General features: G+C 69.8%; 190 protein-coding genes and 18 pseudogenes (1 of these 208 running past the window's edge). 99 read left to right on the top strand and 109 right to left on the bottom strand.

Features of this window, described 5'->3' with window-relative positions:
- The first annotated feature begins 468 nt into the window (after positions 1 to 468).
- From ACZOOI_RS29820 to ACZOOI_RS29805, 4 genes are all read left to right on the top strand, one after another.
- A complete protein-coding gene (locus ACZOOI_RS29820) occupies positions 469 to 1,098 on the top strand; it encodes an RNA polymerase sigma factor (RefSeq protein WP_465278735.1) in 630 nt (209 codons plus the stop codon).
- Entirely contained in the window at positions 1,095 to 2,144 is a 1,050-nt protein-coding gene (locus ACZOOI_RS29815; RefSeq protein ID WP_465278734.1) for a CU044_5270 family protein, read from the top strand. Before ACZOOI_RS29820 ends, ACZOOI_RS29815 begins: the two co-directional genes overlap by 4 nt.
- A gap of 77 nt (positions 2,145 to 2,221) precedes the next feature.
- A complete protein-coding gene (locus ACZOOI_RS29810; protein WP_465278733.1) occupies positions 2,222 to 4,033 on the top strand; it encodes an arabinofuranosyltransferase AftB family protein in 1,812 nt (603 codons plus the stop codon).
- 664 nt (positions 4,034 to 4,697) lie between these two features.
- On the top strand, positions 4,698 to 5,390 hold the full coding sequence (locus tag ACZOOI_RS29805) for an L-2-amino-thiazoline-4-carboxylic acid hydrolase (protein WP_465278732.1): 693 nt from the start codon (positions 4,698 to 4,700) through the stop codon (positions 5,388 to 5,390).
- A gap of 142 nt (positions 5,391 to 5,532) precedes the next feature.
- Here ACZOOI_RS29805 and ACZOOI_RS29800 read toward each other — a convergent pair.
- Positions 5,533 to 5,701 (bottom strand): annotated as a pseudogene (locus ACZOOI_RS29800) (MMPL family transporter); the annotation flags it as partial.
- A 301-nt stretch (positions 5,702 to 6,002) separates the two neighbouring features.
- On the opposite strand from ACZOOI_RS29800, the gene ACZOOI_RS29795 reads away from it, so the two are divergent.
- Positions 6,003 to 6,491, top strand: a complete 489-nt coding sequence (locus ACZOOI_RS29795; RefSeq protein WP_465278731.1) for a hypothetical protein — start codon at positions 6,003 to 6,005, stop codon at positions 6,489 to 6,491.
- A gap of 147 nt (positions 6,492 to 6,638) precedes the next feature.
- Here ACZOOI_RS29795 and ACZOOI_RS29790 read toward each other — a convergent pair whose 3' ends face one another.
- Positions 6,639 to 7,508 (bottom strand): LysR family transcriptional regulator, encoded by an 870-nt coding sequence (locus ACZOOI_RS29790; protein ID WP_465278730.1) that lies wholly within the window; start codon positions 7,506 to 7,508, stop codon positions 6,639 to 6,641.
- A 97-nt stretch (positions 7,509 to 7,605) separates the two neighbouring features.
- Between ACZOOI_RS29790 and ACZOOI_RS29785 the strand changes: the two genes are divergently transcribed.
- The gene (locus tag ACZOOI_RS29785) at positions 7,606 to 7,890 is read left to right on the top strand and encodes a YciI family protein (RefSeq protein WP_465278729.1); all 285 of its coding nucleotides are present in this window, start codon (positions 7,606 to 7,608) and stop codon (positions 7,888 to 7,890) included.
- 90 nt (positions 7,891 to 7,980) lie between these two features.
- Here the strand turns inward: ACZOOI_RS29785 and ACZOOI_RS29780 are convergent, their stop codons facing one another.
- Positions 7,981 to 8,877 (bottom strand): LysR family transcriptional regulator, encoded by an 897-nt coding sequence (locus ACZOOI_RS29780; protein WP_465278728.1) that lies wholly within the window; start codon positions 8,875 to 8,877, stop codon positions 7,981 to 7,983.
- A gap of 71 nt (positions 8,878 to 8,948) precedes the next feature.
- Between ACZOOI_RS29780 and ACZOOI_RS29775 the strand changes: the two genes are divergently transcribed.
- Positions 8,949 to 9,338 (top strand): RidA family protein, encoded by a 390-nt coding sequence (locus ACZOOI_RS29775; protein WP_465278727.1) that lies wholly within the window; start codon positions 8,949 to 8,951, stop codon positions 9,336 to 9,338.
- 861 nt (positions 9,339 to 10,199) lie between these two features.
- Here the strand turns inward: ACZOOI_RS29775 and ACZOOI_RS29770 are convergent.
- The gene (locus ACZOOI_RS29770; RefSeq protein ID WP_465278726.1) at positions 10,200 to 10,418 is read right to left on the bottom strand and encodes a hypothetical protein; all 219 of its coding nucleotides are present in this window, start codon (positions 10,416 to 10,418) and stop codon (positions 10,200 to 10,202) included.
- 316 nt (positions 10,419 to 10,734) lie between these two features.
- Between ACZOOI_RS29770 and ACZOOI_RS29765 the strand changes: the two genes are divergently transcribed.
- The gene (locus ACZOOI_RS29765) at positions 10,735 to 12,018 is read left to right on the top strand and encodes a hypothetical protein (RefSeq protein ID WP_465278725.1); all 1,284 of its coding nucleotides are present in this window, start codon (positions 10,735 to 10,737) and stop codon (positions 12,016 to 12,018) included.
- A gap of 156 nt (positions 12,019 to 12,174) precedes the next feature.
- Here the strand turns inward: ACZOOI_RS29765 and ACZOOI_RS29760 are convergent, their stop codons facing one another.
- Complete coding sequence (locus ACZOOI_RS29760) at positions 12,175 to 14,529, bottom strand: VWD domain-containing protein (protein ID WP_465278724.1); 2,355 nt, start codon at positions 14,527 to 14,529, stop codon at positions 12,175 to 12,177.
- Positions 14,530 to 14,561: 32 nt separating this feature from the next.
- Positions 14,562 to 15,173, bottom strand: coding sequence for a hypothetical protein (locus ACZOOI_RS29755; RefSeq protein WP_465278723.1), 612 nt, complete (start codon positions 15,171 to 15,173; stop codon positions 14,562 to 14,564).
- A gap of 657 nt (positions 15,174 to 15,830) precedes the next feature.
- Here ACZOOI_RS29755 and ACZOOI_RS29750 point away from each other — a divergent pair.
- Positions 15,831 to 15,992 carry a helix-turn-helix domain-containing protein gene (locus ACZOOI_RS29750; protein ID WP_465278722.1) on the top strand — a complete coding sequence of 54 codons (162 nt, stop codon included), beginning with the start codon at positions 15,831 to 15,833 and terminating at the stop codon, positions 15,990 to 15,992.
- Positions 15,992 to 17,101 carry a transcriptional regulator gene (locus tag ACZOOI_RS29745; RefSeq protein ID WP_465281321.1) on the top strand — a complete coding sequence of 370 codons (1,110 nt, stop codon included), beginning with the start codon at positions 15,992 to 15,994 and terminating at the stop codon, positions 17,099 to 17,101. The genes ACZOOI_RS29750 and ACZOOI_RS29745 overlap by 1 nt, the downstream gene beginning before the upstream one ends.
- 263 nt (positions 17,102 to 17,364) lie before the next feature.
- Here the strand turns inward: ACZOOI_RS29745 and ACZOOI_RS29740 are convergent, their stop codons facing one another.
- Positions 17,365 to 17,817 carry a hypothetical protein gene (locus ACZOOI_RS29740; RefSeq protein ID WP_465278721.1) on the bottom strand — a complete coding sequence of 151 codons (453 nt, stop codon included), beginning with the start codon at positions 17,815 to 17,817 and terminating at the stop codon, positions 17,365 to 17,367.
- 197 nt (positions 17,818 to 18,014) lie between these two features.
- Between ACZOOI_RS29740 and ACZOOI_RS29735 the strand changes: the two genes are divergently transcribed.
- Entirely contained in the window at positions 18,015 to 21,650 is a 3,636-nt protein-coding gene (locus tag ACZOOI_RS29735) for an NACHT domain-containing protein (RefSeq protein WP_465278720.1), read from the top strand.
- Between the two features lie 228 nt (positions 21,651 to 21,878).
- On the opposite strand, the gene ACZOOI_RS29730 is transcribed toward ACZOOI_RS29735, so the two are convergent.
- On the bottom strand, positions 21,879 to 22,226 hold the full coding sequence (locus ACZOOI_RS29730; protein WP_465278719.1) for an Imm51 family immunity protein: 348 nt from the start codon (positions 22,224 to 22,226) through the stop codon (positions 21,879 to 21,881).
- 89 nt (positions 22,227 to 22,315) lie between these two features.
- On the opposite strand from ACZOOI_RS29730, the gene ACZOOI_RS29725 reads away from it, so the two are divergent.
- Positions 22,316 to 23,281, top strand: coding sequence for a transcriptional regulator (locus ACZOOI_RS29725; RefSeq protein WP_465278718.1), 966 nt, complete (start codon positions 22,316 to 22,318; stop codon positions 23,279 to 23,281).
- Between the two features lie 250 nt (positions 23,282 to 23,531).
- On the opposite strand, the gene ACZOOI_RS29720 is transcribed toward ACZOOI_RS29725, so the two are convergent.
- The 3 genes from ACZOOI_RS29720 to ACZOOI_RS29710 all read right to left on the bottom strand — a co-directional run bounded on the left by ACZOOI_RS29720 (position 23,532) and on the right by ACZOOI_RS29710 (position 26,497).
- On the bottom strand, positions 23,532 to 23,780 hold the full coding sequence (locus tag ACZOOI_RS29720; protein WP_465278717.1) for a hypothetical protein: 249 nt from the start codon (positions 23,778 to 23,780) through the stop codon (positions 23,532 to 23,534).
- 145 nt (positions 23,781 to 23,925) lie between these two features.
- Positions 23,926 to 24,804: a replication-relaxation family protein gene (locus ACZOOI_RS29715; RefSeq protein WP_465278716.1), complete on the bottom strand. Its 879-nt coding sequence runs from the start codon at positions 24,802 to 24,804 to the stop codon at positions 23,926 to 23,928.
- A gap of 1,408 nt (positions 24,805 to 26,212) precedes the next feature.
- Complete coding sequence (locus tag ACZOOI_RS29710) at positions 26,213 to 26,497, bottom strand: hypothetical protein (protein ID WP_465278715.1); 285 nt, start codon at positions 26,495 to 26,497, stop codon at positions 26,213 to 26,215.
- 32 nt (positions 26,498 to 26,529) lie between these two features.
- Here ACZOOI_RS29710 and ACZOOI_RS29705 point away from each other — a divergent pair, with 32 nt between their 5' ends.
- Both ACZOOI_RS29705 and ACZOOI_RS29700 read left to right on the top strand, forming a co-directional pair.
- The gene (locus ACZOOI_RS29705; protein WP_465278714.1) at positions 26,530 to 26,772 is read left to right on the top strand and encodes a hypothetical protein; all 243 of its coding nucleotides are present in this window, start codon (positions 26,530 to 26,532) and stop codon (positions 26,770 to 26,772) included.
- Positions 26,773 to 27,097: 325 nt separating this feature from the next.
- The gene (locus tag ACZOOI_RS29700; protein WP_465278713.1) at positions 27,098 to 28,306 is read left to right on the top strand and encodes a hypothetical protein; all 1,209 of its coding nucleotides are present in this window, start codon (positions 27,098 to 27,100) and stop codon (positions 28,304 to 28,306) included.
- 9 nt (positions 28,307 to 28,315) lie between these two features.
- Here ACZOOI_RS29700 and ACZOOI_RS29695 read toward each other — a convergent pair whose 3' ends face one another.
- Together ACZOOI_RS29695 and ACZOOI_RS29690 are read right to left on the bottom strand one after the other, a co-directional pair.
- A complete protein-coding gene (locus ACZOOI_RS29695; protein ID WP_465278712.1) occupies positions 28,316 to 28,669 on the bottom strand; it encodes a hypothetical protein in 354 nt (117 codons plus the stop codon).
- A 66-nt stretch (positions 28,670 to 28,735) separates the two neighbouring features.
- Positions 28,736 to 35,659, bottom strand: coding sequence for an RHS repeat-associated core domain-containing protein (locus ACZOOI_RS29690; protein WP_465278711.1), 6,924 nt, complete (start codon positions 35,657 to 35,659; stop codon positions 28,736 to 28,738).
- 448 nt (positions 35,660 to 36,107) lie between these two features.
- On the opposite strand from ACZOOI_RS29690, the gene ACZOOI_RS29685 reads away from it, so the two are divergent.
- Both ACZOOI_RS29685 and ACZOOI_RS29680 read left to right on the top strand, forming a co-directional pair.
- Complete coding sequence (locus ACZOOI_RS29685; RefSeq protein ID WP_465278710.1) at positions 36,108 to 40,784, top strand: FG-GAP-like repeat-containing protein; 4,677 nt, start codon at positions 36,108 to 36,110, stop codon at positions 40,782 to 40,784.
- A gap of 318 nt (positions 40,785 to 41,102) precedes the next feature.
- A complete protein-coding gene (locus ACZOOI_RS29680; RefSeq protein ID WP_465278709.1) occupies positions 41,103 to 42,143 on the top strand; it encodes a hypothetical protein in 1,041 nt (346 codons plus the stop codon).
- A 642-nt stretch (positions 42,144 to 42,785) separates the two neighbouring features.
- On the opposite strand, the gene ACZOOI_RS29675 is transcribed toward ACZOOI_RS29680, so the two are convergent.
- Together ACZOOI_RS29675 and ACZOOI_RS29670 are read right to left on the bottom strand one after the other, a co-directional pair.
- Positions 42,786 to 43,175 carry a hypothetical protein gene (locus tag ACZOOI_RS29675; protein WP_465278708.1) on the bottom strand — a complete coding sequence of 130 codons (390 nt, stop codon included), beginning with the start codon at positions 43,173 to 43,175 and terminating at the stop codon, positions 42,786 to 42,788.
- Between the two features lie 125 nt (positions 43,176 to 43,300).
- Positions 43,301 to 43,480: a hypothetical protein gene (locus tag ACZOOI_RS29670; RefSeq protein ID WP_465278707.1), complete on the bottom strand. Its 180-nt coding sequence runs from the start codon at positions 43,478 to 43,480 to the stop codon at positions 43,301 to 43,303.
- A 258-nt stretch (positions 43,481 to 43,738) separates the two neighbouring features.
- Between ACZOOI_RS29670 and ACZOOI_RS29665 the strand changes: the two genes are divergently transcribed.
- The 3 genes from ACZOOI_RS29665 to ACZOOI_RS29655 all read left to right on the top strand — a co-directional run bounded on the left by ACZOOI_RS29665 (position 43,739) and on the right by ACZOOI_RS29655 (position 47,417).
- Positions 43,739 to 44,176 (top strand): hypothetical protein, encoded by a 438-nt coding sequence (locus tag ACZOOI_RS29665; protein WP_465278706.1) that lies wholly within the window; start codon positions 43,739 to 43,741, stop codon positions 44,174 to 44,176.
- Positions 44,173 to 44,382, top strand: a complete 210-nt coding sequence (locus ACZOOI_RS29660) for a hypothetical protein (protein ID WP_465278705.1) — start codon at positions 44,173 to 44,175, stop codon at positions 44,380 to 44,382. Before ACZOOI_RS29665 ends, ACZOOI_RS29660 begins: the two co-directional genes overlap by 4 nt.
- Positions 44,383 to 44,591: 209 nt before the next feature.
- Positions 44,592 to 47,417 carry a helicase associated domain-containing protein gene (locus ACZOOI_RS29655; protein WP_465278704.1) on the top strand — a complete coding sequence of 942 codons (2,826 nt, stop codon included), beginning with the start codon at positions 44,592 to 44,594 and terminating at the stop codon, positions 47,415 to 47,417.
- A gap of 104 nt (positions 47,418 to 47,521) precedes the next feature.
- Here the strand turns inward: ACZOOI_RS29655 and ACZOOI_RS29650 are convergent, their stop codons facing one another.
- From ACZOOI_RS29650 to ACZOOI_RS29625, 6 genes are all read right to left on the bottom strand, one after another.
- A complete protein-coding gene (locus ACZOOI_RS29650; protein ID WP_465278703.1) occupies positions 47,522 to 48,376 on the bottom strand; it encodes a hypothetical protein in 855 nt (284 codons plus the stop codon).
- Positions 48,363 to 48,716 carry a hypothetical protein gene (locus ACZOOI_RS29645; RefSeq protein ID WP_465278702.1) on the bottom strand — a complete coding sequence of 118 codons (354 nt, stop codon included), beginning with the start codon at positions 48,714 to 48,716 and terminating at the stop codon, positions 48,363 to 48,365. Before ACZOOI_RS29645 ends, ACZOOI_RS29650 begins: the two co-directional genes overlap by 14 nt.
- Before the next feature lie 63 nt (positions 48,717 to 48,779).
- Positions 48,780 to 49,793 (bottom strand): NAD(P)H-dependent glycerol-3-phosphate dehydrogenase, encoded by a 1,014-nt coding sequence (locus ACZOOI_RS29640; RefSeq protein ID WP_465278701.1) that lies wholly within the window; start codon positions 49,791 to 49,793, stop codon positions 48,780 to 48,782.
- A complete protein-coding gene (locus ACZOOI_RS29635; protein WP_465278700.1) occupies positions 49,790 to 50,662 on the bottom strand; it encodes an SAM-dependent methyltransferase in 873 nt (290 codons plus the stop codon). The genes ACZOOI_RS29640 and ACZOOI_RS29635 overlap by 4 nt, the downstream gene beginning before the upstream one ends.
- Entirely contained in the window at positions 50,659 to 51,807 is a 1,149-nt protein-coding gene (locus tag ACZOOI_RS29630) for a YcaO-like family protein (RefSeq protein ID WP_465278699.1), read from the bottom strand. Before ACZOOI_RS29630 ends, ACZOOI_RS29635 begins: the two co-directional genes overlap by 4 nt.
- Positions 51,794 to 53,050: a TfuA-like protein gene (locus tag ACZOOI_RS29625; protein ID WP_465278698.1), complete on the bottom strand. Its 1,257-nt coding sequence runs from the start codon at positions 53,048 to 53,050 to the stop codon at positions 51,794 to 51,796. The genes ACZOOI_RS29630 and ACZOOI_RS29625 overlap by 14 nt, the downstream gene beginning before the upstream one ends.
- Before the next feature lie 472 nt (positions 53,051 to 53,522).
- On the opposite strand from ACZOOI_RS29625, the gene ACZOOI_RS29620 reads away from it, so the two are divergent.
- Together ACZOOI_RS29620 and ACZOOI_RS29615 are read left to right on the top strand one after the other, a co-directional pair.
- Positions 53,523 to 54,752 carry a hypothetical protein gene (locus ACZOOI_RS29620; protein WP_465278697.1) on the top strand — a complete coding sequence of 410 codons (1,230 nt, stop codon included), beginning with the start codon at positions 53,523 to 53,525 and terminating at the stop codon, positions 54,750 to 54,752.
- A 1,808-nt stretch (positions 54,753 to 56,560) separates the two neighbouring features.
- Positions 56,561 to 57,046, top strand: a complete 486-nt coding sequence (locus tag ACZOOI_RS29615) for an ATP-binding protein (RefSeq protein WP_465278696.1) — start codon at positions 56,561 to 56,563, stop codon at positions 57,044 to 57,046.
- A gap of 354 nt (positions 57,047 to 57,400) precedes the next feature.
- On the opposite strand, the gene casA is transcribed toward ACZOOI_RS29615, so the two are convergent.
- Positions 57,401 to 58,888 carry a type I-E CRISPR-associated protein Cse1/CasA gene (casA, locus tag ACZOOI_RS29610; RefSeq protein ID WP_465278695.1) on the bottom strand — a complete coding sequence of 496 codons (1,488 nt, stop codon included), beginning with the start codon at positions 58,886 to 58,888 and terminating at the stop codon, positions 57,401 to 57,403.
- A gap of 49 nt (positions 58,889 to 58,937) precedes the next feature.
- The gene (locus tag ACZOOI_RS29605; RefSeq protein WP_465278694.1) at positions 58,938 to 59,702 is read right to left on the bottom strand and encodes a hypothetical protein; all 765 of its coding nucleotides are present in this window, start codon (positions 59,700 to 59,702) and stop codon (positions 58,938 to 58,940) included.
- A 313-nt stretch (positions 59,703 to 60,015) separates the two neighbouring features.
- Here ACZOOI_RS29605 and ACZOOI_RS29600 point away from each other — a divergent pair.
- The 4 genes and pseudogenes from ACZOOI_RS29600 to ACZOOI_RS29585 all read left to right on the top strand — a co-directional run.
- Positions 60,016 to 60,869: pseudogene (locus ACZOOI_RS29600) on the top strand (helix-hairpin-helix domain-containing protein); the annotation flags it as partial.
- Between the two features lie 54 nt (positions 60,870 to 60,923).
- Positions 60,924 to 61,439 (top strand): SMI1/KNR4 family protein, encoded by a 516-nt coding sequence (locus ACZOOI_RS29595; RefSeq protein WP_465278693.1) that lies wholly within the window; start codon positions 60,924 to 60,926, stop codon positions 61,437 to 61,439.
- Between the two features lie 131 nt (positions 61,440 to 61,570).
- Positions 61,571 to 62,107 carry a DUF6461 domain-containing protein gene (locus tag ACZOOI_RS29590; RefSeq protein ID WP_465278692.1) on the top strand — a complete coding sequence of 179 codons (537 nt, stop codon included), beginning with the start codon at positions 61,571 to 61,573 and terminating at the stop codon, positions 62,105 to 62,107.
- Between the two features lie 175 nt (positions 62,108 to 62,282).
- A pseudogene (locus ACZOOI_RS29585) lies at positions 62,283 to 62,432 on the top strand (NAD(P)H-dependent glycerol-3-phosphate dehydrogenase); the annotation flags it as partial.
- Positions 62,433 to 63,145: 713 nt separating this feature from the next.
- Here ACZOOI_RS29585 and ACZOOI_RS29580 read toward each other — a convergent pair.
- A complete protein-coding gene (locus ACZOOI_RS29580) occupies positions 63,146 to 63,733 on the bottom strand; it encodes an SMI1/KNR4 family protein (RefSeq protein ID WP_465278691.1) in 588 nt (195 codons plus the stop codon).
- Positions 63,734 to 63,814: 81 nt separating this feature from the next.
- On the bottom strand, positions 63,815 to 67,525 hold the full coding sequence (locus tag ACZOOI_RS29575) for a DNA/RNA non-specific endonuclease (protein ID WP_465278690.1): 3,711 nt from the start codon (positions 67,523 to 67,525) through the stop codon (positions 63,815 to 63,817).
- Positions 67,526 to 68,157: 632 nt separating this feature from the next.
- Between ACZOOI_RS29575 and ACZOOI_RS29570 the strand changes: the two genes are divergently transcribed.
- The 4 genes from ACZOOI_RS29570 (at position 68,158) to ACZOOI_RS29555 (ending at position 71,204) form a co-directional block, all read left to right on the top strand.
- Positions 68,158 to 68,550, top strand: coding sequence for a hypothetical protein (locus ACZOOI_RS29570; protein ID WP_465278689.1), 393 nt, complete (start codon positions 68,158 to 68,160; stop codon positions 68,548 to 68,550).
- 305 nt (positions 68,551 to 68,855) lie between these two features.
- On the top strand, positions 68,856 to 69,659 hold the full coding sequence (locus ACZOOI_RS29565) for a hypothetical protein (RefSeq protein WP_465278688.1): 804 nt from the start codon (positions 68,856 to 68,858) through the stop codon (positions 69,657 to 69,659).
- A gap of 295 nt (positions 69,660 to 69,954) precedes the next feature.
- Positions 69,955 to 70,077, top strand: a complete 123-nt coding sequence (locus ACZOOI_RS29560; RefSeq protein ID WP_331767677.1) for a hypothetical protein — start codon at positions 69,955 to 69,957, stop codon at positions 70,075 to 70,077.
- Positions 70,074 to 71,204: a methyltransferase domain-containing protein gene (locus tag ACZOOI_RS29555; protein ID WP_465278687.1), complete on the top strand. Its 1,131-nt coding sequence runs from the start codon at positions 70,074 to 70,076 to the stop codon at positions 71,202 to 71,204. Before ACZOOI_RS29560 ends, ACZOOI_RS29555 begins: the two co-directional genes overlap by 4 nt.
- Positions 71,205 to 71,316: 112 nt before the next feature.
- On the opposite strand, the gene ACZOOI_RS29550 is transcribed toward ACZOOI_RS29555, so the two are convergent.
- The 10 genes from ACZOOI_RS29550 to ACZOOI_RS29505 all read right to left on the bottom strand — a co-directional run bounded on the left by ACZOOI_RS29550 (position 71,317) and on the right by ACZOOI_RS29505 (position 79,862).
- Positions 71,317 to 71,697, bottom strand: a complete 381-nt coding sequence (locus tag ACZOOI_RS29550) for a PIN domain-containing protein (RefSeq protein ID WP_465278686.1) — start codon at positions 71,695 to 71,697, stop codon at positions 71,317 to 71,319.
- Complete coding sequence (locus tag ACZOOI_RS29545) at positions 71,694 to 71,951, bottom strand: hypothetical protein (protein ID WP_465281320.1); 258 nt, start codon at positions 71,949 to 71,951, stop codon at positions 71,694 to 71,696. Before ACZOOI_RS29545 ends, ACZOOI_RS29550 begins: the two co-directional genes overlap by 4 nt.
- Before the next feature lie 329 nt (positions 71,952 to 72,280).
- Complete coding sequence (locus tag ACZOOI_RS29540) at positions 72,281 to 72,697, bottom strand: hypothetical protein (protein WP_465278685.1); 417 nt, start codon at positions 72,695 to 72,697, stop codon at positions 72,281 to 72,283.
- A gap of 327 nt (positions 72,698 to 73,024) precedes the next feature.
- Complete coding sequence (locus ACZOOI_RS29535) at positions 73,025 to 73,456, bottom strand: transcriptional regulator (protein ID WP_465278684.1); 432 nt, start codon at positions 73,454 to 73,456, stop codon at positions 73,025 to 73,027.
- 404 nt (positions 73,457 to 73,860) lie between these two features.
- A complete protein-coding gene (locus ACZOOI_RS29530) occupies positions 73,861 to 74,607 on the bottom strand; it encodes a hypothetical protein (RefSeq protein ID WP_465278683.1) in 747 nt (248 codons plus the stop codon).
- A 500-nt stretch (positions 74,608 to 75,107) separates the two neighbouring features.
- The gene (locus tag ACZOOI_RS29525) at positions 75,108 to 75,350 is read right to left on the bottom strand and encodes a hypothetical protein (protein ID WP_465278682.1); all 243 of its coding nucleotides are present in this window, start codon (positions 75,348 to 75,350) and stop codon (positions 75,108 to 75,110) included.
- Positions 75,351 to 75,354: 4 nt separating this feature from the next.
- Positions 75,355 to 75,888: a hypothetical protein gene (locus ACZOOI_RS29520; RefSeq protein ID WP_465278681.1), complete on the bottom strand. Its 534-nt coding sequence runs from the start codon at positions 75,886 to 75,888 to the stop codon at positions 75,355 to 75,357.
- Positions 75,889 to 76,816: 928 nt separating this feature from the next.
- Complete coding sequence (locus tag ACZOOI_RS29515) at positions 76,817 to 77,284, bottom strand: hypothetical protein (RefSeq protein WP_465278680.1); 468 nt, start codon at positions 77,282 to 77,284, stop codon at positions 76,817 to 76,819.
- A 242-nt stretch (positions 77,285 to 77,526) separates the two neighbouring features.
- Positions 77,527 to 78,183: a hypothetical protein gene (locus ACZOOI_RS29510; protein WP_465278679.1), complete on the bottom strand. Its 657-nt coding sequence runs from the start codon at positions 78,181 to 78,183 to the stop codon at positions 77,527 to 77,529.
- Positions 78,184 to 79,292: 1,109 nt separating this feature from the next.
- Positions 79,293 to 79,862: a hypothetical protein gene (locus ACZOOI_RS29505; protein WP_465278678.1), complete on the bottom strand. Its 570-nt coding sequence runs from the start codon at positions 79,860 to 79,862 to the stop codon at positions 79,293 to 79,295.
- Positions 79,863 to 79,999: 137 nt separating this feature from the next.
- Here ACZOOI_RS29505 and ACZOOI_RS29500 point away from each other — a divergent pair, with 137 nt between their 5' ends.
- From ACZOOI_RS29500 to ACZOOI_RS29490, 3 genes are all read left to right on the top strand, one after another.
- Positions 80,000 to 80,413 carry a hypothetical protein gene (locus ACZOOI_RS29500; protein ID WP_465278677.1) on the top strand — a complete coding sequence of 138 codons (414 nt, stop codon included), beginning with the start codon at positions 80,000 to 80,002 and terminating at the stop codon, positions 80,411 to 80,413.
- A gap of 1,096 nt (positions 80,414 to 81,509) precedes the next feature.
- Positions 81,510 to 81,731 carry a hypothetical protein gene (locus ACZOOI_RS29495; RefSeq protein ID WP_465278676.1) on the top strand — a complete coding sequence of 74 codons (222 nt, stop codon included), beginning with the start codon at positions 81,510 to 81,512 and terminating at the stop codon, positions 81,729 to 81,731.
- Positions 81,732 to 82,141: 410 nt separating this feature from the next.
- Positions 82,142 to 82,537, top strand: a complete 396-nt coding sequence (locus ACZOOI_RS29490; RefSeq protein ID WP_465278675.1) for a hypothetical protein — start codon at positions 82,142 to 82,144, stop codon at positions 82,535 to 82,537.
- On the opposite strand, the gene istB is transcribed toward ACZOOI_RS29490, so the two are convergent.
- From istB to ACZOOI_RS29475, 3 genes are all read right to left on the bottom strand, one after another.
- Positions 82,538 to 83,329 (bottom strand): IS21-like element helper ATPase IstB, encoded by a 792-nt coding sequence (gene istB / locus ACZOOI_RS29485; RefSeq protein ID WP_465278674.1) that lies wholly within the window; start codon positions 83,327 to 83,329, stop codon positions 82,538 to 82,540.
- On the bottom strand, positions 83,326 to 84,963 hold the full coding sequence (gene istA, locus ACZOOI_RS29480) for an IS21 family transposase (RefSeq protein ID WP_465278673.1): 1,638 nt from the start codon (positions 84,961 to 84,963) through the stop codon (positions 83,326 to 83,328). The genes istB and istA overlap by 4 nt, the downstream gene beginning before the upstream one ends.
- A gap of 328 nt (positions 84,964 to 85,291) precedes the next feature.
- Positions 85,292 to 85,900: a hypothetical protein gene (locus ACZOOI_RS29475; RefSeq protein ID WP_465278672.1), complete on the bottom strand. Its 609-nt coding sequence runs from the start codon at positions 85,898 to 85,900 to the stop codon at positions 85,292 to 85,294.
- Between ACZOOI_RS29475 and ACZOOI_RS29470 the strand changes: the two are divergent.
- Positions 85,873 to 86,612: pseudogene (locus ACZOOI_RS29470) on the top strand (DUF6892 domain-containing protein). The gene ACZOOI_RS29475 and the pseudogene ACZOOI_RS29470 overlap by 28 nt on opposite strands.
- Positions 86,613 to 86,621: 9 nt before the next feature.
- Here ACZOOI_RS29470 and ACZOOI_RS29465 read toward each other — a convergent pair.
- Positions 86,622 to 86,999 (bottom strand): hypothetical protein, encoded by a 378-nt coding sequence (locus ACZOOI_RS29465; protein WP_465278671.1) that lies wholly within the window; start codon positions 86,997 to 86,999, stop codon positions 86,622 to 86,624.
- Positions 87,000 to 87,022: 23 nt separating this feature from the next.
- Between ACZOOI_RS29465 and ACZOOI_RS29460 the strand changes: the two genes are divergently transcribed.
- Entirely contained in the window at positions 87,023 to 87,193 is a 171-nt protein-coding gene (locus tag ACZOOI_RS29460) for a transposase (RefSeq protein WP_465278670.1), read from the top strand.
- Positions 87,166 to 87,642 carry an IS5 family transposase gene (locus tag ACZOOI_RS29455; protein ID WP_465278669.1) on the top strand — a complete coding sequence of 159 codons (477 nt, stop codon included), beginning with the start codon at positions 87,166 to 87,168 and terminating at the stop codon, positions 87,640 to 87,642. Before ACZOOI_RS29460 ends, ACZOOI_RS29455 begins: the two co-directional genes overlap by 28 nt.
- Before the next feature lie 20 nt (positions 87,643 to 87,662).
- Here the strand turns inward: ACZOOI_RS29455 and ACZOOI_RS29450 are convergent, their stop codons facing one another.
- Positions 87,663 to 88,037 carry a hypothetical protein gene (locus ACZOOI_RS29450; protein ID WP_465278668.1) on the bottom strand — a complete coding sequence of 125 codons (375 nt, stop codon included), beginning with the start codon at positions 88,035 to 88,037 and terminating at the stop codon, positions 87,663 to 87,665.
- 64 nt (positions 88,038 to 88,101) lie between these two features.
- Complete coding sequence (locus tag ACZOOI_RS29445) at positions 88,102 to 89,103, bottom strand: hypothetical protein (protein WP_465278667.1); 1,002 nt, start codon at positions 89,101 to 89,103, stop codon at positions 88,102 to 88,104.
- An 802-nt stretch (positions 89,104 to 89,905) separates the two neighbouring features.
- Here ACZOOI_RS29445 and ACZOOI_RS29440 point away from each other — a divergent pair.
- Positions 89,906 to 91,054 (top strand): DUF6183 family protein, encoded by a 1,149-nt coding sequence (locus tag ACZOOI_RS29440; RefSeq protein ID WP_465278666.1) that lies wholly within the window; start codon positions 89,906 to 89,908, stop codon positions 91,052 to 91,054.
- Between the two features lie 162 nt (positions 91,055 to 91,216).
- Here the strand turns inward: ACZOOI_RS29440 and ACZOOI_RS29435 are convergent, their stop codons facing one another.
- The 3 genes from ACZOOI_RS29435 to ACZOOI_RS29425 form a co-directional block, all read right to left on the bottom strand.
- A complete protein-coding gene (locus ACZOOI_RS29435) occupies positions 91,217 to 91,660 on the bottom strand; it encodes a transposase (RefSeq protein WP_465278665.1) in 444 nt (147 codons plus the stop codon).
- Positions 91,661 to 92,980: 1,320 nt separating this feature from the next.
- Complete coding sequence (locus tag ACZOOI_RS29430; RefSeq protein ID WP_465278664.1) at positions 92,981 to 93,484, bottom strand: hypothetical protein; 504 nt, start codon at positions 93,482 to 93,484, stop codon at positions 92,981 to 92,983.
- A 500-nt stretch (positions 93,485 to 93,984) separates the two neighbouring features.
- The gene (locus ACZOOI_RS29425) at positions 93,985 to 94,323 is read right to left on the bottom strand and encodes a hypothetical protein (protein ID WP_465278663.1); all 339 of its coding nucleotides are present in this window, start codon (positions 94,321 to 94,323) and stop codon (positions 93,985 to 93,987) included.
- Positions 94,324 to 94,489: 166 nt separating this feature from the next.
- Here ACZOOI_RS29425 and ACZOOI_RS29420 point away from each other — a divergent pair.
- The 6 genes and pseudogenes from ACZOOI_RS29420 to ACZOOI_RS29395 all read left to right on the top strand — a co-directional run.
- Positions 94,490 to 94,633: pseudogene (locus ACZOOI_RS29420) on the top strand (type I restriction endonuclease subunit M); the annotation flags it as partial.
- A gap of 394 nt (positions 94,634 to 95,027) precedes the next feature.
- On the top strand, positions 95,028 to 96,407 hold the full coding sequence (locus ACZOOI_RS29415; protein WP_465278662.1) for an alpha/beta hydrolase: 1,380 nt from the start codon (positions 95,028 to 95,030) through the stop codon (positions 96,405 to 96,407).
- 676 nt (positions 96,408 to 97,083) lie between these two features.
- Positions 97,084 to 98,556: a hypothetical protein gene (locus ACZOOI_RS29410; protein WP_465278661.1), complete on the top strand. Its 1,473-nt coding sequence runs from the start codon at positions 97,084 to 97,086 to the stop codon at positions 98,554 to 98,556.
- Positions 98,557 to 98,705: 149 nt separating this feature from the next.
- Entirely contained in the window at positions 98,706 to 98,879 is a 174-nt protein-coding gene (locus ACZOOI_RS29405; RefSeq protein ID WP_465278660.1) for a hypothetical protein, read from the top strand.
- Between the two features lie 105 nt (positions 98,880 to 98,984).
- On the top strand, positions 98,985 to 100,052 hold the full coding sequence (locus ACZOOI_RS29400; RefSeq protein WP_465278659.1) for a hypothetical protein: 1,068 nt from the start codon (positions 98,985 to 98,987) through the stop codon (positions 100,050 to 100,052).
- Positions 100,053 to 100,197: 145 nt separating this feature from the next.
- Complete coding sequence (locus tag ACZOOI_RS29395) at positions 100,198 to 100,704, top strand: hypothetical protein (RefSeq protein WP_465278658.1); 507 nt, start codon at positions 100,198 to 100,200, stop codon at positions 100,702 to 100,704.
- 21 nt (positions 100,705 to 100,725) lie between these two features.
- On the opposite strand, the gene ACZOOI_RS29390 is transcribed toward ACZOOI_RS29395, so the two are convergent.
- The 3 genes from ACZOOI_RS29390 to ACZOOI_RS29380 form a co-directional block, all read right to left on the bottom strand.
- The gene (locus ACZOOI_RS29390) at positions 100,726 to 101,718 is read right to left on the bottom strand and encodes an ankyrin repeat domain-containing protein (RefSeq protein ID WP_465278657.1); all 993 of its coding nucleotides are present in this window, start codon (positions 101,716 to 101,718) and stop codon (positions 100,726 to 100,728) included.
- 289 nt (positions 101,719 to 102,007) lie between these two features.
- A complete protein-coding gene (locus tag ACZOOI_RS29385) occupies positions 102,008 to 102,274 on the bottom strand; it encodes a hypothetical protein (RefSeq protein ID WP_391587869.1) in 267 nt (88 codons plus the stop codon).
- Complete coding sequence (locus tag ACZOOI_RS29380) at positions 102,267 to 102,626, bottom strand: hypothetical protein (RefSeq protein WP_391587868.1); 360 nt, start codon at positions 102,624 to 102,626, stop codon at positions 102,267 to 102,269. The genes ACZOOI_RS29385 and ACZOOI_RS29380 overlap by 8 nt, the downstream gene beginning before the upstream one ends.
- A gap of 460 nt (positions 102,627 to 103,086) precedes the next feature.
- Here ACZOOI_RS29380 and ACZOOI_RS29375 point away from each other — a divergent pair, with 460 nt between their 5' ends.
- A complete protein-coding gene (locus ACZOOI_RS29375) occupies positions 103,087 to 103,977 on the top strand; it encodes a NaeI family type II restriction endonuclease (protein WP_465278656.1) in 891 nt (296 codons plus the stop codon).
- Between the two features lie 565 nt (positions 103,978 to 104,542).
- Here ACZOOI_RS29375 and ACZOOI_RS29370 read toward each other — a convergent pair.
- Positions 104,543 to 105,856, bottom strand: a complete 1,314-nt coding sequence (locus tag ACZOOI_RS29370) for a TetR/AcrR family transcriptional regulator (protein WP_465278655.1) — start codon at positions 105,854 to 105,856, stop codon at positions 104,543 to 104,545.
- 159 nt (positions 105,857 to 106,015) lie between these two features.
- Here ACZOOI_RS29370 and ACZOOI_RS29365 point away from each other — a divergent pair, with 159 nt between their 5' ends.
- Positions 106,016 to 107,479, top strand: a complete 1,464-nt coding sequence (locus tag ACZOOI_RS29365; protein WP_465278654.1) for an aminobutyraldehyde dehydrogenase — start codon at positions 106,016 to 106,018, stop codon at positions 107,477 to 107,479.
- A 155-nt stretch (positions 107,480 to 107,634) separates the two neighbouring features.
- Here the strand turns inward: ACZOOI_RS29365 and ACZOOI_RS29360 are convergent, their stop codons facing one another.
- Positions 107,635 to 108,249: a cysteine hydrolase family protein gene (locus tag ACZOOI_RS29360; protein WP_465278653.1), complete on the bottom strand. Its 615-nt coding sequence runs from the start codon at positions 108,247 to 108,249 to the stop codon at positions 107,635 to 107,637.
- A gap of 438 nt (positions 108,250 to 108,687) precedes the next feature.
- On the opposite strand from ACZOOI_RS29360, the gene ACZOOI_RS29355 reads away from it, so the two are divergent.
- Complete coding sequence (locus ACZOOI_RS29355; protein WP_465278652.1) at positions 108,688 to 109,131, top strand: NUDIX hydrolase; 444 nt, start codon at positions 108,688 to 108,690, stop codon at positions 109,129 to 109,131.
- Between the two features lie 543 nt (positions 109,132 to 109,674).
- Here ACZOOI_RS29355 and ACZOOI_RS29350 read toward each other — a convergent pair.
- Both ACZOOI_RS29350 and ACZOOI_RS29345 read right to left on the bottom strand, forming a co-directional pair.
- A pseudogene (locus ACZOOI_RS29350) lies at positions 109,675 to 109,764 on the bottom strand (MerR family transcriptional regulator); the annotation flags it as partial.
- A gap of 801 nt (positions 109,765 to 110,565) precedes the next feature.
- Positions 110,566 to 111,441, bottom strand: coding sequence for a hypothetical protein (locus ACZOOI_RS29345; RefSeq protein ID WP_465278651.1), 876 nt, complete (start codon positions 111,439 to 111,441; stop codon positions 110,566 to 110,568).
- Positions 111,442 to 111,721: 280 nt separating this feature from the next.
- Between ACZOOI_RS29345 and ACZOOI_RS29340 the strand changes: the two genes are divergently transcribed.
- Positions 111,722 to 112,183 (top strand): hypothetical protein, encoded by a 462-nt coding sequence (locus ACZOOI_RS29340; RefSeq protein WP_465278650.1) that lies wholly within the window; start codon positions 111,722 to 111,724, stop codon positions 112,181 to 112,183.
- A 784-nt stretch (positions 112,184 to 112,967) separates the two neighbouring features.
- Here ACZOOI_RS29340 and ACZOOI_RS29335 read toward each other — a convergent pair.
- On the bottom strand, positions 112,968 to 113,588 hold the full coding sequence (locus tag ACZOOI_RS29335; protein ID WP_465278649.1) for a hypothetical protein: 621 nt from the start codon (positions 113,586 to 113,588) through the stop codon (positions 112,968 to 112,970).
- Between the two features lie 3 nt (positions 113,589 to 113,591).
- Positions 113,592 to 115,829 (bottom strand): DnaB-like helicase C-terminal domain-containing protein, encoded by a 2,238-nt coding sequence (locus ACZOOI_RS29330; protein WP_465278648.1) that lies wholly within the window; start codon positions 115,827 to 115,829, stop codon positions 113,592 to 113,594.
- A 293-nt stretch (positions 115,830 to 116,122) separates the two neighbouring features.
- On the opposite strand from ACZOOI_RS29330, the gene ACZOOI_RS29325 reads away from it, so the two are divergent.
- A complete protein-coding gene (locus ACZOOI_RS29325; protein WP_465278647.1) occupies positions 116,123 to 116,428 on the top strand; it encodes a hypothetical protein in 306 nt (101 codons plus the stop codon).
- Between the two features lie 115 nt (positions 116,429 to 116,543).
- On the opposite strand, the gene ACZOOI_RS29320 is transcribed toward ACZOOI_RS29325, so the two are convergent.
- The 4 genes from ACZOOI_RS29320 to ACZOOI_RS29305 all read right to left on the bottom strand — a co-directional run bounded on the left by ACZOOI_RS29320 (position 116,544) and on the right by ACZOOI_RS29305 (position 124,009).
- Positions 116,544 to 118,496: a pentapeptide repeat-containing protein gene (locus ACZOOI_RS29320; RefSeq protein WP_465278646.1), complete on the bottom strand. Its 1,953-nt coding sequence runs from the start codon at positions 118,494 to 118,496 to the stop codon at positions 116,544 to 116,546.
- A 1,817-nt stretch (positions 118,497 to 120,313) separates the two neighbouring features.
- The gene (locus ACZOOI_RS29315; protein WP_465281319.1) at positions 120,314 to 121,717 is read right to left on the bottom strand and encodes an MFS transporter; all 1,404 of its coding nucleotides are present in this window, start codon (positions 121,715 to 121,717) and stop codon (positions 120,314 to 120,316) included.
- A 71-nt stretch (positions 121,718 to 121,788) separates the two neighbouring features.
- The gene (locus ACZOOI_RS29310; protein WP_465278645.1) at positions 121,789 to 122,151 is read right to left on the bottom strand and encodes a MarR family winged helix-turn-helix transcriptional regulator; all 363 of its coding nucleotides are present in this window, start codon (positions 122,149 to 122,151) and stop codon (positions 121,789 to 121,791) included.
- A gap of 304 nt (positions 122,152 to 122,455) precedes the next feature.
- A complete protein-coding gene (locus ACZOOI_RS29305) occupies positions 122,456 to 124,009 on the bottom strand; it encodes a hypothetical protein (protein WP_465278644.1) in 1,554 nt (517 codons plus the stop codon).
- Positions 124,010 to 124,546: 537 nt separating this feature from the next.
- Between ACZOOI_RS29305 and ACZOOI_RS29300 the strand changes: the two genes are divergently transcribed.
- On the top strand, positions 124,547 to 124,924 hold the full coding sequence (locus ACZOOI_RS29300; protein WP_465278643.1) for a hypothetical protein: 378 nt from the start codon (positions 124,547 to 124,549) through the stop codon (positions 124,922 to 124,924).
- 574 nt (positions 124,925 to 125,498) lie between these two features.
- Here ACZOOI_RS29300 and ACZOOI_RS29295 read toward each other — a convergent pair.
- Positions 125,499 to 125,846, bottom strand: a complete 348-nt coding sequence (locus ACZOOI_RS29295; protein WP_465278642.1) for a hypothetical protein — start codon at positions 125,844 to 125,846, stop codon at positions 125,499 to 125,501.
- A gap of 779 nt (positions 125,847 to 126,625) precedes the next feature.
- On the opposite strand from ACZOOI_RS29295, the gene ACZOOI_RS29290 reads away from it, so the two are divergent.
- Positions 126,626 to 127,843 (top strand): transglycosylase family protein, encoded by a 1,218-nt coding sequence (locus tag ACZOOI_RS29290; protein WP_465278641.1) that lies wholly within the window; start codon positions 126,626 to 126,628, stop codon positions 127,841 to 127,843.
- Here ACZOOI_RS29290 and ACZOOI_RS29285 read toward each other — a convergent pair.
- A complete protein-coding gene (locus tag ACZOOI_RS29285; RefSeq protein ID WP_465278640.1) occupies positions 127,762 to 128,205 on the bottom strand; it encodes a hypothetical protein in 444 nt (147 codons plus the stop codon). The genes ACZOOI_RS29290 and ACZOOI_RS29285 overlap by 82 nt on opposite strands.
- A gap of 836 nt (positions 128,206 to 129,041) precedes the next feature.
- On the opposite strand from ACZOOI_RS29285, the gene ACZOOI_RS29280 reads away from it, so the two are divergent.
- From ACZOOI_RS29280 to ACZOOI_RS29270, 3 genes are all read left to right on the top strand, one after another.
- On the top strand, positions 129,042 to 129,455 hold the full coding sequence (locus tag ACZOOI_RS29280) for a hypothetical protein (RefSeq protein ID WP_465278639.1): 414 nt from the start codon (positions 129,042 to 129,044) through the stop codon (positions 129,453 to 129,455).
- Positions 129,456 to 129,611: 156 nt separating this feature from the next.
- Positions 129,612 to 130,463, top strand: coding sequence for a hypothetical protein (locus ACZOOI_RS29275; RefSeq protein WP_465278638.1), 852 nt, complete (start codon positions 129,612 to 129,614; stop codon positions 130,461 to 130,463).
- Positions 130,464 to 130,469: 6 nt separating this feature from the next.
- The gene (locus tag ACZOOI_RS29270; protein ID WP_465281318.1) at positions 130,470 to 131,336 is read left to right on the top strand and encodes an ATP-dependent DNA ligase; all 867 of its coding nucleotides are present in this window, start codon (positions 130,470 to 130,472) and stop codon (positions 131,334 to 131,336) included.
- A 59-nt stretch (positions 131,337 to 131,395) separates the two neighbouring features.
- Here ACZOOI_RS29270 and ACZOOI_RS29265 read toward each other — a convergent pair whose 3' ends face one another.
- Together ACZOOI_RS29265 and ACZOOI_RS29260 are read right to left on the bottom strand one after the other, a co-directional pair.
- On the bottom strand, positions 131,396 to 131,656 hold the full coding sequence (locus ACZOOI_RS29265; protein ID WP_465278637.1) for a ScoMcrA-related endonuclease: 261 nt from the start codon (positions 131,654 to 131,656) through the stop codon (positions 131,396 to 131,398).
- A gap of 32 nt (positions 131,657 to 131,688) precedes the next feature.
- Positions 131,689 to 132,026: pseudogene (locus tag ACZOOI_RS29260) on the bottom strand (transposase); the annotation flags it as partial.
- 44 nt (positions 132,027 to 132,070) lie between these two features.
- Here ACZOOI_RS29260 and ACZOOI_RS29255 point away from each other — a divergent pair.
- Positions 132,071 to 133,093 (top strand): hypothetical protein, encoded by a 1,023-nt coding sequence (locus tag ACZOOI_RS29255; protein WP_465278636.1) that lies wholly within the window; start codon positions 132,071 to 132,073, stop codon positions 133,091 to 133,093.
- 281 nt (positions 133,094 to 133,374) lie between these two features.
- Here ACZOOI_RS29255 and ACZOOI_RS29250 read toward each other — a convergent pair whose 3' ends face one another.
- On the bottom strand, positions 133,375 to 134,142 hold the full coding sequence (locus ACZOOI_RS29250) for a hypothetical protein (protein ID WP_465278635.1): 768 nt from the start codon (positions 134,140 to 134,142) through the stop codon (positions 133,375 to 133,377).
- A gap of 172 nt (positions 134,143 to 134,314) precedes the next feature.
- On the opposite strand from ACZOOI_RS29250, the gene ACZOOI_RS29245 reads away from it, so the two are divergent.
- The 3 genes from ACZOOI_RS29245 (at position 134,315) to ACZOOI_RS29235 (ending at position 137,633) form a co-directional block, all read left to right on the top strand.
- Positions 134,315 to 136,012 (top strand): IS1182 family transposase, encoded by a 1,698-nt coding sequence (locus ACZOOI_RS29245; protein ID WP_465278634.1) that lies wholly within the window; start codon positions 134,315 to 134,317, stop codon positions 136,010 to 136,012.
- Positions 136,013 to 136,046: 34 nt separating this feature from the next.
- Positions 136,047 to 136,211 (top strand): hypothetical protein, encoded by a 165-nt coding sequence (locus ACZOOI_RS29240; protein ID WP_465278633.1) that lies wholly within the window; start codon positions 136,047 to 136,049, stop codon positions 136,209 to 136,211.
- Between the two features lie 102 nt (positions 136,212 to 136,313).
- Positions 136,314 to 137,633 (top strand): cation:proton antiporter, encoded by a 1,320-nt coding sequence (locus ACZOOI_RS29235; RefSeq protein WP_465278632.1) that lies wholly within the window; start codon positions 136,314 to 136,316, stop codon positions 137,631 to 137,633.
- Positions 137,634 to 137,972: 339 nt separating this feature from the next.
- Here the strand turns inward: ACZOOI_RS29235 and ACZOOI_RS29230 are convergent, their stop codons facing one another.
- From ACZOOI_RS29230 to ACZOOI_RS29220, 3 genes are all read right to left on the bottom strand, one after another.
- Complete coding sequence (locus tag ACZOOI_RS29230) at positions 137,973 to 138,566, bottom strand: helix-turn-helix domain-containing protein (protein WP_465278631.1); 594 nt, start codon at positions 138,564 to 138,566, stop codon at positions 137,973 to 137,975.
- Positions 138,567 to 138,750: 184 nt separating this feature from the next.
- Positions 138,751 to 140,214, bottom strand: coding sequence for an AAA family ATPase (locus ACZOOI_RS29225; RefSeq protein WP_465278630.1), 1,464 nt, complete (start codon positions 140,212 to 140,214; stop codon positions 138,751 to 138,753).
- A 509-nt stretch (positions 140,215 to 140,723) separates the two neighbouring features.
- Positions 140,724 to 141,635, bottom strand: coding sequence for an AAA family ATPase (locus ACZOOI_RS29220; RefSeq protein ID WP_465278629.1), 912 nt, complete (start codon positions 141,633 to 141,635; stop codon positions 140,724 to 140,726).
- Between the two features lie 822 nt (positions 141,636 to 142,457).
- On the opposite strand from ACZOOI_RS29220, the gene ACZOOI_RS29215 reads away from it, so the two are divergent.
- The 6 genes and pseudogenes from ACZOOI_RS29215 to ACZOOI_RS29190 all read left to right on the top strand — a co-directional run bounded on the left by ACZOOI_RS29215 (position 142,458) and on the right by ACZOOI_RS29190 (position 148,202).
- The gene (locus ACZOOI_RS29215; RefSeq protein ID WP_465281317.1) at positions 142,458 to 142,967 is read left to right on the top strand and encodes an RNA polymerase sigma factor; all 510 of its coding nucleotides are present in this window, start codon (positions 142,458 to 142,460) and stop codon (positions 142,965 to 142,967) included.
- Positions 142,964 to 143,791 (top strand): zf-HC2 domain-containing protein, encoded by an 828-nt coding sequence (locus tag ACZOOI_RS29210; protein WP_465278628.1) that lies wholly within the window; start codon positions 142,964 to 142,966, stop codon positions 143,789 to 143,791. The genes ACZOOI_RS29215 and ACZOOI_RS29210 overlap by 4 nt, the downstream gene beginning before the upstream one ends.
- Positions 143,788 to 144,648, top strand: coding sequence for an ATP-binding cassette domain-containing protein (locus ACZOOI_RS29205; RefSeq protein ID WP_465278627.1), 861 nt, complete (start codon positions 143,788 to 143,790; stop codon positions 144,646 to 144,648). The genes ACZOOI_RS29210 and ACZOOI_RS29205 overlap by 4 nt, the downstream gene beginning before the upstream one ends.
- On the top strand, positions 144,645 to 146,096 hold the full coding sequence (locus ACZOOI_RS29200) for a hypothetical protein (protein WP_465278626.1): 1,452 nt from the start codon (positions 144,645 to 144,647) through the stop codon (positions 146,094 to 146,096). Before ACZOOI_RS29205 ends, ACZOOI_RS29200 begins: the two co-directional genes overlap by 4 nt.
- Positions 146,097 to 146,316: 220 nt before the next feature.
- Positions 146,317 to 146,982: a hypothetical protein gene (locus tag ACZOOI_RS29195; RefSeq protein WP_465278625.1), complete on the top strand. Its 666-nt coding sequence runs from the start codon at positions 146,317 to 146,319 to the stop codon at positions 146,980 to 146,982.
- A 151-nt stretch (positions 146,983 to 147,133) separates the two neighbouring features.
- Positions 147,134 to 148,202: pseudogene (locus tag ACZOOI_RS29190) on the top strand (IS630 family transposase).
- 17 nt (positions 148,203 to 148,219) lie between these two features.
- On the opposite strand, the gene ACZOOI_RS29185 reads toward ACZOOI_RS29190, so the two are convergent.
- Positions 148,220 to 148,447 carry a hypothetical protein gene (locus tag ACZOOI_RS29185; protein WP_465278624.1) on the bottom strand — a complete coding sequence of 76 codons (228 nt, stop codon included), beginning with the start codon at positions 148,445 to 148,447 and terminating at the stop codon, positions 148,220 to 148,222.
- Positions 148,448 to 148,589: 142 nt separating this feature from the next.
- On the opposite strand from ACZOOI_RS29185, the gene ACZOOI_RS29180 reads away from it, so the two are divergent.
- On the top strand, positions 148,590 to 149,444 hold the full coding sequence (locus ACZOOI_RS29180) for a transposase (protein WP_465278623.1): 855 nt from the start codon (positions 148,590 to 148,592) through the stop codon (positions 149,442 to 149,444).
- A gap of 1,254 nt (positions 149,445 to 150,698) precedes the next feature.
- On the opposite strand, the gene ACZOOI_RS29175 is transcribed toward ACZOOI_RS29180, so the two are convergent.
- Positions 150,699 to 151,295, bottom strand: a complete 597-nt coding sequence (locus ACZOOI_RS29175) for an NADPH-dependent FMN reductase (protein WP_465281316.1) — start codon at positions 151,293 to 151,295, stop codon at positions 150,699 to 150,701.
- A gap of 112 nt (positions 151,296 to 151,407) precedes the next feature.
- Here ACZOOI_RS29175 and ACZOOI_RS29170 point away from each other — a divergent pair, with 112 nt between their 5' ends.
- Positions 151,408 to 152,244, top strand: coding sequence for a helix-turn-helix domain-containing protein (locus tag ACZOOI_RS29170; protein WP_465278622.1), 837 nt, complete (start codon positions 151,408 to 151,410; stop codon positions 152,242 to 152,244).
- Positions 152,245 to 153,694: 1,450 nt separating this feature from the next.
- Here ACZOOI_RS29170 and ACZOOI_RS29165 read toward each other — a convergent pair.
- The 4 genes and pseudogenes from ACZOOI_RS29165 to mihF all read right to left on the bottom strand — a co-directional run bounded on the left by ACZOOI_RS29165 (position 153,695) and on the right by mihF (position 155,238).
- Positions 153,695 to 154,192, bottom strand: a complete 498-nt coding sequence (locus ACZOOI_RS29165; protein ID WP_465278621.1) for a hypothetical protein — start codon at positions 154,190 to 154,192, stop codon at positions 153,695 to 153,697.
- 16 nt (positions 154,193 to 154,208) lie between these two features.
- The gene (locus tag ACZOOI_RS29160) at positions 154,209 to 154,448 is read right to left on the bottom strand and encodes an amidase domain-containing protein (RefSeq protein ID WP_465281315.1); all 240 of its coding nucleotides are present in this window, start codon (positions 154,446 to 154,448) and stop codon (positions 154,209 to 154,211) included.
- Positions 154,340 to 154,654 carry an amidase domain-containing protein gene (locus ACZOOI_RS29155; RefSeq protein WP_465281314.1) on the bottom strand — a complete coding sequence of 105 codons (315 nt, stop codon included), beginning with the start codon at positions 154,652 to 154,654 and terminating at the stop codon, positions 154,340 to 154,342. The genes ACZOOI_RS29160 and ACZOOI_RS29155 overlap by 109 nt, the downstream gene beginning before the upstream one ends.
- Positions 154,655 to 154,937: 283 nt before the next feature.
- A pseudogene (gene mihF, locus ACZOOI_RS29150) lies at positions 154,938 to 155,238 on the bottom strand (integration host factor, actinobacterial type).
- An 831-nt stretch (positions 155,239 to 156,069) separates the two neighbouring features.
- Between mihF and ACZOOI_RS29145 the strand changes: the two are divergent.
- Together ACZOOI_RS29145 and ACZOOI_RS29140 are read left to right on the top strand one after the other, a co-directional pair.
- The gene (locus ACZOOI_RS29145) at positions 156,070 to 156,711 is read left to right on the top strand and encodes a hypothetical protein (protein WP_465281313.1); all 642 of its coding nucleotides are present in this window, start codon (positions 156,070 to 156,072) and stop codon (positions 156,709 to 156,711) included.
- Positions 156,642 to 156,851 carry a hypothetical protein gene (locus ACZOOI_RS29140; RefSeq protein ID WP_465278620.1) on the top strand — a complete coding sequence of 70 codons (210 nt, stop codon included), beginning with the start codon at positions 156,642 to 156,644 and terminating at the stop codon, positions 156,849 to 156,851. The genes ACZOOI_RS29145 and ACZOOI_RS29140 overlap by 70 nt, the downstream gene beginning before the upstream one ends.
- A gap of 127 nt (positions 156,852 to 156,978) precedes the next feature.
- On the opposite strand, the gene ACZOOI_RS29135 is transcribed toward ACZOOI_RS29140, so the two are convergent.
- Complete coding sequence (locus ACZOOI_RS29135) at positions 156,979 to 157,578, bottom strand: DinB family protein (RefSeq protein WP_465281312.1); 600 nt, start codon at positions 157,576 to 157,578, stop codon at positions 156,979 to 156,981.
- 650 nt (positions 157,579 to 158,228) lie between these two features.
- Here ACZOOI_RS29135 and ACZOOI_RS29130 point away from each other — a divergent pair.
- Positions 158,229 to 158,360: a hypothetical protein gene (locus ACZOOI_RS29130; RefSeq protein WP_465278619.1), complete on the top strand. Its 132-nt coding sequence runs from the start codon at positions 158,229 to 158,231 to the stop codon at positions 158,358 to 158,360.
- A 238-nt stretch (positions 158,361 to 158,598) separates the two neighbouring features.
- On the opposite strand, the gene ACZOOI_RS29125 is transcribed toward ACZOOI_RS29130, so the two are convergent.
- The 6 genes and pseudogenes from ACZOOI_RS29125 to ACZOOI_RS29100 all read right to left on the bottom strand — a co-directional run bounded on the left by ACZOOI_RS29125 (position 158,599) and on the right by ACZOOI_RS29100 (position 163,232).
- On the bottom strand, positions 158,599 to 159,216 hold the full coding sequence (locus tag ACZOOI_RS29125) for a HEAT repeat domain-containing protein (RefSeq protein ID WP_465278618.1): 618 nt from the start codon (positions 159,214 to 159,216) through the stop codon (positions 158,599 to 158,601).
- A complete protein-coding gene (locus ACZOOI_RS29120; protein ID WP_465278617.1) occupies positions 159,216 to 159,641 on the bottom strand; it encodes a DUF4259 domain-containing protein in 426 nt (141 codons plus the stop codon). The genes ACZOOI_RS29125 and ACZOOI_RS29120 overlap by 1 nt, the downstream gene beginning before the upstream one ends.
- A gap of 305 nt (positions 159,642 to 159,946) precedes the next feature.
- Positions 159,947 to 160,144, bottom strand: coding sequence for a hypothetical protein (locus ACZOOI_RS29115; protein ID WP_465278616.1), 198 nt, complete (start codon positions 160,142 to 160,144; stop codon positions 159,947 to 159,949).
- Positions 160,145 to 160,732: 588 nt separating this feature from the next.
- Positions 160,733 to 161,549 (bottom strand): annotated as a pseudogene (locus ACZOOI_RS29110) (SAM-dependent methyltransferase).
- A 283-nt stretch (positions 161,550 to 161,832) separates the two neighbouring features.
- Positions 161,833 to 162,231 (bottom strand): hypothetical protein, encoded by a 399-nt coding sequence (locus tag ACZOOI_RS29105; RefSeq protein ID WP_465278615.1) that lies wholly within the window; start codon positions 162,229 to 162,231, stop codon positions 161,833 to 161,835.
- A gap of 92 nt (positions 162,232 to 162,323) precedes the next feature.
- Complete coding sequence (locus tag ACZOOI_RS29100) at positions 162,324 to 163,232, bottom strand: nitroreductase/quinone reductase family protein (protein WP_465278614.1); 909 nt, start codon at positions 163,230 to 163,232, stop codon at positions 162,324 to 162,326.
- Between the two features lie 677 nt (positions 163,233 to 163,909).
- On the opposite strand from ACZOOI_RS29100, the gene ACZOOI_RS29095 reads away from it, so the two are divergent.
- A complete protein-coding gene (locus tag ACZOOI_RS29095) occupies positions 163,910 to 164,314 on the top strand; it encodes a DUF4240 domain-containing protein (protein ID WP_465278613.1) in 405 nt (134 codons plus the stop codon).
- A gap of 811 nt (positions 164,315 to 165,125) precedes the next feature.
- Here ACZOOI_RS29095 and ACZOOI_RS29090 read toward each other — a convergent pair.
- Positions 165,126 to 166,070 carry an alpha/beta fold hydrolase gene (locus ACZOOI_RS29090; protein ID WP_465278612.1) on the bottom strand — a complete coding sequence of 315 codons (945 nt, stop codon included), beginning with the start codon at positions 166,068 to 166,070 and terminating at the stop codon, positions 165,126 to 165,128.
- 100 nt (positions 166,071 to 166,170) lie between these two features.
- Here ACZOOI_RS29090 and ACZOOI_RS29085 point away from each other — a divergent pair, with 100 nt between their 5' ends.
- The 4 genes and pseudogenes from ACZOOI_RS29085 to ACZOOI_RS29070 form a co-directional block, all read left to right on the top strand.
- A complete protein-coding gene (locus tag ACZOOI_RS29085; RefSeq protein WP_465278611.1) occupies positions 166,171 to 166,578 on the top strand; it encodes a winged helix-turn-helix transcriptional regulator in 408 nt (135 codons plus the stop codon).
- 205 nt (positions 166,579 to 166,783) lie between these two features.
- Positions 166,784 to 166,930, top strand: coding sequence for a hypothetical protein (locus ACZOOI_RS29080; RefSeq protein ID WP_465278610.1), 147 nt, complete (start codon positions 166,784 to 166,786; stop codon positions 166,928 to 166,930).
- Between the two features lie 984 nt (positions 166,931 to 167,914).
- Positions 167,915 to 169,567 carry an enoyl-CoA hydratase-related protein gene (locus ACZOOI_RS29075; RefSeq protein WP_465278609.1) on the top strand — a complete coding sequence of 551 codons (1,653 nt, stop codon included), beginning with the start codon at positions 167,915 to 167,917 and terminating at the stop codon, positions 169,565 to 169,567.
- A 34-nt stretch (positions 169,568 to 169,601) separates the two neighbouring features.
- Positions 169,602 to 169,777 (top strand): annotated as a pseudogene (locus ACZOOI_RS29070) (IS5/IS1182 family transposase); the annotation flags it as partial.
- Here ACZOOI_RS29070 and ACZOOI_RS29065 read toward each other — a convergent pair.
- The 3 genes from ACZOOI_RS29065 to ACZOOI_RS29055 all read right to left on the bottom strand — a co-directional run bounded on the left by ACZOOI_RS29065 (position 169,725) and on the right by ACZOOI_RS29055 (position 171,768).
- Positions 169,725 to 170,378: a right-handed parallel beta-helix repeat-containing protein gene (locus ACZOOI_RS29065; RefSeq protein ID WP_465281311.1), complete on the bottom strand. Its 654-nt coding sequence runs from the start codon at positions 170,376 to 170,378 to the stop codon at positions 169,725 to 169,727. The pseudogene ACZOOI_RS29070 and the gene ACZOOI_RS29065 sit on opposite strands and share 53 nt — an antisense overlap.
- A 24-nt stretch (positions 170,379 to 170,402) precedes the next feature.
- On the bottom strand, positions 170,403 to 170,948 hold the full coding sequence (locus tag ACZOOI_RS29060) for a hypothetical protein (protein ID WP_465278608.1): 546 nt from the start codon (positions 170,946 to 170,948) through the stop codon (positions 170,403 to 170,405).
- A gap of 451 nt (positions 170,949 to 171,399) precedes the next feature.
- Complete coding sequence (locus tag ACZOOI_RS29055; protein WP_465278607.1) at positions 171,400 to 171,768, bottom strand: LLM class oxidoreductase; 369 nt, start codon at positions 171,766 to 171,768, stop codon at positions 171,400 to 171,402.
- Positions 171,769 to 171,798: 30 nt separating this feature from the next.
- Between ACZOOI_RS29055 and ACZOOI_RS29050 the strand changes: the two genes are divergently transcribed.
- Positions 171,799 to 172,176, top strand: coding sequence for an SbtR family transcriptional regulator (locus ACZOOI_RS29050; protein WP_465278606.1), 378 nt, complete (start codon positions 171,799 to 171,801; stop codon positions 172,174 to 172,176).
- A 202-nt stretch (positions 172,177 to 172,378) separates the two neighbouring features.
- Here the strand turns inward: ACZOOI_RS29050 and ACZOOI_RS29045 are convergent, their stop codons facing one another.
- Together ACZOOI_RS29045 and ACZOOI_RS29040 are read right to left on the bottom strand one after the other, a co-directional pair.
- Entirely contained in the window at positions 172,379 to 173,029 is a 651-nt protein-coding gene (locus tag ACZOOI_RS29045; RefSeq protein WP_465278605.1) for an NAD(P)-dependent oxidoreductase, read from the bottom strand.
- A 168-nt stretch (positions 173,030 to 173,197) separates the two neighbouring features.
- Complete coding sequence (locus ACZOOI_RS29040) at positions 173,198 to 174,619, bottom strand: MFS transporter (protein ID WP_465278604.1); 1,422 nt, start codon at positions 174,617 to 174,619, stop codon at positions 173,198 to 173,200.
- 85 nt (positions 174,620 to 174,704) lie between these two features.
- Here ACZOOI_RS29040 and ACZOOI_RS29035 point away from each other — a divergent pair, with 85 nt between their 5' ends.
- Positions 174,705 to 175,457: a TetR/AcrR family transcriptional regulator C-terminal domain-containing protein gene (locus ACZOOI_RS29035; RefSeq protein ID WP_465278603.1), complete on the top strand. Its 753-nt coding sequence runs from the start codon at positions 174,705 to 174,707 to the stop codon at positions 175,455 to 175,457.
- Between the two features lie 338 nt (positions 175,458 to 175,795).
- Here ACZOOI_RS29035 and ACZOOI_RS29030 read toward each other — a convergent pair whose 3' ends face one another.
- On the bottom strand, positions 175,796 to 176,680 hold the full coding sequence (locus ACZOOI_RS29030; RefSeq protein WP_465278602.1) for a helix-turn-helix transcriptional regulator: 885 nt from the start codon (positions 176,678 to 176,680) through the stop codon (positions 175,796 to 175,798).
- 49 nt (positions 176,681 to 176,729) lie between these two features.
- Here ACZOOI_RS29030 and ACZOOI_RS29025 point away from each other — a divergent pair, with 49 nt between their 5' ends.
- From ACZOOI_RS29025 to ACZOOI_RS28995, 7 genes are all read left to right on the top strand, one after another.
- Positions 176,730 to 177,161 (top strand): DUF2000 family protein, encoded by a 432-nt coding sequence (locus ACZOOI_RS29025; protein ID WP_465278601.1) that lies wholly within the window; start codon positions 176,730 to 176,732, stop codon positions 177,159 to 177,161.
- A gap of 319 nt (positions 177,162 to 177,480) precedes the next feature.
- Complete coding sequence (locus ACZOOI_RS29020; protein ID WP_465278600.1) at positions 177,481 to 177,957, top strand: flavin reductase family protein; 477 nt, start codon at positions 177,481 to 177,483, stop codon at positions 177,955 to 177,957.
- Between the two features lie 380 nt (positions 177,958 to 178,337).
- The gene (locus ACZOOI_RS29015) at positions 178,338 to 178,676 is read left to right on the top strand and encodes an NIPSNAP family protein (protein ID WP_465278599.1); all 339 of its coding nucleotides are present in this window, start codon (positions 178,338 to 178,340) and stop codon (positions 178,674 to 178,676) included.
- Between the two features lie 413 nt (positions 178,677 to 179,089).
- On the top strand, positions 179,090 to 179,554 hold the full coding sequence (locus ACZOOI_RS29010) for a hypothetical protein (protein WP_465281310.1): 465 nt from the start codon (positions 179,090 to 179,092) through the stop codon (positions 179,552 to 179,554).
- A complete protein-coding gene (locus ACZOOI_RS29005; protein WP_465278598.1) occupies positions 179,551 to 179,976 on the top strand; it encodes a hypothetical protein in 426 nt (141 codons plus the stop codon). Before ACZOOI_RS29010 ends, ACZOOI_RS29005 begins: the two co-directional genes overlap by 4 nt.
- 285 nt (positions 179,977 to 180,261) lie before the next feature.
- A complete protein-coding gene (locus ACZOOI_RS29000) occupies positions 180,262 to 180,873 on the top strand; it encodes a TIGR03086 family metal-binding protein (protein WP_465278597.1) in 612 nt (203 codons plus the stop codon).
- Positions 180,874 to 181,385: 512 nt separating this feature from the next.
- Positions 181,386 to 181,910 carry an RICIN domain-containing protein gene (locus ACZOOI_RS28995; RefSeq protein WP_465278596.1) on the top strand — a complete coding sequence of 175 codons (525 nt, stop codon included), beginning with the start codon at positions 181,386 to 181,388 and terminating at the stop codon, positions 181,908 to 181,910.
- A gap of 258 nt (positions 181,911 to 182,168) precedes the next feature.
- On the opposite strand, the pseudogene ACZOOI_RS28990 reads toward ACZOOI_RS28995, so the two are convergent.
- Positions 182,169 to 182,377, bottom strand: a pseudogene (locus ACZOOI_RS28990) (sigma-70 family RNA polymerase sigma factor); the annotation flags it as partial.
- A gap of 175 nt (positions 182,378 to 182,552) precedes the next feature.
- Between ACZOOI_RS28990 and ACZOOI_RS28985 the strand changes: the two are divergent.
- The 4 genes and pseudogenes from ACZOOI_RS28985 to ACZOOI_RS28970 all read left to right on the top strand — a co-directional run bounded on the left by ACZOOI_RS28985 (position 182,553) and on the right by ACZOOI_RS28970 (position 185,097).
- Positions 182,553 to 182,954, top strand: coding sequence for an Imm7 family immunity protein (locus ACZOOI_RS28985; protein WP_465278595.1), 402 nt, complete (start codon positions 182,553 to 182,555; stop codon positions 182,952 to 182,954).
- Between the two features lie 248 nt (positions 182,955 to 183,202).
- Positions 183,203 to 183,547, top strand: a complete 345-nt coding sequence (locus ACZOOI_RS28980) for a hypothetical protein (protein ID WP_465278594.1) — start codon at positions 183,203 to 183,205, stop codon at positions 183,545 to 183,547.
- A 253-nt stretch (positions 183,548 to 183,800) separates the two neighbouring features.
- Positions 183,801 to 184,001 (top strand): annotated as a pseudogene (locus tag ACZOOI_RS28975) (response regulator transcription factor); the annotation flags it as partial.
- The gene (locus ACZOOI_RS28970; protein ID WP_465278593.1) at positions 183,994 to 185,097 is read left to right on the top strand and encodes a sensor histidine kinase; all 1,104 of its coding nucleotides are present in this window, start codon (positions 183,994 to 183,996) and stop codon (positions 185,095 to 185,097) included. The pseudogene ACZOOI_RS28975 and the gene ACZOOI_RS28970, both read left to right, overlap by 8 nt.
- 255 nt (positions 185,098 to 185,352) lie before the next feature.
- Here ACZOOI_RS28970 and ctaD read toward each other — a convergent pair whose 3' ends face one another.
- From ctaD to ACZOOI_RS28935, 7 genes and pseudogenes are all read right to left on the bottom strand, one after another.
- Positions 185,353 to 187,074 (bottom strand): aa3-type cytochrome oxidase subunit I, encoded by a 1,722-nt coding sequence (ctaD, locus tag ACZOOI_RS28965; protein ID WP_465278592.1) that lies wholly within the window; start codon positions 187,072 to 187,074, stop codon positions 185,353 to 185,355.
- A 75-nt stretch (positions 187,075 to 187,149) separates the two neighbouring features.
- The gene (locus tag ACZOOI_RS28960; RefSeq protein WP_465278591.1) at positions 187,150 to 187,455 is read right to left on the bottom strand and encodes a hypothetical protein; all 306 of its coding nucleotides are present in this window, start codon (positions 187,453 to 187,455) and stop codon (positions 187,150 to 187,152) included.
- Between the two features lie 238 nt (positions 187,456 to 187,693).
- A pseudogene (locus ACZOOI_RS28955) lies at positions 187,694 to 188,873 on the bottom strand (alanine racemase).
- On the bottom strand, positions 188,870 to 189,028 hold the full coding sequence (locus ACZOOI_RS28950; protein WP_465281309.1) for a hypothetical protein: 159 nt from the start codon (positions 189,026 to 189,028) through the stop codon (positions 188,870 to 188,872). The pseudogene ACZOOI_RS28955 and the gene ACZOOI_RS28950 overlap by 4 nt, the downstream one beginning before the upstream one ends.
- Before the next feature lie 73 nt (positions 189,029 to 189,101).
- Positions 189,102 to 189,428: pseudogene (locus tag ACZOOI_RS28945) on the bottom strand (hypothetical protein); the annotation flags it as partial.
- A gap of 131 nt (positions 189,429 to 189,559) precedes the next feature.
- Positions 189,560 to 189,949, bottom strand: a pseudogene (locus ACZOOI_RS28940) (hypothetical protein); the annotation flags it as partial.
- Positions 189,946 to 190,534, bottom strand: a pseudogene (locus tag ACZOOI_RS28935) (helix-turn-helix transcriptional regulator). The pseudogenes ACZOOI_RS28935 and ACZOOI_RS28940, both read right to left, overlap by 4 nt.
- Positions 190,535 to 190,670: 136 nt before the next feature.
- Here ACZOOI_RS28935 and ACZOOI_RS28930 point away from each other — a divergent pair.
- Positions 190,671 to 192,116 carry an ATP-binding protein gene (locus ACZOOI_RS28930; RefSeq protein WP_465278590.1) on the top strand — a complete coding sequence of 482 codons (1,446 nt, stop codon included), beginning with the start codon at positions 190,671 to 190,673 and terminating at the stop codon, positions 192,114 to 192,116.
- A 440-nt stretch (positions 192,117 to 192,556) separates the two neighbouring features.
- Here the strand turns inward: ACZOOI_RS28930 and ACZOOI_RS28925 are convergent, their stop codons facing one another.
- On the bottom strand, positions 192,557 to 192,829 hold the full coding sequence (locus ACZOOI_RS28925) for a hypothetical protein (protein ID WP_465278589.1): 273 nt from the start codon (positions 192,827 to 192,829) through the stop codon (positions 192,557 to 192,559).
- Between the two features lie 79 nt (positions 192,830 to 192,908).
- On the bottom strand, positions 192,909 to 193,202 hold the full coding sequence (locus ACZOOI_RS28920; protein WP_465278588.1) for a hypothetical protein: 294 nt from the start codon (positions 193,200 to 193,202) through the stop codon (positions 192,909 to 192,911).
- Positions 193,203 to 195,065: 1,863 nt separating this feature from the next.
- Between ACZOOI_RS28920 and ACZOOI_RS28915 the strand changes: the two genes are divergently transcribed.
- Entirely contained in the window at positions 195,066 to 195,221 is a 156-nt protein-coding gene (locus tag ACZOOI_RS28915) for a hypothetical protein (RefSeq protein WP_465278587.1), read from the top strand.
- 118 nt (positions 195,222 to 195,339) lie between these two features.
- Here ACZOOI_RS28915 and ACZOOI_RS28910 read toward each other — a convergent pair whose 3' ends face one another.
- The 4 genes and pseudogenes from ACZOOI_RS28910 to ACZOOI_RS28895 all read right to left on the bottom strand — a co-directional run bounded on the left by ACZOOI_RS28910 (position 195,340) and on the right by ACZOOI_RS28895 (position 199,450).
- Positions 195,340 to 197,502: a hypothetical protein gene (locus ACZOOI_RS28910; RefSeq protein WP_465278586.1), complete on the bottom strand. Its 2,163-nt coding sequence runs from the start codon at positions 197,500 to 197,502 to the stop codon at positions 195,340 to 195,342.
- Positions 197,503 to 197,808: 306 nt separating this feature from the next.
- A pseudogene (locus ACZOOI_RS28905) lies at positions 197,809 to 198,491 on the bottom strand (response regulator transcription factor).
- Positions 198,488 to 198,973 carry a sensor histidine kinase gene (locus ACZOOI_RS28900; RefSeq protein WP_465278585.1) on the bottom strand — a complete coding sequence of 162 codons (486 nt, stop codon included), beginning with the start codon at positions 198,971 to 198,973 and terminating at the stop codon, positions 198,488 to 198,490. Before ACZOOI_RS28900 ends, ACZOOI_RS28905 begins: the two are co-directional and overlap by 4 nt.
- A gap of 63 nt (positions 198,974 to 199,036) precedes the next feature.
- Positions 199,037 to 199,450 carry a histidine kinase gene (locus tag ACZOOI_RS28895; RefSeq protein ID WP_465278584.1) on the bottom strand — a complete coding sequence of 138 codons (414 nt, stop codon included), beginning with the start codon at positions 199,448 to 199,450 and terminating at the stop codon, positions 199,037 to 199,039.
- Between the two features lie 535 nt (positions 199,451 to 199,985).
- Here ACZOOI_RS28895 and ACZOOI_RS28890 point away from each other — a divergent pair.
- Positions 199,986 to 201,575, top strand: a complete 1,590-nt coding sequence (locus ACZOOI_RS28890; RefSeq protein ID WP_465278583.1) for an alkaline phosphatase D family protein — start codon at positions 199,986 to 199,988, stop codon at positions 201,573 to 201,575.
- Between the two features lie 506 nt (positions 201,576 to 202,081).
- Positions 202,082 to 202,582 carry a cupin domain-containing protein gene (locus ACZOOI_RS28885; protein ID WP_465278582.1) on the top strand — a complete coding sequence of 167 codons (501 nt, stop codon included), beginning with the start codon at positions 202,082 to 202,084 and terminating at the stop codon, positions 202,580 to 202,582.
- 88 nt (positions 202,583 to 202,670) lie between these two features.
- On the opposite strand, the gene ACZOOI_RS28880 is transcribed toward ACZOOI_RS28885, so the two are convergent.
- The 3 genes from ACZOOI_RS28880 to ACZOOI_RS28870 all read right to left on the bottom strand — a co-directional run bounded on the left by ACZOOI_RS28880 (position 202,671) and on the right by ACZOOI_RS28870 (position 205,274).
- On the bottom strand, positions 202,671 to 203,456 hold the full coding sequence (locus ACZOOI_RS28880; protein WP_465278581.1) for a DUF4190 domain-containing protein: 786 nt from the start codon (positions 203,454 to 203,456) through the stop codon (positions 202,671 to 202,673).
- A gap of 362 nt (positions 203,457 to 203,818) precedes the next feature.
- The gene (locus tag ACZOOI_RS28875; RefSeq protein ID WP_465278580.1) at positions 203,819 to 204,460 is read right to left on the bottom strand and encodes a DUF6461 domain-containing protein; all 642 of its coding nucleotides are present in this window, start codon (positions 204,458 to 204,460) and stop codon (positions 203,819 to 203,821) included.
- A 319-nt stretch (positions 204,461 to 204,779) separates the two neighbouring features.
- Complete coding sequence (locus ACZOOI_RS28870; protein WP_465278579.1) at positions 204,780 to 205,274, bottom strand: DUF3592 domain-containing protein; 495 nt, start codon at positions 205,272 to 205,274, stop codon at positions 204,780 to 204,782.
- A gap of 442 nt (positions 205,275 to 205,716) precedes the next feature.
- Here ACZOOI_RS28870 and ACZOOI_RS28865 point away from each other — a divergent pair, with 442 nt between their 5' ends.
- On the top strand, positions 205,717 to 208,443 hold the full coding sequence (locus ACZOOI_RS28865) for an RNA polymerase sigma factor (protein ID WP_465278578.1): 2,727 nt from the start codon (positions 205,717 to 205,719) through the stop codon (positions 208,441 to 208,443).
- Between the two features lie 324 nt (positions 208,444 to 208,767).
- Here ACZOOI_RS28865 and ACZOOI_RS28860 read toward each other — a convergent pair whose 3' ends face one another.
- Positions 208,768 to 209,649 carry an STAS domain-containing protein gene (locus ACZOOI_RS28860; protein ID WP_465278577.1) on the bottom strand — a complete coding sequence of 294 codons (882 nt, stop codon included), beginning with the start codon at positions 209,647 to 209,649 and terminating at the stop codon, positions 208,768 to 208,770.
- Between the two features lie 574 nt (positions 209,650 to 210,223).
- On the opposite strand from ACZOOI_RS28860, the gene ACZOOI_RS28855 reads away from it, so the two are divergent.
- The 5 genes from ACZOOI_RS28855 (at position 210,224) to ACZOOI_RS28835 (ending at position 214,816) form a co-directional block, all read left to right on the top strand.
- The gene (locus tag ACZOOI_RS28855; RefSeq protein WP_465278576.1) at positions 210,224 to 210,541 is read left to right on the top strand and encodes a hypothetical protein; all 318 of its coding nucleotides are present in this window, start codon (positions 210,224 to 210,226) and stop codon (positions 210,539 to 210,541) included.
- A gap of 83 nt (positions 210,542 to 210,624) precedes the next feature.
- Positions 210,625 to 211,299 (top strand): Crp/Fnr family transcriptional regulator, encoded by a 675-nt coding sequence (locus tag ACZOOI_RS28850; protein WP_465278575.1) that lies wholly within the window; start codon positions 210,625 to 210,627, stop codon positions 211,297 to 211,299.
- Between the two features lie 321 nt (positions 211,300 to 211,620).
- The gene (locus ACZOOI_RS28845) at positions 211,621 to 212,043 is read left to right on the top strand and encodes a DUF6069 family protein (protein ID WP_465278574.1); all 423 of its coding nucleotides are present in this window, start codon (positions 211,621 to 211,623) and stop codon (positions 212,041 to 212,043) included.
- Between the two features lie 235 nt (positions 212,044 to 212,278).
- On the top strand, positions 212,279 to 213,304 hold the full coding sequence (locus tag ACZOOI_RS28840; protein ID WP_465278573.1) for a threonine ammonia-lyase: 1,026 nt from the start codon (positions 212,279 to 212,281) through the stop codon (positions 213,302 to 213,304).
- Between the two features lie 486 nt (positions 213,305 to 213,790).
- Positions 213,791 to 214,816, top strand: a complete 1,026-nt coding sequence (locus tag ACZOOI_RS28835; protein WP_465278572.1) for a carbohydrate-binding protein — start codon at positions 213,791 to 213,793, stop codon at positions 214,814 to 214,816.
- Between the two features lie 144 nt (positions 214,817 to 214,960).
- On the opposite strand, the gene ACZOOI_RS28830 is transcribed toward ACZOOI_RS28835, so the two are convergent.
- Positions 214,961 to 215,692, bottom strand: coding sequence for a hypothetical protein (locus tag ACZOOI_RS28830; RefSeq protein ID WP_465278571.1), 732 nt, complete (start codon positions 215,690 to 215,692; stop codon positions 214,961 to 214,963).
- Positions 215,693 to 216,187: 495 nt separating this feature from the next.
- On the opposite strand from ACZOOI_RS28830, the gene ACZOOI_RS28825 reads away from it, so the two are divergent.
- A complete protein-coding gene (locus ACZOOI_RS28825) occupies positions 216,188 to 217,639 on the top strand; it encodes a purine-cytosine permease family protein (RefSeq protein ID WP_465278570.1) in 1,452 nt (483 codons plus the stop codon).
- 353 nt (positions 217,640 to 217,992) lie between these two features.
- On the opposite strand, the gene ACZOOI_RS28820 is transcribed toward ACZOOI_RS28825, so the two are convergent.
- Positions 217,993 to 218,508: a hypothetical protein gene (locus ACZOOI_RS28820; protein WP_465278569.1), complete on the bottom strand. Its 516-nt coding sequence runs from the start codon at positions 218,506 to 218,508 to the stop codon at positions 217,993 to 217,995.
- Positions 218,509 to 219,367: 859 nt separating this feature from the next.
- Here ACZOOI_RS28820 and ACZOOI_RS28815 point away from each other — a divergent pair.
- Both ACZOOI_RS28815 and ACZOOI_RS28810 read left to right on the top strand, forming a co-directional pair.
- Positions 219,368 to 220,732 carry a pyridoxal phosphate-dependent decarboxylase family protein gene (locus ACZOOI_RS28815; protein WP_465278568.1) on the top strand — a complete coding sequence of 455 codons (1,365 nt, stop codon included), beginning with the start codon at positions 219,368 to 219,370 and terminating at the stop codon, positions 220,730 to 220,732.
- Between the two features lie 239 nt (positions 220,733 to 220,971).
- On the top strand, positions 220,972 to 221,547 hold the full coding sequence (locus tag ACZOOI_RS28810; RefSeq protein ID WP_465278567.1) for a hypothetical protein: 576 nt from the start codon (positions 220,972 to 220,974) through the stop codon (positions 221,545 to 221,547).
- A 98-nt stretch (positions 221,548 to 221,645) separates the two neighbouring features.
- Here the strand turns inward: ACZOOI_RS28810 and ACZOOI_RS28805 are convergent, their stop codons facing one another.
- Entirely contained in the window at positions 221,646 to 222,056 is a 411-nt protein-coding gene (locus ACZOOI_RS28805; protein ID WP_391582309.1) for an organic hydroperoxide resistance protein, read from the bottom strand.
- 136 nt (positions 222,057 to 222,192) lie between these two features.
- Between ACZOOI_RS28805 and ACZOOI_RS28800 the strand changes: the two genes are divergently transcribed.
- Positions 222,193 to 222,792, top strand: a complete 600-nt coding sequence (locus tag ACZOOI_RS28800) for a TetR/AcrR family transcriptional regulator (RefSeq protein WP_465278566.1) — start codon at positions 222,193 to 222,195, stop codon at positions 222,790 to 222,792.
- Between the two features lie 350 nt (positions 222,793 to 223,142).
- On the opposite strand, the gene ACZOOI_RS28795 is transcribed toward ACZOOI_RS28800, so the two are convergent.
- From ACZOOI_RS28795 to ACZOOI_RS28785, 3 genes are all read right to left on the bottom strand, one after another.
- Positions 223,143 to 228,641, bottom strand: a complete 5,499-nt coding sequence (locus ACZOOI_RS28795) for an ATP-binding protein (RefSeq protein ID WP_465278565.1) — start codon at positions 228,639 to 228,641, stop codon at positions 223,143 to 223,145.
- Positions 228,642 to 228,892: 251 nt separating this feature from the next.
- Positions 228,893 to 230,311 (bottom strand): vWA domain-containing protein, encoded by a 1,419-nt coding sequence (locus ACZOOI_RS28790; protein WP_465278564.1) that lies wholly within the window; start codon positions 230,309 to 230,311, stop codon positions 228,893 to 228,895.
- On the bottom strand, positions 230,308 to 230,686 hold the end of the coding sequence (locus ACZOOI_RS28785) for an AAA family ATPase (protein WP_465278563.1). 929 nt of this gene lie beyond the right edge of the window; only the last 379 of its 1,308 coding nucleotides appear in the window; the start codon falls outside the window, past its right edge; the stop codon is at positions 230,308 to 230,310. Before ACZOOI_RS28785 ends, ACZOOI_RS28790 begins: the two co-directional genes overlap by 4 nt.

Below are 230,686 nucleotides of genomic sequence, written 5' to 3'. Positions count from 1 at the left end.
CCGCACTGACCACCGACCCGGCCCGCCGGCCACGGAGCGCGGCCGGGCGGCGTGGAATTGTGGGTACTTGCCGGGCAGGACTCGGCCGCCGACGATGTGGAGACGGGCCGCGATGGGGTGGCCGTCGCAGACGCCGTACTCGGTGGTGTCGTCGTCGGCCCGGACGGTATGTCTGGCCGTCTCCGCCCACGGGTCTTCCGAACCGAACTGAACATCCGTCCCAGCTCCTGAAAAGCCACAGGTCACAGGACAGACAAAGTCCGACCAGACAGCAAAACCCAGACCACACAGCCAAGATCCAAAATCCCGGATCCTGCAAACCCACCGGTCAACACACGATCAACCGACAAAAACCTTCAAAACAGCCGGGACAGAGCCCCCATCGGGAGGGGAGATCCGGACGGGCGTCGCGACGACGACGTGACCCACGTCACGGGAACTCGGCGGCCGCTGCGGACAACTTGGCATGTGAACTATTCGATGCACACCGCGATCCGCACCGGCGATCCCGTCGCGTTTCGCGAGCTGTTCCAGGCGCACCACGGGGTCGTCTACGCGCACGCCTATCGCGTCACGGGGGACTGGGCGGCGTCGGAGGACGTGGTCTCGCTGACGTTCCTGGAGGCCTGGCGACTGCGTGAACGGTTGCGCGACGAGGGTGAGACACCGCTGCCCTGGTTGATGGGCATCGCGGTCAACGTCTTGCGCAATCGCCATCGGGCGGCGCGCCGACATCGCCACGCGATGGCCCGCTCGCCCGGGCGCACCGTCGTCCCCGACATCGCCGACGCCGTGGTCACCCGGATCGACGAGAGCGAGCGGCTGACCGCCGCGCGCGCCGCGCTGGGCCGGTTGCGCCGGGGCGATCGCGAGATCTTCACGCTGTGCGTGTGTTCGGGGCTGACCTACGCCGAGGTCGCGCAGGCGCTCGACCTGCCGGTGGGCACGGTGCGCTCGCGACTCTCCCGCGCCAGAGCCCGGTTGCGCGGGCTGGCCGAGGAGGAACTGCGCGACCTGCGCGGCTCCTCCGTTCCGCACGGCGCGACCGTCGCGCCGCCCGCCACCATCCGCACGATCCTTCGGGAGCCGGCCCCATGACACACCGACCCCCCGCCCCCGCCACGCGTGCCTCCGGGACCGACACGCCCGTGGAGGCCGACTGCGCCCACCCGCACGACGACGCGACCGAACACGCCTTGGCCCGGGCCGTCTTCCCGGCTCCCGAGCGCCGTCGACTGCTCGAAGAGCACCTGATGCGCGAGATCACCGGTGATATCGCCCGCACCACCCGCGTGGCCCGCCCCCGTCGGCTGCCGCGTTTCGCCGCTCCGATCGGCGCGGTCGGCGCGGTGCTCGCGCTCATGGCCGGGATGACACTGTTCGGTACGCCCGACACCGGCCTGTCCCGATCGCCGCGCACGACCGTGAGAACCCTCGACGTGTCCGGCGGTCCGCCGATCCCCAACCAGGGGCAAGTCCTGTACACCGAGCAGGAGTCGTCCTCGTGGTCCGCCAGGGACGGCGTGCCGATGATGATCGCGCCGCACTCGCGCAAGGAGTGGGCCTCCCGGGACGGCCGCCGCCTATTCATCGACGAACGCGCGGCCGGCCCGTACGGGCTGCTGATCAACGATCCGCCGAAACGGTGGAACTACCTGGAACTCTCCACCCTGCCCGCGACCCCGCAGGCGCTGTCGACGGCGATCCGCGAACGGCTCGTCCGGGAACCCGGCGGCGATACCACCAATCTCGACCAGGACGTCTTCGACGACATGGGACGCATCCTCCAGCAGGGCGTGCTGCCGGCGGGAGTGTCCGGCGCGCTGTACGAGGCGTTGGCACGCGTACCGGGCGTGGTGCGGACCGAGCAGGCCGCGGACGGGCGCGGCCGACGCGGCGTCGGCCTGGCGCGTACCGATCCGCGGAGCGGCCTGCGCCGGGAACTGATCCTCGACCCGGACACCGGGGCCCTCCTCGGCGTGCGCGACGTGGTGACCCTACCGGGAAAGGATCACCCGGTCGGGACGATTCTGTCGCAAAACACCATGCTCAAAAGCGGCATGGTCGACTCCATGCCCGACGGCCCGCCGTTCGGATTCGACGGTTCGCACCCGTTCCCGACCACACCGACGCCCGGGTCGTGACCGACACCACGCACACGCGGCCGGCGCGCGACCACCCCGACGGCCATCCACTCTCGGAACCGAAACACAAGGACGACATGACCGGCACCACCGCGCCCGCACTCGCGCCCGACGCACTCCCCGATTCCGCCGCACCGACGGAATCGACACCGGCCCCAGGCCCGGCCGGCCGGCGCCGCATCCTCGATCGTGTCGCCATCGCCGTTCCCGTGCTGGTGCTGGCCGTCATGGGTTGGCATCGCCGGTGGATCACCGACGACGGGTTGATCTACGTGCGCGCGGCCCGGCAGATCCTGGCCGGCAACGGCCCCGTGTACAGCCCCGGCGAGCGGGTGGAGACGTCCACGGGCACCCTGTGGCAGTGGCTGCTGGCCCTGCTCGACGCGCTGACGCCCGGCGATCCGGCGCGCACTGCCGTCTACGCCGGGCTGGTGGTGTCGGTGGCCGGGTTGTGGCTCGCCCTGGCCGGCACCCGCCGACTGTTGCGCGCCGAGACCGACAGGGTGCTCGTGCCGGCCGGCGCGCTCGTCCTGGTCGCGCTGCCCCCGGTCTGGGACTTCGCCACGTCGGGCTTGGAAACCGGGCTGCTCGTCGGCTGGATCGGCCTGTCGTGGTGGTTGCTTGTCAGGGACTCGTCGCCCGGGTCGATCCGGCGACTGCCGTGCGTGGCGGGGGTGTTCGGGCTCGGCTTCCTGATCCGCCCGGAGCTGGCGGCGACCTCGATCGTGTTCCTGATCGCCCTGGTCCTGGTGTCCCGGCCGGGCCGGCGTGCGGTCGTGGGGATGTGTGCGGCTGCCGGCGCACTCCCGTTGGGGTACCAGGTCTTCCGCATGGGCTACTACGGACTGCCCTATCCGATGCCCGCGGTCACCAAGAGCGCGACCCGGCAACTGTGGGGACGAGGCTGGGACTACCTCGTCGACTTCGACCGTCCGTACCACCTGTGGATGCCCGCCCTGTCGATCCTGGCCGCGGTGGTGCTGCTCCTGCTGCGGCGCCGGCCGCGCCAACGGCGCACCGTCGTCCTCGGTACCGCGCCGGTGGTGGCCGCGCTCGCCCAGGCGCTCTACGTACTGCGCGTCGGCGGCGACTTCATGCACGGGCGCATGTGGTTGCCGGTGCTGCTGCTGATTCTGCTGCCGGCACTGCTCGTGCCCATCGATCGACGGGTGGTGGCCCTGCTCGTACTCGTCTCGGTCTGGGCGGTGTGGTGCGGTGTCTCGCTGCGGTCGGGGCTCACCACCACCGACGGGCCGCGCCCGGGGGTGTATCAGACCTGGAACGAGCGCATGGTCTACGTGAATTGGACCAAGACCACCAATCCGACCACGTCATACGCGCACAGCGAGACCCTTCCGGGGTTGCACGCGGAACTGTTCCGCCTCGACGCGCAGGGTCGGCGGGTCCTGGTACTGGACGGCAACTATCTCACCATCCCCGGCGGCCCGCCGCTGCTGCCGCTGCGCTCGGACGTGCGCGCCACCGAGGCTCTGGTGATGGGCCGGCTCGGCGTCGGCGGTGCGGTCACCCCGTTGCGCGGGATCGTGGTCGACGTATGGGGTCTGGCCAACACCGTCGGCGCGCACATCGAACGCACCGAGCACGTCGCCGCCGGACACGAGAAGCTGCTCCCCCTGGCCTGGAACATCGCCCTGTACGTCGATCCCGCCGCGTGGTCGCTGGTCCCGCCGAACATGGCGGCCCAGGAGGACATTCACGCCGCCCGGGCGGCGCTGGACTGCGGCGACCTCAAGGAGTTGCTGCACTCGACCACGGACACGATGACCCCGGGCCGCTTCCTGCGCAATCTCACCGGCTCCTTCGACCGCGCCGCGCTGACCATCCCGCCCGACCCCAGGGCGGCGGAACGCAAATTCTGCCGCCACTGACACCCCGACCTTCGGACGGAGTTCCCGCGCCGGCGAACCCGCCGGCGCCCAGGAAGCAGGCTCCAAGGCCCGTGATCGACGGTGTCTCCTCGCGGTCGCTCTCCGAGATCACTCGCCTCGAACGCACCCGGAACTACCTGCAACCAGGGGATGAACCCGACCCATCACCCCCCAAGCCGAGATGCCGCAGCAGGCGGTACCCCCGATCACGACCGGATCGGCTTGCGCCCTCCCCCACACACCACAACCCCGATCGGGTCGGGCAACCGCCCGATTACATCTCCCCCGAACATACGATCACCCCACCGCGATCTCGGTCGATCCGGCGGACTCGACCGGGGACGGGGCGGTCGCCGCGCGGCCCATTCCGCGAAGGTCCGCCCGTTCCGTCTTCGTTTTGCCCTCGACCGGTTCGACAGCGGCCCTGTCGGATGCATGGAGTAGACGAGGCGGTCCTGCGCATCGCTTGCCGGGTCGGGCGCGGTCGGGCGCGCAGCGGGTAAGCTGCTTGTGGCAATACGCCATCCACATCACGAAGTTCGTCAGCGCCGGGTCGGTCGGTGGAGTGTGCTGTCGGGCTCGCTCGGCATGCGAGTTCGACGCGACTCCGCCTCGGCGGTGCGCGTTCGTGTCTCGGATCCGAGCCTGTCTCGGAAGGACCACGATGACCACCGACCACCCCGTGTTCGACGACGGCGGGTACACGCCGGACGCCGAGCGCGACACCGCGCTACTGCTGGACGCCTTCGTCGCGCACATCGCGAACGCGGTCCGCGAGCGGGCGCTGCCGGACCGACTCGCCGCCGACGTGATCGCGCTGCACCACGACCTCGAGGCCGTCAACGCGCACCTGATCGACGACGAGCCGTCGCGACACAACCTTCGGATCACCCTCGCGCTGGTGGCGGCGTACCGCGTCCTGCTGCCGCATCTGGCTCGCGACGAGGCCGTCGCCGTGGTCCGGGACGCGATCGTCGAACCGCTCGGCGCACTCACCGAGGCGGCCACCGCGGCGATGCTCGACGCCGCACCCGACCCGTTCGCGGCCATGGTCGCGATGTCGAAGTCCCGCGAGGAGGAATCCTTCGGGCGGACGTTCGCCTTCGTGCGACCGGCGGACGACGACCGACGCTACTTCCTCGACATCCACCGCTGCTTCTACCACGACGTGCTGGTCGCCAACTCGGCTCCGGAGTTGACGCCCGCGATGTGCGCCTTCGATCTCAACTGGATTCGGGCCATAGACCCGGCACGGCACGGTCTGCGCTTCGATCGTGCCGGCACCATCGGCCACGGCGATCCCCACTGCGCGTTCCACTTCCATCGCACCGACCCGCCCGAATCGTCGTGCGACTGACGAAGCGACGACTTCGCCGCACCCGACGACCGTCACCTCGGGGGACGGAACGGTCGACGGGCCGCTCGCGCCGGCAAGCCTCACCGGCGCGAGCGTGCACACCCTCGACGCCCACAGGTCGTCGTCGACGAGGCCGGCGCTCCACCATGACGAGGGCGGCCGAGGTGATGATCCGGGCGGTGTTCGAGACGCCCTCGACGATCGCCGTGCCGTTGTCGCCGGTGGGCAGGTACTCCTCGCGTACGCGGGAGAGGAGGAACCACCTCGTAGTCCATCGGCAGGCCGAACAGGATCGCGAGGAGGAACATCGGGCGCCGGAGGCGTCCAAGCCCTCGAGTGCGCCGGCGAGGGCGGGGCGCCTGTCGTGGTGTGGGAGTTCGTCGCGTTCGTGGTCGAGGACGACGGTAGCCCAATCTAGTGCTCGACCTGGGCGGCCGTGCTCTGTTCGTGATCGCCTGGGTTTTGCCCCACACGTGCACACCGGGGATCCGCATGACAACGGCGGCGGGTTGGGGTGCGCTGAATCCGGTCCCGGCCATACTCCCGCGTAGCGGAAGACCTTCGCAGTGATCGCCGAGAACAGCGACGTCGACTGGCAACGGCCACGACGTAGTGCGCTACTCGGGGCCGCCCGCGCTGCTGTCGGCTCGTAGCCTCGACGGGCTCGGCGGCGCGATCGAGGGCCTGGGCCTCGACGGCTACCGCTGGTCGACGCTCGTCTCCGGCCGTGACCCGATCGTGGTCGGCCTGCTCGGCACGGGCGAGCATCCCGACTTCGTGGTCTTTCGGCACGCGGGCGTGTGGGAGGTGCGGGTCGAACCGCTCGCCGCCGCAAGGACCTTCGATCGCACGATCACCGGCGTGGGTAGCGAGATCGTGCGCTATACCGGCCCCGACGCGAACGCCAGGCTGCGTGTCGGCTCGTGGCGGTACCTGGGATTCGCCGAGGTGAACGCGCTCGGCGAGGGTCGAACCGCGCTCGACCACGCCGCCGTCCGGGGCCGCGGCCGGCTGCCCGGCCGTACCCGTTTCGCGATCACCGCAGGGCTCGTGCACGTCCAGTGCAGCCGGGACGAGCCGTGGCGCGTCAAGGTCGGCTGATGCCGACGCTCTCCGAAAACTGGTTCTGAATCACTTCCCGTGCTTGGCTGAAGGAGCGTCACCAAAACCGCGTCGCCGCCCTCGGTGTCGCGGGGCCCTCTGGGCTGCGTAGGTGGTCGGCGGCAAGGCGTCTGGGAACGCGGGGTGTCAGGCTGGGATGTCGGTCAGTTGCTCGGCCCAGGGTGTGTGGGCTGCTGCGGCCAGTGCCAAGCGTTCGCGGGGCGGGTTCGGACCCCCAGGGCGCCTGACGAGGTCCGGGTCGTCGGTGGAGCCGGCGCGGGTGCGCAGGGCGATCAGGTCGTCATGGCCGATGAGGCGGTGTCGGTAGAGGGTGTGGCCGCCGTGTGCCTCGGTCACGGTCTCAGGAGTCCAACCGTGCTCGCGAAGACGCGCGAGGACGGCCGCCGCGTAGCCGGGCGCACGCTCGGTCGGGAACCAGAGCAGGCGCTGACCGGACAGGTCCGACCACGTCAGTTCCGCGCACTGCGCGAGGGGGTGGCGTCGGTGCAGCACGACGCCGAGCGGCTCGTCGTCCACGGGGTGCAGTACGAGACCCGATGGGTCGACGGGGGTACGGAGAATCCCGAACGCCAGCGTCCCGCCACGCAGCAGGTCGCCCTGGGACTGCGAATCGACCTGCCGGTAGTCGAGAAGCAGTGGTCGTCTCCGCGTCATCGCCCCCTCGACCCGGGTCAGGACGGATCGGGGCACTCCGTGGCACACCCCGACGGTCGCCGTCGGCCGGACATCACGTGCCGCCGCGATCGAGGAGCGCAGTTCGTCCAGGGCCCGGTTGACGCCGTTCAGCAGCAGATTCCCGGCATCGGTGGGTTCCATGCCCTGAGGCGTGCGTCGGAACAGCGGGACGCCGATACGCCGTTCCAGTCGCCGGATCTGCTGACTGAGGCTTGGCTGGGCGATCCGCAACCGCCGAGCCGCCTCGGTGACGGTGCCCGCCTCGGCGACCGCGGCGAAATAGCGCAGCTGCCGTAACTCCACATCGGAGAGATCGTCCACGCCACGTTCCTTCGACCAGTACGTATAGGTGCCAGCCTATGGCGTGGACGCGAACAGGTCTTGGCGCATTCCGGTCGCCCTGGTCTTTGCTGGCTCCATGTACGTGATCGTGTTGCGCTACCAAGCCCCGCTGACGACCAGCGACACGCTCAAGGATGCGCACTACACCAACCCGGACGGCGTGTTCGCCAAGGGCATGGTGCGCTACGCCGGGCCGTTGGAACCCCGCACGGGCGGGGTGATCATCGCCGAGGGCGAGCCCGCCGCCATCGAGGCCGCCGTCGCCTCCGACCCGTTCGTCGTCACCGGCGCCGCCACCGCCGAAATCCTCCGCTTCCACCCCACCGTCCGCCCCGGCGCCGATTTCCCCCACGTTTCGTAGCCACCTCCACGACACGCGCCTTCGACGTTCTTCGCCGCGTTGCGGGGGCGCTCGCATGCCGGGGTCGTCCGCAGGTGTCGGCGTACTGGTCTACTCCTGGTGGATGGCCTGCAGAAGGTTGCCGATCAGGGGACTGCGGTCGTCCGTGCGCCAGGCGACGGCGACTCGGGTGCGGGCGGCGCCGGGATCGATGCCGCGGAAGGTGACGCCCTCGAGGCGGATGCGTCGGATACTCGCCGGGGCGAGGGACACTCCGAAGCCGGCTTCCACCAGGGCGCAGACGGTCTGCCATTCCACCGCGTGCTGGACCACCCGTGGGGTGAAGCCCGCCGTGGTGCACAGGCCGATGATCCGATCGTACAGTCCCGGGCCGACGTGGCGCGGCAGGAGTACGAAGGGCGAGTCCGCCAACTGCGCGACACGAATCGTCCGTTGGGTCGCGAGGACGTGGGTGGAGGGCAGCACCGCCACGAAGGGCTCGGTCACGACGGTCCTGAAACCGAGCCGCGGTTCGTCGTCGGCGGGCGGTTCGCGCACCAGACCGATGTCGATGCTCCGGTCGTGGAGTGCGGCGAGTTGCGGCGTGGTGGTCATCTCCCGGATGCGCAGATGTACGTCGGGGAACCGCTCATGGAAGGTGCGCAGCACGCCCGGCAGGATGGTCAGGGCGAGGGAGGCGGCGAAGCCGATGCGCAGATGGCCGGCCCGGCCGCTGCCGACGGCCCGCGCGGCCGCCAGACCGTCCGCGAGGTCGGTCAGGATTCGGCGTGCCGCGGGCAGGAGTTCCCGGCCCGCCGGGGTCAACGTCACGTGTCCCCGCTCACGGCCGAACAACGCGTGGCCGACCTTGTCCTCCAGGCGGCGGATCTGCTGACTCAGCGGGGGCTGCGCGATGCCCAGGCGGGCGGCGGCACGGCCGAAGTGCAGTTCCTCGGCGAGCACGACGAAGGCGTGCAACTGCGGCAGGGGAAGTTCAGGGCGTTCCATACGTGCAGAGATATCAGACGGCAATGGAAGAAGTATTGGACGTATCGATCACGGCCATTTAGCTTCGGCGCATGACAGAGCGACGTGCAATCCTCGGCGGCTCCACGTTCGAGGAACAGATCGGCTATGCCCGTGCGGTGGTCGACGGCGACTGGGTGCACGTATCCGGGACGACCGGCTTCGACTACACCACCATGACGATCTCCGACGACGTGGTGGAGCAGGCACGGCAGTGCCTGCGCAACATCGAGTCCGCGCTGGCCGAGGCGGGGTGCGGCTTCGCCGACGTGGTGCGGGTGCGATACCTGCTGCCCGATCGGGCGGACTTCGAGCCGTGTTGGCCGGTGCTGCGCCGCTGCTTCGGCCGGATACGGCCGGCCGCCACGATGTTGATCTGTGGTCTTGCCGATCCTCGGATGAGGATCGAGATCGAGGTGTACGCCCGGCGGGCGACCGCGTAGCGGGCGGCCTGGCGCACTCGGTCGCGCGGATCGAAAGCCGGGTCGAGGCCGTGGCACTGGGCGGCGGCGTGGGCCGATAGGGCAGGAACAGGCGGTCCGAGGGCAGCTGATCCACCACGAATTCTTCGCGGAACATTTCTTCGGAACGTACGCGGCGGTGTCGAACGCCGGCTCCCGACGAACGGCCCTCGACCGCGGGTTCGGTCGGGGGCGGGTTCTCCCGCGCTGTCCACGAGCATTGGCCTGTACCGGCCGTGGACCGCGAACGTAGGTGCCGGTGTCTCGGGCGGTCGCGCAGGGGCCTGGTTCTCTTCCGCGTTCATCCGGGTACGCGCGGCGCGGCACGGAGTCGGTGATCTCGTCGGAGGCCGGGCGTGCGGGGGTGCTCCGAATCGGGCGGCCACACGTGTGACCGGCTTGGTCGGCAGGACGGGACGCGGCACGCGCTCGTCCGAATACCGCGCCGGGGAACTGCGCCCCGTATGGCTCGCGTGGATACCACCGATGAGCCGACGCCCGTTTACCCACGGGAGGTGACGCACGCGCTCCCTGAAGACGTCCGAGCTCGAACGCGGGGGCACCGGCGGCCGGTCGCAGATGGGATCTCGTCGGCCGGGGCCGGGTGGCCGTGAACCCGATTCGGCGCACGCCCGTCGAGCCGAAGGGCCAAGGCCCCGGCGGGCCGCATCGGGGACGACCGCAACGCACACCCGGCCGGTGGCCGAGGCGTACGACCAGCTCACCCTGGACTCGGACCCGAAGCGCAAGAAGCCGGACGAGGGTGTGGTGTTCGGTCAGCGCTTCGGGGGTGTCGGCGAGGTCGAGGGTGTCGATCGCGGCGGCGAGCAGCGGGTTCATGACTCACATCCTGGCGTGTGGGGGCCGGGTATCGGTGTCGTTTGCTCCGGCGCGGCCGTGGATGAGCAGGCCGGCGATCGCCTGAGCGATGGGCTGGTCGGTGAGGGCTTGGACCAATCCGAATTCGCCGTTGGGGTTGGTCTCCAGGTATGCCCAGCCCTGCGGGGTGACGACGAAGTCGAGTGCGGCGTAGACGAGTCCCAGGTCGCGGACGTGTGCCACGCATGCGCGGGCGATGGCGGGGGGCCCGGCGAGCGGTGCGCGGTGGCAGTGCCCGCGAGGGGTCGTGCGCCAGTCGAGTCCAGCCGTTCCCGGTGACGACGAAGTCCAGCGCCGCGTAGATCAGGCCCAGTTCGCGCACGTGCGCCACGCACGCCCGCTCGACGTCGGCGGGCATCGAGATCGTCGCTCGCCAATGACCTCTGACCCCCGTCGATGCCTTCGAGGCATGCCATCGAACCCCGATTGGTCTTCGACGGCAGGACCGCGCGTCTCCAGAATTCGGGCACCACCCCTTCGCGTTCCCCAGGAGTTCACCGTGTCCCTCTTGTACACCCGGCGCTGTTGGGCCATATTGACCCTCCTCGTGCTGACCCTGGCCCTCGTGCCGTTCTCGCCGCTGGCGGCGAGACCCGCGTACGCCGGGACCGCCGTGCCCGGTGATTCGCTCACCGGCAGTGGCGCCGTGACCAGGTCGGTGCTGACCGCCGCCGACCTGACCCGCGGCGCGGCCACCGGCACCGTCGCCGGCGACGCCTTCGCGCTGCCTGCGGCGGCCGCCGCCCCGACGCACACCTTCGAGGGCACCCTGACGCTCAAGGGCGTGGCCACCGCAGGCGGCTTCAGCACCCTCAGGGACCCCTACAAGTACGTGGCCACCGCCGCGCTCAAGCACCTGCCGCCGGTGAGCATCGACCTCGTGCAGAACGGCAGTCACGTCATCCCCGCCGTCCGCGGCCTGCAGATCACCGGGAGCGCGTACTGGAACCTGATCGTCGAGGGCGGCCGCGCCTGGAACGAGAACGGCGACGGCGGCCGCACCCGCGTCTCGCTGCCCTTCGCGCTGGTCGGGCGCAACGCCAACTGTGTGCACAACGGCCTGCTGACCTTCCTCTTCGACGGCCACAAGATTTCCCGGGTCCGCTACCAGGTCGCGCACGAGACGTGCGAGTACTTCCAGTTCGACATGTGGGGCCAGGTCGGCGCGACCTACTCCCGGCACACCGTGACCGGTGCCACCGACCTGAAGAACGCGTACGCCGCCGAGGTCGCCGGCCGCATCCCGACCAAATCGATCAGCGCGCTGAGCACCGACTACCCGAACGCCGGCCTCGACACCAGCGCGTTCGGCAGCGGCATCACCCCGTCGGCGCTGAGTACGTACGGCGTGTCCTACGGCGGGGTGAACTACGTCGGCGCGTGCCAGACCCGGCAGGGCGCGTACCCGTACTGCAATCAGATGGTGCTGCCGTCGTACTCGCTGGCCAAGACGAAGTTCGCCGGCATCGTGCTGATGCGGTTGACGCAGGTCTACGGATCGTCCGTGCCGTCGCAGCTGATCCGCGACTGGGTCGGTGAGGCGGACACCTCCGCCTGGACCGGCGTCACGTTCCAGGACACCGCGAACATGGCCACCGGCAACTACTCCTCCAGCGCCTTCGAGGCCGACGAGGCCGGCAGCGGCATGATGGCGTTCTTCCTCGCCGAGGCGTACGGGCCGAAGATCCTGATACTCCCTGATCTTCACCAGCGGCGACCGGATCTCCCTCGTGCGACGCGTGCCGGAGGAGGAGGTCGAGCGCCAGGGGCGCGGCGGCGCTGACCGGAACACTGACAGGCGCGGTGAGCGGAGCGCTCGACGCGCTCACGGACGACGAGGTTGCGGCCACCGTCGCCCTCGACGCCGACCAGCTGCGGGAACGGGTGCGACACGCGACGGAGCTGGCGCTTTGAGGCCGAGGGTGGGATCACCGTGACGTCAGGTGTGCAGGCGCAGGTGTGCCGTGCCGGTGGTGCGGTCGGCGGGGTCGACGAGGAGCGTGAAATTACCGGTGGTAGGCAGAACGGTGCCGTCAACGCCGCCCTTTCCGTTGGTCACGCACCCGCTGGCGAGGACCTCGTCACCGGGTCCCAGCAGTTTGAGGACGTCGCACTGGTCGGGCAGCGTCGACACCGGTACGTCGACGAAGACCCTCTGCCCCGCGGTACCCGAAAAGCGGAAGCGGCTGGCGGCGCCCGCCTGAGCAATGCTCGCGACGGCTTCGGGGCCGTCGGCGCTGATGGTTCCAACTTGGTCGGTGGCGTCGATCAGCCGCAGTTGCGAGACGCCGGTGGTGCGGTCGGCGGGGTCAACAAGAATCGTGTAGTGGCCCGAATCCCGCAGGGTGATGGCGTCGATCCAGCCGTTGCCATGGACGACACAGCCTTGAGCGATGACCTCGTTTGCGGGATCGAGCAGCCTGAAAACATTGCAGGTGTCGGGCAGGGTGGATTCTGGCACGTCCACGAAGAATTTCTGCCCTGCGGTACCGGCGAACGAGAAGCGGCTCTCCCCGCCGGCCCTGCCGACGCCCGCGCTCACGGGCGGACCGCCTGGGGAGATCGCGCCCACTTGATCGACGGTCGCGATCACTCGCACGACCGCCTGGCCGGTAGCGCCGTCGGCTGGGGCCAGAACCACCCGGTACCGGCCCCTCGCGGTCAGGCCGGTGGCATCGACGAAGCCCGTGCCGTCGACGATGCACCCGCTGGCCACCTGTGTTCCGGACGGATCCATCAGATGCAGAACGTCGCATTGATCGGGCAGGTTCGACGACAGCGCGTCCACGAAGACCCTCTGGCCCGACATCCCTTCGAAGGTCAGCTCAGCCTCACCGCCGGGCTGCTTGACGGACAGTTTTGTTGCCGTGCCTGCGGCAAGTTGTTTCTGCGTGGCGGCCGCCGCGGCGGCGAAAGCGATCTCGCCGGTGAGTCCGACGTCGAGAATGCACGCTTCCAGAGATCGCGCCGCGGTGACGTTGGTACTGCGGCAGATCGCCTCGGCTGTGGCCCTATTGGGGAGATCGGCGGCCACGACAGTCTCATGCGGGAACGTACGGTCGGTGAACGTGCCGGTGGTCTCGCCAGGCTTGTAGTCGAAGAGCGACTGGCTCTGCGTCACCCGCCAGCTGTCCGCGTAGGTAGAGTGCAGGGCCTCGGGTGCCGGTGTCGTACCGAGTGTGGCGCCGCCGTGCACCACCAGGTCGTTGTCGGTGCGACCGTCGTCATTGCCGAACAGCCCTTCCACTGCTGCCCTTCGGGCATCCGCGAGGTAGATCGAAACGGTCAGCGACGATGTTCCCACCGCCTCCACCAGCAGCACGGATCGGTCCGGCCAACGAATCTCGACGGTGTCGGGACCGCGCTGCTCGATCTCTCCGCCGTGCGGCAGGCTGCGCACGCCGCTGGCCGCTACGACGACCTTGCCGTCCACGCGGAGTACCAGGCCGGAATTCCCCAGGTACAACCCGACCCGGTCGCCTCCCACGTCGGCGGCCACCGCCGAAAAAAGTGACACGGTGCTCAGGCCCGGTAGCGGGCTCAGTCTGCCCTGAATGTCCAGGTGGCGGATGTCCGGCTCGCGGGCGGACGTGCGGGTGAGCACGAACTCTCCCACCGATTGGAAGTCGTAGAAGAGGCCGTCGAACGTTGTCAGATGCGGGTCGCCCGTGCCAATCGCGCATCCAGCACCGCATCCACCCTGGGACGGCGGTGGGTCTGGCTTGTCCAGGCAGTCAGTACCCTCGGGCGGGAGGGGCTTACCGCTACCGTACTTGGTGCGCGGAAGGAGACCCGCTTGAGTGGCCCGGTACTCATTCTCCTTACGGGTCGCTTTGACTTCGGCGACCGTAATGCCGGTGTCGACTTCGTTTCCTGCACTCATATAGCGGCAGGTGTCGCGCCGGTTGGTTCCCTTGTCATAAGCCGCGAGGTGGCTCATTTCGTGGTAGAGATCGGCACACGTATCGTGGCGCACGTCGGGGTCTTCACCAGGGAATGCTGAGGTGTCGTTGGGGTTCCACTTGATCGTCCCGCCGGTGCCTTGCCCGTTGGCGGCGCGTTCGGAATTCCACCAGTCGGGGTTGGAGACAGTGCCGGGCGCCTTCTCGAACTTGAACTTGTTCGGCGATCGGTCGAGTTGGTCGACGAGATCGCGCTTGCCCGCGGCGGTGAACTTGGCGATGCAACCGTCGTAGACGCCGTGCAGGCCGTCTCCGACCTCGACGACTGCCGCTGCAGGCGTCGCGACCGAGACTGCAAGTGTGAAAGCCAGTGCGGCGGCGGTCGGGACCACCGCCCTCCGCCGAAGCCGGTGCCGCACGGTCGTCAACGTCGTCCTCCCGTCACGGTGAACGCGACCGAGGCCGCTTCACTCGAGGCAAGACAGGGATTACCGGCCGGCGTTGCAGCGGGCAGCAGGGGATGGACGTACCGGGCCGACAGCTCGTACTTCCCGGGTGCGTCGACCGCCCAGAACGCGAGCGCAGCCTCATCGAGGTTGTCCAGGCTCGAGGTGCTCAGCGCCCGATGGTCCTCCGCCGAGGTGCCCCCCTCGCTCGTCCACGGCACGGACAACGAGGCGCCGGGACGCAACGGAACGAGGTTGGCGGACAGGAAGGCCGCGAATCCGTCGATGTAGCTGCCGTTCGTCAGCGCGGGCGCCACGGGCACGCCGTCACGGAGGAACGACACAATCGTCACGGTGCCTTCCGAGACTCGGCTGACCGTGCAGTCCGTGCTTCCCGTATTGGTGAGAACGATGGAAAGCGTGATCTGTTCCTGTCGGGTGTATTCCGCTTTGGACGAGGCGACTGTCATCCGGACATCACTGTGAACGGCGTCCTCGTCGGCACGCGATTCTGGCTCCGATAGAAAGGTGCACCCGCAATTCAGCAGGAGCAGTCCGGTCAGTAGTACGCCTGCGGCCTGGACGCGCATTTCGTCATCCTACGCAGCATGATCAACAAGGGTCTGTACTTCAAACGGGTACAAGACCACGTCGGCCTCTGTGCCAGGCTGCGACGGGGCCGTCCTTGCGGGGGATGCGGCCCGGCGCAACGCGAGGGACTACGAACGCCTCATGTCCCACGCCGAAGCCCACATCCAGTGGGCGTTCACCACCCTCATGACCCGCCGCGTGGCCCGCTCACGCCGTCAGCCCGAGGCAGCCCCGACAGCCGCCTGAAAGCCCTCCTGCTGCCGTTCGGCTGCCCGTCCATCGACGCCCAGCCGAACGGCAGACCGGATCACGACCACACCTCACAACGCCATGACCTGCTGAGAGAGGATGTGAGCACACTGCGGGTCGGTACGGGGGCCGCGAGGCGGCGGGTCAGGAGCAGCGGTGTGGCCATGAGGAAGTCCTCTCGGGTGTCGGGTCGCCTTGGTGGGGTGGTGTGAACTGCCGTGCGTTTCCAGGAGAGCGCGTCGTCCCTGGCGTGGGAAGGGTGTGTGCGGATCGTGCAATCGGTGTGCGGGTCGTGCACACGGCGTCGACGCAGGGTGATTCGCCGGCTACCGTGGGGGCGGACATCGTCCGCGCGTTCCCTGGGGGTCGTGATGGTCGAGCTGCGCCCGCCGTAGGACTCGCCGCGTGTGCGGGTCCTGGCCGCGCGGGGTGATGTCCGTGGTCTGGTACGGGTCGGTCGCCTGGCGCGGAACTGGCGGCAACGCGACCTGGGTTCGATCGTCGGGTACTCCGCGTCAACGGTGTCCCGCGTGGAGTCGGGCGCGCGTTCGGGCGGGATGTGGCGGTGATGCGCAGGTTGGCCGCCGCGGTGGACATGCCTCCCGGGGTACTGGGCGCGGCACTGGGCGTGAGCGCGCCGCTGCCGGCTAGGGTGGGCCGGACCGCCGTGCGGCGGGACGAGGAGGACGACTCGATGCGCCGACGCCGCCTGCTGACCGCCTCCCTCGCGGCCGTTCCCGTCACGATGCTCGGCGGGGTCGACCAGGCGCTCGCGTCGATCCCCACCCGCTCCTCCCCCACCACCGGGGGCGACGTCCTGGCCCGGCTTCGGCGTGCCCGCGGGTGGTACGACAGCGGCGATCACGCCCGACTGGTCGCGGCCCTGCCGGAGTTGCTCGCGGCCGGGCACACCCACGCCGACACCGCTCCCGGTGATCAGGGCGCGTTCGCGCGCCTGGCCGCGTGCTACGACCTCGCGACCGAGACGCTCTCGAAGATCGGCCACTATCAGCGGGCGCGGACCGCGGCCGACCGGGCGACGGTGTACGCCCACCAGTCCGGCTCACCGCTCGCGGCCGCCTCCTCCGCGCGGATGCTCAGTATCGTGCTGCGCCACCAAGGGCAGGAGGCCACGGCCCAGCGCGTGACGCTGGACGCGTCCGCGCGGGTGGAGGGCACCGGGTTGACCACGCCGGAACAGGCCGCGGCGTACGCCCAGATGTTGTGCACGGCCGCCTACACGTGCGCCGGGGCCGGGGACCGGGCGAACGCGTTGGAGTTGATGGCCGACGCCAAACGCGCGGTGTTGCGGGTGCCGGCCGGGCCCGAGGCCCGGACGGTGTTCACGGTGACGCCCGCGTCGGTAGGGCTGTACGAGGTCGGAGTGCTGTACTCCCTCGGCGACGCCGGCGCCGCCCTGCACGCCGGCCGCCGGCTGCACCCGGGACAGTTCCCCACCGCCGAGCGACGCGGACGCCTGCACACCGACATGGCCCGTGCGTGGTGGCAACTCGGCAAAGCCGAACAGACCGCCGACGCGCTGGCCGCCGCTCATCGGGAGGCGCCCGGCGAGGTGCGCGACCGGCCCTCCATCCGTGGCATCGTCACCGAACTCACCGAGCGACACCCCAACACCATCGGCGTCCGAGACCTCCTCACCGCCACCAGGACGCAGTGAAAGCATCACGCCACGCCTCCCGGGATGGCGCGTCCTTCGCGGCCGGCTTTCGTGGCAGTACGGCGCAGCGGAGGTGGTTGCCGGAGCGAGTGCGGGAGTTCGGATCGACGTGCGGTCTCGTCCGTCGACCGGTGGGGGTTGCTCACCACCGCTTGGCGCGGCCCCAGGTCCGCACGCAAGGCGGGCTGGTGGGCGGTTGCGCGCCCGAAAGCGTCTGCGCGCACAACGCCTGGGCCACGTTCGCGTGGTGCCGTCGCAGCGCGCTAGAGGCGGTTTCGGGCGGCCGCCGCGTCCCTGAGCCGCCGCTCGACCTCTTCGGCGAACTGCCGGGGCAGCTTCGCGGGGGGGTACTGGTGGTAGCGGTGGAGTAGTTCGCCGGTCTCCCGGTCGAACCCCATCTCGGCCGGCCAGGATTGTCGGCCGGAGTTGCTGCGGATCAGCAGTTCCACGTAGAAGCCGGTCACAGAGACGATCGTGACGCCTTGCATGGTGGCCGCGACGTCGCGCACGACGGCCTCGAACGCGCGCTCCTCGGCGGTCGATGCGCGGCCGTCGGACGGCTCTTCGGTCGCGGCGTCGCGGGCGTATCGGTAGTCGCTGACGGCGCCGGCGAGAAGATTCACCGCAAACGCGGCTGTGAGGCCGAGGGCGGCTCGCATCGGGGTCAGGCCCTTGCGTGCCCCGGCTGCGGGCGTTCGAGTGGGTTGGTCGGGCACGGCGGCCGCCTTTCCGGTCCGGAGGAACCGGTGCCACGGTAGCGGCCGGGCGGTCGCCGCGCCGGGGTTCGGCGGTTCTCGTCCGGCGACCGCCTCGGAGCGGGCCCTCGGCTTCCTCGACTCCGCCCGATCGGGGTGTCGGTGTCGGGTGTGGCGCCTATCTTGGGGCCCGGTGCGTGGGTGTTCGAGGGGGGCGTGTGGCGGGCGGCGGCGGTCAGTCGTGGCGGTACCTGTACGAGCGGTTGGGCGAGAAGCCCTTCCAGCAGTTGTGCAACGCGTTGCTCGCGCAGGCCTTCCCGAACGTGCGGTGCTATCCGGTGGGGCATTCCGACGGTGGTCGGGACGCGGTCGACCCCGGCGGGGACCGGAAGGTGATCTACCAGGTCAAGTGGTCTGCGCGCGCTGAGAAGAACCCTGCCGGGTGGCTTGAGGCGACCGTCAAGGCGGAGGCCGCCAACATTCGGCGGCTGGTCGCCGAAGGCGCCGACGAGTACTACCTGATCACGTCCGTCGCGGGCACTGCAGTGCCCAAGGCGGGCAGTATGGACGTTCTCGACGAGGCTTTGAAGCGCCTGAGCAAAGCATTCGGTATCCCGATGACGGTGTGGTGGCGCGCGGACGTCGACGCGCGCGTGGACGGCGCGCCCACGGAGCTGAAGTGGGCGTACGCCGACATGCTCGCCGGCCACGACCTGATCCGGTACCTGATCGAGAGCGATCGGGTCGCCGCCCACGAGGACGCGTTGCGGGACCTGTTGTTGAGGGTGATCGCCACGCAGTGGGACGAGGACGCGAAGGTGAAGTTCAAGCAGGTCGAGCTGGACACCCACCGTCTCGACGACCTGTTCGTCGACGTGGAGGCGACGCGGGTCGCCGCTCCCCGCGCGGTCGTCGGGTCCCGGTCGGACCGCCAGGACGAGTTGGGCGGCGCGGCGCGCTACCTCGCGGACACACTCCAGCCGTTCGCCCTGGTCCGGGGGGAACCCGGGCAGGGCAAGTCCACGCTGGGCCAGTACCTGTGCCAACTGCACCGCGCCGCGTACCTGCCGGACGTCGCCGCGGCCGGCGCGCCGGTGATCGAACGGCCGCGGATGCCGCTGCGGGTGGACCTGCGCGACTACGCGGCCTGGTTGGCCTACCGCGACCCCTTCGGCGACGAGGACGACTCCGACGGCCGAGCCACCTCGGGCATGCGCGCGCGAGGCTCCCTGGAGACGTTCCTCGCGGCGTTGCTGCGGGCGCGCAGCGGCGGGCTGGCCGCGGACGTGGGCACCGTGAACGACATCATGCGCCGGCTTCCACTGCTGTTGGTGCTCGACGGCCTCGACGAGGTCGCAGGCAGCGACACGCGTGTACGGGTGGTCAAGGAGATCGACGCGTTCACCGCCCGCCTGCGCGTGTGCCAGCAGATGCCGCAGGTCGTGGTGACCACGCGGCCCAACGCCGCCGGTCTCGCGGAACCGTCCGCGGACCGGTACGAGACGCTCGTGTTGTCCCGGCTCAGCCCGGAGCTGCGCGCGGCGTATCTGCACAAATGGGCCGATGCCAGGGGTGTCCGGGGCCGGGAACGCCGGTCGTTGGAGCGGGTCTTCCGGCAGCGGTCCGCCGAGCCGCACATCGCGCAGCTCGCGGACAACCCGATGCAGTTGACGATTCTTCTGTACCTGATCCAAAAGCGCGGGAACTCGGTGCCCGCGAGCCGGACCGAGCTCTACATGTCCTACATGGAGACGTTCCTGGACCGGGAGGCGGAGAAGACCCCGGCGGTGGACGAGCACCGCGTGGTCCTGGAGGAGGTCACCGCGTTCCTGGGCTGGCTCCTACAGTCCCGGGCCGAGACGCGGGAGGGCAACGGGCTGATCGCCACCCGGAAGCTGAAGAAGGAGATCCTGACCTACCTGTTCGACGCGGAGAAGGAGACGTCGCTGGTCGAGGACCTGTTCACCGGGGTCACCGCCCGGGTGTGGGCGTTGACCAGCAAGGTCGAGGGAACCTTCCAGTTCGACGTGCAGCCGTTGCGCGAGTTCTTCGCCGCCCGATATCTGTACGCGTTCGCCGGGGCGGACCTGTCCGGGTTCGACAAGGGTGACGTGCTGCGGGAGTTGGTGCGTCGCCCGTACTGGCTCAACACCACCAGGTTCTACGCGGGCTTCGCACAGCCGAACGAGTTGGGCGGGATGATCGAGGTCCTCAAGGACGAGTGGGCCAACCCCACGCGGCTGCGGCAGGTCCGTTTCACCGCGTGGGCCCTGCTCGCGGACGGGGTGTTCCGATCCCGCACCCGATCCCAGAAGAGCGCGGCCGAGCTCTTCCTCGACCCGCTCAGCGTCCGCCTGGTCAACCACGCCCTCGACACGGGCGAGATCCCCCCTCTCGGCTGGGAGTCGGGCGCGAACGACCTGACGGCCGCGCTGCTCGACCAGGTCGCCTCGGACCCGCACTCGGCCGCGACATGTGAACGTCTCGCCCTCACCGGGAAACTCGTCGCCGAGGAAGGCGTCTTCGACACCTGGTGGCTCCCCCGCATGCGCGCCGCGATCGGGACGAGCGACGAGCTCGTCTGGTTGACGATCGGCGCGACCCTCACCGCCGCGTCCCGGACCGACCCCGCCGACCTCGAATGCCTGAACCTGGGCAATCCTCGGATCGCCGCCGCGGCCGTCGCCGCCGGCGTTCCCGTGGAAGCCGGCTCCGAGGCGGAGAAGGCCCTGGTGCGCGCCGTGCTCGACGGACACTGCTCGGACCTGGACTGCGCCTCGCTCACCGGCTTCGCCCACGACCTGCTCAGGGTCGCCGCGCCGCAACACTTCCTGCGCAAAGCACAACCCGTCCAGCGCACGGCGGCTTCCGGCCCTGGGCCGCTCTACCGCGTACCCGTACGCCACGCCGACCGCACGATCGGCGGCAACGAGCATCGAGCGGCCCTGACCAGACTGCAGTCGCGCAACGACCGCTTCGCCCGGGTGCGACAGGCAACGAAGTTCGGTCGAGGGCAAAAGGGCACCACCTCGCCCTGGGTCAACACCGCACGCGCCCTCGCCGACATGTTCGGGCCGTGCTGGCTCGCCGCCGAGATCGCCGTGATCGGTGCCGCCACGCCACCCACCGCATTCGTCACCGGAGGCGACATCACCCCCGGCTCCAGCCCCCTCGGCCCGAATCCGGACTACGGACGACTCGTCCAGGACGTCCGCAGCTTCCGCGACACCCGATCCTGGTGGACGACCCAGTACGAGCGGCACCGGGACCCGCTGTCCCGCGCGACCTGGGTACTGGCCCTGCTCACCGTCGCCTCCGACGACGTCGTCGAGGAGCACCTGACCCGTGTCGACGAGGCGATCCGCGCGCTGCCCGAGGAAACACGCCGAGCCCTCGTCCTGAGCTCCAGCCGCATCGGGGCGTCCGTGCCGATCTCCGAACAACGAAGCAGGACCACTCTGGCCGGGACCGACGGCGTCTCTCCCTTGACCGCCCTGCTTCTTGCCCACCACGTGCAATCGGGGACGTACTCGCGATTCACCACCACCGCCTCGAGGGACATGGCACCGTACGAGGCCGCAGCCTGGCCCGCACTCCTGGGACTTGGCTTCCAGATGGCAAGCAGCCTCGACGAAGACGTGCTTGCGGCGTTGCGGGCGCACGGACCCCATGGCATCGGCTACACCTTCCACCCCCCGGTATACGACGCGACCACGGCCGACGTTCTCGGCCCCTTGGTGGCCCAACCGTTCGACTTTCCCCTGGAGTGGGTCCTGGGTGTCGAGTCCGCGCTCGCACGCACCGGAAACGACGCGCTCGGCGAAGTCGCCGACGCCGACGGCTGGTTCCGATAGGAAGCGGGCACAGGCAAGGCTGCCGGTACATCCCCGATGCTCGGACGCCTCGCAGAGCCGCATCCCCGACAACGAATGGCGCAGCTTTTCCTGCGCACACGCGAACTCGGGTCGGCCCCCCTCCGGGCGCCGGACCTCGTACGAGTGGCGGACGGGTGTTCGCTTTCCCGTGGAACGTGAGATCGTTTCCCGGGCCGGAGTTTCGGGGACCGCGCCTGTGGTCCGTGCTCAGTTGTCGAAGAAGTCTCGATCAACCGAGGTGAGCAGGGTCCTCACCTCGTCCGGGTTGTTGAGGATGCGGTGCAACACGCCGTGTAGCCGCCGCAGCGGTTCGGGCCCGGCGGAGACAACGCAGAACATGCCCCCTTCGCAGTCGTAGTCGAGGTCGTCGGCGATCTCGGTCAGCTCATTGCCGACCGCGAGTTGCGCAATCCCCTCCCACAGGTAGCCGTTGCCCTCGAAGCCGAGTGCGTCGAACAGCGAGTGGAGATGACGCCAGTCCATGTCCGACAGGGTCAGGCTCCATGTGTCGTCGGAGGGGTGGTGAAGCAGGTGGAAAGGCTCTGCAATCTGCATGCCGGGGATCATATGAGTGCGTTCGGACAGGACTGTTGGCCGCTCGACCTGGTGCCGCAGCCCGGTCGGTCAGGGCTGTTTGCGGTGGAGTGCAGTCGTACCTCGCGGCCGTTCCCGTCACGATGCTCGCCGGGGTCGACCAGGCGCTCGCCTCGATCCCCACCCGCTCCTCCCCCACCACCGGCGGCCGGCTCACCGCCCTGCTGGGGCGCGCCCGCCGCCTGTACGGCCAGGGCGATCACGCGGCCCTGATCGCGGCGTTGCCGGAGTTGCTCGCCGCCGGGCACACCCACGCCGACACCGCCACCGGCGACCAGGGCGTGTTCGCGCGTCTGGCTGCGTGCTACGACCTCGCGACCGAGACGCTCTCGAAGATCGGCCACTATCAGCGGGCGCGGACCGCGGCCGACCGGGCGACGGTGTACGCGCACCACAGTGGGTCGCCGTTGGCCGCCGCCGCCTCGGCGCGGATGCTCAGCATCGTCTTGCGTCACCAAGGGCAGGAGGCCACCGCTCAGCGTGTCACGCTGGAGGCGGCCGCGCGGGTGGAGGCCACCGGGTTGACCGCGCCGGAACAGGCCGCTGCGTACGCCCAGATGTTGTGCACGGCCGCCTATACGTGCGCCGGTGCCGGGGATCGGGCGAACGCACTGGAGTTGATGGCCGACGCGAAACGCGCGGTGTTGCGGGTGCCGTCCGGGCCTGAGGCCCGGACGGTGTTCACGGTGACGCCCGCGTCGGTGGGGTTGTACGAGGTCGGGGTGCTGTACTCCCTCGGCGACGCCGGCGCGGCCTTGCACGCCGGCCGCGATCTGCGCCCGGGGCAGTTCCCCACCGCCGAGCGGCGCGGACGCCTACACACCGACCTCGCCCGCGCGTGGTGGCAACTCGGCAAGCCCGAACAGACCGCCGTCGAACTCACCGCCGCCCACCGGGAGGCGCCCGGCGAAGTGCGCGACCGGCCCTCCATCCGCCGCATCGTCGCCGACCTCACCCGACGCCACCCGAACGCCATCGGCGTCCGCGACCTACGGGCCGCCACCGGGGCACGCTGAAGTCGCCGCGCACGCAGGCCTGTTCGTCGTTTTCATCGTTCGGCTACGCCTTCCCTGCGGCGGCGCATTCCGCAAGGTAGCCGTGCAGGTTGCGCCGCTCGACGAGTCGCCCGCCCAGAGGGGGCGGGAACTCCCCCGGGGGGAGGAACACTCCGTCGCAGCGGCGGCAAAACAGGCGTCTCCAGATCGCCCATCGCCGACACCACTGCGGATGAGCCACCCGATACCGCTTCCGGTACGCGACCAGGAACTACGCCCCCACGGCGAGCCCCACCGAGGAGGCCGCCGACCCCAGGACGGCGTTGATCGCGATACCCGTCACGAACATCACCACGAGCGCCGCGACGATCGCCTGCCTCCAGCCGCGGGCGGCCCACGGGCGCGGCGGCGGCCGCAGTGAACGCGACAACGACGTCCGCGTCGTACCGGACGCGCGGATCGTCCCGACCGCGCTCTGCATGCCGTGGGATCCGTGCACCCGCACGGACGTTCGTCCCACGGATCTCGTGACGCTCACGCCGCTCTCGTAGAGGCCTTGAACCCGGACGACCTGTTCGACGCTTCCGCAACTCGGGCATGGGACCACAGGGGACCTTCCTTCCGTTCGAAGGGTTCGCGCGCGACCCGTACGCGCGACGTGTCGATCACGGGGTCGAACCGGGCGTGGTCGGATGGTGGCCCTCCCCGAGTCCGGCAAGGGCTGTGCGCGGTCCGCGGTGTCCCAAGGGAAGCCACAGCGGGCCTGCCGGGGAGGTTCCGGTGCGCCACGCTCCCGTGGCGATCTGCACCTCGCCGAAGGAACCCGTCAAGGTGGCGCGGGCGTCCGACTCGCGGAGCGCGGAAGCAAAGACGAGCAGCACGATCGGGACGCGGCGTCCGAGGGGTGTTTCGCCGTCGCGACGCCGGGGGCGCACGCGCGTGTACCGGGCCGCCCGATGCGCGAGACGATCCGGTTGCCCGGTTCCGGTGTCGTACTCCAGCGCGACAATCGACCGCGCGGGGCCTTCGCGCCAGATCAGGATCGCGTCGGGGCGGTCGAGGCCGCGCGGGACGTCGATGTCCGGGATCTCGCCTGCTCCGTACCACGATTCGACGGCCGCGTCGGGATGTGTGCGGGCGTGGGATTCGAGGGCGGCGCGGAAGGCGTCGACGCCGAGGCGGCGCGCCAGGCGCGATCCGCTCATCAGGAAGAGCAGGCGGTCGTCGAGGGCTCGGCGGGCGGCCGGGCCGGGCTCCTCGCCGATCTCGACGGCCGATACCGCGGCGCCGGCCGGGGACAGGATGAAGTGGAACGGGTTCGACCCGCTTTCCGCGTAAGGCCGGAAACGGTGGACGGCTCCCTTGTCCTCCAGGTCCTTCATGCGGCGGCGAGCCGTGCTCGGGCTGTTGAACACCATCTCGGTGATCTGATGCGAGGTCAGGACGCGATGCGTGGAGAGCGCGCGCAGGACCAGGCGTTCCTGGTCGGTCAACTGCTCGGCGAGGCCCCGGATACGGGACCGCGCCACGTTGCCGGCGGGCATGTGAACACCTCTCTGTGAATGTCGAAACAGGCAGGCCGGTGCGGACGGGGCAATCGCGAAGCGGGTCGGGGAATCGGCAGGGGTCGGTCGGCGGGACGACGGAGCGGATCGAATCGGCTCCGGGGGGCTGCCGACCGGGAGGAAGGGACCCCGTCAAGGGCGGGGCGAAGGGGTGCCGTCACGACACATGGCGACGGCAGCGGCTACGAGTGCTCTGCACGAGGCCGGTTCGTCGGTTCTTCGCTGTGCGCGGCGATGCGTTGCCGCCGCGGTGTCGGTGACACCCGGCGCGCGGGGAACGAGGGTCCGCGCCACGAGAGGCCGGACGGAAACGGAAAGAGTTGTGCCCCCGAATCCATCTGCTTTCGCAGGATCATTCGAGGGCTACAACCAAGCACTGCCAAGGGCTGTGTGCATGCAGTGACAGTGATCCGAGGCTTACGGCGATAATTTTACCAGGAGTCAAGCCACGATTACAGGAGTCGCCGGCCGTACGGTCCTTGCGGTCGGCCGCACCGCATGCGATTCGCCATCCACGGCTTGAACGAGTCCGAGTCGGAGTGCAGCAGATCGGGGACCCGGTCGCCGAGTGAGGCGGTGTCCGGACGTGTGCGGTTCCTCGAGGTCTCCTCGTTCGGCGCCCCTGGCACGGGGTGCGGCGGTGCCGGTTGTCTCGTTCCGGCCGGCCGACCCCGCAGTGCTTCGCTTTCCGGGACGTGGCTCGGGCAACGGCCGTGGCGATGTCGGCGGGGGCGTGTACGTTCGGGCGTGGCCGTCGGAGACCTTGCCTCCCCACCCGGGTCCGACCGCCACGATCGGCCCGCCGGCCACATGTGCGCACCCCCCTCGGCCGGCGGGTCGACCGGCGTCCGGGCCCGCGCGGGGGTCGGGCCACGTCCGGGACCGCCGCCCGTTCGACACACTCGACCATGACCGTCACCCTCCGCGGTGACCATGGCCCCCGCGCTCGACCCCCTTCGAGGGCTGTCCAACCCGCCCGCGCCGGCATCGGTCGGTGGCGAAGCGTTACTGGCCACCACCACACTGATCCCATACGATCTAAATCGGTCATTTCGTGTCATTTGGCGAGGAGCGTTTATGCGGGCGACATGGAAGGGATCCATCTCGTTCGGGTTAGTGAGCATCCCGGTCGAGTTGTATCCCGCAACCGTTTCGGAGAGTCGCTCCGCGGCGCATCAGGTGCACGTGTAGGTTCTCGTTTTCCGTTGCATCTCGTCTCGCTCTGACCAGGCACTTTTCACCTTGTTCCGGTCTGTCACAGTGAGCCGCAGTCTCAATAACAATGGCCCCTTACTGACTGTGATCGCATGTCGGGTGGGCGTTCGGCTGCCCGGTTTTCGAGTAGCTGGCGAAGGCACCGGATCTCGGCGACCAGACGCGGGGCTTGTTAGCGGGCGTTGGCGATGAACCGGGCGTTCTCGTCCCAGCAATGACCGGCGACGTCGACGTAGCGCGGGTGTTGGACGAGAGTCGCGGCCACGATGCCCTGATGGTCGAAGGCCGGCCAGCGTTCGCCCAGTCCGGTGTCGGGGAGAGGGCTGATCGCGACGAGGCTCACGGCCTCGTCGTCATCGAGTTCTCGCACGTGCCACGGGCCCGGGGCCGCGGCTGCGGCAAGCTCCTCGATCTCGGTCAGGTCTTCGTCCGTCACAGGCTCGGGAAGGTTCGTCACGATGTCGGCTCCTCGCGTTCGGACGTGGTTGCGTGGCCCCCCTGCCGCCGCCATCGTCAAGCAGGACGAGCGCGGGTACGGGCGGCACTCACGTTCGAAGGCTGCTGACGGGCCTTTCGCCGCACCCGCCGCTTCCTTCGGACGAGACGCCCGTTTCCCCGACCGCCGACCTGTCGCACGACCTGCGGCGTGCCGTCGACGACGGCGACCTCGAACACGACGCTGCCACCCGCCTGGCAACCTATGCCGTGACGCCGCGCTTCAACGGCGGCTGACCGCCGTCCGACGCCCCCGAACCACGCGCGGACGACCCTGGCTCTTGCTCCGACATCCACCTGGGCGCCGCGAGTTCGACCCGGCGGTTCACCCACTCGGATCATCGGCTTCCGTTCTGCGGGGATCCCGCCTCTACGATGCGGCTCGTGTCGCCCCCACGCGACACGACGGTGCGCGTGTGGGTCACCCGTGGCCGCGGGCCGTCGGCCGGTCGTGCCGTCCGGGAGAGTCCCCGACGGGTGCGTGGGGTGAAGCGACGCGGGGCGCCCGCACGGCGGGCACGACGCCCGCCGGCGGGAGCCCGCGGGGAAAGGAAGGCCCGTGATGAATGAGGGCTCCGGCGGTTCGGGGAGGATGACGCCCCCGGTGGTGACCGCCCGGGCGGAGGCTTCGGCCCGTGAGGTGGACATCGCCTCCCGCTATTGGACGTGGGTCTCCTACGGCCTCGGGGAGACGACGCGTTGGGCCGAGACCGTGTCGGGGATCGCACCGGACGCGCGCATGATCGCGCTGACGTCGGCGGAGGCCGTGGTCCCCGGGCATGCGTGCGCGCGATGCGGCGGGCCGCTGACGTTGTCCTCGCGCGCGGCCTTCGAGCGGGTGTACCGCCTCGGGCAGCGGGGCAGCGAGAGTTGCGTCGACTGCGACACGGACGCCCGGATCGAGTTGGACAGGTTCAGCGATCCCGTGCGGCAGGCGCGGCAGGAAGCGAGCCGTGAGGCCGCGCAGGCCCGGGCGGACACCCAGGCCCGGTGCGACGCGGCGCGACGGGCGTGGGAGAGCGCTCGCCGGGACCGCCTCGCCCGCAAGTACGCCGACGCCGCCGTGCCCGACGCGATTCCCGAGGCGGGTGTGCGGGAGGAGACGGTGGCGTTGGCGCTGCTGCGGTACGCGCCCGATGCCGGACTGATCGCCCCGCTGTCGACGTGGGCCGTTACCCTGTCCGCCGCCGCGGACGAGCAGGCGGACCTGATCGCCTCGACCGTGCATGCCGGCCTGCTGGGGATCCACGCCACGTCGAGCGTCGACGCGTTCGTGTGGGAACCGGCCTCGTTCGACAAGGCGCTGCGTGCCGCCGAGGGCGTCTACGAGGAGGTGCAGCCGGCCGAGCTGACGGGGAGTTACTACACGGCCAGGGCCACGCACTACAGCCCGCACGGGTCCCATCCGCTCTCGCCCGCAACCCGCCCTGACCAGCTAATCACACCCCCTGCACAACGGGGGAGCCCATTTCGCCTCGTGGCGTGTTGTGCGGGCTGTGCCCCGCGGCAGAGACAGGGAACGGCTCCGGTGGCGGCAACGCGCGGCCGGAGCCGTTCCCGTTTGTCGCGCGGGCGGGGCTCCGGGGCCTACTGGGTGTCGCCGTCGGTCGCGGGCCATGGCCTCCCACTCCTGGCCAGGGCGCCGTGGCTTCCACGCGGCGACGGCGGCGCTTCCATGCCGGCCGTTCCCCGTTCGTTGCGCGGCGTCGATCTACATTTCACTCGACCGAGTGTTAACCCTGAGACTGGGCCCCGCCAGAAAATTCCCTAGAAATCGAAGCTAACCTGACCGAAGCGTCTTCATCTGAGGGTCAAAACAGTTCAACCCCAACCTGTTGGCAACTTGCACCACATGCGCAGATGTCATGTCTGCGCTACTCCACGCAAGCGCGATGTAAACATAAGGCCCACTTGCCCCTTTGGAAAGTGGTGTTGCAGCCCAGGGCGTATCGTCTCCGGTATCCCTATCAGGCCAACGCTCAGTAAGGGCTGCCAGAAATTCGGCGATAACGCTAACCATTGGGAACAGTTCCTCGCCGTCAAAATATTCGTCGTAGAGGCGACTATGCACCCTAGCCGCTTCGCGGTCACTGGATGGAACATCCCCTTGCCAAACCGCCAGATCGTAGCTCATCTTTCACTCACCTCATCTCTCCGAAAATAGGGCCCAGCAGTTCCCATGCTTCCTTCATGGGAACGCCTACCATGCCTTTGCCCCGCCATAAAGGATCACGTTGACGTCGGCCTGCGGAAGCAAATCGCCGCTCTTCAAACCCCAACTGCTAAGCTTGTCGGACCGCAGAATGACATTCCCGCCGTCCCCAAGTTGCCCATATACAGTCTTTTGCTGTGGTGACATTCCGGCTGATGGACCATTCTTCACTTCAAAATACTCGGGCGCACCCAAGCCGGGACCCTTCTTCGTTGCCACGACGTCAACATACGATGTCGTCCCGTCTTTAGCTTCAAGCTTCACGTGCGTCCCCATGATCGTGTAACCCCGGTCCTGAAGCTCCTGGAGTGCTCTTGCTTCGCCCTTAGCTCCCTTGGCCGGCCCGCACGGTCCTCCGCTGTTGTGAACGAGGACTGGCGTATCGCCCGCCAGAACATAGTATGTGTGGTCGTCATCAACGGTGAGGTCGTGTGTGCGCTGCTGCGCGCGAAACTGCCGGACGGATCCTACCTGGACCCACGCCTTGCTTGAGGTCTGGAGCCATTGGCCCGGCTTCAAGTCGCCCGCATTCACCCACTGCTTCAGGTCGGGAACCCAGAAGGGGTGGTTGACGGTGGCGATGATGGAGGCGTTGCCATCGTCCGTTCTGACGGTGAGATCGGCGAAGTCTTTGTCGTCCTCGGTGGTGATGGAGGCGAGGACGGTGCGTGGGTTGGTTTCGCCGGTTTCGGAGTCTGTGGCCAGGACGATGTCGCCCGGTCGGACTTCCTCGATCGGTTTGGTCGATCCGTCGGCCAGTTGGAGTTCGGTGTTGGGGACGAAGCTGTGCCCGCAATCGCCTCCCTTCGGCGCCTTAGCGCCCTTCCCACCAGTGATCCCGCCTGGCGGAATTCCCGGCCCGACGCCGTCGAATGCCTGCTTGGCGGCGATCTGGGCGTCCCATTTTTGGCGCAGCAGGAAGCTGGCGAAGTCGTTGTCGCAGTCGACTTCGAGGCAGGCTTGGTACATGTAGTTCGTCTGGTCGAACCATCGGTTCTCGGCGCTCTGCATGATGAGGTCGAAGCGTTTGTAGTTGACGATCCTCAGGTAGTGCGTCCGGAAGTTGTCGCCCTTCTTTCCCTTCGGAATCCGGTGCGACATGTCGACGCCCCGCGGGTCGACGTAGTCCGAGACCTCGTTCTCCTCGGGTTCCCAAGGAATCCTGACGGGCTGCGGGGGCGGTGGGGGTTGGTTCGAAGCTGGTGTTCCGCCAGCGCCGCCGCGGCCTCCCCTGTAGGGAATGCTGCGGTCAGGGTCGCCGCCACAGTCGCATTCGGCGAGGCCGGTGGGGTCGCTGTAGGTCAGGGGGTTGTTGCTGCTGTAGGTGTAGCCATGCATCTGTTGCGCGTCGGTCAGGTCCATGAGCGGATCGACGCTGATGAAGCGGCCGAGAGCGGGGTCGTATTCGCGGGCGCCGACGTGGGTGAGGCCGGTGGCGTCCATGGGCTTGCCGAGGAAGCCCTTGTCGTCGGGCCATTGGCCGTTGGACTGGGTGGGCTGTGCGCCTCGGGGTTCGCCGAAGGGCTTGGACTGGCGGCGGGTGGCGGTCAGGGTCGCGGCGTCGAGGGTGCTGGTGGGGGTGCCGTGGTGGTCGGCCGCCATGTAGGTGAGGGTGGCCGGGCCGTTGCGGACGACGGTGGCGCCGCCGGCGGTCGGATAGTAGCGGGTGCCGACGACGGGGCCGGATCCGTCGGTGTTGGTGGTGAGTTCGTCATTGCCGAGGTAGAGAGTGGTCTTGCCGTTCTCGCGGCGGACGACGCGGCCTCCGTCGGCGTCGAAGACGTAGTCGCTGTTGCCCGTCGCGGAGGCGACGGTGGTGAGCTTGTCCTCTTCGTTCCAGGTGAGGGTCTGGAGGTTGGCGTCGCCGCCGGGGCGGGTCTTGGTGTTGCCGGCCTGGTCGTAGGTCAAGCCGGTGGTCACGGCTTCGCGGGTGCCGGTCCTGACGGTGACGGTGTCCAGGCGGTGCGTGCGGTCCGCAGGCAGGGCGCCCGCGCGGTAGTCGTACTCCGTGGTGACGTTCTTGGTGGGGTCGTTGGTCGGGTCGTGGTCGACGAGTTTGGTGCGGTTGCCGACGACGTCGTAGTCGAACGACTGCCAGTACGGATCCGCGCTGCCGACGGTCGACGCGCTCGGAGTCTGCGTGGCACAGCCGCCGATGCCGGGGACGCCGGGCGCGGGGAGGGTGGTGGTGCCGGCGGTGTCGGTCCAGGCCTCCTTGAGGCGGCGGTGACCGTCGTAGGCGAAGCATTGGGTGTCGGTCGAGGTGCCGTCGCGGACGGTCTTGATGGAGGTGACGTCGCCGCTGGGCTTGTAGGTGTAGGTGGTGGCGTCGACGCTGGCGGTGGTGCCGGTCTCCTTGTCCCACTTCGTCGACAGCAGGCGGCCCGTCGCCGAGTCGTATGCGGTCGTCATCGCGGCCTGGCGTGGGGTGGAGCCCAGGACGGCGCGGATGTTGCGCCCGAAGACGTCGTAGTCGGACCAGTTCAGGTACGAGTCCTTGGTGCTGCTGCCGAGTGCGCCCAGTTGTCCGGCGGGTTTGTAGATGTAGTTGAGGTTCTCGGCGGGGAGTCCGCCGCGGGAGGGCAGGACCGCGTAGACGGGTCGGCCGGTGACCCGTTCGTAGAGGGTCTTGGTCTCGTAGGTCCCGGCGAGTTTGCCCTCGGTGGCGGGGATGGTCAGTCGGGTGCCGGAGGGCCGGTAGGAGCCGGTGTCGAAGCCGGTGATCTCCGAGACGTACCGCGCACCGTTGAGGCCGCCGATGTAGCGGGTGGAGCCGTCCGCCTGGCCCTTGGCGAAGCGGTCGTACGACCACGACGCGAGGAGGTTCTCCGCGGTCGTCGTCGCGCCCTTGTACAGACCGGTCTTGCGGCCGAGGTCGTCGTAGGCGTATGTGAGCTTCTGGCCTCGGGCGTCGGTGGTGGAAGTAATCCGGCCGACCTTGTCGTAGGCGGTGTCCGAGGGACCCTTGTCCGGGTCCTCGACGTGGGTCTTTCGACCGAGGAAGTCGTAGGTGTACTCCCACTTGTTGCCGCCTGCGTCGGTGACGGTCTTCAGTTCCTCGCGTCCGTTGTACGAGTAGGTGATCTTTGTGTAGTCGGTGCCGGTGGGGACTCCGCCGTTGTACTCGCGCAGTTCCTGCGGCTTGCCGCGGGCGTCCGAGATCGCCAGGGTCGCCGTGCCGCCTGCGGGGGGCGTGGTGGCGACCTGGTCGGCGCCGGCGTAGGAGGTGCGCGTCTCCCACTGCTTGACCGACAGCGACGTGAACGACTCGACGGTCTTGCGGCCCATGCCGTCGTAGATCACGGCGTTCTGCGCGGGGACCTCGTTGTCGTTGGCGACGAACACCGTGGTCGTTGGCGCGGATGTGTCGTCGTAGTAGGGCTGGTTGGTCTTGAGGACGCGGCCGAGGCTGTCGTGGAAGGTGTCGGTGACCACGCGACCGGTGGCTTGGTTCTGGGTGCTGCTCTGGGTCTGGCGTTCCTGGAGGAACGCACCCAGGAGTCGGCGCGAGGTCGCGTAGCTCTTGTCGACGCGCTTCGTCTCGGTCGTCACCACCGACGGGGCGTTCTTGTTCACCTCGTAGGCGAAACGCACGTCGGCGTCGCCCGTCTTGGGGTGGCCGGGCTTCCACACCGCCAATAGACGCCCGAGCGCGTCGTACTCCTGCTCGACCACCAGCCCGTTGACGTCGATGGCCTTGACGGGCAGGTTTCGGGCGCCGGCGGTCTCCAGGGTGGTGGTCCAGCCCTTGGGGTCGGTGGCGATCGTCTTCGTCGGCATCGCCCCCGCGGCCGGCTCGTAGACGGTGGTGGTCGCCTTGTTCTCCGCGTCGGTGACCTTGATCGCGCGGCCGTAGGCGTCGTACTCGGAGGTGGCCGTGGTCAGCCACTCCGGGGTGCCGTCCGGCTTGTACGCGACGGCGGCCTCGGTGGTGGTCACATCCCCGATCGCGCCGACCTGGCCCGGGGGCAGTTTGTCGTAGGAGGTGCGCGAGAGCGCGTACACCGATGTCGCGGTCGCCGGTGTCGCGCAGTCCCCGGTCACGGAGACGACCTCGGTCGGCTTGCCGATGATCCACGCGGCGGTGTTGTGCGCGTAGGTCGTCCTGGTGCAGAACGGGTCGAGCCCGTCGGCGAAGTCCGCGACCGCTGTGGGCAGTCCGTACGTGCTCTCGTGGGTCGTTTCCTTGCGGGTCTGGCGCCAGGTGTCGTCGGCGAGCAGGTTGCGCGTGCGGGTCAGGTCGGTGCGGGTCATCCGGGCGGTGAGATCGGGAAGGCCCCGGGCGCGTTTGTGGGTTGCGGACGCCTCGGAGATCCACGGCCTGTCGGAGGTGGTCGCGACGACCTTGTTGCCGACATCTGCGCCGTCGAAGGTCTGCTTCTCGTAGCCGAAGCCTTGGAGGGCGTCGTGGTCGGTGATCACCGTGCCGGCGGAGTCGGTCACGGTCACCGCGCGTTTGGTGCCGTCCTTCTTGACGTCGCCGTCCATGCCGCGCAGGAACAGCGCCTTGGACTGGGTGATCCTGTCCGGGGCGACGCCGGAGCGGGTGATCACCTCCGCGTAACCGCGGAAGTCGTTCCAGGTGCGCTTGTCCTTGGACTTGGGCCTGGAGGCTTCCTTGTCCTCGGTGAGCTCCGAGTCGTCACGGTGCCAGGCCGCGCCGCCGAGGTATTCGTAGCGGGTGGACTTGTCCGGGGCGTGGGTCGTCGGGTCCTGTTCGGTCACCTCGGCGACCGTGTATTTGTGGAACCAGTGCTGGACCGGGTCCGCGTCGCCGTAGCTCCACCACACCGGATAGCACGCCTTGGTGTTCGTGTCCGGGGTCGGCAGGTTTGCCGTCGTGCACTCGGCCGGATTGAAGCGGAAGGTGGTCAATCCGCCGGTCTCGTTGGTGATGGTGGTGAGGCGGCGTCGGTTCATCGGGGGCGCCATGTCGCCACCCGCATCGACACGGTTGGGCATGAACGTGCCGGTGAAGTCCACCGACGGCATGTCGATCTTCTTCGCACCGTCGTAGCCGGTGCGCGTGATGGACTTCAGCCACAGCGTCGCAGTGGATCCGTCACCCGGGTCGGGGTAGTCCTGGTCCAGGGCGTACTCGTCGACCGTCTGGTAGCCGGAGCCCACCAGGATTTGCGTGGTGATCTTCGTCAGGCGACGGGTGGAGAAGTAGGTGGGGCTGTACTGCTCGCAAGTCCCGGTCGCCGCACAGACCTTGTCGACCGGCACGTCCGGCCACTTCGCCGCGTTGGCCTTGGTCATCTTGGCCGGGTCACAGTCGAACCCGTCCTTGACCAGGCATCGCTCCGCCGTGTCGAACACGATCTTCGCGGTCGGCTGTCCGGTGTCGGTCAGCTTCGAACCGTAGGTGATCCTCGCGAGGGTTCCACCGCGGCTGTAGGGGGTGACGGTGCCCGAGCCGACCAGGATCGCGCCGCGGGTGTAGTTGTTCTTCTCCTCGTTGTACGAAAACGTGACCAGGCCGCCGCGGGTGTCCACGACGTGGTCCAGGTTCCAACGCCAGGCCTGCTGGCACCAGGACGCGTCGAATCCGGACGTCTTGTTGCACGGTTCACCGGTGTTGTTGCCGTAGACCGGGGCGGTCCAAGTCGAGTTCGTCGCCGGGCCGGTGTTGCCGCCGGGTTTGTGGCCGACGCCGAAGAAGTACTGGACACCGTTGGGCGTCGTCAGCTTCCAGTGTTCGCCGTCGTCGTCGCCGTTGCTCGCGCCGGTGAGCAGTTCGATGCGGGAGCCGTCGTCGTTCGCCAGACGCCACGCCTTGGAGACGTCGTCGCGCAGCAGCGTGGAGGAGCTGCCGTTCAGGGACAGGGTCAGCGAGTTCTGGTCGGACCAGCACTTCTCACCGGACTTGTCCTGGCCGTCGCGCGCGCACGACTGGTAGGAGCGCTCGACGAAGCCGGGCGCGTACTCCCAGCCCTCGCCGATCCACGACGCCTGGTTGTTGGTCGAGGTGCCCTTCCCGTCGATCTGCCCGGAGTTGTAGGCGAGATTGATCTGGGGGGCGGTACCACCGACCGCGGTGGGCACCACGATCGGGTAGGACCAGTTCATCGTGCCGGAGTTGCCGCCGGCGGTCCACGCTCCGGACGGGGTCAGCGAGGTGGCGGTGTAGTCGCCGGAGGGGCCGGAATCGGCCGCGGTGGCCGCCAGCACCATCCGCCCCGAAACACCGGGGGCAGCTGCGGGAAGTTCGACGGCGGCGGTGACGGTGCGCGTCGCCGCGTTGTTGCGGGAGGTCTCCAGCGGGGTGTTCACCCGGCACTGGGCCTGGTCGGGGGTGGTCAGCGCGCACTCGGGCAGCGTGGACAGCCGCAGGCGGGTGGACCAGTCGGCGCCGAACGCGTCCCGGAAGCCCGCGTAGTCGAGGGAGACGGTGACCCGGCCGGCATCGGTGCGGCCGTCGGCGCGGGCCACGCTCAGCACGACGCCGTCGACGCCTGCCTTGTCCGCCGTGGCGCGGTCGGCGACGGTGACCTTGACCTTCGCCGGGGCCGCAGTCGTCCCGGGCGCGGTCGGGGCGGCGCGGTTGAGGAACGGGGCCGGGGCGGCCGCGGGGGTCGTGACGCGGACGGGGCCGCCGGCGACGCGGCCGTCGGTGGGGGTGGCGTACAGCGCGGAGAAGCCGGACGCGCGCGGGGCGGTGGACTCGGGCGCGGGCACCGTCTCGGCCGTCAGCGGCTCGGGCCACACGACCTTCCCCGGCTTCCACGACCCGTGACCGTCACCCGCCGGGCGCCGCACATCGGACTTCGGCGCCTTCGAGCCGCCCACCGGCTTGGTCTTGGGAAGTTCCCCCGGAGACCACGAGGGTTTCGCGTCGTCGGGCACCACCCACGGCAAGGCCTGCGCCGGGCCGGCCGAGGCCAACAACGCTGCGACGGTGGCCGCCACCACGACGCCCCGACCCGCGGCACGCCCGCGTCGGGAACCGGCACCGGTCCCCCATGTCCACACGCTCTTGCCACGCACGCAGCCGCCCGCCGTTCCCGCCCCCGAGCCGGGCGAAGAATCCAATGGAATCCAAATGAGGAGCGCAACGTATGGCCCGAACTTCCCTGCCGGCAAAGGTGATTCGCGACGCGCGTGTGAGGTTCGTCACCACAACGAAAAGGGCCCGTCGTGAGTCCTCGGAGATTCCAAAAGGTGCACCACCATTCATAAGCGGATAGTTGGTTGGCGACCTTTCGGTCAATGGCGATGAGTCGACTCCGACACTTATCGTGAGTGAAGTGGGTCACATGGCGGCCGCGTTGTCATCGGCGCGCACCAGCCCGTAGGTTCCGCGCACCTATGCGTGCGCTCCGCGCCGCGTCCCGCATTCGCTCAGGAGACCTCGCCCATGGGGCATTCACCCCCGCACGCCCGAATCCGTCCCCGGCTGGCCGCCACCGTGTGCGGACTGGTCGGGCTCACCCTCACCTGCGGTGTCCTGGCTCCCGGCGCGCAGGGCGCAGCCGATGCCGTGCCCGGCACGTCGACCACCCCCGCCGCTACCGCCGAGCCGCAAGCGACGACGCCGGTCGCCAAAGCCGAGGCGGAGCAGAGTGCCGCCGCCAAGGCACGGGCCACCAAGCAGCCCGTTCCCGTAGCGGAGTTGACCACCGAGACCGACACCGTGACCGCTCTGCCGGACGGCACGATGTCCCTCAGGCGGACCGTCGCGCCCGCTCGGACGAAGAAGACCGGCACGTGGGTCGACCTCGACGCCACGCTCAAGGCGTCCGCCGACGGCAAGGTCCGTCCGATCAGCACCACGGACGACCTGGTCCTCGGCGGTGGCGGCGACAACGTGCTCGCGTCGATGACCACCGGCGGCCGCACCCTGACGCTGACCTGGCCGACCACCCTGCCCAGGCCCGTGCTCGACGGCGCGGGCGCGATCTACCCGAGCGTGCTGCCGGACGTCGACCTCGAGGTCACCGCCGCCGAACAGGGCGGCTTCGCCCACACCTTGATCGTCAAGACTCCCCAGGCCGCACGCGACCCGAGACTGGCCACACTCAAGCTCGGCACCGCCACCACCGGACTCACCGTCACCCCCGAAGCCGGCGGCGCCTTGGTGGCCAAGGACGCAGACGGCACACGGGTGTTCGCGGCACCGACCCCGCAGATGTGGGACTCGCGCACCACCGCGAAGACTTCGACCGCGCGGACCGCGAGCGCGGCCCCGTCCGCCGCCGACGTCGGGGAGATCCCGGCGAGCGAACTCGCGTCCACCGCACAGCGTCCGGGTTCCCGGGCCGCCACCGCCGACCTTCGCACGTCGGTAGCCGAAGGCTCCGTGACGCTGAGCGCCGACACCGGTCTGCTCACCTCGCCGGACACGGTCTTCCCCGTGTACATCGACCCCAGTTGGTCGCGCCCGGCGGCGATGTGGGGCTGGGTGCAGTCGGCCTACGACACCACCCCCGGATACGGACGCACCGACTACCAACCCGGCATCGGCTACCAACACTGGCGCGACAAGTGGGGCGTCGAGCGCTCCTTCTTCCGCGTGTCGGTGGACGGCCTCGCCGGCAAGGACGTCCTGGCCGCGACGTTCAACGTCAAGCAGGTCGACTCGGCCATACACAGTTGCACCGACTCCCCGCAGCCTGTCTCCCTCAAGGCGGTCTCCGACACCCTGACGGCCTCGACAAACTGGAACAATCAGCCGGGCAACGCCTCCGAGTGGGCGAGCGGTTCCTTCCCGGGCTCCAGCGCCGACGACCACTGCGCGCCGCGCCTGCTCGACTTCTCGATCACCAGTCAGATCGCGGCCCGGACCCACTGGTCCTCGGTGACCCTCGGCCTGTTCGGGAACGAGACCCAAAGCAGCAGCAACAACGGCTTCAAGCGCGTCTCGCGCACCGCCGCGGACACCTTCCTGAGCGTGTCCTACAACACCCCGCCGAACCCGCCCACGAACCTGCGTACCGACCCCGCACCGGTCAATGGCTCGGGCACGAACAACTGCGGCTACATCGGCCGCCTCAACCCCGACGTCGGCCGACTGCGTCTGATGGCCGACCGCAACGACTTCGACGGCGACGACGGCGACGCCTGGTTCGCGCTCAACGAGATGAACCAGGGCGGCCGCGAGGTCTGGAACAGCGGCTGGACCTCCTGGGGCACCAACGGCGCCACCGCCACCGCCGACGTCCCCATCGACAGACTCGTCCCCGGCAGCACCTACCGCTGGAGCGTCAAGGGCGGCGACGGCCGACGCGAATCCGGCTGGGCCGACAGCTGCGACTTCACCGTCGACGGCACCGTCCCCACACTCACCGGCGTCACCAGCACCGACTACCCCGTGAACGGCGGCGGCAAGACCGCCGACAACACCGGAACGTTCTACGTCACCGCCACCGACCCCGACTCCGGCGTCGGCCGCGTCGAATACGTCCTCAACGGAAGCCTGCCCATCGGCCAGGCCCCCGCAGCGACCTGGGACGAGGACCACAAGGCGTGGAAGGTCGCCGACGTACCGGTGACCCGGTGGGGTACGAACACCCTGACCGTGCGCGCGATCGACCGGGCCGGAAACCGCACCCAGCCCTTCGCGTACCAGTTCTACGCCCCAGGCAACCCGAACGCGACCACCACACTCGGCGACATCAGCGGTGACACCCGCGTCGACATGCTCGCCGTCACCGACGGCGGCGCGCTGAAGATGTACGACGCCGGAACCGACCCCACCACAGGCGGACGTACGGTCTCCAACGCCGGCCAGGGCCCGATGCCCGGCGGAACCTGGACCGGGGCGAAACTGGCCCACCGCGGTGGCGCCGGTGTCACCAGGGACGACCTCTTCGTTTACGACGGCACCAACGTGCTGGTGTACCGCAACAGCGACGGCTACAACGGAGCGCTCCCCAAACCCGGATCCGCCAACAACGGCGGCCAGTTCTACGTTCCGCAGAACAACGTCCTGGCCAGCCGGCCGTTCCTGTGCGTCGACGCCCGCACCGGCCAGGACTGCCCGCCCGGCACGTACGCCGAAGACTGGGGCAGGGTGAAGCAGATCGTCGCCCCCGGCGACGTCGACGGCGACGGCGCACTCGACCTCATCACCGTCGAAGGCGACACCAACCGGCTCTTCCTCCACTCGGGCAACGGAACCCCCGGGGGATTCGACCTCACCGCCAAACTCCTCGGAAACACCGACTGGGCCAACCGCGACATCATCGCCCCCGGCGACGTCACTGGCGACGAACGACCCGACCTGTGGGTCCGCGACCGCACCACCGGCAAGCTCTACCAATACCCCTCCAAAGTGACCACCAGCGACGGCATCAAGGTCACCGATGTCAGCGCCCTGGGCGACGACACCCGGCGGGTCGAACTCGCCACGGACCTCACCCCCGCCGTCTACCCCGCCCTGCACGCCGACGGCGACCTGGACGGCGACCGGATCGCCGACCTGTGGGCGGAAGGCCCCGGCGGCAGCCTCTACGTGATCCGAGGCAACCCCCCCGGCGCCCCCACCGCATTCCGTGACGGACAACTCCTCGCCAACAGCAACACCCCCTGGACCACGTGCAAGCCGTTCAAGTCCGGGATCGACCCCACCAAGACCTTCGACATCTGCGGGCCGATCCTCGCCAAGTACGAGGCATCCGGCGGCCCCGACGGCGAACTACGCCTGCCCGTCTCCGGCACCAACGTCGACGGCGACAACGTCGGCCACTGGGCCGACTTCCAAGCCGACAGCGGCAACGGCACGGCCGCCGCCTCCCTCAACTCCTCGCCCTACACCGGCACCTGGATCGTCCGCGGCACCGTACGCCAGAAGTGGCTCGCCCTCGGCGGCCCCCGTGGCCTGCTCGGCTACCCGGTGAGCGACGAGACGAAGATGTACGACGGCGGCGGCACCTACCTCGGCGCCATCAGCCGCTTCGCCGGCGGACTCACCTCCGGCCCCGGCGCCATCACCGCCACCGACGCCGGTACCCACGAGATACACGGCGACATCTACGACCGCTGGCAACTCCTCGGCGGCACACGAGGCTTCCTCGGATTCCCCGCCACCGACGAGACGAGGACACCCGACAAGCCCGGCTTCTACAACCACTTCCTCGCGCCCGGTGCCGCCACCGTCACCGGATCCATCTATGCCTCGCCCACCACGGGCGCCTGGGCCGTCTACGGCAGCATCCGCAACACCTGGGCCGCACACGGCTGGGAGAACAGCGACCTCGGCTTCCCCATCACCGACGAGTTCGGCATCGCGGGCGGCCGCCGCTCCAACTTCCAGCAGGGCTACATCCACGAAACCTGGCGAAGCAGCACCTACACCCTCTACGGCAGCGACCGCCTCGTCGCCGCGGCCGACTTCGACGGCGACCACGTCCCCGACGCCGTGACCATCGACGACAAGGGATCGTTGTGGCTGCGCCACGGCAACCCCGACGGGACCTTCCGCGAGCGCGTCGGCATGTGGGGCGACACCACCTGGTCCGGCGCCACCGCCATCACCGCCGGGGACTTCGACGGCGACGGCAAGGGCGACCTGATCGCCGCGACCGTCGCCGGAAAGCTGTGGCTCTACCTCGGCAACGGCACCGGCGGACTGTCCGACGGCAAACCACTGTGGTCCGACGGAACCTGGAACTCCGCGAGCGGAATCGCCGCCGGCGACTTCGACGGCGACGGCAAAACCGACCTCGCCAACATCTGGGCGAACGGCGAACTGCGCCTGTACCGAGGCGACGGCAAGGACAAGATCGCCACCAGCATCCCCCTCGGCGTGGATGCCTCGTGGGGCTCGATCAACAAAATCACCGCCGGCGACTTCAACGCCGACGGCAAAACCGACCTCGCTGCCATCTGGGCCAACGGCGCCCTGCGGCTGTACACCGGTAACGGCAACGCCACCATCAATGAAAGCATCGCCCTGTGGGCCGACAACACCTGGGGCCCCATGCGTGGCATCGCCGCCACCGACGTCAACGGCAACGGCAAAAGCGACATCATCGCCCTCTGGGACAACGGCACACCACACACCTACCTCGACCCGGTGCGCCCCCCGAACTGACCCCGACCACCGCCTCGGAGCCGTCGCCTGGTCGGGTGACGGCCCCGGGACCATGGGGTAACAACAGTCCCGGTCTCATGTACGAACACACCGCAAGGCGCCGACCACCCCCACGGTCGGCGCCTTGCCCTCCCCCTCATACCGCGGCACATCGGGACGGCGGGACCATCAAGGACTCGGCTCTTCCCACACTTGCGGTGAGTGAAGTGGTCACATGGCGGTCGCGTTGTCATCGGCACGAACCAGCCCGTAGGTTCCGCGCACCTATGCGTGCGCCCCGCGCCGTGTTCCACAACCCACGTTCAGGAGACTCCGCCCATGGGGCACCCACCCCTGCATACCCGAACCCGCCCCCGCCTGGTCGCCACCGTGTGTGGACTCGTCGGACTCACCCTCACCTGCGGGGTCCTGGCGCCCGGCGCACAGGCCGCACCCGGTACCACCCCCACCACCTCCGCCGCGCCCAGGGCCGCCGAACCACAGGCGGCGACACCGACCGCCAAGGCCGAGGCCGAGCAGAGCGCGGCCGCGAAGGCCCGCGCCACCAAGCAGCCGGTACCGGTACCGGAGTCGACCACCGAGACCGACACCGTCACCGCGCTGCCGGACGGCACCATGTCCCTCAAGCGCACCATCGAGCCCGTTCGAACCAAGAAGACCGGCACGTGGGTCGATCTGGACGCCACACTCAAGGCCTCGGCGGACGGCAGGGTCCGTCCGGTCAGCACCACCGACGACCTCGTCCTGGGTGGCGGCGGAGACAACACGCTCGCCTCGATCACCAGCAACGGCCGTACCCTCGCCCTGACATGGCCGACCACGCTGCCGAAACCGATCCTCGACGGCGCCGGCGCGCTGTACCCGAACGTCCTCCCGGACGTCGACCTCAAGGTCACCGCCGCCAAGCAGGGCGGCTTCGCGCACTCGCTGATCGTCAAGACCCCGGCAGCCGCCCGGAACCCCAAACTGGCCGCCCTCAAGCTCGGCGTCACCACCACCGGGGTCGCTCTCGTCAAGAACGGCGACGGCTCACTCGTCGCCAAGTCCACCGACGGCGCACCGGTGTTCGTCGCCCCCTCCCCGCAGATGTGGGACTCGCGCACCACACCGCCTGCTCCCGAATCGACCGGGCAGGCCACCACGCGGTCCGCGACCACGCAGACCGCACCGCACGCCGGCGCGGCACTCGCCGGCGTGCCGCAGGGCGAACCGGCCGGGATCATCGACGGCGGACCCGCCCCGGAGAACGGCACCAAGGGCATCGCACACCTCGACGCCGAACCCACCGTGCTCGACCATCGGTTCGTCGTCGTCGCGAGCACGGGCCGCGTCTCCCGGATCGGTGGGCACCGGACGTGAGCGGGCCTCCCGCACTCGGCACCGCAACGACGGGACCGCGATCGTCGCCGTCGACGGCGAGAGCATCCCCGTCGAGGCCACCTGCGCCTGGAGGCGGGCGGAACCTGGCACGGGCGGGTGTGGACCGACGACCCCACCGTCGACATGCACCGCATCACCGCGGCCGCGGTCCGCGTCCTGCGCGTCGACCAACGCGCCGCCTCGTTCACCGTCGACCACGTCCTGGACCGACACGCCCACATCACCGGCACGGTTGGCGCGTGACTCTGCCCAACGCGGACCGTCTACATCTCCACCGTGGAAGCCCATTACCTTTGGACCCCGCGCGCCGTGGGGATCGCTGAATGGCGCCGCCACTGCCGGGCCAACGGGGAGGACATCGACCTCACCCGCATCAACGTCGAGCTCATCACCTCCGCCGAGGTCGTGACCCCTGCAACAGGTCCCGCGTCCCGCGGCCGGGTCGGGCCGTGCCCTTGTATCTGCAACGGCGGTGGCTTCTGCGGGGGGTGTGGTCAGGCCGGATGTGGAGGCCGCTAGGGCGGGTGACGCGGGCTGGAGGGTTCGAATCGGCGTGCGGCCCGGCGTCCCCGGTCGTTGGTCCGCTATTGCGGGGTTGCGGCCCGGACGCGCAGGTGGGCTTCACAGAAGGGCTTGGACACCGATCACGATCATCATCAGGCCCAAACCCGCCATTGCCCCGGCCATCGCCTTCTCCGGCAAGGTACAAGTCCGCCAAAACCCGACCACCGGGTTGCCGCGGAAGGCGTCCGAGGGGTTCTTGCCACGTATTGTGAGGCGGGCCGCGCGTACGGCGAGGTGATCGGGCAACCAGCGCCGTCGATGGCGCAACACGAAGTCGCGAAGCACCTCCCCGGCCGCCGGTTGACGCGCAGGATCGATCTCCCCGGCGCGGCTGATGTTCATGACGCCCTGGAAGCGCTCCATTTCGTCGGAGGAATCGAGGAGCCGGAGTCCGCGCTCCCAGGATTCGCGGGCCTCCTCGTTCGGGCCCGCTGCGCGGCTGTTCACGGCCGATTCCTCACTCTCTCGGGTTGCCGGCGGGTGTGCGCCCATTTCACCATGACACTTGGGGCTGTCGACCCGTTGCAGGGAGTGGCCGGCCCCAGAAAAGTACCCCGGCGGCGGCCGGTACATCACTCGGGCTGGTGCCACTGCGGCACGTTGCTGAACGTGGGCCCGTCGGCGGCACTGGGTTCGCGGCGGGTGATAGCCCACCGCGCGCCGGGGGCAACGTGACCGGTCGAACCAGTCGCGGCTTCGAGAAGGTCGTCGCGGAGCAGCGCGGCGGCCTCGGCGCTGACATGGGTGCTCACGTGGTTGTCGGTGGGCCGCGTAGACGAGAGCCGAGAACGCGTGTAGGCCGGTTCGGGTCCGGCCACAACCCATGAGCGCGTTGGATCGGCGCCTCCGTGCGCCGATCCACGCAACCGGCCTGCGACCACGTCCAAGGGATAACGCCGCTGGGCAAAGGGGCGGATCCGCTCGATCGCGTCCTGCCCGACGAACCCCGGATTGATTTCACAAGGCGAAATCTGTTGCGATCATCGCAATTCATTGCGCAGACTGTACCCATGAGCGTGTACGAAGACATTGCCGCGATCCTGCACCCGATGCCCGAACCGGGCGCCGTCGATCCCGAGTTCCACAGCGACGTCCGCCACGACGTCGACGCCGCCCGCAAGGAGACGGTCCTCCACCTCGAGGCGGCCTCGGACGCGGACGCCGAGAACAACGAGCCGTTGCTGTCGGCGATCGCCGCCGCCAAGTGGCGCCGCGACCTGGCCGAGGCCGAGATCCGCCGCCTGGTCGCGTACGGCCGCGAGTTCACCCGACCCCGCCCCTACCGACTCGCCGACCTCGCCGACGCCAGTGGCATGTCCATCTCCGGCGTCCGCACCACCTACGACCACGCCGACGTCGCCGACGTGGAACAGGCCGTCGGCCGCAAGCCCCGCGAATGGCGCGCCACCACCCCCGACGACCCCCCGGACGACGGAGGCACCACGTGACCACACCCCTGACCGGACCACCGCCGCCCGACTGCACCTGCCCGAACCCGTGGACGGACCTGGTCACCGTCGTCGAGAACCGGCGCCTGCGCGCCCGCCCCGCCGCGACCCCGGGACCGGTCTCCGCGCTCTACCTCGCGCACTGCGCCCGCTGCGGCGCCCCATACCCGGGCCCGTGGCGACTGGCCCCCGACCAAGTCCCGTAGCCCCGGAAGCAGTCGCCTTCGGCCCGGACGCCGGCCCGCGATGGGGATCGACCCCACGCCGATCCCGAAGACCTCCGCGCGAAGGATGGCGGCGCTCCGGGACGGAGCACGCTCCACGCGCGGCGCACGCACGTCCCCGAACGCCGACGATTCCGACAACCCCTGTCGCCCCCCCGAACACCCGGCTCGCACACGCGGAGACGTCACCGATGCGGAACCCCACAACCCCCTCCACACGTCGTCCCGCCCGCAACACCACGCCCGCGCTGCGCCCCCACCAACGCGACGCACTGACCGCCATCGTCCGCGAACTCGAGAATCCCGACCCCCATACGATCGGCACCGTCCGATACAGCGGTCGCCGCGCCACCGCTGTCATGGCCTGCGGCACCGGCAAGACCTGGGTTGCCGCCGGCGCGGCCGCCAGCCTCGCCGCGCACGACCGCGTCCTGGTCCTCGTACCCACCCTGGACCTGCTCGTCCAGACCGTCCGGGCGTGGCAGCGAGCCGGGCGCACGGGCGGGACGCAACTGGCCGTGTGTTCCCTCGGCGGCGACGCGGCGTTGGGCGGGGTCGGGGTGCGGGCGACCACCAGCGCCCCGCAGCTGGCCCTGTGGGCCGGGGTCGAGGGGCCGTTGACGGTGTACGCCACCTACCAGTCGCTGGGGACGATCCTGGACGCCCACACGGGTGTGTACGGGCTGCGGTTGAAGCCGTGGCGGCTCGTGTGCGTCGACGAGGGACACCGCACCAGCGGATCGCTCGCGAAGGAGTGGGGAGCCGTCCACGACGACCGACGCCTCCCCGCGCTGGGGCGCCTGTACCTGACCGCGACCCCGCGCGTGTGGGAGCCGCCCGCCAACAGCACCTACAGCGAAGGCACCGGCGAGGGCGAAGCCGAACTGCCCCCGATCCTCGCCGGCGACGCGGCGTGGGACAACGCGGAGGCGGCAGGCCCGAGCGGGATCGACAACTTCGTCGAAGACGAAATCGGCCGGGGCGATGGGGACGACGAGGTCGGCGCCCGGCCGCCTCGCGTGCGTGGTGGGCGCCCGGTCCATTCGTCGTTGCCGGTCCACGCGGTGGCATCGATGCAGGACGAACGAATCTTCGGCCCCACCGTCCACCGCCTGGAACTCGCCGCCGGCGTACGCCTGGGCTTGCTCGCCAAGCCTCGGATCGTCGTGGTCGACGTCGCCGACCCCACCGTCCAGAACCTCGCCACCGCCGGCGGACTCGACCTCAACCGAGGCCCGGGCCGACGCACCCTGGAGGAGGTCGAGGAGTACCGGGCCGCGCGCCTGGCCGCCCTGCAGACCGCCGTACTCCGAGTCGCCGCCGACCAGGACTTGAACACGGTCATCGCCTATCACCCGCGGACCGCCGAGGCCCAGGCGTGCGCCGAGACCCTGCCCGACGTCGCCAAGCGGCTCCACGAGACCGACCCTCGGCGGTACCCGGCCGGGGTGTGGGCGGACTGGCTGTGCGGCGAACACGAGACCGAGCATCGGCGGCACGTGTTGGGCGAGTTCGCCGCCCACACCGACCGCGAACCCGCCGCACTCTTCGAAGTCCCCGACCGGGACGCGGTGGTGACGCGGCGGGCGGTTCTCTCGAACGTGCGCGTCCTCGCCGAAGGCGTCGACCTGCGCGCGGACGCGGTCGCCTTCATGGACCCCAAGCTCAGCGTGATCGAGATCGTCCAAGCCATCGGCCGGGTCCTGCGCCAGGAACCCCACGAGGGCCGGATCGCGACGATCGTCGTGCCCGTGTTCCTCGCCGCCGGGGAACAACCCGACGACATGCTCGTCTCCGACTCGTACCACTTCCTCGTGCGTGTCCTGCACGCCCTGGCCGCGCACGACAGCCGCGTCCTGGACATGCTCGCCACCCCCGCACCCAGCGGCAGCCTCTACCGGCTCGCGGCATCGACGGACACCGACGGCGACGGGGCCTCGGAAACCCGGGGCGACGAGAGCGAGGCGGCCGAGGAGGACTCCGAAGGCGAGGGCGCGGCCGGGGAATCCGGGGACGACGAGGAGCGGTTCCTCGTGCGGTTCATGACCGAGCGCGACCCCGCCCTGATCGCCGACTTCGTCAAACTCAGGGTCATCGACCCCGAGCGCCGGGACTGGCGCCGCGGCTACCTCGCCGCCAAGCGCTGGCACACCACCCACGGCAACCTCAGGATTCCGTTGGAGGCCATCGACTACGACGCCGCCACCGGCACCAGCCATCCCGTCGGGGCGTGGATCAGCGAACAGCGCAGAGCCTGGTCGGCGGGGACGATCAGCGCCCGGCGGATCGAACTGCTCGAGGCTTTGGGGATGGTGTGGAGCCCCGACGACGCCGCGTTCGAGGACGGACTCGCCATGAGCCGGGCGTACTTCGCCGTCCACGGGCATCTGGCCGCGCCCAAGACCGCCGCCGTTAACAACTACCCGGTCGGGCAATTCCTCGCGAACTGCCGCCGCCCGTTGGAGTCCCGCAAGAACCCCGCACGCTGGGCGCAGCGGTGGGCACGCCTGGCCGAGATCGACCCCGACTGGAACCCCACCGGACGCGAGGACCCCGCCCGGCGGTGGTCGCTGGAGTGGCAACGCATACTCGCGACGGTGCGACTGCACATCGAGGCGGGCGGAAGCGTCGAGGAGCTCGTGCCCGGACGCACCGTCGGCGGCGAGGACGTCGGGGCGTGGCTGGAACGGCAACGGCGCAGCGGGACGAGCCTGTCGGCGGCGCAGCGGGAGGCTCTGGCCGAGGTGGGCGTCGAGGTGGCCGAGGTGGCCGAGGTCCCGGCGCAGCGCCCGGTGCCGGTGGATCGGTGGGCGCTGACCCTGGCCGCCGCAGCCGCGTTCCGCGAGCGGGAAGGGCACCTGGTCGTGCCGCGCAAGCACGTCGAGACCGTCGGGGCGGGCGGTGAGGTGCATGCGGTGAAGTTGGGTGTGGCGCTTGCCAACGCACGCCAACGGCAGGCTTCTTGGGCGCCGGATCGCGTCGAGGCCCTCACCGCGCTCGGGATGCGGTGGGCGTAGACGGGTGGTCGGCAATCGGCAGATGGGGTGTTGGCCACCGGAATGCACAGCGCCTCGGGAAAGGCTTCACCCCGCATCCGCTTCGCCCGTCGTCGGCTCTGCGCTCAAGTGGTGAAGGCGAGGTAGGTGCCGACCGTGAGGCCGGAGAAGGTGATGAGTTGGCGGGGCTTGAGGCAGGTGAATGCGGCGTGCATCGCTATGCCGACGGCGACCGCGTACGGCGATGTCGTGGCGAAGAGCAGCGCCGGCGGCAGGACCATCTCGAGTGTGATCGTGCCGACCGCGACCAGGCGCCACAGGCGGACGTCCCGGTCGGTCAGGTTGCCCGCGTGGCGCAGGACGAGGCTAGGGACGGCGTACTGGCGCCGGTGGGGCAGCCGGGCCCTGACCGTTCCGTAGACGTGGATCCACTGCGCCAGGTACAGACCCGAGCGGAACTGGGGCGAACGAAGCTTCTGCCAGGCCGAATTCCAGTAGATGTCGGTCGTGACCAGCACGAGCAGACACCGGGCCCAAGTGTTGGCCGTGCTCGGGTCGTGGTCGATGCGCAGCCCGTTGCCGAGGTCGCCGGCGAGGAGGAGACAGGTGCCGGTGAGCAGGGTGTAGCGCACGGCGTTGGGGCTCTTGAGGTAGAGGAGTTCCATCGCGGCGCCGGCCAGGACCACTACGAGGGCGAGGCGGGGTACGAGACCGGTCGCCAGCGCGAGAGCGGCGATGGTGCGGACGATGAGGGCGGGCCGGTAGGCGGTGGCCAGCCACCGTGCCCGGGTGGGGCCGAGGCGCTGTTCGGCCAGGTGGGTGCTGAGGGAGCCCGGGGCGAAGCGGAACCAGCCGCCCTGGCCGAGGGAGAGGGCGAAGCGCAGGGCGACGACGGTGCCGAAAACGATGCGGAACAACTGGAGTCGTCCGGGGTCGGTGGGGTGGTCGAAGCCGGAGGCGAGGCTGTCAAAGAACCACACGGCTGCCGGTCACCTTTACGCGTTGCTCGCCGCTCGCGGACAGGACGCGGCCGTGTCCGACGATCCGGTCGTAGCGGCCGCTGCGGACCAGGTAGTCGACGATCGCCTGGAGTTGGGGCGGGCCGAGGATGAACGAGCCCGGCGATAGGTGGTCGTACACGTTGACCGGTTCGGTGCGGCCGTTCTTGGTGCCGGTGAGTTCGATGATCGTGAAGGTGGCGCGGCAGAACATCTTCCAGCGCATCCAGCGACCGGGCAGGCGGGTAAAACCGGTGATCATCCACGCCGTCAGGGCGAGGGTGACGGCGATCTGGACGGCAGACAGCACGAATGTGCGCATGACGGAGGCCTCCGTGTCGGGAGGGTGAAGGTGCGAGGTGTGCCCGTGCGGCGGGCGTCGGGGTCAGCGCTCGGGCTTGGGAGGCCGCTGCATCAGTGCCGCGACGGCCTCGTCGAGGGTGACCTTCTCGTGCAGCAGGGCGCAGACCACGTCCGTGATGGGCATCTCGACGTCGTGGGCGTGGGCCAAGGCCTGGATCGCCTCAGCGGTTTTGACGCCTTCGGTGGTCTGGCGGGTGGCGGCGACGGCCTGTTCGACGCTGAGGCCGCGGCCAAGGTGGTGGCCGAAGGTCCGGTTGCGCGACAGGGGCGAGGAGCAGGTGGCGACCAGGTCGCCCAGGCCGGCGAGCCCGGCGAGGGTGGCTGGGTGGGCGCCCATGGCGACGGCCAGGCGGGTGGTCTCGGCGAGTCCGCGGGTGATGAGCATCGCGCCGGCATTGTGGCCCAGGCCCATGCCCGTGGCGATGCCCACCGCCAGCGCGATGACGTTCTTGACCGCGCCGCCCAGTTCGCAGCCAATCGTGTCGGTGTCCCGGTAGGGCCGGAAGTACCCGGTGTGACAGGCCTGTTGGACGCGGTGGGCGGCGCCCTCGTCGGGGCAGGCGACGGTGGCGGCGGCGGGTTGGCCGGCCATGATCTCGCGGGCGAGGTTCGGGCCCGAGAGCACCGCGATCCGCTCCGGGGGCACGCCGGTCACCTGGGCGATCACCTGGCTCGCGCGCAGCCCGGAGCCCAGTTCGATGCCCTTCATCAGCGACACGACCACGGTGTCGGGCCCGATGTGCGGCGCCCACGCGCCAAGGTTCGCGCGCAGGGACTGCGCCGGGATGGACAGCACGAGGAAGTCCGCGTCGTCGAGCGCCGCGGCGGGATCGGTGGTGGCCGTCAGCGTGGCGGGGAGTTCGACGTCGGGGAAATAGCCGGGGTTGCGGTGGGTCGTGTTGATCGCGTCGGCGATCTCGTCACGGCGGGCGTGCACGACGACGTCGGTGCCGGCATCGGCCATGATCTTGGCGGCCGCGGTCCCCCAGGACCCGGCCGAGAACACCGCCGCACGGGCGGGCTGTGGCCGGTTCACGGCAAGGTCCTCTCGTCGGGCACGTCCCTGTCACCAGGAGCACGGGGTCCGCTCATCGTATCCGCCGCGCCGGGTGCCGCCGGGGTTGTCACGGGACGCCGCAAGGTCAGCAGAACCGCGCGGCGCCCGGGCAGCGTGGGCAACACCCGGTGCGCCTCCCCCAGCATGTTTTGTGCCTGGACCTCGCCCAACTCGCGCCGCAGCTCGTCGGCGTGCGCGATCCACAGCCGATACAGCCGCTCCCACATCGCGGGCTCGTCGGGCCGCTCGTCCACGTGCTCCACCTCCAGCCCCGCGGAACGGGCCTGCGCCCGCCAGGCCGGTGCCGCGTCGCGCCGCGTCGAGCGGGTCAGCAGCAGGCGAGCGCCGGGGGCCAGGACGCGGGTGAGCTCACGCAGCACCGCGTCCCGGCCGGTGGCGCGGCCGAGGGCGTCCACGCACACGATGCCGTGGGCGCCCGCGTCGGGCAGGCCGGTGTCCTGCAATTCCGCGACGCGGAAGACGGCACGGTCGGGGTCGATGCCGAGGAAGGCATGGCGGCGACCGGTGGCCCGGGCGACGGCCACCGGGGAGAGGTCGATGCCCTCCAGACGCAGGGCGAGGGCGCGGGCGAGCCACAGGCCGATGCCACCGGTGCCGCAGCCGGCGTCCACCAGGAGCCCGCCCGGACGCATCCGCAGGCGCGCGGCCATCAACCCCAACAAGGGCATGTCACACGAGCCGGAGGGAGCGACCTCGGTCGGGTGGTCCTCGCCCATCGCCCGGGCGTACAGGCGGTCGACCAGATCGGTGCGGGCCCGGGCGGCGTGGAAGGCGTCGTATTGGGCGCAGCGCGAGGGCGCCGCCATGGCGGTGGGGGTTGGGTTCATCGGGGCATCGACCTCCTGATCCGTGAGCGGGTGCCGGGGCAGAGGACTTGGACGGCGTGGACCGGGCCGGTCGCGTCCGACAGGTCCACGGCCACCGGTTCGTGTCCGGTGACGTGTTCCAGGCGCCGCGCGACGTCGGCGACGCGATCGGCGAAGCCGCCGCCGGTCGGGGCGAAGCGGCCCGCGGCCTCGGGCCACGGAGTCAGGGCCGTGGTCGACGTCGGGTGCGCGGGCGGGGAGTCGAAATTGCCCGGGTCGCCGAGGAGGTCGTCGCGGGTGCCGGCGATGGCGGTCAGCCTCGATTGCGCGGCCTCGGTGATCGCTCTGGTCAGCGCGATGGCCGGGTCGTTGTGGCAGCCGCCTCCGGCGAAGACCACCGGATGGTCGTCCGACCACAGGTGGGCCACACACACCGGGAGGGCGAACGGGCCGTGCACGAGAGCCAGTTCCAGCGCGATGCCCGCGGCGGCGAGTCGGTCGATCACCTCGCGGCCGTGGGGGTCGTCGACCGACGTCGGGCAGACGGGTGTCCTGTGCCGCCCCGCAGCCACCGCGTCCCGGTACAGCACGTCCCGCTCCACCACTTCGAACAAGGCGTGCAGCAGAGCCTCGTCCCTCGTGTTTCCGCACGCCAGACCGGTACTGGTCGCGCGCAGCACGTCCGGGTCCCACGCGGGGCGCTGTGCCCGGCGGCGGACGAGATCGGCCGGCAGAAGGCGGGGTCCGCCGTCGAGCAGGCCGGTGCCGGGCGTCCAGTCCCACACCATCCCGGCCAGGGTCCGCGCGGGGTGGGGAGCCGTCAGCGGGAGCGCGGCCACGGGGCAGTCCGGCGCGACATCGGTGGCCGGGCCGCGGGCTGCGAGGGGCAGGGGCTGTTCGACGTGCCACAGTTCGATCGCCTCCATGACCGCCGACAGTTTCGCCAGCAGGTCGGTGGCGCCCTTGCCCTGGGCGGTGCTCAGGGTCAGCGAGGCGGGCCGGATCGCCGTCCACACCGGCAGCCCGACGCAGTCCAGACCGGTCAGGTCCGCGACGCGGGTAATGCCGTAGCCGTTCAAGCGCCCGGCCACCGCGTCCCACGTGGCTTCGGGAGTGCGGGCGCGCACCGTGCCCGGCAGTGCCACCAGGTCGTCAACGGCCGCCACGGGTCGCCTCCGTCAGCTCGTTCGTCTCGTCCAGGAATCCGGGCACCAGGCGCTTCGCCGTCTCGACGGCGCGTGCCCCGCAGGCCAGCCCCCGCGCGGACGCCTGCTCGTCGAAGCGCCGCCCGGGGCACTTCCACACCCGCAGCAGGAGATCGCGGGTGAGGTCGTCGCGCACCGCGGCGGCCGAGAACCCGGGCCGGCCGTCGCGGGCCCGCGCGAGAGCGTCGGCGTATCGGGCGACCGCCCGGCGGTCGCCCTCCGTCTCCCCGGCCAGGAGCAGGGCCACGGTCGCCTCGTCCCGCAGGTCCACCGTGGGGTGGAACACGCGGTCGGCCGGCAGGCCGGCGGCGCCGGCCCTCGCCAGGCGCTCCGCCACCGACCGGCCCGGCCCGTCGTCGAGCGGGTGGAGGGAGCGGTGTTCGAGAAAGGCCGCCCAGACCTCCGGGAACGCCGGGTCGAACACCTGCTGGTAGACGAGGCGGTCCTCGGTGGACAACTCCAGCCCGTCGACACGGACACGGGCGAAGGCGTTGGACCAGCGCCGGAAGTACGTCGACCGCCCCACCGAAAACGAGAGCCGGGCGTCGGCCTGCGGTGCCCGGCCGTCGAGGGCGACGCGCAGCGCCGCGAGGGCGTCGGCGCGCTTGAGATCACCGAAGTGACGATCGAGCGCACACCGTTCGGCAAGCCACTCGACGAACCGCGTCTCGTCACGGCGGCGGCAGACGGCCCGCACGGCGGCGGGAGTACGTTGCGGGTAATAGACCGCGCGCAACGCCGCCAGCAGCCCGGCCGCCCGCGCACCGTCGAGGATCCCGGCAGAGCGGGCCAGCCGCAGGACGTGCCGGAGGTTGACCAACGGCCAGGTCAGCGCGTCGAATTCGCCGTCGGGGGCCTGGCCGACGGCGACCTCGTCGTCGCCGGTGATCTCGCCTGTGGCGTAGGCGGTGTAGATGTCGCCGACGCCGAGCATTCCGAACGGGGCGAGTTCGGCCGCGCGCAGGGCGCCGATGCTCGCCGCCCCGATCACGCGTACCCCTCGGCCCATCGCGGCCAGGATCTCCTTGTGTCGCAGTGCCGGGGCCTGGTGGTAGACCCCATCGACGATCAGTACGGTGTCGCCGGCGCGGATCGCGGGGTCGAACAGGTCGCCGTGGCGGATCGGCGGCCAGGTCCTCGCTCCCGGCGCGGCGAGGCGCGGCTCGGGTCGCGGCAGCGTCGGCCCGACGAACACGTGAATCACTGTGACCTCCACGATCAGGGGCGAGAGGCGCCCCTCCCGGGCCCCGCGGATTCCACGGGTGGGAGGGGCGCCCGGGTCGGGACGCGAGGGGCTACTCCTCGTCCTCGACGTCGACGGCGACCACGACGGCGCCGGTGATCCTCTCGGTCTCCTCCGCCGGCAGTTCGGTGTCGGCGGCGGCTGCCTGGGACTTGGACTCCATGGCTCCTCCAAGGGATGGGATCGGCGGCCGGATCGCTCCGGCCTGTGACATCCGCCAGTGAAGTCGGGGCCGCCGTCTCCGGTAAGTCCCACCACGGGGGTCACACCGTGGGGGTAGCGTCCGAGAACAGCGTTTCGTCACGCTGTGAAGCAGAGGGGGGCTCGCGTGGATTCTTCGGGGGCGTCGCCGGCTCGGGTTCCGCACCGATTACTGAGCGATCCGGTCTTCGTCGGTGCGCTGCGCAGCCGTTGCTTCGCAACGGTGTTCGCCATGGCGCACGAGAACGGGATCAGCTTCTATCGGATCGGTGAAGCGTGCGGCATGAAGGCCGAGCGCGTCTCCAAGATCGCGCGGGGCGAGGCGACGGTGACCGCGTTGGAGACCATCGAACGCGTCGTGGACGCGCTTCGTCTGCCCGGTGCCTTTTTGGGGCTCGCTGCGCGACCCTGGGAGGACCATTCCCCCACGCCCCCACCGGAGTCCGACGATGGAGACGAGCCCGTGAACCGCCGCCGACTCTTGCGCGGTGCCCTCGCCACCGGCCTCACCGCAACCGCGCTCAGTGTCCTGACCGACACCCGGTCCTCGCTGGACCTGGTCCTCGCCGCCGAAAACGCCCCGGCCGAGCTCTCCGACCTGGAGGCCGCCGCCGAGACCTACGGCTACGGCTACCACGGCCAGGCCCCGACCCGTTTCCTCGCCGATCTCGCCGGCGACTTCGCCCGGCTCCGGTCCCTGCTCGACGCCCCGCAGCCGGTGGCCGCCCGCATCCGCGTGTGCCGCACCGCCGGGCAGATGGCGGGCATGATCGCGATCGTGCTGCACGACCTCGGCGCACGCAAGGACGCCCGCGCGTGGTTCACCACCGCCTCCACGGCCGCCAAGGAGTCCCGCGACGATCAACTCCTCGCCTGGATCCTCGCCCGCGAGGCCATGGTTCCGCTGAACTACGGCGCCCCCCGGGCCGCGGCGGCCCTCGCCGAGCAGGCCCGACAGGCCGCCGGGAACCGATCGACTCCCGCGGCGACGCTGGCGGCGGCCGTCACCGCACGCGCCTACGCCCTGGCCCGTCAACCGGAACAGGCCCGCCGGGCGATCGCGGACGCCGACGCCCTCATGGAACGCCTCGACGCGGGCGCCCGGGCCGACACGTGGCTGACCCACGGTGAACAGAAGCACCACGTGCACCTGTCCCACGCCCTCACCGCGCTCGGCGACACCCGCCGCGCCCGCGAAAGCCAACAGCGGGGGCTGGAGTTGTCCGCGCCGACCAGCACCATGACCCGCTCCCTGCTGACCCTCGACGCGGCCACCTGCGACCACCACGACGGCGACACCGAACAGGCATGCCGACGCGCCACCACCGCCTTGGCCGACCTCCCCGCCGCCTACCGCACCGGGCTCGTCCACCACCGCGCCCACGACCTGTACCGATCCATCCCCGCCCGACACCACCCCGAGCCCGCAGCCCAAGCGCTACACGATCTCCTGTTGGCTTGAACCGGCAGGAGCTTCGGATACGTTGCCGTTCGAGAGCCTGGCGCCATCGCCTTGATCGTTGCCGGGTTGAACGGCCGGTGGGTTCAGTTTCGACTGGGCGTCCGCTACTCCGTGGGGCAACCCTCGCGCGGCGCGCTGTCTGCAGTCGGAGCCGCCGCGTGCACATCGAGGCACAGATTGAGGTGGCCGGTCGGCGGCAACGCGCGGAGGCGAACACGGACGCCGTGCACCGCGAACTCGACGTCGGTGCAGGAGGTGTCGACGTGGGTGATGTATCCCTCCAAACTGTCGATGGCGCCATCGTGTGCGTCGCGGACGAGTTTGGTGTACGCCTCGTCCGCAGAGGGGCCCCTCCGCGCCATTCGATGATCCAGCCTCCCTCGGCGTCGCCCCAGTAGTCCAATTTCTTGGCGTCGCGGAGGACGTCGGCGGCTTTGAGGCTGAGCAGCACGCGCACGAGCGCCACGAGCGCGTCGTTGCTCAGCATGTCTTCGGGGATGTCAGCCGCCTTGCTTGTCATGGCGGGGATGTTGCCGATGCGTTTCTCGCATCACGAGACGGCCGGCCGGGGTTCCCCTCGGTCGGACCACCGGGTTCACTCCTTCGTGGCCACATCGTCGCCCCGGAGAACGTGGATTCACCCACACGGCTCGGAGGGTTACGACGGTTCGCATCATGGGCTCTACGCTGCCGTTCGTGTCGTCTCAACCCCCTCGGCGCAAGAGTCCGAGCGCGCGCAACACGTCTCGCCCAAGGCAGGCCGAGGGTCTCACCGGCGAGATCCCCCGCGCCGGACGCGTCGTGATCACCCGGCCGGACGGAACCCGCGAGACCCAACCGCCGCTCCCCGTCGCGGGCCGGAAGAAGCCCAAGTCCCCTCGCCCGCCCGATCAAGCGCGCGCACGCGGATGCCCAGCATGCGGGCAGGGCTTCGACCCGGTGTCGGGCACACGCGTGCGCACCGCCCAGGGCCGGGCCCATGCCGCGTGCGCGCCGGCGTTGCCCCGGTTGCGTCCGGAGGCCAAGAGCGGGTCCGCCGCGGGCAAGGGTGGGACGGCCGGCAAGGGTGCGAAGCGGTACGGCGGCAAGAAGAACAATCCGGCGTCGACGGGATCCGTTCCTGTCCAGGTGCGCGGTCCTCGACCACCGAAGCCCGGCGGGGTTGCCGCACCCGCCGCTGGCACGTGCGTCCTGTGTGAGCGCAACTACCGTGCGGGCACCGCGTTGAAGCCGACCGAGACGTACGGGCTCGCGCACCCCGCATGTGCAAGGGCCGCCAAAGCCACGGCGAAGATTGTCAGCGGTGTCACGTTCGCCGGGCACAAAGCGTCCGGTTGGAAGCTCGGCGCGGCGCCGTCGAGCACCCGCACCGTGCGCTGATTCCTTTTGCCTTCGGCGTCCGTGAGACGCGGAGGACCCACGCTCCCGGGTGGGGGTGGGGAGCGCGGGCCCGCGTCCGGTGGGGGGTCCGGAGCAGGAACGGTACGCCTGATCATGGCCGAAAGCATCCCGATATCGGGTTCGAGACACAGTCGTGAGCCGGGGTCGGGTCTCGCGCAACCCCGGGTCCGGGATTCGGTGTTCGCGCCTCGCGTGCGGCATCGGGCGGCGAGACTGGCGACCATCGATCGCCGTCGACACGAGGGGCTGTACATGCCCGTGGATTCTGTCCCCCAGCCCGGTCGGGCTGGGCGAAGGTGAACACCGCGGGTTGGCGCACCGGCAAGTCCAGTGCCGTCGCGTCGACCCTCGAGGAGGGATCCCGGGCCGGGCGAGTGGTGTGGCTGGCGTTCCGGACCAGACCGACCATGCGGCAGTGGCGCGACGCGTTGTGGGCGAGGCTGCGCCCCGGCACGCGAGTTCCTCGCGTCACCGCCGAGTTCGAACGGGCGGTCACCCGCACGCTCGCCCTCGCTTCGTACACCCTGGTCGTCGACGATGCCGACGTCCTCCCTCGAGAATGCCTGGAGTACCTCGCGGCCTTGGCGGACGACCGTGAGGTGGACGTGGCGATCGTGGTGATCGGTTCCCCTCGGTGGGGCGTGGCCTTGGCGAAGAAGGCGCCGCGGCTGAACTCCTTCGTATTCCGGCGGGTGTCGCTGGAGGCCCTCACCGACGACGAGGCGTGGGAGTTCGCGGCCTCGCACCCCACCTGGGTCGGGGCGACACGGCAGGAGGTCGCGGTCGTGAACCGCGACGCTGCGGGAATGTTGCGCGGTTGGGAGCATGCCACGGAGGTCAGGGCGGCAGGGGGCGTGAACGCGCTCTCGTCGCGCTCGGACGTCGAGGCGTAGCTGTCGTCGCGAGGGACCGCGAACGTGGGCGGGTGTGTGGGTTGTTGCCAAAACGTCCGGCGTTCCGACGCCCGATTTCGGTGGACGTTTCTGCAGGTCCGGGGGCCGTCGCGCCGGCGTGGGTCGTTTGTGGGCGCGGCTTCGGCTTGCCGTGTCGATGTCGCGTGGGCAGTATGGCGATGTCGATGCTCCACGGCCCCGACGCTTCAGGATCAGTAGGGATCAGGGACGGAGTCGCTCTCGTTGCCGCGAGGCGCTCCGGGTCGCGCTTGCGGCGTGAAGTCCCGCCCGCCCGAGTCCCCCACCCTTTCTTTCCGGGTGGGGGACTCGGCTGTGTTCGGGGCGCGGGCGGGCCTATCCGACTGTTTCGAGCGTCAGGCGGGCGCAGCGGTCGAGGGCGGCGTCGAGTTGGACGCTGATCTGGGTCCGCCCCATCGGGCCGCGGGCGGGGACGCCGGCGAGGGTGGCGTGCAGGACTTGGCCGACGGTGTCGATCCAGGCCTTCATGTTCCGGCGGGGGTCACGGGCCAATCGGGTCCAGGAGCCGTCGACGAGTCGGCGGATCAGGGACAGGTCCTGGCGGGCTTCGATGTCGTCCGAGCGTTGGCCCAGGGCCTTGGCCGTGGTCGTGTACAGGAGGCGCTGGACCTCGTGCGGCAGGCGGGCGGAGGCTGCGATCGCGCCGCGCCCTTCGTCCGTGGCCAGAACTCCCGCCGTGCCCAGTTCGGTGGTCAGTTCCACGACGGAGGCTATTGCCGCGCGGTGGGCGGTGGTGTGCTCGAATTTCGCGCAGGAGGCGACCAGGGGCATGTCCGGTGCCAGGACGTGGCGTCGGGCGGCCTCGAGCGTGTGGTGCAGGACGGGGCTCGCGGTCGCGATGTCGTCGCGGTCGAGCAGGAGGGCTGCGGCCCAGGGGGTTTCGAACCGGGCGTGATCGGTCAGGGGCAGGCATCCGCCCTTGGGGGTGCGCGCGACCATCGGGTCGAGGGTGTTCAGGGTGGTGACGGTGTTCTTGCCGGGGTCTCGGTCTCCGTCGTGGAGGGCGAGCCCGGTGATCGCCCCCTGGTCGTGGATGAGGCGGGCGCGGCGGGTGGGCCAGGTCCACAGGTCCAGTCGTCCGGTCGGGGTGCGCTCGACGCCGGCGGGGCCCGGGCACTCGCGTTCCCAGGCGGGGGCGTCCCCGTTGGCGCGCGGTTGCGGGGGGAGGGCGAGCAGGAGTTCGTCCTTGAGGTGAGCCCCTGGGCTGGTCACGTGCAGGTGGGTGACCAGGCTCAGCGGACCGGGACGGCCGCCGTAGACCTTGCCGGCGTGGCCGCGCGGGTCGGCGGGGTGTGCGGTCTGGATGCCGCCGGGGTGTATCGCCTGGAGCCGGAGGAGGGCAAGGGCGGCGTCGGCGGGGGCGAGCGGTAGTGCCGGTCGGGTGAGGACGTCGGCGTCGAAGAAGCGGCCGCCGGTGCCGGCCCATGTGGTGGGTCGTAAGGCGTGGTTGGTGCGGTTGGGAGTGGTCAGGGCCGCGCATTGGCCGAACGGGCGGTCGGGGTCGAGGAGATCGAATCGGTCGCGCCGGTCGTGGAGGTAGGTGGTGATGCGGTCGGCGGGCAGGGTCGGGGCTCGCCAGGCGGTGTCCCATTCGGCGGTGGTGGTGGGGCCGGCGGCCGCGTCGAGGACCGCCGCGAGGAGTCGCAGGAGAACGGTGCCGTCCAGTGGGTCGACAGCCAGTCGCAGCTCGTGGGCGTGGAGCAGGGCGTCGGTGATGCCGACGTGTTCCGTGACGTGGACGGCTCCGCCGCGGTCCACGGGAATCCACGGCTCGGTCAACAAGGAGTAGGTATCGGGGGACATGTGTCTCCGTAAGGTGTTGGGCGACCCGGGCGGGGTTGTGGACGGTGGGTCAGGCGAACGACAGGCAGTGGGGTTCCTCGCGGGAACAGCGCCGGCAGACACGGCCCGCGATTCCGTTGGAGTCGAAGGCCTCGTGCGCGCGGCACCCCTTGCCTCGGTAGTCGCACTGGTCGCAACCCGTGGGGGTGCGGGGCCGCTCCGGGTCGGGGTCGTGGGGCCCCGGGCATGTCGGCCAGTGCTGCACCACGGCGGTTTCGCCGTGGCCGACGACGTGTCCGGCGCGGGCAGCGACCGGGCGCCCGCAGTCGCGGGACGCGCAGGCGGGTGTGTAGCGGTGGTTCGGTCGTTGCGCCACGGCGAGGACGACCGGTGTGCCGCCGGGCGTCGGGTTCTCCTCGAGCAGCTTCGTCAGCACGTGGACCACGGTCTTGCCGAAAGCGGTGGAGGAGTTGCGGTAGCACTTGGGGCCCCACAGCAGGGTTCCGGTGCCGTCCGCCTCGAGGCGGTGGACGGTCACCGTGGCGTCCTCGGCGGTGTACGGGGCGCCGATCCGGGTGTAGGCGGTGCCGGTCGCCGCCTTGTCGGCCTGGAGCACGAGAGTTCCGGGCGGCAGGGCGACGACGTCGCCCGCGGCGAGCCAGTGACCGGGAATGGCGTCGACGCCGTTGGCGCCCGGAACGGTGGCGGTAACGGTGCGCCGCCACGACGAGGTGCGCGCTGCTCGGGGCACCGTCGGTACGGCGGTGACGATCCAACCGTTCGGCACCGTCGCACCCGGCACCGGTCGCCGGGAGGGCTCTGTCGATGCGTTCATGCCGTGGCTCCTCGCGTCGCGGATCGCATTCCGCGCGAAACATGGCTTTTATGCACGAAACCACCATGTCTTGTCGATGGAAAATTCGCGCCATGTGTTGCGAATTATTTGCGGGATCCGGCACGCCGCGGAAGCCGAGGAGCCTGGCCCGGCCGCCCGCCGAGCCCTCGACGAGCGCCGGCTCTTCCTGATGAGCGGTTCGCGCCTGGCGCGCCACTCGCATCGGGCACCGCTGCGCGGTCGTGACCACGATCCATCCGCAATCCGTCAACGCGGGCTGTGGCGTGGTCCGTTCGAGTCGAGCCGCGAGGCGGTGTGCCCACAGTGCGGCGGCGGGATCGACACGTCCGAGCAGCGGTGGCGGTGCGTCAAGGGGCGGGCGTGCGGGTTGCACGCGGGGATCCTGTACGCGGTCGGCCGCGACCAGCTCGACATCGAGGGCATCGGCGGCCGACTCGTGGCGCAGCTCGTCGACACCGGCGCCGTCGCCGACGTGGCCGACCTGTTCACCCTCACCCGCAACCAGCTCCTGGCGCTGGACCGCATGGGCGACAAGAGCGCGGACAAACTCCTCGCCGGCATCGAGGACGCCAAGTCCCGGCCGTTGAGCCGGGTGCTGTGCGCGCTGGGGATCCGGGGCACGGGGCGTTCGATGTCGCGGCGCATCGCCCGCCACTTCGGCACCCTGGACGCGATCCGGGCGGCGGACGTCGTCGAGATGGCGCGGGTCGAGGGCATCGGCGACGGTAAGGCTCCGGTGATCGTGGCAGAACTCGTCGAGTTGGCGGAGGTGTTGGACAAACTCGTCGTCGCCGGCGTGAACACGACCGAACCCGGCGTCACCCCCGGAGCGTCGACGGCCTCGGACGCGGCGGACGACCCGGCCGCCCCAGAGGGACCGCTGCCGTTGGCCGGCCAGGCCATTGTCGTGACGGTGCCATGACAGGTGTGCTCGCGGCGCTGTCCCGCAACGAGATGAACGAGTTGATCGAACGCGCCGGAGGCCGCGCCGCGTCGAGCGTCTCCGCGAAGACCACCCTCGTCGTCGCCGGGGACAAGGCCGGGTCCAAACGCGCCAAGGCCGAAGCCCTGAGCATCGAGATCATCACCCCGGAGGAATTCGCGACGCTGGTGGCGCCCGTCTTCGACGACGGCGCTTCGAGCTGACCCTGGCCGCCTCCGGATCCCGTGCCCGGTCACGACTGCATACAAGGACACCTGGTGGAACTCTCGCGTATCCTCGGCGCCCCTCGGTTGAATCACGACGTCGATTCCGATTGGCGGGATTTCGAGAACGAGTTCGAAGTCCGCCTCCCGCTGGACTACAAGAGGTTCATGTCGGCCTACGGGCCGTGCGTGATCAGCGACACGTTGACGCTGTTCCATCCTCGAGCACCGAAGGCGGACGACAGTCTCAGCCTGCGCTGGAAGATCGCGACTGTTTCCGACTTGTACGCGGAGACCGAACCGTCTCTCGTGCCATACCGGATCTTCCCCATGGCAGGTGGTGTGTTCCCGATCGGGCACACGCCGTTCGGGCACCAGGTGTTCCTGCGACCCAGGGCCGCCCGAGTCGACGAGGGCTGGACGGTTCTGGTCGACTGGGACACCACATGGCTCGACTATCAGATGGGCTTCGAGGAGTTCCTCACCAAGGCACTCGCGGGAGATGTTCATTTCTTTCACGATTCGGTTCTGGAAGAGCCGTCCTACGAGCTGGTGGGTCGCGTGCGGTAGCCATCGAGCACTCGCGAGGACCGGTAGGCGACCACTCGGCCACCGATACGCGGTCACAGCAATCGGCGAGGGCGTCGGGGCGTCTGCCGGTGCTCCGCGAGCACGCAATATTTCTGTGGGCTGCCTGCCGGATGCCCCGTGGAGGGATGCACGTGAACGGCGACGGATTCCGGTGGTTGGCAGAGCGGGAGCATTTCCCGGACGGGTTCTGCGCGACGTTCGCGCGAGGCCTGTCCCCCGAGGAACTGCTGGACCGCTTGGGCTGCGACCCGGAGCACAGTGCGGTCATGGACGCGATGGAGGCTCTGGACCTGCGCGCCGACCTGGAAGTCGGCGGCGACGAAGAAACGGTCGTCGCCCTTCTCCGCGCCGGATCCCGCAGCGGCTGGGCATTCGCCCTCGAGGACGTCACGCTCTACGCCGCCGATCGGGAACTGCTGAGCCGCGTGTCGGTCGGCACCGAGGTCGCCAGTCTGCGCCGCGACGCCGCGCACGGGGAGGCGTGGTTCGATCTGTGGCGGGACGGCCGGCCGGTCGAGCAGCGCACCGTCCGGGAACCCGACGATCTTGCCGACCTCGACGACGGGCTGGGTATCGACGCGCCGCTGCTCGAACTCCTGAGTCCCGCATACGAGCTGCTGACCGGATTCGCGCGTTGGGACCTTTGACCGCCGAATACCCGTCAGGCGAACAGGACTCGTTTGCGGAGCAGGCGAAGCGGGCCCGGCCGAGCATTTGCCGCGCGAACATTTTGACGCGGGTTGACGCTCCCTTGGACGAAGTCGGGTGTGAGCGGTGTGCCTTCGCGGTCGGGTGCGCACAGGTCCTACACCCGGCGTCGACGTCGAGATGCCCATCACGGACGTGGTCTGCGCCCTGCTGCACGAGAAGGTCACCCTCGACGAAGCGGTCGCGGCACTGATGCAGCGGCCCCCCAAGCCCGAGCGCGCATGTGGGCGTGGGCCAGGGCCAGGATCGCCTCGGCGCTCTTGACGCCTTCGGTGGTCTGGCGGGTGGCGGCGATGTTGGCGGTGTGGGTGTTCCGGGCGTAGACGCGGTGGTGGCGCAGGACCAGTTGCGGGGTACCCGCCGCGGCCGCGCGCATCGGATTGCCCAGGCCCTGCCGGGCCGCGGTCAGCGTGAACGCTGGCAACTCCCCCTGCACGGACAACACATCCGGCGTCGGCGGCCCCAACACCGCGCGGACACCGAAGGGGTTTGGATCACCACCGGGGTGCCGTCAGCGGCGTCGGCCACCACCCACGCCCACTGCCTGCGGACCTCCTCCACACCGTCGCATCCGGGATCGTCGGTGAATCCGGCCGCCGACGAGAACCCGAACCCGGCCCTGGTCTCGACGATGACGCCCCCGCGGCGGACGCATCGGCGACCCAGCCCGCCTGCTCCGCCAGGACGCGATCGAAGCGATCCTCGACGACACCGAGAAGATCACCAAAACCGGCTCCAGGGGGGATCGTCCCGAACCGCACTGCCGAGACCACTACCGCCCCCGCGCCACCGGACGCGCGCGCACCGGGGGCCGCACGCCCCGACACGGCACGACGTGAACACCGACCCGGCCGTACGTCCTCACAGCCCGAGACCGGTACCGATGCCCTGCTGCGGGAGCGCGCAGACCACCGCTCGGACGGGTGTTCTCGCTCACCAGGCCGGGTCGAAGGCGTCGGCCTGTCTCGTGAATTCGTTCAGCTGAAGTTGAAGTCCTGCCCCGTGTGGGGATCGATGCCTGCCGAGCGGAGCCGACTCGCTTCATGACGGTTGAGGAACCGAGCCGTTCCCGCGGCCCACAGAGGACTGCCGTGCAGAGGGTCCTCGGGGCCTTCTCCGCGTAGGACGCGGATCAGGAACTCGACCATGCCGCATGAATGGATTTCCCATTTCAGAAACCCGTGGTTGAAAGTGACGACCGGCCACTGGTTCGGGTCGTCCTCGATCGTGAGCCAGCACAGCAGAGTGGGAGCGTGGTCGACGCCCCAGGACAGGATGGGCGGCGGGACATCGGTGATGCCCGGAATGCCACCCTCCATTTGCCATGTCAGATGTGCCGTACCCGTTTCCTGTCCCATCTCCTGATCCGCGTCGGTTGTCTTGAGTTCGTCGGGGACCACGATCACCATGCTCGGATCGATCTCCCCTCCCCCGTAGTGGGCAAGAAACCAGGTGTAGTCGTCGGGCAGCCGCAGAGTAGAGACCATGTCGAGCCGCGGTTCACCCGCAGGCGTGGGCAAGGGCATGAGCCGCGTGAGTTCCTCGGGATTGCGGTCTCCTCGCACGACACATCCTTCTTTCGTACTGGGAATTACGGACGAGTGCGGGTAGGTCCCCTCGGCGTGGGGCGCCGAGGGGACCTGTGCTCAGGGTGTGCTGCCGACCGGGACGGGCAGCTTGGTATTCGGGTCCTCGGCTAGGCCGAGGTTACGCCAGAGTTGCCGGGAAGGGCTGTGGAAGGAGTTGGGAACGACGGCGCTGCGGGACCAGTGGAGGAGTCCGCTGACGTCGGTTCCGTAGGCCATCATCACGAACGTGGCCGGTACGGTGCGATCGCCGCTGTATTCCGGGGTGACCGTGTAGTGAACCGTCAGCCCTCCGTCGATCTGCTTCGTCACGTCCACTTCGAAGTCCCGCATGGTTTCGCGGAGACGACCGTCCCCGACGACGTAGGTGTTGGCCTGGCGGGTGCAGGTGGCGAGGTTGGCCGGGTTGTCGCCGGGGCCCGACAGTACGTCCGCGAGCAGATGACAACGGTTGATGGCACCGTCGGGGCGCAATCCCATCCACCCGGCGTATTTGCCGGCCCATTGCAGTCCGGGCGTGGGCACGCTTGGTGCACCACCCGAGTGGGTTTCGACGTACTTCTTGTCGAGGCATGCCTCCATCCCCATGGCCCGGTTGCCGTGGGCGGTGTCGACGGGCTTGTAGATCGGATCGCCTACGGTGCACGGCTTCCCCTGGAACTTTTCCAGGAGGGTGTTCACGTATCCGCCGCCCCTGGCCAATGCGGGGAGGGAGACCGGGCCTCGGGAGAGGGCGGTTCGGGATTCCGTGATCAGGGTGCGGCTTTCGTTGAGGACCTGCCGGGCGGCGCGGGCCGCGGCGAAGAACTTGGGCAGCCGGGTGGCGATCTTGGTGGTTGCGGAAACCGCTTCGGCGGCCTTCTTCGGGTTGAACAGCCCCGCGCCGAGCGAGCCGAGGTTCATCGCCGTCAGCAGGCAACTCTTCACGTTACCCTTGCCGAAGCACTTCTTCGCGTCGTTGACGCCGATGAACTCGAAGACGATGTCCAGGCCTTCGCCCCTGATCCAGTCGATGACGTCCTGGTTCGCGAGACCGGCGGCCTCGTTGTGGTCGGCCAGGCAGGCGTCTCCGCACGCGACCAGCAGGATGTGCGTGTCGTCGAGAGTAAGTGGGTCCCCGCCGGCGTGTTCCTCGACGAGTAGCGCCTGACGGGCCGCTTCCTCGTCCTTGCGCCGCTGTTCCTCCGCTCGATCGGCCGCGGCCTGTGCCTCCTGGGCGCTGGTCTGGGCGTTGGCGGCGGCCTTGTCCGCGGCGGTGGCGTCGGTTTCGGCTTTGCCGGCGATGTCGCGGGCGGCGCCGGCGTCGGTTTCGGCCTTGGTGGCGGCGGTTCGGGCGGACGCGGCGTCGCGTTCGGCCTCGGTGGCGTTGTCGCGGGCGAGGGTGGCGTCGGCGTGGGCCGCGTAGGCGGCGGTGCCGGCCCGGGTTGCCTCGTCCCACGCGCGGGTCGCGTGCCCGCCGGCGTTGTCGGCGGACGCCTGCGCGGCGCCGGAGTCGGTCGCAGCCTTGGCGGCCCAGGTTCGGGCCTCGGTGACCGCGCGGGCCGCTCGCGCGGCGTCGTCGGCCGCAGCCGCGGCAGCCTGGGTGGCGGCCTTGGCGTCGGCGCTCGCCTGTGCCGCGAGATCCTTGGCGACCTGGGCGGCGCGGGCGGCTTCGTCGGCCTTGGCCTGGGCTGCCGCGGCCTGTTGCTCGGCCAGGGTCTTCGACGTTTGGCCGACGAGTACGGCGAGTCCGGCGGAGGTGTCCTTCTCCTGGTAGGGGCCGCCGGTGATGATCGCCTCGTTGGCGGGGGCCACGACCTGGTTCGCCGAGTCACGCGCGCTCGCGGCGGCCTGGGCGGATGCCTGGGCCTGGGCGGTGGTGCGGGCGCTCGTCACCTGCGCGGTGGCCGCCTGGACGCGAGCCGCGCCCGCGTCGGTCCGGGCGGTGTCCGCTGCGCCGGCGGCGGTCTTGGACGCCTGCTCGGCCGCCGTCACGTTGTCGGCGGCCTGTTGCGCGGCGACGATCGCATCGGCCGCCGCTGCGTGCGCGGTTCGGCTCTCCGCGAAAGCGGTCACCGCCGACGCCTTGGCACCGTCGGCGGCGGCCTGAGCACGGGCTGCGGCGCCTTCGGCCTCTGTCGCGGCCCGGCGGGCGTTGACTGCGGCCCCCGTGGCGTCGTTCGCGGCGGCACGTGCGTTGGTCGCCGCGGTCGTGGCGTTGTTCGCGGCGGTGCGGGCCTCGGTGGCCGCCGCGCGTGACTCGCCGGCGTAGTCGGTGCTCGCCGCCGCGTCCGCGATCGCCTCCAGAGCCTTGGCATGAGCCTGGGCAGCATCGCGTTGTTGCTCCGCGGCGACCGCGCCGTCACGGGCCTGGGCCGCGCGTTGCTCGGCGCCCTCGGCATCCGTTCGTCTCGCGGCGGCGGTCTGGCCGGCGGCCTGGGCCTTGCCCAACTCCGTTTGCGCGTTCTCGCGTTGGGATTGGGCGCGGGCCTCCGCGGCCTGTGCGCGGGCGCGTTCGGTCTCCGAACGCGTCCTGGCGGTGGCGGCGTTGCCGCGCTCGGTCTCGGCGGTCACCCGCTTGGCCTGCGCGTCGTCGGCGGCCGTCTTCGCCCGCGCCTCGGCCTGTTCGGCCGTGGCACGGGCGGTCGCGGCCCGCCCGGCGGCATCCTTGGCCTGCGCGGCCTGGGCAACCGAGACATCTGCGGACGCCTTCGCCTGCGCGGCCGCCTCCTCGGCGGCCTTGCGCCGATACTCCGCCTGCACCGCGGCCGACTCGGTCTTCGCCCGCTCGAACAGGGCCGCGCTCGTGGCGCCGGTGGCATCCGAGGCGCTCGCGGCGGTGTCCGCAGCCTTCGCGGCGGCCAGAGCGGCCGGGGCCGACGCCTTGGCCACCTGCGCGGACTGCTGCGCATAGAGCAGACCCCGACCACGCGGCAGACCGGCGGCGTCCGAGATCTTCCCCGCTGCGGCCTGCGCGGCCGTGACCTTGTCGGCCTGGGCCTGCGCCGCAGTCGCGGCCTGATTCGCGCGTGTCGCCGCGGACCTCGCGCCCTGGCGGGCGGCGGTGATGTCCGCACTCGCCCGGGCGAACTCCGACGCCGGGGCCCGGGACCCGGCGGGCTTGGCCTGCTCGGTGCGCTGCCACGTCAGGAGCTTGTCCGCCACCCACGCCTGACCCATCGACTCGACCATCGCGTCGGCGGCGATCCGCATCTGACGATGCGCCTCGATCTCCGCCGCAACGATCTCGTTGCGCTGGGTCGCCTGGTCGGCCTGCTCGGCCTTCCACTCCGCCCAGGTGGTCTCGAGTTCCTCACCCATGACCGCGTAGCGATCGTCCGGGTTCGAGTAGTCGCAGGCCGCCCACCGGTTCTTGATCGACTCCACGTCGGTGCGGTACTCCAACGAATCCTTCACCAGCGGCTTTTCCAGCAGACCGCCGTACTGCATGTACCGGCGCAGGTCGTCCGGGGAACGGGTCCAACTGTTCGCGTACTGCCAGTCCGGGTGCATCCACGTGGCGGCGCCCGGCCGGGTGGCGGCGAACGCCGCGACCTTCGTCACCGTCTCCGGGGGCGCGACCGCTTCGACGTCCGTGGTGAAGGGGTTGTACTGGACGCCCCTGAGGAGCTTGTCCATCTCCGGGGCGAATTCCGGTACCCGACTCTCGTTGACCTGGTAGGTCTTGAGTTTCGACAACCACGTGTCCTCGCGGGGATAGCGGTTGACCTCGGGCCGGTCCGTGGCGGTCTTTCCCCATCCCCAGGCGTTCTGCAGGGACGAGTTGTACAACGGGTGTCGACGAGTACGGGCGGCCGCGGAAGGACTTCGCGAGGCGGATCCCCGGGCCCGGGACCGTCCGGGTCCCGGCCGGGGCATGGCCGAGCTGTCGTTAGCAGCGGCCGGGTCCGATCGCGCCGGTCACGACGCAGTGCGGAACGCCTCGCTCGCCGCCCGCCCAAGCTCGTCCCGCGTCGGCGACGTCGACGACCGCGTGCGTCCCCGCGAGTACGCGCGTCACGTACGACGCCGTGCGCTCGCGTTTCGCGAGGGTGTGCCCGCGCGCCGGGCGCCGTGGGTACACGGCTGTGCGTGCACAGCCGTGCCTATCGGTGTGCGCGCCGTGTGCAACCGTGCGTCGGTGCGTCGGAGTCAGGATCGGCGGTGTGCGTGTGCGCGTGCCCAGGGTGTGCGCTCTGTGCGATCGTGCGGACGTGCGGTACGCCCCGCGTCACGCGAGCCGACGTCGGCGTGACACGAACCCACACACGCGGCGGGCACCGCGAACACCGCGACCACGACGACGACTTCCCGTCTTTCACCCCGGCGGACACCACCGCGCGGACACCACCACCGCCCCGACACCGCACTGCCTCGCACCACACCGACCACACCGCCCCCGACCGAAGGCTGTGACGACCCGCATGACCGACACCACCGACACCACCGCGCCCGCCGACCCGGAGGTCCGCGTCCCCACCTACGACTCATGGGACGACGTGCCCGACCCCTGGTGGATGACCCGGACCCAGCACGCGCACCTCGACATGCCCCGCAAACCCTCGCCGCGCGTCGTGGCACGCGTGTGGGGCTCCGATTTCCGCGGCGGCGACACCCTGCTCGACCTCCACGACGCCACCCACTCGACGCCGACCACGACCGGGGCCGCGAACGGGCTCCGCGTCCGCGTGTCGCCGGAAACCGGCGGAGTCTTCCGGTTCTACATGCCCGACAAGTTCACCGACTCCGGGACACCGCCCGTCCCTGTGGACTGGGATCTCCCCGGGTATCGGGGCCCGGAACCGGACCTCGCGTGAACGCACGCGGAACCGGCCGGGGCGATTGCCGTGCAATCGCCCCGAGTCGCACTCCCTGATACGTGGCGACGTCGGAACGGATGTCGTTCACCGCTGCCCGAATCCGCCAGGAACGCAGGAGTTCGGCGGCGTCCGCATTAGCCGGTTTTGGGGCGAGGTCGAGACCGCCCCCAGGGCCCGTTCGACGATGACTCGGCTCCGGCGCCGGTCGACGTTAAGTTGATTGCCGGCTATCGATCTTGCGAGTCATGCTTGGTCGATCCGCGATACCGCGGGTCGGGTGTTGCGGCCGCCGAGGAGGGTTCATGTCGAAGCCGGACGAGGCTGCGGTGGGAGCGCGCCACCGATCCAATCTCGAGGCGTTCGTATTGCGAGCCCGTCGCGTTCGAGCGCACTCGTTGGCGTCCGATTGGGACGGCCTGGTCGTTCTCTCCCGGGGGACGTTCTCGATCATCGTGACGAACGATGGTGGGCATCGCATTCGGCAGGAACTTCCGGCCGAGGAATCGGTCGAGTCCGCGGCTGCGCGGGTCAGGCCGCTGCTCCTGGAGAAGGAAGCCTGCTCGTATCTGAAGGCTCTCGCCGGGGTGGGCTACTTCTGCCGCTCCATGCCGCAGGACACGGCGTGGGTGAAGGCCGCGCGGAGCGAGTGGCAGTCGAGAACGGGGGCGGCTGTCGCGCTCGACGGGGGGTACCGGGTCATGGTCGGTGACGCTGCGGGTCGGACCCTCGACCTCGGCGACCGGGAACTGGCGTTGGCGTGGATCTACGGTGATGTCGTCCACCACGACGTGGAGCGGCGCCGGGAGGCGGACCCGTTCGGTCTGACCGAACGATTCCGTGCCGCCGTCCCGCTGGTCGGCTGGATGATGGTCAGCGCCATCGAACTGCTCCACTACATCGAGGCTTTGCAAGCCGATGGCGTTCTCGCGCTCGACCCGGACATGTTCGATCACATGGTCGTGCTGGAGTCGACATCGTGGGAATCGACGGGACAGGTATTCAGAGCGCCTGTCGGAACGGAAGCTCCGGCTGACGTGTTCTCCCCGTTCGGCAAGGATTGGGAGCCCTGGCCGTCCCCGAACGACCCGCAATCACAACACGGCTGACCGGATGGGTCGCGCATCACCGCCGAGAATCACCGACGACGTGACGTGGATCAGCCCTGGGACGAGGCGGATGGGCGGGCGGGCACTGTGTCCGGCGTGCTCGTCGTGTCGTGGACGCATGTTCGTCTCTGCCGCCCGCGTCGTGGCCGACCGGTGAGTGGGTGAGTTCCCCTTCGGCGCGGCGCGGGCGCCGGCGACCATGGCACGGTCGGGATCCGTGGCATGAATGACAGTGTTGCCTCGGCGGGTTCGGCGCGCCATAGTCGGATGACTGTCGGTATCCGAGGGGGTCGTCATGGGTGAGCACGAGAAGCCGAACGACGGAAAGCCGGACGACAAGCCGCAGCCGACCCGGGACCAGGACGGGCAAAATCCGGACGTGCAGAAACCCGGCGGCGGCAAGCACAAGAAGCCGTGAACGCCCACGAGGACGCCCTGCGCGAACTCGACGCACAGGGCGCGTTCTCCGACGCCCCGTGGGTACGGGAGGCGATGGAGGCGGTGCGACGGGAGGCGTTCGCACCCGAGGTGATCTGGCGCGACGACGGTGACGTCTATACCCGCGTGGACCGGCGCGCCGATCCCGCCGGATGGTCGGCGGTGGTGGGCGGGTGCGGGCCGGTCGTCACCCAGGTCGACGACGGCATCGACGCCGAGCGTGGCGAGGTGGCGACCAGTTCGATCAGCGACCGCCTCGCCGTCGCGAGCTTCCTCACCGCGCTGGAGGTGCGTCCGGGGCAGCGGGTGTGGGAGGTGGGGACCGGTTCCGGGTGGACCGCCGCGCTGCTGGCCCACCGCGTCGGCCCGAGCGGGCGCGTGGTGACGGTCGAGATCGACCCCACCCTCGCCGACACGGCCCGCGCGCGTCTGACTCCCTGGGCGGACTCGGTCGACGTCGTGACGGGCGACGGCGAGGACGCCGCCCGGGCCGGTGGTGCGGGCGGGCCCTGGGATCGTGTCCACGTCACCGCCGCCGTCACCCGACACATCCCCCACGCATGGATAGAACACGCCGCGCCGGGCGCCGTGTTGGTAACGCCGTTCTCCCCGCCGTTCGGATCCGGCAACCTGCTGCGCCTGGTCGTCGACGAGCACGGCGTGGCGAGCGGCCGGTTCGTCAAGAGTGTGACGTTCATGCCCCTGCGCGGGCAACGCCGGCCCGGGCACGCCGTGTTCGAGGAGATCCGCGCCGCACACCCGGCCCACACCGTCGACACCGTGGCCTGGCACCTCGCGGGAGTGTCCGCGGACGGCAACTACACGCAGGCGCTCGCGCTCAGGCTCCCCGACGTCCACCGCGCCACGAGCGCGGGCGGCGCGACATGGTGGCTCCACGACGGCAAGGACTCCTGGGCCCTGATCGACGACAGCCCCGGCGCCGGACACGCCCTCCAAGGCGGCCCCCGACGGCTGTGGGACGAGGCCGCCACGATCATCGCCTGGCAGGACGACGCCGAAATCCACGCCTACGACTTCGGCATCACCGTCGAACCCGATGCCCAATGGGCCTGGGCGGGTGCACCGGACCGTCGCTGGAGGATGTGAACGAACCGGCACGCCCGCAGGGTCGACGGCGCCGGGGGGCGACCGCAGCGCAGCACCCGGGCTCGAGCGGTGCCGCGCCGCGGGTCGGGGCAGGCCTGTCGCCGGCCGTGGGTCAGAGGCTGAGGTCGAGGACGCGTACCGCTTGTCCGGCCCATCGGTCGGGGGTGGTGGTGGCGACGAAGGCGCCGTCGGGGCGTTCGGGGGTGGGCCGGGCGGCGTGGCGGGCGTGTGCCGCGCCCCAGGTGTCGTCGGGGGCGATCGCGAGTGCGGCGGACAGGTCGAGTTCGAGGACGCCGATGCCGGGCAGCGCTGCGATGTGTTCGGCGGTGCCGGGGCGGATGCGGTCGGCTTCGACGAGGGCGCAGGCCGGGGCGTACAGGAACCAGCCCGGTTGGGCGTGGGCGCGGTGGATGAGTCTGGAGGCCATGGCGTTCCCGCGTCCCGCGGCGGCCATGGCGCTCTCGTCCAGCACGACGTGCAAGGCGTCGCTCACCGCGGGCCCGCCGCGGCGATACGCCGGTCCAATTCCGTGTCCAGGCTGGCCTGTTCGGCCTCGGTGGGGTCGTAGCCGCTCCACTCCCGCAACACCCGGCGGGCCTGTTCGGCGCGTTCCGCGCGTTCCTGCGGTGTGAGGAGGGTGTCGGCGAGGTGCGCGAGGTACGCGCGCAGCGACATGCCCTCCGCGGCCGCCACCTCGGCGAGCCGATCACGGGTCTCGGCAGGAATACGGACGTTCGCATCCGACATCGTGGCACTCCTCTCGCTCATGGACACCAGTGTACGGGTACGTACCCGTACACCAACGCCGATACCCGCGCTCTCGAGTTTCCTGCCCACACCGGCGGCTCCGCTCTGGTACTGAGGGAGCCGGTTCGGAGACGGGTGGGCGACAGCGACGTCGGCGGGTGGCAGTCGGCGACGGTCGGCAGATCCGCCGGCACGCGGCCCAAGGGCTTACGGTCACCTTCGCCGCTCCCTCCCCCGGTGCGGTCCCGGACGGAGCCGGGGAGGGGCACACGGGAACGGGATGCCGCGCGAGTGTTCACGCGACATCCCGCACCGGTTTCATCACACCCTCACTCGGGGTGCGTGTACCCGCACTCCTCGCCCACGCAGTCGTGGTCCACCACGGACACGATCCCCTCGCCGGTCGCCTCCACCCGCACGCCCTCCCCGAACGCGGTCGACAGGGCCGTCACAACCGCCTGTACCACGTCGTCGGTCCACCCCGTCAAGGTCCGCTCCTCCCGATCCCCGGACGGCAGGCCAAGCGCCTCCTCCTGCGACCGCGCCAAGGCCGCGAGCATCTCCCGGTCCCACGGTTCGAGTTCCGGCTTCCTCCCCGCCGGCCCCTCGGCGAACGCAACCGCGCGCACGACGAACGCGGGCTCACCCGTCGCTCCCGCCCGTCGCACGATCACCGTGCCCAACTCGTGGGTTCCCCACGACGTCATGACAATCTCGCCCTCGTGGTCCGCAAGCCGCCCACTCATCCGCCAACCCCCTCGACCGCCCGGCCCGATGCCTGTGGGAACCACCCTGGACCCGCGCCCCGACCGCCCCGACCACCCCGGACCCCACCCCCGCACCCACCACCCCGGGAAAGGAACCGCCGACCGAAACCCCGTGCCCGGCGACCCCACACGACGACGACCGCCCCGGTCGCAGGCTCTTCCTGCGACCGGGGCCGAGGTCACGCACAGTCGGCAAGGTTGCCGGTATCCGCATCGACCACGGGTGTACTCCTTCGGATCCCGATCGGATCTCGATGCGGACCGCGAGCAGCCGTTCGTCCCCTGGGCAGGCGGCCACGAGGGAGGTCAGACGGCTGCGATCAGGAGTGCGGTCGGCAGCAACCATCCGATGTGCCATGCCTGATCGAGCAGGTAGAGCGCGTGGGGGTCGCGCGCGAGCCACTTCGCCTTGCCGACCCCACGGGCCAGACGCTCGAGGCCGACCCGGCGATCCGCCCAGTAGTGCGACGCGGCGTCGACGGACAAGCCGACGACCAGACCGAGTGCGTCGATCGACAGGCCCAGCACCGCCCACGCGATCGTGACGAAAACCAGCTTCGTCGCGAGCAACGAGGCGACGTGGACAAGGCAGGCGCACCGGCCGGTGCCGGTCGCGGAACCCTTGGTCAGGGCCTGCGAGTCGGTTTGGATCCAGTGGTCACCGACCTGATGGGCGCTGTACAGGGCGGCGTAGACGACCGCAGCCGTGACGGCAACGGAGAGCTGATCCGGGGTCATGGTGATGGTGGTCCCTCTCGCCGGTGATCGGTGGGTGGTGCCTGCGTGGCCCAACGGGCCCCCCGCCCCGCGTGCCGAAAGCCCGGTGGTCGGTCGACGTCGCGATCCGGGGGGATGTGTTCGCCGGCCACCGGATTCCAGTCTGGGTGCCGGCCGGCCGACTCCCGGCACCTCGAACTCCCCTCCCCGCGCCCGTCTTTGCCGGGGAAGGGGCACCGATCGACCGAACCCCGATGCATGGCCACCGGCCGGCCGCCAACGGCGGGCCCCCGGCGCCGGAACTCCCGAGTTCGGACGCAGGGCGACAGCGCGTTGCGCACGGCGACGCACCCGAACAGCATCCGGCGCGGGGCGCCGAAGGGGTGGAACCGGCGGGGGCGTCGTGGCCGGCGCGGACGAGTCGGTCAGGGTGTCCGGTGCTGATCCTGCATGGCGTACAGAACCCTGTTGACGGCCATGCCGGCCGGTGGGACGTCGCCGTGGCAGCCGTTCGGGTCGTGAAGGGGATCGAATCGCGGAGGACGCAGGTCACGACGGTGTGCGAGGCCGTGCACGGTCGCCTTGGCCCCCAGTGTGCGAACGAGCCACATCGTCGCCCGGAACACCTCGGCGGGGCCGGTGGTGTCGTCCCAGCTGTTCGGGGCGCACGCCAGGACCAGGACGTAACCGCCCCCGGCCGTCGCCGGCAGCGGGGACGGCTGGAAGCCCCAGCGGCGTTCGACGGCGCCCCAGTACGCGCGGTGTCTCGCGTGGGGGTGGCCCGGATACGGCTCCCGGACGATGTCCACGTCCGGCTTGCGGGCCAACCACGTCACCCGCTGCGGCTTGTCAAGGAGTTCGACGAAGTCGTCACGGCGTGGGGAAGTCACGATCCATACCTCCTCGTCCTCCCATGCGCCTCCGTGGAACGCAGGCGTCGTCTTGGGACCCACACCGGTAACCACACCGGTGTGGGTCCCGTCCGTGTCGGCCTTGACCCAACTGCCCGACACCTGCTCGACGAAGCCGGGCCCCGGGGTCCACGCCGGGGGAGCGTCGCCGAAACACTGCCGGGGGAAGGTCAGGGCCACGTGCACGGCGTCCGCCCAGGGATGCCGATGTCCGGTACGGCCCATCGCCCGGTGGAACCGTCGAAGAACACTGCGCTGCATCATGTACTCCCGGATGTGGGGTGGGTGCCGGGCCGCTCCACACAGGGCGACCACCGGCGCGTGAGGGTGACGATCGTTCGCGCTCACCCGAGGAACGAGTCCCGGCCGCATGCCCGCTGCCGAAGCCGGCCGGGGACGGGGTGGCCGGGCGCCGGGCCGACGATGCCCGACCGCTCCACCACCATCCCGCCGCCCGCCCCACCACCGCGCCCACCCTCATCCCTTCCCCGAACCCGAACCGACTCCGTACGCAAGGGCCGGCCTCGCTGCGGGCGTTCCGGGTGGTGTGACGCGTCGATCACGGCTTTCGGCGTCGTCGCAGGGCCGCGGCCGGCCGCGACCCTGCGAACCGGCCCGGTTCCCGCCTTGTCCGCCGCCGGGAGCCGAGAGCGAGGCCCCTCCCGGAATCGGACCCCACCGGGAAGGAACCCCCGCACCGACGCCCGCCCCTCGTGCTCCGGACTCCCGAAAGAGCCCGGAGCACGGGGGTGTTCGGAACGTCACAGCAGCGCGGCGAGCCCGACGATCACGAGGGTGGCCATCGAGACCACCCGGAACCCGCAACGCCACGCGAACGCAACCCAGAACATCGACACCGCCACCGGCGCGCCCACACCCACGACCACCACAGGGGGAACGGACGCCCGGTCCCCCTCCACCACGATCACGAACCCCACGACGAACGCGCACAAGGCAACCAGGAGGAACCGCACGCACGATGTGGCGTCCTCGTAACGCCTCACCACATCAACACCCCCCACCCGGACGAAGCTCAGTCGTCGCACAACGGTCGATCACGTCCAGACAGCTCAGGTACAGCATCGCAACGTTCTCGATGCCATGTGGCTCGGTCGCAAGCCCGCGAAAGGACGACCGGGCAACCTCGACACGTTCATGAGCTTCGGGATCCGCAAGTAGATCCCACATGGAATCCACAAAATCGGCCGCGTGGGTCAGTCGACGCCGAATCGTCGCGGCATTCAATTCGGTGTTTCGATCGTCGGAAACTTCCCGCAACAAGGACGCGACCATGGAATTACTCGGAATTTTTTCCTTATCCGGGAGCAGCAGCGCGGAAGAGGGGCGCCCACACTTGTCCCGGAGTTTCAGGGGGCACTTGTTGACGACGCTCACCGCCGCCACGAAAGGAAGCATCCATGCACTGTCCCCGAGCGTTTCCATCGCCCGACTCAGAATGCGCGCACGCTGGATTTTATCCCTGCACTCCTCCAACAATTGCGCTGCGCGGAGCGAGAATTGCCACGCCTCGTCTTCTCTCATGCCGATTTCCCTTCGAATCCGCCACCGCATTCGGTTGCGAATCGAACATAGCGAATTCCGGCCGCCCGGCTTACCGGTTTCCACCCTTCCCTGGAGAAGCAGGAATCCACTCGGGCACTTCTTATCGCCGGAATCCGATCGCCTGGCGAAGAATTGGCCGGAGCCTTGCTGGAAGTAAACCCGTGAACGTTTCCGGCGGGGCGGAATCCCCACGCGGGCCGGTCCACGCCACGCGCCACGGAGGGCGGGGTCGGGTTGTCGCCATGAGAAGCGAGCGACGCCCCGACCACATCGCCGGCTTGACTGCGGCTGCCATGTGCGCGCGTCCCTTCCCCTGACCCACCCACCGGGGAAGGGGTGGAGCATCGACTCATCCCCCTGACGCGTGTGTGGCCGGGGAAGACGGCGGGCATTCGGTTCGGTGCCCGGGCGCTCCTGTTCCGTTCAGCTCCCGTGCCCGGACTCGAGGCCGGGCCCCATACGTCCCGGTGCTGGGCCTGCGCGTCCCTCAAGGCGCAGGCCCATGCGTACGTTGCGGACTCCCGAGAGATTGCGAGGGCTTGGCCCGACCCCTACACCGGGGCGCTCGCGCGGCACGGGCACCGGCTGTTCGCGTCGAACTCGGTGCACGCACACGCGCGCGGCCGCTCAGGGCCTTCGGAACCCGACGCCTGGGACAAGATCGCGTCGCCAGACGCAATGCCCTCCACCCCCGCCGGCGGCGTGTGCGACAGCGCAAGCAGGACCGCTCGCACGACCCCGTCACGCCATGACCACAACATCCGTTCCTCCTTGTCCCAGGCGTGCGGGCCACGAGGGTCCAGGGTGGCCGAAAACCAAGGCAGGAATGGCGAGCTGCCGGCGAAGCCGCAGCGCGGGCTCACCAGATGCCGGGGAGAGAAAGCGTGCAACGGCGAGTAAGTCGGACTCAGGCGACATCTCGCAGGACGCGACCTGCATAGACGTCCGTGGCATGGCCTTCTCCATGGGCCCAGACCGCTACAGAGCAGGGGAAATCGTTGTCCCGGTACGCGATGAACACTGTCTCTTCGCGAACGAAGAGCTGCTGCTCGCGGTCGCGTTTCTGCGGGCAATCCCGAACGACGGCTTCGGCATGCTCCGCATTGACACACCGCAGCGGCACGATCACGAGCTTGGCGTACTCGGATGGAACGACCTCGGCCAGGGCCCGGGCCTGGTTCACATGGCGGTTGAAGGATCGTGCGTGCTCCCGTCGGGACCCGGAGCGTTCCGACGCCCAGGCGCCACAGGAGCACGCCGCCCGCGACAAGCGGGAATCGGGGGATGCGGTGTCGCGGTGGGAGAGGCTCGGAATGAACTCGATTCGGTGCTCGCGCCGGAAACGCAAGCGCCGAACGGGGCGCGACGTGATCATGCTGGCTCCCCCATTGTCGTTGCCCGTGATCCACGTGCATCGTAAACACGCCTCCCGACAACAGCCGCGACTACGTGGCCGCCGTCACCGGTGAGTCTTTCGCGCCGGGTGACCTCGAACCGATCGCACTGACATCACCGAACGCTGATCGAGCGCGGGGGCGTGCGTCGCGCTGGCGGTCGGCGGCGTCTGAACGCGGAGGTGTGGGTCTCCGGGGTGGGCGGTGTCGGTTCGGGTTTGGGTCAGGGGCGCAGGTTCTCCAGGAGGGTTCGGAGGGCGTCGGGGTCCCGGGTGCCCTCGGTGAGGAGGGCGAGTTGTGCGGGGAGGCCGCCGTTGTTGACGGAGGCGGCCTGCTCGCCGAAGACGTCGTGGATGGCGTCGTCGAGGTCTCCTTCACGGAGGCCGATGTCGGCGGCGAGGGAGAGTAGGTCGCGGGTGCGTTCCATTTCCGCAAGTGCGGTGCGGACGCTGTGGCCGGTGGAGGCGTCGAGCAGTTCGGCGCGGATGCCGGGGTCGGGTTCGGCCGCCATCGCTGGGACGGTGTCGGCGTCGACCATCGGGGTGCCGGATCGGTCGCACGAACCCTGCCATGTGAGTCCCGGGACGCGAACGAACAGGTCGCCGGGCTGGCCTCGGTCGATTTCGGTCCGCACGACGTACGCGAATTCGTGATCCAGCGCGGTGAGTGCGTCGAGGAGGCACTGCACGTCGTCGGCGTCGATGCCGTGGGCCGTCAGGTCCTGGCCCGGCGTGAGCCGGGGCTCGTCCGCGTCGAGGTCGGTGCCGTGGCGCTCGGCATCGGTCATGAACCCCGCGGCCCGCAGGCGGTCGCCGAGATCGGCTGCGGTGTCCGTGGAGCAGCAGATGACGGTGAGGTGGGCGTAGTACTCGTCGTCCATGTCGGTTTCCTTGTCATCGTGCGAAGTCGGGCGGCGTGGCTACGTGTGGCGGAGGTCGCGTCGGGCCCGGTTGAGACGGTGGTCGGTTGCCGCGACCGGGCTGATGTCGGTAACGGCGTCTCCGCGCCAGTCGGCGGGTCTGCCCGGCGCTTGGGGTGCCTGGGGGTGTCGACGGGATGGTTGAGCCATCCCCCCGGGTCACCGACGAGTGCGCAAACTCGGCCTTCGTCGTCCTCCAGGTGGAAGTTCGAGTCGCCGCCGAATCCGTAGGGATCCATGTAGTCCACAGACAGGCAAGACGGAGCCCGAAGGTGTCGTTGAGGCGCCCCGGGACTGCGTTCACGCGATCCTGGTCGTAGCCGTTCTCCATGGATCCGCGCAGATCACTGAGTACTTCGGCGTGGGGATCGTGGTACGGGTCGGGTGCTTGCGCGCTGTTGGGGCTGGCCTCGACCCATCGTTCGAGATACCCGCGAAGGTCGATCGTGGTGATCGAGCCCGGTTCGTCGATGGGTACGCCGAGGTCGTCGTGGAACGAGAAGTCGGCGCGGTGGCCGAGGTCGGTGTGGTGGATTTCGACGCCGGAAGGCGGGAAGTAGCGCGGCTCCCTCGACGTCACACACCCGCACGTAGGGCGTGTGCCCGTTTTCCAGGTGGAACGTCTCGTCGGGGAACTGGGCCTGCGTCTCGTCGTAGTCCCGTTCGCGGACCCGACGGACGATGTCGTCACACGAGTTCGACGGTCGGGGGCACGAAAGTCGACGGGCCGGTCAACGCGCTTCCCTTTGTGCTTGGTTGCGGTGTGAACGTGGCACGATTTCGCCGCAGTGCGAGCCGTGCACGGTATCTCCATCGGCGGTGGCCGAAGAGATCAGTCGTCGTCCCAAGACCCGCAGTCGCAATCGATCTCCGGGTCGACGTCCCCCATCCTGCTGAACTCCTCCGTGTGCTCGCTCGTCACCACGAGACGGGTGATTTCCATGTTCGATTCGTCTCCTGCTCTTCATGTGAGGTCGTCTGTTCGCGGCCGCGGGGACGGACGAAGGAAGGGGCGGCGCAGGTCCGCATCGCGCTGCCGGTAGCGGAACGCCCCGTGGCCGGCCGGGTGTTCAGGCGCTGGTTCCGACGTCCCCGCGTGTTTCCCCGGCCTGCTCGGCGGGGGTGGGGCCCGGGTGGTCTGTGTCGTCGAGCGGTTCGGTGTCCGCGTGTTCGGCGAGGTACGCGTCGCGGATCCGGTTCCACTCCTGCGCGTGCAGGGCGAGCAGTTTCTCTGTCGCATGCGCCTCGGCGCGCGCCAGAGCCGACCGGCGCCGCTCCGCGAGTACGCGCGATGTCGGCCGATAGGCGATCGGGGCACGGCGACCGGCGACCGCGGGTCCGCGGGTCTGCGTCAGGACGCCGACGGACGTCATGTGCTCGAGCAGGGCCAGGAGCGCGCTGTTGTTCACGCCTGCTGTCACCACGCGGCGGGCCTGGGCGTACGAGAGGCCGTAGGTCTGGTTCTCGGGGTCGCGTCGGTTCAGAATCAGTTCCGCGATCTTGAACAGGCTCAAGGAGTCGCGTTTCTCGAATACGGACAGCACGTCGGCCTCCGTCGGCCTATATGCCCTCATGATTTCGGTGTCCCGTTCTTGGCGCGTTCGGTATTTGTCGTCGACCGGGTCGAACGCTTTCAGCATATCTCCCCGACGAGGAACCCTTTTGTGCGATGACCCCTCCCCCGGTGTTCCGGGGAAGGGTGGGACCCCAGGGAAAGGCCGCCCGATTTCCGGATAGCATATTCTTGTTCTTCTGTTCCTTTCGGAAAGGAAATCGCATGGGCGCCATTCCCGAGGACGAGGCCGAGGCGGCACGTCGACGAAACCGCGCACGCAGGGACGCCTTTCTGCCGGCGTGCCCCACGGGTGCCCACGACAACCTGTATCCCGGGCCGAACGGTGAGTGCCACCAATGCGAGGAGGACGCCGAGCATCTCCGGGAACTCTTCGCGACTGCGCACTCGTTCGTGTGGACCGACCGTGACGGTCCCACGAGGGACTATCTGGGCTGCCCGGAGGGTGCGACGGTGCATCGCAGCCGGCCCGAAGCCGTGAGTCCGGAGGCGGCGTGCGGTGATGATCTCGCCGACGTGGGTCACGTGCGCCTGGGCGGTCGGGATCCCCACTTCGCCTGGATTCTGTGCCCGCGCTGCTTCCCGGACGCCCCCGCGCACAGGCACCCGAAGCATTGACGCAACCGTGCCGGGACGTCGCAGGCGTCCCGGCACGATCGACGTTCCCTTGATGAGAAGTCCAGCGGTCTCGGGTCGTGGATTCCCTTCCCCCGCCCGGCCGATTCCGGGGAGGGTGCCGGCGTGATCGCGGCATCCCATCGGCGTTCATAACATGGACGGGAAATGGTCGGAGCGCTCGAGAATAAGGCAGGAATACATCGTGAATGGACGGTTCGAACCGTGGTACTGCGTCGCCGCCGTCGGCGATGCCGCAGATATCGTGCTGTACGAGGGAACCAACGAGACAACCGCGCTCGATTGGGCAAGGCGGGGAATGGCCGAGCACCCCTCCGTTTGCGGACTCCGTGACGGGGAGGCATGGAAGTGGGGTGCCCGAGATTCCGACGGTGGCGTGCACATCGTGGATGCCGGCTTCTGCTGGCACCCGAAATGCGGGCAGGTCGAACCCGGTGAGTGTTTCTGTGTGACACGGGGCGCCTTGACCGACAAACCTTCGTAGCCCGTGCGGAATCATCCGTCGAACCCGATGCCGGGTCGGCGTCACGGCCGCCGACCCGGCATCCAGTCGGGTGGGCCGCCGTCTCGCCGCTCCGCCCTTCCCTGCCCCAACCATCGTTCCCAGGACGGGCCCCGGACGACGCACCGGCGGACCCTTCCGTTGCGTGACGGCAACGGAACTCGCCGCGCGAGCGGAACGAGGGCATCGAGCCACGCCGCGCAACTCCCCATCAGAGAACGGGAATCGAAAGATGGTCGATCCCCGAACGGAAATGGTGTTCTCGATTCTGCATCATCGTCACTCGGCGCCGATTCACTCGAACCCTTCCCCGTACCGTCGGCTGCGGGGAAGGGCATGGTCCGCAGGTATCGCATCATCCGTTCCTCCAGAATGAAGTGGAGATCCCCACTCGCTGAGGATTGATCGACGAACGCTCCCGATATGCACGGGAACCACGACGGGACCGCGACGGGCGACGGTACTCGCCAGGCCTGGGAAGCCGTCGATGAATGCGAACATGCGCGGACCCGACCATGTCGAACCGACTCCCGGCAACCAGGCAACGACCCGACCGACTCGTACGGAGGATGAACTGTGAAGTTCCTGATCAAGAGCGAGAGCGTATTGCTGGCCGAGGTGACCGTACCCGCGGGTGAGATCGCCGGCGTGGCATTCGAATGTGCCGACCGGCCGGAGGTTCAATACATCGGTGTGGACCTGCACGGCGACGGGTCGGTGTCCGTGGGGCACTGGCCGGACGGGGTGCATTGGCGTGCGGAGATACGCACAAAGGGGACGTGCCACACCGATCAATGACCAGCGGTGGAGCGTTGACAGCGAGTCGAGGCCGCGGCGGGAATGCGCGTGGTCTTCAGGTGGGCCGCCGGGTGGGGCCGCGTCCTCGCGCCCTGTCCGGGTGGGTCAGATGCGGGGCGAACCTACCAACCGGAGGTCCCCGCGTTGCTCACGGCGGCACCCTCGCCGTTTCCACCTCTGCCACGGCATGCGCTTGCGCAGGCCGACCGCCAGGTCGAGGTAGGCCTGCAACACGACCTCGGGTCCGGGCCGCAAGGTGTCTGGCTATGACGTCTTGAGTTGGCCCCGGCGGGACGCCTTGAATCGGCCCCACCCGGGGATGATTCCGGGGTTGGTGACGTCTTGAAGTGGCCCCGGGTGTTGGCTTGACGTGGCTCCGGGGTCGCTCGGTTCGGTGGGATGATCGGCCCGTGACAGCTGTCCTCCCGCGAACGATCCGGGCGATCGGGACCCCTGAACTGCTCCGCTTGGAAGGCGAGGCCGCCGATTACGGGTTCAGCCAGAGGTTGTCGGTCGACTGGCTGCGGCGGCACGTCCCCGAAGACGCCGTGCACCACCTGTATCCGATGTTCGAACACCGCCTGGAACATCGGCCCGCGGTCTCCCCGCAGTGGCGGTGCCAACTGCTGTTGTCGGTGCGGACCGGCGAACAGATCTTGAGTCTGCTCGATGTTCGACCGGCCGCCTTCGAGGAACTCCCCGAGACGCTGGACGCGCCGGCCAAGACCGAGATCGCGGCCCGGATGGACCGCGCGTCGTCGGTGCGCGAGTGGATGGGGAAGCGGAACCGACCGCCGAACGGGTGACTACGCCGAAGCGTTCGCCTGCATCCGGGCTTTGGTGTGGGCGAGTCGATAGGATTCGGTGCCCGTCTCGATGATCGTGCCGTTGAACGTGAGCCGGTCCACGATCGCCGCGCACAAACGCGGGTCCGTGAACGTTTTCGTCCAGCCTCCAAACGATTCATTGGATGCGATGGCGACGCTGTTCTTCTCCTCCCGCTCGGTCAATACCTGGAAGAGCATCTCGGCACCCCTGCGGTCCAGTTCGAGATAGCCGAGTTCGTCGATGCACAAAAGATCGACGCGTCCGTAACGGGCGATTGTCTTGGTCAACTGCTTCTCGTCTGCCGCTTCCACGAGTTCGTTCACGAGTTTGGCGGCGAGCGCGTAACGAACCCGGTATCCGGCCATCGCCGCGGCCGTTCCCAGTGCAATCAACAGGTGCGACTTTCCCGTGCCGGAGTCGCCGATCAGACACAGCGGTTCGCCTTTGCGGATCCACTCGCAGGTGGCGAGGTTGTTCACCAACGCCGGTGGGATGTTGGGGTTGGCGGAGTATTCGAAATCGGTCAGCCACTTCTGCCTGGGGAAACCCGCCGCGCGGATCCGCCGCTCGGACCGGCGGCGGTCGCGGTCCTCGCACTCGGCCATCAACAGCTCGGCGAGGAACCCCCGGTAGGACAGATGCTCGCGTTCCGCGCGCGAGACGGTGGCCTCGAACTGGCTGCGGATCGTGGGCAGACGCAGGACGCGGCAGGCGGTGTCGATCGCGGCGTTCGAGGCCGGTTCGGTCAGGCTGTGGTGCGGGATCGTCATGACGAGTCCTTCCGGTTGAGCCGCAGTAACTGGTCCCAGTCGTTCAGAGCGGGCGGCGGGCGGACGTCGCCGGGAAGCTGCGCGACCCGCCGCATCGTCAGGCTGGTCACCCGTTCCTGCGGGTCCGGGGCGACCGGCGGCGGGGCCGCGCGAGGGGATTCGGCGGCGACCGTCGGCGACCTGTTGCGGCTCTCGGCCGCCTTGCGGGCCTCAAGCGCGACGACGTCCGGGGTGTGGGAACCCACCGCCAACGCCGCCCGGATGCCGTCGACGACGTCCTGATGGTGCATGTGTCGGTGCAGCAGGAGAACGTTGACCAGGGCTTTTGTGCCTTCCCCGTCGCCGTGCGCGGATTTGGCGGCCGCCCACAAAGCCTCGTGGGCGGTGGTGAAGGAACCTTCCTTGCGGGCCTGGTCCAAGGCTTCGGAACCGGCCAGCGCGCCGGGCTTGCGCAGCAGCACCTCCAGGTAGTGGTCCAGGACGAGGCGTTCCCCGCCGCGACCGGTCAATCGGGAGTGTCGTGCGATCTCGACGCGCCCGTCGTAGGCGACCAGGTCGGTGGAGCGCAGCACCACCCGGACCTTGCGGCCGATGAAACGGGCCGGGACCGAGTACCGGCACATCCGCACGGTGATCAGCGCGTAGCGGTCGACCCGGGGTGTGAGGACGAGGCCGGTCTCGAAGGCGTCGTCGGGAAGGCTCATCAGCAGGCCGGACTCGTGGAGGAAGTCTTGGCCGATCGTGCGGATGCGCAACCCGATCCGCCGGTTCTCCTCGATCGCCTCGAACTCGCGGATGCGGACGTTGAGTTCCTCCAGCGAGGTGACTTTCGGAACGGGAGTGAGGTAGTTGCGGCGAAAGTAGCCGACCTGTCCCTCCACTCCGCCCTTTTCGTGGGCGCCGCGCAGACCCGGCTCGCAATAGAAAGGAGTGAATCCGTAATGCCGGTGGAACGCCGACCATCGGGGGTTCTCGTCCCGGGAACGGCTGTGGAAGACCACTCTCTTCACCGCCGGGGTGAGATTGTCGTAGCGAATCTGACCACCGGGCACCCCGCCGAGAACCGACAAGGCGTGGACGTGTCCTTCGAGGAATGCCTCCTGGCCGCACGAGACGGTGATTCTGTGAACCGCTTTGCCCGAGTAGGCCATGCGGAACGCGAAGAGAAAACACTTGGTGAGCGTCCCGTCGAGATCGACCCACAGCTCGCCGAAATCGACTTCCGCGTCCGCACCCGGGCGGTTGTGTCGGACGACGAATCCCTCGGCCGGCGCCCCCGCTTCCGCCGCGATCTCCGGGCGCCGGGCCGTCACGTAGTCACGGACCGTCGGATACGAGATCCGGGCGTCGAGCTCCTGCTCGAGTCGGGCCACGATCCGCCTGGTCGTGTGGCGTTGCTTGCGCGGCGCGTCCAGATCCGCGCGCAACCAGTCGTCGATGGTCTTCTTGAACGGGTCCAACCGGGGAGATCTGCGGACCGGACGCTTGCGTGGCTTGGGCACCGGCGACGACAACGCCTCACGGACGAGACGGCGATGGACGCCATGCCTGCGGGCCAACGCCCGCACCGACAAACCGTCCCGCCACGAGTCGTGACGTATGCGCGAGAAGAGCTCTTCCTTCGACAAGGACATGGCGGCGTCCCCCAAGCCGGTGAAACACAGTCAGCGTCCCACCGCAAGACCCCTCCCGGGGCCACTTCAAGCCGACACCACCCCCGAACACTCCAACGCGCCCCCCGGGTGGGGCCGATTCAAGGCGTCCCGCCGGGGCCAACTCAAGACGTCATAGCCAGGTGTCGGCGGCGGGTGTGTCGTGCGACGCAAGCCGCGATCAGGATGCGGTCCCGCAGGAGTTCGCCGTGGGGAGGCAGCAAAGCACGCCGACTGATGCCTCCAGAGCGACCACCCAGGTTGTCCGAGCGCAGGCCGGACGCTTGTGCCGGGCGAGCGGCTGAGCCTGTCAAGTGGCAGGCCCCGGGGGGCTGGGGTTTCGGGAGGCTGCCCGGCGGGCGGAAAGAAAGTTCGCCAGACGCCACAAGCCATAGAGGATCGCGCCTGCGAAAACGAGAAAGGTGATCGACGAACCGATGCGGTCACCCCAGCCCCGGGCTTTGTCGGACATCAGTCTTGGTGTCACGCCGCTCACGATGACGATCATGAGGTAGAACGCAACACGCGCAAGCGAGGCTGTCCATGATCTCAGTGGAATGAGCAGCACCGCCTTTCGAAAGCGGGACCAAGTCCCTGGGCGGTCGATGTTTGACTGTCGTTCGGACAGGGATGAGTGCAAGGTACCGAGCACGCCGTCGAGGACGTCCGTGGCCCATCGTCTGGTCTCATCGATCTGCGCTGCGGGGCGTACGGTCTGGTAGGCGGCGAACCACTGAGCCAGAAATGCGACATACGTCTGGGCTTCGTCCATCGCCTGGCGACGGCGCGCATCGCGACTGCGCCTGCCCCGCCATTCGTGGAACGAGACTCCCAGGGTGCCGATGGCCGTGGTGACAACCGCCACCACGAGCGCGTTGACGGCGCCTTCGAATGGGCCTCCCGCTGCACCATGAGCCATGCGGTGCCTCCCCTCGACCGGGCACGGTGGGCGTTCCGCGGATCAAGCGTGCACTCCGCCGCCCAAAGCTGCGCGTCCTGATCGGCCATCCGGTGCAGCCGGCCCCGATTCGTTTCCCGGTCCACAACCTGCCCGCGCGGTCGGCCGAGCGGCGGATCGGCGACCCCGCCTCCCACGTCCTGGAGAACGGCCTCCATGTGGAGGTGCTGCCGGGGTCCCGGGCTCATTTCGAGGCCCTGGAGATCCCGACCGAGTTGCTCGCCCGCGTCGAGGAGTTGTGCTTCGACGCCGGGGCGGACGTCTTCCTGCACTGTCCCCCGCCTGGGACGGCGAGGACCACTTGTTCGACGTCCGCTCGCTCGACGACCTCGCCCTGCTGCCCAACCTGCGCGAGGTCACCTTCGTGGACGACGGCGTCCTGGCGGTACCGGACGCCGCGAAGGTCTTTGCCGCGCGCGCACCGACACCGACTGGACCCGGCACCCACTCGCCACCTGCCGCCTCACCGTTGGCGCGCTTCGATGATGCGGTCGACGGAGGTCGGTCCCGAGCGGTTGCGCGAGCCGTTCGCCGCATCGTGTGTCCGGGCTGCGTCCGGACCGTGGACCGGCCGGCGATGTCGTGGCGCCCCCGGACGGAGGGTGCCGCGCGGCGGCGGGGCATGACTGCGTGCGCGCGGGCTTTCGAAGCGGTCGACGGTGCCGTGCGGTGATCGGTCGGGCTATGGCGTCGGCGTGAACGAGATTGTGTGGTGTCCCTGGGGGTCGATGCGGAGTCGGTGGTGTCGGCGTTCGGGTCTGCCGGCGTTCTCGAAGTCGCGGTGGATGTGGGCGAGTTCGTGGGCGAGGCGGCGAGGGCCGGACTGGCGGCATGTGCCGTCGGAATGGATGGTGGCGACGGAGCCGTCGCCGGTCCACAGGGTCAGCGCGTCGGGGAGGTCGCGTTGGCCCAGGTCGGATGCGGGCAGGGCGAGAGAGATCGGGAAGCGCAGGTCGTCGTCGTGCCACGCTTCGAGCGGCATCCCGCATGGTTCGAGGGGGCCGGTCGGGTCACCCGGGTAGGGGATGTTGTTGCTGCCCGCGGTGGTGCGCAGGCCCATGAAGTAGGCCGGTGTGGCCAGACATGGGGAGGAGCGATCTGACGAATGCGCAGTGGGCGAAGCTGGAGCCCTTGCTCCCGGTCGGGAAGAAGTCCGGACGGCCGCCGGTGCACACCAAGCGGCAGTTGATAGACGGCATACGCTGGCGCACCCGCGCTGGTGCTCCGTGGCGGGACGCTCCCGTGGCGGAGTGACCACCAAGCTGCACTTGGCGGTCGATCAGGTCCAGAAGCCCATGTCCCTGGTGATCACGGCCGGGCAGCGCGGTGACTCGCCGCAGTTCCAGGTCGTCCTGGGCCGTATCCGGGTGCCCCGGCTCGGTCCGGGCCGCCCTCGCACCCGGCCCGACAAGGTCCGTGCCAACAAGGCGTACGGCTCCCGCGCGAACCGCGCCTACCTGCGACGACGCGGCATCCGCTGCACCATCCCGGAGAAGCGCGACCAGATCGCCAACCGCAAGAAGCGCGGCTCCCACGGGGGCCGGCCCCCGAAGTTCGACCAGCCCGACTACAAAGAGCGCCACGCGGTGGAGTGCGGCATCAACCGCCTCAAACGCCACCGCGCGGTGGCAACCAGATACGACACACTCGCCGTCCGCTATGAGGCAACCGTGCCGGTCGCGGCCATCAATGAGTGGCTATGACAACCCGCAGAGAGAGACCCTCAGGCACGATAGGTGAACCGGCCGAGGTAGTGCAGAGCGGTCCCGTGCGGGTTAGTGACCATGTTAGGAGCGAAGACACAGATCGCGGCGTCGGCCAGCTCGTTCGACTCCACTTGCGGCAGCCACTGGTCGGCGTACGAGGCCCCTCGAAGGAGTACCTCGGGGACAACCAGCCCGAGGTGACCGTCGTCCCGGGCGTGGACGGCTTCGACGCACATCGGTTCGAGCTCGGCAATCCCAGCCTCTCCCATAAACACGGACGGCTCCGCATCCCCGTCCTCCGACCGCCCCGCGTCGACGTAGTCGCGGATGTCTTCGAACGAGGAGAACCGGCCGCGCGAGACGAAAACGTGCACCACGCCGGCTTCAGTCACCTGATCATTCTCACCCAACACTGAACCCGCCCGCAGTTCACTGTGGTCACTTGTGAAACACGCCCTAGAACGGGGGCTCCAGGGTGAACTCGCCCTCAGCAGACCAGGGATCATCCTGCTTCCGCCGCTCCGCTGCCTCCCGTTCCCGCTGTTCGACGGTCGCGCGCGCCTCGGCGATCGTGGGGATGGAGTCGAGGGCCTCGGCCGGACGATCGTGCCTGATCAGCATGTCGGACAAGTCGTGGTGAACCAAGTAGTGAGTGGAGGAGCGGAGCAGTGCGAGGGCCTCCTCCAGTCGTCCGTCCCGCTCCAGCAGCCGCGCCAGCGCGGTGTCCCACCGGCCCGGCTCCCGCTTGTTGAGGGCGGTGGCCTCCGAGATGCCCTCCGCGCAGCGGCCCGCCTCGCCCAGCAGCCAGAGCCGCAGGTGGCGGACCTGGTCCGGGTGCTCCTCGACGTATGCGTCGGTGAGCCCGTCCAGGAGTTCGAGCGCCCGGTCGGGCCGGCCGTCGTCGACGAGCAGTTCCAGCGCCTCGTGGAGGAAGTTCCAGCAGTCGTAGTACTCGTAGGTGGGCCGACCGATTTCGATGGCTTCGTCGACCCTCCCGCGGCGGACGAGGAGGCGCATCAGTGCCGCCCGGTCCTTCGGGTGGTCGTGGGCCTCGATCCCCTCGCGCAACACGGTCTCCGCCTCGGACGCCCGCCCCGCGTCCTCCAGCGCCTTCGCGTACACGTCGAGAGCGGAGCGGTGGTCTTCGGCAGCCAGGGCCCCCAGCTCCTCGATCAGGCCCTGCCGGGCGAGGAGTTCCGCGTAGTACTCCGGGAAGTTGACGGGGTGGCGCCGGCCCGAGGCCCACTCGGCACGCAGGACCTCGACGGCCTCGTCCGCACGCCCGGCCCGCTCCAGGACCCGGGAGATCAGCAACAGCACGTCCCACCGGTAGGTCCGGCCCGTCCCGCAGGACTCACCGCACCGCTCGCACGCCCCGGCCTCCGCACGCTCCCCACGCTCCGCTTCCCGCGTGAGCAACTCCAGGACGAGGTCGTCGCGTCCCCGGCCCTCGGTCACCTCGACCAGGCGGGACCGGAGCCAGTACTCCCCGAGATGCGCTGCCCACGGCGAAGACGCCGACCGCGGCGGTGACCAGCGACAGAGCGGCGAATTTCAAGAGCATGGGTCGTGTGTTGTTGTTCCCCATGGCGGAACCTCCTCATTGCGATCCTCTTGCGCGAACAACGTGAGGCCATGGCGTACGAGATATGGCGTCGGATGCAACGACTCCGGCGGACGTCCGCCTGCTGCTCGACATATGGGCCTGCCCCACGCACACAAGACGCCGCTCCCCGGCGCTTTGTGACACCCACCATCGAGCAGGTCGACCGCGACCGAACGGCCGGCGACCGTGCTGTGGGCCGGCCGCCGAACACAGCGGTCGTGCACGCGCGCCGACGAAGCACCGCAGCCCGGACACGCGGTGCCTTCGGCGCTGCTCGCCGCGCGGACGCGAACTGCGTCGGCATCGACCTCGACGCTCTCGACACGCACCCCGACTGTCGGAAACAGAAACAGCAGCCCGGCCCACCACGACAACGACAACTCCATGGACCGACCGTGCGCACCACACGCCGGCTGATCCAGCCCTCAGGAACATGCTGACGGAGCATCAGTTCCGTGTGCGGGGCTCCGGCGTGCACAGCCGCCCGCATCCGAACGACACGCCACCAGGCTCCGTCGTCACCGAACGTAGGCGCTCCCCGGAATGGATGTTGTTGGTGATCTTCGCCGGTGTTCGCCGGCACCGCCGTGGGGCGGGGCCGCGCACATCGGACAGGCGGGCACGATGCCGGTGTCCGGCATTTAGCCTGGCGGGATGAACGAAGACGAACGGCCGGCCGAGGCACAGGGCCAGGACGAGGTGTGGCGGCGGCGCGCCGAGGACTATCCGGCTGCCCTGTATGAACTCGCCACCGGACGGCGGGGCCAGGGCGTGCCGCACGAGATTCTCGATCCCATGCTCCTGCTGTGCACACACCATCGCACGGAGGCGGGCGTCGCGTTGGTGGCCCGCTTGGTCGATGATCTCGCCGCGGACGCCGACCCCAGGGACACGCCGGAGTTCCTGGTCCGTCGCATGGCCTGGCAACTCGTCCAGCACGGCGGCCTGTCCTTGCGGCCGCTGCTGACGCTCTTCGAGGAGCCGCCCCTTCAGCTTGGCCTGGCCACCGAGTTCCGGGCCTGCCTGCTGCAGGAGCTCGCGCGGGTCTTCGGCATCGTGCCGTCGCGCGGCGCGCACGACGTGTGGAACACGGCGTGGGACTATCACAGCCGGCTGGCCGATCTCCGACATCCGCTGGCATGGCTTCCCCTGGAGTCCTTCCAGTTCGAGCACAGGCTCCGCAAGCACGACGGCACATGGGGGACGGGCGGCGACATGGCCGGAGCGGGCGCCGAACGAAACCCGGTCGTCCCGCCGACTCCGTCCGGCACGTCAGCGGGGTGCGCAGCGCGCGAGCTGACCGACCCCGCACGAACAGACGCCGCACTTGCCCCGCTCACCGCCATCATGCAGAAAGAGGCCCGCTTCTACACGCTGCCCACCCCGCTCAAGCCGTCCGACTTCAACGGCGCCCTGCTGTCCGCGCTCCCCGCCGACTGCCTCGCCGACACGACGCCCGACACGGTGTACACCCTCCACACGACCGGCGACCAGGTGCTCGGCGACCTGTTCGTCCCCGCCGACCGGGGAAGTGCCTTCGGTGCCAACACGCGCTGCCGAGGCCAAGTCGGCGCCTACGGAAGACTCCACGCCTGGCGCAGCCTGTACGCCCTGATGGGGCTGGCCAAGGATGTGCCGCTCCCCGAGGCCATCCGACACGCCGCCGAATGCCGTTGGCTGCGCTTCACCCTCCCACAGCACACCAACGAATGGTTCGGCGGCGACGGCCTGGACCTCGGATTCGCGGTCCTGGACGCCGAGCGCACCGGGCTGGCGATCCTGGCGACCAGCGAAGTGGACTGACCCGGCGCCGCGCGCCCGACAAGGATCACCAGCAGCGCCGATCTTGTGGTCCGGCAACGGATTGGCTTCCGGCCCGACGCCTGACCTGGCATGACGCGGTCACGCCTGACGCGCCTCGTGCCTGGATCACAAGATCGATGCTGTTGGTGATCTTTCGTGGAATCAGTGTGTTCGTGGGATCGCGAGTTCGTCGCACAGACGTCGGAAACGGCTGAGGTCTCTGGGCGTTCGGGCAGGCGTTGTGCCCGGTGGCATGCATCCGCTGAGCCGGTCGATGTTGATGCCGGCAGCGGTGAGGACGTGTTGGACGTGTGTCTTGGCGATGCCGCGGTAGCGGCAGTTGCGTATTCCGTGGGCGCGGACGGCCTCGGAGACGGTCGCCTCGCAGCCGGCCCGCATCGAGTACTGCCGCCGCCATTCCGGGGTCTGTTGTTCGAGGCGGGCTCGACTCTGAATCTCGTGCAGAGGCCGGGGCAGCAGGGTCAGATATCGCCCACGGCCGCCGGTGTTGCCGGTGCACCGGAGCCGGTCCTCGCAGGCCCTGCAGGCGGCTTGGGGAACAGGACGGAAATGCGCGGGTGTTGATCTCCGACGGTGGGTTTCCAAGGCGGGCTGGTGATCCCACGCGGACAGGTCGCGGTGTGGTTGTCCCAGTCGAAGGTGAAGTCCTCCTTGGCGAAGCCGGGTCGGTCGGCCGCGCGCGGGTCGACCCGGACCGGACCGGTCAGGTCGATGCCGTGCTCGACGGCCGCGTGCCGGATCGTCTCCGCGCTGACGTAGCCGGCGTCGACCAGATGCTCGTGCGGGGCCAATCGACGGGCGACGAGAGCCGCGTGGATACCGTCGAGCGCTTCGATGTCCTGTTCCGGGGCGGGCGCCGTGACGACGTGCACGATCACGTTCGGCCCGCCGGTGTCACAGGTCTCGGTCCGATGGACGCGGTAGCCGACCCACGCGGCCTTGCCGGCCTTGTGGCAGAACCGGGCCTCGGGATCGTGCGGCGTGACGACCTCCATCGTCGACCAGGGCACCCGCGCCGAGTCGGGGTCGGGCGACCCGTCGGCGGCCGGGGCGGACGCGGCCCGACGAGGTCGGTCCCGGCGACTGGCCCTGTCCTTGGTGTCCTTCGGGCCCCGCCAACGCAGCCGGCCGTCTGCGTCGTACCGGTACTGCTGCACCCAGACCTGCCCCAGGACATGCATTGATGGCAAGGCCCGCAGCCTCGGCGGGGCGTCCGGCGCGTGTGCCGCGCGCAGCAGTGACATGCCGTCCGCGCCGACCTGTTCGACGTAGGCGCCCAATGCGGCCTTGCCCTTGGGCAACCGGTCGTAGTGAATCGAGCGGCCGTAGCGCTCGGCCCAACCCGGTGTGATCAACGGTGACAACCACGCCTCGTTCGCCGTGGCCAACGCCTCCAATGCGGCCCGCAGACTCTCGCCGACCAGTTCGGCCCGGTTGAGTCGGCGCACCGCAGCCGGCACGTGCGTGGAGTCGGTCCGCTGCCGCCCACCACCTCGCACCAGCCCGGCCGCGACCAGCCGAAACCCGTGTATCGGTCGGGACCCCTGCGCTCTCGCGGAAGGCGGGCCGGGCGCCGCGCCCCCGGTGCGATCGGCACGTTGTGCTCTCTACTCTTCGAAGGCTTGGGTCACGATGGCGTTCGCCGTTGCGGGGGGCAGGCCACGGTGATCGACAAGCAAATTCGCGAGTGTCGCTTTCGTCTTCCGCCGCCAATCGCCCGGGTCCGCTGTCGAGCGAAGTTCAACCGCCTCGTCCTGCGCAGGCATCACGATGACGTTGGCCGGCCTTCTCGGCGTAGGCCCCATCCGCGACGCCCCCAACCGCTCGCCACAGGCAACCGGCAGTACACCGCACCCGCCCGCCGCCACGCGACATCGACCCGTCCTCGCACCCGCGGGCCTCCGGTCAGGGAGCGCGACGGAGTTTGCACAAACGACCTTCGTCGGGGTCACCGAGCCACTGCCACAACACCGGCTTCGCATGCGTGCCGCCGGAGGTGAACGACGAGAAGGACCGGTCCCGGGCGAACGTCAACCGGACCTCGGCGGACTCCGCGCCGAGTGCGTGGAACGTCCACGTGCCGGATCCCGTGCGCGGAGTCAGGTCGAAGACCCCGGTCGAGGCCCCTCCGTGGTGGTCGCCGCACAATTCGGATGCGTGAAAGGTGCCGTCCGCGTTCAAGGTGACCGACCCGGCGTCCTCGTCCCGCCAGGTACCGACCGCCTCGTTCCTGTCGATACGCAGCGCGCGTGGTGTCCCGTCGCCCCAGATGAGGTACGACACGATGACGACGGCGCCCAGCAGTACGAACCCGACGAACAGCGCACTGCAGCCGAGGCGGGGAAACCGGCTGCGGCCACCGCGGCGGGCGACAGGATGTCCCCACGGCGGCACCGACTCGACAGCCATCGAACCCCCTTGGCCGATCTGTGAGGCCTTTGTATCCCACGCTGCCGATCGGCAGGATGCCGGGGCTGATCGAACCATCGGCCGGCATGTCGGTGGTGGCGGGCGTGCTCGACGCCCTCGACGTCGAACCCGGCCACAACGTCCTGGAGTTGGGCACGGGCACCGGTTGGAACGCGTCCGGCGCGAACACGTGCCGTGGGAGCGCCTCGACGGCTTCGCGCACCCACGGCGCGTGTTTCGGCCACGCCCGACGGGCGTCCGTCGCCTGCATGGCGCGGCCACGGAACCCGGCGCTCTCGCCGGACGATCCGGCGGCGCGGGCGGATCCGGCGACCGCGGCGGTCCCGGCCCGGTCCGTGCTGCAGACGGCCCGCGCCTGCGTCGCCGGCTGCGTCGTCCGCGTCGAGGAAAAGCGTGAGGTGTGTTTCGAGCGGTGGACGGCTCGATGCGGACGCGATCCGTATGCCGCAAGACGCCAGGTACCGGTTGCGGGGCAACCTCTAGACCAACCCCAGCCCGGGCAGCTGAAGCGCCAGCCCCGAAAGCAGCACCGGCACCCCGATCACGAACCGTCGCCGCCGAAGACACGCGGCCGACGCGAACCCGACGAGCGTCACCACGAAGCTGAGCCCGCAGATCCCGAGCGTCCACCGGAAGTCACTTCGATACCGGGCCCGGCACGCGGCGTCGTCGCAGACCCCCGACCCGTCCGCGACGCCGTAGAGCGCCAACAGATCCGCCATCGCCATCACCACGAACACCCCGAGCATCGCGACCCCGACCAGCGCGGCCACAACCGGGTGCATCCCACCACGCGGCGTCGAAACCCTCTTCTCCATGCCGAGCACGCTACGAGCCCGCCCCACCCCGGAGCGTCCGCACACATACTCAGCCGAGTACTCAAACGACGCCGCCGGCCCGGCCGACCGCGCCGGAGGATGTGAGCGCGCACACGGCGGCGACCGCACCGGGTCGGTGTCGGCCCGAAGCAGCCGGAGCCTGCGCGGGCACGCCGATATCCTGCGCGAGGGCCTCGACGGCCGGACCGGGTTGCGCGCCGAACACGAGAAGCAGATCGACGAGGAAGCCCGTGCAGCCTACTGCGCGAAGGTCGAGCAGTCCGCCAGGTCGGCCGCAGCAATCGAGGCTTGGTTCGGAGTGAGCCCGATCGGCGTCGGAGGCGAGACGGCGTCCCGGCCCGTCCGGCCCGGACGAGGCGGCGAAGCAGGCCGCTCGTAACCGGGCCGAGCGCACCGTGGCGATGGTGTGGGTGGAGCCGGTGGGCCAAGTACCCCCGAACCGGAGTCGGTTCGGGGGTGACGCGGCACCCGCCCCTTCCTTATGGTCTAGACCTATGACCAGACGATTAGGCGATGCCGTCCGCGGGGCAGTGGTGATCGCGCTCATGGCCACGCTGACCGCCGCGATTCCGGCCGAGGCCGCCCCTTCACGACCACCGACGCTCACCTGGACGACCTGTCCGCCCGACCCCAACGGCGTTCCCGTCGACCCGCGAGTACGGTGCACGACGTTGCGTGTACCGATGGACTACCGTGCCCCGGCCGGCCCGACGATCGAGATCGCGGTCTCCCGGCTGGCCACGGCCAAGCCGGGGCTGCGCCGCGGCATCCTGCTGCACAACGCGGGCGGGCCCGGCGCGGCGAGCCTGAACCGGCCGAGCACGTTCGTCAACCTCTATCCGCAGGACGTCCTGGACCGCTTCGACCTGATCGGCTTCGACCCGCGCGGTCTCGGATACAGCACGCCGATCACGTGTGGACGCACCACCCAAATCACCAACGAGCGTCTCTTCCCGTTTCCGGCCCCGGACGGATCGATCGCGGACAACGCGGACTTCGCCCGTACTCTGGCGCGCGACTGCCTCGCCAACGGCGGCGCCCTGATGCCGCACGTGACCACGGCCAACACCGCGCGCGACATGGACCGGATCCGAATCGCCCTCGGCGAACGCAAGCTCTCCTATCTCAGCGCTTCCTACGGCAGCTACCTGGGAGCGGTGTACGCCGAACTCTTCCCCGATCGCACCGACCGGGTCGTTCTCGACGCCAACGTCGACCCCAACGCCACCTGGCACGATCGATGGGCGTCCTGGGACCCAGGGTTCGACACGCGGTTCGGGGACTTCGCCGCCTGGGCGGCCGAACGGCACGACACCCTCGGCCTCGGCACCACCCCTGCCGCCGTACGCCGGGGCTACCTCGACACGGTCCAGCGTCTCGATCGCTCCCCGGTGCGACACCCCGAAGCGGGTGCCGTCACCGGCAACCTGTTCCGAGCCATCTATCAGGCGTACTCGTACCACACCCTGCAGTTCCCGGAATTCGCCGCGTGGTGGCGGTTCGTCGCCGGTGCCGGGCCGCCTCCCCCGTGGGGCGAGTGGCCGAGCACGCCCGGCATCCCCCGGGACAACGACACAGCCGTACTGCTCGCGGTGACCTGCGGAGACAGCCGTGCCCCGCGCGACATCGCCCACTACCAGCGCGAAGTAACGCTCAATCGGGCCCTGTTCCCGATCCTGGGCGGCATGGGCACCAACATCTGGCCCTGCGCGTTCTGGCCCGAACCGGTCGAGCCGGCCGTACGGATCACCGACCGCGGAGCGAGCAACATCCTCCTGCTCCAAACCACCCGGGACCCGGCCACGCCCTATCCGGGCGCACTGCGCATGCGCCTCGCCCTGGGCAAGCGGGCACGCATGATCACCGTGGACGGAGGAAACCACGGCGCCTACGACCCCGAGGCGCCGTCCTGCGCGCTCACCCGAGCACACGACTTCCTGAGCACCGGAACCCTGCCCCCGCGCGACCTCTTCTGCTTCCACGACCCGTCGATCACACAGGACGGAAGCCCGCCTCGCGGCGCAACCCTCCACCCGCCTCGCCCACCGATCGCCCCGTTCTGACCCCACGCGCGCCGCGCACCGATCGCCCCCTCCCGACCCCGACTCCCCGGCCCACCCGACACACGCCCTCGACCGGCTCCGAAGCCGATCGAGGGCGCCTCGTCGTCGACCGGTGCCGGCCGTTTCCCCGACGCCGGGTCACTGTCCTGCCGGTCAGTTTGCGGGCGGTCGACGCAGTTGGCAGACCGGGGAGTTGCGCCCGGTGGGTGAGGGCCGTGCTCTCCAGCAGGGCCGGGGGAGGGCGTCAGTCGTCCGAGTTTCGACAGGTAGGTGTCATCGGGGATCTACCGCGCGGCCGCGGACATCGACCCCGCCGGCGGGTTCGATCGTGAGGAGGTCGCCGTCGGGCGCCGCACAGTCGAGCAGGAACGGATGCCGGAGTGCACGGCCACAGCACGTTCGACGAGGGGTGATATTCACCCACTTCGCTCTCACGCGAGCTTCCGCGAGGATCGCGAACGGCACCATCCGCGGATGTTCGGCGCCTGGCCCGGGCGGTCCGTTCACTGTGGGATATGGAACCGGTCGACGCCGACGAGTACTTCGGGAAGGTGCTGCGGGGGGTTCGCCGAGCAGCACCCGGCGACCATGCTCCGTCGTCTTGCGAACCGCTCTCGATCGGTACCGGCGGAAGCCGGGCAGCGTCGTCACGGAGCCCGCCTGGCATTCTGCCCGCATGGACGCTGACACCCCGACTCCGGTCCACATCGACAAGGTCATGGACGGACTGGCCATGAACCCGGCCTTGCCGGCCTCCATGGTCCGGCGACTGTTCGCATGGCGACGGGGAGGGGACAGCGTGGCGAGACGCCAAGACCTCACCGAGGACATGATCGCCGAGATCATCGCGATCGACGACCACTGGCTTCTGCACACCCTGGCGCTCAACGACCGGCTGCCGGACCGGTTCCGCCTCGGCTTGGCCGGCCACAGGGACAGTGCCGTGCGGTCCGCGCTCGTCATCCACGCGGCGACCGCACCGAGGCAGATGTTCGAGAAGCTCATCGACGATCCCGATCCAAAAGTCCGCGAGTACCTGGCCAAGGGCGATCACACGCCGCCCGACCTCCGGGCCCGCCTCGCCGCCGACCCCGATCCCGCAATCCGCGCCGCGTTGGCGAAGCACTGGCCACAAGCGCCGGAGTCGATTCGTCGGATCCTGCTGACCGATCCCGAAACGGGCGTGCGCGCCGCGGCCTGTTCGACCTACTTCGCGCGTCTGCCGCATCCGATACCGCCCTCGGACCTGCTACCGGCCCTGTTGGCAGACCCCGCGACCCGGGCGGGCGCGGTGATCCACGTCGTTCTCGACGCGAAGACCCTCCGGAAGCTCGCCGAGGACCCGGACAATGAGGTGCGCGCTCAGCTCGCCCGACATCCCGAACTGCCGCCGTCGGTCCGCGACGTCCTTGCCGTCGATCCGGCCTTGAACGTCCGGGTGCAGGTCTTCGCCCGGCCCGACACGCCGGGGCACGTGCGAGCGCAGATCCACGCATCCGTCCATGAGATCGCGCGTTCGACGGCGGACCCGGGCCCCGACGCCACCGACGAAGCACTCCTCCAGTCGTTTCTGGACGACTTTGCCCCCACCGAACTGCGGATCCTGCGTTTGGACTGGGTCACGGCCGACCCGCTGCCGCACATCGACTCGCCCTATGTCGGCTTCCGAGTCTCGGCGGCCCTCGGCAAGACCCTTCCCGCCGGCGCGGTGGCCCGGCTGCTCGACGACGAGGAGGAGATGGTCCGCCTCACCATGGCAGCCGCCGCCCCGCACCTGGTTGATCCGGCGACCGCCGAGAACATCGAACGCCGCTACCGCCGGCGGGACAAGTTCACCTTCTGGTGGGACAGGAAGGAGGTCCTGACGTTCCCTTCGGAAGTCCTGCGCCGCTTCGCCACCGACCCCGAGCCCAGGCTCCGGTCCTTCGCGCCCCGCGATCCGAATCTACCCACGAAAATCGCCGAGAAGCTGGCATCCGACCCCGAAGACCGCGTCCGCCGAGCCGTTGCGCCCCACCGCAACCTCCCGCTCCCGGCCCTTCTTCGACTCCTCGCCGACCCCTCCGAGCGCGTCGCGGAGGCCGCCGGGGCTTCGCCGTTCCTTCCCGTCGAGAGCATGGAGCGGCTACTGGCCCTTGCGGACCTGTAGCCGTCGAGTCGCCCGGACTTCGTGCGGCCCCTGATCGCCCTCAATGGCGGCACGAAGAAGCGCGGGCCGCCGCCGATCGGGCGACGGTGTACGCGCACCACAGTGGGTCGCCGCCGGTCGCCGCATCGTCGGCGCGGATGCTCGGCATCGTGTTGCGTCACCGGGGGCAGGAGGCCACGGCGCAGCGCGTGGCGCTGGAGGCGGCCGCGCGGGTGGAGGCCACCGGGTTGACGGCGCCGGCACAGGCCGCAGCGTACGCCCAGATGTTGTGCACGGCCGCCTATACGTGCGCGGGTGTCGGGGAGCGTGCGCGTTGGAGTTGATGGCCGACGCCGAACGCGCCGTGTTGCGGGTGCCGGCCGGCCCCGAGGCCCGGACGGTGTTCACGGTGACGCCCGCGTCGGTGGGGTTGATACGAGGTCGGGGTGTTGTACTCCCTCGGCGACGCCGACGCGGCCTTGTACTCCGGCCGCGACCTGCACCCGGGGCAGTTCCTCACCACCGAGCGGCGCGGGCGCCTGCACATCGATCGCGCCCGCGCGTGGTGGCAACTCGGCAGGCCCGAACAGACCGCCGTCGAACTCGCCGCCGCCCACCGCGAGGCGCCGGGCGAAGTGCGCGACCGGCCCTCCATCCGCCGCATCGTCACCGACCTCGCCCGACGTCATCCGAACACGGTCGGGTCCATGACCTGCGGGCCGCCACCGGGGCGCGCTGAAGACGCCGCGCCCGCGTATCCGTTCAGCGTTCGGCCGGGCCGTTTCGTTCGGATCACATGCCGCCGGCTCCGGTCCTTCCCGACCAGGTGGCTCACGTTTGCGCAGGTTGTCGATCCGGTGCGGACGAACTCGGTTGACGAGGTCGGCATCATGCCTGGCATGGGCACAGACATCACCGGCTTCCTGGAGTACTGCGCGCCGCAGGGCGATCGGGAGCCGACCTGGTACACCGCGCACGACCTCGGCTCCCTTTACGGGAACCGTGACTACGATGCGTTCGGTTGTCTCTTCGGAGTCCGCAACCATGCGAACTTCCGTCCCCTGGCCGCAGACCGTGGTCTGCCGGCCGATGCCTCGGCCACGGTGAGTGCGCGGTTCGCGCAGCTGACCGAGTGGTACGGCGAGGACGGCCTTCACGGCACCACATGGATCACGTGGGCCGAGGTGAAGGCGGTCGACTGGGACGAGCGTGCGGAGAGGCCCGACAGCCGGCTTCACCAGTACCGCCGGACCGCGAACGGGCTCAGGCTGACGGGCAAGTCGTCCTGGAGTGCTGCGTTCGCCGAGGCCGTCGGTCTCCGGAGAGGGGAAGAGCGGGAGTGGCCCGAAGGAAGTGAGTGGTTCGTCGGGGACACGCTCTACAGATCGGTCACCCTCCGCCGCAAGGACGCCATCACCGAAACCGGGGAGTGGCAACCCGTGTGGAAGGCCATGGAGTCGCTTGCAGCACCGTACGGTGACGACAACGTGCGCTTGGTCGTGTGGTTCGACGACTGAGCAGGACCGCGGCATGGGGCCGATCCGGGCATTTGCGCACCGCAAGTGGCCGCTGCCCAGAGTCGGTCCTGCCGGGCGCAGCCGGCCCGGCGAGCCGGCCGAACACGCTCTCGCCGCGAGGGCCTTCACTTCGAGGAGACGTCCGATGGCGCCCGATCCCGGCACCACGAGCGACCCGGCCGAGTCCTACGGGCCCGGCACCAGTCGACTCTTTCTGCGATACGAGGACAGCGTTTCGATGCCGGCGGCGCTGCTCTTCCGGGCCGGCATGGCCGGCCGAATAGTCCCGGGCAACATTTTGCGAGAGTTCCTGGCAGCCGAGTTGCGGAGCGTGTCGCCGCTGCCCGGGGCCTGGTGGGAGTGGTTGGGCGTGCTCGTGCGCACCACCCGGATCGACCGGTCCTGGTCCGAACGGCCCGGAAACCTGCTCGCCGACGCGGTCCGCCGAGCCTCACCGGACCGGGGCGCGGGGTTCGCCGAACTCGCCGAGGCATGTGCGGCTTGGAGCAGATTTCAGGCTCTGGCCGTGATCGACGCCTGCCAACGCGACGACATCGCGGCCCTGCCGACCCGCGACCGGATCCAACGGACCGCGGACGTCCGACGCTTCGGCCTCGGCCCCACCGGTGACGCCGACCCACGCAGCCGGTGAGGCTGTTCGGCCTCGGCGGTGTCAGTGTTTCCAGTAGTCGCGTTCCGGCAATCGAACCCACAGGTCGGGGGGTCCGACGACCGCCTGCGGTCCTGTCGGGCGCAGTTCCGTGAAGGCGAAGGTGAAGGCCACCGCGTTGTACCGGTAGAGGTAGGAGGCCAAGACCTCCTCGGGAGTGTCGTCCTCGTACGGTCCGCCGCCCGGATGCAGGTCCCAGCCCTCGATGACTCCGTCGCGTGCGATCGCGCCCTGGTTGCCGCTCTTGGGGTTGGCGTAGAGGCTGTAGCAAACGGTTCCCACCGACAACCGCGTCAGCACGCCCGGCATCTGCGGCGCATACCCCCACGGCTGGGTCACCGCACAGCCGCCCGGCACGGACGTCACACCGACGATCCGCAGGATCTCGTCCCGTTCGACGGCGTACGGATCCCCCAGCGCCGCGTCGACGATGGCGGCCGGTGCGGGTGCCGCCTCGAGGCGGCGGATAGCCTCGGCCGCGTCGATCCCGGCCACGCAGGCCAATCCCGTGCCCTCGACGTGGAAGCTGCCCAGCGCCGCGACGAGCCGCCCGGCCTCCTGCCCCGCCGCGCGCTCCGCGTCGGTCAGGCGCTCGCCGGGCGGCACGGTGAACAGGTCCGGGGTCGGCCCGGCCAGGCTCAGCCGCCCCGGCGACCAACCGCCGACCGACCGCCGCCACGGATCGGCCCCGGCTGCGGCAAGGGCCCGCGCGTTGTCCGGTTTCCCGGACACGACGGCCTCCCACAACGCCGTCACCCCGTCCTCGAGCGCGTCCACGTCCGCAACCCGCCGGGCCAACTCGGCAACCACCTCCGGAGAGCCGAACACTGCCGCACAATGCAGGGGCCGCCCCCCGCGCCACACCTCCGGGTCGGCGCCCCCGTCGAGGCGACGACGGATGTCGTCATGGTCCTTCCAATCCCAGCCGACACCGGCCCAACCATCCCCCCGCACCGACACCGAACACCCCTCCGACCGCGACCCGACAAGCCCCATGCGGGCCTCCCCCAGGACACTCGCACACGGCTCGGACACCGCCGATACACCGGATCAGGCGGTCGCCGCCGTGTCCCGCACCGCCGGGCACCGATACGGCCGATGCGTCGCGCGCGGTTCACGACGCGACTCCCTCGACGCTTGAACCCGGCGTGTCCGCAAGGGAGATCATGCCGGGCAACATTTATTGCACAAAACCCTCGCGCTTCAGAGTCGGCATCGGAACTCGTCCGCGTGCCACCGTCCGGGTTCCGGAGCGGGCGGCACGGGCGCCGGCAGGGTGCGGGGGTCAGGGTCCGAGCCAGGTGACCTGGGTGATGTAGATGCATTCCTGGCGGGGAACGGTGAGGTATTCGAAGAGGAGGTTGCGGGCCGGGTCGCTGTGGGTGCGAATGCCCGGGCCGGTGCCCTGGAAGTCGACTCCGTCGAGATAGACCATGGAGTTGACCGTGGCCAGGTCCGCGGCGGCCTTCTCGACGGCGGACAGGACCTCGGACGGCAGACCGGCGGCGACCTCTTCCAGGCTGGGCAGCCATTCCCAGGACCAGTCACTCACCGGCGATCTCGCGGTGCGCCTCGGCGCGGAGTCGAGCGATCTCGGTCCCTGCGTCCCGGATCTCACCGGGATCGTTCGACCGCGCCACGACACGCTCCAACTCGCGCAGACGTCGCGCCAGGGCTGGGCGGCGCTCGATCGCCACGAACACGGCCCATTTGCGCAGGAAGAGCCGTACGGCGTTCGGTTGGAGGTTCTCGGCGACCCAGTCCAGGGCCTCGTCCTCCTCCTGCTGGAACTCCGGCAGATAGGTCGGGCTCAGCACGGCCACCGCCTCACGAAGCGCCCGGATCTTCAAGGGCGGCATCGGAATCAGCGGCTCGTCGCCCCACTCGGCGTGCTCGGCTGTCATGGTCTCCTCCTCCACCGCCCAGTCAACCAGAACCATCCGACCCACGCCCCCACCACCACGAACCTGCCAGAGCACGACAGGCCCGGTCAGGCCAAGCGGCGGAACGAGTTGTCGATGCTCGGTCCGGAGCCCCGCCCAACCGGAGTCGTCACGGTCGCCTTCCAGGCTCACTACTCACGGTTCATGCCGCTGGACCCGACCGATCCGCCGACGGCACGGGGCTCGGGCGCCCGGCGCTCGCGCAGACTGCCCCGTCAGGCCGAACACCAGTCGAGTGCCCAGCCACCATCCTGACGGAAATGGCCCAAAACCAGCTGTTCGGTGATGATCGGCCGAAATCCCTGGCATACCGGCAAACCGTGGCATCGTTCGACAGCGGCTCCTAGCTTTGGAATGTGCTCTCACCGACACGAATCATCGGCGAACGACTCCTTCTGCCGGACGACCGCGTGGACGCGTCTTGACACCCCCCGAGCCGACTGGCCCGGTACACGCGACCGCCACCTGGTTCCGTCTACACGACCCGCAGCACTCCCGATTCGGCGAAGCCCTTCGCCGGTCCCTCGACGAGGTCCTCGACGGCCAACGCACCGGTCGCTACGACGTGGCCACACTGGAGAAACCCGAGAAGACCTACCTCGCCGCCAAGGTCGGCATCGTCTGCCGTGCCGCACACGGCTTTCCCGCGGGTACGACCCACTACCTCGTCGCCGGCCACCGCGTCCACCCCCGCTTCTCTTTCACCGGAGCGTGGACCCTCCCCCGCGAAGCCCTCGGGCACGTCGGCCTGTTGCTCACCGCCGACGACGAACGGTCACGCTTCTCCGTCGGCCTTCTCCACATCACCGAGGACGCGGTGCTGCCCGGATCGCCCGAGCGGAAATATCGGCTGTCCCCCGCCGGTCGCCGCGCGATCCACTGGCTCGTGCGCTCCGGCGACCTGCCGGAGAACTTCCTCCTGCACCTGCCGGCCCACACCCGCGACCTGATCCTGGCCGATCGCGTCTCCGGCCAAAGGCGCATCAACGAACTCTTCCGGCACGTCCGCGACCGCATCATCCCGCGCGAACCCGTGGCCACCATCGCCCACCAGACCGACCCGGCGAAACGCGTCCGCGACGCCCGTCGGCACCTCCGCGACGAAGGCATCATCATCCTGGGCCACCAGCGCGAGCACCCGGGCATCGCCCGCGAGCTCCGGCTTCCCGTGCCTGCCAAAGGATCGTGGCTCTCGACCCGCATCGTGCCCGCTCGCCCGGACGACCCCCGCCCCGCCACAACCATCGCGGGCACCTCCTACGTCCGCGCCCGACCAACCGACACCCCACAACCCGGCCCGGCGGACTACTGACCCGGTCAACGCAGTCGCCGCGGTCGCTTCTCGCCCCGATCTCGTGTGCACTCCGTTCGACCGCCACGAGGCCGAACCCGATGTGGCCGAACCTTGCGAACTCGCCCCCGATCGGGCCGCGATCCCGCCCCACTGCCCGACCACTACGGGTGGAAACCGACCCTGCCGTCGGGACCTGGATTCGGTGACGAACCACACGACCACCACGCAGCCCGGCGGCGCGGAACTCCGCTGCCGGCCCTTGTGGATGGACAGCCCGGGGTTCGACGTGAGCCCTACTGGGCGGGAAACCACGTGGGGCCACGACAAGCGCGCGAAGGTCGCCCCCGAGATCCCCTCCCCTACTCCTTCTGGCTCCTCCCCGCGGACACAACGCCCGCCAACGACCGTACGGGCAACAACCTCCGGCACTACCGCCTACTCCGCCGCGTACCCGCGCACTGGGACCTGGGGCCACCGGGCAGGACGTTCGCAGCCCTTCCGGAGCGACTGCGCACCGCTCCCTGGGGGCATCACCGCCATGGAGACCATGTGCGAACGCTCCTGCCGGGACGGCACGACCCGCTCAGCCACCCGGCGGCGCGGACACGTCCAGGACCCGCCCGATGCTCGTGGCGAGCAGTCCGGGCGGGTCGATCTGCGGGTCGTAGAGCCGTTGTTGCTGCAACCCCTCGCACAACGCCAGGAGCCACACCGCCTCCTGCTCCGGGTCGCATCCCGGGGCCAACTCCCCCCGGACGGCCAGGTGTTCGAAGAGGGTGGTGAAGTACCGGCGGCTCACCGCGAAGTGCTTCTCGAAGTAGGCGTGTGCGGGATGGCCGGGGGCGACCGCCTCGCCGGACAGGACGGAGAACAGCTCGCGCAACCCCGGCGTCTCGTAGGCCACGCGCCGGGACGCCTCGACCACGGCGCTCAATCGGCCGGGCAGCCCGGTATCGCCGGCGACGGCGCCCAGGCTGATCGTCAGGTAGTCCTGGCGGGCGAGGACCGCGTGCAGCAACTCGTCCTTGCTCTCGAAGTGGTAGAGCAACGTCGAGTGGGAGATGCCGACGGCCTTGGCCACCTCGCGCATGCTGAGGGCGTGGAAGCCGCGCGCGCCGAACAACGTGGTCGCGGCGTCGAGGACGCGCGCGCGCCGCTCCCGGCCCGAGGCATAGCCGGTGCGCCGGTCGAATTCCTCGGCGTCTTTCGCCACGAGTTCGTCGAGCGTCCGGCGCGGTGGCGCGGCGGGGGCGGTGTTCAGCCCGGGCTCGGACACGAGCCCGTGCAGATAGCGCTCCAGGCTCGCGGCGACGTCGACTCCGGACGGGTCGTAGAGCGCGAGCAATTGCAGGCCCTCCCAGCCTGCCACCACCCGATCCGCTTCGGCGCGCAGTTCGCCGGCCGGGACGGCGGTGCTCAGCATCCGCTCGGTCCAGGCGCGGAGTTCGCGGTAGCGGCGGCCCATCCGCGCATGCGCCGGGTGGTCGGCCCGAGTCGCCTCGCCGCCCAGTGCGGTGACGAGGTCCGGGTACCCGGCGACGGCGGCGTTGCGGCGGGCGGCCGCGACGATGCGGTCCGGGCCGGGCGGCTCGGCGGAGGTCGCGGCCTCCGGTTCGGCAGCCGGCCCGTCGCCGGACAGGGGCGGCGGTCCGGCGGTCGGCCCGCCGGGCGCCCGGGTGGCCCGTTCGTAGCGGTCGAGCAGCGCGTCGAGCAGTTCCTCCTTCGAGGCGAAGTAGCGCAACAGGCCGGGGTGCGACAGGCCGGCCGCCTTCGCGATCTCCCGCAGCGACGAGGAGCCGAATCCGGACTCGCGGAACAACCCGTCCGCGACGTCGAGGATCTGCGCGCGGCGGGACAACCCCGTCGCGTAGTGACGTGCGGCCTTGCGGACAGCCATTCCACACCCTCTTGGCAGGCTACGGGCGGCCAAGCTATCAAGCCCCGCTTGGTCCCCCGCGTCCCCATTCCCTATTTTAGACCAACTGGTAGCACTTACCGTCGCGGCTGCGGTACAAGTGGTCGACCGACCACTCGTAGGCACCGAACGGAGCAGGAAATGACGATCCGGCGCGAGAACTTCATCAACGGCGCGTACACCCCGGCACTCGACGGGCGCACCAGTGACCTGGTCGACCCGGCGACCGAGGAGGTGTTCGGCAGCGCCGCGCTGTCCTCGGCCGCGGATGTCGACGCCGCCTACCGGGCCGCCCAAGCCGCGGCCGAACAGTGGAACCGCACCACCCCGGCGGCGCGGCAGCGCGCGCTCTACCTGCTCGCCGATGCCGTCGAGCAACACGCGGGCGAGTTCGCCGACCTCGAATCGCGCGAGACCGGCAAGCCGCGCGACACCCTGGAGCAGTGGGACATCGCCACCGCCATGACCGACCTGCGGTTCTTCGCGGGCGCCGCACGGGTGCTCGAAGGTCGGGCGGCCGGCGAATACCTGGAGGGCTTCACGTCCTACATACGCCGGGAGCCGATCGGCGTCGTCGGCCAGATCACCCCGTGGAACTTCCCGCTTCCGATGGCCGTGTGGAAGGCGGCTCCCGCGCTCGCGGCCGGCAACACCGTGGTCCTCAAGCCCGCCGAGTCCACCCCGTCCAGCACGCTGTTGCTCGCCGAACTCGCCGCCCGGGTGCTTTCGCCGGGGGTGTTCAACGTGGTCACCGGCGACCGTGCGACCGGTGAGGCGGTGGCCCGGCACCCCGCCGCGGGTCTGGTGTCACTGACCGGATCGGTCCGCGCCGGCCGCCGGGTCGCGGCGGTGGCGGGCGCGCAACTGACCCGGCTGCACCTCGAACTCGGCGGCAAGGCCCCGGCCGTGGTGTTCGACGACGTGGACCTGGACACCGTCGTCGAGCCGCTCGCCATGTCGAGTTTCTACAACGGCGGCCAGGACTGCACCGGTTCGACTCGCCTGCTGGTTCACGAACGCGTCTTCGACGACTTCACCGCCCGCTTCGTCGCCGCCACCGGCCGGGTCACCTGCGGTGCGCCGCACGAGAAGGGCGTGTTCTACGGGCCGATGAGCACCGCGGACCACCTGGCGGCCGTCGAGGGCTTCATCGACCGGCTCCCGAGCCACGCGCGCGTACTGACCGGCGGCCGACGCATGCCTCGCCCGGGCTACTTCTTCCCACCGACCGTGGTCGCCGACGTCCGGCAGGACGACGAGATCGTCCAGAACGAGGTGTTCGGACCGGTCGTCACCATCCAGCCGTTCGGCACCGACGACGAGGCGCTCGCCCTCGCCAACGGCACGCCGTACGGTCTCGCCGCATCGGTCTGGACCAACGACCTGGTGCGCGCCAACCGCTTCACCCGCGAACTCGCGGCCGGCTGCGTGTGGGTGAACTACCACCTGCCGCTCGTCTCGGAGATGCCGCAGGGCGGCTTCGGGCAATCCGGCTACGGCAAGGACATGTCGGTGTACGCCCTGGAGGAGTACACGCGGATCAAGCACGTGATGACCTTCAACGGCGGCCCCTACCTGCCGATGGAGGCGATCGCCAACGAGTGAGCCGCAACGGCGGTACGCCGGGCCCGAATCCGCCCCCGGCACCCATGCCCGCGAGCCCGGCGCGTCGATCGAGGCGCCCCCGACGGCTCGCCGGAAGGCGAATCGTCGGAGGCGCCTCGCCGACACGCGTCCCGTTCGACTCGCCCCGCACGGGCTCATAGACAGGCGATGACCTCGGCCGACGTCATGGGCAGTGAGAACATCGGGTAGTCGTAGGTGAGCGCGTTGTCGTGCTCCTCCTGGGAGGTGGCGGCGACACAGTCCCGCAGGGTGATGACGCGGAAGCCGTTCTCGTACCCGGTGCGCATCGTCGACTCGACGCAGCAGTTGGTGAGGAAGCCGCCCAGGATGATCGTCTCGATCCCCTTGTTGCGCAGGATGAAATCGAGGTTCGTGCTCGCGAAGGTGTCGAGGCCACGCTTGCCCTCGATCACGATGTCGCCTTCGGCCGGGGCGAGATCGTCCACGATCGCCGCGCCCCAGGAGTTCTTGACGAACGCCGAACCTTCCACGACTCCCTTGAGGATGCCGTACGGGTGGCGCGACAGTTCGCCGTAGCCGGGGGCGAAGGTGATGGGTGCGTGCATGATGGTCACGCCCGCGGCGCGCGCGGCTTCGACCAGGGCCACGGTGTTCGCGAGCATCCCGGTCTTCGCCATCACTCCGGCCACGGCACCGTTGAGCACCCCGCCCTCGCTGGTGAAGTCGTTCTGATACTCGATCAGAACGAGTGCGGTCTTCGCAGGGTCGAGGCGGAAGGTCTCGGACATGGAAGCTCCTTGCCGAACGGCGACGTCAACGTCACCGGCCAGTCTGCCCGACCCGACCCCACCCGGCGCCCCGTTCCGTACCGACAAGGCCGGATCGCTGCCTTGAGAGGTACTGCCGCCACAGCTCAGCGGTTTTCGCGGGCGGCTTGCTCGATCAGGTGCACGACGACGTCTCCGACCGGATGTAGAGGTCGGTCCCGGTGCTGCCGCCCGGATGGGGGAAGGGCACCGGGTTCAGCGCGGCCTGGATTTCGCTCCCGGGGTACTCGTTGATGACGTCGCCGAGCCTCTCCCCCGCGTCGGGGACGGTCGTCGGCTCGCGAACGTGGAACCCCGCCGTGGCACAGGCATCGTGCGGGAGACTGACACCGCCCTTTGCTCGTCGGCGCCGCCGGCGGTTCCCGAGTGTCGGTGGCCGAGCGCATGGAGGATTGCGTCGTGGACACACCCGCTTCCCGTACGTGGCCGGTCTCGGTCAAGGGCGTTGTGGTCGACCGCCGCGATCGTGTGCTTTTGCTGCGCAACGAGCGGCGGGAGTGGGAACTGCCGGGCGGGCGACTGGAGTCGGGTGAGGAGCCGGCCGAGTGCGTGGTGCGCGAGATCGAGGAGGAGACCGCCTGGCGGGCTCGGACCGGGCCCTTGTTGGACACGTGGGTCTACGAACCCCTGCCCGGACGCCACGTCCTGATCGTCACTTACGGCATCCATCTCCCGGACGCCGATACCGCCCCGGTCCTCAGCCACGAGCACTGCGAGATCGACCTGTTCACCCGCGCCGAGGTCCCCGATCTGTTGATGCCCGACGGCTACAAGCGGTCCGTGACGGCATGGTTCGACCGCCCCGCCCGCACGCCCGAACCTGGCGGCCTCGGGTCCTCGTGATCCACCCGAGTCGTTCGCGTAGCAGGCGTGCCAATGCCTCCGGCAGGAACTCCCCCCGTCCCGCACCCGGTGGTCAGGGATGCCCAGTCCGTGCCGTTCAGGAGCCGGCGATGGTGCGGTGGCCCGTCGAGGGCGAGTCTTGCCGTCGGCCTGCCGTGCTCGCTCACACCCGGAGACTGCGGCGTCCCCGGAATCGAGGGACGTCGAGGCCCGCTCTGCCTGTCGGTTGGGGCGTTCGGCGCAGTCCGAAAATCCCTGGCTCCCCGGTCCGGCCGCTTGGTGGGATGCGGTGGCTGCGACGGCGGGAGGGCACAACTTGGCGGTGTTCTGCTGTGCGGGCTGCGGTACGGTCCTGTCGGCGGCGGTGTCCGCACTTGGATGTCGTGGACCGAGTCGATCCTTGGCTGGGCTCGGGGAGGACTGGGTATTGCAGGTCAGGACGTTGATGACACTTTCGGCAGGGCAGACCCTTGCAGCCGCGAAGCCAGGCCTTGCCACGCTGTTGCCGGCGCGGCGCACACGACGCGGCTGTCAACGTTTGCCTCAGGTTGTCGGGTCCCAGAGCCCGTCGGCTTCGCCGCGGGCGAGGTGCTCGGCGTAGACGCCGACCTTCCAGGCGATGGGGCGTGAGCACATCGACGGCCTCCTCCACCCGTCCGGCCTTCGACAACAGCTCGGCGTAGCGGGCGCACACGTGGCCGTCGCCCAGCTCGGCGGGGTCCGGACGCACCATCACGAGTGCCTCGTCGCCCTCGCCCCGGCGGATCATGATCTCGGCGGTGACCCACTCGGCGGCCCGCCAGCCGATATCCGTGAACGGGTCCACCAGGGCCAGCGCCCGATCGAACTCCCCGGCCGCACACAACTCCCGGGCCGCCGCCTCCGCACAGTTCCAGTCCCCACGCTCCCGCGCCGCCCGGATCAGCAGTTCCACCTGCCCCAGGTCGAGGAGGGTCCGCACCATCCGCGGGTAGACGCCACCATGGTTGCGCGCCTGCCAAGCAAGATCATCGATGTTCACGCGGGCACCCTACGAACTGCCACCGACAGCCTTCGCCCAGCCGCGGTCGGGGTGCCGACACAGACCCCGCTCGGCTCCCGAAACGGTGAGAATCCGACAACACGGATGAGACCGAGTGAGAATCCGCCAACCGCAATGCGACAGGACAGCTGCGTCGAGAAGCAATCCGCGCGTCCGTGTGCTTGGTGACAACAGCCATGCCTAAGTGACAACCAGCGTGCTTCGGCTCACCAACTGTGACTGAGCGCTTGATTCGGCGGATGTCCCGTCTCAAATGTTCTGGTCCCGGTCTCAAATGACCTGGTCCGATCCGCTCGGCGTCTCAATGATCTGGTCCGCCACCCAGAGACACCGTCAGGGGGTGTTCGCCAGTGATCCCGATGACGTCTTCAGGATGCGTCCTGCGGGTGAGCTCAGCTCAGCTGCGCGGGCAGGTGGTTGCGGAGAGTCTGATGGAAGGCTGCGAGTCGTTCCTGCTCGGTACCGAGGTTGCTCAGGGTCTCGTAGGCGTGCGCTCGGGCGTCGATAGAAGGGTGTGTGACCAATTCCCGGTAGAGGATCCAGATGCCTCCGCGAATGAGTTCTGCGCATTCCTCCTGCTGGGTCGTGTCGCCGGCGGTGAAGGCCAGAAGGAGTTCCAGGAGTGCGGTTCGGACGAGGGGCGTCGTGAGGGAGGGATCGGCCAGGGACGCGAGGACTACTGCCGCGGCAGCCGGAGCGGGGCCCATGAGGTTGGACTGGATCATGACGTGGTTGTCCATCCCGGCCAGGGACACTTCTTCGGGCGTCCGGGCGGCGATGAGCCGCAGAAGGACATCGGGCAGGTGGCTCGCCGACTTGCCGCAGTCGAGTGCGGACCAGTCGTGGCGATCGAGTTCCATGCGGACGGCGAGCATCGAAGGATGCTCGCTCTCCGGGGGCCGGCGGGACGTGGGCGGGGCCGACTCGGCGCGGTACCGGTCCAGGAGCCGGAAGAACTCCTCGGCTGGGCTGGAACCGTCGGGCGTGACTCGTTCGATCTCGGAGGCCCAGCCGAGGGAGCTGTGGTGTCCGAGGTGCAGCCAGAGCCATTGAGCGAAGGAGCCTTCGGGCCAGAAGTCGAAGGGCTCGTCGACGGCGTGAACGCCGAGCGCGATCCGATAGCCGATCAGGATGGATTCCAGGCTCCGGAGCGAGCCGCCGGGCAGCCAGACACCGGGGCGGAGGCGGATCTGTTCCAGGAAGTCGTAAACGTCCGTGCAGTCGTTCCAGTGCTTGGCGCTGTCCTGGGGACCGTACTCGATCGGCATGGCACGAGCCTACGGTGGCGGCTCGATCATGCCGGACGGCCCCGGAGTGACGCCCAGGGACACCGAACCGAACCAAATCAACTGAGACGGAGCCCGTCATTCGTCCTTCCGGGACCGGATCACCTGAGATTTCCTGCACCGTTGTGTCTTAATTGATCTGGTCGCCGCAGGTCACGGCACCGTTGGCAGACCAGATCATTTGAGACGGGACAGCGGATGAGCGCTTCAGCCGGCGAACGGCCTGGCCCATCTGTCCGCCACGCCTTCTACCCTCTCCGCCATGCGCTACCTGGCAGAATCCTTCGCCTGCGGTGCTTTGCGTCGCGGCCGGCCCGTCGAGCAGTTCCTCGGTCCGGTTCGAGCCGCCGACCGTTTGGGCATCCACTACGTCGAGATCCGGCCCGTCCGGTATCAATACGAGATCATCCTTCACGCGTGTGAGGACGTCGGCCACGAGAGCTTTTGTGATCCGGCCGAGTTCCCGTCGTTCCACGGCGAGGACGGCGAAGAGGACTTCGGGCTCCTGCTCGCCACATCCGACGAGCCTCTCGACGCGCTGAGGACCGCCGAGAACCTCACCGGTGCCGTTCGCGGCCGGTGGGTCAACGAAGGACTGATCCAGGACGAATACCACGACTACCTACAAGCGGGACGCCCCATGGACGCCGCGCACGACGGACACCCCTGGCCGAAACCACCGGCCGCTCCCCCGACACCGGTGACACAGACTTCGAGCACTTGATTTGGCGAACCCCGCCAACTGAAGTGCTCATCCGCCAACTCAAGTGTGCCGACGCATGATAGGTGTCACCCGGGATCACAGTTGAACTGGTCGTTTGAGTCAAGCTGGTTGTCACCAACGAGGCAGGCTGCTTGGCACCCGCGCGCCGCGCGCATCGTCGTCCTTCCTCCTACTGTCGGGATATGACGAGCTACGCCACGGCCTGGGACTCCCGTTCCCGGTACAGACCGTCCTTCCGTGACGACTACGTTTCCGGATTCGCCGGTGTTGGCGATGTTCATGCCGTCGAGTTGCCCGACCCCCAGGGCAAGACCTGGGACAACACGGAAACGATGTGCGGTCGTCCGACGCGAGGGATGGAGCAACTGGTGCACTCCAACCCCGCTCGATGGCCGCAACCCAGGTTGACTGGGAAGGCTTGCGATGCATGCGCCAGAGCCGTGCTGGCCTCCCCTGCCGAGTGAATACTTCATCGCACTTGGCAGCCTTGGTGAAACCAAGTCTGCTTTTGTGGCAATTATCATGCTTCGGCTCAGAATATGGCGCGGTTTTTGAGCACCTACAGTTGCTGTGAGGTCTCGCAGTTCGTGTCCTACGCCGACGCTGTGACCTGGGGCTTCTCGCAGGTGTCTCAAACGTGTCCAGTCCCGGAATCTCACGACCGTGTCCGAATCCTCGGACACGACGCCAAGTTCGCGCCACTGACCTGCGCGGTCTCACGAACGGGATTCGTAGGACATCGGTCGTGAGATTAGGACACGCGGGCTGAGACCCTACAGTTGCTTCAGGCGCCGAGGCCGACGTGGGAGACATAGGTGTAGGCGCCCCAGTCGGAGTCGAGTTCGGCGGTGACGTCGTCCCAGGTGTCGGCGAGGGAGGGCAGGTCGTTGGCGATCATGGCGTCGACGGCGTCGTCCCAGATGTAGCGGACCTGGAGTCGGCGCATGCGCAGGTTGTCCCGGCGGCGGGGTGCCAGGACGACGTCCTGGTTGATGGGGTGGATCTCCACCGTGGTACCTCGGCCGCCTCTGTCGAGGTGTTGTTTGAGGGCGCCGGGGTTGGCCATGACGTTGCGGGCGCGCAGGTTCCAGTACGCGGTGTCGATCGCCTCCAGGTTCGCCGGGCGCGGGCGTTGGGTGCCGCGGGTCCAGGCGCGGATGGTGGAGCGGGAGGCGGTGATGCCGGCGTCGGCGAGGGCTTGGGGGCCTCCGCGGACGGTGGTCAGGTAGCGCATGCGGGCGGTCAGGCCGCGGCGGGTGGTCACCGGGGATTTCACGCCGCCCTCGACGATCATCCGCTCCAGCGCGTCCTCCAGGGCGCGGCCGAGGGCGACGCTGCCGTGCACGTTGCCGGGGTCGCCGGCGGCGCCGTAGAGGCCGAAGTTGCGCCATCCGTCGGTGGACATGGCTCAGGTGGCCTTTCCGGGCAGGGTGTACTGCTCCTTCGATTTGGATTGGGCGGTGGAGCGGCCCTCCTCGAACACGGTGCGCCAGTCGCCGCCGGTCACGTGGAGTTCGTCCACGCCACGCATCCGCACGATCGTCAGGCCTCTCTCGTGGGCGCGGTATCCCTTGCGCCACAGATTGGCGAACGCCTGGGAGCGGATGATGTGCATCCACTCGGGTCGGCGGATGTCGCGGTTGGCGCTGGACTCCCCCATCGTCGAGACGAACTTCGAGTACATCGCCTTGACGTATTCGACGGTCACCGTGTCACCCGCCCCGATGGCCTTCTCGCGGGCCTCGGTCAGCACCCGGCGGAACTTCTCCAGCAGGCCCTCGCTGGAGCCCGACGTCCAGGACTGCGCGATCACCGGCGCCTGGCACAACCCGAGGTCGGCGCAGCGCAGCAGGAGGCGAATGGTGGCGTCGTCGAGGAGGACCTCGCCTTCCTCGCGGCGGTTGCCGATGGGGTCGGGCAGGTGTGGGTGGTTCCAGGTGGGGCGGGAGTCGAGGAGGTAGACGCCGGAGCGGCGGGGGTCGAAGGAGCCGGTGGGGTCGTGGACGAGGGCGCCGATGGGCAGGTGTGCCTTGAAGGCCGACAGGAACGCGGCGTTGGTGTCGAGGACGTCGACGACCACGGGGTCGCGGGTGCCGGCGCGGAGGTCGTCGACGAGGGGGGTGTTGGTCCAGTTGTGGCGGCCCTCCCAGATGCCGTCGACGCCGTCGCGGGTCTTCTTCCGCAGGAATTCGGGGAGTTCGGGGTACACGGTGTGGTCGTAGTTCGAGCCGACCCGGGTGGCCTGGAACAGGGCCATCGCGTTGGGTACGGCCTTCTTCGTCAGGGCTTCGGTCGCCGCGTCGACGTCGCCGCCGTGTTCGGTCAGGGCCTCGTCGACGGCGCGGGTGATCATCGAGGTGAAGTAGGAGTAGTCCCGGCCGGCGTAGCCCTCGCCCGGGGTCGACGAGGCCCGGGACGGCGGCTTCGTGCTGCGGCGCCGTGCGGAGCCGGCCCCCGGGGCGGGCCCGGGGGCGGTGGGGGCCTTGCGGGCGGGTTCCGGGGCCTCCTCGGCCGGGGAAGTCCCGGGCGCGGCGGCGGTGTTGCCGGGCGGCGGGACGGCGTTGGTAGCCGGCGCGGCGGTGGTGCCGGCGGTCGGTCGGCCGGAGGTTCCGGGGCGCGTCACCTGCGGCCAGGCGCACGCCGCGCTCGCGCCCGGGGCATCACCGGGCGCTGCGGTGGAGGACGTGGGGGTGGTCCCGGGCGGGGCTGCGGGCTCGCCGGTGGAGGGCGGTCCCGGGGCGGTGGTGGGCGTGGTGTCCCATGTGGGTGTGGGTGGTTGGTGGGGGGTGGGGAGGTCGGTGAGGCGGGCGTGGGCGAGGTCGGCGCGCAGGGTGGTGGTGGTGGTGTGGGTGCCGAGGTCGCGTTCGGCGATGTCGGCGTGGAGGTGGTCGGTGTCGCGGGTGAGGGTGACGGTGATGTCCAGGGATGCGGCGGCGACCAGGTGGGGGTCGTCGGTGTCCAGGACGGCCAGGACGGGGAGGTCGTGGGTGCGGGCCAGGTGGGCCAGGGCTTGGACGGCGTCGACGACCGCCGCGGGGCCGGAGAGCGGCAGGCGCGGGTCGGGGGCGGCCTGGAGGCGGTCGACCACGACCAGGGCCAGGCCGGGCAGGTCCGCGACGCTGTCCGCGATCGCGGCGGCGGACAGGTCCGCGCCGTCGTCGATGTACAGCGGTGCTGCGGCGATTTCGGCGTGGAGGATCGCGACGTCGGCGGACTCCTGTGGGGTCAGGCGGCCGGCGCGCAGGCGGCGGTAGTCGAGGGGCAGGTGCGCGGCGACGATCCGCGCGGCGACGTCCGTGCGGGACAGGCCGGACGCGGCGTAGAGCACCGGCAGGTGCAGGTCCAGGGCGGTGGTGCGGGCGGCGGCGGTCGCGAGCAGGCTCGCGCCGGCTCCGGGGGCCGCGGCGATCAGGTGGAGCCGGCCCGGGCGCAGACCGCCCAGGACCTCGTCCAGGGCACGGATCCCCAGGGACGCGACGGCAGGCATACCGGTGTCGATGGTCGAGGGTGGGGTGGGGGCCAGAACACTGTCCAAGACGTCGCCGAACGCGGCCAGCCGGCGCGACGAACCCGACACGGCACCGACAGCGGCAGGCACGGCGACGTCGGGCGCGGCCGGCGCAGTGGCGGTCGCGGCCGTGGTCATGGCCGTCGCCTCTGCGGTGGGTGGGGTTGCGGGTGCGGCCGGCCCCGACACCACCGAGGTTCCCGGGGCTGGGACCGTGACGGCCGGCGGAACCCATCGGGTTTCGGACCCTCCCTGAAGATGTCCAGAAGACGAGCTGGGCCGACTCGACATGAAGGCGTTGCCCGCGATGGTCCCTCCGCCCGTCGGCGCCAAGCCGCGTGCCAGGTCGACCGAGTCGGCGTGTGCCGCGAGAGTGAGCACCTGGCGAACACTGCCGACCAGACGCCGAACCATGTCGTGACACCGATCCGGTGGCTGCGTCACTCATCCACAAGGTCCAGCCATCCCGGGTGCACCATCGAGTGCAAGGCGGCGAGGAACGCCCTGCGGTATTCGTCGTCGAAAACATCGCCGAGGTGGATGCCCCGGCGCCGGCCGTCCTCGAAGGTGACTTCGACGCCGCCCAGGAACTTGTTCGACAGCAAACTACACCGGTGCTCGTCGGCCGCGTCGTACGCCAGGGCGCATGCCGCCTCGGCGAAGGTCTGATCACGCGCGGGGAGCGGGTTCCTGCGGCGGCACGGAACCTGCCGATCAGCGCGTGCCCGTATTCATGAACGGTCACGTGAAGGAATTCGTAGAAGTCGAAAGTGTTCCCTCAGAACCAAGGTCATGCCCGATCCGGGCTCCGCGAACTCGCCGGCAACCTCACACATCGCGCGGCTGCAGCGGTCAGCGTTTGACGCGTCCGCGGATCGCGAGCAAGGCGAGCGCCAAGAGGATTGGTTCGAGGAGGCGGGAGGCCATTTCGATGTAGGTCCCGGGTGTGGTGAGGTTTTGGCCCGAGGAGCGGAAGACGACGGAGTTGACGACGATGCGCGTGGCCTTCTCGGCACGTTCGGCGGTGAGCCGGTCGTGGATGCCCCCGGCCAGGACCGCGTCGGGGGTGCCGGTGACCAGGTCGACGCGTTGTCCGGGTTGGGCCTGTATGCCGGTGGTGTGCGGTTTGGGGTCGGTGGTGGGCAGTCCCCAGAGCATCGTCGCCAGGACGGTGGCGGTCATGGCGAGGAGGAGCCACCACAGGGCACGGGTGGCGCGCAGTCCGTAGCCGGACAGCAGCCAGTACCCGGTGATCAGTGCGCGTTCCCCTGTGGTGCGTTTGCGGTCGTGGCGGCGCATCTCCATCTCGCCGTAGTAGAAGTCGGCGGCGTCGGGTTCGTTCTTGCCGTCCTCGGACGCTTTGCGCAGTGCGCGGTAGACGGGGCCGACGTCCTCGGGTCCGGGGGCGGTCGCGGGATCGGGGTGGCCGGGGCCCGGTGTCCAGCCGCGTGGGGGCGGGGGGTTGCGTGGATGAAGGGCGCGCCAGTGGTGCTCCTCGGCGATCGTTCGGCGGCGGGCCAGACGGGCGGGGATCCCCTTGCGCAGGCGCCAACCGGTGGGGGGCGCGCCGAAGACGGTGTCTCCTTCGAGACCGAGTTGGTCCAAGTGGAAGGCACCGCTGAACACGCAGGCGGTGAGGTCGGTGTCGGTCAGAACCAGGTGTGTGGCATCCACGCCGCGGATCGACACGATCCGCACACCCGTGTCGCGGGTGAAGCCGGTCTCGGCTTGCGGTGTTCCGTGTGCGTACAAGAAGGCGACGGTGTGGGCAACGATCGCGATCGGGTGTGTCAGGACCGCGTGGGAGAGGTCCATCTCGGCGTAGCGCACCCGCACCGTGGCCGTCGACTCCCACCGGGTGCGCACACATGCCACCCGCCGGGCGGCTACCTCGATCTCCACCGGTGAGGAGAACACCGCACCTGACAGGTCCAGACACCCCCGGCAGCGCATCGGTCCCATCCGGCCGGCCCGGACGAACGTCGCCTCGCCGAATCTGGCGTCACCGGAGAACGTGACGCTGTCGAAACGGGCGCTGCGCGCGAATGTCGTGTCGGTGAACCGGGCGTCCATGGCGAACTTCGCGCCGTCGAACTGTGCATTACCGGAGAATCCCGCGCCGTCGAAGCGAGCGTCGCCGGAGAAGGTGGCACCCTCGAACGAGGCGTCGGCGGCGAACCCGGCGCCGTCGAACCGCGCGCTCGCCGAGAATCTGGCGTTCGAGAACAGGGCGTCGGCGCGGAACGAAGTGTTCTCGTACCGAGCGTGGGTGAACCGGGCCCCGACGAACCGGGCCACGGCGTGGAACTGCGCTGTGTCGAACCGGGATTCGTCCGAGAATTTTGCGCGGTCGAACCAGGCGTCGCCGGTGAACCTTGCACCGTCGAATCGGACGTCGCCCGCGAACGTGGTGGTGTCGAAACGCGCATCGGCGGAGAACGTCGCGCCGTCGAACCGGGCCGCATCCAAGAACATCGCGTTGTCGAACCGGGCATGGCCGGTGAACTCCGCGCCGGTGAACCGGGCGTCGCCGATGTGTGGTTTCGCCGTCGCAGGGCTGCACAGCGCGCCGAGGAGTTCGCCGAGCAGTCCCGCGTCGAATGTGGTTCCGCGGTGGTCGACGGGATCACCCGGGGTCAGGCTCGTGAGGTACGCGGCTCGTTCGGCGGGAGTGAGGTGGGCGAGGCAGCGGGTGTTTCCGGTGACGTGGACGCCTCGACAGCCAAGGGGATCGGTCGGATCCGCACCCTCGGCGCAGTGTGGCCACGGCAGCGGAGCGGGCGAAGGCGCGGGAGGTGACGTCATGCCACCGGGGACGCCGGAGCGTGATCACGCGGTTGCGGGTGGGGCGGCCCTGCGAAGCGATCCGCGCGTCGACGAAGACGGCCGGCACACCGTTTTGCGCAGTTCGGGCACGCAGCCTTGGCGCCGCGCAACCTACCAGGCGGGCGTGGCACCACCGATCGCCTGCTCCGGGGTGAAGCGACCGCTGCATTTCGTGCCCCGAGACCCCCCGCCCGGCCGTCTCCGGCAGCCCTGACCGTTCCACGGGCACCGCTTCGGGCGCCGGCGCAGAGAAGCGGGCACAATCACGGTGCCGGTGGCCGCAGTGTCGCGGGCGTCGATGCCGGAGTTCGTTCGTCGCACCGGGCGGCGGTTGCTTTGGCCAGGCTGGGGCCCGTCGGCCCGTCCAGGCCACAGCACGCGCCGCCGCGCTTCTCGGGGATCAGCCGGGTTCCGCGGATGCGGGCGCGATGACGATCTCGCCGGGCGTGTTGTCGGAGAGGGCGTGGGCCGGCGCGTGGATGCCGCGTGCCTGCGCCCGGTTCGCGTCCTACATCCGCCATGGTCGCCCCCGGCGTCAGCCACGGCGAACGTCCCCGACTCCAGAGCACCGGAAGCCGGGCCCCGCTCCCGTACTCCTGACCGACGTGAACCGGAAGGCGCAGACCCGGGACAACGGAACGGTCAGGTCGCTGTCGCATCCCGCACAGACAAAACGAACAAAGGCCCTCCGCATGGGAAAGCCCCGATCCTCGCACCCGGCGGCAACGGGCCAAGGTGTTTTCGCGTCCGTCACGCGGCTACCTCTTGGCCCGCCTTCCTCGTGTCCGGCACCATCGCGCGGGGCCCACGGCGAAGCCACCGCCGCCGATCGGGTAGCGCTCTTTCGGGTCCAAGCCGAGCGAGCCCAGACCACAGCCGTCCGAACCGCAGGAGGCGTCCCCGGGGGCGAGCGCCCCGGCGGCGACCCCGAGCCCGGTGGGTGTCCGGGCGCGGCCGGGAGTTCGGCCGAGGCCGAGCAGGGCGGCGCGTCGGGCTCGATCGAGGCGGGGCCGCTCACCGGGACGTCGGTCGTGGTGACGGGTTCGATGACCGGGGCGCCGGCGGTGCTGTCCCGTAACGAGATGAACGAACTGATCGAGAAGGCAGACGGTCGGGCCGCGTCGAGTTTCTCCGCCAAGACGTCCCTTGTCGTCGTGGGGGACAAAGCGGGGTCCAGGCGGGCAAAGGCGAACGGCGCGTGCCATCACCGCAGTTCGACGGTGCGATCGGTGGCAGGCACGTCCGGCTTCACGGCCGAGCGCCAGGGCCGGGTCGAGGCCGCGGTTGCTCGGGCCGTGGGCTCGGCGCCCGGTCGAGCGCACGAGGAGTATTCGCGTGGAGCTGACGGTCGTCACACAGAATCTCAAGCTCGGTGGGCTGCGGTAGGGCGACGGGGATCCGCAGGGCCGGTGGCCGTTGCCGGCGGAGCGGAACCCGGTCTCGGCCGAACGGGTTTCTGCGAGCATTGTGCGATCTCGGGTCGGACGCGGCTCCGCTCGCTCCCGCAGTAAATGGCATGCCATAGTCGAGGGTTCGGAGAAGCGGGCTTGCGACGACCCGGCTGCCGAGGGCGAACAGCCACCCGCCCGTGGCCTCGACGGCTGGACCAGCCGGCTTGCTGTAGGCAGCCGGCTTCTCCGGGTCCGCAATGGTGCGGTAGGCGCTGACCCGATGGCCCTTGGCCACGGTTCCTGTTGTGTTCGGATTTGCTGCTCGCAAGGGCTCGGATCCATGGCCGGCACGCTGTGGGTCGGCGAGACGGCGGAGACGGCGTCGAAGTCCGACGGCTTCGATCCTCAGCTTCCGGTTCGACGCGACCGGCCCAGGCCCGGCACACCGGCTGGGGCTGTGATCGCATTGGTCTCGGGTGAGCGTCGGAGGGCGAGGGTGAGGCCGGCCATCGTCGTGATCGCCATCGCGGCGACGCCGACCAGCGCCGCGGTCGTGTAGGCGTCGTCGTTCGGGAAGAGGTGGCCCGTGGGGGTGCCGGCGGCCAGGATCAGACCGCCGATGGCGCTGCCCAGGGAGTACCCGACGCTGCGGACGACGTAGTTGAAGCTCATGGCGCTCGACGTCTCGCTCTTGGGGGTGACGGCCAGGATGACGCCGGGCATGGCGGCCGAGAAGCTGCCGACGCCGAAGCCCAGCACGCCCATGGCCGCGAGCAGTTCGGCCAGATTGGACCGGGCGGTGGCGAACAGGACGAACCCGCCGCCGACGATGGCGGCGCTGCCGGCCAGGACCAGGGGGCCGTCGATCCGTTCGCGGACCCGCGGCGTGAGCTTGCCGGCGACGAACCCCAGCACGGAGAACGGGATGAGGACCAACCCCGCCACGAAGGTGGTCAGTCCGAAGCCGTAGCCGGCGCTGTGCGGCGTCTGCGCGTAGCGGGTGATGAGCGTGAGTAAGAGGTACATGCCGCACCCGCCGACGAACATGGCGATGTTCGCCCCGGCGACCGCCGGGTGCCGTACCGCCCGGATGTCGATCAGGGGCGTCCTGGTTCGCAGTTCGGAAACGGTCCAGGCGCAGAGCAGGAGTACGGCGGCGACGGCAAGGGTCACCGCCACGGCGAGGTGCCGGCTCCACAGGCTCCTCTCGCCGGCCAGGAACAGGACGAGGAGCAGTCCACCCGCCAGGAGGAGCGCACCGGCCACGTTCACGTGAGCGGAGCGGCCTTCCGGGGCTGCGGGTATGGAGCGCCACGCGGTCACGAAGGCGATGACGGTGACGAGCAGGCCGAGGCCGTAGGCGGCCCGCAGTCCGCCGAACTCGGCGAGCAGCGCGGCCAGCGGGTAGCCGACGCCGGCTCCGATGATGGAGACCACCGAGATCAGGGCGATCGTGGCCGAGCTGCGCTCCTCGGGAAGATGGTCGCGGGCTACGCCCATCATCAGCGCCGTGAGACCGAGTCCGACGCCTTGGGCCGCTCTGCCCACGAGCAGCCAGGCGAACGGCAGCGGCAGCACGGTGAGCGCGCTGCCGACGACGACGACCGCCAGCGTGGCGAGAATCGTGGCCCGCCGGTGCGGACCGGCTCCGAGCCGGCCGAGGACGGGTGTGGCGACGGCGCCGCTGAGCAGGGCGATGGTCAGCGTCCACTGCGCGCTGTCGAGGGAGACGTGGAACGTGGTCGCCACGCTGGTGATGAGCGGCGTCCCGAGGCTGCCGACCGCCGCCACGACCAGAGCGATGAACATCAGGGCGGGGACCAGCAGACGGGCCTCGGAACGCGCGGTGCTCACGGGCTGGTCACGAGCCTGGGCCGCGGTCACCGGTCCGACTCCTCTCGGGCCTGGCTTTCGAGCTCCGCCAGATGCAACAGCGCCGGAAGGGCTGCTGCCAAGGCCTCGACCTCGTCACCGGTGAGTTCGTCGATCAACCGCGCGTAGGCGTCGACGCCCGCCTGGCGTCGCGTCCGGACGTACGACGCGCCCGCCTCGGTCAGGCACACGAGCGTGACCCGCTTGTCGGACGGATCGCCCTTCCGCTCGACCAGCCCGGCTTCCTCCATCACCCGGACCAGGACGGTCATCGCGGGCTGGGTGACGCCCTCGGCCAGCGCCAGATCGGTGATCCGTCGCGGGCCGGTCTTGTCCAGGGTGGCCAAGGTGGCGGCGGACGTCAGGCTCATGTCGCGGGGAAGGCGTCTCACGGCCCTGGTGGCCAGACCGTAGAGGGCTGACCCGATGGCATCGGAAGCGCCGTGCGCGGCGTCTCGGCGACTCACGCCCGAAGCATAGCAGTTTTATATGAATTCTTTATGCATCTATCGATCAGGGTTCGGCGGCCACCACGCGCGGGAGCTTGCCGACGTGCGGCAGCGAGTCGCGCGCCGCGGTCCCCGACACCGCTCGTAACCGCCCTTCCGCAGAAAACCCGGTCGTAGCACGTCTCATGTCCGTGCACGACATTCCCCACCCTCATGCCCAGGGTGTTCATCCGGCGTCCGGAGGCTCCTGCTCGCCGTCGCCGTCGGAATCGACGTCCTCCCTGATCGGGACACGCGCCGCCCCGTCCGCTGCGACGGCCTCGGCGGCCGCTGACCGGCCCGGGAACGTTGCGGCGATGACGATCTCGGCTCTCGCGATCGGAACTCCTTCGCCGGCGGGGCGCGGCCGGGGACCGGGGGCCGGAACCAGCGGTGCGAGGCCCATGCCAGGGGGCCGCCGTGCGGTGGGGGAAGCGACGGGAGGCATCGCCGATGGGCGGGTCCGGGGCGGGGCCGCCGGCGCCTTCGGGGTCTTGAGGTCCGGCCCCGAAGCGGTGGGCTGTGCTTCGGCTGCCGGGGTCGGCTCGCCCGACGCGGTGTCGTCGGGCACGTCCCGGGTGAGCAGGGGAAAGGGAAAGGGCGGCGGGAGCGGCTCGGCCGGCGGGAGTGGTACGACACCGAGCCCGGGCCAGGTGTCGCGGACCTCGTCCAGGAAGGCCCGGTGGTCAGTGCCATGGGTCACCGCGGCGGCGTACAGGGCGTCCAAAGCGGCCTGCAGGGAGTCCGGCTCGGCGGCGCCGAGCAACGCCGGCAGTGCGCAAGCCTGTTGGAGCGCGTTGTGGGTGGTCCCGTCCGGGAGGGTGATCGTGGTGCATGGAACATTCGGGTCCCCGAGCAGGCGCCGCCACGCTACGTCCGGCTCGTCGAACGGCGCGGGGAGCGGCGCGCCCATATCGAGCGCCGCCAACGCCGGGGCGATCCAGTCGACGCCGTCGAGCCCCGCCAGAGCATGGGCGCGGTGCGCCGCCCAGCGCGCGATCTCGCGTTGCGTCCCGTCGTCGACCCGCGCGATCGCGTGGACCAGATGCACGTCGAGCATGCGCATACCGTGCACGTTCCCGCCCACCCGCCGCAGCCGCTCGGTCGGCAACCGGCCCGCCCACATGCGGAGTTCGTACTTCCGGACGGTTTCCGCGTACGCGCGGGCCTCTTCCTCGCGGGCCGCGCGCGCTGCCGCGGCCCGTTCGTGGGGCGTCGGGGGCGGTGGCCGGTCCCGGGCGACCCGGTTCCAGTAGGCCGCCTGGTCGCTGGTCTGCCGCACCACGCGGTCCGGTTCCGCAGGCGCGGGCCAGAACTGCAGCAGGTAGCGGTCGACCGGCGGCTCGCCGTCGAACACCACGCCGTGGGCGTTGGCCTCGTCCATCCCCACCGCGCAGTAACGCACCCGATGGTCGACCGGATCGAGTTCGAACTCGCACGCGATTCCGCCCTCCCACTCCGCGAGCCACACGGTGCGGGTCTGTGGGGTGAACGGTGCCTCGACCACGTCCTCCCACCGCCCATCCACCGCAGGTGGGGTGTCGTGGACCTCGATGGTCAGCCCGACGTGGCCGGTGTGCATGCCGGTGGTCAGGAACAGATACCCCTCCACGGCGGCGCCGCACAGGCCGTTGACCTGTCCCGCCTGGTGGTCGTCCCGGATCGACACGCAGTTGGCGCGGCTGTCGACGTACATCTGCATGTACGCCACGTGCACCGAACCCTCGAACACCGTCCGCACGAACGCTCACCCCCCCGAACGTCACCGGCCCCCGCGTCCTCGACCCGGGCCACCAGGCCTCATGCTGCCGCACGGCACGGACAACACGACTCCGGGAAAGTCCGCCCACAGCCGATGAGTTCACGGCACGGGATGTACGACACCGCGTGTCCGGTGGAGAGCCTCCGATCACGACGCCGCCGCCAACACCGGACCGACCCGCTTCACGGCGTACCCACCTCCTCGAAGGATCATTCGACGAAGGATCGTTCGACACGCCGGCCACGCGCGCCAAGTGGTCACGACACATACGCTGCGGTTCCTCATCGTCGGCGAGGCCGGCGCAGTCCCCGCTGCGGCGGGGCAGCGCGAGTTCCGCCCCGATGCGGGGCAGGGTCGGAGCGGCGGCCGGTGCCATCCGGTTCGAGCAGGCCCGGACATGGTGGAGGTCGCGTCGTTGTTCGCCCGGGCGGCCGACCCAACGCCAAGGCGTGGGACGCATCCTGATCAACCGCGTACCGCGCAACGCGCACCGCGCGACGGACGACCCGACTACACGTGGACACCGGCAGCCAGTCCCCCCGAAAGACGCCGGGCTTGCAGACTGCCCACGAACTCGCCTTCCTCGTCGTGCCGCGCGTGCACGGGCGGATCGGCATCGATGTCGAGCGGCTCGCGCGCTTTCGATTCCCACCGTCGAACGCGATGCGGTGCCGCGTCCTGCCCCGGTCCGCGGAGGACCGCGAAGTTGCCCGTCGCCGCCACTCGATGCGCCGCCCAAAACGCGGCTCCGCCGCGCTTGCGGCCGCACCGCACGAGACGTCGCTCAGTAAAATGAGGACCGACGAGGACCAGGACGCCCGCTATGTGGTGACCGGCACCGCCGAGGCGGACCGCGCTACGACACACCTCTGTGCGACGGCGACGAGGTATTGATCCTGCTCACCGACTACCCCTCTGGCACCTACATGCGCCCCACCGAAACCTCGTAACCGCCCTGGCCAGTAGACGGATTGGGGCCGTGGAGGTTGCGGCCGATGCCAGAAGGACGACACCGTGACGACGGACCCCGCCGGTTGCGCCGCCCCCCCCCCCCCCCGGTATTTCGCCCCGGCGGCGGACCAGCCCCGGAGCGCCACCGTCGACACGGTCGTCCCCTCCCTCGAACACCGACACAACGCCCACTCGAAGCTAGACGAGGACTTTCGCGGCGAACCCCTCCCGGATCTCGGATTCTCCATCGGCCCCCGGAAGTTCCAGTGCGCCTACACACCACACCCGTCGTCTTTGCGCATCGGCATCTGCGATACGCACGCCGCCGCCACGGTGTTGACCACGTGGTTCCTCGGGGTTGCTACCCCCAGGCGTCGCGAGCGTCGTCTTCAACAGCGAGGACGGGAGCGAGAACGGCCGCGCCGACGTCGACTTCGCCCTCCCCTGCCACAACGGGCGCGAGGCCCCGAGCAGCCTCGAACATAGCCGACGCGTGACTCCACGACTTCGGGCAGAGCTACCCATCGATGTCGACTGGAACCCCGCGGAGTTGTAGCCGAGCCTTCAGAAGCTCCATCTCCGGCAACGTGCCCGCCACACCGTCGTGGCTCAGTTGCTCGACCAACCCACGGGCCTGCGACAACGACACGGCCGAGACCTCACGGAAAACCTTCAGAGCCGGGAGAAGGCTTGGCACCGGATGGACCAACCGCAGTATGGCCGGGCCATGCACCGCAAGCAGGGCCTCCCGCACATCATCAGGAGCCGTCCCCCGCCCGGCATCTTCACACAGATAGGTGCCGCAGCCGTCGCAAGAGAACTCGGCATCCCACCACAGCTCACCGTGGTCGATGAACTGGTTCACTCGCCGCACCGCCGCGCTGCCGCACTCACAGAGCGATGCGATCTTCGCTGTCCGGCCAGTCACCTCGGCTCCGTTCCGTCCTGCTCCTGCTCCTGCTCCTGCTCCTGCTCCTGCTCCTGCTCCTGCTGTCGTGATCTTCTCGCGGTCACAGATCCGCGGCGACCGAATTCGAGAAGGGTGCGCGCTGCTTATGGACGCACGGAACGGTCAAGATCGCTTGCCAGGTTCGTCAGTGCCGCCGAGAACCCCGATGTCATCGGGGCGGGCCGGGTCTCCAGGTAAGCGAGGACGACCAGCTTCCTGATGTCGACGTGGACCGACTCGCCCGGCCGGGCCTGTCGGTAGCGGCGGATCGACTGCCCTGTCGACCGGGCGAGCCAGGCCGGGCGATTCCAGGCCAGGCGAGCCAAACCACAGGCCGGTCGAGCCCGGCCCCGCGATTCAGGCCGCGCCGGGTCGGGATCCGGTGGACCGGCGGTAGCGGCGGCGGTGGCGGACGGCAGGCGGCCCGCCTCCCGTGTGTCGGCCGGGGACCGTTCGCAACCGATACAGCGAATATCGTGAATACGGCGGATTTCGACAAAGTTGTTCCTGTGCTCCCACCGCCCGTGGGATGGATGAAAACCAGGGGTCGATTTCGGCCACGAAAAGTGGCGGAATCGGCGTTAAATGCACCTATCGGTGATTCGATTCGAGACTTTCTACCGCGTGGTTGGCTCGTCGGCTTCCGACGGCACTAGTATGCGAAAGTCTTCCGGGCTTCACTCGATGGGATAAACATGTCCATTGCAAGACGGCTGTCGAATGCCGGTGTCGGCATCGTTCTCACGAGTTCGGTACTCATTGCTCTCTCCGCCGGAACGGCGGATGCGGCCTCGGTAGCGACCTGGGACAAGGTGGCGCAATGTGAGAGCGGTGGTAATTGGTCCATCGTCTCGTCCAACGGCCTCTATTACGGAGGTCTGCAGATCAATCTGCACAACTGGCAGTACTACGGGGGGTTCCAGTATGCGGCCCGGCCTGATCTGGCGTCGAAGAAGCAGCAAATTCTCATAGCCGAGAAGATCCTCGCGGATCAGGGCGCCGGCGCCTGGACCTGTGCACCGGGAACGGGATTGTCCACCGATCACGCGAACCCGTATCCCGATCTGCTCACGACCGAGGTGTTCTCGATCGGTGACGACGACATCATCTACTCCGCGAAGCAGCCCCACGACACGAACACGTGGAGCAACTTCGACGCGGTCCCCGACAACGTCGGCACCAAGCAGATCGCAGCGGCATCCACCGCGAATTCCATGCACCTGTTCTCCATCGGCGACGACGACAAGATCTACACCGCCCAAAGGCCACACGACGGGCAATGGACCGGCTTCGACCCCCTGCCCTCCCCCAACGTCGGCACCAAACAAATAGCCGCGGCCGTCACCGGCGACACCGTCCACCTGTTCGCGATCGGCGACGACGACAAAATCTACACCGCCGACAAATACAGCAACGGAAACTGGACCAACTTCCACCCCCTCCCCGACAACACCGGCACCAAACAAATAGCCGCAGCCTCCACCGGCAACACCGTCCACCTCTACTCCATCGGCGACGACGACAAGATCTACGCAGCCGACGGCAACTACACCACCAACACCTGGTCCGACTTCGACCTCGTCCCCGACAACACCGGCACCAAACGAATCACCGCCGCCTCCACCGGCAACACCGTCCACCTCTTCTCCATCGGCGACGACGACAAGATCTACGTCGCCGACCGCGACTACACCACCGGCGGCTGGAGCAACTTCGACCCCGCACAACCACCCAACACCGGAACCAAGGAAATCGCCGCCTCCACCACCGGCAACACCGTCCACCTCTACTCCATCGGCAACGACGACATCATCTACGGCGCCGACGGCAACTACACCACCGGAAACTGGACCCAATTCTGGGCCCTCCCCGACAACACCGGCACCAAACGCATAGCCACCGCCAGCAACTGACGAACACGACGAGAAAACCGGCGGCAGTGTGCACGCACACTGCCGCCTTCTTTATCACCGACTTCTTCACCGACCCCTGCAATCACACGCTGCAGCAACGGAGTACGCCGCTGATAGCGCACGGTCATTCCCGGCACCTGCTCGGCGAAGGCCACCTTCGAGCAGGCCGGATTGTCGCCGTACAAACGGCGCACGCGTGCGATGGTCGCGGCCTTGGTGTCGTCGTCGTAGTAGGTGTACGAGGTCATCGTGCACATCGCGTCGGTGACCGACACGTGCCGCCTGGTCGGGTCGTACACCCGGGATTCCACGATCAGGTCGCGCGTGGTGCCGAATGGGTCGCCGTCCCTGCCGACCAGCACAGTCTCGGCGAGCAGGCCACCCGGCGTGTAGGTGTGGCGGATCTCGCCGCGACCGGGTCGGTGGTGGAGGCCAGGCGCCCGAACGCGTCGTAGGTGGTGCGGGTCGCCCCGCCTTCGGGGTCGGTCGCGGTCTCCGGGCGGCCCTTGGCGTCGTAGGTGTTGGTGTCGGTAAGGGTCGTGTCGCTGCCAGAGAGGTCGGCGATCGACGCTCGATCACCCGGCCGTCCACGTCGTAGACCCTGGTGCCGCGCACCGTGGGGGTGACGCCGGTGATCTCGTTGCGCACTCCCGGCCCGGTCGCGGCCGCGCCGGTCGTCGGCCGCGACGCGAAGTCGTACCCTGTCGTCGTGGTCACGCCCCGCCGGCACGCTGTCCGATATCTCGGTGGTGCTCATCATGCGGCGAAGGCGCCGTAGGTTTGACGGGTGATCAGACCCACCAGGTCGGTCGTGGCCGCCAGGTCGCCGTTGGCGTGGTGCGCGCAGTTCGCGACACGGTCGCCGGGTGTCGCCCTCGCCAACGCCCGTCGGCGGCAAGGCGCATGGGCGGCGGAACGGGTCGAGGCCTTGACGCGGCTGGGGATGTGGTGGGCATGGCGGGTATTTCTGTCATGACGGGATTCGGTCGTCGCGCGGGTGGGCGGAGGTCGTCCTTCGCACCTGGAGGTAGGGGGCAAGCCGTGTGCCTCTCGGTACTCGGCGGCCAACAGGCGTACGCGCGGTTTCACGGCTGGAGCATGTCTCCTTGGGGTGGCCCCCGCAGCGGAGTCGCCCTGCCGTGCGAAGCTGCACGCCATGGCGCCTGCGACAGTCCGTGGACTTGCCCTCCCAGCCCAATTGACCTCTCTCATCGACTGCGGCCGGTGGCGGCACCCCGGTGATGCCGTGTTGGCGGAGGTCATCCCGTGGTTCGAGTCTTCGCTCGTATTCGTGTCCGACCCGGAGCAGATGGAGTTCCAGTCCCGATCGATGGACATGTTCGCCGACGATCCGCACTGTTCCTTCTTTCGCGAGGCACGTGGAAGCAGGGCCACCGGCCCCCTCGAACTTCCCTGGCTCGACGTTGAACAGGCGGTGCTGATTGCCGTCAATCGCAACCCTGGTGACGACGTTGCCCTGGCACTCGACTACCGGACCGATCCATCGGATCCCCGCGTTGTCGGCAGTGACTTCTGGACGAACCCCCATCTGTGCCAGTGGCGGGTCGTAGCCCCCACCTTCTCGGCGTTCACCGCGAGATTGGGCCTGTAGATCCCGGGGCCATCCTGATCTACATGCCCGGATACGGAAGTGCGGCCGGGCCCACTCGCCGGATCCGGTTCCGCCGGTTGGTCTGCCCTCGCCGGATCGGACGAGGCCCGGGAGGGGCTCCGGGCATACATCCGGGTGGGCAGGCACTGGGTCTCGGTGCTGCAGTCTGTCGCGGATGGTTGGCCGGCCGAGTGGTGGGAGGACCTGGGCGACGTCGCGCGCGCCCGGATCGGCGGGGAGGAGGAGACTCCGTGGTCCGCCGAGCCGTGGAGCCGGTTCGGGATCGAGCTGCCGGGACCCACGTTCCGTCCGCGGCCGTCCCTGGGCGGGCTGGGCGACGACGAACTGCTCGCCCTGCTGGCCGCCGGCGCCACGGAGTTCGACGTGAAGGTCGACGCGCTGCGTGCGCTGGCCGGGTGGGAGCCGGCCGAGCGCTTGATCCCGCTCGTGCCCTCGCTGGGAACCCCGGACGGCCGCCGACCCCTGCCCCTGCTCCGGCGGGCGGTCGACCGACTGGGAGCCCTCGCCGTGCCGGCGGCGCGGGGGTGGGCCGCGGACGGGCGGGAGTGGCTGGCCCGGCTGGGGGCGGACGTCCTGGCCGAACACCCCGGGCCCGAGGCACTGCCGGGGCTCGTGGCCGAACTCGCCGAACAGTGGAAGGCCCGCGCCTGGTGCGGCCCCGACACCACGGCGAGGAGGCTGGCCCGCTTCGGACCCGAGGCGGCCGACGCCGTGCCCGTCCTGTGGCGCTACTGGCGGCACACCCCGCACTCGTACGAGCGCGCCGACTACCTGAAAGCGATCGCCGCGATCGACCCGTCCGGTGTGGACGAGGCGTACACCGAGTCGCTCGAGGACTGCGAGGAACGGGCACGGCTGCCGGCCATCGCCTCGGCACCCCACAACCCGCGGACCCTGCACCGCATCGCCGTACTGCGCGACGACCCGATGGAGACACCGGAGGTACGGGCCGCCGCCGGAGCGCGGTCGGGCCCGCGACCGGCCTGAGTTTCCCTGCCTCACCCCGGCAGGACGACCGGCGACCCGTCGCGACCGACGCCGTTTCGCACGCCGGATTCCTCTCGGGCAGCGCGCCACCGGTGTGCAACGGGCGGCCGGCGAGCGAACGATCCATGGCCTCGAACCCGCCCCGCGAAGCACGTCATCGGATCCCGCGCGTACAGGTTCACCCTCGTTCGAGTACGGGAATCCACGAACTCGTTCACCTTGGCGTTCGACCTGCTCCACGACGACGATCGAGACCTGACCGCGTTGTCGTACACACGCCGTCGCGCGCGGTTGGAGGAGTTGTTCGCCCAGTACACGCCGGGTCCGCCGTGGATGTTGTGCCCGTCGACGACCGATCGTGCCCTGGCCGAGCAGTGGATGCGGGACTGGGGACCGGCGGGGGTCGAGGGCTTGATGATCAAGAACCCACAGGAACGGTACGTACCGGGGGAGCGGCGGTGGCGCAAGTACCGTCGGCGCGAGTCCGCGGAGGCGGTGATCGGCGCCGTCGCAGGCAGTGTGGAGCACCCCACGACGGTCCTGTTCGGCCGTTTCGACGAGGCGGGCCGGTTGCGGTTCGTCGGCCGCAGCACCGCCCTGGACCGCTCGACCGCCACAGCCGTGGCCGCGCGTGTCGAACCCGCCGACGACGATCATCCCTGGCACGGCCGCACGTTCTCGCCCGCGTGGGGCACCCGCGACAGACACCCCATGTTCCCGGTCGTGCCCGCGGTGGTCGCCGAGATCGCGGTGGACACCGCCTTCGAGAACGGGAAGTGGCGGCATCCCGTCAGGTTGCTGCGCCTGCGCGAGGACATGGACCCGGTGGACGTGCCCCCGTTCGGCATCGGAAACCGCCCCGAAGGCGGCTGAGGAATGTGGCGGGTTCCGATCCCGCGCAGTCGGGGCCGCCATGCGTCCCGGTTGGCGGATCAGCGAGTCCGTATCTCATACCCCAGTTCGACCAACGGCGTCGTGGTGCGCCGTCCGCCGCGAAGGCCCTCGGGGCGGTGTCCGTGCAGGATCCGATACGCCGCGCCCACGATGGCCTTCGAGTCGTACTCGCGGCCCTCGTGCACGAGTAGGTATCGCGTGGCGCGGCCGTAACCGTAGGTGTCGTGGAACGTCTCCCGTCCCCACTCGTCGTACTCCCGCATGGCCTGCTCGACCGCTTCACGCGTGACGGGTATCATGGAACGAGCCTAGAGCCTGTCTGACAAAACGATCATGGTTGTGGTTCGCGGAGCCAGAGGATCAGTGAGGCGAGGACGACGCCCACCGTGTAACGGGTGGCGAGCTTGTCATGGCGTGTCGCGATCGCGCGGAACTGTTTCAGGCGGGCGAAACACCGCTCCACCACGTTGCGTTCGCGATACGTCGCCTCGCCGAACGCCGGCGGACGCCCGCCCGCACGACCGCGACGGCGGCGGTTCGCCCGTTGGTCGGCCCGTTCGCCCGTTGGTCGGCCCGTTCGGGGATCACCGCCCGCACCCCCGCCGCCCGCAACCGGGCACGGATCGCCCGCGAGGAGTACGCCCGGTCCGCAATCACCCGGGCCGGCCGCGACACCACAAGATCATTATCAGACAGGCCATAGTCTGCGGTGCATGACGGATGAGTACAGACGTTGGTCTGCGGAGCAGCGGTTCGAAAGCCTGCTGGAGCAGTTGGCGCCGCTGGACCTGGGCGGATGGCGGATGGCGGAGGTTTCGTCCGTTCTGGGCGGCCTGGGGTGGCGGTTGCTCGCCACGGGGCCGAACGGCGGGCAGGCGGACCCGGTCCGGGGTCGGCTGGAGGGGGTGCGGTGGCGGTTGGACGATCCGCCGGGCGGCCCCAGGCAGGGGGTCGGCGTCGTGGCCGTCGACGAATTCGATGCCGACCAGGCGATCTCCCTGGAGATCAACCTGAGTTACGGCATCCGGTACAGCGACGCGGTGGAATTCGTACAGACGGCCTGGGAGCTGACCGAGGACATCCTGGGCGCACCGCCGACGGTGTGCGCCGGGCCCGGCCCGACCATGCTCTGGCGTCGCCCGGGCACCAGCCTGGCCGTGCGGTTGCACGGGGACAGCGCGATCATGGCGATGCTGAACACCACGTTCGACAACGACGCCGCCGGTCTGCCGCATGGGATCTGGCGCGCCGCCGCGCCGATCGACCTGCGCTCCCCCGAGCCGCGCCCGACCCCGCCTCGGACGTGGGAGCGAGTACGTACGCAGCTCGCCATCGCGTTGCGTGCCCTGTGCACGGACGCACCGCGCATCCCCGCCGAGTTCATCCTCCATCTGCAATCCGGCCGCGACCGACTCCGACGTGTCAGCGCCTGGAACGACGGAGTCGACCTGTGGATCGAGGCGTCCGACCACGGCGACCCGATGGCCGATCCCGACCGGTTCGTGCAATTCGGTTGGCCCCGGGCCGACTTGCTGTGCGAACAGCGCTTCCCCAACGCGTTGCGCCACCCCGAACACGCCGACACTGCGGCGACCATGCTCGTGAACGCGATCGAGAGCATGGGCGTGAAGGTGGACGATCTCGCCTACCACGGAACCGTCACCGGACGCCGCCTGTCCCTCGAACTCGAGCTCCCCGACCTGGCGTTGCTGCGCGTCGTCGACCCGGACGACTGACCGGGACCCCGTACGCGGCGGCGAGCGTGGTCGCCGGCCGGTGTCACCCGTGTGGCCGACCGTACAACGCCCACGGCCGCGCATCCGGGGCCCGTTCTCACAGGCCCCTGCCCGCCACGCCCTAAGCTTGACTCTGTCGGTGATCTTGGTGATTCCCGGTGCGGCAGCCTGATCATCGGGCATGCTCGGGCTGTTCGTGGCTCCCGCCCGAACAGACCCCGCCGCACCTGCCGCGGCCACCCCGGCGGCGCGGCCGTTCTCCCGGCTTCGGCGAAGTCGCGTCAGGAATGCTGTTGTTGCGTGAAATAGGGGGCCAGGATGGACACGATCACAATGCTGCTCCCGGGTGGCCGGAACGCGCTCGTGATGGCTTGGATATCGATGCGCGCGGTCGTGCTGGTCGTGGAGTGATCGGCCGCATCTCGCAACTGGGAGGGAAAGCGCGCCGGAACGAGGCCCTCGGCCCAGAATTCCGCGTACAGACTCACGCGCGACGGCAGGATCGCGTCGATGCGGCATGCCGGTTCGTGGCCGATCGGCGTGGAGGAGGCGTCGACGGCGGATGACGCGGGTGCGGGACACGGGGGCGTACCCGGATTCACGGAGGCCGGCCCGTTCCGTGACCAGCCGGCGGCTTCCAGCGCGACGGCAACGACCGTCGCGTTCTCCGCCTGGGGACCGTCGAGCACATAGGCGCGCACCACCTCGCGTTCGCAGTTGACGTCGCTCCAACCGTCCGGGTGCCACAGCCCCCGATCGCGGAACGAGGCGCCGCACACGTCCGACACCGCCTCCGCATGCGGCCGGGCGCGCCCGCCCATGGCCTGTTCCAGCGTCGTGTACGCGGCTTCGAGGTCCCCCACGGCCGTCCGCTGGGCCGCACGAACCTCGGGAGCGTTGGCCACCTTGTCGATGTCGGCCCGATCCGGAGGCTCTCCGTTGTAGACGAGCAGGAAGACGACCAACCCGATGAGAGCGAGTATCACCAGAAAGACCGATACCACCGCGCCCAGGAACCACTTGGCCAGACGCTTCGCCACGGTATTCACGGCCCCATGGTGGCTCATGGCCGGGCCCCGGGACCATGGAGAAACAGGTCCGATCCGGTTTGTCTGCCCCTAAGCTTGACTCTGTCGGTGATCTTGGTGATTCCCGGTGCGGCAGCCTGATCATCGGGCATGCTCGGGCTGTTCCGAGGGCCGAATGAGTTCGAGGTGTCTGTTGTCCCTCCGCCCCTGTCCCGGTGAGCAGGTCCCTTCTCTGACCGCGCAGGTCGCGCGGGCGAGCAACCCGGGCGGTACGACGGCGATATGGGTGCGGGACCGCCTCGACGGGTTGTGGAACGACGAGGACTTCGCCGACTGGTACCCACGTGACGGCCGTCCGAGTCTCGCACCTGCCCAATTGGCCACTGTCTGCGTACTGCAGTTCCTGCTCGGCCTGTCGGACCGACAGGCCGCCGAGGCGGTGCGCTGTCGCATCGACTTCAAATACGCCCTCGCGCTGGAGCTAGATGATCCCGGCTTCCACCACAGTGTGCTGTCCGACTTCCGAGAACGCCTCGCCGAGGGCGACCGTGCCGACCGGCTGCTGGACCTCGCTCTGATTCGGCTCAAGGACGCCGGGATCGTGCGTGAACGCACCACGCAACGCACCGACTCCACCCACGTCCTGGCCGCAGTGCGCGACCTCACTCGGCTCGAACTGGTCACCGAGGCGGTCCGTGCCGCTCTGGAAAAGGTTGCACACACAGCCGGGCATCTGCTTGTCGGCCTGGTCGGTGAGGACTGGGGGCGCCGCTACGGCCGTCCGGTCCGTCTGGGCAAGAACCCCACCCGCCCCAAGACAAGGATCCTCGCGGCCGGCGACGACGCCCATCGGCTGCTGGAGCATCTCCGCCGGCACGGATCGGGCTACCGTCCCGGCCCTCAGGCCGATGCCCTGCGGCAGATCGTCGTGCAGAACTACTGCCGCGATGCGGAGGGCCGCCTGCGCTGGCGCACCGCAGACCACGGCGGTCTGCCGCCCTCCTCCTCGGCGATCATCTCCCCTTACGACACCACGGCACGCTACGTCCGGCACGGGCACATCATCAGCTGGAAGGGGTTCGCGGCCCATCTCACCGAGACGTGCGCCTCCGACAGCGTCAACGTGATCACGGACGTGGCGACCACCTCAGCCGCCACCAACGACGCCCAGGCACTGCCCGGCATCCACGCCCGCCTGGCACGTCGCGGGCTGCTGCCCACCGAGCACCTGGTCGACGGCGGCTACACCTCCCTGGTCCACCTGGAACGAGCCGCCCGCGAACACCGGGTCACCCTCAGCGGGCCTCTACCGGGCAACCCCACCCGCCGGCACCGCAGGAGCGAGGGCTTCGACCGCGACGACTTCCACATCGACTTCGACCGCCGACAGGTCACCTGCCCCCAGGGCCAGGTCAGCAAGGGTTGGCACGGCCCCTACCCGACGTCCTCACCCACTGCGGCACCGCTGATCGTCGCCAAGTTCGCCAAGAGCCAGTGTCGGCCGTGTCCGGACCGCCCTCGGTGCACCAGTTCCCGCGAGGGCGCCAGGAACGTCGGCTTCCCGCCGCAAGAACTCCGCGACCTGCAAGTTCGCGTCCGCAACGAGCAGCAAAAGCCCGAGTGGAAGGCCCGTTACACGGTCCGCTCCGGAGTCGAGGGCACCATCAACGAATTCGCCCACGGACACGGCATGCGCCGCTGCCGCTACCGCGGACATCCGAAAGCTCACGTCCAACACGTGCTGACGGCCATCGCCGTCAACATCGAACGCCTCAGCTCCCTGCCAGCGGGAGGGGACGCCTTCCCGCCGAGACCGCCCACTGCCTTCCAGACCTTCCTGGAACGGAAAGACATCCCCCGGTCGAAGTCATGGCGAACCCTCGGGAGTTGAGCCCCCGACGTCCAAGATCACCGACAGAGTCAAGTTGACCCACTACGAAGGAGCCCTCGTTGTCGTCACCCACGACCGCCGCCTGCAAGCCGCCTTCACCACCGCGCGGTTGACCATCGCAAACGGCAGGCCCATCGAGCCGGGCATCGAGCCGGACGCCGAGGCGGGCCTCCGGCCGGACACAGCGCGAACGGCGTGAATCGTAGGGGCCCGACCGGGGTACCGAACGATCCGACGAACACGAAAGTGGAGCCGTACGTGCGTGCGTTCGGGTTTCGGGTAGGCGCGGGCGATGGATCCCATGGATTTGTCGTATGCGGTCATCGGCATCGGAGCACTCCTGGCCGGGGTGATGCCCCGGCTCGTGGCGCGGCGCCCGCTGTCCGTGCCGATCGCGTTTCTCCTGCTCGGGATGCTCGTGTTCGCGGTGCCTTCGCCGCTGCCGGATCCGGATCCCTTGGCGGATCCGGCCCTGAGCGCGCGCATCACCGAACTCGGCGTGATGGTGGCTCTGATGGGTGCGGGCCTCAAGCTCGATCGACCGTTCGGCCGGGATCGTTGGTCGTCGACGGGGCGTCTGCTGCTGATCGCCATGCCGTTGGGGATCCTGTCCATCGCGCTGCTGGGCTGGTGGGCGTTGGGCCTCGCCCCGGCCGGGGCCCTGCTGATCGGCGCCGCGCTCGCGCCAACCGACCCCGTGCTGGCCTCGGACGTCCAGGTGGGCGAGCCCAGTGAGGAGGAGGACTCGGAGGACGAGGTGCGTTTCACGCTCACTTCCGAGGCAGGGCTCAACGACGGTCTCGCCTTCCCGTTCGTGTATGCGGCTGTCGCCATGGCGACGATGGGGGCGGCCCCGGGCGCCTGGACAGGCCACTGGCTGGCCGTCGACGTGGCGTACAAGCTCACGGCCGGGCTCGTCTTCGGCCTGGGTACGGGTTGGCTCATCGGCCGCCTGAGCTTTCGTCCGCGCGCCCGGTCACTGCGGCTGGCCGAGCACGCGGAGGGCTTCGTGGCGCTTGCCGCGACGTTCCTGTCCTACGGCGTCACCGAGGTCGCGGGCGGCTACGGCTTCGTCGCGGTGTTCGTGTGCGCGTGCACGATCCGGGCCTCCGAGCGGGCGAGCGGCTACCACACCGTCCTGCACGATTTCATCGAGCAGATCGAACGCCTGCTCACCGTCGGCATCCTGCTGCTGTTCGGCGGCGCGATCGTCGGCGGCCTGCTCGGGCCGCTGACGTGGCAGGCGGTGGCCCTCGCGACAGCCGTGGTGTTCGTCGTCCGCCCGGCGACCTGCCTGGTCGCCCTCGTGGGATCCTCGCTGGCTCGACCCGAGCGGGGCGTGATCGCGTTCTTCGGCATCCGGGGCATCGGCTCGTTCTACTACGTGTCGTACGCGCTTGCCGAAGCGGAGTTCGCCCGGGCCGACCTGATCTGGGCCACGACCGGCCTGGTCGTGGTCATCTCCGTCGTCACCCACGGGATCACCGCCTCTCCGGTCATGACCTGGTTCGACAACCGGACGCCGACCGATACGGACGTCCCGTTCGCGCCCACCCCGGCCGGTTCCGCCCCCACCGCTCCACGTGCCCGCTCCCATGAAGCCGGCGAACCCGCCGAGTAGGCGGACCCGGCAGCGGTGGAACGCTACGCGGCCTGGCGCCCCTGGGTCGTCGCGAACGGCCGCGAACGCGACGGAACCGGGCCGCGACGGAGGTCGGCCGTGCGTGATGCGTTCCCGGCGGTGCGACGGGTCGATCCAGGGTGTCCGGGGACGATCCCCCACAACGCTGGTAGAAGACACTGTTGCGCGACGACGCGGTCATCGTGACCTCGGTTCCGTCCCGGACCCGCAGGCCGCCGTAGACCCAGGTCTTCTCCGGCCCGTGACTGTAGTCGAGCTCGTTCTTGATGCGATGCCCGTCCGGCGACCAACCCGGCGCCGGTGGGAACGCGCGCGGGATCACCGGGCCGAGTTCGTCGGCGCACACGACCGTGACGCCTTCGGGCGGGTTGGTGTAGAGCTCGACGATCCGCGTCCTTTTCCCGCGAAGTCCGGGTCTCTCGACCGGACCCACGACCGTGTGCGGCGCCACCGAACCCCCTCGGCGAGCAGAATCCTGCGGACCTGCGAACGGCTCACCGCAATACCCGTCCTCCCGGCCTCGGCGGCCAGGGCGTCCAACGTCCACTCCGGCGGCCCGGACTCGTCCGCGGCCCACAACTCGTCGGACGGCTGCATCTCCAAGCGGCCGGGTGGAGTGAGCCTGACCAGGGCAACGATCCGGGAGCGCTCGGCCTCGGTGATCCGCCGTTTGCGGCCGCACCCGGTCCGGTCCCCGAGGCCGTCCAGGCCCTGTTCGTTGAACCGGTGCAGCCACCGCCGCACGGTCTTCGCATCGCACCCCGCCCGAGCCGCCACCTGCGGCACGCGCAGACCTTCCCAGCTCAGCGTGACGATCCTCGCCCGCAGGATCCAATCACCCGGCGCGTGACGCGCCCCGGCCAACCGCCGGATCCTCTTCTCCTCGTCCCCGTCCACGGGCTGACGGGCCATCAGAAACTTCGGCACCACACTCGCCCCCGAGCAGCCGAAACACCACTGTTTGACCGGTACTTACCCACCCAAAGCGGAACCTAGCAGTAGTTGCCGGAGCCGAGGCGGCTGAAGACCCAGCGGAGCACTTCCTGGTCAACACGGGTGCGGCGGGTGCGTTCGAGGGCGGTGTGGGTGTGGGCGGTCAGGCGGGCCCAGTTGCGGAAGTTGCCGTGGGCCGCGTGTTGGGTCCGCGTAGGCGATGACGTCCGGGTCGGCGTCGGCCCAGATGGGGTGGTAGAGCGGGATGACGTCCAGGACCTCCTCGGGGGTGAGGCGGGTGAAGCGCTGCCAGATGAAGATCCGGGAGGACAGCATCGGCTCCTTGCGCAGGGTCTGGTGGCAGCCTTCTCCTCCCACGAAGACGATCGCGAGCCGGGTGTACGGGTCGTCGCACAGGTAGCGGACGTATTCCAGCAGAACCGCTCAGCCACTGCGCCTCGTCCAGGACGAGGGTGCGGGGGTGGGCGGCGAGTTCGGTCTTGAGGAGTTGGTCGAACTCGCCGGCGTAGCGCGGGGGTTGGCCCGTGAGTTCCAGGGCGGCGTGCAGTTCCTGGCGCACCGTGCGGAGGGTGGGGCGGGTGTGGAAGGTGATGCGGCGGATGTCCTGGTCCGGTTCGAGCAGGCAGCTGGTGACCGCCATGGTCTTGCCGAGGCCGGTTCCGCCGTGGATGCAGGTCATGGCGCGGGCGGCGATGGTGTCGGCGGGGTTCTCCCGGGCGGTGAGCAGGGCTCGGGTGGTCACCAGACGTGCGTCGGGGAGCGCGACGTAATGGTCGGTGGGTGCGGGTGGGAGGTGGTGGGTCATCGGGGGTCCTCGCGGGCGAAGAGCGGTTCGGGTGCGGTGGGTTCGGCTGGCCTGACGGGTCTGGTGGCCGTCTTCAGGGCGTCGGGGGTGGGGGTGGGGGGCCTGCCATGCCTCGAGCGGAGTGCGGCCGTGGAGGCTGTCCGGGTGGTGTTCGGTGTTCCACCAGTGCGCCCAGGCCAGGAGTTCGGTGGTGAAGTCGCGGAAGGACAGCGCGGGGCCTGTGAGTGTGCGGTCGGGTCGTCGGCGGGGTTGTTTGGGGGTGTGGCCGGGCAGGGCGGCGAACAGCATCCGCTCCACGCAGCGGTTGAGGTTCTCGATGCCGCCCTTCAGGTGCGGGGTGTAGGGCGGGAGGACGGTGATGTCGGCGTCCAGGGCGGTGAGCGCGGTGGTCACGGTGCGGGAGAGGAAGTCCCTGCCGCGGTCGAACCGCACCTGTTCGGGCAGGCCTCCGAAGGGTCCGTACGGGTCGGTGCGCACGATCGCGGAGCGCAACGCGGCCAGGACCGAGGCCCGCGTCGGGTAGCCGGGGGTGACGGCGACGCCGGTGATCGCCTTGGTCGCGCAGTCGATGAACCAGGTGATGTACGGATGGACGAGGTCGCCGTCGGCGGTCACGCGCAGGGAGTCTTGGACGTGGTCGGCCTCCCAGGTGTGGTTGCGCCAGGTCCGGGGGCGCTTGGCGAACACGTCCAGGGCCCGGGCGGCTTCGGGGCCCTTGCGGTGGCCGATCCGCTCCCCCGCGGTCAGGTCCCGGCGGAGTGCGCGCAGGAACGTAGACAGCGACGGGGTTGGAATCAGCAACCGGGTCGGCGGCCAGCGGTGCGCCGCCCGGGAGCGGTGCGCCGCCCGGGCGGGACGGTGGTGAGGCGGGGTCGCCGGTCGGCGTGCCCGACCTGGTGGCCGTATGGGCGCGGGCGACGAGTTCGCGGTGGACCGCGGAGGCGTTGCCGCGCCAATAGGCCAGCAGTACCCGAATGTCCGGGGTGATCTCGAACCGGTCGCCGCGGCGGGCTCCCGGGTGGGCGGCGGTGTCGGGTGTGGCGGTGTCGGCCAGCCAGCGCCATACGGTGCGCTCCGACACCCCCAGGCATTGCGCCGTCGTACGGACGTGGCCGGTGGTGAGCTCACGCCGGGAACGCAGGCCCAGAAGGTTTCTCACGGCCGGCGCCCGCAATGCCGTCCGCGAAACGGCGTCGAGGCCTGGTGAGGCGGCGGGGGCGAGGCGGGTCTCGTCGGCCTGCCGGTGGGTGTCGTCCGGGCGCATGGTTCGTCCTTCGATCGCGGATGGCGGTACGCGGCGCGGCGGGTCGTCACATGGGCGGACCGAGTCGGGAGCAGGCCCAGGTCAGCAGGGCGTGGTCCACGTACTTGCCGGGTTTGCGGTGGCGGACGGCATACAGATGGGACGTGATCTTCGCCCAGGTACGGAAGTTCCCCCGCGCGCACGTCTGGTCCGCATGAGCCACGTCCTCGTCGGCAACGCCATCCCACAGCGGATGGAACAGGCGCAGCACACCGGGGACTTGAGGCGCGTCCAGACGTGGCACCTGTTGCCAGGTCAGGATCCGGGAGGCCGGCGCGGGGGCCCGGGCGAGGGTGCGCTCCGCTCCGGCTCCGCACAACACCAACGACGTCCGGGTGGTAGGCGCGTCGACCAGCAGGCGCAGGTAGTCCAGTTCGGGGGCGGCGATGCGTTGGACGTCGTCGATCACGAGCACGCCCGGGGGTTCGAGGGCGTCCAGGAGTGCGCGGTCGGCCGCGTTGGTGCGGTTCGTCAGGTGGGCGGCGGGCAGGCCGAACGCGGTGAGCAGCGCGGCGCGCAGTTGGGGCAGCGCGGGTTTGACCGCCACCTGCGCTCGATGGACCGGGACCCGCCTGGGCAGCAGACGCAGCGCCTGGTGAACGGCGACCGTCTTGCCGTGTCCGGTGTCGCCGTACACGCACACGACCCCGTGGGCGGCGACCGTGTGGGCGAGCGCTTGGGCCACCGCGCCGAGTTGGCGTGTCGACACCGGGTGCGCGCCGGGCGCATACAGGCGCACACCATCACCCGGAGGTGCCGACCGCGCGATCGGATCGGTCCCCCGGGCGGCTTCGGCGGCCGGGACCGGCGGCGTGGGCCGGCCCTGTTCGTCCACCGTCCCCGGCAGGGCCAAGTCGGCCAACGCGCGGTCGTAGCCGTCCGCGGGCGACCCGTGGATCGGACGCGCGATCCGAAGCACACGTTGCGAGGAGAGGTCACGACGGTGCCGCGTGATAGAGCGTCGCCGGCGACACGACCCGGGGCTGCGAGGGGGTTTCGCTTTCGGTGTCCCTGTCGGCTCCGGCGCGCATCCGGCGGTGCAACGCCCTCACGTTCGGGCCCAGGTCCGTCAGACACGTCCAGAGAGCGTCGCCGGCGTGAAGCGGTCACGTCCCGGCGGCACCCGCAATGCCCGACCCGCGCGCCGCCGCCGAGCCGCCGCCACACGGTGCGCTCGGACACACCCACCGCCTCGGCGGCGACCGCCACATGCGCGCGGGGGACACCACCCGCTTCCGCCACCGCGAGCAGACGCCGCACCACCAGCGGCCGCAACACTGCCGCCGTACCCGAGGAACCCGCAACAGGATGTACCGAAACCGAAGGAACGACTCCTCGCCATGACAGCCGGCACACCCGCACCACGGGAGCCCTGACACAGGAACGGGCAACCCCCGCGACAGAACAACCCGCTTGTGTCAGGCACCCGACGTCAGTCGATGGTCACCCCCGTGACATTCGAAACGATCACACACGTCCACACCCCGACCAGCACACGAACACCCACACGACACCCGCACCCCACTGACGACCAACCACCGCCACCACAACGCACACTCACAGAACCCACCTCGCGTGAACCGCCAGGTGTCAGGCCGCGATAGTCGTTGGTGTGCGCCTGTTTTTCGCGAACCGCCCAGACCCGCCACCCCCGCGACACCCGCCCACCCCACACCCGCCCACCGCGCCGCCGCCCCCACCGCCCTCGTCTCCCACAACCACGCCCGCCCCCGACACCGACCTGGCCCTCCTCACCGCCATCGCCGCCGGCCACCAGGAGGCCCTGCACCTTCTCCACGCCCGCCACGCCCCCTGGCTACGTGCCCGTCTCGCAAGGCGCTGCGCCGACCCTGACCTGGTCGACGACGCCATCCAGGACACCTTGGTCGCGGTCTGGCGCGGAGCGAAACGCTTCGACCCGGCCGGCGGCGAACCCGCCGCGTGGATCTGGACCATCGGCGTCCGCCGGCTGATCTCGCTGCTGCGTGTGCGCCGCATACCCGTCGTCGAACTCGACTCCGACCACGCAACCACCGCCTCTGCCGAGGACCTGGTCCTGCTTTCCATCGAACACACCGACGTCGGCGACGCGATCGCCCGCCTGTCCCCCGAGTTGCGCGCGGTGATCGAGGCCACCGTGCTCGACGGGCTCAGCACCGGGGAGGCCGCCCGGCTGCTCGGGATACCCCAAGGCACCGTCAAGACCAGGGCGATGCGCGCCCGGGCCCGGCTGAGGGAGTTGCTCACGTGAGGACCTGGCACATCCCCGAACCGCTGCTGACCCACTACCTGACCGGCGCACTGCCCGTTCCGTACGTGATGTCGGTCGAAGCCCACCTGGCCTCGTGCCCGACGTGCCGCGCGAGCATCCCGGCCGACCCGACCTGGCTGGCCCGCTCGTGGGCCGGCATCGACGCCGCGATCGACCGACCGCCGTGGCCCGAACGCGCGCTGGCCCGACTCGGGATACGTCCCCACGTCGCCCGGCTGCTGACCGCCACCCCCGCGCTCACCCGCGCCTGGCTGCTCGCGGTGGTCGCCGTACTGGCCTTCGGCACCGCCGCCGCGAACCTGGCCGGCGACACCCCCGGCGTCCTGCTCGCGTTCCTGGTCGGCGCCCCCGTACTGCCGCTCGCCGGCATCGCGTTGGCCTACGGGCCGGGTGTGGACCGGGCGTACGAGTTGCAGGCGGCCACCCCGCAGGCCGGCTCCCGGCTGCTCCTGCTGCGCGCCGGTGCGGTCCTGATCACCGCCACCGCGCTCACCGGCTTGGCCGCCCCCTTCCTGCCCGGCCCGCCGGGCCTGGGCGCGGCCTGGTTGTTGCCCGCCCTCGCGCTGACCCTGGCGTGCCTGGCCGCGGGCAGTACCCGGGTCCGGCTCCCGGTCGCCGCGAGCCTGCTCACCCTCACCTGGGTCGTGGTGGTGCTCGCCACCCAACAGGTGGACCGCTACCTGCTGTTCGACCCCGGCGCCCAGGCCGGCTGGGCCTGCGCGATACCACTGTTGGCCCTCCTCGTGTACGCCCGTCGGCGACGCCTGGACCCCGGCACGTACGCCTCAAGGAGACTGCGATGAGCACGACCGTGCGCGTGAGCGCGTTGACCAAGAGGTACGGATCGCGGGACGTGCTGGCCGGACTCGATCTCGCCCTGGGTGTCGGGGTGACCGGGCTGCTCGGGCCCAACGGCGCGGGCAAGACCACGCTGATCCGCTGCCTGGCCACCACCCTCGCGCCGGACTCCGGGTCGATCGAGGCCCTCGGCCTGGACCCGACGTCCGGCACCGAACGCACCGCACTGCGCCGCCGACTCGGCTATCTGCCGCAGAACCCGGGCTTCTATCCGCACTTCACCGCGTTCGACCTGGTCGACTACGTCGCGGTGCTCAAGGACCTGACGGACCGTCGGGAACGCCGGCAGGAGGTACGCCGAGTGCTGGCCGAGGTGGACCTGGCGGATCGGGCCGATACGAAGGTGCGCAAGCTCTCGGGTGGCATGAAACAGCGCCTGGCACTGGCCCAGGCACTGCTCGGCGCGCCTGAGTTGCTCATCCTGGACGAGCCGACCGTGGGGCTGGATCCCGAGCAGCGCATGCGTTTCCGATCGCTGATCTCGCGGCTGGGCGAGCGGCTCACCGTGGTGTTGTCCACGCATCAGACCGAGGATGTGGCGGCGCTGTGCGAGCGGGTGATCGTGCTGGCGGCCGGCCGGGTGGTGTTCACCGGGACGCCCGCCCGGCTCGCGGCCTCGGCGACGGATCGGGTCTGGCTCACCGCCGAGCGCCCACCGGACGGACGCTACTGGCGCACGGCGGACGGGCGGTATCGGGTACTGGGCGATCCCCCTCCGGGCGGCCTGCCGAGCGAACCCTCGGTCGAGGACGGCTACCTGCTGCACCTGGACGCGGTCGACCCGGCGACGGCGTCGGCATGACGCTGTTTTGGCTGGAGGCCCGCCGACTGCTGGCCAATCCGCTGCTGTGGTCGACGGCCGCGGCGGCGGTGGCGCTGCAACTGAACGACGTTTGGGATCGGGCGCCGGATCTGACCGTCGAGCCGGTGCAACTGGCCGGATACGGCCTGCTCGTCGCGGCCGGGCTCCTGATCGCGACCAACGCGGCGGCGGCGCGCGACCGACGGCACGGTACGGCCGAGGCGTTCGGCGCGCTGCCCGAGAGTGCGGAGGCCCGCACCCACGCGGTCGCATCGGCCGGGATCGTGGTCGCGCTGCTGCTCGCCGTGCCGGTGATCGCGGTGTATCCGGCCGTCCGGTACGCCCAGGGCCACGTCGCCGGACGCCTGGATCCGTTCGAGCCACTCGCGTTCGTCGCGGCGCTCGCGCTGGCCGCGGTGCTGGGCGTGGCGCTCGCGCGCTGGTTGCCGTCGCTGATCAGCACGCCGATCGTGATCGTCGTCGTCGCCATGGCGACCCTGCTCAATCGAAATCGGCCCGAGTTGGGCTTCGGCGCGTTCGGCGGCTGGTTCCTGCCGATCGTGCTGCGCCAGCGACCGGACTGGCCGAGCCGGCCGGCCGCGCTGCACGTGGTCTACCTGGTGGCCTGTGTGCTGCTGTGTTACGCGGCGGCGCTGCTCCGGCACCGGCTCCGGCCGATCCGGCTGGGACTGCTCGGCCTGGCGCTGGCGGTCGCCGTACCGGCGGGCGCGGTGGCCACGGTACGGGCCAAGGATCCGTCCACGATCCCGCCCGGGCCGGGGCCGCGGCCCGGACCGGCGGCGGTCGATCACCGGGTGCGGGCGCACTGGTTCGGGCCCGACGCACAACGCTGCGAGGTGCACGACGGCGTGACGTACTGCGCGTTCCGCGACTACGTCGCGTGGATCCCACTATGGGCGGACGCCGTCCGTCCGGTCGCCGCGGCCCTGCCGCCGACCGCACGCGCTCGGGTACCGCAGGTGCACCAGGTGACCGGGACCTGGTCGTGGTACGTGGACTGGCCCGCGCACTCGGTACGCACCGGCCTGATCTGGGAGCGCAGTCCCGCGTACCGCACGCTGCTCGCGGGCGGTTTCGCGGCCGAGGTCACCGGCCTGGGCACCGAGGGCTGCGACGCTCGCGGCCAGGCGCGCACGGTACTCGCGTTGTGGTTGCTGGGCCGAGGCGGCTATCCGATCGAGCCGAAGCCGGTCGCCATCGACCTGATCCCGGAGTGGACGCTGGGTAGCCCCAACCCGCTCGGCCCCACCTATGGACCGGCGGAGGTCGGCTACGCCCGCCGGCTGCTGGCCGACCCGGGGGCCGGCGACCGGATCGCAGCGAACTGGGACACGCTGCTGAAGGCCCCCCTGCCCGAGGCGCTGCGCCTGCTCGGCCTGCCGGCGGACATCACGATCACCCCCGCGCAGGACCACCCGTGCACATGACCGACCCATCCGCCCGGCGCCCCGGCGCGAACACCACCGGGCGGACGGACCGGGCCCGCCGCACCGCCGTCCCCGAGCGCCGGCTCCCGGCTTCCGACGCCGGCCCACGCATGGATGCCACCGCAAGCGCGGCTCCCGGTGCCGCGCCCGCCCGGAACCCACCGATACGGCCCACGCAACCGCGCCCCGCCCGCATGCCCCCGACGATCCCGGAGCAACCATGCACACGACTCCCGTGCCGCCTCGATCCCCCGGCCGCCCGATCGCGTCGCTGCGGGTGGCTCGGGCCCTGCTGCCCGCCCTGTTCCAGGCCATCGACTGGATCCCGTTCGCAGCCGTCATCCCGATCACCGTCACACTCACCGCGCTCGGCGCGCCCGCCCCGGAGGAGGCGGTGACGTGCCTGCGGGTCGCGGCCGTACTGCTGGGCGCCGCCGCGGCATTCGCCCTGATCGACCCGATGGAACCGAGCACGGCCGCGCTGCCCGTCCCGCGCGCCCTGCGACAGGGCCTGCGCACGCTCATCGCCCTGCTCCCGGTCGCGCTCACCTGGGCGGTGATCGCGACCGTCACAACACTGCGCTCGCACACGTCGCTCCCCTGGTCCGGCATCACCCTCGAAGCCGCCGTATTGACGACCACCGCCCTGGCCGCCGCCGCACTCGCGGTCCACCGAGTCACGGGCAAACCGGCCGCCGGCGTCGCCACCGCAGCACTCCTGGCCCTGATCGCCGCCACCCTCCCCCTCACCGGCACCGCCTGGCCCTGGCCCGCACCCCACTCCCCCACCTGGCCCGAAACCCACCGAGCATGGGCCCTCGCCTTCCCCGTCCCCCTGCTCCTCCTCCACCGAGCCAACCGACACCCCTACCGCCGCACCACCTGAACCCGTCACGAATTCCGCCGTTCCCAACCCACGCCCGGCAACTCTCGCGATAGAGGTGGCGAGCGGGCCAACACGACCGTTGCCCGCCCGTTACTGAGGTTTTCGTTGTGATGTCGTGGACGTTTGAAGATCCCTGCGCTATGCCGTGGATATGCGGTATGCGCAGGGTGGTGGGTTGACTTCCAAGGAGCGGGCGGCGCGGGAGCGGTTGCGCTTGGATGCCGCCGATCGGTTCAAGCGCGGTGGGTCCAACGCGGTGATCGCGTCCGAGTTACGGGTGGCGCTTCGGTCGGTGGAGCGGTGGCGTCGGGCCTGGCGCGAGGCGGGTGTTCAGGGTCTGCGGTCCGCGGGTCTCGCGTCGCTCCCGAAACTGGATTCTTCGCAAGTGGCGGCGCTGGAAAGGGAGTTGGACAAGGGTCCGGTGGCCCATGGTTGGGAGGATCAGCGCTGGACGTGATGCGGGTGAAGGCGGTGATCCGACGCCGTTTCGGGGTGACGTACTCGATCCACGGGGTGTGGGATCTGCTGCGGCGGGCCGGGTGGTCGTGTCAACGGCCGGCTCGGCGGGCGGTGGAGCGTGACGAGGACGCGGTGCGGGGTTGGGTGCGGGAGACGTGGCCGTCGGTGGAAGCACCGCGGCGGCGCTCGACGCGTGGATCGTCTTCGAGGACGAGGCCGGGATGTCGATGACGCCGCCGCACGCACGCACCTGGGGACGACGCGGGACCACGCCGGTGGTGCGGGTGCGCGGCGCCTCCCGCGGCCGGGTCTCCATCGCCGCTTTGGCCTGCTACAAACCGGGCGGACGCCCCCGTCTGATCTACCGACCCCGCCTTCACACCCGCCGCAAAGGCGAGCGGAGGAGCTTCGCGTGGACGGACTACCGCGACCTCGTCGTGCGCGCGCACCTGCAACTCGGAGGCCCCATCGTCCTGATATAGGACAACCTCAACACCCATCTGGCCTCCGGGATGCGGGAGTACGCCGCCGACCACGACTGGCTGACGATCCGACAGTTGCCGAGCTACGCACCGGACCTGAACCCAATGGAGGGGATCTGGTCCCTGGTCCGTCGAGGCTTCACCGGCAACGTCGCGTTCACCGACTCCGACCACTTGGTCCGCACGATCCGACACGCCCTCCGCCACATCCAACGACGTCCTCACCTCATCGACGAGTGCCTCGCCGAAACCGGCCTCACCATCCGACCCAGGAAGTGAAAACCAACCCACCGACATCACGACGAAAACCTCAGTAACCCCGCCCGCGACCCGAAACGCACACCACGCCGGGACACCACCGCCGCCTCGCCACCTACCACCCGCCAACGCACCGCCGACCGGATCGGCAGCCCTCCCGCCTCATCCGCCAAGCCGCCATCACCGCGATCGACGACGGCATCGAACACATCACCAAAACCAGCCTCGACGCGATCCGCCTCGACCACACCGCCGAAACCCGACACCGCCCCGACACCGCCCCGACACCACCGGTCCCCGCACACCCCGGCGGTAGACCGCCGCCCCACCTCTACGACCCAGATCAGAACGCTGTGACCAGCACAAACACGCTCCGGGCCTTTACTGAGGCAGGGCCTGGGTCGGGCCGTGGAGACCCGCGTCGCCGCCCATCGCGACTGCCTGCGCAACCCGACGCCCAGCGGCCTCCTGCCGCAGGACACCCGACCGGCTTCCGGTCGGCCGCAGAACGACGCGGCGCCCGTCGGCCGACGGGCCGAGCGCAAGAAGGCAGCACACGCCCTGGTCCACGGGATGCTCGCCCAGGGTCACTCACGCCGGGCGATCGCCCGGCACCTGGGCTGGGGTCTCAACACCGTCCTCCGGTACGCGAACGCCTCACGCTGGCAGGAGACCATCCGCGAGAACCGGCCCCGGCCCAGCAGACTGGACCCCTACAAGCCCTACCTGGAACGACGCTTCGCCGAGGGATGCACCAGCGTCACCCAACTCCACGGCGAACTGGTCGCCGAGCAAGCTCCCGTCACCTACGGCATGGTCCGCGCCCACATCGCCACCTTGCGCGGGCCTCCGGCCGCCGCACCGCCACGGCCGCCGACGGTACGGCAGGTAACCGGCTGGCTCACCCGACATCCCACGACCCTGACCGAGGAAGACCGGGCCGGTCTGAAGGACGTCCTGGCCCGCTGCCCCGAACTGGACACGGCAGCCGGCCACGTCCGCGACTTCGGCGAGATACTCAGCGACCGCCTCGGTGCCACGCTCCCCACCTGGAGCGACGCCGTCGACGCCAGCCAGTTGTCCGGGCTCACCGGCTTCGCACTGCACCTACTCCGAGACCTCGACGCCGTGACCGCCGGCCTCACCCTGGACTGGAGCTCGGGCAGCATCGAGGGCGCCGTCAACCGCATCAAGAAGATCAAGCGGCAGCTCAACGGCCGAGCCGGATTCGATCTACTTCGCAAGATGATCCTGCTCCAGTGACCCGCTCAGTCCAGCAGCGGGGCAGCAGTCCGTCGGTACCCACGACGAGCGAGATGGGTGCCTGCCGGGCAGCGAGTCGGGTTCTGGCAGGCTGACCAAGTGAGCGGGAATGTAGAGGCGTCCGGCGACCGGTTTCGAGATCGACGCGAACGCAAGTACGGATATGACTTCCTCGATGAGGTTCTGGTGCACTGTCCTCGGTGTGATGGGTGCGCCACTGTCACGCCCCACCCCGAGATCCCGGCAGATGAGAAGGTTGCCGGCTACGGGAGCCCGGATCCCCATCGGCGGCTGCGGTGCACGGGGTGCGGCTTCTTCAAGGATCGGAAGGTCGACTCTGCTGTCGTGGGCAGCCCTGTCGATCCTTACTTCCAGCAACCGGTGTGGTTGCAGACGAGCTGCTGTGGACACGTCCTGTGGGCCTATAACGTGCGTCATCTCGATCTGCTGGAGGCCTACGTGGGGGGCCAAGCTTCGTGAGCGCGGAGAGCTTGTGCCTTGGGCCCCGATGAGTCTGGTCGAACGGCTTCCCACCTGGTTGAAAGTCGCGAAGAACCGGACCGAGGTTTTGCGGACGATCAGGCGCTTGCGTTCCACACTGCCTGCTGGTGGGTGATCGAACGCGCGGTGGCCACAGCTCAGGCACGGCCGACGGGCTTCCATGCCAGAATGCAGGGGCCAGTCTCACCCGTTCGATGACGAGTCAGCGCACGTGAAGCGATCTGGACACCCTCCGTGACCACTCCCCAGGATCTGTGCCAGAACCCACGACACGTGAACAAAGCCAAGCAGCACGTGGTCGGGACGCAGCAGGCGCTGTCGGAGGTCGGCGATGGCGCCGGGTCCGATGCGTTTCCTCGGCAATGTGGTCGGCAGGTCCTGCACCGCCAGTTGTTCGGCCCATCGAGGCCCAGGCGACCCTGCATCGCCTCGCGGGTACGGCGCACGAGTTCGCGGACGCACCACCCGGGTTCAGGTCGTCGACATACGGATGCGGTGCACACCTTGGACGACGTCAAAGCAAGCCCGGGCGACGTCCAGGGCGAGTTCGGCCCAGGATTCGGGGGTGTGACCAGAATGCTTCGCCGGAAGGACCTGCGCTGGAGAACCCGCAGACGCATTGCGCCCCCACCGGGCCCGGCTGCCGACACGCATCTCGACTGCACCGACTGCCGCACACCATGCGGCCGAGCACGAGCCGGCCGACCGGCGGATCGGTACACCCGGGCGGCGCGTACTCCATGGCCGCCGCGCTTACGCCGGGTAGGGAGCGGCCTCGCGTGCGGCGCGGAGTGCGCCCGCCCACCAGGACAGCTGGTCGAGGAGGGTCTTGGCGTACCCCGGCGCGGCGGCGTCCAACGGCCGGCCGTCCTGCCACGCGGTGAAGTAGTTCGGGAAGGCGAGGCCGTCGCGCACGGTGACCGCGTGCAACTCGGTCAACACGTTCTCCAGGTGCAGGACCGCGTGCCGCCCGCCCGCCGCGCCGCCGTAGCTGACGAAGGCGACGGGCTTGGCTGTCCACTGCGTGAAGTGCCAGTCGATGGCCGCCTTCAACGAGGCGGGGTAGCTGTGGTTGTACTCGGGCGTCACCACGATGAACGCGTCGGCGTCCTCCAGCGCCGACGTCAGCGCCGCCATCCCGGCCGGGCGGGGGTAGTCGTCGCCCGCGTACTTCGGGGACGCGGCGGGCAGCGCCAGCGGGATGTCGATCTCGGCCAGATCGACGACGTCCACCTCGAAGCCGCCGTGGGCGGCGGCCTGTTCGGCGACCCACGAGGCCACCACCGGGCCGAACCTTCCGTCCCGAACGCTTCCGACGATGATCAGCAACCTGTGCTCGGTGTTCTCCATGCCCACCACGATCACGTGGCATCGGGACGGCAACCAGACCGCGCTCAGGCCGGCCCCCGCAGGGCCTGCCTGAGCACTCCACAGCCCGCCGACACCGTCGTACGCTCGCCTCATGGGTACGCCGTTGGGAGACTTCATCCGCGCGAAGCGGGACAGCATCCAGCCGGAATCGCTGGGACTGCCGGATCATGGACGCCGCCGTGCACCGGGTCTGCGCCGCTCGGACCTCGCCGCGCGCGCGGGCATCAGCGTGGAATACCTGACCCGCATCGAACAGGGCCGGGACCGCAATCCCTCCACGCCGATCGTGCACGCGCTCGCCGACGCGCTGAGCCTGGATCCGGCGGAGCGCGAGCACCTGCGCTACCTCACGAAGATCACCGGCGGTGAATGCCCGTCGCACACCCGGCCCGCGCCGCCGAACCGGGCGGTGCGACCGTCGGTCCTGGAGACGCTGCGTCTGCTCGACCCGGGGATCGCACTGGTGACGAACCGGCTCGGCGACGTCCTCGCCCACACCGACGGCTTCGCGGCAATGGCCGACGGAACGGGGCTTCTCGACGCCGAGGCCCCCAACCTCACCCGCTACGTCTTCACCGACCCGCGCGCCCGCGAGTTCTTCGCGGACTGGAACGACGTCGCGGACGAGCAGGCCTTCGACCTGTGGCTCGGGCCGGGCATCGAGAACACCGCGTGGCTCACCGCGGAACTCGCGCCCGTGGCAGGCCCGGACTTCACCCGCCGCTTCAACAGGCACGTGGTGCCGCAACGCGGCACGCTCCGCCTGAACCATCCCGCGGGGTGCGCCTTGCGGTTGCTCCGGGAGACCCTCGAACTGCCGTCGGACGCACAACAACTGGTGGTCCTGCTGCCCGCGGACGAGGCCACGGCGCAGGCTCTCGAAGAACTCCGCCACGGGCGGAGCGGTCGGCTCCGGGTCGTCTCGTGATGTTGTCGACCCATGGCAGGATGTCGCCAGCCCATGGCGGGACCGCGCGGGTCCTGTCTCCTTTCTCTCGGGTCGCGTCCTTCGCCTTGACCGGGCCCTCGGTCGACGCCCTCACCAGCGGGGGGCGAAGGCTGTGGGGACGAGCCGGCTCCCCGGGACGGACGGGCCGGCGTGAACGAGCGGGCCACAGTGGACAGGTTTCCGTCGGCCCACGACTTCTCGGGTCGGGTAGGCGAAGATCAGGGATTGTGGCGTCCTGGCTTCCTCGGGTGGTCTCGGTCGTCGTCCTCGTCCCGGCCACGGGAACCGGCAGGGGCAGCGGTACCGTCACCGGGGATTCGGGCAACTGCGGCGTTGGCAATACGCGTTGCGGCTTGGGGACCGGTGCCGTCGGTTCAGGGGAAATCCTCGGGCGGATCCACGGGTTGGGAGGAGACAGGGTCCGGAGCGGTTCGCCGGCCGCGGCCAAGAGATATGCGTTGTTGTGCGGGACGTATCCCGACCTCCCGAAACGTTCAAGCTCGGTGACCCGCATGCAGTGCAGGAAATCGTTCGGAAAGCGGGGCCGGTCGTCGGCACTTCGACCCGGGTCCCACATCGCTCGGGGGAATTCACCGACGAGTTGGGGATGTTCGCCGATCAGCGCCGGGTGGCACTCGGGGACAGCCCACCTACCGCAGAACCACCCCCATCGTTCGTTGATCCCCCCGAGCAGCGTGGACGCGGTGTCGTCCGCGCCGCCGCCAAGCACCGTGGTGTGGTCGATGGGCCCGGACGATGTCCGCGTCGATCCGTAAGCGGTGACACCTGAATGCTCGGCTGCGAGGCGGCGCCGACCACGGGCCATTCGGCGCGAACCTGACCGACATCGTCAGCCGCCTCGGACACCACCGGCTCGAACACTCCACCGCGGCACCGCGATCGGGCGGTGGGTCGCCCGGCAGCGGTCCGGCTGGGACACGTGGGGCCATGAGCAGTTCGAGCGCCTGATCGAGCTCGGGCTGACCCCACCCGGGACGGCCGAACCGGCGCGCACGGCGCAGCAGGTGAGCGAGGTGGTCGAGCCGGAGGGGCTCAAGCCCAAGCGGAGTCGGGAGCCAGGCCTTCGAGATCGCGCTCAGTGCTGCGGACGCCTACCGGGAGCGGGTCGGGCATCTCGAAATCCTCGTAGGCACGTTGAGACCGTGACGGCGTTCGACGGATGGCGTGAAGAGGTTCGGCTCGGGGTGGATCACCACCACCAGGAACCGAGGGCCGAAGCTGCCAACCGAGCGGATCGCCGCGCTGGACGCGCTCGGCATGCGATGGACATGGGATCGGATTGTCGGATCCGGAGTGAGGTCGGTGGCCGGCGGCGAAACTGTCGCCAATCCGGTCGATCTGCAGTACCGCACGGTAACGGCGCCCAACGCCAACCCGAGTGGTTTCGTCGGGCACCGTTACGGCGTGATTATCCGGTGCCTGGATTCTCCGTTCCGGAGTTCGGCTTGGTGGGGTCGGAATCGGAATTCGAGACGGCTTTGGGTACCAGACCCCATTTTTTCTTGCCGCCTGACCAGACTACCTTCTCCTGAACCTTGATCCCGGTGGAATTGGGACCGGAGAGCGCGGTGATGTTCACGGTGTACATTTCTACGAAATCACCGTTGTTCCACGCATAGGAGACGTCGTGCCACTGCTGGGCGCCGTATTCCTTCATGCGAAATGCGGCATCCCTCTCCGGGTCGGAGGTGTCGAGATAGGCAGCGAGTTTCGATACATCGCCGTTGTTGAGTAATGCGACGTATCGGTCCAGGTACTTTCGTAACTCGCCTTCGTCCGGGTCGGACCCGGCGCCTGCGGAACCGGCGCCTCCGCCTGCGCAGCCGCTCAGCAGCGCGGAGAGGAGAACTCCGAGGAACAGGATCGAGGTTGCCCATGATCTGACAACAGTGGTCCGAGCGTTCAACTGTGCCTCTCAGGGATCAGGTACGGTGCGCGTAGAACCAAGCTTCGGGATTCGCAGTGACCATCTCTCCCACGTTCACGTACGAGCGGTCGTTGGAGTAGTAGGCCAGGATCAGCGCACCGTTGTACGAGTCGAACCCGTGAACCATCATCGTGTGGTCGATTTGACCGTTGCGGTCCCAGTCTGCCTGAAGGACGTCTCCCCGCCCATGTCGTACACGTTGTACAGGACGTCCGCACGGCTCCTGGCGAACCAGCAGAAGGACTCCGCGTTGATCCAGGACGCGGATTGGTTCGACCAGGTGTACCACCAACTCCCGTGCCCATGAGGATCGTACGGGTCGTTGATGTCACCCCAGCCGCCGTAACGCAAGGCCTGGCTCACGAAGTTGGTGCCAGTCCGACGACCAGGACCGGTAGTCCGGGTTGAGTTGTGCGCGTAGTGCTCGGCGTGCCACGCCATCGCCAGGTAGTCGTATCCACCGGCAAGCGACTGCACGTCGGTGGACCGTACAGGCTCGGCCTTGGTGGATTGACGGGAGAACGGCACGGCCACGGCGGACGAGGTCGGCTTTCCCGGGGGGACGTCAAGGCCGCACCGGGTGCGGGTTTCGCAGCGTTGTCCGCCAGGGTCGAGATGTCCGTCGAAAGACGCTGCTCGGACCGCAGTTCCCACACGTCCTTCGTCTTTGCGAACACGAGCGAGACAGTGGCCAGGATCCCGAGATCCGACCGAGGGCAACCGGTCAGCCCGGCGACGTGAAGCGTTTCAGGAGGCGATTGCGTTGATGGGCGCCGAGGCCACCGACGCGACGACTCTCGGAGATCTCCACTTCGGCGAGGAGCTGGTCGACGCGCACCTTCCCGATGTCGGGGAGGGGTTCGGGCCGGGAACTTGCGGACCGCCCGGGAGTCGGCGTCCAGCACCTCGCGCAAGGACGGGCGGCCGCGCTTGAGTGCCTCCTTCACCTCGGCTCGTTCCTTGCGCGCGGCGGCCGCCTCGACTGCGGCCCGGCGTTGTTCGGGGCTGAGTGGGGGCACAGCCATGGGGTCTCCTCGCGTCGGTTGCCGGGACGGCGCATCTCGGATGCGCGTCCAGGGTCTTGAACAGCGGCTTTACGGGGGACGACGGGGCCCTCGGCCCCGATGATCGATGCCCGTGGCAGGCGCGCGACGTTTCATGCCCGGCCATGCGCCGGGACCCGGCCATCGGCCCCGCCCTCCGGGGGTCCGCGCCGAACATGGCAAGGATGCGGGCGTCTGCTCGCGGAGCCCGTCGGTGTGGTGTGACTAGTGAGTCCAACGTGTCCGTCGGGTTCGCCGAACCACACATGTTGCGTGGCGCGTTCGCCGGTCACGACGACGGTGAGGCCGAAGCCTTCGGCTTCCGGTCTGCCATGGTGACGCCACCACCGGAACGCGTCCAGGAACTCGGTGGCGAGGTTGTCGGGGCCTCGGGTGATCGTGGTCGTCTCGGTGTTCTCGCCGAAGCCGATCAGTGCGCAGGACAGTCCTTCGGGCCCCTGACGGTACGGGTACAGCGTCCTGCCGCCGGGGGTGAGTTCGAGTGGTGGCGGGTGGCGGGGCGGGACGCGGTCGTCTTTCCGGAGGTGGTGACGGTGGCGGACGCGTTGCTGGATCCGGGCATGGTGGAGCGGTTGTGGCTCGACAGTGGTGTCGGGCGGCCTCGGTGTTGCGGGTGGACGGGGCGTTTTGCCGCGAGCTCGGGATACGGGTCGGGCGGGCGTGGTTGGGGCCGGTGATCGGCATCGAGGACTACGAGCGGGAACACCCCGAGCGGGTGCTCTCGCCGACTCGCCGGTGGACAAGGTCGCCGCCGGGGCGCTGGCCGCCGGGGACGTGGCGCACTCGGTGCCGATGCTCAGCATCGCGAACGTGTTCGACCCGGACGGGCTCGCCGCCCGGGGCGCCTCGCTCGAACAGCGCCTGGGCCGCCCGGTCGGGGCGTTCTCGCTTGAGCCGAGGCTCGACGGCCTCGCCGTTTCGGCCCTGTACCGCAACGGCCGCCTGGAACGGTTGGTCACGCGCGGCGACGGCGCCGCCGGTGAGGACGTGTCCCACGCGAGGGGACGATCGAGGGGCTTCCGCAGCGGCTGGCGGAGCGGTGTTGATCGAGGTGAGCGGAGAAGTGCTGCTGAGCGCCGCTCAGTTCGAGGTCGCCAACGAGATCCGTCTCGCGCACGGGGCGACCGTGTTCTCCAACCCGCGCAGCGGCGCGGCGGGACGTTGCGGGCCAGGGACCGGCCGTACGTGATCCCAATGACGTTCTTCGCCTACGTCGGCATGCCCGTGTCGGGCGACGAAAGTGCGATGTCGGTTGTTCCTGCGTGGCGCCGCGCATTCCGAGGTGATGGCGACCTTCGGGGATCTGGGCGTCAACACCACCGGACACACCCGCCGGGCTGCGGGTGTGCCCCACCTTGGTGGAGGTGCAGGAGGCCGTCGACGCGATCGCGGCCATGCGGGCCGAGTTGCCATTCGGGATCGACGGCGTGGTGATCAAGGCCGACGCCGCCGACCAGGCCGAGGCGGGCAACGGCACGCGCGCGCCGCGGTGGCGATCGCGGACAAGCTCGCCGCCGTACACAAGATCACCCGGCTCGTCGGAGTCGACTGGGCGGTCGGCCTCACCGGGGTGATCGCGCCCCGGGCGATCCTGAACCCGATCACGGCGCAGGTGTCCCCGTGTCTCGCACGGTTCGCGCTTTCTCACATGACCTTGGTGGATTCACTGGGAGCCGCGGGGTCGGCGACAGTAGGGCGAAATCAGCCGTTGCCGACTTCCCGCGCCACGCGCTCCAGTCGTCGGTGGTGGTCCTCCCACCACGCCTGATCTCCTGATGCCATGTTGTCCTTGCCTCGCACGTACCCGACCGATCCGTCGATGAGTTCTCGCACGATGTCGGCGTGGCCGGCGTGCCGTTGGGTGTCGGAAACCACGCGCACCAGGATGTGGTGCAGTGTCACCTCTCGTCGCCCCGGTGGCCACCACGGCACATGACCGACCGCGTCGAGCGTCAGCGTCGCGATCGTGTGGTCGGAGTGCTCCCACGCGCGGTGGTACAGCCCGACGATGTCTTCACGCGACTCGTCCGCGGTGGCCCACATGTCCGCGTTGGGTTCCGCGTCCTCCATGTACCACCGGGGCGGTGGCTCCTCGCCGAAGAACGGCCGCCCGAACACGTCGCCGAGGTACCCCAGCTCCACGCCGGCGACATGTTTGACCAACCCCAGCAGATTCGTGCCCGTGGGGGTCGACGGTCGGCGGACGTCGTATTCCGAGAGCCCGTCGAGCTTCCACAACAGGGCATCCCGACCTTCTTGCAGGTAACGAAGAAGGTCCGCTTTCGGACTCGGTTCGATCATGCCGCGACAGTCTTCCTCGCAGCACTGACAGCCGGGCTCCATCGAACCTCGCGGGACGCTGCCGCCAAGCAGGATTCCGTCGACGCACAGCGATCGAAAACGACCGACAACATCAAGTGAGACGAACCTGGGCAAGTGCTGCTCAGCGCGAATCCTGGCTCGACGAACGCGGGGGTGGGCCGTGCGGGGGCCTGGGTCGTTGGATCCGGCGCCGGCGGTCGTGCGTCTGATGGCCACCGGTGGGCAGTGGCCGGCTGCGGCACAGGCGTGGGCGACGCGGCCGCCCGCGTGGCGCGGCGTCCCCGATCGGATGCTCACCGACTTCGCCGGGGCCGAGGCCCGGTACTGGGAGGACATCACGAGACGCAGACCGGCGCCCTGGTCCCGCGCGTTGGCCGACGCCGCAGCGATCCGGCTTTCTGTTCTCGGTTCACGACATCGCGCGGGTTACAGTTCCAGTTCGAGGACCACGCACGGGAACGACTCCGGGCCGAAGGCACCACCATGCTGTCGCTGTGGCAACGCGGCGACACGCTCCCACAGGCCCTGACCGTCCTGCACTCCATCGCCGAGGACCCTCCGCGGGCCGCGTGCCGAACGCCACGACATGGGAGCCCGCCCAAGCACCGCGACGTGATGGAACTCCTCAATTGCGGTTCCTGCTCGAGGCGATCGAACGCCGCTGGATCCAGGTGCGGATCGTACGCTTCGCCAAGTCCGCGACGCTGACCCCGCCGTCCTCGATGACCTTGTTGCGGTTCGCGCACGGCGGCCTGCAGTAGCTGGTCTACCTCGAACACGTCGAGGCGGCCACCTACCTGAGCCGGGTCAAGGACGTCGAACGCTACCGCGCGCTGCTCGAATCGCTGTACCTGGCGGCGGGATCACGGGCCCGCAGCAAGGCCATGATCCTCGAAGCCCACGAGCGCTACCGGGCACGGACGACCTGACACCCGGGAACACTCGGCATCCTGTTCGCCCGCGAACCGTGAGCGCCCGTCGTCGATTCGGTGGTCCGTTCTACAAGGGGCGACGGGTCTGGTAACTGCCCTGGAGAGAGGATGCGGCCGCGTCGGCGACGTCCGCCCGGGGGCCGGCCGCGCAGCCTTGAAGGAACTCTCGGACCCGGGGGCCGGACCAGCCCGCTGCGGCGGCCGCCGCCCAGAAGCGCAGCCCGTCGTGGGGTTCCAGGGGGTGGAGGAAGTCAAGGACGCGGTCGACGGTTTGTGGGTCGAGACGCAGGCGTTGCATGGCGACGGCGCGCAGGGCGCCGTCGGCGAGAGCTGCGGTGCCGCTGTCCATGCACCAGCGCAAAGCGCCGGCCGGGTCCTCGGGGGTGCTCAGTCGCACGATGGCGTCGCCGAGGGCGACGTACACCGCGGTGGAGTCGAAGTGCCGTCTGGCGAGTTCACGCAGCGGTTCGAGCGCGGGCCGATGACCGCACGCCCCCAGGGCCATGACCATCTGATATTGGGTCTCCCAGGTGCGACGATCACGCACCTCCCGCCGTAGGGCGTCCAGCAGCGGCGGGCCCGCGGCCGGTTGGGCGAGCCGGCGCAGGCGTATCGCGGCCGAGCGCCGTCCGGCGGAACACGCATCGCCGAGTTGTTCCACGGCTTCGTCCAACGTCGATGCCATCACGTGCCGTCCGGGCGTGTCTCGGCGCCGGCGCAGATCCGCCGCGTGTGGGCGATGTTTCGCCGCCATCGGGGACCGTCGCCGGTCTCGTCCCACAGCTCGGCGAGTTCGGAGTTGTCGGCCAGGACTCGGTCGAGCGCGTCGATCGCGAGTGCGCGCAGGTCGAAGGAAAGCGGCGGGATGGATTCCTCGGGGCCGTGGGAGGAGGTGATCGGTGCTCCTCCGGGGCATCGGGCCGCGACCAGGGCGGCGGCCGCGACGGCCTCCGTCCCTTCGAAGGCGTCGAGGTAGCCCCGGGTGGCGATCGTGGAGGTGAGAGCGGCGCGGACAACGTTCTCGCGCTCCATTTCGGGAGCTTCGTCCAGGGTGTCGGCGAAGTCGGCACCCATGTCGTTGTCGAAGGGGCCGATGTCCCAGCTGCCCATGCCGTTCCTTTCGCTTCACTCTCTCGCGGATGTTCGCATCGATCACCGACACACGGCCGGCGATGCAAGCGCGGCGCGTTCGAGGCCGCCGGCCTCGCGTGGATACGGCGGCTGACGATGACAGTCGGAGTCGGGCCACACGAGGATGCCGTCTCCGAACGCGGTGGTCACGGGGATCCACCCCCCGATGCCTCGGACAGGCGGGATTCGTCGACGTGGACGGGCGTTCCGGGTCGGCCGGTCGCCGACGTCCGCGCGCTCGGCACACCTTGGTGAACGCCCCCGCCGTACCGCGTTCCCAGGGGTCAGCCGTCGGTTGTCGGCAGGCCCATCGCGCGCAGCAGTTCGAAGAAGTAGTGCTCGGCGAACCCGAGGCGATCCGCCGACAGGATCTCCAGCACCTTCGCGGGCTCGGGGCGCCAACCCGCCTCCTTTGCCCAGGTGCGGCCTCGCGGGCCCGCTGCGGCATCTCGTCCCTGATGCGGCTGTGCGCCGCGTCCCACGCAGCTTGGTAGGCCGTACCCGGCATCCCGGTCGCGTCCTCGTAGCAGATGTCGTTCGGGACTTCGTAGTCCGCGGCGAGTTCGGGCGTGTACCAGGTCTCGAACGAGCCGCCCCGTCCGACCAACCCTGGACGAATCCGGTGTCGCTGTCGCAGATGTACACCACCAGCGCGGGACGGCCGGTCTGCCCCACCAGCGTTCGCAGCGTCTGCGGTGTGTGGCCGGGCAGTCCGTGGTGCACGACCACCGTCTGCCAGCCGTCACCGTGGGCGAGGGGAACACCCACGCATCCCTCGTCGCCGTCCCGGCAGACGCCCGCGCTCAACGGTTCAAGGTCCGACAACGACCGGCCACTGCGGGCCACGACATACTCGCCCCAAAAGCCCATGACACGCCTCTCGTTCCCCGGGGTGCGCCGCGAACCTACCGGCGGGCACCCACATCGCCTCCGGCCCCCACCGCAAGCACCTCCCCCGCGATCGTCTCGCCCTTCAGGAGGCGGTCCGGTGTGCAGCCGCGATCGATGCGCGAGAGAGACGTGCGTTGGCGGCCCGTGGGCCGACGAGGGTTCGGCATCGCGGGTTCGGGTCATCGGACGCGGGCGAGGCCGCCGTATTCGATGAAGTCGTCGCTCTGCAGGACGCGGGGTTCGGCGTCAGGGTGCCAATCGGTGACCTCCATCAGCCCGGGTGGCATGATCTCCAGGCCCTCGAGGAAGTCGTGGACGGCCTCGCGGGGGCGTACCTCGCCCCAGTTGCCGTCGGTGGCCTCGGCCATGAACTTGTCACGTCCTCGCGCACGCCCGCGTCGTCGCTGACGAGTTGGCACACCACCAGGAAGCTGCCCGGGCACAGTTTCGCGGCGACCCGACGCACCAGCGCCTTGGGGTCGTCCTGCCGGGGAATGCAGTGCAGGACGGACACGAACAGGGCGGCGACCGGCCGGTCGAAGTCGATCATCTCGCGCACGAGGGGCCGGTCGAGGATGTCGTCGGTGCGGCGCATGTCGGCCTGCAGGAACAGCGTCGACTCGTCGTCCTCGTCCAGGAGGGTGCGGCCGTGGGCCAGGACGGTGGGGTCGTTGTCGACGTACACGACCCGGCAGGAGGGGGCGACGGCCTGGGCGACCTGGTGCACGTTGTCGCGCGTCGGCAGCCGGAACCGTGGTCGACGAACTGCCGGATCCCGTACCGGTCGGCGAGCACGCGCACCACCCGGCGCAGGAACGCCCGGTTGTTCAGCGCGAGGGCACGGGTGGTGTCGCGGACGATCCGCAGTAGTTGCTCGCAGGCGACGCGGTCGACGACGTAGTTGTCGGTGCCGCCGAGGAGGTAGTCGTACATGCGGGCGACGCTGGGGGTTTCGGTGTCGATGGGCGGCGGATCGAAATCCGTGTCCTCGTGCATGGTGTCCCCTCGACGTCCGCGCCACCTCCCGCCAGGGTGACGTTCCCCATGCTAGGGGCCCCTGGGGCAGGACCGGGGCGACTCCGGGGGGTGAATCGCCTTCCCGCGGGGGTGATTTCGGGGCGGCGGGGTGGAAACGGGCGCGCGTGTGGAGCGGAAACGCTCGAAAGGGGGCGCGCGGTCGACGGAAGCCGCCATGCCGGGTGGGGCGGAGGTCGCGGGCGGGCCGTGCTGTTCGTGTCGGACGGTGCGGGTCGCCCGGGTGTGCGGGATGAGCGGTTCGTCAGGCGGGATGGGTGCGTTCGAGGTCGCGGATCACCGCAGCCGGCAGTGCCTTCTCGGCCAGGACCAGGTGCAGGGCCACGGTGGGGGCGTCGACGCCCAGTGTCCAGTCGGCCCGCCGTTCACGCCGACGGCCAAGGGCTGTCCCGACCGGTGCCCCGGGCGAAGTCTGGGAGCGAATGTCGCGCGGGGAGGGCGCGAAGGGGCCGCAGGTCCACGACCGGGCTGCAGCCGTACCGCCGACGGTCGAAAACGTGAACGGCCAAGCGCCGTCGCATCGCCGCCGGGCGCCGGCCCGCCGCCGTCCGGCCCGACCGACGAGATCGGCCACCACCTCGCCTTCGCCCCGGCGGACGCCGTCGTCTCCGAACTGATGGGTGGACAGCGCCCAATGGACCATCGAGGTGCTTCCGGGCCGCCAGGAACGAATGCGGCCCGAACCGGTACGAAGTCTGCCGCAGGGGCCTGTTCCGAGTCCGGATCACGATCGGGTCAATCCGCCCGGCCGTCCCCGACGAGCGGTTCGAGGACGATGACGGGGATCAGGCGATCGGTGTTGCGCTGGTATTCGGCGTAGTCGGGGTACGCGTCGACGGCGCGGGCCCACCACTGGGCCTTCTCGTCACCGGAGACCTCGCGTGCGCGGTACGTGTGGGTGATCCGCCCGTCCTGGATCGCGACGACGGGCTCGGCGAGCACGCCGGCGAACCATTGCGGATTGGTCGCCGTGCCGCCGTTGGACGCGACGGCCGCGTAGCGGCCCTCGTGTTCGACGCGCATGACCGGGGTCTTGCGGAGTTTGCCGGTCTTGGCGCCCCGGTAGGTCATCAGCACCGTGGGCAGGCCCTTGATCGTGACCCCGTCGGTTGTGCCGGTGCGGTGGACCTGGTCGACGTGGTCGCGGACCCAGGCCAGACCGCTCGGTTCGTACTCCCCGGCGAGTCCGACCGCAACCACCGGGTCCGCGGGGCGCCTGGTGTCGACGTTGCGGGTCAACGTGTTGAGAAGGCCGGGCAGTTCGGTGGCCGTGCCGGCGGGCAGGCCGACCACGGTCTCCTCCGCCAGGGTGACCCAGACCTGCTTGACCTGCTCGGCCAATGCCCGGCCGGCGTCGGTGAGTTCGACCACGCTTGCGCGCTTGTCGGACGCGTCGGTAGTGCGGCGGATGTGACCGGCGGCTTCGAGCTTACGGGTCATGCCGGTGACACTCGGCGGCTCGCACCCGAGCGCCTGGCTGATCCGAGCCTGGATCATCGGCCCGCTCCGGGCGAGTTCGAGGAGCAGCACCTCCTGCCCGGGATGCAGCCCGAGCGGCGCCAACAACGCCGCGGCCCTGGTCCGGTGACGCAGGCTCAGGAGACGGACCGCCTGGTTGAGTTCATCGGCGTACGCGAAGTCCATGGGATCCCCTCGATTGGTTATGCGGATAACGTTATGCGGATAACCAATCTTCGGCAAGACCTGGTCGCCGTCGCGTGCCGACGCCGGGCCGGCAGGGGTTTGCTCTCGGCCGGGATCATGGGAGGGCGGGGAGGCTGCGGAGCCCGAGAGCATGGCGCTGCGCAGGTGGAGTCCGGCGAGGTAGCTGTCGGGGGTCGTATCGGGCGGTCCAAGCCGAGAGGAAGGCTACGAACAGCCGATCGCACGCTGCCGCTTCCGCCACCACCGCGCCGACTCGCGCGGAAGCACTGAAGCGTCGAGTGTCGGACCGGATCGGCCGGGCCCCTTACGGAAGACGGAATCGACGTCCCCGCGACGACGCGTCATCGCGGGGACGGCTTCCGCCGCCTGCACGGCACCCGAACGCGTCACGATCTCGCCCATCCATGCCCCGGCGCCGGTGGTGTTCCCCGACGTTTGCGGACGTGAGCGCGTTCGTCGTGGGTGGTGCCTAACGGGGTTCTCCCTCGTGAACGTCGAGTCTTTCCGGAAGCTCATGGAGAAGTGTCGCCGGCATGCCGAGGATCGGGATGCGCGGCTTGTGTGGTCGTGTTGCGACCTGTCGCGCAGGTCACCGGCGGAGATCGTCGAGTTCCAGCTGTGCCTGAACCGGGTGACCCGCCGGGCTTTCACCCGGGATGTGGTGGCTGCGATGGAACGAATCTTCGGCGGAGCGAACCTTCGGCGGCCGGTGTTCGGATGACGACTTCTGCTACTTCCGCCTGTGGATGGTCGGGCTGGGGAAGGAGGTTCTCGGGCGAGCGGTCGCCGACCCCGATGCTCTGGCCGACGCGCCCGAAGTCCGGCGCCTGGTCGGGCGGACCTGGAGGAACTGGAGGGAGGCCTGGCCCGGTTGGGAGTCACTCGACTATGTGGCAATGGAAGCCTACGGCTGTTCGGCAGGGAATCCCAACGAGTGTGGGGATGCCTTCCACGCGGCTGTGCAGGCTCGCCAGGACAGGCAAGTGGCCTTGCGAGACCGACCGGGGAACGCTGGAATGTTCCGGACGAGGACAAGGCGGCTCGCATACTGCCGAGATTGAGCACCATGTTCCCGCTCGACACCGACGCATGAGCAACGATCGGCACGCGCTTCCCGAAGCGTCGGATTCGTCCGCTGGGACACGCCGGGCCAAAACGCGGTTCAGTCGGATCCGCCAACTTCGCCCTTGTGTCAATTCCTCGCCACTGCAAGCGAATCCCCCGAAGCGGCGAGCATCTGACCTGCGCGGTCCTGTCTCAATACGGCGATCACGCTGATCCCCGTCGGGCACCGTGCTGGGCCGGCCCGGGTGGCACGATGCCGACGGCGTTCGTCTCGGGACCGCGGGTACGTGCCCCGGGCTGCCGTTCGGCGGCCCACGAGTTGCACAACGGTGACCAGGGAGCCGCCGGGTCACCTGATACGTGACGACGGCAATGCCTGGGCTCGGGCCACTCGCCGGCTGCCGGCCAGGAACAGTCGCTGCCACTGCGCCTCGACAGCGAAGGCCGGTCCGCGCTCGTGAGCGGCGGCCACGTCGGGAAGGACCGGCCTCGGAGGGGCGGACGGCCGTGCCGCAGCACCCGGGGCAGTTGCACTCACCGCCCTATCGTGGCACCAAGCGCCGGGAGACGAAACCGGCCCCGGCCCTGTATACGCGCCGAAGCAACCGTGTCAGGGCGCCGTGAGAACACGAGCCCGAAGTGCGAACGGATCACCCGCACGAAGCACACGACCTATCGGACGCTGAGTGCACGCCACTTGTCCTGTCGCATTGCATGCGGCGGATGACGGGCCGCTGACTGCTGGGTTCCCAGGTCCTTCGAGAACATGCCCTTCGGATTTCTCATACGACCCGGCTTCCACGGAAGTCACGTGCGCGATGGCGGCATGGGCGCGGGCAGAGCGGCTCCTGAGTCCGCGCGAGGCTCGGGGGTTGGCAGCGGCGAGGCGAGGAACGGTTCCAGAAGGCTGAGCAGCCTCTTGGGGCGGTGCAGTGGGATGATGTGGCCGCAGTCGTCGATGATGTGGCCGACGAGATGATCGGCGAGCGGCCGCAGTTGCCGTTCGAGGGCCCTGCCCACAGGGCGGGCCCCGATGGCCATGGTGGGTACGGTCAACCGGCCGGTATTGGCGGCTTCCCGGATCTGTTCGTTGCTCGTGGGCAGTGCCCGGTAGTACGAGAAGGCGCAGCGCAGGGCCTCGACCCCGGTGTACGCGTGGACGAAGGCGTTTCGGACGGCGGGATCCACGCCCTCTCCGTTGGAGCCCGTGCGCAGGAACCAGTCGATGTACTGGGCTTCCTGTCCGGTGAGTACGGTTTCCGCGAGGCCGGGTACCGCGTGGAAGCCGAACCACCACGGTGCTCCGTGGGCGAGGAATTCCTCGGCGCCCGGCAGGAGTGTGCCCAGAAGTGACTCCATGACCACGAGTTGTCGGACGAGGTCGGGGCGGCGCATGGCAAGAAGAAAGGCCGGTGGGGTTCCGGCGTCGATGCCGACCACGGACGCCGAACTCTCGCCGAGAGCGTCGAGTAGGGCTTCGGCGTCGCTTGCAAGGGTTCCGGCGTCGTAGCCGTCCCTTGCGTGCGTGCTTGCGCCTGTTCCTCGCAGGTCTGGTGCGATCACTCGGTATTGCCCGGCGAGGGCGTCCAGGACATGGGTCCACAGTTGCCAGGTGTGCGGGAAGCCGTGCAGCAGCAGCACGGCCGGCCCCTCGCCGGCGAGAGCCACGTTGAGGTCGACTCCATTGGCCGTGACCCGCCATAGTTCGATGCCTGACGGGCGATTGGGTGTGTGGCGCGGTGCGGCAGGCACGGCGATCCCCCTGGGTGGTTACGAATGGTGACAACAAAACGATAGGTAACTAGGGTGAAGGCGCCAAGACCGCACTTCTGCCACAGGTGGTGAGTTCCAGGTGACCTCCTCGACGCGGCGCCCCCCTCACGGGAATCGTGGAGATCTGTTCGATCCGCAGTGTCCGACCCGCCGTCTGCTTGACCGGATCGGCACGAAGTGGACGTCCATGACCATCAAAGTGCTGGCGGAGGCGTCCCCGCAGGAGGTGCGCTTCGCGGAACTACAGCGCAGGATGGCCGGCGTCTCGCAGAAGATGTTGTCGGTCACCCTTCAAGGGTTGGCCCGGGACGGCCTGGTCAGCCGTCGGGTGGAAGCGTCGGTGCCACCACGCGTGTACTACGGACTCACCCCGCTCGGCACGACACTGGAAGAACCGCTGGCCAGGCTTCGTGAGTGGGCCGAGGAACACATGGCCGAGGTCGACCGCGCAAACCAGCGCAGCCAGGAACGCTCGGCCGCCGACTGATCACACCCGCAAGCCGGCGGACAGAGCACCTCACAAGCAGGGACCGAACCTCCCGATCGAAGCAGGGTCCAGTGCGAATCGGCCACCCTGGACGCGAAGCATTTGCGAATCTGCCAACTGGACCGCGACGGGCAAGCAGCGACTGGGTTCGCTGTCAAAGGACAGTCGCTCAGTGCGTGGCGCAGTGGGAATCGGCAGGTGGGTCTTGAGCGCGGACAGGTACACGGCATTCATGTCCAGCGCGGTGACCTCGTGCTCGGCCACCGACATGCTCGACCGGCAGGGTGCCTACCACCTGTATCCGGCCCGGGACGGCGGCCACGCCCAGCCCAGCCCGGCCGCATCGTCGTGATCACCGCCGAACGTGGACCCACCTCGGCGCTGGACCTGTTCGCCGAACTCTCGAACAAAATCGAGAAGATCCAGGCGGACGTCCCGCTCGAACCCGGAGAACGGCACATCCTCGAACGCGCGAACGGCGGCCGGATCACCTGCGACTCCTCCCCCGCACGACCCGCCCCCGACGCCCGCACCGCACCACGCCGCGCCTACGCATCGCGCACCCGGGCCGACCGCAACCACCTGGTGAGGCTCAACCCCTCCGACGCGGACACCCCCGCCGTCCGCGCCTTCGTCGGGAGACATGCGGGCCATGGTGCGAGACCGGTCCGACGTCATCGACGTTTTCGGCCGTCGCACGGCGGTTCGACCGTCACGGTAGGCGGGTGCTCGGCCTCTCCGTGCCGGTCCGTTCGGGGCGCCTGAGGAGAAGGGTCACGGTCGGACCGCACCGTCCGGCCTGGCCGTGGCACCGGGTGTCGCCCGCACTGCGTGAATCTCGCCGGGGCCGTCGGGGCGCGACGCGCCCGGGGTGATCGACGACCGGGCCGGGGACCGTCGGCGTGGCCGAACAGTCGTGAGCGCGCGGCGGGACCCGGATCGCAAACGCTGCCCCGGCTGTTGGGCCGGGCGGCGTGTCGATGAGGCCACAAGGTGGCGGGAGATGTTCCGATGGAGACTGTGGTTGGCACGGCCTGCCCTTGCGAAGGGCAGCCTGGTGATCAGGGCCCGGGACGAAGGGCCGATGTTCCGGGAGGGACGAGAGCGAACCGGACGCTCAGGCCACCTGCCCGGCGCTGCGCCACGTCACGGGCGCAGTCCCGGTCCGGACGGACACGCGGATGACACCCCACGTCGAAACCCGCCGCCTCCGCCCCGATGTCTTCCCATACGGACGCACTCGGCGGCAGATCACAGGCTTTGCCATGCGCGTTCACAGCCGCATGCCCTCTACGAATGTTCGGCTCCGACGATCGAAGAAGTGAATGGAAACGCCGTGCGACGCATCCTTCTCCTTGCCAGTGGCAACAACGGCCTGACCCAACGTGCCGACCTGGCTCTTCGGGCGGCCGGCCACAAGGTGCGACTCGCCGTGGTCGCCGATGAGTCGGACATTCTGCGGGCGGTCGTCCCGGCGGATTTCGATGTCGTCATCTGCCCGTTCTTGAAGACGCGCATCCCGTCGTCCGTCTGGAAAGCCTGGCCCACGGTCGTCATTCATCCGGGCGCGGTCGGAGATCGCGGGCCTTCCTCGTTGGACTGGGCCATTGCCGACGGTGAGCCGCTCTGGGGCGTGACAGCCCTGTCGGCCGTGGAGGAAATGGACGCGGGGCCCATCTGGGCGACGCGCACGTTCCCGATGAGCGAACCTCCGGCACGCAAGTCGGCCGTCTACAACGGGCCCGTCGCCGATGCGGCCGTCGCATGCGTTCTCGAGGTCGCCGAGAAGGCCGGGGATCCCGCATTCCGCCCCGTGCCGGCAGAGCAATACCCGAAGGCGGTGCCTTCGACTCGCCTGCGTCCGGCGATGTCACAAACGGACCGCGCGTTCCGGTGGGACTCACCGGGATCGGACATCGTCCGCTCGATCGCGGCAGCGGACGGGTTCCCGGGGGTGCTCGCGAACATCGGTTCCCGGGCCGCCTATCTCTACGACGCGCGCTTGGACGGCCCGGTGGCCGGAGCGCTCCCGGGCACGATCGTGGCACGGCATCACGAAGCCGTGTGCGTGGCGGCCCGGGACTCCAGCGTATGGATCGGACACATGCGCGCCAAGACCGAACGAACGGCCCCTGCCTGCAAGCTTCCCGCACTGCAAACGCTGGCGCGCGGCGATTACGGCGTGGACGTCGCGGCCCTGCCCGAGGCGACGTGCTCGCCGTACACGGATGTCCAATACCGCCGTGAGGGCGACATCGGATACCTCACGTTCGACTTCTACAACGGCGCCATAAGCACACGCCAGTGTGGACGGCTCCTGTCGGCGCTGCGCGAAGCAACGATCCGGGACACCAAGGTCCTGGTCCTGCGGGGCGGTGCCGAGTTCTTCTCCAACGGCATCCATCTCAACGTCATCGAGGCCGCCGATCAACCGGCGTTGGAGGCGTGGTCGAACATCACGGCCATCAACGCCGTCTGCCGCGCCATCCTCATCAGCACCGGACAGGTCCTTGTCGCAGCGTTCGAGGCAAACGCCGGCGCGGGTGGTGTGATGCTCCCGCTCGGGGCCGACGTGGTCGTCGCCCGGCCGGGCGTCGTGTTGAATCCGCACTACGCGACCATGGGACTGAGCGGCTCGGAACTGCACACCTACACTCTGCCCCGGCGTGTCGGCGACGCGACGGCCCGACGACTCACCACCGATTGCAGGCCGATCGATGCCGAGACCGCGCTCGCCATCGGCCTCCTCGACCGCATCGGCCCCGCGGGGAAAGCCGATTTCGACAGGTGGTTGGCCGACCTGGCCCGGGCGGAAGTCGAAACACACGAGCAGACCATCGAAACCAAACGCAAGACTCTCGCCGTCGACGGCGCCTCCAAGCCGGTCGCCGCCTACGAGGCCGAGGAACTCGAGGCCATGGCCCTCGACATGTTCGCGGACCGCCAAGGCTTCGCGGACAAACGCCACCGATTCGTCTTCAAGCTCTGAGTGGGGATTCAGGCATGGATCGAGGCGTTGAGTCGCCTGGCGCAACGAAGGAGACTTCTCCCGGCTCAACTACGACCTCACCGCACCGGCCCACGCGAAGGAGGGCCGCAAGCCCGAACCCACAGGCTCCGGCATCGACACCCAGCGCGTGAGACCCCTACCAACGTGCCCGTGACCAGCCAAGGAACGGACGCCGCAAGGAAGATCGTGCATCCGGCACATCCTTGGCACCCCGCCCGGTCGCGGCCCGGAAGGCGTCGAGAGTCGCGTAGTCGGTGCCGGCCCACCGATAGGGCACCGTCGCGTTGTCGCCGGCGACATGGAAAGCGTTGTAGTCGGATGTGGTTCCGGCCGCGGAGTCGGCGGAGACTACGACGTCTTGGCTCCAACCGAAGCCTTTGGCCATGCAGTCGGATTTCCAACCGCCGGTGGTCTGCTGCGTTGCCGCATTGCTGTCCAGGATGAAGTTGTTGCGCACATCCACGGCGGTGGACGTTCCGGAGATTTCCAGCGCCGGACCGCAAACCCGCTGAATCGTGTTGCCGGTGACGGTCAGGTTGCTGACATTGGTCGCCGTGATTCCGGAGACCCCGATCAGGTTACCGGAAAGGGTGCCGTTTCCCGCCCCCGGGCCCACCGAGATTCCGGCCGCGCCGGGTACCCATTTGCGGGGGTCCGCGTACGTGCGGCTGACCGTGACATCGCTCGACGTACCGTCGATGGCAATCCCGGGGAGGCCGATGCCGTCCTTGTTGTTCGGGTGCGTCTTCGCAAAGGCCGAATCGATCTTGATCCGGCTCGATCCCTTGATGTCGAGCGCCGGCTTGCCGACCGCCTACAGGACCAGATTCGTAATGGATACGTCGGTCACGCCGTCGAGAGTGAGTGCGGCTCGGCCGGCATTCTCGTTGGATGCGGAGATCTCCGGATCTCCCGTCCCCACGATCGAGATCCCGAAGGTGCGGATGGTCACCGCTTCCTGGGTGGCCGACGACACGTCCGGCCCATTCACCATGATGGTGTCGCCGGCGGCGGCGATGTCCACCGCGTTCTGGAGCCGACAGAAGGGCTTCTGCTGAGTGCCGTCACCGAGGTCGACGGCACACCAATAGGGCCGGACGTACAGCGTCTTGATGGCTGTGGTCGCACGCGGCGCCGGCTTGGCCGCGGAATTCTCCCGCGACTGCCGGGCCGACTTCTCGGCCGGGATTTCGACGGTTTGGAATGCCGGATTCTCAAGGTCCGCCACCGTCCGGGTGTGCGTCTTGTGGCCGCCAGAATTCGCGGGCGGCGGATTGTCGTCCGCAAACGCCGCGGCAGGCAGCAAGAAAATACCCGCCACAAGCGCTGCCGCGCCGGCGACGAGTCGTTGCCGAGACAACGGTCCCCAGGGTCTCATAAATTTCCTCCGAATCCGACAAACCAGGCGCGGAAACGCGGAACGCGCGCATGCGGAGGGAAACTCGGACAAGATACCGTCTCTCGGCACCACAAAGCAACAGCCTTTTTGGCATCGCAGGTTCGAATGGATGCGCGACTGGATGCGCGGCACTACGAACCCCGGCGGGAAGATGCCGAAAAGCCGCCGGAATACCCCTCGGACACCAAATCCAACACCCTGGAATTGTCGATAAAGAATGAGAAAGACGTACGCCGCGCCCGGGCGGTCGCGCAAGGCGGCTACGCCTTACCTCGCCCGAGGCATCGGTCCCCGAGGGCGTCGCAAAAGAGGATCCCGTTCGTCGCGCTACCGTTCGGTTCGCGCGAATCCGTTCGGCCCGGGACGGTCACGAGCCGGCCCGTGGCACCTTCGGCCGCCCTCCGCAGCACAGTCATCGAGAGGCCGCCGCTGCGGCGCCTTTGCCCAGATCGGTCAACGCCGGTGCCAGCTCGCGCCATTGCCGGACGGGGAGTTCGCCGGGGGCCGCCGTGAGGACCTGCACGCACACATGGTCGGCGCCTGCGTCCAAGTGCTCGCGCACCCGCCGCCGGAGCACATCCGTGTCGCCGTCGGCGACGATCGCGTCGACGAGGCGCCGGCTCGTCCCCCCGACGATGTCCTCGTCGCCGAATCCCAGCCTGCGCACGTTGGCCTGCTGGTGCGGCGCGCTCTGAACGTACATCGCCACATGCGCGGCGGCCAACTCGCGCGCCCGTGCCACGTCGGTGTCCAGCACCACCGGCACTTCCCCAACCGCCAAGCCCTGATGGTCGCGATCGTCAAAGACCGCGTGACGGCCCTCAGCCGTCTCGCCGACGCCCTGCACGAGTCACACACACCCGACGACGCGCTCGCCGCCTGGTTCGCGGCCCTGCTCGCGCACGCACGACTCCACCAAGGCATGGGCGTCGTCGCGATGCTCGGTGAAACCGTCGACTTCGGCATCGACTGCCACCGGATCGTCCTGGACGCCGCCGACACCGTGCTCTCGCGGGCGCAACGCGAGGGAACGGCACGCACCGACGTCGACTCCGGCGACCTCGTCCAACTCGTCGCCGGGATCGCCCTCGCCACCACGCGGGACGACGGTCCGAGCCGACCCGAACGACTGCTCGACCTGGTCCTGGACGCCGCACACGCGGCGGCCGGCACAACGCCCTCGCCCTGACGCGGTCCCAGACGACCGCCCCCGTGTCCGTCGCGGATCGCCGGCCCTGTGGAACAACCGGGTCAGGCCGCAGAGCGAAGCCTCACCGGACCACCGTGATCACCTGCGCCCGTTGGTTCGCCGGCACCGTGCGTGTGCAGTGCCGGGTGGCGATCGATCGTTCGGCGGCGGACGGTGGGCCGGAGCGCCCGAGCCTCGTGGGTCATTCGGCGAGGGTTGGGGCGGCGTGGGACCAGCGGTGTTCGTCGAGCTCGCGGGCGACGAAGTGGGCGAGGTCGGTGCGGGTCACCTTCCGGCCGCCCTTGGGGTTGCTCCCGTCGAGGACGCGGTAGTTGCCGGTGGGGGGTTCGTCCTGCAATCGGGCGGGGCGGACGAAGGTCCAGTCGACGGTGCTTCCGCGGACGATCGTTTCCATCAGCCGCATGTCGTCGTACAACTCCCGGACCAGGGGCGTGACGAGATTGCGGTACCACCAGGGGAAGTTGGGGTCGCGGTGATGGACTCCGCCCGAGGTGACCGCGATCAGCCGGGGTACGCCGGCGTCTTCCATCGCGGCCACCATGGTCCGCGCCGCATCGGAGTAGAGCCCGTGTGCGTGCCGCCCCGGCGGACCGATGGCGGACACCACGACGTCGTGGCCCTCGACGGCGGAGCGTACGTCTGCGGCATCGCGCACGTCGGCCCGCACGACGTTCGGCTTCCCCGCGCCGGGCGAGTCTTCGTCGGGGGCCGGGGGCTGCCACCGGGCCGGCTCGCGCACCGCGGCGGTGACGTCGTGGCCCAGGCGCAGGGCCTCCCGGACGACGAGGTGTCCGGTGCGACCGTTGGCTCCGAAGACGATGACGTTGCTCATGACGGGGGTCCTCACGTGGTGGGTTGATGCGGGTTACTCGTCGGGGGCATGGGCGACGGGCGGCGGCGGGCGTGCGGTGTACGGGCGTATGAGTGCACGGGTGCACGGTGCGACCCCAATACCGGCTGATCCGGGACGACCCCGGGCGTGGCCCCGTCCGTCTTTCGGCTACGGGGTGCGAGTACGGGGCAGCAGGAGTACGAGGGCTGCGCCGAGCAGGCAGGTAGCGGTGACCATGAGTGCGCCGATGACCAGGCCGTCCGCTCCCGGGTCGGGGGCGCCGGGGTCGTGGGTGGCGAAGTACACGGTGCCCAACACCGCGACGCCCAGGGCCGTGGAGAGTTGTTGGAGGGCATTGAGGGTGCCCGATGCGCTGCCCGTCTCCGCGGGTTCGGCCGCCGCCAGGATCGACCGGACCAGAGTGCCGGACACCAGGCCCACGCCCAGGCCCACGACCAGGGTGGGTATCGACAGCGTCCAGACCGGACTTCCCGACGCGGCCACCGCGGCAAGGCCGAGCGTGCCGAGGGCCTCGATCCCCAGCCCCAACTGCAGGAGCGCGCGGCCGAGCCGGACCGCCGCCGCCGGGGCGGCGAGTGAGGCGAGCCCGATGCCGATGGCGAGCGGCGACAGGGAGAGCGCGGTCTCCCACGCGGACCGGCCGAGATCGAGTTGGAGGTGGAGGGAGAGGACGAGCAGCAGTCCGCCGAGGCCGGTGAAGAACGCGGCGGTGACCGCGAGGCCACCGACGAACGCGGGTTTACGCAGCAGGCTGGGCACCAGAACCGGTGAGCGGCTGGTGCGTTGACGTCGACCGAAGGCGGCGAAGGCCACGAGGCCGGCGGCGATCTCCGCGAACGTCCACCACGGCCAACCCGCTTCCCGGCCCTGGATCAGCGGATGGACGACGAGCGCGGACCCCATGGCGACCAGGAGGGCACCCGGCGGGTCGATCCGCACCAGCGGGTCCCCCGGGTCGGCCGGCATCCACCGCAGCGCCCCGACCACGGCCAGTGCGCCGAGCGGAAGGTTGATCAGGAAGATCAGCCGCCAGTCGAGTCCGGCCGGGTCGAGGGCGATGAGGCCGCCCGCGAGGACGGGGCCGCCGACGCCGGCGAGCGCCATCACCGGTCCGAACGTCGCGAACGCGCGGCCGCGTTCGCGTTCGTCGAACACCGCGCTCAGGACGCCGAACCCCTGCGGGATCATCAACGCACCGAGCGCGCCCTGCGCCACCCGAGCCGCGACCAGCACGGTCGGCGAAGGCGCCGCCGCACACACCGCGGAGGCCACCGTGAACCCGGCGGCGCCCAGCACGAACAACCGCCGCCGACCCCATCGATCACCCAGCCGACCACCGACGATCAGCAGGACGCCGAAGGCGAGCGTGTACCCCGCGGTGAGCCACTGCATGATCGCCGCGCCGCCGCCCAGCCCGGCGCGGACGGACGGGGCGGCCACGTTCATCACGGTCGCATCCAGCAGGTCCAGGGCCTGGGCGAGCAGCACCACCGCCAGGATCCGCCACCGATGCGGATGGGCCGCGGGCGGTGCCGCGCGGGCGGGCGACGTCGAAGCGGGAACGGTCACGGGGTCTCCCAACCAGGCTTAACAAACACTGTTCGTCAAGCAGGATGCCCTTAACGAACAGCATTCGTCAAGGTAGGGTTGTGCCATGCCGCAAGCCCGCTCGCGCTCCCGCCCCTCGAAATCCATGCTCGGCCTGGACGCCGTCCTGGCCGCCACCATGGCGCTGGTCGACGAGCTGGGCTGCGAAGCGGTGAGCCTGCGGCGCGTCGCCCAGGCCCTGGAGACCGGTCCCGCCTCGCTCTACGTCTACGTCCGCGATCGGCAGGAGCTGATGGCGCTCGTCCTCGACCACGCGGTGGCCGACGTGGTCGTGCCCGACGAGGGCGACGGGGGCTGGCGTACCCGCCTCGAACTGCTCGTCGGGCGCATCGTCGCCGCCCTGGCCGCCCACAACGACATCGCCTCCGTCGGCCTGCGGGACGCCCTCCCCGGCCCGCACGGCCTGCGCCTGACCGAGGAGGCGGCGCGCCTGCTCCGGGCGGGCGGACTCGACGACGACGCCTGCTCCTGGGCCATCGACCTGCTCGGCCAGTACATCTACTCGACCGCCCTGGAGAACGCCGACGACCCACGGCCCCGGCGGACCCCCACACAACCCTCGTCCGACGCCGACCCGACCGGGCCCGAGACGTTCACCGCCCGACTCGACGCCACCTTCCGGGCGTTGCCCGCCGAGCGGTACCCCACCCTGCAAGCCCTGGCACCGACGCTCACCGGCGGCGACCGGAACACCAGGGCCGCGTGGAAGCTTCGCGTGATCATCGACGGCCTCCTCGCCCAACCCCCCAGCCGGCCCACATCCGACCGGGACGACACCGCCGCACCCACGCCGATGTGACCGCGGGCCATCCCCACGTCCGACTCCCCTTTCGACGGGACCACTTGCAACGGACGCGGTGGACGCGGTGGCAGTGGCCGGGGCGGGCGGCCCGCGTCCTCGCGTACCGGGTCTTCGTCGACGTGCTCATACGACGGGGCGACCTTCCCGGGCGGGCGTTCGGCGCCATGGGGGCACAGGGGCACGGGGCGCGGGGGCACGGGGGCACGGGATCAGCAACGACGATGTGGCCGGCTGTCCCAACGGCGGGCGTTGTCGGTGGTGGGCCGCGTGCGCCGTCGAACCCGTCACGGCGCGGGACCGAGTGGGACCGAGTGGGACCGAGCGCAGGCCGGCCCTCAGCCGTTGTCGCCCGGCGTCGACGCGGTGGTACCAGGCGCCGTGCTCGCCGTGCTCCGCGCGGTCGGCCGGGCGGCGGTCGTCAAACGTGCCCCGGTGCGGGCGAACCGGCCGGGGCTGATGCCGAGGGTGCGCTTGAAGTGGCGGTTCAGATGCGATTGGTCGTAGAAGCCGGCGGTTACCGCGACGGTGTGCGGCGGCATGCCGTCCAGCAGGAGGGCGCGGGCGAGGTCGACCCGGCGTCCGGTCAGGTACTGGTGCGGGCCGATGCCGAACTCCCGACCGAAGGCGCGGACCAGATGGGTCGGGTGGGCGTACAGCAGTTCGGACGCTGCACCGAGGGTGACGCCCTCGACGAAACGCGCGTCGAGTAGATCGCGCAGTCGGTGGGCCAATCCGGCGTCACGCACGACGGTAGGTGCGGCGACTCGACCCAGAAGGTGCCCACGCAACCGCTCGGCGATGAACGCGAGCCTGCTTTCCGCCTCCAATTCCTCGCCCGGTCGCGGCAGCAAGCTGTGCAGTCGATGCACCCGTCCATGCAGTGCGTGGTCGTCGAGCACCGGATGGTCCACGGCCCGGCCGATCAGGTCGTCGGCCACGTGGGAGGAGTCCAGATAGAGCACCCGCTTGCGGAACCCGGTCGGGGTGGCCGCGCTGCCGTTGTGCGGGACGTGCGGCGGCAACAGGCTCACCGCGCGCCGCAGCACGCCGTGCTCGTGCCGATCCAGGTCGTACTTGACCATGCCGTCGTCGACGATCAGCAGCGTCCACGCGGCATGCGTGTGCATCGGATACGCGTGATCGGTCATGTGGGCGTGCAGAACCTCGTTCACACCGGCCACCGACGGCCGCCACGCCACGATCTCCGAGCCGGCAACCATGTCAGGATCGTACAAGACGATCACCGTCCGCCGAGGAGACGATGCGGGCATGGAAACCCAGCTCGCACCCGTTCGTTTCGACACCAAGATCGCCGTGCTTTTGCGCGCGGACCTGGCCGTATGGCAGCGGTTGAACGTCACCGCGTTCCTGGTCAGCGGCCTCGGTACACGGATCCCCGAGGTGATCGGCGAACCCTATGCCGATGCCGACGACACCACCTATCTGCCGATGTTCCGGCAGCCGGTACTGGTCTTCCAGGGCAGCGGTGAACTGCTCGCCTCGGCCAACGCCCGGGCGGTGGGTCGCGGTCTACCGGTGGCGGTGTTCACCGCCGACCTCTTCGCCACCGGCAACGACCGGGACAACCGGGCGGCCGTACGGGGCGTCCGGCGGGAGCGGTTGGATCTGGTCGGCATGGCCGTTCATGGGCCGCGCAACGTGGTCGACAAGGTCCTCAAGGGGGCGGAGATGCATCCGTAACGAACCGCACCCATCGCGGGCTGCAGCGGCACGCAGGTGCGCACGCGCTTCCAGTGCGTCGATGCTTCCGCGACGCCGACGCCGTGCGATGGGCAGAGCGCGCGGGAGCGTAGGACCGGTGGTGGCGGGCAGTAACCCCCTGGTCGTAACAGGCGGTACGAGCGCTACGAGCGCTACGAGCGGCACGGGGAAGGTGGACATGGTGGACGACTCGCGGAGCGGTCACACGGAGCCGGTGGGTCCCGAACCCCGTACCGATTCCGGTGCCGGTCTCGATCCCGGTCCTGATCCCGGTGATCGCGCGGATTTCGATGCCTTCGTGGCGGCACTCGACTACCCGATGTTCATCGTCACCGCGGTCCGACCGGACACCGGCGAGCGCTCCGGCTGCCTGGTCGGCTTCGCCACCCAGTGCAGCATCGAACCGCCTCGGTTCCTGGTTTGCGTCTCCACCCTCAACCACACCCACGGCGTCGCCACCGCCGCGCCCGTACTCGCGGTACACGCGCCGGATTCGTGTCAACACCCGCTCGCGGCCCTGTTCGGCGAGGAAACCGGCGACCGAATGGACAAATTCGCGCACTGCGCGTGGACCGAGGGCCCCGCCGGCGTCCCGCTGCTGACCGACTGCCCCCGGCGCTTCGTGGGTCGGGTCGTGGACGCGGTCGACCTCGGCGACCACACCGGGATCGTCCTGGCTCCGATCGAGGCCCCGGGGCATCCGGACCCGACCCGGACCGACCTGCTGACCTACGACGATGTCCGAGACCTCGCCCCGGGCCATCCGGAGCACTGACCCCGGGCGACAGCGGACGCGCTGCGTGCGGTGTGGGGTATGCGGCATGTGCCTGCGGCCGGCAGGGCGAGGCGTGCCCGGTCGCCGAACTGCCCTGGGCGGCATTGGGGTTGCTTGGTTCGTTGAAGACCAAGCCGGGCGGCTCCAGGCACCCGCCAAGCTGCTGCGGCAAGAGCAGCCGGCCGCATAGTCGCCAACGCAGGGATCGGCTGATGACTTCCCCGGCACGTCATCAGCTCGGGCGGGGACTCGTTGTGAGCGTCTCCCATCCCGACCATGGGCGGCCCCCTGCGCCGAACACATCACCGGGGCGGCGGTCGAGATCTGCGGTCGCATGACGAACCGTGATGAAAGCCTCTTCGGATGGGAAGGATGTTCGGGTGATCACTTGCGTCGTCGACTACACGATCGATCCCGCCAAAATCGAGGCGTTCGAACGGTTCGGGCGTTGTTGGATGGAACTGGTGGGTCGCCACGGTGGGACCCACCATGGCTACTTCCTGCCTGCCGAGGGGGCGAGCGACCGGGCCCTCGCCCTGTTCAGCTTCCCGAGCCTGGCCGCCTACGAGCGGTACCGCGACCTGTTCGGCGTGGATCCCGACTTCGTGGCCGCGGATCGCATTCGTGACGAGAGCGGTTGTGTCGTGCGCTACGAGCGCACGTTCATGCGGCCGTTACTGCCGGGGGACGTCGCTCCCGAAGCCGTGCCGCGGGATTGACGGAATCGACACCGGCAGGCGGACACGGTCGACCGAAACCGGTTCCTGGGGTGTTCCCGGCAACGTCGGGCCCGGCGCACCGCCCGAGGTTCGGTGCGCCCCCGGCCGGTCCCGTCCCCCGGCCCGGTCCCACCCGACCCGGGCGGCCCGGGTGGGCCCTCGCCGAACCGCAGCGCCGGGATCCGCGTGCCCAACGGCAACCGCAGCGCTCGCCCTGCGCGTCCGGGGGCGGACGCACGGCTGGCCGGCTCCGGGCAGTGTGCGCCGCCGGGCGCGGGACTCGCGCACGGATGGACGACCGGGTGGCAGCGGAGGGCGGACAGCTCTGGGAACGGCGGCGAATCGGCCGACGCGAATCTGGACGGGTCGCTCGACGACGGTTTGCCGATACGGCGCGTGGGCAACGGGTGGTCATGCTCTCAGGGATCCTGCGGGGTGCCGCCGCCGGCGCGGCCGGCACCACCGCCCTCGATGCGGTCACCTACGCCGACATGGCCGGCCGGGCGCGCCCGGCCAGTGAAACGCCACAACGCACCATCGCCACCATCGCGCGCCGCATCGGGCGCCCGGTCGAGGGTGACTCCGACACGCGCGCGAACCGATTGACCGGGCTCGGCGCGCTGTCGGGCATCGCGACCGGCGTAGGCGTGGGCGCCGCTTTCGGCGTGCTGCGTGGCATCGGCCTACGGCCGCCGATCTGGGCGGGTTCACTGCTCGTGGGCGCCGCCGCGATGATCGCCGCCAACGGCGCGATGGCCGGATTGCGGGTGTCGGACCCGCGTACGTGGTCGACGGCCGACTGGCTCGCCGACATCGTGCCGCACATCGCCTACGGCTTCACGACCTACGCGGCGCTCGCGACGATGGACCCCAAGTGAGCGCCCTCATGCGGGCCTTCCTGGTGGGTGCGGCCAGCGGCGGCCGAAGCCAGGCCGGGATCACGGCCGTTCGCCTGACCACTCGCGGCGCAGGCAAGTTGTCGCGGCTCGCCGTCGGCTCGGCCGCCATCGGCGAACTCGTCGCGGACAAGCGTCCCGACGTCCCGTCGCGACTGAGCCTGCCGGGCCTGGCTCCGCGTGTCCTGCTGGGAGCGACGGCCGCCGCGATGTTGGCCCGTCGTACAGGCGGTGGGGCGACGATCGCGGCCCTCGTGGGAGCCGGCGCCTCGGTGGGCGGCGCCATCTGGGGTGAGGCGTGGCGCCAGGCCGCCGCGAACACCGGAATTCCCGCACTGCCGGCGGCGATCGGCGAAGACGTCCTGTGCTACGTCCTGGCATTCACGGCGTGCGCCCGCTCGTAGCGGCGGCTCCAAGGCGGGCGTCGACGCCTCGATGAGTTGGCCCACTGCGCCACCCCCGTCAGCGACCTCGCCCGCACGTTCGAACCCCACCACACCGTCTGGGCGTACCCGAACTCCTGGGCCCCGCCGCACAACCCGGACGCCCTCCGTCCAGGGTCGGGCAACGACCTTGCGAGGTATCGTCGCTGCGCCCTGCCGGCGCAACGCCCGCCGGGCCGGACCATGGGCAAAGCGAGGTCCGATTTCCGCCGGCCATGGGTCACCTTCGCGACCATGCTGGGACACGTGCTCAACTCAAGCGAGGGACTCATCGACCGATTCGTCCTGGCCGGCCGAGAATTCGAGCGACGCCTGCGGATGGTGCGGCCGGAACAGTGGACGTGGCCCACCCCCTGCAGTGAGTGGGATGTACGGCAACTGGTCAACCACATGACCCGGGGTAACGTCGGCTACGTTCAACTCCTTCACGGCGGTACCGGCGCGGACTTCATTCGCCTCCGCGACGAGGACGCGTCGGGTACGGATCCGGCCGCCGCGTACATCCGATCGGTGCGCGAATGCGCAGCCGCGTTCGCATTGCCCGGTGCGTTGGAGCGCGTCCTCGACTATCCACTGGGCCGGGTGAACGGGCAGCAGGCGATCGCCGTGCGAACCACGGACAGCGTGATCCACACGTGGGACCTGGCCCGGGCGATCGACGTCGACGACGCCCTGGATGCGGGGTTGGTCGGGTGGATCGGCTCCCATCTCGACGAGATCTACGCAGGCCTGGCGGAGACTCCCGTCGCCGCCGAAACGACGCATCGCTTCTTCGCGGCACCGGACGGGGAACCCGCCCACGACACATCGCCACAGGACCGGCTGTTGCACCGCATGGGCCGAAACCCCCAGCTGTGAAGCCCGGGGCGTCCACGGCCCAGCAGCACCCTCATCTCTCCTTCACCCGCCAAGGGCACGGAACGGGGTGAATGACACGGGTTGCGTCGGCGGGCAGGTCGCCGGTCTCAGGCGTGTTTCGCCGGTGAGGCGCAGGGCCCGGCCCACGTGGCGGCGTTCCTCGACGCCGAGGGGGCGGGAAGCGGAGTCGCGTCCGCTGCGAACGCGAGGTGATGCGCGCGTACGTGCTCGACGGTTCCCGCGGGGAGAAGGCAACGGTCGTTGCCGCCGTGCTGGAAGCCGGCGGCTTGTTCGCTGCGCCCACGACGCCCAACGTGCCGTCATTCAGGGGTACGTGCGATGGGCGCGACGGGTCGGCGGCGTTGTGTCGCGTGATCCGGACAGCGCCCCGTAGCGTCGCCGCCTAGGCTGCGATGGACCAACTCGCGGAGCACACCACACCTTCACAGGTCCGCTCACGCGTGCGTGAGCGGCTTTGGCGCGCCCTGAATCCGACAGTAGAGGAACCACTTATGGGGTTGGGCAGACGTTCACTCGGCATACTCGCCGCGGCAGCAGGCCTGCTCATGACGGCGGGCACCTCCACCGCCGGGGCCGCCCCGCCTCTGGTGGACTTCGATCGTGTCGTCAACACGAACAGCCGCCTGTGCCTGGAAGTCGAGAACTCCTCCACCGCCAATGGTGCTCGTGTCCAGCAATGGTCGTGCAGTTCCCGGCGCGGCGACGACTGGTACCCGGTGCGGCAGACCAACGGCCTCTACAAGATCGTGAACAAGAACAGCGGCAAGTGCCTGGAAGTCCAGAACTCCAACGGCTACAACGGCGCTCGTGTCCAGCAGTGGAGCTGCGTGGGCCAGCAAGGCGCACTGTGGGCGTTCTTCTGGCAGTCCGGCACCCAGTCGTCGGAGATCGTCAGCTGGACCAGCAACCGGTGCCTGGAGATCGAGAACTCCTCCAGGTCCAACGGCGCCCGCGCCCAGCTCTGGGATTGTGTCGGACAGCCCGGCATACGCTGGACGTTGCCGTACGACGTGTAAGCGCGTGACCCGCCGCGACCGGCCGGCCTCGTCCCGTCGGGACGAGGCCGGCCGGTGTCATGTCGCCACGGTGGACAGGGGCGTGGCGGTGACATCGACGCGGGCGTTGGACCGACGTCGAACCACGAAGGCCCCGACATCGGCCAAGGCACCACCGGCGATCAGGGCTGCTCCCGCCGCCGACCAGACATCGTCGCCGGCGACGGCCCAAAGCCCGTGTCCACTCCGCCGAAGGGCCTGCGAGTTGTGCATCGCGAGGCGGCGGCCGCAGGTCTCCAAGGCGGTCAGACACACGTTCGTCGCGATCCGGTAGAGCCAGGTACGCAGTGAACTGCGACTCTCGTCGTACCGCTCCCGCGCCCGCCACGCCCGCAGGTACGTGTCCTGGACCAAGTCTTCGGCGTCGTGAACCGAACGAGCATCCGGTAGCAGTACGCCGGCAACTCCGAACGAAACGGTTCGACCAGAGCATCGAAACCCTCAGCCTCGACCGTCACGCCCACACCCCTCTGCCTCTGTCACGAGCACGATAACTCGCGAGGCGATCAGACGCGGGGCGTAAGGGCGAGCATGGTTCGAACTGCCACGAGCCCTCGTCCTGGCCCGGCCGCCGTCACAACGAGGACTTGTAGGGTCCGAAAGATGTTCGAGTATCACGGGTGGATCAACGTTCAGCCCAGTGCGGGCGCCGAGGATGCGGACCACGGCGACGATCGTCTTCGAAGCGTCGCCGAGGGCATCCAGGAACGCATCCGGGAGATCGACAGTCCCTACCTGCTGGATCTGCGCTGGATGAATGGAGAGGTATTCATCCACCTCGGCGGCTTCCCGAACCATCGTGACGCAGAGATCCTGGCGTTCTTCGCCGAGGTCGGCGATCGGGCGCCAGGGTCCTATGGCCTTTTGCATGTGCGCGACGACGAGGACCCCGGTCACGAAAACGAGGTTCGCGTGATCAGGATGGTCCGTGGGCAACTGACCGAGTACCCGGACTCGCTGCTGTCGCCGTGCATCCCGGTGCTTGAAGATCCCTTCGAAGGTTAGATCCGTCAGGAGACGTCTGGACGAGCGGCGCGCGGCATCACGAAATGCGCGCCACGGCCGAATTCCAAGAGCGTCGTCACGCGCAAGGCCAAGGTTGGTACCGCTGCAGCCCGGTGAAAGAGGGCTCACGCCCCGGCGGGGTGCTCCCGCCCGAGGTCGTGACAACATGTGCGGCATGACGACAAACCGAAAGGCCCACGCCGCGTAGACGGCCGGGGCACATCCCAGCCGGCAAGTCCCGCCACAGCGTGCAGGAGACGACGTCGGCCATCGACGGACTGTCTGCGCGCACGTTGTCGGAGATCTTCCGGCTGGAGCGCACCCGCAACTACCTGGAGCCGGGAGACGTCGGCTCGGCCGTGCGGCTGTGGAAGGACTACGTCCACCGCCCCCAGCGCGAACTGTGGCATGACTACGAGTGCGGCAACGTGCACTGGTACTGCTGCGGCAATCCTCTCGAAGCCCGTGCGCTCCTCGACACCGTGACACCGGCTCTGTCACCTCGCGGTGCCCGCGAACTCCGCCGCATCATCGACAAGTTTGACGCCGTCTGGAATCGCCGGTCTCCGCCCTACGAGATCGGCGAAGGTTGAACGACAAGCCGAGCGCCTTGTGCGCCGCGGTGGTGCAGGCGCGGATGGCGACAGTACCGGCGTCGGCGCGCCGCGCCGGGGCGTGGCAGGGGTTTGGCAGGGGTGTGCCGGTTTGCATACGTCGGCGATACGCCGTCCTGTTTAGGGTTTGGGGATGTGCGTGCTGATCGTGGAGGACGAGCTCTTGCCGGCCGAAGCCGTCCGTGACGACCTCCGGCCGGCAGCGATCGCCGCCGAAGGCGGTGTCATCGGTGGCGGCGTCATCAGTGGCGAGGAGCCCCCGAAGCAGGCCCGGGACACCAAGGCCGCCCCCTTCACCGACGCCGTCCGCATCGCCGTCACCGCCCTGCGCGAACGACTCGGCGAACCTTGGCTGATTGCCACGGTGTCCGGCGTCGGCCACCGAATCGATACCGGCATGGACACCACCCACCCTGGCGGTACTCATGTATAGACGCCCAAGGCTCAGCGCCCGACTGAAACTCACCCTCAGCTACGCCGGCTTCCTACTCGTCGCCGGCGTGCTTCTGCTGGCCGTGGTCTGGGTGTTCATGCTGCGCTGGGTACGAGACGACGACGCCCCGAGCCTCCAGAAGAGGTTCGGGGGCGTGATCATCGTCGGACCCGGTCGCTCCGACCTCCTGCGCGGCTTCGTCCCCGCCGCGGCCACGGCACTGGCCTGCCTACTCGTGTTCGGCCTCCTGGGAGGATGGATCCTCGCCGGCCGAATGCTCGCACCCCTCACCCGGATCGCATCCGCGGCACGAATGGCCGCGAACGGATCACTGTCCCACCGGATCCGTCTGCAAGGCCCCCGAGACGAATTCCGCGAACTCGCCGACGTGTTCGACATCATGCTCGAACAACTGGAATCCCACGTCGCCGAACAGCAAAGGTTCGCCGCGAACGCCTCCCACGAACTGCGCACCCCGCTGGCAATCTCCCGGACGCTCCTCGACGCCGCCCGCAACGACCCCACGCCGGACCAGGGCAAAGTCATCGAACGCCTCCACACCGTCAACACGCGGGCGATCGACCTCACCGAGGCGCTCCTGCTGCTCAGCCGCGCCGACCACGGGAGCTTCACCCGCGAGCCCGTCGACCTCTCCCTCATCGTCGAAGAAGCCGCCGAAACGCTGCTTCCGCTCGCCGAAAAGCGCCGGATCACGCTCGACGTCACCGGCGAGACAACACAGACCGTCGGCTCCGCGGCGCTGCTCCTGCGGATGGTGACGAACCTCGTCCAGAACGCCATCGTCCACAACCTCCCCACCGGCGGCACCGTCGCGATCCACACCGAATCGCAGCACGGCGCGAGCGTGTTGCGGGTCGAGAACACGGGCCATCCGCTCCCGTCGGAACTGGTACCGGCCCTCACCGAACCCTTTCAACGCGGAACAGGGCGCGTACGCGCCGACGAGCAGGCCGGCGTCGGCCTCGGGCTGGCCATCGTGCACAGCGTCGTCCGAGCACACGACGGGACCCTCGACCTCACACCGCGCCCGACCGGCGGTCTCCTCGTCACGATCCGACTTCCCCGGGGACGGTAGGACGTTTGGCTTTGGCGTTTGGCTTTGGCGTTCGGCCCCGGCGTTCGGCCCCGGCCCGCGTCCGGTGCCGAAGCGCCACACGAACTCCTCCACACCACGAAGCCGTCGGCGCCCGAGCAGACGGCCGGCGGTTCGTGGACGCGCAACTCCTCGTCCGCCGTCCGCCGTCCGCCGTCCGTCGTGCGTCGTCCGTCGCGTCGTGCGTCGTGCGTCGTGCGGCGAGCTGTCGTCGGTCGGGCTGAGCGCTCGTTGCTGTTACTTCCCCATCTTGTCGGGGTTGACGTCCAGGACGCCCTCGGTGCCGCGTTGGGTCTCGTAGTCCAGGACGGCAATCTCGGGGTAGTGCAGGTCGAAGGCCGGTGATTCGGAACGGATCCGGGGCAACCTGGTGAAGTTGTGGCGAGGCGGCGGGCAGGTGGTCGCCCACTCCAGTGAGCGTCCGTAGCCCCAGGGGTCGTCCACGACCACCTCGCGTCCGAACCTGTGCGTCTTCCAGACGTTGTAGAGGAAGGGCAGGGTGGACAGGCCGAGCAGGAACGCGCCGAGGCTGGAGATCGTGTGCAGCGTCGTGAACCCGTCGGAGTCGAGGTAGTCCGCGTACCGGCGAGGCATGCCCTCGGCGCCGAGCCAGTGTTGGACGAGGAAGGTGGTGTGGAAACCGACGAACAGCGTCCAGAAGTGGATCTTCCCGAGTCGCTCGTCGAGCATTTTGCCGGTGAACTTGGGCCACCAGAAGTGGAATCCGGCGAACATGGCGAACACGACGGTGCCGAAGACCACGTAGTGGAAGTGGGCCACGACGAAGTAGCTGTCGGTTACGTGGAAGTCGAGGGGTGGCGAGGCGAGGATGACGCCGGTGAGGCCGCCGAACAGGAAGGTGACCAGGAAGCCGATCGACCACAGCATGGGTGTCTCGAACGACAGGGACCCGTGCCACATGGTGCCGATCCAGTTGAAGAACTTCACACCCGTGGGGACGGCGATGAGGAACGTCATGAAGGAGAAGAACGGGAGCATTACGGCGCCGGTGGGGAACATGTGGTGGGCCCAGACGGTGACCGACAGGCCCGCGATGGCGATGGTGGCGGCGATCAGGCCCTTGTAGCCGAAGACGGGGTTGCGGGAGAAGACCGGGAGGATCTCGGTGACGATGCCGAAGAACGGCAGCGCGATGATGTAGACCTCGGGATGACCGAAGAACCAGAACAGGTGTTGCCACAACAGGGCGCCGCCGTTGGCCGGGTCGAAGACGTGGGTGCCGAACTTGCGGTCTGCCTCCAACGCGAACAGGGCCGCCGCCAGAACCGGGAAGGCCATGATCACCAGGACCGAGGTCAACAGCACGTTCCAGCAGAAGATCGGCAGCCGGAACATCGTCAGCCCGGGCGCACGCATGCACACGATCGTGGTGATGAAGTTGACCGCGCCCACGATGGTGCCGAACCCGGACATGGCCAGTCCCATGATCCACATGTCGCCGCCGATGGAGGGCGAGCGCACCACTCCGCTGAGCGGGGTGTATGCGAACCAGCCGAAGTCGGCCGCTCCCTGCGGCGTGAGGAAACCGGCGACCGCGATCAGCGACCCGAAGAGGTAGAGCCAGTACGCGAGCATGTTCAGGCGCGGGAACGCCACATCGGGCGCGCCGATCTGGAGCGGCATGATCCAGTTCGTGAACCCGGCGAACAGGGGCGTGGCGAACATCAGCAGCATGATCGCGCCGTGCATCGTGAACGACTGGTTGAACTGCTCGTTCGACAGCAACTGCGTTCCCGGGCGCGCCAACTCCGCCCGGATCGCCAGCGCGAGCACGCCGCCGAACAGGAAAAACAGGAACGAGGTCGTCAGGTACAGGGTGCCGATGGTCTTGTGATCGGTGGTGGTCAGCCACTTCACCACGATCGCGCCGCGACGAGAAGAGCGCGGAACCACGGTGCGGGGCCCGGAAGGCGACACCGGTGCCTGGACGTCGGTCATGCACGCTCCACAGGAGAGTCGGAAGGAAGGAGCCGCGTCGAGACGGTCGACCGGCGCGCCAGAGGGGGATGTCGATCACGGGCGACGGCGATGACTGCGTACGATCCACGCCGTCATAAGCAGTGCTCCCAGTGCGGCGAGCGACGCGATCGGAGCGAAAACCACCGGGTGCGCCAACCTCGTCACCGCCACCACGCCACATGCCAACGACACCGGAATCAGGATCGCGGCGCCCGCGATCACCCGCAGCCGGCTTTCCGACAGCGGAGCGGTGAAGGCCCGCGGCGATCGACGCGACACCGCGTCGAGTCGCAACTCGGCCTCGATGGCGGACCACGCCCGCCGCTCGTCCTCACTCAGGATCCGTGCGTCCACAGCCATCCCCTCACGGCACCGCGACAACACGTCGCGGCGAACGCGCACCCCGTTCCCCTGCCCCACCGATCCATGCACCACCAGGCGACTTTCAGCCGAACGGCTCCCCCGCCGACATGCCGTGGGCCATCGGACACGGTCCGGCCGCCGAGCGGGGGCGCTGGTCCCTTCGTTTCTCTTTGTTTCTCTTCGGGTCTCTTCATGTCTCATCGCTTCTCTTCGTGTCTCGTCGTTGACCGGTTGGTCACCAACCGGAGACGCGTTCCCAGAAGGTCTGGATCGCCGGGGCCGTGTTCGTGGTCGGTGTGCCGTCGACCACGTGGTAACCGCGGTGCCGGCGGCGGTGGCGCAGGCGTGGTTGGGCAGGATGCGCGCAGGCGAGTACCGACGGGCAGGTCTGGGCAGGTGGGCGCCGTCGCGGGCGGTGAGGGTGCCGTGTTCCTGGCTTGCGGCCGTCATGAGCAGGCCCGGAACGAGGTTGCCAATCAGGTCGGTGAACCAAGGCCGTAGCCCTGGTCCTGCGACTGGACGGCGGTGCCGCGGTCGCGGGACATGGCCATCCAGCCGCCGTCGGTGACGATCCACCCGCGTTCGCGGCGGTGGCCGATGACGGTGACCACGACCGACAGGGCGAGATCCTCGATGCGGCAGATGCCGATGCCGGCCATCACCAGGTCGAAGAAGACATGGTTTCCCGCGCGCAGTTCGCTGACTCCGTCGAGGTCCTCGGCTGCGTGGGCCGCGGGGGTGGAGCCGACACTGACGGTGGCCACGGACAGGCCGGCCGCGCGCAGCCGCTCGGCCGCGGCGACGGCGGTGTCGCGTTCGTTCTCGGCCGCCAGGCGCCGTTCCTCGGCGGTGTAGACGAAGTAGGACTCGCCCGCGTGGGTCAGCACACCGTCCCGACATCCCGCGTCGTGCAGGATGCGGCCGATCTCGGGAAGCGCGGGGTCGTCGGGCTTGAGTCCGCCTCGGTGACCGTTGCAGTCGATCTCGACCTGGGTGGGGACGGGGAGGCCGGCCCGGCGGGAGGCTTCGACGACGAATGCCGCCTATTCGATGCTGTCCGGCAGGATCCGCAGGGTCACACCGCGGCGCAGCAGGGCGAGGACGCGCGTGAGCTTGTGCGGGTCGATACCGACGGCGTAGGTGATGTCGAGGTAGCCGCCGTCGGCGAACGCCTCCGCCTCGGCCAGGGTGGAGACGGTGACCGGGCCGGGTATGTCGTGGATCAGGCCTGCGACGTCGAGATTCTTGGCGGTCTTCACATGGGGGCACAGGGCGACCCCGAGCCGGTCGTCCCTGGCTGCCAGTCGTTCGATGTTGCGCCGGGCCTTATGGAAGTCGACGACGGCGAACGGGGTTGTCGGGTCGGCCAGGGTGTGGGTGGCCTGCGGGCCGGCGACCCTTGCGGGGCCGTTCACAGGGAGATGTCCAACTTCTTCAGAAGGGCCAAGCCCAGGTACAGGTCCTGCACTCCGAGGCCGGAGCTGTCGAAGACCGTGATGTCGTTGTCGTCGTTGTCGTCGGTGCGTCCCGGGGCGCGGCCGGTGAGGACCTCGCCGAGCGGGGTGAGCACTGTGCGCAGGGGCGTGTTGGCTTTCGCCCATGCGGTGGGCCTGCTCGGGCAGGTCACAGAAGACGCGGGCGCTCCTGAACAGTTCGGGTGGGAGTTCGCGTTTGCCGAGGGCGTCCGCGCCCATGCAGGAGATGTGCGTACCGGGGCGGACCCAGGCGGCCTCGAACAGCGGCGGGGCGTCGGTGGTGGCGGTGGTGGCGGTAGTGGCGGTGGTGGTGGCGGTGACGGTGGTGGTGGCGGTGACGATCACACCGGCCCGGGAGCAGGCTTCCTCGGCGTCGACGCGCCGGGCGTGGTGTCCCTTTGCGGCCAATGCCGCGGCCGTCTGCTCGGCGCGCTCGGCAGTGCGTCCGACGACCAGGACCTCGGCGATGGGCCGCGTGCGGCTGCCGGCCTCCACCTCGTAGACCGCCTGGTGGCCGGTGCCGAAGACCGCCAGGGTGGTGGCGTCGGCACAGGGGCAGGCAGGTCGACGGCGAGAGCGTCGGCAGCGGCGGTCCGGTAGACGTTCGCCGTGCCGACTTCCAGGACGACCGCGATCCTGCCGTTGGTCTGGTCGAAAAGCAGCAGGGTGGAGTGGTGGCGCGGCAGCCCGTGTTCCGCGTTGTCCGGCCAGTAGGTGCCGATCTTCAGCCCGGCGTGCGTCGCGGATGCGGATGGCTTGAGGGGTGAACCGGTTGCGCGGGTCGGACCCGTGCACGGCGAGACTGGGAAAGGACGCGCCGTCCACCGTCGCGGCGAAGGCGGCGCGGGCCGCTTCCCTGGCCAGGTCCTCGTCCACGAGTTCGGCGGTCTGCTCTTCGGTGATGTGCAGCGGGCAACGCGCAACCGGTGGCCGGCCGGAGGAGGAGGCCGGCACGGGGCTGGTGGTCGAACTTGGCGGCGGTCACGAGGGGCCTTTGACTTGGTGTGGTTCTTCACTTGGTGTAGTTGTAGACGGTTGCCCGGGACACGCCGAGCAGGTCCGCGATGGTCTGCGCGGCATCGCGCAAGTCGAAGTGGCCGTCTTGGTGCAACTGCCGCATGAGTGCCTTCTTGCTCTCCCTGCTCAGCGACCGAGGGGTCGCCGCGCGCTCCGCGGCCGGTTCCTCCACCGCCCGGCGCAGCTCGCGGGCGTTGCGGTCCCGGAGGGACCCAGGGGCTGGTCGCGGTGCTCGGTGTCCGTGCCCACCAGGTTCGACAGCGCGAGTGTCACCGGTGACAGCACCGACACGTCCAGATTCAGGCAGAGGGCGGCGACGTACTCGCCGGCGGCGTTCTTGATCCCGATGGACGTGCTCTTGACCGGGCGGCCGTCGGGGAACCGGTTGGGGTAGTTCTGGATGACGCTGGGTAGCCCGGGTCCTCGATGCGGGCCAGGCCCAGCTCCGTCGCCGAGTCCCCGACCCGGCGACCGGAGAGGTTGTTCTCGATCGCCCGGATCGCATGCTGCGGATCCCGCAGATCATGCGGAACCACTTCACACAGACCCGGAAACGTCCGGCCCAGGCGGCACGCCAAATCTATGGACCTGGACGCGACGCCCGGGTGCGAGTGTCGGGCTTCGAACGCCCGATCTGCTCCCGTATTAGGTAGGATGACTCTACGTAGATACCAACTTGGTAGATTGTTGCTACCGAGTATCCAGGTTCCGGGGAATCGCATGTCATTCGTTGGTCGCCGCCTCGAGCTGGCGTTGTTGTCCAAGCGTCTCGAGCGGGTCGCAACCACCGGTGCCGGGGCCGCGCTCGCGCTGCGCGGTCGGCGGCAGGTCGGCAAGTCGCGCCTGGTCCAGGAGTTCTGCGACGCGGCCGGGGCGCCGTACGTGTTCTTCACCGCCACCAAGGGCGCTTCGCCGGTCGAGGCGGTTGCGGACTTCCTGACCGAGCTGGCGGAATCGTCGCTGCCGGGAGACCCCGAGCTGGTCCCGTCGGGTGGCGCGGGCAGTTGGCCCGATGCCTTCCGATCCTTGGCCGCCGTCCTACCCGATCGGCCCACCATCGTGGTGATCGACGAACTCCCCTGGCTGGCGGAGCAGGACGACCTCTTCGACGGAGCGTTGCAGACCGCCTGGGACCGCCTGTTGTCCAAGCGCCCGGTGCTACTGCTGCTCCTGGGCAGCGATCTCCACATGATGGAGCGGCTGACCGCGTACGACCGGCCGTTCTACGGCCGCGCGGACAACCTGGTTCTCGGCCCGCTCAACCCGGCCGAGACCGCGGATGCACTCGGGCTCGAAGCCGCCGACGCCATCGACGCGCACCTGGTCTGCGGCGGCCTGCCCGGCATCCTGCGCGCCTGGCCCCACGGCACCCCCGCGCTCGCGTTCCTCCGGGCCGAGTGCGCGGACCCGGCCTCCCCGATCTTCGGCGTCCCGGAGTCCTCGCTACTGGCCGAATTCCCCGCCCCGGACCAGACACGGCGCGTACTGGAGGCCGTCGGCGGCGGCGACCGCACCCACGCGAACATCGCGGCAACCGCCGGCGGCAGGAGCGGCGCCATCCCATCCGGCTCGCTGTCCCCCGTACTGCGCCGCCTCGTCGAGGAGAAACGCGTCCTCGCCACGGACGAACCGATCTCCACCCAACCGGGCAAACCCGCGCTCTACCGGGTCCATGACAGCAACCTGCGGCTGTACCTCGCCGTTCTGCGCGGAGCGCAGGAGCAGGTGCGACGCGGCCGGCCGGAAGCCGCGTACCGGCTGGTCGAGCGCCGCTGGGCCGCATGGCGTGGCCGTGCCGTCGAACCACTGGTGCGCGAGGCGCTCGAACTCGCCGCCGGCGACGGCCGGTTGCCGTGGGACGACATCGAAGCGGTCGGCGGCTGGTGGAACCGCCGCTTCGATCCCGAGGTTGACATCGTGGGCGCGGACCGCGCACCCGTCGCCCGTCACATCCGTCTGGTCGGCTCCATCAAGTGGCTGTCGAGCCCGTTCGACCGCCACGACATGGCCGACCTCGCCGCAGCCGCTCCGCAGGTCCCCGGCTTCACCCTCGGCTCGACCGCCCTGGCCGTGGTCTCCCTCTCTGGAATCGCCTCCGATGTCCCGACCGAACCGATCGACCTCCGCTGGGGCCCCGCCGACCTCATCACGGCCTGGCGTCGATGAGCGAATGAGCCCTCGAACTTCGAAGCCACGCACCGACCCCGGCCGCACCTGAGCCCAGCTCTCACACCGCGTCCCAGCGGCCGCGGGCAAAACGCCGTCCCGACTCTCCTCGACCTCGGGCCCAACCCCACTCCGCCCGTGTAGACGGCCGGCTCACCCCCACCTGCGTGGGGACTTCATCACCCACCAGGTGTTCCGTCTGTGAAGCCCGGTTCACCCCCACCTGCGTGGGGACTTCCGCCAGAGGTCACTGCTCTGGTTGGTGAGCAGCGGTTCACCCCCACCTGCGTGGGGACTTCCACCAGAGCGCGGGGGTTTCCGACTTCTGCGGCGGTTCACCCCCACCTGCGTGGGGACTTCCCTTGCTGACCTGCGGCTTCCTGGAGTCGTTATCAATCCGTGATCGAATATCGGAGTAATCAGGCAATGGCTTGCCTGATTCAGCTTCTTCGCTTGGCGGTTCGTGCGCATGCCCCCTCGAAGGGCCTGGCCAGGCCGGAACTCGGGATCGTCGATGGTAGCCCCGATCCCGCGGCCCGGGGGTCGGCGCTTCTGCAGCGGGCTTCCAGGAGGGAACGGAGAAGGTGGATAGTGTCGTCCTCCATATCGCACCCGAGATCGTCGAGCAGGCGGTTGAGGCGGGCGGCGTACGCTTCGAGTTCGTCGATGTCGCCGGAGAGGTAGGCGGTACGGAACATCAGACGGTAGAGCATCTCGGACTCGGGGCAGACCTCGACGCCCTTGCTCAGGGCGAGCTTCGCGCTGCGAACGTACCCGTCGCGCAGGCGCAGTTCACCGCGCGGCCACGTCGACGATCGACGACGTCATGTCCTGGTGCAGGTACTCCGCCCAGATGTAGCGGCGGGGGTGGTGCCGCCGAACGAGCGTCCGCACGCCAGGAAACAGGGCAGTGGTCAGGTCGGGGCCGCCCAGCGGGCCCAGCCGCATGCCCTTGCGTGCCAAGCGCTGGAAGCGGGTCCAGTCACAGGTCACGTCCGAGGCGAAGCGGTAGCCGGCGTCGCCCATCATCAGCAGGTATGGCTCTCCATCGGGGTCGCCGCCCAGCCAACGGCGGAGCTTGCTCATCGCGGTGTGACGGTTGGTCGCGGAACCGCTGTCGGGCCAGATCGCGGCGTCAAATGGCCCCATCCCCGGCGTGAAATGCCCGGCGGTACGCCTCTTTTCCAAGCCGGTGGCCATGCCCGCGGGAAGCACGGGGCATGGGCGTCAAGCATCGGGAATATCCGGCTTCGCCGCGCTGAGCATGTTGCCGGGAATCACGACAAGCCGTTCGCCGACCCGAGCGGCGCACCTGCCGGCAGACGCGAACCGTAGGCATCGGTCGGATCCCGGCCGATGACGGCCCATGTCGTCGTTGCTGACCTGCCAAGTGTCCGGACACTGCTCCCCGCCCTGAGAGTTCCCCAGTTCCCCCGCCGACTTCCCAAGTGCTTGACGGACAGGGCCGACGGATCGGTTTCCCAGATACGGGCCACGATTTGCCACCCCGGGTTTCCGTTGTCACGGAACGTTGTGGTCACAATGACGCGTGCGCCGGAATGAATGCAGTATGTAAATGCGCTGGCCCCGGGCCTGATCGCACTGGGGAAATCGAATCGACGCCCCCGAGCGCACATAGAGGCCCGAAACAGGACCGCTTCGGCCAGTCAGGACAAGCTGGCCGACAACGCGGAGCTCCGGATACTGGGTTGAAGCACTCCCGACATCGCTGAAGTCCCAAGACAGGCAAGGCCACGCACCAGCCCGACCGGAATCCATGAGTCCCACCTCGTCGATCGAACGGGCCGCAGTGAGACTCCGCAATGATGCCGATGCTCCGTCCGCGGATCGTTACTTCATCACATACCCACGACAATGTGCGCCGCTGACCCGGACGAAGCTCCGTCCGTCGAGCCGTCCGCACGCAGCGAGGTGAGCGTGTGACCGATCTTGACAGCCGAACGCCAGCCGCCCTATGGGCGTACACGCGCCCGGAGTCACCGGACGCACCACCGCTCGCATCGATGCGAGCACCGCCTTTGACGCGAGTTCGTAGTCACGGTGCGCCGACCCAGCGGGAAGCGATAGGAGCGTGCCGAGCCTGGAAGCCAGGAGCGTCCCGACGATACGGGTCCGACTTGCAGCAAGCATCGCCCTTGTTCCACATCGCCAGCTCGCGCTCCGCCGGAACGGGCATGCACAGGTGTCCCCCATGGCGGAACAGGGCGCGGAATGTCGTCATCGGTGCGGTTCTGCCGGTCGTGAGATAGCCCTGGCCAGGCTCGTATGCTTACTCCTGCGATTGTGATGGGTCTGGGCGGACCGCCCTCCGGGATGTTGTCGGAAGCACCTCTTCGGACTCCGACTCGGCGCAAACCGGCTGGACGCATCCATCCGACCATCGCATGATCGGGACACCCATGCGACAACTTCCGGAGACAGTTGCCAGCCCCCAAGGCGAATTCAGGAAGAAGTCTTGCCGCAATAACCGGATTTGGATCACGAATCGGCAAAGCCCTCGAGAACCCGCAGGTCAGCGAGGGAAGTCCCCACGCAGGTGGGGGTGAGCCGCGTTGGAGAAATTCCCCCCAGGGGACGCGTTCGTGTTCCGATGCCAGTGCCGGTACCGGTGGCCTCGGTGTGAGTGGTGGGTGGTGGCTCCCAGCCTCCGCGCCGGGTGCCGTGGGTGCCGTAGGTGCCGTGGGTGGCCAGCGGCCGTACGCGCCGAGTTCGAGACCGGACAGCTTCGGCAGTTCGACGAGTTCGGCAGTGTGCTCGAAGGAGGCGGCGACACAGTGGGTGGTGACGCGGGTCCCGACGGCCCGGCAATCGCGGCCGGTGTCGGCCAGGGAGCTGGGGCGCCCGGGGTGCGGGCACGGCGTGGGAAAGGGGCTGGGGGACCGTGTTCGCGGCGGCGGTCCGGTATGGGGGCGGGAAGGACACCTGGAGGTGCCTCGGGCTCATGTCGAGATCGTGGCCGCGGTCGGGTCGGGTGAGGTGGTCTTGGTGCGACCGGGCAAATGGGTCGACAACCAACGCACGCGGCGGGATTCGCTGGGCGAAGAACGGGAGCGGCTGCTCACCGAACTCGGCATGCGTTGGTGAGAGGTCGATCGCGGGTGGGTGTGAGGCTTCGGGGCCGGAGGGCCGCAGGGCCAGAGGGCCGCAGGGCCGCAGGGCGGGGGTTCACGTGCCGCAGGCCGAGGCCGGTCGGTGGCGGCGTTCAGTCGGTGGGAAGGTTCGTGATCGCCTTCACCGTGTCGATCAACTCGGGGAGGGTGCCGGGGAAGTCGGGGAGAAGCCGGGCAACGACGGCCCACGCATCCGTAGTTGCGGGAACGAGGTCGGCGGGGACCGGGTGGCCGGTGCGCAGGACCGCCTCCGCCGGGCAGCCGAGGGCGAACAGGTCGGTGAGGGTGAGGGCGTCCGACTTCACACAGTCCTCGAGGAGGGCGGCGGACACCTGGTCTCCGGGCAACAGAGCGAGGGCCGAGCGCGCGTGTTCCGGCGAGCGGTGGGCGAGCCACCTCGCGGTCCGCGTCGGATCGGCCCGCAGCAGGGCCAGCGAAACATCGTCGGGACAGTGCGGGCGGGTGCAGAGGTCGCGCAGCGCGGCGCCGCTGAAGGGGCGGCCGTCGGCGAGGGCCTCGCGAATCCAGTCCCATTCCAGAAAATCGTCCAACGCGTCGGCGTTCAGCCCGACTCCTTCCACACACTCGTGGCGGCGTGCCTCGGTGATCCGGGCGTCCAGGAAGGTTGCCGGATCGGCTGCCCGAAGTGCGTCGGAGACCGTCAGGGAGACGGGTACGTTCTGGATCTGGCCGTTGGCGATGACGTCCCGGAGGATGTCGACGCGCCCGGAGCGCACCAGGGTAGCGGCGGCGGTGAGTTGCTCGCTGTCCCGCAGACGGTCGTGCACGTCGAGCACCGCCTCGGCCAGGACGCTCGCGTCGTTGGTGTAAGGGGTGAGGTGTTTCGTCTCGATGTTCTTGTTCAGGCCCGAGATGAGGTGGGACGTGAGTCTCCGGGTCGTTCGCAGTGTCTTCCGGCGCCCCGGCCCGAACGGCACACCGGCCACGACCCGTCGGGCGATCTCTCCCGGAACACTGCTGTGGATGAGGACCGCTGCGTTCAGCTCGGGGTCGTCACGGCTCAGGAGCGGTAGGTAGACCTCCGGGCGGCTCTTCGCCTCTCCGGCGATTCGCAGCAACTCCCTTTCGTCGGTGATCTCGTCGACGACTGCCTCGACGACGTGCCCGGGAGCCCAGCCTGCGGCGGTGACAGGGTAGATGACGTCGGCGAGCCCCGGTGCGGAGACGATCGCCCGGGCCTTCTTCGGCCCGGCAAGCCCGAGCAGGTACGGGAACGAGGCGTGGTCTTCGTGGAGTTCCGTGGTTCCCATCACGGGTTCCTGCGCCGCTTCGAGAAGTGCGCCGACCGTGCCGGTGAATCCGGGCAGCAGTGCGAACAGGCTCACCCAGCGTGCCGGGTTCTCGCCGAGGTGCTCGTGGAGCAGCGTCCGCAATGCCTCCCCGGCACCCGAGTTCCGAGGGAGCGCCACGATCAGTTCCAGGATGCGGGGAGCCCCTTGCGCGTGGTGCAGCAGATCCGCTGCGTCGATCAGCCCCGCTCGCAGCGCGGTCACCGCCGTGTCGACCATCGCCGTTGTCGGTTGCTGAGAGAAGTGACCGAGTGCCTTCTGCTGCCTGCAGTCCAAGAACGCGAGTGCCGCCTCCTTCGGGCACACGCCCGACTCGACAACGGCCCGGCAGGCGGTGTCCGCCATGGGGTGTCGGTGGTGGAGTTCGACGAGTTCGCGCCAGTCCGCCACCGACCAGTCCTCCGGGCGGAAGAGCGCTACCCGGCCGCGCAGGTGGCGAATGCGTGCGTGCGGCGTCTGCGCCATCCATGCGTACAACTCGGCGGGTCGGCCCTCCGGCCGCCTCTTCTTCGGCCCGCCGATGGTGTGGCCGGCATGTGCGGCCACCTCGGGGTCACTCGCGCGCAGCGCCGGAGCGAGCAGCCTCCGTGACCGGGTCGTGAGCAGCAACTCCCGTACGGTGCCGGGTAGGTCATCGGCTTCGCACACGGTGCGGCGATCGGCGGCGGTGAACTCCGGATGCACATAGACCGCGACGGCAACCCGAGGTTCCGCCCGTTCCAGCAGGCGGCGCAGCACCTCCCGGCCGACCCGGGGATTCTCGGCGAGGACGAGCCGGTCCTCGGCGCTTCCCGTCTCCAGGGCCCATGCGACGACGTCGGCCGAGGGCCGGAGCCGCAGGAGGTCTCGCCGGATGTCCGCGGGCAGCCTCGCCAATACCTCGGCGAGCTCTGCGGGTGCGACGGAGTCCAGGAGCGTGGCGAAAGCGGTTGTCGCAAGGGTCATCCGTTACCTCCGGCCGTCATGGCCTGTGCCTGTGCGGTGGTGCAGAGTTCGGGCAGTATGCCGGGACGTCGGCGAGCGGCGAGCGGCGAGCGGCGACGACGGAACCGACCGGCCTGCCAAGGAAAGCGGAGATTCCCTGATCGGTCGCCTGATTTCCCGCACGACATCCTCATCCGGGCCGCCGGACCGCCAAGCCACCGGGCTACCAGGCCGCCAGGCCACCGAGCCACCAAGCCGCGGTCGATGCCGGCGGCGCGGTCCTGCTGAAGTCTCGTCGTCGACGCGTGGGCGCTTCGCCCGCTGTCGTCAGAGGTTGGGGGGTTCGGGGCGTACGAGGCCGTTTTGGTAGGCGATGACGACGAGTTGGGCGCGGTCGCGGGCGCCGAGCTTGGTCATGGCGCGTTGGATGTGGGTGCGGACCGTCAGGACGCTCAGGACGAGTTCCCGGGCGATCTGGTCGTTGGATTTGCCGTGGGCCGCCAGGACGGTGACTTCCTGTTCGCGGGGTGTGAGGTCGGCGAGGCGTTCGGCGGGGGCAAGGGGTGGTCCGGAGGCGGGGGTGGTGATGGAAGCGGGTGATCAGGGCTTGGGTGGCCCCTGGTGACAGCAGGGCTTTCGCCTGCGGCGACCGTGCGGATTCCGTCCGGTAGCGCGCCCGTGGTGACGTATTTGCCCAGGAAGCCGCCGGTGCCGACGCGGAGTGCCTGGGCGACGTATTCCTCGGTCTCGAACATGGTCAGGATGAGCACGCGGGTGCCGGTGAGGTCGGGGTCCTCGCAGATGGCGGCGGTGGCGGCAAGTCCGTCGGTGTCGGGCACGCGGATGTCCATGAGCACGACGTCGGGCCGGTGGGCGCGGGCGAGTTCGACGGCTTGATGGCCGTCGGCGGCTTCGTCGACGACCTCCATATCGTCGCAGGAGTCGATCAGGAGCCGGAAGGTGCCGCGCAAGAGGGCCTGGTCGTCGGCGAGCAGGACGCGGATGGTCAACGGGTGTCCTCGTGGCGTTGTCCGGCCGGGGCGTCCGCCGGGGTGTGGGGCTGGAGCGGGAGGGCGGCGGCGACTTCGAAGCCGCCTTCGGGTCGGGGGCCGGCGCGCAGGTCACCGCCGACGGAGTGGGCACGTTCGCGCATGCCCATCAGTCCGTATCCGCCGCTGGGCATCGGCGGGGTGGCCCCGCCGTTCGCCGTGCCGTCGTTGGTGACGGTGACGAGCAGGCGTGAGCCGTCGTACCGGAGCCGGACTCGGGCCGCGTGGTCGGGCGCGTGTTTCGTGGCGTTGGTCAGGGCTTCCTGGATGATCCGGTAGGCGGTCAGGTCCACCCCCGGGGACACGGGACGAGCCTCGCCTTCGGTGCTGACGGTGACCGTCAGGCCGGCCGATGCGCAGCCCGCGACGAGTGTCGGCAGCCGATCCAGGCCCGGGGTGGGCTCCAGTGGGTCGGCGTCCGGGTCGGCGGTCCGGCGCAGCACGCCCACGGTGGCGCGTAGTTCCAGGAGCGCGGCGGTGGTGGTGCCGACCAGGTCGGCGAGGATTTACCGGGTCTGTTCGGGATGGATGTCGGCGAGGTGGGCGGCGGTGCCGGCCTGGGCGTGGGCAACGGCCATGCGGTGGGCGACTGCGTCGTGCAGTTCGCGGGCGATGCGCATGCGTTCCTCGGCGACCCGGAGCCGGGCTTCCTCCTCGCGGGTGCGTTCGGCGTTCGCGGCGCGGGCCTTGACGGATTCGAGGAAGGCGCGCCGGAAGCGGCTTCTGCCGCCCAAGGACACCGGCAGCATCAGCCACAGGACCGTGCCCACGGTCCGGAGCATGAAGTCGTCGCCGAGCGGCCCGCCTGCCGGCGAGGTGGCCACCAGCACGGCCAGGGTCGCCGAGCCGGAGATGCCGGTGGTCCGCGAGTCGGTGAGCGCGGCAAGCCAGTACAGGGCGGCCATGACGGGAGCCGCCATGCCAGAACGACCCAGCCGCGCCGCCGAAAGGCGCCGTGACCGAGCCGATACAGAAAAGTCGCCACGTCAGGGTCTTCATATTCCGGAAGCGATGTCCGCTCAAGGCTCGCCCGGCAATACCCGTCCCGTCGTCATGCCGCTACGGACGCTACGACCTACCAAAAGCGCACGACCACCTACTGAAATCGCCGTAGGCGCGCCCACGGAGCACCCGCCCGGACGGGCCCGACACCATCACGCCGGGCACTGCCATGCGGCCTCACCCACCTGCCGAAACCCTCGCCGGGGGTACGCCGGAGCCGCCGGGATCACCGGCCACGTTTGCGTGGTGTGCCCGCGCCGCAATCGCCCGGACGGTGCCGCAAGTGTGGTTCGCGGGTGTATCCGCGTACTCCGTCGGGTGGCGACCGTCTCGTTGTGACCTTTCGATAATCCGGGCTCCGCTCCTGCCTCTTCCCAAGTTAACGCAGGTGTTTTAATCTCGGTCGCCGCGCCCCGGTACCGCCCGGCCGTGCCACACCTTTTGGAGGAACGCATGACGGGAAATCCCCTGCACCGCCGCGACTTCGTTCGCATCACGGCCGCCGCCTCCGGCGTGGCGGCGGCCGGTGTCGCCGCGGCCCCCGGCGCTCAGGCGGCCGAGGCCGATGCCCCCGAGGCGGCCGGCGTCACGCGGGGGTCGTTCCTGCACGGCGTCGCGTCCGGCGACCCCCTGCCCGACGGGGTCGTCATCTGGACCCGCGTCACCCCCGCCCCGGACTGCCACCCGGGTTCGCGGCGCGGCCCGGCCGGCCTCGTGTTCTGGGAGGTCGCCCTCGATCGCGACTTCCGGCACCCGGTGCGCGCCGGTCGGGTCCGCACCGGCCCCGACCGCGACCACACCGTCCACGTCGACGTGCGCGGCCTGCGCCCCGCCACCACCTACCACTTTCGCTTCCGCACCGCCCACGACCGCTCACCGGTGGGGCGCACCAGGACCGCGCCGGCCGCCCGGCAGCACGTCCCGGGCCTGCGTTGCGGCATCGCATCGTGCGTCAGCTACGCCAACGGCCACTTCGCCGGCTACCGGCACCTCGCACGGCGCGGCGATCTCGACGCGGTGATCCATCTCGGGGACTACATCTACGAGTTCGCGACCAAACCGGGATCCGTCCGGGCGATGGAACCGCCCACCGCGTGCCGCACGTTGGCCGACTACCGGGCCCGACACGGCCGTTACCGCACCGATCCGGACCTGCAGGCGATGCACGCCGCGGTACCGATCATCGCCACGTGGGACGACCACGAGGTGTGCAACGGGTGGTGGTCCGGCGGGGCGGACGAGCACGATCCGGCCTCCGACGGAAGTTGGGTGGACCGCGTCGCGGCGGCGAAACAGGCGTACTTCGAATGGCTGCCCGTACGCCGGGCCGTGCCCGGCTCCACCCAGCGTCGCCTTTCCTTCGGCAACCTCGTCGACCTGACCATGCTCGACCTGCGCAGTTTCCGCTCCCGCCAGGTCGCGCCGACCGACACCGCCGGCCTCGACGACCGAGCGCGTACCCTCACCGGCCGTAACCAGATGGGCTGGCTCAAGGACGGCCTCGCGCGCGGCACCGCCACCTGGAACCTGATCGGCAGCTCCGTCATGGCCGCGCCGTGGCTGCTGCCCGGCGCCCGGCCCGGGGCGCCCGCGACCGTCAACCCCGACCAGTGGGACGGCTACCGGGCCGAGCAGAGCGAGTTGTTCACCCACCTGCGCGACCACGACAAACGCAACACCGTCTTCCTGACCGGAGACCTGCACTCCTCATGGGCCGGCGAGGTCCCGGCGCCCGGCGGAGGGGCGCCGGTCGCATCGCAGTTCGTGATGACGTCGGTCACCTCGACGCCCTTCGGCACGCTCTACCCCGGCGGCGCGGGCGCGCAGATCGTCGCCGCGATCCTCAAGCTGAACCCGCACCTGCAATGGGGCGAATCCGAAGCCAACGGCTGCGGTGTGCTGGACGTGACCGCCGCGCGCGTGCAGATGGACTGGTACAAGGTCGCCGACCGCACCAGGCCGGACAGCACGGTCACCCACCTGAAGTCGTTCGCCGTCGACGGAGCGACGAAGCGGCTGGTGCCCGCGACCACGCCGGTCTGACGGCGCCCGTCGCCCGGGACTCCCGTACTCGCGGGAGTCCCGGGCGTGGGCGTCGGGCGGGACTCCCGTACTCGCGGGGGTCCCGAGCGTGAGCGTCGGGCGGGGCGCAGGTGTCACGAACTCGGTGTGGGTGTCGGGTGGGGCGCAGGTGTCACGAACTTCCTGGGGTCGTCGTCCGCGGTGGGATATCTCCCGACATCGTCGCCCGCGTCCGGGCATTCGTCCGCGCGGCCGAGGACGCCTGTGACGAAACCGCCACCTGAGCGCACACCTGCGGGCCGGGACCGCCCGGGCTCCATGTCGTGTCCATGTGATTTCCAAGAGTGTGGGACGAGTCTTCTCGCAAGGACACCGCAGTACTCGGGAGGACAACACGGTGCGTACGCTGCGGCTGCCGTTTACGAACGCTGCGGCTGCCGCTGGGAACGTGTTCCTTCGCCCGTGGTTCGAACGCCCCGTACACCCGCCGACCCGAACCTGTCGGCGCGCACCGAGGAGAATTCGCCATGTCGCTCATCGTTCCCGGCTTCGACGACTCCGTCCTGGTCCGCTCCACCGACGCGGAGGTGATCGGTCGCGTCCCGACCACCGTGCGCCTCCTGGCGGACAGCAGTTCCACCGGCGGCGCGCTGTCCACCCAGCGCGTCACCCTCGCCGATGGTGCGAACGGCGCCACGCCGCACCGGCATTCGCGGTCCGCCGAACTGTTCTACCTGCTCGACGGGACGGCGCAGCTCCTGTCCGGTGACCGAGTGGTCACCGCCGAGAAGGGGGACGTGGTCATCGTGCCGCCGGGCCTCGACCACGCGTTCGCCGCCGCACCCGGGGAGGACGCGGACATCCTGATCGTGATCACCCCGGGCGTCGAACGCTTCGAGTATTTCCGGCACTTGGAGCGCATCGCCTATGGCAAGGTGCCGCCGGAGAGCCTCCTCGACGTCCAGGAGCTCTACGACACCCACTTCACCACCAGCGAGAACTGGAACCGGTCGCGGGGCCGGGGCTGAGACCGAACGGCGCGGTGGAGGGCCGGTGCCCCCGCGGGCCGGCGCGGAGGCAGCGCGGCTCGGTCCGTGGTCCGACACGAGGGAACGGCTACCGATTGGACACCGGCCGGCCGGAACAGACCGGGAACCGGACCGTCGCGGCCCCGACCGAGCCGACGCCACCGCGTGGAGCGGATGCATCGCTTCCGAGGGCCGCGTCTATCCGCGTTCGTCCGGGCGGGACAGGCGAACTCCGGTATCGGCCACGTAGCAGGCCACTTCCCGCCGGCCGGCGTCCCATCGGGCCCGGTCCGGGAGGAGATAGCGAACTCTCGCCGGTGACCGGTGTTCCGGACGAGGGCAGGAAGCCCGCGAGCAGGTTCGTGCAGCGGCGGGCGGCAACGGGGTCCAGGCCCGGGACACCGGGGTAGGGCGCCTGGGAGTCGATGGCGAAGACGGCGTAGACCTCCCCGATGTGGACGCGGGTACAGGGCACGACGCCGACGGCATCGAAGCCGGCCGGGCGGGCCGCGCCCTCGGTCACGAAGCAGTCGCCTTTGCGGATCGCGGCGCCGAACTCGGCGGGCTGCCGGGGCGAGTCGTCGTCCCGAGGGAGGTCGAAGACGAGAAGAACGACGAGCGCGACAAGCCACGCCCCGTTGATCACGATCGCAACCACGGCGGTCCACCTGCCGCGTTCGCCGCTGCGTCGGATGCGCTGCAGCCCGACCATCCCCAGGACCATGCCCACGGGGACGACCGGGCAGAAGAAGGCAGCCACCGGGGCGAGCGCGGCCAGGAGGTTGTAGGGCGGTTTCACCGCCCCGCCGCCGGTATTCGGTAAGGACGGCGGCGGTATCGGCGGCGTGGCCTCGTGGTGCGGCGTCCGGGTCATGTCGGTTCCTCCGATGGTGGGGACACGAAAACGCGTACTGTATCGACCCGCGCACCGAGAGGTACCAGCTGCCAGTCGCCCGGCCTCCACGGCAATCGGCGGGAACGTGAACGGCGACAGCCGCAGCGGCAGCGGCAGCGGCAGCGGCAACGCCAGGGCCGATCGCGGTCGGCTCCGGGCCGGCTCCCCGACGCGGTCTCGGAACGGCGGGCCGTCGACGAACTCCTCAACGCCCGCTCAGGGATCGGAGAACGCGGGGGTGGGCCCTGTCCGCGCCGAGGACGGTCGGCTCCTCGATCCGACGCCTCCGACAGCCGCGGCCAACCGGCAGCCGCCGCACTGGCGTACGAAACGTCGGACGGTCAGGACAGACGCAGGACCACGGTCGGCGCGGGCGGCGCGAGGATCTCGGGAGCCAGGCGCACACCGGTGACACTCTCGACCAAGGCCATCGTCATCGAGGACCCGCGTCCTACGTGCGCGGGCTCCTCGCCGGTGATCGGATCGTCGTCCCCGTCATGGTGGTCGTCGAAGTCGTAGTCGGGGTCGAGCCCGATCCGGCGCATGACCTCGACGAGCCGGTCGGGGTGATCGCCATGGCGCATGTCGGGCTCCAGCGCGTCGAAGAACGTCCACAGACGACCGTCGACGATGTGCCGGAACCTGTAGTGGGCCAGGACGTTGCGGTTGAACGCGACCACCTCCGTCCCGATCGACAGGCGACGCACGCACTCCCCTTCCGCGCCGAAGCCGCTCGGCTCGAACACCAGGGCCCATTCCGCCCCGACGCCGCGGACGCTCACCAGGTCCGGGCCCTCGACATGGCTCACACGCTCGTCACCGCTCATCGACCGCGCCGACGCCGGATCCGCCCCCAGACGCCGGAACACCTCGTCGACGGGCAGTTCCCTGACGAAGATCAAGCTCCCGTAGCAGAACGAACCGCCCATGCCGTCCAGCCACGCGTACATATCGTGGCCCGGCGGCCCATGGATGTCGGTCATGCCACGCGCATGCCGGAAGGCTCCGACACCGCCGGTCGCAAACGCGGCTTTGCCCGGCGCCCCCGCGTTGCCGCGCGCTCCATGGGGAGCCGCGACGGGGCGAGGGTCGGGCGCGGCCAGGCCCGGGGGGGGTGGCTGTCGCGCGACGCGTGGCGGGTCCGGTGGTCTCGGGCATCGACGTCACCGTGACGGCCCGCTCCCACCACACCCCAAATTCGGATCCTATGCCGCAGGGCCGATTCTGGGCTTGCCGATTCGGGGCTGGGGCGCCGAGGCCGGGTCGGCCCTGGGGCGGGATGGGGAGAGAGCTCGGCGGGCTTCACGGGCAGTCGTGGAATGTGCGGGCATCGGGGGTGAGAGGTGCGCAGAAGTCGTTGACCTGGTCGTCGACTTGGCCGGCGATGTAGGTGAGGCCGGCCAGCAGGATCACGTAGGTGAGGATAGCCATGAAAACGCGGCCGTAGGATGCCGCCGATTCGGCTTGGGCGCGGTGTGGCCGGCGCGGGGTGTAGACCAGCGGGACGGACGAGCCGGAGCGGTAGTGGCCATCGACCGTGCAGCGGTGCCGATAGCCGTTGTGGTCGGCGTAGTCGACGGTGGTCACGTGCACGTAGTAGACGTCGTCGCGGGTGCGGTCGGGGTCGGCGCTCGGCCGGGTGCGGCGCTCGAGGCGGGAGGAAACGGCGGTGCCGGTCGTACGGATCCCGGCCCTGCGCAGGTAGTTGACCCGCAGGGCGATCAGGATGATGACGAACGGGCCGATGATCATGACGAGTTCCCTCGCCACGAGGAAGGAATGCGAGTGCTCGCGCATGGTGTGTTTCCTTCGGTGTACACCGGTGTGAGCCGGTGAGCGGCCACCGGGAGTGGTCCGCTTGCCCGAGACGTGGTCGGGCGCGGCGAGATCTCTCCACTTTTCGAGGTCCGATTTCGTGAGTTTCGCCGCGACGGACGCTTTCCGGGACCTACGACCGGCCGCCGGCGGATAATCGGTCGCGCGAAGAGTGGAGAGATCTGTGCCCCTCGGGCCACGTTCCGTGTGACAGAGCCGCGTCGCCGTTGCGGAGGGTGTCATGACACAGACCCGACCGGACCCGCCCGGGGAGCTGCCCGGCGACCTGCCGTCGGATCGGGGGGCGTCGGATCGGGGGGCGTCGGATCGGGGGCCCTCGGATCGGGAGTCGTCGGACCTCCCGCACGGTCCCGACGGCCCGGTCGCGCCATCGGTCGATGACGCCGACTCGGCTGCTTCGGGCGTGAGTTCGGCTGCGGACCTGGACCGGGACGGGGACCTGGGCCTGGACTCGGAGTTGGAGTCGGAGTCGGAGTCGGAGTTGGACCGGGACTCGGACCCGGACCCGGACGACATGTGGCAGCGGTTGCGGGATGGGGACGAGGCTGCTCGGATCGCGTTGTACGAGCGTCACCATGACGCGATGGTGCGCTGGTTCCGAGTGCGGTTGCCCTCGGCGGCAGAGGCCGACGACTGCGTCAGTGAGGTGTTCGTCCGGGCGCTGGACGGCATCGCCCGTGACCTGAAACCGGATCGGGGCGTCGACCGGTGGTTGTGGGGCATCGCCAAGCACGTGTGGATGGCGGAACTGAAGGCGCGGCAACGCGTGGCGGACCGGTCGATCGAGGAGGAGACACCGGGCGCGAAGAGCGTGACCGGCTCGGGGGCGGCCGCGTGGGATGCCGATCTCGGTCACGCGTACGGCAAGTCGCAGGCGTTCGCCGCGATCTACACCGCAACCGACGCGCTGTCGCAGACCCAACGCATCGTGGTGAGCGCGCACTTGGACCACACGCTCGCCGAGATGCGCCCGGTCAAGGGCGCCGAACTCGCCGCCCGTCTGGGGTGGTCCCGGATCAGGGTCGACCGCGAACTGAGCCGCGGCCTGAAGAAGGTACGCGAGCGGGTGGGGCTCTTGGCGGCGGCACGCGCGGTGCGCTCCTGCTCCGAGGCTGCCCAAGTCCCGGCGCTCGCACGATTGTTCGTCGCCGAGGAAGCCGGGGCCGGCCTGGTGCCGACTCGGGCGGAGTATCGGGCGCTGGGGACGCACGCGAAGTCGTGTGCGAACTGTTCCGCCGTGGCCAAGGACGCCGTGCTCCAGCGCACCTGGGTGCTCGGCCCGGGCCTGGCTTTGGCGGCGGCCCGGCACGGTGCGGCGGACGAGGACGAGGACGAGCGGCGCCGCGCGGCGGTGGCCTGGTGGACGGGTCGTCCCGCGACCCCGGCCGAGGCGGCCTCGGCGGCCCCCGCCGCGACATCGGAGTTCGCCGCGTCGATGACCGCCGCGGCGCCCGCAACGGCCGATCCGGGCGGCCGGTTCGGCGAGATCGTGCGGAACGTACGCCCGGCCCTGGATGCCGTCGCCCGGCCCCTGGTCACCACGACCCGCGTCGTACGTGACGCGGTTCTACAGCAGTTGCTGCGCGTTCCCGGCGTCGCGCCGATGGTGAACACCGCTTCCCGGCTCGCCGGCGACAACCCCATGGCGGTACGTGTCGGCGGCGCGGTCGTCGCCCTGGCCACGGCGGCCGCCCTGACCTTGTTGGCCGTAGCGCCAGAACCCACGCACACACCGTCCGCCCGGCCCTCCCCCGGCGCCTCGGCGGCCCCCGGCGGTACGGGCCCCGGCCCGGCGGCGAATCCGAAAGCGGACGGCATCCCACCGTCGAGCCCCACCCCGACGGGTTCATCCGGAGTACCGCTTCCCGGCGATACCTCCTCGCCGAACGGCACATCGTCCTCGGGCGAGGAGGAAACAACCACCGCTCTGCCGGGCGGAGTTCCCGGCGGAACCAGCTCCGGGGCCGGGGCCGGTTCTGGTTCCGGATCCGATGCCCGCACCGGCACCGGTCAGAGCGGTGCGGGCACCACGCCCGGCACAGGTGGCCGAGCCGGCACCGGCACCGGCACAGAATCGGGCGGTCCCCCCGTGCCGGCGGTCTGGGGCTTCTGGATGGTCCGCTACGCCGACGACCCGATCGGTACCACACGCGAACTGTCGCCGACCCCGCAGCGCCCGGAAAGCCACGAGCCGAACTGGACCTACGGCATCTGGCGGCTCGGCAATCCGCCCGCCGTCAAGACGGTACGCGTCACGCACCTCGACGTCGGCCGGCATGTGGTGATCCTCCCGGACAGCGGCGCGCCCGGCGGCATCGCCCATGTGGCGGTCTCCGACTACGCCGCGAACGGCGTGTCCTGCCAGCCGGTGCGATGGTGGCAGGAGGGCTCCGACGAGAGGATCGAGGTCGCCTGTTTCGACCGTACCGGCACCCGCGCCGACATCCCGTTCACCGGACTGTTCCTCGCCGGAGACCGGAACGGCCCGTATGGACAGGCCGGTTCGCGCGGTTACGTGTACGCCGGCGAGCCGACCGCCGCCCGCCAACTCCCCGCCGCCGCGTCCCGACAGAACACCGGCGCGGTGACCCGTTCCGGCACCGGTCGCTATGCGGTTGCGGTCGCGGCGGACACGGACTCCGTGCAGGTCTCGCCGATCGGTACGACGGCGCGGCGCTGCGCGGTCGTCGCGTTGTCCGGAGGCACCGCGTCGGTGTCCTGCACCACGCACACCGGTGCGCCGGCCGACACCGCGTTCACGCTGAGCCACACCGGCCGGCAGAGCCTGCTCGACGACGCTCGGGTCCCGCACGCGGTGCACCTCACCGTCGCCGACGCACCCGGTTCCGCCGCGCCGACGGTCGTCGGATCGTGGATGTCCCGGCCGGGCACGGCGAGCGTGACGCGCACCGCGACCGGCCGCTACACGCTGCGCCTGTCCGTCGGTTACATGACCAGCTACGCGCACCTGACGGCCACCGGCGGCGGGTACTGCACCACGGTGCTCCGCAACGACTACGGCGCCAAGGACGACGTCCTCATGTACCTGGCCTGCTACACCCCCACCGGCGCACCGGCCGACAACGGCTTCCGACTCGACTACGTGACCGCGTCGCCGCATTACCCGTAGCGCGCGGCGCCTCCGGGCGACCGGACGGGGCCCATCCGTCGGGGACGATGCGCAAGGTGCTGCTCGGGCGGGTGGGCGCTGCGCAATTGCTCACCGGCAGGCCGGAGACACGGGCGTTCGCCATGATGCGGGCAGCGTTCGGGTAACGAGTCGCTCAGCGAGCCCCGGCGTGCAGCACGGGCCCGGCCCGCGCCGGCTTGCTCGGCCTCCGTCCGCCGCCCCACACCGGCCCGTTCGCCCCCCGCCGCCCCGCGCCGGCCCGTTCGCCCCCGCCAGCCCGCACCTGACTGTCGCCCCGACCCGGCACGCCTCGGCCCGGAGCATTCAGGCCGGGGGCTCATCACGCCGGCCGAGTGGCGTGGGGACGATCGTGCCTTCGAGGATGGTCGCCGCCGGCGTTTCCTCCAGCTTCGGGAGAGCCGGTTGGTCATGGGGCGTCGTGGGGTTGTCGAGGGCGGACAGGGGCGAGAGCGCGATCTCGAGGGTGGGGTAGACGGGGAGGATCTGGTTGAGGCCGGTGACGATCAGGACTTTGCCCATCCGTGCGAGGTTCTCGGCGCCCATTCCGGAGACCAGGCGCAGGACGGCGCCGCGCAGACGCATGGTCTGGAGGACGTAGACCAGGCCGCCGAGGACGCTGCTGTCCATGAAGGTCACGTCGGACAGGTCGATGACGATGTGCGGGTGGCGGGTGTCGGCGACGGCGCCTTCGAGGTGGGGGCGGACGGCGGGCATGACCTGGCCGTCCCAGTCGCCGCTGAGCCGAACGATCTGCCATTCGCCGTGTTGGGCGATGTGGCAGGTGACGCCGGCGCGGCGGTGGTGGGCGCCGAGCGGGATGTCGATGGGGTCGGCGTCGCGCAGGCCGTCGGCGGGTGTGCCTTCGGCCGGGGTTCTGGTGATCCGGCCCTGTTTGGCGAGGGTCCAGCGGCTGCGGCATTCGGCGAGGAGGGCTTGGCTGCCGCCGCACGCGCGGACGACGGCGAGGGCACGTTCGCGGCTGAGCAGGCGGCGGCCGGTGAGGCCGTCGCCGAGGGTGCTCTTGGGTATGTCGACGCCGGCTTTCCTGCAGCGGCGGCAGATCTCGTCGTAGGACGGGGCGCCGCTGTGCAAGCGGACGAGGGTGAGCCAATTCGCGAAGTCGCGGACGGGCGTGAGGTCTTCCACGACCGTCCGGGGTGGCTCGTTGCGCTCGCGGGCGGTCATTCGTTTCTCCCCCAGGTTCACCCGTGTTGCCGGCGGTCCGCGATCGTGCGAGGACTCAAAGTAGCGTCGTCCGTGGACGTCTGCGGTCGTTCGGGGACGTCTGCGGTCGTCCACGGTCGTCCGCGACCGTCCGCGTTCGTACGAGGGAGTGGCGGCGGATGGGCGGCGCGGGTTCGATGGAACGGTGGGACGCGTTCGATCGGATGTGCCTCACGTGGCCGGTCGTGCTCTCCCCGAACGGGTGAGCCCCCACCGGCCGACAGCCGACGGGGGCTCACCGCCCGGTCGGTGTTCGGCGGGCTACCACCCCCGCGGGTCGACCGGGTTGCTGGGCCGAGCTCGGGCGAATGAGGTCAACGTCAGCGTGTACACGATAACGCGAAGCACGGCCGGGAACTCCCCGGAATTAGGGAATCGGTCCGCACTCGTGGAGGAATACGCAGGTCAGGGGCCGTTCGAGTTGTCTTGGTTATCACTCACATGGCAGCGTAAGCAGTCCGCCACGAAATGCGCCTGCCTCCTACCAAGGCGCCGACGCTTTCGTATCCCAGAGCTCGGGTGAATGAGGAAGAGAATGTCTGAAAGTTTCGCGACGTTATTTTGCGTCGTCCTGATCGTTTTCGCATTGTCGGCGGTGATCGCGTATGCGGTCCGTCGGTTGAGCGCGACCGCGCCGGGGCGTCTGGTCGCGGTGATCGCGGCCATCACCGCGTTCGCGGGAGTGGTACCGGCGGTGATCTACGCGGCGTTCGCCGGCTCCCCGGCATCGTCGTCCGGGTCCCCCGTCGCCCCGTCCCAGGCCGCGTCCCCGCGGATGCTGTCGCCCGTGTCGGAGTCGCCCGCGGCCCGGTTCCGGGCGTCCGCCCCGGGCGACGTCCCCGCCGTGCCATGACGGGTGTCAGGCTCTTGCCCAGGCCCCGGCGGCAGGTCCCCGATACCGAGGCACGGATCACGGCCCCCTTGGTGTACTCGCGCATGCACTATCCCTCGCACAGCTTCTTCGGAACCCTCGATCGGGTCCATCGCAAGGCGCTGTTGTCCATGGCGTTGGTGCACCGCCTCGAAAAGGGAGGCTCGGAGAACCTGTTCTCGGAACGCACGGTGACGATCCTCCTGCGAGGAATTCTGAAGGAGGCCCCGTTCGCCGGCGGCCCTTTCCACACGAGGCTGCGTACGGCGGGCGATATTCTCGAATCGTCGGCGGTTTTCGACCCGACGGGCGGTAACATCACCGTCCACGGTGTGCAGTCCAGCGTGCTGGTGTCCATCTCCCGGCGTGGATTCGTCGCACTCCTGGGCGAACGTCCTCGTGCGATGACGGCGCTTGCCCGTTCGATGGCCCAACGGGAGAAACTCGACCTGTTCGTCAACGTCCATGTGCGGCAGGGCAACACGTCCGTGCGGATCGCCCGATACCTGTGCTTCCTCGCCGACTTCCTCGGCGAAAAGGCGGGGGACGGCGTGCGGATCTCCGGCTTCTCCCAGACCGACATCGCCGACGCCGTCGGCGCCTCCCGCGCATCCGTGGAGAACTTCTTTCGCGAACAACGCCGAGCCGGGACGGTATCCACCGCCTACCGCGTCATCGACATCGTCACCCCGAACGGCCTGCGCACCCAGGCGGGAAACCCGCCCGTCTGGCAACACTGAACCACACCGACAACCACCCACCCGCACGGCCGGCAACGGGCGGCGGAGGGGCACCGGGGGGTGCTGTTTCGGCTCGGAGTCGGCGACGCGTTGGCGACGGTTGGCGACACGTTCGTGTCGTGCCCGGGCGAGCGGGTGGCCACGCCGTGCCGGGGTCCGCCGCGAGGTCCCGGGACTTCGCGGGGTCTGGCGCGGGTCCGACTGCTGTGCTGCGGGCGCTTTGGTCGGGGAACGCGGGACGGCGGCGGCGATGACTTTTGCGGTAGGCGGCAGTCCAACCCTTCGACAGCACGACGACATCCGCCTTTCGGAGGACGCATCATGACCACGACCATCAACCCCGGTGTTCGACTGGCCACTTCGGTTCGCGAAAAGCGGGAGAGCGCGACGGGTGGCATCGGCAGGGCGCTCGCGTTCGCCTCCCTGGCGGGAATGGCAGTGGCCGGGGTCTACGAGGGCATCGTCCGGGCGTCCGGGGTGTCGTTGGACATCGGTGCGGCATCGGGCGAGGCGGAACCGATCCCGACCGGGGGCTTCGTGGGCTTCACCGCCATGTGGGCCCTCGCGGGCGTAGTCCTCGCACTCGGGCTCGCCCGGTGGGCGAAGCGACCGGGGCGCACCTACGCGGTGACCACGACGATCGTCGTAATCGCCTCGCTGGGCCTGCCGTTCGCCGTCCCCACGCCGCCCTGTCCACGCAACTCGTCCTCGCCGCGTCGCACCTGGTCGTCGCGGCCACCGTGATCCCGATCGTGGCCGCCCGACTGGCGCGCATGCGGTAACGCTCGCGTCGACCGGTTGCACGCATCGGAGGCCGATAGCCGGTGGCCGTTCAGTGCGGCGTATCCAATGCTCGAGTCGGCTGCACGGGAGGAGCGCTCGGACCGGCACCAGAGCGAAGAAGCCGCGCCAGGAAGAGACTCAACTCCTCGACAGAGTGCGACGCTTGCTCGCGCCGGCGGCGCTACGCTGCTGTGTCGTGCGGAAGACACGTCTCGACATCGATCGGATCCGGGCGGCTCGGCAGGTGATCGACCCGATTTTTCTCGACACTCCGCTGTATCGATGCGAGGCGCTGGAGCCCGGGCTCGGGTGCGCGGTGAGCATCAAGTTGGAAACGGCGAACCCGGTCCGCAGTTTCAAGGGCCGCGGCACCGAGGTGGTTGCGAGCCGGCTTGCGGACAGTGGCGCGCGAGCGGTGGTGTGTGCCAGTGCGGGCAACCTCGGACAGGCCCTCGCCTGGTCCGGGCGCGGGCGCAGGCTCGACGTCACCGTCGTGGCATCCCGCTTCGCGCCTGCGGCCAAGCTCGATCGTATCCGTGCGTTGGGTGCCGGGTTGGAACTGGTGGACGGCGACTTCGACATGGCGCGCGAGCGGGCGGCGGCCCTCGCGCGGAACGACGGGATCCGGCTGGTCGAGGACAGCCTGGACATCGAGACCTGCGAGGGCGCGGCGACCATCGGCCTCGAACTGGCGGGCGCCACAGCGACGTTCGACGCCGTCCTGATCGCCCTCGGCGGCGGGGCGCTGGCCACCGGTGTGGGTCGTGTGGTGAAGGCCCTGGCACCCGGAGTCGAGGTGATCTGCGTCCAGCCGCTGGGCGCACCGGCGATGACCCACTCGTGGCGCAGACGACGCGTCGTCACCACCGATTCGACGGACACCATCGCCGACGGCGTTGCCGGCCGACGTCCCATCCCGGCCGTCTTGGACGACCTCCTCCTGGTCGCCGACGATGCCGTCCTGGTCCGCGAGACGTCGATCATCGCCGGTATGCGGATGCTCCTCGACCACGCCGGCCTCGTCGTCGAACCGTCGGCCGCGCTCGGCATCGCGGCAATCCTCGAAGGCCGGGACCGCTTCGCCGGCCGCCACGTGGTCACCATCGTGTGCGGCAGCAACGTCGACGTGGACGCCTATCACCGCTGGGTCGGTGCGGCCGGTGCGGCTCCCACCGGTGCGGCCGGAGCGGCTCCCAGTGCTGCTCCCACCGGCGGGTCTTGACGATCGCCGCCGTGGGGTTGCTCCGCATACCGGGCTCGCGCACGGCTGGTCTTGGCGCGGCGGCGGCCGGGTGACGCGGTTCGCCCCCGGCCAACGCCTTACTCTGCCAAGGACCGCAGCCTCGGATATGCGCGCCTGGGCAAGGGGCCGGGAGCCCCGGGCCGGCGGTACGGTCACGCCGCGACCGCCCCACCCGGGCGGCCGGGGCCGGCACCTGTCGAGGCGGTTTCACGGGGCGGGGGTCATCGCCGCGCGCCGCCAACCGCCGTGTGTCGCCAACCGCCGTGCGCGCGAACGGCCTTGCGGTGTCCGGCTCGTGCGATGTTATCGGCAGATGTGATTACCCCGGCACGGTGCCACCGGCTACTTTGGTGCCGTCCGACCGGAGCTGTACGAGAACGTCCCGCTCGACGGTGGTTGGTTCGGACTCCGCGGCGGCGCCCGTCCTCCGGTTCCACGCCACTTCCGCCCCTCCCGAGGAGACGCATGTCCCGCCGCGCCCGTCCACGCCCTCGCCCTCGCCCTCGCCCGTTACCCATCGGCCTGGTAACCGTCCTCATCACCACACTCGTCGCGCTCGTCACGCTGGGCCCAGCCGGACCCGCCGGCGCGACGGGCTCGCCGCGACCCGGCGCCGTTCCGTCGCCCACCGCGCCGCATCGGGGGGTCGTTGCGCAGAACCCATCCGACACGCCGACTCCCGGGCGGGACAAGGCCGTTGCGGCCTTCGTCGAGCAGCGCGCCAAACTGCGCGCGGCGCTCTCCGGCGGCGACTCCGCAGCCGCGCCGAACGACGCCGCGACCGCCGGCGCGGGCGAAAGTGCGGGCGCGGGCGCAAACCTCGCGCCAACGCACAACTTCTGGGGTGTCTTCCCGCAGCCCGGCACCCATGACGGCATCACCGCGACGCACAGCGTGGATCCCTCGTATCGGGTCGGCAACTCGCAGAACTTCACCTACGCCCCGACCACCAAGGCGCAGAACTCGTGCATGGAGGTGGTCACCGCCTACTGGAGCCTGGGCGCCGAAATATGGGCGTGGGACTGGTGCGGCCAGAGCGGCCCCGCCAAGACCCTGAAGGTGAACGCCGACTTCCTGGCGAAGTACACCACCACCGCCAACGGAATCTCGTCCTACAGCGTGCAGTTGAGCAAGGACGCGACCTCGGGCAACGCGTGGTCGTCCTACCTGTACAACCACCGCACGCAGGCCTGGGAGTTGCTGTTCCGCTCGTCCGGCACCGACCAGAGCGCGCTCAACCACGGCTGGGACATCTTCGAGATCTACGCCACGGTCAACCCCGCCACCGGCAAGGGCTACTTCTGCACCGAGGCGCGCAATACGGCATTCGACAGCGCCGACATCAAGCTCCGCAGGGGCGGCACCTGGCAGCTCGCGACCTCCACCGACTCGCCCTGGACCAGCACCAACCCGCGCGGCAGCGACTTCCTGTGCCCATCGCTGACCTTCACCCGGGCCGCACAGAACCACCACTGGACGGTGCATCCCTGATCGTCCCCACAGCCGGCGAAGGACGTCCCATGACCGGCACCCCGGCCCCGACGGACGCATTCCGTCGGGGCCGCAGGCTTCAGGGTTGGCGGTACTCGGGCTCGGCCTCGAACTTGAGCTCGGCCTCGGGCTCGGGACGAAACTTCACCCGTCGGTCGGCACGGCGGTCCGGGCGTCGCCACCGGCCGTTTTCGTAGTAGCGGTTTCGGCTCCCGGGTCCCCTTCGACGGGGTACCCGATCACGGCGGCCGCCTCCGCTACGGACGCCCAGGAGGCGGCGGCGTTCAGGGCGCGGACCGTGTCCCGGCGGAGCGGTCGGTGAGCGTACAGGTGGCGCACCGCGTCGATGTCCACCGCGGTTTCGTAGTAGTCCTCGGCGAAATCTTGGAAGGCCTCGGGCGTCGGGTCGGTCAACAACCGGAAGAGCCAACCGGCGCCGTCGGGATCCGCATGCCCCTCGGGAAAATCGATCTCCCCCGCCTGCCACCGGTCATCCCCGGTCTCGCGCCACATGCACACGGTCACGGCCGGCATGTCGTCGCACGTGAAGGCCGGCTCCGTGACGCAGTCGTGGAACACCTCGGGAACCGAGTCCACCACACCCGGCCACGGCCCGTCGTCGACGTAAGGGCTCATCGGGGACTCGTGGTCGAAGCCCCGGATGTACGCCCCCGCGGACGAGAAGACGATGTCGAACTCGTCACCGCAGCCGTTGCGCATCGAGGCCGTCTCCTGCGACTCCGACCAGGTGGCGCTGAACGAGTAGTACCGCTCGCCGTCTGGGTTCAGCACCGCTTCCACCATGGCCATCGACCGACAGACATCCCGAAGCACCGGGATGTCGGGAAGAGCGCGCGCAACGTCGTGAACGGTCATGCGCTCATCCAAGCGCACGCCGCCGCCGCTCGGCCTTTCCTCCGTCGACCCGAAACACCTGGGCGGGCCCACCGGAGACGCCCTGGGAACATCACCCGTCGCGGATCGGATCTTCCCAGCGGCAGGGCTGCTCCGCGACCGAGGTGGATCGGTCGACAAGCGCACCTGCGGCGGCATTGCCGGTGTGCGTCGTGCGGCTGGTGCGGCCAGTGGTCCACGTTGCCGGTGCGGGCCGGGCGGGCGGTACGGGCGGTACGACGAGTGCGGCTTGACGTGGTCGTTGTGACCAACGTGGCCGACATGGCCCGTGCGGCCGCTGAAACCGGCGTGACCGGCGTGACCGGTTCCCGCTCCTCCGCGACGGAGGGGTTCGGTGTCCGGGAAATGAAATTCTTCATTCATGATCTTGCGGTCTGTTCATCTCCATGCCAGATTCGGCGCACAGACACAGAGACAGTTCGGCGTGATCGCCGCTACGCCTTGGGAGTCACGAGCATGCCGATCGAGCCAGCCTCCGAGGGGGGCCTCGCGATGGAACGCCGCACCATCGAGGTGATCCCCGACGCCGAGCGGCACGGTACGCCGCTCAGCCAGTTCACCCTGTGGTTCGGCGCCAACATGCAGGTCACCGCGATCGTCGACGGCGCCTTGGCGGTGGTCTTCGGCGCCGACGCGCTGTGGGCCATATTCGCCCTGCTCATCGGCAACGTGCTGGGCGGCGCCGTCATGGCCTTGCACTCGGCGCAGGGGCCGCGGCTCGGGGTCCCGCAGATGATCTCCAGTCGGGCGCAGTTCGGCGTCTACGGTGCGGTCCTGCCGCTGCTGCTGGTGATCCTGATGTATCTCGGCTTCGCCGCGACCGGCACCGTTCTGGCCGGTCAGGCGGTCTGCGAGATGCTGCACATCGACAACGCCAAGGTCGGCATCCTGATCTTCGGTGCGCTGACCGCGGTGGTGGCGGTCACCGGCTACCGGCTGATCCACATCGCCGGCCGCATCGCGACCGTCGTCGGTGTGCTCGGCCTCGGCTACCTGATGATCCGCCTGTTCACGCAGTACGACGTCGGCGCGCACGTGGGCGAGAAGGGCTTCGACTCCGCGACCTTCCTGCTCGCGGTCGGCCTCGGCGCCGGGTGGCAGCTCACCTTCGGCCCGTACGTCGCCGACTACTCGCGCTACCTGCCGCGCAACACCAGCCAGCGCGCGACGTTCTGGTCGACGTTCGCGGGCTCCGTGGTCGGTTCGCAGATCGCCATGACGCTGGGCGCGCTCACCGCGGCCGTCGCGGGCAAGGCGTTCCTGCCGGACCAGGTCGGCTTCCTCGGCGATCTGGCGGGCCCCGCGTTCCTGGCGTTCCTCATCTACCTGGTGATCGTGGTCGGCAAGCTGACCGTCAACTGCCTGAACGCGTATGGCGGCTTCATGTCGATCCTGACGATCGTGACGGCGTTCGACGGCCGGTCGCGGATCTCGCAGGTCGCCCGCGCGGCGTACATCATCGGATTCACCGCGGTCTCGGTGGTCATCGCGATGGCGGCTAGCGCCGACTTCCTGACCAACTTCAAGAACTTCGTCCTGCTGCTCCTGATGGTCTTCACGCCGTGGAGCGCGATCAACCTCGTCGACTACTACCTCATCTCGCGCGAACGCGTCGACATCCCCGCCCTGTACGACCCGAACGGTCGCTACGGCCGCTGGAATGTCACCGCCCTGACCTGCTACGTCGTGGGCGTGGTCGTGCAGATCCCGTTCCTGGCCACCAAGCTCTACACCGGCGCGATCACCGAGAAGCTGGACGGCGCGGACATCTCCTGGATCGTCGGCCTCGTGGTCACATCGGCGCTCTACTACCTGTGGGCACGCCACACCGCGAACCCGCCCACCGAAACCATCCGCCCCGCCGAGCCACAGGCCGACAAGAGCCGTACCGAGGCGCCGGTCGGCTGACGGCCGCGCAGACAGGGTGGGCTCCTCCCACCCGGCAAGCCAACGCCGCCTCCGCGCGGTCCCTCGCATCGGGACCGCACGGAGGCGGCACGCGTGCGGTCGGCGGACCGGCAAGGCCACGCCGACGTACGCCGGGCAGGCCGACGCGGCCGGGAAACACCCATCGGAAAGCGGCATGGCCGGCCGCCCCGGACCCGACCCGCGGCTGCTCGATCCCGTCCGCCGCCCCGACCGACGAGACCGTCCGCATCGCCGACGCCGCCAAGCGCACTGAGATACAGCGCGGCATCAACGGCAAAGTGGCTTCCACAGGACCTTGAGGCACCTCGCCTCCAGTCCCACCCGAAGCCCGGCTAAGGGTCGACTCGATCCACGACATCCAAGTCACCTTTGAAGGTGACCGCCACCATCCACGCTTTCGCGAGGCTACCGCCGCGGGTGTACGGGGTGATCGAGCCCGAGCCGACCAGGATCGCGCCGCGCGTGTAGTTGTTCTTCTCTTCGTTGTACGTGTACGTGACCATCCCGCCGCAGGCGTCGATCACATAGTCGAGGTTCCAGCGCCAGGCCTGCTGACACCAGGAGGCGTCGAAGCCCGATGCCTTGTTGCACGGCTCGCCGGTGTTGTCGCCGTAAACAGGCGCCGTCCAGGCCGAGTTCGTGGCCGGGCCGGTGTTCGCACCCGGCTTGTGACCGACTCCGAAGTAGTACTGGATGCCGTCCGTGGTGGTCAGTCGCCAGTGCTCACCGTCGTCGTCACCGTTGCTCGCGCCGGTCAGCAACTCGATGCGGGAACCGTCGTCGTTCGCCAGGCGCCACGCCTTCGAGATGTTGTCACGGGTTCGGATCGGCCCGTAGGTTCTGCGCACCTGTGCACGCGTGCTCCGCGCTGTTCCGCATCCGCTCAGGAGACCTGGCCCATGGGGCGGCCAACCCCGGGTCCGAACCCGCCCGCACCTTCGCCAGCCCGTCACCGCGTGCGGACTCGTCGGACTCATGACCACCCGTGGTCTCCTGGCGTCGAGCGCACCAACCATCCGCGGTGCAGCAATCACCCCCACCGTGTCCATCGCTCCCAAGCCCACCGAGCCGCCGCCGACCTCGACGGACCCCCGGGAGAGCCCATCGCCATCCGGGACGACGGCCACCCCAACTCGCCCCTGCCCCAGCCGAACAGCAGCACCACCACGGCTCGGGGCGCCCATCCCGGGTGCGGAGCTGTGGCATGTGCTCGGCGGCTTTCGTCGGCCTGTGGCCCGGTGGTCTCCGGCCTTCGGTGCACCGGCTGGATGGTGCGCTGGATCGCCGCCGGGACGAGTTCCGTTGATCAGCCGGTTCGCGGGTGTTCGGGCTTTGTTCGGTCGTCTTGACCGGCTTCTCGCCGTCGCGTTAGCTTGTTTGGAATCAAACGATGCGGAGGCAGGCGTGTTCTCCGGCGAGACAGGCAAGACGGGCGAGACACAGGCACGGTCGTGCACCTGTCCCGGGTCGTCCCCGCCGAGATCGCTGCGGTGGACCCCGAACATCGCGGCCGGGTAGTGGAATTCCGGCACACCCGAGCCGCACGAGAGCCACCGGCGACACGACTGCCCCGCGGCAGGCAACGGCCGCACACTCCGGCGGATGTCCCGTCCACCGCCCTCGGCCGCAACCGGGACCGTCACCACGTCCCTCGGCCCGCCGACCCCCTCAACCCCGTCCGGGTGTACGGAACAGAAGGAGAAGGTCATGGATCTGCGCCGCTGGCTCGAAGCAGCCGTGGCATCGAACGAGCACTGGTCCAGCGGCTTCGGGCCTTACCCGAGCCATCCGGCCCTGGCGGTCGAGGATGCCCGGTTCGCCGCCGCCTTCGAGACATTCACCGAGCGGCTGAAGGACAACTACCCCTTCTTTCACCCGCGTTACGCCGGTCAGATGCTCAAGCCGCCACATCCGGCAGCGGTCGTGGGCTACCTGACCGCAATGCTGATCAACCCCAACAACCACGCCCTGGACGGCGGACCAGCCACCGCCGAGATGGAACGTGAGGTCGTCGGACAGCTCGCCGCCATGTTCGGCTATGACACCCACCTCGGGCACCTCACCACCAGCGGGACCATCGCCAACCTGGAAGCCCTGTTCGTGGCACGCGAACTCCACCGCGGGAAGGGCATCGCCTACAGCACCGAAGCCCACTACACCCATGGGCGCATGTGCGGCGTGCTCGGCGTGGACGGCCATCCCGTCCCGGTCGACGACTCCGGGCGCATGGACCTCGACGCGCTGGAGACACTGCTGAGGACGGGACGGGTGGGCACCGTGGTGCTCACCGCGGGCACCACCGCGCTCGGCGCGGTCGAACCGGTCCACGAGGTACTGGAGTTACGCGAGCGGTACGACGTGCGGATCCACGTCGACGCCGCCTACGGCGGATTCTTCACCCTGCTGGCGGGGGTGGACGGCCCCGAAGGACTGCCCGCGGCACCGTGGCGGGCCATCGCCCGGTGCGACTCGATCGTCGTCGACCCGCACAAGCACGGTCTCCAGCCCTACGGGTGCGGTGCCGTGCTGTTCCGCGACCCCTCGGTCGGCCGTTTCTACCTGCACGACTCGCCCTACACCTACTTCACCTCCGAGGAGTTGCACCTGGGCGAGATCAGCCTGGAATGTTCGCGCGCCGGCGCCGCCGCAGCGGCGCTGTGGCTCACCTTCCAGGTGCTGCCGCCCACTCTCGAAGGACTCGGGCAGTCGCTCGCGGCCGGCCGCCGCGCGGCGCTTCGCTGGGCCGAACTGATCGACCGATCCGACTGCTTGGAGCTCTACCAACCCCCGGAGTTGGACATCGTCGGCTACTTCCCGGTCACCTCGCCCAACTCCCTCTCGCACATCGACGCAGCCGCCGCCCGAATCCTCCACGAGGGCATGGCGGACCCCGAGGACCCGGTCTTCGTGAGTACGCTCCGGATCGATGCCGATCGACTGACTGCCCGTCACCCCACGATCACCGCCGACGCCGACGGCGCCCGCATCCTGCGCAGCGTGCTGATGAAGCCGGAGTCCGAGGAGTACGTGGACCACCTGCACAACCGCCTGGAACAGCTCGCCCGTTCGTGACGAACTCGGCCGGCCGCTCGAACACGAGCCGAGGGGCTGTCAGGTGCGACGGCACGGTACGGCGAAGAAGGACGTCTCCCCCGCTGCCGCCGGGCGGCAGTCGAGGCGCCCGATCTACGAGGAATGCAAAAATCACCGCAAAAGGCCCTGATGCGCGGAGGAATTCGGCTAGTTTGCGCGGGAGTTCGAGACGTTCTCGGGTCGTGTCGGCACCACTCCAGGGAAAGGTCGGGCACCGCATGCTGTTGCAAAACAAGATCCACGGGGCGGCGTCACAAGCACTCAGGACGCGCGCGTACAACCTGGTTCAGCAGATCGCCGCGCAGAACGCGGCCGTGAACGAGATGCTGACGAGGCAGGACATCGTGCTGTTGATCCAGGTGGAGCCGGGCGTGGGCGACCAGAGCACCGTGGCCACCCTGCGCAACGGCGGCCGCACCGGGATCACCGTCACCGTCCACGTCGACCAGGGCGACGACGCCGACAAGCTGGACGGGGATCTGCTGCACGAACTCGTCCTGCACGCCGAGCCCGCCACCGCCCGGCACTTGGCGGCCGTGGCGCAGCAGCAGCTTCCCGTGCACGCGACCGACGACGACACCATCGAGGCCGAGGAAACGGCCGAACACGAGGATCCGCATGCCTGGTACCGCATGGCCGGCATCGCGCTGACCTTCGGCAACAACCTGTTCGAGCGGGCGATCGCCGACACCGCCTCGCACCACCCGGAGTCGGCCGTCATGGTGCTGCGCATGATGGTGGACGCGGACAGGATCACGCCGGAGTACGCGTCCGACGTGGCCGGCCTGATCTGACCGTCCGAAAACCGTCGCGATGAGGTGGCGGGAGTTCCGGTCGTCCGGGCGGGGGCTCTCGCCCCCTCCCGTCGATCCGACCGAGGCCGAGGGAAGGTCTACTCGACGACGAGTTCGACCGGGATGTTGCCTCGGGTTGCGTTCGAGTACGGGCAGACCTGGTGGGTGGCCTCGATGAGCGCGCGGCCCTGCTCCGGGGACAGGTGTTCCGGCAGTTCCACGCGCAGGGTCACGCTCAGGCCGAAGCCGCCTTCGCCGTTCGCGTTCAGGCCGACCTCGGCCGTCACCGAGGCGTCCGCGGCGTCCACCTTCTGGCGCTTGGACACGAGCTGCATCGCGCTGGCGAAGCAGGCCGCGTATCCCGCCGCGAACAGCTGCTCGGGGTTGGTCCCGATGCCGTCCCCGCCGAGTTCCTTCTGGAGGCCGAGGGTGACGTCGAGCTGCCCGTCGGAGCTCACCGCCCGTCCGTCCCGTCCGGCCGAGGTCGCGATCGCGGTGTAGAGGCTCATGTGGTTTCCGCCTTCTCCGAGTGGGGTGAACGTGTAGCGGTAGCGGTGGCGAATGGCGATGACAGCGACCTAGACAGATCTTTCTGTCTTGCTCGCCTCCATGAATGTAGACAGGTCTGTCTGGTATCGTCAAGGTGTGCGTACGACAGCCTCCGACCAGCCCCGCGAGAGTCCGGCCCGCCGCCGTGTCCTGGACACCGCGACCACGCTCTTCTACGCCCAGGGTGTGCACGCCGTGGGTGTCGACCGGATCATCGCCGAGGCCGGCGTGGCGAAGGCGACGTTCTACAACCACTTCCCGTCCAAGGACGAACTGGTCCACGCCTACCTCGACGAGCAGTACCGCTCACAGCGCCACGCGGCCGCAACGCTCCTGGCCGCCTCGGCCGAGGTGCCGGCGCGCGCGGTCCTGCTTCGGCTGTTCGACCTGATGGTCGAGATCGGCCGCAAACCCGGCTTCCGTGGCTGTCCGTTCATCAACGCCGCCGCCGAATTCCCGGACGCCTCCCACCCGGTGCGCGCCGCCGTCCTCGACCACCGCACGTGGTTCCGCACCATGCTGACCGACCTGCTGACCGCCGCCGGCGGCACCCGCCCCGGGGCCACCGCGGACATCCTCATGCTGCTGCGCGACGGCCTGGCCGTCGGCTGCTACCTGGACGACGCGGACACGATGCGCCGCGTGGTCCGCGACGCCCTGGGCCGCGTACTCGACGCACCCGGCGACACCGCGTAGCCCACTCCCACGCACAGGTCACCGACCACCGAGCACACAGCACCCAGCACCGATCCGCATTCCGGCCGACCGGCCACCACCGCGAACTCCGGCGCGGCGACGAAGCGTTGCCCGGGCGAACCAAAAGCCCGCCATGCGTCACAGGGCGCTCGGCCCGAAACGCCACCGGCCCCCCTGCACGCACGGCTCGGCGGGGTGGAAAGGACGATACGACGTCCCTTCCACCCCGCCGGAGTCACGCGGCCGGCATGTTGCCCGAGTACCGCCGCCCCAAGGGATCGGCATACCGGTCCGCTCCCGCCCGACGACCCGCGGGCCCGGCCACGGCCCGCGACCCGTCGGGCGAACGGTCAGCGCTTCATGCCGTGTTCGATGGCTTCGATGATCCTCGGGCGCAGTTCGGCGGCGCTGATGATGGCGTCCACCGAGCCGACCTCGACCGCGCGGCGGATGCTGTGCACGCGGTCGAATTCGGCCGCGACCTCGCCGACCTTCTCCGCACGGACCGCGGACTGCACCTCGGCGAGGCGGGCGTTCAGGACCGCTCGCTCGGCGCCCACGGTGGTCGAGATCTGCGTCTGCAGGTCGGTCACCCGCGGGTCGGTGGCGGTGCGGTTGTTGACGTCGCCGGAGAAGACCACGGCCGCCGCCGGAGCGCCGCCCAGGACCGAGGCGAAGGAGCCCTCCAGGGCCAGCACGGTCATGTTCGGGTTGAGCGCCTTGGAGAAGACCACGAACGCGCCGCCGTGGTAGCGCGAGATCACGCAGAAGACGATCGGGCCGTCGAAGTTGACGATGGCGCGGCCGATTTCGGCGCCGTACTCCAGTTGGGCCTTGCGCATCGACTCGGGCGAGCCGTCGAACCCGGACAGGTTGGCCAGCACGACCAGCGGCCGGTTGCCGGAGGCCGCGTTGATCGCCCGGGCGGTCTTCTTCGACGACTTCGGGAACAGGGTGCCCGCGGTGTAGGTGTCCGGGCCGTCGGTGGGCGGGAAGCCACGCCGCGGCACCGACCGCGACTCGATGCCGATCAGGCAGACCGGCCAACCGCCGATGTGCACGTCCTGGACCGCCGAGGTGTCCGCGTCGGCCATCCCCGCCCAGCGCTCCAGCACCGGGTGGTCCTGGTCGGACAGTGCGCGCATCACCGTGCGGATGTCGAACGGCTTCTTGCGGTCCGGGTTGTGCTCCGCGGAGAAGATCCGGCCGACGGTGGTGAAGTCGCTGTCGACGGGCGCGTGCGGGAAGTCGCAGACATCGCGGTCGATCGGGTCGCTCGTGTGCGCCTTGCGCGGTGCACTCTCGCCGGGCGCGATGTAGGTGTGGTCGTAGTGCGCCATCAACACGTCGCGGGCGGACGGGAGATCGGGCGCCCAGTACTGCGCCTGGCCGTTGGGGCCCATCACCCGGTCGTACCCGCCGATGCCGAAGTTGTCCTCGGCGGAGACGCCGCCGGAGAAGTCCAGCGCCTGCTTGCCGGTGAGCACCATCGCCGAGTCCGGCGTCATCACCAGGATGCCCTTGGTGTGCATCAGCATCGTCGCCTCGGCGTTCCAGTACGGCTGTGCGCCGACGGTGATGCCCGCGACCACGATGTTGATCTCGCCGCCGTCCTGGGTGAACGTGACGATGCGCTTGAGCGCGGCGGCGACCCAGTCCATGTTCTCGGTACCCGAGGTCATCGAGACTCGGGCGCCGGAGGACAGCGCGAACCATTCCAGCGGGACGCGCATGCGCTCGGCGAGGTCGAGCGCGGCGATCACCCGGCGGCATTCCGGCTCGGACAGCGCGCCGAGCGACTTGGTCGGGTCGCCGAGCAGCACCACGCGGGTCACGCCCTGGGGGTGGCGTTCGGTGGGCGTGGAGACGACGCCGGCGACGATCGCCGCGGTGTTCCGACCCCTGGGCCGGTCCACCGGTACGAGCGCGCTCGACTCGTCGAGGTCGTGCTCGACGAAGCTGCCGTGCGCGCCGGCGAGCATGCCGGTCAGTTCGTACGGGTAGACGTTGCCGCGGCGGGCCGCGCGCAGCACCTTCTGCCGGTAGTCGTCCAGCGGGAGCACCGGTTCCGTCGACGGCTCGCCGACGTGCAGGCTCGCGCCGTGGCCCGGAGCGAGGGTGATGGTCGCGGCGATCTCGGTCAGTTCGCCGCTGCTCCTGCGCCGGCGGGCCACGAACTGGACCTCTTCGAGCCCGGCGCCGGCGGTGGTCGGCAGGATGCGCTGGACCAGGGCGTTGAGTTCGTCGGCGGTCAGTTCGGTCGACGGCCAGACGTACATCATGATGCGGTTGGTGTCGAAGCGCTTGTTCTGCGGTCGTTGCGCCTGGATGTTGCGGATCGCGTCCAGGCCCGCGGTGATCGCGTCCTCCACGGCGGGCAGCGCGACCAGTCGGCCGTCGGTCTCGCGCAGCGGCGTCAGGTCGCGGACCTGGCCCATGGCGATCAGCCGCTCGTCGGCGGGGTTGCTCTTGGCGACGGCCTTGAACAGGTAGATCTCCTCGTCGACCGAGGGCAGCCGGGTGAGGTCGAACTCGCGCAGCCGCTGCAGTTGCAGGCGGCGGGCGATCTGCGGGTGCAGACCGCGGATCAGCCGGTCCTCGGCGAAGCCGTTCCCGTCCGGGCGGAAGGTGAAGTGGTGGTGCATCACCGCGCCGCTGGTGCCGGCCACGGTGGTGGTGATCCGGCGTACGCCCGCCGGCAGCGGCTGTTCGGCCAGCAGTCGGCCCAGCCGCTCCGCCATCGCCTCGGCGTCCGGCTGGTCCTCCCAGGTGAGGTAGAGGTCGGCGACCAGGCCCTGTTCGGCGACGTCGGCCGCGAGCGCACCGACCGCGCCGATGGCGTCGGGCAGTTCGGCGATGTCGACGGCGGTGGTGACCACGCGGGTCGGGCCCGCCGTACGGGTGTGCTCGGCGGTGACGAACCGGCAGCCCGCCTGCTCGCGCACGGTGACCTCGGAGAGCCCGCGGTTGCCGTAGTAGCGGCGGGTCAGCACCTCCAGCAGCGGCGCGTGGTCGCGGCCCGGCCGGCCGATCCGCTGGCCGATCAGCCGGACCAGCGGCTCGGAGCCGGCCACCATGGTCTGGATGCGCTCGGCGCGGTCCGGTGCGTCCGGGTGCTGGTCCAGGTGGCGCAGTTCGTTGCGTACCCCGGCGTAGACCTTGGCCCGGTTGCGGCGCAGCAGCGGCTGGGCGAACCAGCGGAACACCACGCCGCGGGCCAGGTCCGACACCGCGGGGAAGCGCACCTGGGTGGCCTCGATCAGGTGTTCCAGGGTGAGTCCGGCGCGTTCGCTGAGCGATTCCAGCGGGGGTGCGCCGGCCAGCCACTGGCGCAGCAGTTCGGACACCAGGGCGACGTCGGTGGACATGCGCTGCTGGGCCAGGAAGATCCGGAAGATCGCGGCTTCCAGTTCGGGGGTGCGGTCCAGGTCGGCGATGCCGTAGTGGCCCAGCACCCGCACGAGTTTGGCCCGGAACGCCTCGGTGAGACCGGCGCGTTCGGGGTCCAGGCTCTGCAGGTAGCTGTGGAAGTACTCGCGCGGGCTGTGCACCGGGCTGTCCCGCTCGACGTCGAGTTCGCCGCCGGGCTTGTTGCGACTCAGCTCCGACAGGTCGGCGAACACCGCGAGCAGGTCCACCTCGCCCGGCAGCGGCCGGCCGCCGAGGTCGGCCCGGGCGGCCAGGTACTCGGACAACACGCGCTTGTGGTCCTGCGGATCGACGTCGAAGCCCAGGAGCAGGCTGCGCAGGTCCTGCAGGCCGCGCTCGACCCGTTGGGCGGCGGACGCGGGCACCGCCTCGGCGGGCAGGTCCACCTCGATGCTCTCGCCGGCGCCCACGGCTTCCTCGGCGGCGCCTTCGCTGCCCTCCTCGGCGAGCGGCTCCAGGCGCATCAGCGGTGCGCCGGTCTCCACCTGGCTGCCCACCGACACCGGGCATTCGCGAACCCGGGCGCGGAACGGCGCACGCAGCACCGTCTCCATCTTCATGCTCTCCAGCACCAGGATCGGCGCGCCCGAGGCGACCTCGTCGCCGACCGCGATCGGCGTAGCGACCACCAGCGCGGGTGCGGGCGAGCGTACGACGCCGCCCTCGTCGCGGCTGATCCGGTGGGTGACGCCGTCCACCTCGACCAGGTGGGTGGGGCCGTGCGTGGCGGACACCAGCCGGAAGCGGTGTCCGTTGACCACGATCCGGCCGCTGTGCGTGTCGAACCGCTCGACCTCGATGTCGGCCGGGTGCGCGGCGCCGCCGCCGCCGAAGATCGCGACGCGGAAACGCTTGTCGCCCACTCGGGCCACGCTCACCCGGTAGCCGACGCCGCGGAGCTTGAGGTCCAGCGGCCGGCCGCTTTCGTGCTGTACCTGCGGACGGCCGCCGTGCGCGGTGGAGAGCAACCGCTGCCGGCTGATCTCCTCCTCGTCCTGGTATGCCTCGATCGCGGCCGCCGCCAGGGCGATCGCGGAGTGCCGGTGGGTGACCAGGCGGCCCTCGGCGCGGACCCGGTCGATCCAGCCGGTGTCGGCGCTCGCGTCGATCACCTCGGGCTGGTCGAGCAGGTCGAGCACGAAGCTCTTGTTGGTCGCGCCGCCCTCGATGATCACGGTGGTCTCGGCCATCGCCCGGCGCAGTCGGCCCAGTGCCTGCTCGCGGTCGCGGCCGTAGGCGATGATCTTGGCGATCATGGAGTCGAAGTCGGCCGGGATCCGGTCGCCCTCGCTGACCCCGGTGTCCACCCGGATGCCGGGGCCGGCGGGCAGTGCCAGGCGGGTGATGCGGCCGGGCGAGGGGGCGAAGTCGCGGTCCGGGTCCTCGGCGTTGAGCCGGGCCTCGATGGCGTGGCCGAGTTCGGCCGGCTGCGGGCCGGTCAGCCTGCCGCCGCCCGCCACGTGCAGTTGCAGGCGTACCAGGTCGGTGCCGGTGGTGATCTCGGTGATCGGGTGCTCGACCTGGAGCCGGGTGTTGACCTCCAGGAAGGCGAACAGCTTCTCCCCGGGGTGGTAGAGGAACTCGACGGTCGCGGCGCCGCGGTAGTCGACGGCCACGGCCAACCGCTCGGCGGACGCCTTGAGTTCCGCGGTCTGCTCCGGGTGCAGGACCGGCGAGGCGGACTCCTCGATGATCTTCTGGTTGCGTCGCTGCACCGAGCAGTCGCGTACGCCCAGCGCCCACGCGGTGCCCTGCCCGTCGGCGATGACCTGGACCTCGACGTGCCGGGCGCCGGTGACCAGGCGCTCCAGGAAGACCACGCCGGAGCCGAACGCGCGCAGCGCCTCCTGGCTGGTGCGCAGGTAGGCGTCGGTCAGGTCCGCGGCCGAGGCGACCATCCGGATCCCGCGCCCGCCGCCGCCCGCGGTGGCCTTGAGCATCAGCGGGTAGCCGATCTCCTCGCCGGCGCGCAGCGCGTCCTCCAGCGTGGCGACCGCGCCGCGGCTCCACGGCGCGACCGGGACGCCGACCTCCTCGGCGAGCAGCTTGGCGCCGATCTTGTCGCCGAGCCTGCGCATCGCCTCGGCGCTCGGCCCCACGAAGGTGACGCCGATGCGCTCGCACAGTTCGGCGAACGCCGGGTCCTCGGCGACGAAGCCCCAGCCGACCCAGGCGGCGTCGGCGCCGGACTCCACCAGCGCGCGTTCCAGGACGGCGTGGTCGAGGTAGGGGCGGGCCGAGGCGGGGCCCAGCGGGTAGGCGATGTCGGCCTCCCGCACGAAGGTCGCGTCGCGGTCGGAGTCGGTGTAGAGGGCGACCGTCTCCACCCTCGTCCCCGTTTCCGCCGAAAGATCCCGGACGGCGTGGATGAGCCGCATTGCGGCTTCTCCACGATTGACGATCGCGACACGACTGAACACCGGCTGTAGCCTCCCAAGTACCTTCGTGCAGAAGGCGACGTCCGGGTCCCGGAGCGTCGCCTGCACCTATCTATACCCTGCTTGGTTACTGCCGGGTACACCCATGTCCTGCATCGTGCACGCCTGGGCCGCTGCGTTGTAGGGTTCCTACAAAAAGCGACGCGGGCCACACCGAACAGCCACCCTTTCGGGCATGGTCTGCGACAACCGCGCCCGGCGGCGTGCGTCCGCATCTTCGCGCGGCCCGGAACTCACCGGGCGGCGGACGCCGCGTCGATGACCACGACTCTCGCCCAGTCCGGCGGCGTGTCCGGCACGTAGTCGGGGTCGTCCTCGTTCCACGACCGGCTCGCCTGCCGGGGAAACAGGCCGACCACCGTACGGCAGGACGGTCGCGTGCTCGGCCAACTCGTCTGGCCGTCGGTCAGCACCACGACCACGTCCGGTCGGTGCTGCGCCCGCAGCGCCTTGGCGAAGCCGGTGCGCAGATCCGTACCCCCACCGCCCACCAGCGGGATTCCCTCACTGCTGCACAGCGTATGTGCGATCGTGGCCGCCGCGTCGCACGGCACCACGGTGATCAGGTCGCGCCGGCCGCCCACGGCACGGCAGATCGCGGCGACCTCCAGGAGCGCGCTGCCCAGTTCGGCGTCGCTGACCGACCCGGAGGTGTCGATGATCACGCTCACCCGCGGCGGCTTGCGGCGCAGACTCGGCAGCACGACGCCGGGCACGCCGGCCGAACGCCGGGACGGACGGCCGTAGGTGTAGTCGTCGCCCGCCCCGGCACCCGAGGTCGCCGAGCGCACCGCCGCCCCCAACAACTCGCGCCACGGCTGCGGCGGATGGAACGCCTCCTCCGCCCATCGCCGCCACCCCTTCGGCGCGTCCCCCGGACGGGCCGTGATGCCCTGTGCCACCCGGAATCGCACGGCGTCGCGCTCCTGCGCGCTGAGACCGTGCGCGCCCTCCGGCCCCAGCTCCCACTCGCGTTCCAGGCCGTCCGCGCCACTGCCGCAGTCCAGCCAGACCAGCCCCTGGGTGAACGGCCCGAGCCGGAACTGACGCAGGTAGTCCTCCATCAGCTCGCCCTCGCCCAGCCCCAGCATCGCCGGCTCGACGGCACCTTCGGGTCGGACCAGGCCGTCGCCGTAGGCGTCGTCGTTGATCTCGCAGTCCGCGGCGATGTTCATCCGCAGCCGCTCCCCCGGTCCGACCAGCCCGCGCTCGCGTGCCACCCGGTCGCTGCGTCCGTGGTGATCGCGCAGCAGGTGCGACACCTCGTGCACCCAGACCGCGGCCAGTTCCTCCGGCGGCATGCGGTCGACGAACGCCGGCGAGACGTAGCACCGCCAGTGCCGGTCGACGGCCATCGTCGGTACGCTCCGCGACTCGACGATGTGCAGGGCGAACAGCGCGGTGGCCAGGTAGGGGCGGGCTCGGGCGGCGTACAGGCGGGCGGCGAACAGCTTGTCGAGGTCCAGAGGCTTGGGGGCGTCGGCGGGTCCTGGTGCGTCCGGTGCCCTTGGCACGGCCGGCGGGCTCGGTGCGTTCCGTGGGCTCCGTGCACGTCGTGGGCTCGATGCATCGGATGGGCTCGGTGCGGGCGGTGCGGCGGGTGGGTCCGTCGGCTTGGGCGCGTTCGTGGTCGTCGGTGCGTCCGTGGTCATCGAACCCCCTTCGCGGCGCTCGCGACGCGGGCCGCCGTCCGGTCCGCTCGGCGGGACAGGGACACCGCTCCGGCGAGGCGCTCGATCGAGGCCGGGACGTCCCAGTCCTCGTGGCGCAGCGAGGCGAGCGTGCTCGCCGGGACGACCACCAGGTCCGGGGCGCCGGTCTCCATCGCCCGGACCAGGAGCGCCCATGCCGCGTCCCAGCGGGGCTTCTCCGGGCGCTTGCGGACCGCGTCCACCACACCGTCGAGCACGGCCTGGCGCAGATCGCCGCGCTCGGGCAGGACGGCGGCGGCCGGGTCGGCGAGCAGGTCCTCGGGGTCGGGGAGGTCCATCCGGTCCAAGCCGGCCAGCAACTCCAGCCCCGGGCCG

It is taken from the genome of Embleya sp. L77, assembly GCF_055557415.1.
The sequence above is the reverse complement of the archived record's forward strand: the minus strand, read 5'-3'. Positions and strand labels throughout refer to the sequence as shown.

Bases quoted from the DNA above. Each gene is read 5' to 3' on its own strand.
- ACZOOI_RS28995 (WP_465278596.1), top strand. From the start codon at position 181,386: ATGGGGTTGGGCAGACGTTCACTCGGCATACTCGCCGCGGCAGCAGGC.
- ACZOOI_RS28845 (WP_465278574.1), top strand. From the start codon at position 211,621: ATGACCACGACCATCAACCCCGGTGTTCGACTGGCCACTTCGGTTCGC.
- ACZOOI_RS29635 (WP_465278700.1), bottom strand. From the start codon at position 50,662: ATGAACCCAACCCCCACCGCCATGGCGGCGCCCTCGCGCTGCGCCCAA.
- ACZOOI_RS29745 (WP_465281321.1), top strand. From the start codon at position 15,992: ATGCGCAGGTTGGCCGCCGCGGTGGACATGCCTCCCGGGGTACTGGGC.
- ACZOOI_RS29030 (WP_465278602.1), bottom strand. From the start codon at position 176,680: ATGGTTGCCGGCTCGGAGATCGTGGCGTGGCGGCCGTCGGTGGCCGGT.
- ACZOOI_RS29310 (WP_465278645.1), bottom strand. From the start codon at position 122,151: ATGAGCCTGACGTCCGCCGCCACCTTGGCCACCCTGGACAAGACCGGC.
- ACZOOI_RS29510 (WP_465278679.1), bottom strand. From the start codon at position 78,183: ATGGACGACGAGTACTACGCCCACCTCACCGTCATCTGCTGCTCCACG.
- ACZOOI_RS29465 (WP_465278671.1), bottom strand. From the start codon at position 86,999: ATGGGCCTGCGCACCACCGCGGGCAGCAACAACATCCCCTACCCGGGT.
- ACZOOI_RS29200 (WP_465278626.1), top strand. From the start codon at position 144,645: ATGACGCTGTTTTGGCTGGAGGCCCGCCGACTGCTGGCCAATCCGCTG.
- ACZOOI_RS29205 (WP_465278627.1), top strand. From the start codon at position 143,788: ATGAGCACGACCGTGCGCGTGAGCGCGTTGACCAAGAGGTACGGATCG.
- ACZOOI_RS29810 (WP_465278733.1), top strand. From the start codon at position 2,222: ATGACCGGCACCACCGCGCCCGCACTCGCGCCCGACGCACTCCCCGAT.
- ACZOOI_RS29265 (WP_465278637.1), bottom strand. From the start codon at position 131,656: ATGATACCCGTCACGCGTGAAGCGGTCGAGCAGGCCATGCGGGAGTAC.
- ACZOOI_RS29105 (WP_465278615.1), bottom strand. From the start codon at position 162,231: ATGGTCCATTGGGCGCTGTCCACCCATCAGTTCGGAGACGACGGCGTC.
- ACZOOI_RS29145 (WP_465281313.1), top strand. From the start codon at position 156,070: ATGCTCAGCATCGCGAACGTGTTCGACCCGGACGGGCTCGCCGCCCGG.
- ACZOOI_RS29255 (WP_465278636.1), top strand. From the start codon at position 132,071: ATGACGGATGAGTACAGACGTTGGTCTGCGGAGCAGCGGTTCGAAAGC.
- ACZOOI_RS29700 (WP_465278713.1), top strand. From the start codon at position 27,098: ATGAATGAGGGCTCCGGCGGTTCGGGGAGGATGACGCCCCCGGTGGTG.
- ACZOOI_RS28910 (WP_465278586.1), bottom strand. From the start codon at position 197,502: ATGACCCTTGCGACAACCGCTTTCGCCACGCTCCTGGACTCCGTCGCA.
- ACZOOI_RS28925 (WP_465278589.1), bottom strand. From the start codon at position 192,829: ATGCTCTACCGTCTGATGTTCCGTACCGCCTACCTCTCCGGCGACATC.
- ACZOOI_RS29615 (WP_465278696.1), top strand. From the start codon at position 56,561: ATGCGGCAGTGGCGCGACGCGTTGTGGGCGAGGCTGCGCCCCGGCACG.
- ACZOOI_RS29340 (WP_465278650.1), top strand. From the start codon at position 111,722: ATGCGCTACCTGGCAGAATCCTTCGCCTGCGGTGCTTTGCGTCGCGGC.
- ACZOOI_RS28870 (WP_465278579.1), bottom strand. From the start codon at position 205,274: ATGCGCGAGCACTCGCATTCCTTCCTCGTGGCGAGGGAACTCGTCATG.
- ACZOOI_RS28860 (WP_465278577.1), bottom strand. From the start codon at position 209,649: ATGACCGCCCGCGAGCGCAACGAGCCACCCCGGACGGTCGTGGAAGAC.
- ACZOOI_RS29175 (WP_465281316.1), bottom strand. From the start codon at position 151,295: ATGGAGAACACCGAGCACAGGTTGCTGATCATCGTCGGAAGCGTTCGG.
- ACZOOI_RS29025 (WP_465278601.1), top strand. From the start codon at position 176,730: ATGGAAACCCAGCTCGCACCCGTTCGTTTCGACACCAAGATCGCCGTG.
- ACZOOI_RS29590 (WP_465278692.1), top strand. From the start codon at position 61,571: ATGCCCCGTGGAGGGATGCACGTGAACGGCGACGGATTCCGGTGGTTG.
- ACZOOI_RS29785 (WP_465278729.1), top strand. From the start codon at position 7,606: ATGTACGTGATCGTGTTGCGCTACCAAGCCCCGCTGACGACCAGCGAC.
- istB (WP_465278674.1), bottom strand. From the start codon at position 83,329: ATGACGATCCCGCACCACAGCCTGACCGAACCGGCCTCGAACGCCGCG.
- ACZOOI_RS29230 (WP_465278631.1), bottom strand. From the start codon at position 138,566: ATGGCCCGTCAGCCCGTGGACGGGGACGAGGAGAAGAGGATCCGGCGG.
- ACZOOI_RS29335 (WP_465278649.1), bottom strand. From the start codon at position 113,588: ATGTCCACCGACGGATGGCGCAACTTCGGCCTCTACGGCGCCGCCGGC.
- ACZOOI_RS29415 (WP_465278662.1), top strand. From the start codon at position 95,028: ATGGACTACCGTGCCCCGGCCGGCCCGACGATCGAGATCGCGGTCTCC.
- ACZOOI_RS29775 (WP_465278727.1), top strand. From the start codon at position 8,949: ATGACAGAGCGACGTGCAATCCTCGGCGGCTCCACGTTCGAGGAACAG.
- ACZOOI_RS28920 (WP_465278588.1), bottom strand. From the start codon at position 193,202: ATGAGCAAGCTCCGCCGTTGGCTGGGCGGCGACCCCGATGGAGAGCCA.
- ACZOOI_RS29805 (WP_465278732.1), top strand. From the start codon at position 4,698: ATGACCACCGACCACCCCGTGTTCGACGACGGCGGGTACACGCCGGAC.
- ACZOOI_RS29360 (WP_465278653.1), bottom strand. From the start codon at position 108,249: ATGTCCGAGACCTTCCGCCTCGACCCTGCGAAGACCGCACTCGTTCTG.
- ACZOOI_RS29620 (WP_465278697.1), top strand. From the start codon at position 53,523: ATGGCGCACGAGAACGGGATCAGCTTCTATCGGATCGGTGAAGCGTGC.
- ACZOOI_RS29565 (WP_465278688.1), top strand. From the start codon at position 68,856: ATGTCGAAGCCGGACGAGGCTGCGGTGGGAGCGCGCCACCGATCCAAT.
- ACZOOI_RS28960 (WP_465278591.1), bottom strand. From the start codon at position 187,455: ATGGCTGTGGACGCACGGATCCTGAGTGAGGACGAGCGGCGGGCGTGG.
- ACZOOI_RS28855 (WP_465278576.1), top strand. From the start codon at position 210,224: ATGTCTGAAAGTTTCGCGACGTTATTTTGCGTCGTCCTGATCGTTTTC.
- ACZOOI_RS29095 (WP_465278613.1), top strand. From the start codon at position 163,910: ATGTGGTGGCTGCGATGGAACGAATCTTCGGCGGAGCGAACCTTCGGC.
- ACZOOI_RS29685 (WP_465278710.1), top strand. From the start codon at position 36,108: ATGGGGCATTCACCCCCGCACGCCCGAATCCGTCCCCGGCTGGCCGCC.
- ACZOOI_RS28825 (WP_465278570.1), top strand. From the start codon at position 216,188: ATGCCGATCGAGCCAGCCTCCGAGGGGGGCCTCGCGATGGAACGCCGC.
- istA (WP_465278673.1), bottom strand. From the start codon at position 84,963: ATGTCCTTGTCGAAGGAAGAGCTCTTCTCGCGCATACGTCACGACTCG.
- ACZOOI_RS29315 (WP_465281319.1), bottom strand. From the start codon at position 121,717: ATGTTCATCGCTCTGGTCGTGGCGGCGGTCGGCAGCCTCGGGACGCCG.
- ACZOOI_RS29815 (WP_465278734.1), top strand. From the start codon at position 1,095: ATGACACACCGACCCCCCGCCCCCGCCACGCGTGCCTCCGGGACCGAC.
- ACZOOI_RS29290 (WP_465278641.1), top strand. From the start codon at position 126,626: ATGTCCATTGCAAGACGGCTGTCGAATGCCGGTGTCGGCATCGTTCTC.
- ACZOOI_RS29155 (WP_465281314.1), bottom strand. From the start codon at position 154,654: ATGGCGTGGCACGCCGAGCACTACGCGCACAACTCAACCCGGACTACC.
- ACZOOI_RS29665 (WP_465278706.1), top strand. From the start codon at position 43,739: ATGAGCGTGTACGAAGACATTGCCGCGATCCTGCACCCGATGCCCGAA.
- ACZOOI_RS29680 (WP_465278709.1), top strand. From the start codon at position 41,103: ATGGGGCACCCACCCCTGCATACCCGAACCCGCCCCCGCCTGGTCGCC.
- ACZOOI_RS29530 (WP_465278683.1), bottom strand. From the start codon at position 74,607: ATGCAGCGCAGTGTTCTTCGACGGTTCCACCGGGCGATGGGCCGTACC.
- ACZOOI_RS28890 (WP_465278583.1), top strand. From the start codon at position 199,986: ATGACGGGAAATCCCCTGCACCGCCGCGACTTCGTTCGCATCACGGCC.
- ACZOOI_RS29045 (WP_465278605.1), bottom strand. From the start codon at position 173,029: ATGAGCAACGTCATCGTCTTCGGAGCCAACGGTCGCACCGGACACCTC.
- ACZOOI_RS29655 (WP_465278704.1), top strand. From the start codon at position 44,592: ATGCGGAACCCCACAACCCCCTCCACACGTCGTCCCGCCCGCAACACC.
- casA (WP_465278695.1), bottom strand. From the start codon at position 58,888: ATGTCCCCCGATACCTACTCCTTGTTGACCGAGCCGTGGATTCCCGTG.
- ACZOOI_RS29120 (WP_465278617.1), bottom strand. From the start codon at position 159,641: ATGGGCAGCTGGGACATCGGCCCCTTCGACAACGACATGGGTGCCGAC.
- ACZOOI_RS29645 (WP_465278702.1), bottom strand. From the start codon at position 48,716: ATGCGCACATTCGTGCTGTCTGCCGTCCAGATCGCCGTCACCCTCGCC.
- ACZOOI_RS29195 (WP_465278625.1), top strand. From the start codon at position 146,317: ATGCACACGACTCCCGTGCCGCCTCGATCCCCCGGCCGCCCGATCGCG.
- ACZOOI_RS29560 (WP_331767677.1), top strand. From the start codon at position 69,955: ATGGGTGAGCACGAGAAGCCGAACGACGGAAAGCCGGACGACAAGCCG.
- ACZOOI_RS29135 (WP_465281312.1), bottom strand. From the start codon at position 157,578: ATGATCGAACCGAGTCCGAAAGCGGACCTTCTTCGTTACCTGCAAGAA.
- ACZOOI_RS29545 (WP_465281320.1), bottom strand. From the start codon at position 71,951: ATGTCGGATGCGAACGTCCGTATTCCTGCCGAGACCCGTGATCGGCTC.
- ACZOOI_RS28885 (WP_465278582.1), top strand. From the start codon at position 202,082: ATGTCGCTCATCGTTCCCGGCTTCGACGACTCCGTCCTGGTCCGCTCC.
- ACZOOI_RS28805 (WP_391582309.1), bottom strand. From the start codon at position 222,056: ATGAGCCTCTACACCGCGATCGCGACCTCGGCCGGACGGGACGGACGG.
- ACZOOI_RS29390 (WP_465278657.1), bottom strand. From the start codon at position 101,718: ATGGGGCTTGTCGGGTCGCGGTCGGAGGGGTGTTCGGTGTCGGTGCGG.
- ACZOOI_RS29520 (WP_465278681.1), bottom strand. From the start codon at position 75,888: ATGAGAGAAGACGAGGCGTGGCAATTCTCGCTCCGCGCAGCGCAATTG.
- ACZOOI_RS29035 (WP_465278603.1), top strand. From the start codon at position 174,705: ATGCCGCAAGCCCGCTCGCGCTCCCGCCCCTCGAAATCCATGCTCGGC.
- ACZOOI_RS29755 (WP_465278723.1), bottom strand. From the start codon at position 15,173: ATGCGCGTCCAGGCCGCAGGCGTACTACTGACCGGACTGCTCCTGCTG.
- ACZOOI_RS29780 (WP_465278728.1), bottom strand. From the start codon at position 8,877: ATGGAACGCCCTGAACTTCCCCTGCCGCAGTTGCACGCCTTCGTCGTG.
- ACZOOI_RS29515 (WP_465278680.1), bottom strand. From the start codon at position 77,284: ATGATCACGTCGCGCCCCGTTCGGCGCTTGCGTTTCCGGCGCGAGCAC.
- ACZOOI_RS29730 (WP_465278719.1), bottom strand. From the start codon at position 22,226: ATGCAGATTGCAGAGCCTTTCCACCTGCTTCACCACCCCTCCGACGAC.
- ACZOOI_RS29540 (WP_465278685.1), bottom strand. From the start codon at position 72,697: ATGAGTGGGCGGCTTGCGGACCACGAGGGCGAGATTGTCATGACGTCG.
- ACZOOI_RS29235 (WP_465278632.1), top strand. From the start codon at position 136,314: ATGGATTTGTCGTATGCGGTCATCGGCATCGGAGCACTCCTGGCCGGG.
- ACZOOI_RS29570 (WP_465278689.1), top strand. From the start codon at position 68,158: ATGACCGACACCACCGACACCACCGCGCCCGCCGACCCGGAGGTCCGC.
- ACZOOI_RS28810 (WP_465278567.1), top strand. From the start codon at position 220,972: ATGCTGTTGCAAAACAAGATCCACGGGGCGGCGTCACAAGCACTCAGG.
- ACZOOI_RS28880 (WP_465278581.1), bottom strand. From the start codon at position 203,456: ATGACCCGGACGCCGCACCACGAGGCCACGCCGCCGATACCGCCGCCG.
- ACZOOI_RS29100 (WP_465278614.1), bottom strand. From the start codon at position 163,232: ATGGACTTCGCGTACGCCGATGAACTCAACCAGGCGGTCCGTCTCCTG.
- ACZOOI_RS28895 (WP_465278584.1), bottom strand. From the start codon at position 199,450: ATGGCGGCTCCCGTCATGGCCGCCCTGTACTGGCTTGCCGCGCTCACC.
- ACZOOI_RS29605 (WP_465278694.1), bottom strand. From the start codon at position 59,702: ATGAACGCATCGACAGAGCCCTCCCGGCGACCGGTGCCGGGTGCGACG.
- ACZOOI_RS28930 (WP_465278590.1), top strand. From the start codon at position 190,671: ATGTCATTCGTTGGTCGCCGCCTCGAGCTGGCGTTGTTGTCCAAGCGT.
- ACZOOI_RS29505 (WP_465278678.1), bottom strand. From the start codon at position 79,862: ATGCTGAAAGCGTTCGACCCGGTCGACGACAAATACCGAACGCGCCAA.
- ACZOOI_RS28875 (WP_465278580.1), bottom strand. From the start codon at position 204,460: ATGACCGACATCCATGGGCCGCCGGGCCACGATATGTACGCGTGGCTG.
- ACZOOI_RS29320 (WP_465278646.1), bottom strand. From the start codon at position 118,496: ATGACGTCACCTCCCGCGCCTTCGCCCGCTCCGCTGCCGTGGCCACAC.
- ACZOOI_RS29410 (WP_465278661.1), top strand. From the start codon at position 97,084: ATGGACGCTGACACCCCGACTCCGGTCCACATCGACAAGGTCATGGAC.
- ACZOOI_RS29010 (WP_465281310.1), top strand. From the start codon at position 179,090: ATGCTCTCAGGGATCCTGCGGGGTGCCGCCGCCGGCGCGGCCGGCACC.
- ACZOOI_RS28790 (WP_465278564.1), bottom strand. From the start codon at position 230,311: ATGACCACGGACGCACCGACGACCACGAACGCGCCCAAGCCGACGGAC.
- ACZOOI_RS28830 (WP_465278571.1), bottom strand. From the start codon at position 215,692: ATGACCGTTCACGACGTTGCGCGCGCTCTTCCCGACATCCCGGTGCTT.
- ACZOOI_RS29425 (WP_465278663.1), bottom strand. From the start codon at position 94,323: ATGGAGAAGAGGGTTTCGACGCCGCGTGGTGGGATGCACCCGGTTGTG.
- ACZOOI_RS28850 (WP_465278575.1), top strand. From the start codon at position 210,625: ATGCACTATCCCTCGCACAGCTTCTTCGGAACCCTCGATCGGGTCCAT.
- ACZOOI_RS29475 (WP_465278672.1), bottom strand. From the start codon at position 85,900: ATGGCTCATGGTGCAGCGGGAGGCCCATTCGAAGGCGCCGTCAACGCG.
- ACZOOI_RS28835 (WP_465278572.1), top strand. From the start codon at position 213,791: ATGTCCCGCCGCGCCCGTCCACGCCCTCGCCCTCGCCCTCGCCCGTTA.
- ctaD (WP_465278592.1), bottom strand. From the start codon at position 187,074: ATGACCGACGTCCAGGCACCGGTGTCGCCTTCCGGGCCCCGCACCGTG.
- ACZOOI_RS29440 (WP_465278666.1), top strand. From the start codon at position 89,906: ATGAACGAAGACGAACGGCCGGCCGAGGCACAGGGCCAGGACGAGGTG.
- ACZOOI_RS29370 (WP_465278655.1), bottom strand. From the start codon at position 105,856: ATGGCTGTCCGCAAGGCCGCACGTCACTACGCGACGGGGTTGTCCCGC.
- ACZOOI_RS29695 (WP_465278712.1), bottom strand. From the start codon at position 28,669: ATGAGCTACGATCTGGCGGTTTGGCAAGGGGATGTTCCATCCAGTGAC.
- ACZOOI_RS29125 (WP_465278618.1), bottom strand. From the start codon at position 159,216: ATGGCATCGACGTTGGACGAAGCCGTGGAACAACTCGGCGATGCGTGT.
- ACZOOI_RS29535 (WP_465278684.1), bottom strand. From the start codon at position 73,456: ATGACCCCGGATCAGCTCTCCGTTGCCGTCACGGCTGCGGTCGTCTAC.
- ACZOOI_RS29365 (WP_465278654.1), top strand. From the start codon at position 106,016: ATGACGATCCGGCGCGAGAACTTCATCAACGGCGCGTACACCCCGGCA.
- ACZOOI_RS29395 (WP_465278658.1), top strand. From the start codon at position 100,198: ATGGCGCCCGATCCCGGCACCACGAGCGACCCGGCCGAGTCCTACGGG.
- ACZOOI_RS29460 (WP_465278670.1), top strand. From the start codon at position 87,023: ATGGGGAGGAGCGATCTGACGAATGCGCAGTGGGCGAAGCTGGAGCCC.
- ACZOOI_RS29500 (WP_465278677.1), top strand. From the start codon at position 80,000: ATGGGCGCCATTCCCGAGGACGAGGCCGAGGCGGCACGTCGACGAAAC.
- ACZOOI_RS29380 (WP_391587868.1), bottom strand. From the start codon at position 102,626: ATGACAGCCGAGCACGCCGAGTGGGGCGACGAGCCGCTGATTCCGATG.
- ACZOOI_RS28985 (WP_465278595.1), top strand. From the start codon at position 182,553: ATGTTCGAGTATCACGGGTGGATCAACGTTCAGCCCAGTGCGGGCGCC.
- ACZOOI_RS29430 (WP_465278664.1), bottom strand. From the start codon at position 93,484: ATGGCTGTCGAGTCGGTGCCGCCGTGGGGACATCCTGTCGCCCGCCGC.
- ACZOOI_RS29345 (WP_465278651.1), bottom strand. From the start codon at position 111,441: ATGCCGATCGAGTACGGTCCCCAGGACAGCGCCAAGCACTGGAACGAC.
- ACZOOI_RS29170 (WP_465278622.1), top strand. From the start codon at position 151,408: ATGGGTACGCCGTTGGGAGACTTCATCCGCGCGAAGCGGGACAGCATC.
- ACZOOI_RS28970 (WP_465278593.1), top strand. From the start codon at position 183,994: ATGTATAGACGCCCAAGGCTCAGCGCCCGACTGAAACTCACCCTCAGC.
- ACZOOI_RS29330 (WP_465278648.1), bottom strand. From the start codon at position 115,829: ATGACCACGGCCGCGACCGCCACTGCGCCGGCCGCGCCCGACGTCGCC.
- ACZOOI_RS29715 (WP_465278716.1), bottom strand. From the start codon at position 24,804: ATGCCCGCCGGCAACGTGGCGCGGTCCCGTATCCGGGGCCTCGCCGAG.
- ACZOOI_RS28815 (WP_465278568.1), top strand. From the start codon at position 219,368: ATGGATCTGCGCCGCTGGCTCGAAGCAGCCGTGGCATCGAACGAGCAC.